The following is a 230,686-nucleotide window of genomic DNA, read 5'->3' as shown; positions in this document are numbered from 1 at the left end:
ATATCCTGCGTGCGATAGCCCCTATTCTGAACGATTTCCCTAATAAGCTGAGTATCTCAGGCCATACCGACGATGTTCAGTATACGACAGGGGAACGTGGCTATAGTAACTGGGAGCTGTCCGCAGATCGTGCCAATGCATCACGTCGAGAGCTTATTTTTGGGGGCTTGTCTGATGGAAAAGTTTTGCGCGTTGTGGGTATGGCTGCGACAATGAGCCTCAAACAGGCGACAGGTGGAAATGATGCGATTAACAGACGCATCAGTTTGCTGGTACTGAGCAGACAGGCTCAAAAGGATATTGAAGAAGAAAATGCAGAAAGCTCTGCTGTAAATATAGACAAGGTGGAAAATTTACAAAATATGGAGTTGGATAAGCCTAAACCTACCACTCCGGCTGCCGAAAATAGTGATAACAACAATACGAGTGGAAGTGGTGGGGCATCGCCACAACCAACTAATGGAGTTCCTGCTCCAGAGCGTCAGCAGCCAACCACAGCGTTGCCTGCTGCGCCCGATAGCCAGGCGACGCCTTCTCAATAAGCCGCGATTCACAGCAGAGGTGACCACGTGAGCATGGACATGAGTGCTTTCTATCAAACGTTCTTTGATGAAGCAGATGAATTACTGGCCGATATGGAACAACACTTATTGTTGTTAGATCCGTCAGAACCCGACACCGAGCAATTGAATGCGATTTTCCGTGCAGCCCACTCCATAAAAGGAGGCGCTGGCACATTTGGTTTTAAAGTTTTGCAGGAAACTACGCACCTGTTAGAAAACCTACTCGATGGGGCAAGACGTGGAGAAATGCGTCTTAGCACTGATATCATCAACCTGTTTCTGGAAACAAAAGACATTATGCAGGATCAGTTGGACGCTTATAAAACCGCACAGGAACCCAATGCTGAAAGCTTTGAGTATATCTGTCAGGCCTTGCGCCAGCTTGCTCTGGAGTCTAAAGCCGATGGTGATGCAGCACAGCCTGATGTGTCGGTTGCAACACCGCACTCTGCTAGCCCTGCATCTAACGGTGTAGGTAAAGGTGAAATGCGTATCGCATTAACTGGCCTGAAGTCTCAGGAAATACCTCAGATGCTGGAAGAGCTTGGCAATCTGGGGACGGTTAAAGACCCTCACCAGACTGACACTAGCGTAGAAGTGACATTGGTCACGTCTGAGAGCGAAGACGATATCAGCGCGGTACTGTGTTTTGTACTTGAACCGGAGCAAATCAGCTTCAAATCTGCTGTGGCCAGCCAACCTGTCGTCGCTGAAGTCGTAGAAACATTGGCTGTCGTTGAAGCACCCGTCGTCGCCGCTCCAGTGGAGCCGTCTGCGCCAGTTGCTGCAAAACCGCAAGCTGTACCGGAAAATGGAAAAAATAAAGCAAAAACCGGTGATACCAGTATTCGTGTGGCAGTTGAGAAGGTTGACCAGCTTATCAACCTCGTTGGTGAGTTAGTGATTACGCAGTCCATGCTGGCACAGCGCTCAAGTGAACTTGACCCTGTGGCACACGGCGATCTGCTCAACAGTATGGGGCAGTTGGAACGTAACGCCCGCGATCTGCAAGAATCGGTTATGTCCATCCGTATGATGCCGATGGAATATGTATTTAGCCGTTTCCCTCGATTGGTTCGTGACCTGGCTGCGAAATTGGATAAGCAGGTTGAACTAACGCTGATGGGGAGTTCGACTGAACTGGATAAGAGTTTGATTGAACGTATTATCGATCCTCTGACGCACCTGGTGCGTAACAGCCTCGATCACGGTATCGAATCTCCAGATAAACGCGTAGCTGCAGGTAAGTCTGCAGTGGGTAACCTGACGCTTTCTGCGGAACATCAGGGCGGTAACATCTGTATTGAGGTTATCGACGATGGGGCAGGGCTAAACCGCGAGAGAATTCTGGCTAAAGCCTTGTCTCAAGGTTTGGCTGTGAATGACTCGATGTCTGATGAAGAAGTGGGCATGCTGATCTTTGCTCCAGGCTTTTCAACCGCGGAGAAAGTCACAGACGTTTCTGGCCGTGGTGTCGGCATGGATGTGGTGAAGCGAAATATTCAGGAAATGGGTGGTCATGTCGAAATCCACTTCCAGGCAGGAAAAGGCACGACGATCAGAATCCTGTTGCCGTTAACGCTCGCGATCCTTGATGGCATGTCCGTTAAAGTTAACAACGAAGTCTTTATTCTACCGCTTAACGCCGTGATGGAATCCTTGCAGCCGCAGTCGGAAGACCTGTATCCGCTAGCTGGCGGAGAAAGGGTATTGCAGGTTCGTGGTGAATATTTACCTCTCGTTGAACTGTTCCATATCTTTGATGTGGATGGCGCTAAGACGGATGCTACTCAGGGTATTGTCGTTATTCTGCAAAGTGCGGGTCGACGTTATGCCTTGCTGGTCGATCAGCTGATTGGGCAGCATCAGGTCGTCGTTAAAAACCTGGAAAGTAATTATCGCAAGGTGCCAGGCGTTTCAGCCGCTACTATCCTTGGTGATGGCAGCGTTGCGCTGATTGTGGATGTTTCAGCGTTACAAGCGCTTAATCGTGAAAAGCGTGCGGTTGAAACTGCTGCTTAATAAAACAGATCGTTAATAAAGGGTGGAAAACATGACTGGACTTGCAAGCGTCACGAAATTAACTGGCGAAACAGTAGGACAGGAATTCCTGATTTTTACGCTGGGTGACGAAGAGTACGGCGTTGATATTTTAAAAGTACAAGAAATTCGCGGTTATGACCAGGTAACGCGTATTGCCAACACGCCTTCCTTCATTAAAGGTGTCACCAACCTACGCGGTGTCATTGTACCGATCGTTGACTTGCGCATTAAATTCGCTAAGCAGGACGTTGAATACGATGACAACACGGTTGTTATTGTTCTCAACCTTGGTCAGCGTGTTGTCGGGATTGTTGTCGATGGCGTGTCTGACGTGTTGTCATTGACCACTGACCAAATTCGTCCCGCTCCGGAGTTTGCAGTAACGCTGTCAACAGAGTACCTGACTGGTTTAGGTTCTCTGGGCGAGAGAATGTTGATTCTGGTTGATATCGAGAAGCTGTTGAGTAGCGAAGAAATGGCGCTGGTTGATAGCGTATTGAAAGTCTAATCTATCGGCCTTCAGGGGCTACGACAGTGGCCCCGAAAACCTTCCTTAGTCATATCCTTGTCAGTTCAGAAATTCGTAAAGATATCCAGAATAATGCCGATATCATCGGTGGTTGGTCTACTCAAAAGGCGTTATATGTTTAACCGTATAAAAGTTGTTACAGGTCTGATGCTTGTACTAGTGTTGTTTGGGGCACTTCAGCTTATTTCTGGTGGTTTATTCTTTAGTGCATTAAAAAATGATAAGGATATCTTCAGTTCAACGCAGGTTATTAACCAAAAGCGTTCCGAGCTGGATTCAGCATGGTCATATTTATTACAGACTCGTAATACGCTTAACCGCGCGGGGACGCGTTTTGCACTCGATGCAAGCGGCACGGGGGCGGGTGCTGGCGGTAAAGAGCTTCTGGTCTCTGCTCAAAGACAACTGTCTGTCGCAAACGATTTTTTCTCCCGCTATGAAAAAGTACCGCAGGATCCGCGTCAGGATGAAAGTGTTACTCGAGGCGTAAAAGAGAATTACGTGGCTCTGAATGGCGCATTAACTGAATTAATTCAGTTTTTGAATGCAGGGGAATTTAAGAAGTTCGTTGAGCAACCAACGCAGAGTTTTCAAGATAACTTTGAAAAAGCGTATTACGCCTATAAAGCTGAAAGCGATAAACTTTATCAGGCTGGGATAGCTAAAAATGATGCAGCTTATGACTCGGCGCTCTGGATCCTTGGCTTCATTATCGTGTTGGTTTTTGCGTTAGCGCTGATTTCGTGGGTTGGTATTCAACAGCTATTAATAAGGCCGCTAAATAATATTGTTGAACATATTCGTCATATTGCGAAAGGCGATCTGACAAAAACGACTAATTTTCACAGCAGCAATGAAATGGGCATTCTGGCTGACAGTATTCGCCATATGCAAAGTGAGTTTGTTTCAACGGTTAGTGCTGTTCGACAAGGTGCTGATGCCATTTACACCGGTGCTACAGAAATTAGCGCGGGTAATAACGATCTCTCGTCGCGCACCGAACAACAGGCCGCTTCATTAGAAGAAACGGCAGCAAGCATGGAACAGTTGACCGCAACAGTTAAACAGAATGCGGAAAATGCTCGCCAGGCCAGCCAGTTGGCGCTGAGCGCCTCAGAGACGGCACAGAAAGGTGGCAAGGTCGTCGATAATGTCGTCAAAACCATGCACAATATTGCTGGAAGTTCGCAAAAAATTGCCGATATTACTAGTGTGATTGATGGTATTGCGTTCCAGACCAATATTCTTGCGCTGAATGCTGCGGTTGAAGCAGCCAGAGCTGGGGAACAAGGTCGTGGGTTTGCGGTTGTGGCAGGTGAAGTTCGTAATTTGGCACAGCGTAGTGCTCAGGCTGCGAAAGAAATTAAAAGTTTGATTGAAGATTCTGTCAGCCGAGTCGATGAAGGTTCTGTACTGGTTGAAAGTGCGGGCGAGACGATGGGAGAAATCGTCAGTGCTGTCACTCGTGTCACGGATATTATGGGTGAAATCGCCTCGGCTTCTGATGAGCAAAGCAAAGGTATTGATCAGGTCGGCCAAGCTGTAACTGAGATGGATCGGGTTACGCAGCAAAACGCCTCCCTGGTTGAAGAGTCTGCCGCTGCGGCTGTTGCATTGGAAGAACAAGTGAAAGTGCTGAATGAAGCTGTTGCTGTATTCCGCCTCTCTGAAGATGCTGGCTCGTTTAGAAGGACGACACCAGCGACAGCAGGCCAAAAACCTGCATTGTTAGCTTCATCAGCGAATGGCGGTAAGAAAGCGAAAGAAGGTTCATCCAATGATAATTGGGAAACGTTCTGATCAGAATCGTCATATAGGCTATAAGTGACCCAAACTGTAGGGACACTGAACTAATCCCCAGCCGCTTACATGTAGGTGGCTGGGTGATTGTTGACTCGCCATAATTTAGAAAAATGAACATGCGAGTCATTAATCAGTGCACACTTGAGGTTGGTGAGTAATACAGCACTTGGCGCTTTGAAGCTGGGTAATTCATGATATTGTTCAATCTGTAACTTATGTTACGGATATGATGGGGTGAGGCTGGTTTTGGCATTAAAGCCAAAGAATAAAGCAGGTAGCACAGCTGTGATGAGAGGGACAACGCCACCCGACAGCATGTGGCTTTGGTAGAACGAACACGCTGACCTGTTCAGTTTGCAGAACTTGCGGGGTGTATTACCAATACAGTGTCAGTTTTAATCGTAATGCGATGACTAATTGACGAATGACAATAAAAACCTGCGTTAGCTGTAAAGGAAAGTTCAGATTGAAAAAAACCATAGCAAAAAACACTATTCGAGCGGTTTGATATGAAAAGTACACCGTCACAAAATCGCCCTGAATCTGCCTCTATTCTGACGCAGATGGTTGACAGATTGCCGTTGTCGGACACCCATTTCCGGCGAATCAGTCAGCTAATATATCAGCGTGCCGGCATTGTTCTGGCCGATCACAAACGTGAAATGGTTTATAACCGTTTGGTTAGACGTCTCCGTTTACTTGGAATCAATGATTTCGGTCAGTACTTAGCATTATTAGAGTCAGATCCTAACAGTGCAGAATGGCAAGCCTTTGTTAATGCGTTAACCACTAACCTAACTGCGTTTTTCCGTGAAGCTCACCACTTTCCCATATTGGCTGAGCATGCCAGGAAACGTCCAAATGGCTACACCATCTGGAGCACGGCTGCCTCTACGGGGGAAGAACCTTATTCACTGGCGATGACACTTGCAGAGGTCTTAGGTAATAAAGCGAGCGGATGTCAGGTATGGGCCAGCGATATTGATACTCAGGTATTAGAAAAGGCAACTGCTGGCATCTATCGTCAGGAAGAGTTGCGCTCTCTTTCTCCACAGCAACTACAGCGGTTTTTTTTACGCGGTACTGGGCCACATAGTGGTTTGGTTCGTGTTCGCCCTGAGCTTGCGTCAATGGTGCATTTCCAACAACTAAATCTGCTCGCACCTGATTGGTCCGTTCCCGCGCCATTTGATGCTATTTTTTGTCGTAATGTAATGATTTATTTCGATAAAGAAACTCAAGAGCGTATTCTCCGTCGATTCGTCCCGATGCTTAAACCGGGAGGATTGTTATTTGCCGGGCATTCAGAGAATTTCAGCCAGATCAGTCGCGAGTTCTATTTGCGTGGGCAAACTGTATATGGGCTGGCTAAGGAAAGATAATGAGCAAGATAAGAGTATTATGCGTTGATGATTCTGCCCTAATGCGTCAGATCATGACTGAAATAATTAATAGCCATTCTGATATGGAAGTTGTCGCGACCGCGCCAGATCCATTAGTTGCTCGTGATTTGATTAAAAAATTCAATCCCCAGGTATTAACACTGGATGTTGAAATGCCGCGTATGGATGGGTTGGATTTTCTTGAGAAGCTTATGCGTTTGCGCCCGATGCCTGTTGTCATGGTGTCGTCCCTGACGGGGAAAGGCTCAGAAATTACGCTGCGCGCGCTGGAGCTTGGTGCGATTGATTTTGTCACCAAGCCTCAGTTAGGTATCCGTGAAGGGATGCTGGCATACAGCGAGCTGATTGCGGAAAAAATTCGTATGGCCGCGAAGGCGCGCCTGCCGCAGCGTAGCACTGGGGCAGAGCCGACAAAAATTATTCAGCATACGCCATTGCTAAGTAGTGAGAAATTAATCGCGATTGGTGCGTCAACGGGGGGAACGGAAGCGATACGGCATGTATTACAGCCCCTGCCGCCGACAAGCCCTGCATTACTGATCACACAGCACATGCCACCTGGCTTTACGAAGTCTTTCGCCGAGCGTTTGAACAAGCTATGTCAGATTACGGTGAAAGAAGCAGAAGATGGGGAACGTGTTCTTCCTGGTCATGCATACATTGCACCAGGCGCCCGCCATCTTGAACTGGCTCGTAGTGGGGCAAACTATCAAGTACGTTTAAATGATGGACCTCCCGTCAATCGGCATCGTCCATCAGTCGATGTGTTATTCCGTTCGGTTGCGCAATACGCCGGGCGAAATGCCGTAGGGGTAATCCTTACTGGGATGGGGAATGATGGGGCTGCTGGCATGTTGGAACTCCATCAGGCTGGTGCTTATACTCTGGCCCAAAATGAAGCAAGTTGTGTGGTTTTCGGGATGCCGCGTGAAGCGATTGCGATGGGTGGCGTCGATGAAGTGGTGGATTTGCACCAGGTGAGCCAGCGTATGTTGGCACAAATCTCTGCCGGACAGGCATTACGTATATAAGCAGCTCTCGGTGAGCAATAAATATTTTAGGAGTAGGTATGGCCGATAAAGAACTCAGATTTCTGGTAGTGGATGATTTTTCGACGATGCGCCGAATTGTCCGTAACCTGCTGAAGGAACTGGGCTTTAATAACGTAGAAGAGGCAGAAGACGGCGCAGATGCACTGAACAAGCTTCGTGCCGGTGCTTTTGATTTCGTCATTTCTGACTGGAATATGCCCAACATGGATGGACTGGAGCTATTACAGACTATTCGTGCTGATGGCGCGCTTTCCAGCCTTCCCGTGCTGATGGTAACGGCAGAAGCGAAGAAAGAGAACATTATCGCTGCAGCACAAGCAGGTGCTAGCGGCTATGTAGTTAAACCATTTACTGCAGCTACCCTTGAAGAAAAACTGAGTAAGATTTTCGAAAAACTGGGTATGTAAGGGGATCTTATGACGCCACATATGCCGTCCGTGAACGACACAGCTTCAGCAACCGAGATCATTTCGCGTATCGGCCAATTGACTCGTATGCTGCGCGACAGTTTGAAAGAGCTGGGTCTGGATAATGCGATAGCAGAAGCAGCAGAGGCTATTCCTGATGCCCGCGATCGTCTTGACTATGTTGTCCAGATGACTGCGCAAGCGGCAGAGCGTGCTCTGAACTGCGTAGAGGCTGCACAACCACGTCAAAACCAACTAGAAGCGGATGCCAAATCCCTGAAAACCCGTTGGGATGAATGGTTTGAAAATCCAATTGAACTGGCAGATGCGCGTGAATTAGTGACGGATACGCGTAGCTATCTTGAGGATGTCCCACAGCATACCTCGTTTACCAATGCTCAGCTGTTGGAAATTATGATGGCGCAGGATTTCCAGGACCTTACTGGTCAGGTAATCAAGCGTATGATGGATGTTGTCCAGGAGATTGAAAAACAACTGCTGATGGTGTTGCTGGAAAATATTCCAGAAAAACCAGATGCACCTAAGCGTGCAAATGATGGTCTGCTTAATGGACCTCAGTTGGATAAAGGTGCCGCAGGTATTGTTGCCAATCAGGATCAGGTTGATGACCTTCTGGATAGTCTTGGGTTCTAATGAATCTTTCTTCAAGAAAGGAAGTCACTCCCTTTCTTGAAAAGATGACGAACACCATCACTCGGTTATTTATGGCCAGTGTTTATGGCCATAAATAGCTAAATTCGCTTTTCCCTTCCCCTTAATTCTTACTATGCGTTAAAGAAGCGTTGGTTTTTCTCGTTGTTCCAGCCATAAAACTTTCTCGTATTTGTCATGCTAGGCAGCAAATTCCTATCCCGAAAGTCGTAACAGGAACGCCATAGTGGCTGAAGATAGCGATCTAGAAAAAACAGAAGCCCCCACTCCCCAAAAAGAGGAGAAGGCGCGTGAAGAAGGGCAGATCCCGCGATCGCGAGAGCTGACTTCTGTTCTGATGATGGTCGCAGGTCTGGCTATTTTGTGGATGGGAGGCGAAGCCATGGCTGGCCGATTGGCCAGAATTGTCTCACAGTCGTTAAATTTTGATTACGCAACGATTGGTGATGACACTCAAATGCTACGGCATGTTGGCTCATTACTGCGTCAGGCAGTATCGGCGTTGATACCCATTATGTTAGGGGCTGTGTTGGTTGCGCTGTCTGCGCCTTTGCTGCTTGGTGGGATATTATTTAGTACCAAATCATTAAAGGTTGATTTCAAAAAATTAGATCCTATTTCTGGGCTGAAGCGGTTGTTTTCCGCCCAATCACTGGCTGAGCTCTTCAAGGCAATATTGAAATCAGTCATGGTCGGGATCATTAGTACCTTCTTCTTGATTCATAACTGGCCGAAGATATTGCATCTGGTATCCGAAGCGCCGATTTCGGCGATGGGGGATGCGCTGGAACTGGCCGTGATGTGTGGTTTCCTTATCATCATGGGGCTCATTCCCATGGTCGCCTTTGATGTGTTTTGGCAAGTTTGGAGCCACATCAAAAAGTTACGAATGAGCAAGCAGGAAATTCGTGATGAGCATAAACAGAACGAAGGCGATCCTCATGTTAAAGGCCGTATTCGTCAGCAGCAGAGAGCAATTGCTCAGCGTAGAATGATGGCTGATGTGCCTAAGGCTGATGTGATAGTCACTAACCCGACGCATTATGCGGTAGCATTACGTTATGATGATAAAAAAATGAATGCACCGAGAGTGCTGGCTAAAGGGGCTGGTGAGATCGCGTTGCGTATTCGTGAGTTAGGGGCCGAACATCGCGTTCCTATTTTAGAAGCTCCTCCGTTGGCGCGAGCGCTATTTCGCCATTCAGAGGTCGGGCAGCATATTCCGGCTGCGCTGTATGCCGCCGTTGCAGAAGTCTTAGCCTGGGTTTATCAACTGAAACGCTGGAAGCGGGAAGGTGGATTAATTCCTAGAAAACCGAAACATCTACCAGTGCCGGATGCACTGGATTTTGCTAAAGAGAATACTACTGATGGCTAATTTGGCCTCTTTGCTTCGTTTACCGAGTAATATGAAAGGTACCCAATGGCAAATATTAGCCGGACCAATACTGATCCTGCTGATACTTTCCATGATGGTATTGCCGCTGCCGCCATTCATTCTGGATCTGTTATTTACCTTTAACATTGCACTGTCCATCATGGTATTGCTGGTTGCGATGTTTACGCAGCGGACACTGGAGTTTGCTGCGTTTCCTACGATTCTGCTGTTTTCTACTTTATTGCGTCTTTCGCTCAACGTCGCTTCTACCCGTATCATTTTGCTGGAAGGTCATACAGGGACGGCAGCCGCAGGTAAAGTTGTTGAAGCATTTGGTCACTTTCTGGTAGGCGGAAATTTTGCCATTGGTATCGTGGTCTTTATCATTCTTGTCTTAATCAACTTCATGGTTATCACCAAAGGTGCCGGACGTATCGCTGAAGTCGGTGCCCGCTTTGTGTTGGATGGTATGCCAGGCAAACAGATGGCGATCGATGCCGATCTTAATGCTGGGATCATTGGTGAAGAAGAAGCGAAAAAGCGCCGTGCTGAAGTCACTCAGGAGTCAGACTTCTACGGCTCAATGGACGGTGCCAGTAAATTCGTGCGCGGTGACGCCGTCGCCGGGCTGATTATCATGGTCATCAACATTGTTGGTGGATTAATCGTCGGTGTAGTTCAGCACAACATGCCAGTAGGGCAGGCCGCAGAAAGCTATACGCTGCTTACCATCGGTGATGGTTTGGTTGCCCAGATTCCTGCTCTGATTATTTCTACCGCCGCGGGTGTCATTGTTACTCGCGTGAGTACCGATCAGGACGTTGGCCAGCAGATGGTCACCCAGCTATTCAATAACCCACGAGTGATGGTGCTGAGTGCAGCGGTTATTGGACTTATTGGTCTGGTTCCTGGAATGCCCAACTTTGTCTTTCTGTTATTTACAGCATCGTTGTTAGGGCTTGCCTGGTGGATGCGTGGAGAACAGCAAAAAGAACCTGTGATGCAACCTATACCAGCATCAATGGAGAAGCATCAGGTTGTTGAAGCCAGCTGGTCTGACGTACAGCTTGAAGATCCGCTGGGTATGGAAGTTGGCTATCGATTAATCCCAATGGTTGACGCGCAGCAAGATGGCGAGCTGCTGGGCCGGATTCGTAGTATCAGGAAGAAGTTTGCCCAGGAAATGGGATACTTACCGCCAGTGGTTCATATCCGGGATAATTTAGAACTTCAGCCTGCCAGCTATCGCATATTGATGAAAGGTGTTGAGGTGGGTAGCGGTGAGGCTCATCCAGGTCGTTGGATGGCGATCAACCCGGGCAATGCGGTTGGCTCTTTGTCTGGTGATATCACGCAGGATCCGGCGTTTGGGCTCCCGGCGGTCTGGATTGATAATGCCCTCAAAGATCAAGCTCAAGCTCAAGGGTTCACGGTCGTAGAGGCCAGTACCGTAGTAGCAACGCACCTGAACCACTTAATTGCATTGCATGCCAGTGAACTGTTTGGGCGGCAGGAAGCTCAGCAGCTGATGGATCGCGTTGCGCAGGAAATGCCAAAACTGACAGAAGATTTCATTCCGGGCGTAGTGACGTTAACGACCTTGCATAAGGTCTTGCAGAATTTGCTTAGCGAGAGGGTGTCGATTAGGGATATGCGTACCATCATGGAGACATTGGCTGAACATGCGCCGGTGCAGCCAGATCCTTATGAACTTACTACGGTGGTTAGGGTTGCTTTGGGACGTGCGATTACTCAGCAGTGGTTCCCAGGAGACAGTGAACTTCAGGTTATCGGTTTGGAAGGCTCGTTGGAACGTCTCCTGTTACAGGCGCTTCAAGGAGGCGGTGGCCTCGAACCGGGGCTTGCAGATCGCTTGCTTGAACAGGCGAAACAAGCGCTACAGCGGCAGGAAATGTTGGGTGCTCCGCCGGTTCTGCTTGTGAACCATGCTTTACGCGCTTTGCTTGCCCGATTCCTGCATCGTAGTCTGCCAAACATGGCCGTACTGTCTAATCTAGAGATCAGCGATCATCGCCAGATTCGCATGACATCAGTGATAGGGGAAGCTCAGAAGTGAGGAAGATGACTCATTCTCTGGCTGCAGGCGTGCTGGCATTCCCGCTCTGCGCCATCGCGACGCCAGGTAGTTGGAACGGAAGCATGCCGGGAATAAAACTTGATCATCGTGGTGAAATGGTTACGACGTCAGCTTTTGCTCCTAATATAGCCGTTAATCCAGATGAAACGATTACGACAATATATTGGCGGCACGTGATTGATTCAGCGATACCAGTAGGGCTTGTTGTGAAATTGTGTTCACAATCGCCGCAGCGCTGTGTTGACTTAGACGGAAGTGGTGATGGGAAAACCCAGGCATTTGACGGGTTAGCTGCTAATAATGAGTTTCGTTTTGTCTACTACATTGAAGGAAATGGTCGTATTAATCACACCTTCAGCGTGCGTACGATCGATATTGCAGTAAACTATAAGTAGTTTTCTAAATGGTTGTTTAGATAGTCAAAAGTCTCTGCCCAAAGCGCAGAGACTTTTAGAATGCAATTTTCCTACCGCCAACTGTTACGCCTTTCGACTGACCATCTGGACCATACAGTCCTTGCCCATGGCGGGGCTTCAATATATTGATGGCTTCATTCGTATAGGCAATATGCTGGCTAAGCAGAAGGCCATTGTGCTGATTCTGATTATTCAAACGTCTGGTTAACTCTTGTACTTGCTGCCAGTAAGCCGACAGCTTTTCAATACCGTCGTAAGGTGCTTGCAACTTAAGAGTCGACTCAGTTTTATGGCGCTGCGTTTCCAAATGCTGCATTGTCGCCAGCAAAGACGTTTTATTCTCTGTTACCTGTTGTAGTGCGATGCTATTAATATGGCCAGCGCAAAGCAGCGTTTGCTCTTCGGACATAACAACATCGAGTTCACGTAGGTTGCTCAGCAGTTGATCCAAAATCGATTGCAGATTTTCCATAAATATTAATTACCTGCTAAAAAATCCTGAGTCTCTTTAAGCAACGCATCCGCGATTTTTCCGGCATCAATTTTAAGTGAGCCATCACGAATTGCCTGCTTTAAGGTTTCAACGCGGTTCATGTCGATGTCCTGCGTACCCGGTTGCATCAATTTTGCCTGCGCGTCGCTCAGTTTTACCTGAGTTGCGCTAACTTCAGACTGCGCTTCAGCTTGTTTACGTTTAGCTTTAGCGACATCGCCAGATTCACGTTGCTGAACTTGACTGACCGGCTTCAGTGACTGGGTGCGATCAATACTCATAATACATCCCTCTGATTTGAGGATAAATGGGTAATCATCAATGTGTTACAGAATTCTCATCACATTGGTGTTCAATTTTAAAACGTCATCAGTAATGACTCTGTAACTATCATCGGCAAACATGAGCAAATCTTTAATTAATTACTGTGAGATCAGAATAATCCCATCTTCGTTTGTGATTCCGCTGACTATTTGTCCATTTGCCGTTCTGACTCTAACCGCTTGCCCGGCTGCCGCGTTGTTCATGGCTTTTCCTTCGCCATTAATTGTGAAGCCTTCCCCTTGGGCGATAATCTGCACTGATTGACCGGCCTTTACGACCCAGGCGCGCCTGATCATAGACGCGGTAATAACCTGGCCAGGAGTGAGATCGCGCAAAAGTACTGCGCCCTGCGCACCTGGTAACGTCAGTATAGGGCGCAACGGTAATAAATCGAGCCTGCCTTTTGTCAAACGAATGTCTTTTTCCGTCAGCGTGGTTCCCCGATTTATCAGCCGTGCACTGGTGACATAATTCCCCGTTACCTGAACTTCGGTTTGAATGAAGCGACGCTGTTGCCCGCAACGTACGGACAGGCTCACATTACCCCACATTTTCGTATTTCCAGGCAGCGTGATTTGAGGCGCTTCGCACTGTGGCCATTGCGACTCTGGCGATTTTACCACAACGTTTACGGTATTCGTGCTTCCCTGAAAGCGTGAGGCAAAAAATTGATTGATCTGTGCAGGAAGGTCGTTCGCATTGACAGGGGCACAAAGGGTGAAAAAACAGGACGCCGCCAGATAGAGGTAATAATGTATTGTTTTCATTCCTGTTCGGCTCTCCTGATCCTGATTATATCGGGCATTAAGTGTAACGATGTCAGCGTGAGGTTAAGGCAATAAATAGCGCTGCATTTGGTGTCTATTCGTTCGATGGCATAGCCATCATGAGAATTATCCTACTCACTCCAAATTCTAACTTGCGGAGGGAGCATGCTTGATAAATTAGACGCCTCGTTGCGGTTTCAGCAGGAAGCGTTGAACTTGCGTGCCCAGCGGCAGGAAATTCTGGCCGCGAATATTGCCAATGCGGATACACCGGGCTATCAGGCCAGGGATATCGATTTTGCCAGCCAGCTCAGTAAAACGATGGAGCAAGGGCGGGTGAACGGTACGGGTATCGCGCTGAAAACCACATCTGTACGGCATATACCGGCACAGAACTTTCAGCCGCCGGAACTTGATTTGCTCTATCGCGTACCCGATCAGCCTGCGTTGGATGGCAATACGGTCGATATGGACCGAGAACGCACTAATTTTGCCGATAATAGCCTGAAATATCAATCCAGCCTGACCGTTCTGGGCGGACAGATTAAAGGCATGATGTCAGTCCTGCAGTCAGGTTCGTGACCGTAGCGCGATAGGAAGGTAAAGATTTATGTCGTTATTAAATATATTCGAAATTTCAGGCTCAGCGCTTTCTGCGCAATCTCAGCGTCTGAATGTGAGCGCCAGTAACCTGGCTAACGCAGACAGCGTGACGGGCCCTGATGGCGAGCCTTATCGCGCCAAGCAGGTAGTATTCGAAGTGAATGCCGCTCCGGGGCAGTCTACGGGTGGCGTACGCGTTTCCAATGTTATTGAAGATCCATCACCTGCTCGTCTGGTTTACGAACCGGGCAATCCGCTAGCTGATGGGCAGGGATACGTTCGCATGCCGAATGTTGACCCAGTGGCTGAGATGGTAAACACCATTTCTGCATCGCGCAGTTATCAGGCAAACGTCGAAGTGTTGAATACAACAAAATCGATGATGCTGAAGACGTTAACGATCGGGCAATAATCGGGAGACGAAATAGTGTCTGTAACAATTAATGATACGTCCTCGGCAACGAGAACACAGAGCACGTCGAGTACTTCGTCGACAACGGCGGTAGAGAAGAACAGCAGTGCTGACCTACAAAATCAGTTTCTGACCCTTCTGGTTGCGCAGTTGAAGAATCAGGATCCGACGAACCCGATGAGCAACGATCAGTTGGTCAGCCAACTTGCTCAGCTTAATACGGTCAGCGGTATTGAAAAGTTGAATACCACACTGGGTTCCATCTCTGGTCAGATCAATAACAACCAATCCATGCAAGCCACAACGCTGATTGGTCACAGTGTCATGATCCCTGGAAAGGACATTCTTGTTGGTAAAGAAACCAGTACCCCCTTTGGCGTGGAACTGGAAAAAGCAGCAGAGGTTGTTACCGTCACCGTTAATGATGCGACAGGTAAAGCTGTTCGTACGATCGAACTGGGCACGCTTTCTGCCGGCGTTCACTCATTCAACTGGGATAGTAAACTTTCTGATGGCACGGTTGCGCCTGATGGGGCTTATACCTTCACTGTTGCTGCCAGTACTGGCGGCGCACAGCAAGTTGTTCAGCCATTGAGCTATGCGGTTGTCAATAGTGTCGTTCGCGGCGATAACGGTGCATTACTGGATTTAGGACTACGCGGCAGAGCCACCATGGACGATGTCCGGCAGATTCTGTAACAGTGTAAATTTCATGTTATTCCAGTGAAATTCACTATCTGGAATATGACTTAATAAATTCTCTGGAGAGCGACATGGGTTTTTCTCAGGCGGTCAGTGGTTTAAACGCGGCATCTAATAACCTGGATGTTATCGGTAATAATATCGCTAACTCAGCGACAGTGGGTTTTAAATCCGGGACCGTCACATTTGCGGATATGTTTGCGGGTTCTAAAGTGGGTATGGGTGTGAAGGTTGCATCGGTATTGCAGGATTTTGGTAACGGTACGGTAACTTCATCCTCACGAGACCTGGATGTTGCGATTAGCGGCGGTGGTTTTTACCGTCTGCAAGACACCAATGGCTCGACTTATTACAGCCGTAATGGTCAGTTCATGTTGAATGGTCGTAATATCGTCAACGCACAGGGTATGCAACTGACGGGGTACCCGGTCGCAGGTACACCGCCAACGGTTCAAACGGGTGCTGATCCAGTACCGTTGACGGTTCCTGATGGCGATATGTTGGCAAGCCAAACTACGATTGCCTCAATTCAGGCTAACCTGAAATCCTCAGATGCCGTTCCAACGAGCGCCTGGGCCACAACGCCTGGTGCTGAAGGCACCTATAACAGTAAGACTGCACTAACAACCTATGACAGTCAGGGGAACGTGCATAACTTCACGCTGTATTTTGTTAAAACCGCGAATAATACGTGGCAAACTTATGCCAAAGATGACTCCGTTAGCCCTGCTGTTTATCAAAATGCAGGAACATTGAACTTTGCTTCCAATGGTGCATTAACGGGGCATACGCCTTTCAACATCAACCTCACTGGGACCAATGGTGCGGCGAATGGGGCGTTTACGCTTAATTTGACTGGCAGCGTGCAGCAAAATACCGAATATAGCTATAAGAGCCCAACTCAGAACGGTTTTGCTCCAGGATCGCTGACTGGTTTTGCTATCAATGACGACGGCACGATCGAAGGTAGCTACAGCAACGGTCAGAAACAGCCGCTGGGTCAGATCCTTCTGGCTAGCTTTGCCAACCCAGAAGGTTTGTCCCCTGAAGGAGATAACGCCTGGTCTGAAACTGCGAGCTCTGGTCAGGCTGTCGTTGGTCTGGCAGGTACCGGAAGTCTGGGTAAGCTGATCGGCAAATCTACCGAAAGTTCAAACGTTGACCTGAGTAAAGAGCTGGTCAACATGATTGTTGCGCAGCGTAACTACCAGTCGAATGCGCAAACCATCAAAACGCAGGATTCCATTCTGCAAACGCTGGTTAGCCTGCGTTAATTATCCTAACGGGGACATTGCATGGATCACGCGATTTATACGGCAATGGGTGGCGCGAGTCAGTCATTGGAAAAGCAGGCGATTACTGCGAACAACTTGGCGAACGCCTCAACGCCGGGTTTCCGGGCACAGCTTTCCGCACTGCGTGCTGTACCGGTAAATGGGTTGACACTGCCCACCCGAACGTTGGTTGTCGCTTCAACGCCTGGCGCTGATATGACTGAAGGCGTGATGAATTATACTGGCCGTGCAATGGATGTCGCTTTACCGAAAGAGAGTTGGCTGGCAGTGCAAACGGCTGATGGCGGTGAAGCGTACACCCGTAATGGTAATATGGAGATCAACGCTGATGGGCAGTTGACTATCCAGGGGCGTGTTGTTATGGGGGACGGCGGGCCGATTGATGTGCCGCCGCAGGCCCAGATCAGCATTTCTCCTGATGGTACGATTTCTGCGCTTAATGCTGGGGATCCACCGAATACGATTGCCCAATTGGGGCGTTTGAAGCTTGTTAAGGCTACCGGACAAGAAGTTGAACGGTCCGATGACGGATTATTCCGCTTGACGCAACAAGCCCAGCAACAACGTGGTAATGTTCTGCAAAACGATCCTACCGTGCGTATTATGCCGGGTGTAATCGAAGGCAGTAATGTGAACACGGTCGATACTATGGTCGATATGATTGCCAATGCTCGTCGTTTTGAAATGCAGATGAAAATCATTAGTAGCGTCGACGATAATGCACAACGCGCTAATCAGATATTAGCAATGGGTTAAGCGCCGAGTGCGCACAGGAGTGAATAAATGATCCGTTCTTTGTGGATTGCAAAAACCGGCTTGAATGCTCAGCAAACCAATATGGACGTTATTTCCAATAACTTGGCAAACGTCAGCACCAATGGTTTCAAGCGTCAGCGTGCGGTATTTGAAGACTTGATGTATCAAACAGTTCGTCAGCCTGGTGCTCAATCTTCAGAGCAAACCATGCTGCCGTCCGGTTTGCAGCTAGGTACGGGTGTTCGTCCGGTATCAACAGAACGTATTCATACCCAAGGGACCTTTTCCGAAACGGGCAACTCTAAAGACGTTGCGATTAAAGGTCAGGGATTCTTTCAGGTCCAGTTGCCTGATGGGACAACGGCTTACACGCGTGACGGTGCCTTCCAGCTTGATGGTAACGGCCAGTTAGTAACGTCTAGCGGTTATCAGGTTCAGCCTGCTATTACTGTTCCGGCGAATGCGACAGAACTGAATATTGGTCGTGACGGTATTGTCAGCGTTAAAGTGCAGGGACAGGCGGCAACAAACCAGATTGGCCAGTTGACGCTGACAACCTTTATTAACGATAGCGGCCTTGAAAGCATTGGTGAGAACCTGTACCTGGAAACGGCGAGTTCAGGTGCGCCAAATGAAACGAACCCAGGTTTGAATGGCGCAGGTCTGCTGTATCAGAAATATGTCGAAACCTCCAACGTGAATGTGGCAGAGGAATTGGTATCGATGATTCAGACTCAGCGTGCTTACGAAATCAACAGTAAAGCAATTTCTTCTTCTGACCAGATGCTGCAGAAATTGACCCAACTGTAATGGGTAACCCGCTAATTTCAGGAGCGAGAGCGAGTGCTCTGGCCTGATAGTAGCAATGTAGACAGTGTTTAACGGGGTAATGATAACCATAGGTACCCGATGAGTGGGCCTGTATGGTTTTGATTTACCCCGTAAATATGTGAAATAGATTAATTTAAGGCGATATCCGCAGTGATAATGAATGCAAAGTCGGTTATCAAACCACTCCGCCGACACCGTCTGTTGGCATTGATCGCGATGTTAGCACTTAACGGTTGCGCCTATATTCCGCATGATAAAGTTGTCACTGGGCCTACGACTGCTCAGCCTGGATCGCCCGTATTAGCGGGTCCTAATGGCTCTATTTTCCAAACTGTACAGCCGATGAATTATGGCTACCAGCCGATGTTTGAGGATCGTCGCCCACGTAATATTGGCGACACATTGACGATCGTGTTGCAGGAAAATGTGAGCGCCAGTAAAAGCTCGTCAGCCAATGCTGCTCGTAATGGTTCTTCAACGTTCGGTGCAACGGTGGTACCGCGTTATCTTGACGGGCCGTTGGGTAATAATCGTGCGTCGCTGAATGCGACAGGAACGAATGACTTCACTGGGCAAGGTGGTGCGAATGCGAACAACACCTTCAGTGGTACGATTACCGTTACGGTTGGCCAAGTATTAGCTAATGGCAATCTACAGGTCGTTGGCGAAAAACAAATTGCAATTAATCAGGGAACAGAGTTTATCCGTTTCTCTGGGGTAGTTAATCCGAGAACTATTAGCGGTAACAACTCGGTACCATCAACCCAGGTTGCGGATGCGCGCATTGAATATGTCGGTAATGGCTATATTAACGAAGCGCAAAACATGGGCTGGTTACAGCGGTTCTTCCTCAATGTTTCTCCGTTCTAAGCTTAAGAGGCCTGCCATGCGGATTGCATCATTTTTCACTGTACTGCTGACGTTACTGACGCTGAATATTGCCCCTGCGTCGGCAGAGAGAATTCGCGATCTGGTGAATATCCAGGGCGTACGCGGTAATGCGTTAATTGGTTATGGGTTAGTGGTTGGTCTCGATGGTTCTGGTGACCAAACCATGCAGACGCCGTTTACGACGCAAAGCTTAACTAACATGCTTTCCCAGTTGGGGATTACCGTTCCTGCCGGAACCAACATGCAGTTGAAGAATGTGGCGGCGGTGATGGTAACGGCGGAACTTCCGCCTTTTGGCAGAACAGGCCAAAATATTGATGTCGTTGTGTCATCACTTGGTAATGCGAAGAGTTTGCGCGGCGGGACGCTGTTAATGACCCCATTAAAAGGGGTGGACAATCAGGTCTACGCTTTGGCGCAGGGGAACGTTTTGGTTGGTGGTGCCGGTGCTTCCGCTGGCGGAAGTAGTGTTCAGGTTAACCAACTTGCCGGCGGACGAATCAGTAACGGTGCAATTATTGAGCGAGAGTTACCGAGTACGTTTGGCTCGTCAAATACGATAATGCTGCAACTGAAGAACGATGATTTCTCGATGGCGCAGAAAGTCAGCGATGCAATCAATCGCTCTGGATACGGTGGTACAGCGACTCCGCTGGATTCTCGTACCATTCAGGTACTTGCTCCGCATGGCAACAGCTCTCAAGTTCGTTTTTTGGCTGATGTCCAGAATATTGAAGTCAACGTCGGTATTCAGGATGCCAAGGTAATTATTAATTCTCGTACCGGATCTGTCGTGATGAACCGTGATGTTACGCTGGATAGCTGTGCTATCGCCCAGGGTAACCTCTCTGTGACGATCAATCAGCAGGCCAATGTCAGCCAACCTAATACCCCATTTGGCGGTGGTCAGACAGTGGTAACGCCGCAAACAGAGATTTCGGTTCAGCAAGCGGGTGGTGCTTTACAGCGTGTCAATTCCAGCGCCAACCTCAACAACGTCGTACGTGCACTGAATTCTTTGGGCGCGACGCCGATGGAGCTGATGTCTATTCTGCAGGCGATGCAAAGCGCTGGCTGCTTGCGTGCCAAACTGGAAATTATCTGATGAGTGATATGCAGACGCTGAATAATGCGGCCTATGATGCGCAATCCCTGAATACGTTGAAGCGTGAAGTTTCAGGTAATCCTCAAAGCAAAGAGGGCATTAGGGCGGTTGCGCAACAAATGGAAGGCGTGTTTGTACAATTGATGATGAAAAGTATGCGTTCAGCAATTCCGCAGGACGGTCTTTTCAACAGCGATCAGACGCGTCTGTATACCTCAATGTATGACCAGCAAATTGCTCAAGAGATCTCAACTAAGGGCAAGGGGCTTGGGCTCGCGGATGTTATGGTTGAGCAATTGACCCGACAATCCCCAGAGGCTACCGCGGCTAAAGCCGCTGTTCCGTCTGTTCCATTAACATTTGATGGTGATGTACTCAAAAGCATGCCAACTGCGGCCGTGGAGCAGATGGTACGTAAATCGCTGCCCAAATTGCCTACTACGGGTTCAGTGTTGCCGCTATCCAATAGTAATTTTGTGTCTCAGATTTCCTTACCTGCTCAGATTGCCAGCCAGCATAGTGGCATACCTCATCACCTTATCATCGCTCAGGCTGCGCTTGAATCTGGTTGGGGGCAACGCGAAATCCCTACCGAGGACGGGCGTCCAAGTCATAATCTGTTCGGTATCAAAGCTGGCAGCAGCTGGAATGGGCCGACAACAGAGATAACGACGACAGAGTATGAGCAAGGTGTGGCCAAAAAAGTAAAAGCCAGCTTCAGGGTGTACGATTCCTATATTGAAGCTATTGGTGACTATGTGAAATTGTTGACCAATAACCCACGCTATTCTGCAGTGATGAGCGCCGGAACGGCTGAGCAAGCTGCTCATGCGTTACAAAAGGCGGGTTATGCAACGGACCCACAATATGCCCAAAAACTGGTTAGCATGATCCAGCAAATGAAGAATTCGGGTGAGAAAGTAGCGAAAGCCTACACTCACGATTTGAGTCGGCTATTTTGATTTTTTTATTCAAGATTTGCGCTTCCTGACCGATATAGTAATTAACTTATGTAGCGTATTTGCTGCTTTCAGCATTTGGTTAATCGCGCAGGGCGAAAAAAGCCTGTGTAAAAGGAACAACACCTTATGTCCAATTTAATTAACACCGCGATGAGTGGCTTAAAAGGTGCACAGATTGCGCTGAGTACCGTGAGTAACAACATTAGTAATCAGGCTGTTACTGGGTATAGCCGCCAAAATGCGATACTCGAGCAGGCTATTAGCAGCAGCACATCCGCTGGGTATATTGGTAACGGTGTTAATGTTGTTAGCGTCAATCGCCAATACAACGAATTTATCACCAATCAATTACGTGCTGCGCAAACAACAAGCAGCTCGGTTTCTGCTTACTACGAGCAAATTTCCAAGATCGATAATCTGTTGGCTAGCAGCACAACGAGCCTGTCATCAACGATTCAGGGGTTCTTTTCTAACCTGCAAAACCTCACCAGTAACGCGGGCGACTCGTCGACTCGTCAAACTGTACTGGGCAAAGCTGAAGGGCTGGTAAACCAATTCAAGGTCACGGATAAATACCTGCGTGACATGGACAGCGGGCTGAATACACAGATTCAAAGTACTGTTGGCCAAATTAATACGTATACCGACCAGATCGCATCGTTAAACAACGAAATCACGAAACTAATGGGCGCAAATAGTGGCACGATGCCTAACGATTTGCTCGATCAACGAGATCTTCTTGTCGATCAGCTCAATAAATTAGTGGGTGTTGATGTTACCGTTCAGGATGGGACGGTTTATAACGTTGCATTAAAGAACGGTACTAATCTGGTTCAGGCTGGAACAAGCAATGAGCTGGTAGCCATCGGTTCAAGCAATGATCCAACGCGTCTGACTATTGGATATAAAGACCAGACAAACGATGTTGTCTCATTAAATGAGAGTACGTTAACTGGCGGTTCATTAGGTGGCTTGCTTTCTTTCCGCACTGAAACGCTAGATGAAGCACGTGGCCAGTTAGGGCAGTTAGCGCTGGCATTTGCCGATGCGTTCAATACCCAACATCAGCAAGGTTACGATCGCAATGGTGTTAAAGGCGGCGATTTCTTCTCTTTTGGTAAGGCTGTCGTTCAAAACGACAGTAAGAACGGGGGGAACGCGACGTTAACTCCGTCTTACACCGATACCAAAGATGTTCAGGCAACTAATTATGCAATTAAATACGATGGCGTTAATTGGCAAGTAACCCGTTTATCTGATAATTCAAAATTCACTGCGGCGGTGGATACCTCTGATAACAGCCTGAGCTTTGATGGCGTCAAAATGGCTATCACAGGGACGCCTGCAACGAATGACAGCTTCCTGCTTAAGCCGGTTAATGACGTCATTATCGATATGGCAGTAGCTGTTTCAGATCCTAATAAAATTGCGGCGGCATCCGTTAAGCTTGACGAAAATGGTGCCCCGGTTTTGGACGCAAGCGGTAATCCTGTCTTTGGCGGTGTGAGTGATAACACGAATGCTAAGGCACTGCTTGCTCTGCAAAATGAGAAAATTGTAGGCGGGAAAGCGAGCGTTTCCGGAGCCTATGCTAGTCTGGTCGGTACAATTGGTAACCAAACTAGCACGTTGAAGATAAATAATACATCGCAGCAAAACGTTGTTAAGCAGCTGACGGCAGAACAGCAGTCAGTATCCGGTGTAAACCTGGATGAAGAGTACGGCGATCTGATGCGTTATCAGCAATATTATATGGCAAATGCTCAAGTCATCAAAACAGCACAATCTATATTCGATGCGCTTTTAGCTGCTCGTAACTAGTTTGACCATTTGATTGAGAGGAATTAATACCATGCGTTTAAGTACCAGCATGATATATCAGCAAAATATGCAAGGCATTATTAATGGTCAGGCAACGTGGCAAAAAACAGGTGAGCAGTTAGCAACGGGAAAACGTGTCGTAAACCCATCAGATGATCCGATTGCAGCAGCGAATGTTATCATGCTTGGCCAGGCTCAGTCGGAGAACAGCCAATATACGCTAGCGCGTACGTTTGCTAAGCAAAGTATGTCTCTGGAAGAGTCTATTTTAAGCAAAAGTACTACTACGATCACTAGTGCATTAAGTGAAGTAATCAAGGCGGGCGGTACTAATAATGATGATAACCGCAGCTCAATCGCAGCATCGTTACGTGGTATGAAAGCTGAATTGCTTAATATGGCTAATAGTACTGATGGTAATGGTAATTATATTTTTTCCGGTTATGAAACTGATAAAACACCCTTTGTCGAAGGTGCATCTGGTATCGAATATCAAGGTGGATATCAGGCTATTTCACAACAAGTGGACTCTTCTCGTTCTATGACGGTGAGCCATATTGGTTCTGACGTATTTATGCGCGCAACTGGTGGTGCAAAAACTGAACCTGATGGTAGCGTACAGGCTGATTTGTTTGAAAGCCTCGATATTGCTATCAAAGCGCTAGAAACTCCGCTCGATGGTGCAGATGATGCAACAAAGGAAAGTGTTGCTGCTGCAATGAATACGGCAAATCGCGGCTTAAATAATTCATTGAGTAATATTTCGTCTGCCCGTGCTGAGCTGGGCATTCAGCTCAATGAAATTGATAATCTTGATGCTATTGGTAAAGATCGCGATGTAGCAAACAAAACGACATTGTCGCAATTACAGGATACTGACTGGGTTGAGGCGATTTCTTCTTACATGATGCAGATGTCTTCTTTGCAAGCTTCTTACACAACGTTTCAGAACATGCAGGGAATGTCGTTGTTCCAGATGAAATAGTAGTAATAGAGGATATTCATCTATTCTACTTTACGATTTGAATACGCTTAAACCGGGCGTATTTTTTAGGCGTGTCACTCCCTTCATTATATTGAATGGATGACATGCCATTTTTTATTCCTCCTATCATCCCCCACTTCTCTCTGGCATCTCGTTTATATAACACCTGTTTCTTTAGCGGATAGATTATTTTAGTGCATCGATTTCTGGCGCAACTTCCTACACGTGATTTGGCAAAGTCACAGCTTTGCATAGCCATATGACAAGTCGCGATAGGATGTTGAAGCGAGGAATAAATATACGCGCACGATATGAGTATTGGCCTAATATCGACCACTACGGATTTCTTAATTTTATTATTGGGAGCTAGGGCTTGATAGCTGAGTGAGAATATCAGCGAGTAAGTCGAATACTTCGCTGAATAAATGCTCTGCAAAGGGGGGAACTAGTGGGAGTAATAAACCCAGCGTCATAATTCCCACTGTGAGTGTAATCGGGAAACCAACGACAAATATCGAGAGTTGAGGTGCCATGCGGTTAAGCATACCTAATGCCAGGTTAATGGTCAGCAATAAGGTTATGAGTGGCAATGCCAACATCAATCCATTAATAAAGATTAACCCGCCGGCGCGCGCAAGAGCGAGGAAGGCATGGCTGTTAACAGGGTTGGAGCTGATTGGCAGAGTATAGAAACTATCTGCTAATAGCGAAATCATCCAGAGGTGCCCATCAAAGGTTAAGAATAATAAGATCGCAAGAATATTCAGGAAACGGGCGACTACCTGCATATTCGGGCCGCCAGTGGGATCAAAGAAGGTTGCAAAAGCGAGCCCCATCTGCAAGCCAATGAGTTCGCCAGCATGGCGAATAGCGGCAAATGCTAATTGCATTGATAGGCCGAGCGTAACGCCGATGAGAATTTGCTGTATTAACAGCCATACACCTGCGACGGAAAAAATAGGCGTAGTGTTTAACGGCAAATAGGGCGCAACGAGTAGGGTAATCAGTACGCCCAGACCGATCTTTACCCGATTGCCAATCGCTCTTTCGTTAAAAACAGGTGCGGTACTGATCAGTGCGAGAATTCTGACAAAAGGCCAGAAAAACTGGCTAACCCAATTCACCATGTCCCAACTGTTAAACGTCAGCATGATTACCCAATAATATTAGGTAATTGGCCGAATAGTGTTCGCATATAGTCCAGCATGAGGTTTAACATCCAGGGACCCGCGATCACTAAGGTGAAGAAGACCGTTAGGATTTTAGGGATAAATGACAGCGTCATTTCGTTTATCTGGGTGGCAGCCTGCAAGAGACTAATCGTCAACCCGCTGAGCAGTGCCGCCATCAGGGGGGGGGCTGCCAACGCCAATGCTACCTTCATTGCTTCATAGCCAAGCGCCATCACCGATTCTGGTGTCATAGTCGCATTCCTCTATCCGTTTAACTATAAAAACTTTGGGCTAATGAACCGAGTAGCAGCTGCCAGCCATCGACTAATACGAAAAGCATGAGTTTAAAAGGCAATGAAATGGTTGCCGGAGGAACCATCATCATCCCTAGCGCCATCAATACGCTGGCAACAACGAGGTCAATGATGAGGAAAGGGATAAATACGGTGAAACCAATTTGGAAAGCAGTTTTTAGCTCACTTGTTACAAATGCGGGGAGCAGTACACGCATAGGCACCGCTTCAGGTCCTTGGATTTCTGGAATCTCTGCCAGCCGGGTAAATAACGCCAGATCGGTTTCCCGGGTCTGCCGCAGCATGAACTCGCGCACGGGTTCCGCGCCACGTTCTATGGCGACTTCCATGCTGATTTGATCCTGACTGAAGGGAAGATAAGCTTCGTCATAAACGCGGTTTAATACCGGCGACATGACAAAGAATGTCAGGAAAAGCGTCAAGCCGAGCAATACCTGGTTCGGTGGTGCGGTTGGCGTACCCAGCGCGTTACGTAACAAGCTTAGTACAATGATGATTCGGGTGAAGCTGGTCATCATTAACAATGCAGCAGGAATAAACGTTAATGACGTGAGTAAAACCAGCGTCTGTACGGATAGCGTCCAGCTTTGTCCACCGTTAGGTAGAGGTTGCGTCACAATACCGGGAAGCTGTGCCCACACCGATGGTGCCATGAACAATAAACCGATGGCTAAACCGTAGCGCAGTGTGCGGAGCAGGGCGGTGATACAAGAATAATTAGGCAAGGCACTCATTCCGATTTTTCCGGACGCTTTAAAACTTTCTTTAACAGTTGATTGAAATCTACCGGTTTGGTGTCACCAGTTGGGGAACTGTCGTTGGTTGGTTGTGCTGGAAGTGTATGCAGCGGCGTGATTTGCTGAGCCGTAACACCTAACACCAGCCAGGTATTATCAACTTCTACAATAACGACACGTTCACGCTGCCCGACAGGGCAACTGGATACGACTTTTAGCAACTTGTTTTGCTTGGCTTGGGGAGCAAAACCGAGTTTGCGAGCTAGCCAGGCAATCAGCAGAATAAATAATAAAATACCAGCTAGCACGCTACCAACCTGTGTCAGTAACATGCTGCCGGTAAGGGGAGGCTCAGTAACAAGTGTTGACTGCTGACTTGCTACTGGAGCCGGAGATGATATCGAGGCTATTGCCATTAACGACTCAGGCGGCGCATACGTTCGGATGGTGTGATGATATCTGTAATACGAACACCGTACTTGTCAGATACAACAACAACTTCTCCCTGGGCAATCAGATAGCCATTGATCAGGATATCCAACGGTTCACCTGCTAAGCCATCAAGTGCAACAACGGAGCCCTGAGTCAGGCGCAGTAACTCTTTTATCGTCATTTTAGTCCGGCCAAGCTCAACGGTGAGTTTGACAGGAATATCCAATATCAGGTCGATATCCTGCAGAGCACCCAGCGGATCATGACCGTCTAGCGACTTAAAAATGCCTTCCGTTGTCGCGGCCGGTTTTTCTGCAGCCTGCTGCTCGTTAAATGCATCAGCCCACAGATCGTCCACTGATTCCTTGTCGTCGGACGGTTTCTTGGTGTCACTCATGGGGCTGTTCCTCGTTATCCAGAGAATTCAATATAGGGTTAATCAAATGTTCAACACGTAGGGCATATTGCCCGTTTAATGTGCCATATTGGCTGGTCAGCACGGGCACACCGTCAACATGAGCAACGATTTTGTCAGGTTTGTCGATCGGTAAGACATCACCGGGCTGTAGCTTCAGAATCTTGGAAAGTCGCAGCGGAATATCAACAAAGCTTGCAACCAATTCCAATTCGGAATGCTGTACCTGCTTGGCTAAGGTGTCCCGCCAGCTCTGATCTTCCTGACGTGAGTTTTCCAATGGCGGATTCGCGAGCAGTTCACGCAGCGGCTCGATCATTGAAAAAGGAATACAGATGTTAAATTCACCGGTCAGCGAACCGATCTCAACATGAAACGGTGTCGTCACGACGATATCATTAGGTGACGTCGTGATGTTGGTAAACTTGACCTGCATTTCTGAACGTACATATTCGATGTCAAGTTTGTAAATCGCATTCCAGGCTTCACCATAAGCCTCCAGAGCAAGGCGCAACATACGCTTAACGACACGCTGCTCTGTATGAGTAAATTCACGCCCTTCAACTTTTGTCGGGAAGCGCCCGTCACCACCGAATAGGTTATCTACGGCGATAAATACCAGGCTTGGTGAAAATACAAATAATGCGGTACCACGTAGTGGTTTTAAGTGAATCAGATTCAGGTTTGTCGGTACGGGAAGGTTCCTGGCAAACTCATGATAAGGCTGGATCTTGATCGCACCTACAGTGATATCAGGACTACGACGTAACAGGTTAAACAATCCCATTCGGAATTGACGCGCAAAGCGCTCATTAATGATTTCTAATGCCTGTAAACGCTCGCGGATAACACGTCGTTGAGTATTCGGATCATAGGGCTTGACGCCCCCATCCACTTTTGACGACGCATTCGCATCAGCGTCGCTATCGCCGCTGTCGCCATTTAATAATGCATCAATTTCTGCTTGTGAAAGAATGCTATCGCCCATAATGGTTACCGCAGTATAAAGGCCGTGAACAGAACATCAGTAACGACCTGGTTAGGTTGACCAGGAACTAATGGCGGGCTTAGCACTTGCTTAATTTGCTCTATCAGCTTCTGTTTACCTTGCTCATTGGCAAGCGCAATCGCGTCCTGACGAGAAAGCAGTAATAACAGTCGGCTGCGAACTTCTGGCAGATAATTAGTAAACCGTGTACGCGTAGCTTCATCTGGTAAACGCAGCGTGAATCCAACATACAACACGCGGTCAGGGTCATTATCTGCATTGACGAGATTAACGGTAAAAGTATCCAGTGGCATGAAAACAGGCTCTGGCGGTGGCGGTGCTTCCTGCTCAGCCGTTGCTGCGTTTTTCTGATTTAATAGCCACCAGGCGGCGCCCGCAGCACCAGTTGCAGCGAGAGCAACGATAATCAGTAGTATTAGCCAAATAGACCGTTTACGTCCTGGTCGAACTTGCATATCAGACATAGCCAAAGATAGTTCCCGTTACTTATCGATATTTACTGCCGGATGGAACCAGCAATAAATAAATGCGTAATGTCGATGATTATCCTGCCTATTGCAATGTTCAATACAGAGAATAGGCAGGGAAAATCGTGCTAACTTATTCGTTTACTTCACTTTCAGGCAAAGATATCAACGCCGTTGACGGATGATGCCATTGATCTTAACTGTTCTGGTACGTCTAATAATTCACTTGTGCTTTCTGATGAATGGCCAAATTGTTGTTGGTAAGATGGGCCACGGTTATTGCCATCATTGTTATTACCCGCCATTTGCTGCTGCCAGGCAGAGGAATCACTGCCTACGCTGCTCTGACCAAGGTTAATTCCGCTCTCTGCCATCGCATTACGCAGGTGAGGCAGCGCAGCTTCCAGCGCTGAGCGAACCTGGCTGTTTGCTGAAGCCAGATGAATTTGAGCCTGATTATCATCGATTTTTAGACTGATGTGCAGGGCGCCCAATTCCTGTGGGTTCAAACGTAACTCTGCGGTCTGCTGACCATTACGGCTGAACATAATGATTTGCTGGCCCAATGCGTCTTGCCATTGTGGTGAACCAAATGGTGCGTTCAGTTGAGCACTCGCTGCCTGAGGGGCTGGCGTGGTCGTTCCCACCGAGGCTGGCTGAATATGCATAGCCTGTGCGACAGGTGGCGTTGTTTGAGACGCGCCGTTGCCTAATGCAGAGACTGATTCAGACACATTGCGATCGCCCGCAAGGGAATTTGGCGTCGTTAGCGCAAACTTTGCAGCCTCATCAGCAGACTCGGTTGTTGTTGATACGGTTTGCTTGGCTGCATGATGCAGATCGCGTGATATGCCTGCATCTTTATCTGAGGTCACTGAAGCGTCGAGCAATTTTGCCAGTGTGCCTTTAGCACTTTCACCCGTAGTGTTTAGTACTGATGCGGATGCTTCATTCTGGCGTTTAGCGTCAATGAGTCCCGGAATCGTTAAACCTGCATTTACGGCATTCGCTGCAATATTATCAGCGGCAGGTTGTGTAGGAAGCGGCGTTGTCTGCAACATGGCAAGCAGCGCCTGCATGGCGATAGTGTCATCTGTCGTGCTGCCACTCTCTTTTTTATCCAGACTCTTACACTTCGCCAGTCCTACAATTTCTGGATTTTGCTTACCCGCTGTAATCGTTGCTCCCGTGAGAGAACTGAAAGAAGAAAGCAGGGCATTTAAATCGTCACGGCTAAGCGAAGCATTATCTTTCCCTAATGCGCTTAACAGGGCTTCTTCGTCTACTTTATCGAGCGTTTTTTTACCCGACGTATCGGCTACTTGTGATATGCGTTTGCTCAACAGATCAACAAAATCTTTTGGCAGCTCACCCTGTGTCAGTAATGAAGCAGAAGAACTGCTTGTATCACTGGCAGTGGTAGCTATAGGTAACGCGGACAGATTCATGATTCTGCTTTCCTCTGTGAGGCCCGTTGGGCAAATTCATCCATTTGTTTTTGTTCTATTTTATTCTCTTTGGCAAGCTGTCTTGTCAGTTCGCGATCCTGCAATTTTTCAAATGCGTTCAAGCGCTGCTGTTTTTCTTGCCAGGTCTTCATTGCTAAATCTAAACGCGATGTCCACTGCGAGAGCTGTTGTCTGTGTTGCTCAATTGCACTGTCCAACGTTCGGATGAATTGCTGATAATTCTGCCAACTATTATTCGCCATACCAGAGGACATCGTCGAGTTCAATTTTTGACGATAGTCATCCTGATAGTTTAACAGCATATTGAGCTGCTGCTCGGCCTGTTGATGTGCCTGACGCACTTGCCCCAACTGGCCTGCTGCTTTCTCAACGTCCTTCTGCGCCAGTTCGCGTAGTGTAACCAGCGGTGACTGGGTTTTCATCTGCTCTCCTACTCGTTACGAGGGAAAATAGTGTGCAACGCCTGGCAGGACTCTTCATAGTTACTTTGTTCAAACATACCCTGCTGCAAAAAGGCTTCCAGATGCGGGTAAAGCCGAATTGCTCTGTCAAGCATAGGGTCGCTGCCTGCGGCGTAGGCACCAACACTGACTAAATCACGGTTACGTTGGTAGCTGGATAGTAACTGTTTAAACTGCCTTACAGAAGCATAATGCCCTTCATCGATCAGCGCTGTCATCGCACGACTAATTGATGCTTCAATATCAATTGCCGGATAATGACCAGACTCAGCTAATTGACGTGACAACACGATATGTCCGTCAAGGATGGCACGAGCGGAGTCAGCAATAGGATCCTGCTGATCGTCACCTTCTGTTAGAACAGTATAGAAGGCGGTGACTGAACCACCTCCATGAATACCATTACCTGCGCGCTCTACTAGCGCGGGTAATTTAGCGAAGACAGAAGGGGGATAACCCTTAGTCGCCGGCGGTTCGCCAATGGCTAACGCAATTTCACGCTGTGCCATGGCATAGCGCGTGAGCGAATCCATGATGAGTAGAACGTGATGGCCGCGATCGCGAAAATCTTCAGCAATACGCGTGGCATACGCTGCACCCTGCATCCTTAATAGTGGAGAAACATCGGCTGGTGCAGCAATAACGACGGAACGCGCTCGCCCTTCGGTACCCAGGATATTCTCGATAAAATCTTTTACTTCTCGGCCACGTTCACCGATAAGGCCGACAACGATGACGTCAGCCTGAGTATAGCGTGCCATCATTCCCAATAGCACACTTTTACCCACCCCTGAACCAGCAAACAGCCCCATTCGCTGCCCGCGACCTACGGTAAGTAAGGCGTTGATAGCTCGAACCCCCACGTCCAGAACACTTTCGATTGGCGTTCTCTGTAATGGGTTGAACGGCGGCGTAATCAGTGGTGCACGATAGCCTGTATCCGGCGCGGGTAAACCATCCAGCGGTTTTGCGCTACCATCCAGTACACGACCCAGCAATTCAGGGCCTAAGGGCAATTGTTTTCCTTGACTGCTGCTGCCTTGGCCGACGCGAGCGTAGACACGCGCTCCAGGGGTAATACCTTCAACTTCTTCCAGTGGCATAAGAAAGAGTTTTTGCCCGTTGAAACCAACAACTTCGCTTTCGATTTCTTCAACCTGTGAGCCATTCTGTCGTTCAATGAGACAGGTAGCGCCCAGTGGCATATGTAACCCTGTTGCTTCCAATACCAAACCTGTCGCCCGGGTTAAGCGGCCGTAACGACGCACCGAGGGCGTGTCATCAATGCGCTTCTCAAATGAATCGAGAGAAGAAAGCCAGCGTCCGAGGCGTGAAGTCATTATAGCTCTCCCGGTGCGGCTAAACGGCAAAGCTCATGCCAGCGTGTCGCCAGACTGGCATCTAGATCGCCTTCTTCTGCGCTGACTTTACAACCACCAGGGTGAAGTTGACTATCGGCAAGCAATCTCCAACCATGCAAGCTGAGTGTCGGACCCAAATATTGTTCAACACGTTCCAGGTCTGAAGGGTGAACACGCAGCTGCGTTTTCCCTGAGAACATCGGCTCTTGCTGAATCAATTGCTGTATTTGACCAAGCAGCGCATTACCATCGCATACCGGAGGTTGCCCCAGAATCTGCTTGGCTGCGGTCAACGCTAACTGCATCAGGCGAGCCGGGATCACACTGTCGAGTGTATCCAGCGTCTGTTGGAATTCGGTGACCATTTGCTGCATCTGTTCAATAATCGGTTGCTGCTGCTGTAAGGCGTTCTGCAACCCCTGCTGTTGCCCCTTGGCTAAACCTTCCTGATAACCGGCGTCATAACCTTGTTGATGACCTTGCGCAAAACCCGTTTCTCGCGCCTGTTGCATTGTGCTTTCACGCAGAGATGCGAGTTCGTCCTCTGCAGCAGAAAGGGCGTTTTCTTCAGAGAAACGCTCCATGTCCGGCAATTCAGGATCATCATTGACCTGATAGGCTGGAACGGGTTTTGAAACGGTTTCAGCCAAATCGTTAGGCTTCCAGGGCTGCCAGGCCAGGTTTTTGGGGGCGTTAGACATAAGCATCCTCGCCGCCACCGATAATCATCTCGCCGCTGTCTGCCAGTCGACGGACGATAAGCAGAATGGCTTTCTGTTCGTTTTCGACCTGCGACATACGTACTGGACCGCGGGTCGAGAGATCGTCTCGAAGAATTTCCGCAGCACGCTGAGACATATTGCGCAGGAATTTCTCGCGTAAAGGCTCTTCGGCACCTTTCAATGCCAACAGCAGAGACTCGGACTCGACTTCTTGCAGAAGGCGCTGGATGCTGCGGTCGTCCACGTCCACCAGGTTTTCGAACAAGAACATTTCGTCGATGATTTTCTGTGCCAGTTCGCCATCGAATTCGCGTACTGCATCGATAACCGCTTCTTCCTGCTGGGTTTTCATCAGGTTGATAATCTCAGCTGCAGTACGAACACCACCCATTTTGCTGCGTTTGAGATTCTGGCCATCCAGCAAGCCATTCAGAACGTCTGTCAATTCTGCCAGTGCTGAAGGCTGAACGCCGCCGAAGGTCGCGATACGTAGCATAACGTCATGACGAAGACGTTCGTCAAACAGGGCTAAGATATCGGCAGCCTGAGCACGCTTCAGGTGCACCAGGATTGTTGCGATAATCTGCGGATGTTCGTCGCGAATAAGGTCTGCGGCAATCTGCGGCTCCATGAAGTTGAGTGTTTCCATTCCACTCGTAGAGTCGCGGCTTTCCAGAATATCTTCCAACAGGCTAGACGCTCGCTCTTCACCAAGGGCTTTAACAAGCACTGAGCGAAGGTAGTCACCCGCATTCACACTGAGCGCGGCATATTGCTCTGAATCAGCCTCAAATTCTCTCAGGATTTCGAGCAACTGCTGTTGTGAGACCTGTCGCATATTCGCCATTGCAGAACTAAGGTGCTGGACTTCTTTAGTCGAAAGATGAGTAAAGACTTCTGCGGCGCGGTCTTCACCAATGGTCATCAATAAGATGGCGCTTTTTTCTGTTCCTGTCAGGTTCATAGTTCAGTACTCATCCATTGACGAATTACCAGAGCGACAACGCGTGGATCGTTCTCTGCCATTTCACGTATGCGGTTACTTTGCATTTCTGCATTGACGCGTTGCTGCGATTTCCGTTGCTGTTCAACTTCCGAGCTACTCAGGTTGACCATAACATCTTTGTCTGCGCCTTGAGACAGGGTAGCTGCTGCCAGTGCCGCTTCTTGTTGCTGTGCTTTTCTCTGCAACTGCGGACGAACCAGTTTACGCCACAGAATCCAGGCAACGATCAGGACCAGCAGCCAACGGCCTGCTTCCATCAGGAGATCGAAGAATGCCTGTTTTTGCCAGAACGGGAGTTCGCCAGAACCGTCGGTGCTGTCCATAAATGGCGTATTAACGACATTTAATGTATCGCCACGTTCAGTGGAGAAGCCCATTGCTTCGCGTGCTACTGTTTCAATCTGTTTGATCTGTTCTTCCGTCAGTGCAACCGGTTTGCCGTCCTCACCAGGAGGCTGGTAGTTAACAATAACGGCCGCAGACAAGCGCTTCACACCACCTGAGCTGTGTTTGGTATGTAAAATCGTCTTGTCGACTTCATAGTTGGTTGTTGCATCATTGCGAACATTGGATGTTTGAATAACGGTATTCGCATTTGCCGCATTAGCTTGCGCACCTGCCGCATTGTTTTGGTTCTGCTGGCCAGCCTGATTGTTTGCATTGGCATTATTTGGTGGTGTCGCGATAGGGGCTGTCGGCGCCGGTGCGGGCTGATTGGTTAATGCACCAGGAACGCCACCGACATTCGGGCCTCCTCTTTGCTCACTCTGGCTGGTTTGCTGAGAGCGAACTGCCGCTTTATCTGGCGGTTGGTTGGGTTGATACTGTTCGTCAGTTTGTTCACGAGCAGAGAAATCGATTTGCGCGGTGACCTGAGCATGTACGTTACCCATGCCAACCATCGGGGCGATAATAGACTCGATGCGGCGTTGGTACATCGCCTCGACTTCGTTGCTGTACTTCAGTTGTGCAGCATTCAGATCGCGGCCGCTGCCGCCAGCCTGCGTTAACAGGCGTCCGGTCTGATCGACGACCGTGACATTATCTGGTGGCAGGCCAGCAACACTGCTTGAAACCATATAAACGATGGAATTGATTTGCCCTTCATCTAATGCACGACCCGGCTGTAATGTCAGGGTGACGGACGAAGAGGGGGCTTTTTGCTCACGAACGAACAGTGAAGGCTTCGGTATAGCAAGGTGAACTCGCGCATTCTGAACGGGGCCGAGCGTTTCTATCGTTCTGGACAGCTCACCTTCCAGCGCACGCTGGTAATTAATCTGCTCACTGAATTGGCTGATGCCAAACTTTTCCTGATCGAGCAATTCAAAGCCAACTGCGCCGCCTTTTGGCAGCCCCAATTGAGCCAGTCGGAGTCGGGTCTCATAGACATTTGCGGCGGGAATCATGATCGCCCCGCCATTTTCCGCAAAGCGATAAGGGATATTCAGCTTCGTTAATTCGCTGACAATAGCACCACCGTCACGGTCATTTATATTGCTATAAAGCACACGATAGTCTGGACCTTTGGCCCATAGCGTCAACGCAACGACGATTGCAATGGTCGCAGCAGCTGCGATCAATAACGGAATTTTCGGATTGGCGCGTAACCGGTTGAGTATCTCGCCAAAGCTATTTTTACCGGTAGCGGTTCCGGTGAATGAGGCGTTCATACTCTATCTCTGCTTGGTTGTTGAACGATATACTTAACGTTGTGACGTGACAAAACAGAACTCCCTGATTGCGCAATCAATAAAACATTTCGCCTACATTTGTGGGCATGTCATTATTTTCCGTAAAAGAAAAATCGATGGGTCGATAAGGTGGCATTTTTCGCGCTAATTGTGCGATTTATCTGAAAAGCTGTGTGATAGGGTAATGCTGTCATAGAAAATGCATAAGCAGTCATACTCTGTATGATGTAGTGAGGTGTTATGTCAGTTCAAGGTATTGATGGCGTTTTACAGCAAATGCAGGTCAAAGCTCTGCAGGCTGCTGACACGCCAATAGCCAGACCATCGGTAGAACCTGGTTTTGCCAGTGAGCTGAAGGCCGCGATCGATAAGATCAGCGACACGCAGCAGACGGCTCGTACGCAGGCTGAAAAATTTACCCTGGGTGTGCCAGGCGTGGCATTGAATGATGTGATGGTGGATTTGCAGAAATCATCCATTTCAATGCAGATGGGCATTCAGGTGCGTAATAAACTGGTATCTGCGTATCAGGAAGTGATGAATATGTCTGTTTGATGTCGTCTAATGACATCAACCTGCAACTAGCAAAGTCATTGTGCGTAATCTCACTGTTAATGCAATGAAATTACGCACAATCTTTATTTGTGCTGGCCTCCTGCCCGTGTCTATTCCCTGTCTTCACGTCCTCTAATCTCTAAATTCTTAACGCGTACTGATTTCGCTATGCTGATAGTCTGAGCATACAGAGTAAAAGCACCATTTATGGGTAAAAAACGCGCCGTATCAGGCGGAGATAGGGGCGCGTGTCTTATATAACGGGTACAAAATTATGAACTTGGATCACCGGGAGCGGGTTCACCTGGCAGTAGTCGCTGCCCTGAAAATTCGTTATACGTTGTATTAATTGACTTTTGCTTCAGTGACTGCCCCATTAACGAACTTAACTCGTCCATCCGCTTCTGCAGAAGTTGCTTTACTTTCGCTTCATTATCCATCACTTCCTGCAAAACCTGTCGCAGATGCAAACGCATCACGCTGTCAATTTCGTCAGGAATTGGGGTATTAACTAAGCCTTCAACGGACTGAACATAAACAATCTCTTGCTCAACCAACGCATCCCACTGGCCGCTGACGGCCAAATGAAGAATTTTTTGACTCAGAGACAAAAGCTGTTGGTAATCTTTTAGAAGCCGATGGGGGGAGGCCATTAACGTACTTCCTGCTCTGGTTTGTAATTAGGGCCGATTTGCCGCCAGGCATCGGCGATATTTTCCAGTAACACTTCGACTTCTTCTATTGCTTTGGGATCGTTATGTAGATTGGCAATCAACAAACGTTGAGACATGTAGTCATAAAGAGCAGACAGGTTTTCAACGAGTTCTCCCCCTCTTTCCATGTCCAGCCCGGCTTTTAGTCCGTTATTAATAATGTTGATTGCTTTAGATAACGCCATGCCTTTACCTGGAATATCACCTTGCTCCATGAGGATGCGTGCGCGCACCATTGCACTGCGCGCACCATCAAACAGCATGACGATAAGCTGGTGTGGGCTTGCGCTCATCACACTGCTTTCAAGGCCTACCTGAGCGTAGGCCTGGCTGCCTTTCGTGTTGTACATCGGATTACCTATCTTTCTTTCATCGAAAATTTAGAGTTTAGAGAACATGCTGGTCAGCTGGTTAACGGTACTGCTCATATTAGACATGGCTTTATCCAAGTCAGTAAACTGCTTCTGGTAGCGAGCAATCGTCTGTTCGATACTGTCACTGACGCGTTTGTTTTGAGTATCTAACGCTTTCAATGTGTTATTTATGCTATCTTCTTTCGTCTTAATCGTTCCCTCTCTTGTATCGAGAACTTCTTTTAAATAGCTGCGAGTCTGTGTTGCAAAACCGGTTTTATCATTGTTTCCTACGAAAAATTCTTGCACTTTTCCTGGTTCTTCTTTCAGTGCTTTGTCGAGAACCGTATTGTTTATTTCAAGTTTGCCGGTCTTAAAGTTTTGCGTAATACCTAAATCAGCAAGAATGCGAAATTCGCCGCTTGAACTCTGAACGGTCGTCAGTTGGGCTTTGAGTTTATCCTGAATACTACGGACGGTTGAGTCGCCTATCAGGGCGCCATTGCTAGTGGACTGCGCTTCCCCTGCGTCAACCGCAGTGTATTTGGTTTGTGAAATAATGGTGTCTTGTAGAGCATTATAGGCATCAACCCATGCCTTAACCGCGTCTTTCATCCCAGTAATATCTTGATCGATGGTCAAGGTTTCAGGTTTGTCTGTTTCTGTTTTTGCTTGTAACGTTAGTGTGACACCTTCGAATGCATCATCGATCGTATTACTTTGGCGTTCAATTTCGATACTGTTTGCAATGATGACTGAGTTTTGTGCCGCGACTTTCTCAGTCGTTGAACCCAAAACATTGTTGCTATCAGTTAATGTAATCTCGCCTTTTTCACCGCTATTTTTAGCGGTTAACATTAAATAATACTCGTTGTCTTTCGCCTTCACGACGCTGGCGTTTACGCCACCATTCGCTTTGTTAATCGCATCGCGGACATCATTAAGTGAGGTCTGCCCCCCTTTAACGTCGATGGTCAGTGATTTTCCATCAGCTTGAGCAATTTTGAGCGTAGTATCCGTTGAGCTTAATGCAGCTGTTGCACTGGTTTGAATCGAGGATGTAATCGAATGTGCTTGCGCTAATTGTTTTACTTCTACGCTGTAACTGCTTGCAACTGACTTGCTGGTTGTTGTAGCAGTGAAAGCCTTATTGGTGCTGGAGACCTTGGTATTAGTAATGCCGTCAATAGAACCGGTAACGATACCAAAAGATTCAGACTTGGCTAAGGCATTGTTAGCGGTATTAAGTTTGTCTAATGCACTTTTAAGCGCGCTAACACCCGTAAGCTGAGCTTTGTAACTACTCTGTTGACTGGTAATTGGTGTTAGGCGCTGGTTTTCAGCGGTTCTTAGGTTGTTTAACAGAGTGTTTAATTCCAGACCTGAGCCTACACCTAACGAAGAAATGCTTGCCATGAGCGAGTCCTTTTATTCCGAGTTTAGCTATCTATGTAAGAGTTATCGGCAGTATCAGTAATAAGTTTAGCAGGTAAGCTAACGTAGCTTTTACTGTGCCATACCTTCCTTTGATGAGGCATCCTCATCATGCCGTAATTCCCATGGAGGATGAAGCAAAATTGCAAGATGGTTTGGGCACTTATTTAAACGGTGGGAACCTGTTTAAAAATTTTTGGCAAAAAAATTAAAGCTTCTGAAAAGCGTTCCGATAAATGTTAGCGACGGGGATGAACCCGTGGGTCTAACCCGAAACTTACATCTCATCGATTAAGGAAATCTATTATGGCCGGTATTAACACTAACGTAATGTCTCTGATTACTCAGAACAACCTGAACAAATCTCAGTCTTCTCTGGGTACCGCTATCGAGCGTCTGTCTTCTGGTCTGCGTATCAATAGCGCTAAAGACGATGCTGCTGGTCAGGCGATTGCAAACGGTATGACTGCACAGATCAAAGGTCTGACTCAGGCTTCTCGTAACGCCAACGACGGTATTTCTCTGGTTCAGACTGCTGAAACTAACCTGAACGAAATCAACAACAACCTGCAGCGTATTCGTGAGCTGTCAGTTCAGGCTGCAAGTGACACCAACACCACTGAAAACCGTGCATCAATCGCACTTGAAATCTCTCAACGTGTTTCTGAAATCGACCGTATCACCAATACCGCTAAATTCAACGGCATCGATCTGCTGAAAGGCGGTAGCATCACTATTCAAGTTGGTGCGAACACCAGTAGCGATGATGCCATCACCATCGGTTCCAGTGCGTTGATTAGCTCTTCTGCTTCAGACTTGGGGGTTACTGGTTTGCAGGTTTCAACTGCAGCTCTCGCAACAGCATCAATCAGTGCAATTGATGCTGCTCTGAAACAGGTCGATACTGCTCGTAGTAACCTGGGTGCGATTCAAAACCGTTTCGAGTCTACTATCACTAACTTGAATAGTACGGTTAACAACCTGTCTGCTGCTCGTGGCCGTATTGAAGATGCTGACTATGCGACTGAAGTGTCCAATATGAGCAAGGCCAACATCCTGCAACAGGCTGGTACCTCTGTATTGTCCCAGGCTAACCAGGTTCCACAAAACGTATTGTCTCTGCTGCGTTAATTTTCCGACGCACATCTTTATCACTATGATGATAATGCTCAACCAGCCCTCGGGCTGGTTTTTTTATACGTATCGTAGTGATGCTGATAATTGCCCGGCTAAGGCTGCGCTGTTCTTTCGATTGTCATTCCTGATTTTTGTTAGGTTAGTAAGCTATTATTAATAAATATAGGCCTGTTCCCTAATGGTTCTTAATCCATCCTCGTCTGCCGGTACCTCTTCATCTGCTAATAGCACCAATGTCTCTAAGATCCTTTCCTATACATCACCGGTGCATTTACAAGCTGTTGCTTGGTTACATGGCGTAAAATGTGCTGCGCCTGAAAAAGCGAGAGTCTTAGAGCTAGGGAGTATGGCGGGGGAGAATCTTCTCCCTTTTGCGCTGGCCTATCCACAGAGTTCATCTGTTGGTATCGATCTGGACGTGGAAAAGATTGAAGAAGGGCAACAACTGCTGCTTGAACTCGGCGTTGAAAATCTTCAACTTGCAGCTATGGATTTAAACACCTTACTGGAAAGCCAGTTAGGGCAGTTCGATTATATCATTGTGCATGGCGTTTTTGGCTTGGTTAGCGGTGAAGCTCGAACTGCATTACTGCAATTTTGCCAGCAACATCTTTCTCCCGTCGGCACGGTAAGCTTCAAATACGCGACATATCCTGGGGGGAAAATGGCTGAGGTATTGAAGGATGCCTTAAGCCTTCATACAAGTTTAGCTGAAACGGTGGAACAGCAGCAAGAAAGCGCTAGGGCTATGCTGACGTATTTATCTTTGGGGATGTCTCCCCACAACGATCAGGAAACGTCCCTACGTAAATGGGTTGCAAAAGCTGAACTACAGGGAGATGTTGAGTTAGCTCTAAATTATCTACAGGGCCTGAATGAGCCATGCTATCTGTTAGATTTTAACACGTTAGCCACTGGGGCAGGCCTGACTTATGTCGGTGATATTCAGCCACATACAGAATTAGCTGAACATTATGGTGAAAATGTTTCTAGCATGCATCAAGTCATTTGTTCGTCGATGCACAAAGTGTTGAAGCAACAATATCTTGATTTCGCTGTTGGAAGAGAAAGTAGATTTACTCTACTTGTGGCACAAGAACGTTCAGAAGAAGTCTTACCTGAGCCGGACTGGTCGCGGTTAGCTGATTTTCACTGGGCTGGTAGCTTCCTTCCCTTTTATACAGAACAGGGAAAATATACCAATGGATGGAAGTCTGCCTCAGGTGTCATGGTTACAACAAATCATTCACTGACGCAGCGTGTGTTAACTACGCTAGGTGAATCCTGGCCTTTAGCCCAGTCTTTTGAGCAGCTTTTATTTAATACCCGCCTGCCGGAAGAGCCTAACGTAGATGAGCGTGCTCGTTTGCAGGAAGCATTGAAGGCCCTGTTTGCTAAAGGGTTAGGTTGTTTGCACTTTCGCCTGGGTGAGAGCGTTTATCTGAACAGTTCATCGACAGAGCTTTGCCTATTACCTGGTTTCTTAAAGATACAAAATAGTTTTAACTTCTGGCACGAGCCTGTTTCGATCGAGTTATCGGACTCTGAGAAAGTATCTCTCGCTTCCTGGGATTCATGGGCTATCCAACAAGATAACAGGTTCTTCCCTACCATGTGGCGTTTACAGAGACATGGTGTTTTGCTCGGTAAATTGCGGGCATGGCAACGTTACTTTCAGAGTGCCTTGCTGGCAGCGTCTGGAATAAAAGAGATCATGTCGTATACTGGTGCACTAGTGTTTTATGTAAGCGATCCTAAAACAGGTGGTGTCTACAAGGCACCGTTACTTTCTAGTGGGTATTCAGTAAAAGCGATCAGTATTCCTGAAAAAACGGTGCGTGAGGTAGCTCTTCTGATTGCGGATGGCAAGTTTACTCAGGCAAGACGTATCGCAGAAGTATTGACACAAAAAGATCCTGAGAATATTGAAAACTGGAATTTACTCGCAGATACATTAAGAAAGACGGGCGATCCAGAAGGCGCTTCTCTTGCGCTGATACAGATTCTCTCCCGACATTTATTTAGCTGGAGTGTGTATTATGACTTGGCTACTCAAAGTTGGGAAGCAGGGCTAAAACGAGAAACATTGAATCTGGCACGTAAAATAGTGCGATGTGATCCAGCAAATGCGCGGGTGTGGAACCTTTTATCTGTAATCCATTTAAGCCTCTATAACATAGAGCAGGCGGAATTTTGTTGTAAAAAAGCTATTGAACTGAGTGAAAATGATACTGCCATATTGAACAGCATGGCTGCTATCTATGAATCGCGCTCTCAACAGGATGAAGCGAATGAATACTTTCGGCGAATAATTGAGCTTTCTCCAGATGCTTCACATTTGCATAGCAATCTTCTTTTTGGTCTAACACACAGTAGTACTATTTCACCAGAAAGCCTTTTTCTTGAACACCGTGAGTTTGGTCTGCGCACTGAAACGAGAATGACTAAATTGAAGCCACAACTTCCAGTGCGGAAAATTGATAAAGACCCGGAGCGGGTTTTACGTATTGGTTTTGTTTCTGGTGATTTAGGGCTCCATCCTGTGACTAATTTTCTTGAACCAGTATGGAATTCTATCAATCTAGAACATTTTTCTTTGTATGCTTATGCGACATCGATGTTAAATGACGAGGCCACTAATCGTTTAAAAGAAAGAGCAACTGGCTGGCACAATGTAAAGGATAAAAGTGATGTAGAACTAGCAAGACTGATCTGTGAAGATCAGATAGATATCTTGTTCGATCTTTCGGGTCATACTGCGTATAACCGTTTACCTATGTTTGCACTGAAGCCAGCACCGATACAGATTAGCTGGATCGGTTATCCTGGGACAACGGGTTTAGATAGCATGGACTATCGTATTATCAATAAAAATTACGCAGCCCCTGGGTTTTTAGATAAGCAGTTTACAGAAAAATTGATATATTTACCGTTCCCCAAAATTTTTGAAAATGTAGAAAATTGTCCTGACGTTAATATTTCTCCGGCAATGAAAAATAATTTCTTTACATTTGGGAGTTTTAATCGAGTCAAAAAAATAAATGATGAAACATTATCTATTTGGGCTTCTGTTTTACACAGAATACCAACAGCTCGGTTGATCTTGGGAGCGGTGTCTGGTAGCGGTGTTAGAGATTTATTATGTTCGAAATTTAAATCATTAGGTATTGAGGAAGATCGTTTTGAATTTCACGATAGATTGGCAATAAACAAATATCTTAAAATGCACCACAACATTGATATGCTACTTGATACATTTCCATACGGTGGGGGAACGACGACTAACTACGCTCTTTGGATGGGAGTGCCTACACTAACGCTAAATGGTGATAAGTTGGCGTCAGTTGCTAGTTCTGGATTTATGAAAACATTTAAATTAGATTCATTTGTTGCTTATGATAAAGATGAATATATAGAGAGAGCTGTCTACTGGGCTAATAACGTAAGTGAATTAAATAATATAAGATTAACTATGAGAGAACGTATTCTTGCATTAGGTCAGGGAAAAGCTAATCCTGCAGAGTACCTTGAGAAGGCGTTAAAGAAGACATGGTCACTGTATTGCTCTGGTTATGATGCAATCAGTTTTTCTATTGAAGAGTGATGGGCTGTATTTCGTAATACGGTATAGGTGAATATAATGAAAGCGAAAAATCATAATGATATTTATGTCACTAGCCCACTGCTACCACCATTGGAGGAGTTTATTCCTTTTCTCGAAGAAATCTGGAGTAGCAAAAAATTAACAAATGGAGGTAATTTTCATAATCAGTTAGAGGATGAATTGGCGAATTATTTAGGTGTAAAACATCTATGTCTTTTTTCCAATGGTACATTGGCTCTCCTTGTTGCTTTACAAGCATTACGTGTTACTGGAGAAGTTATTACTACCCCATATTCATTTGTTGCAACGTCACATTCTTTGTTATGGAATAGGTTACAACCTGTGTTTGTGGATATTGATCCTGTAACATGCAACCTTTCTCCTGATAAAATAGAGCAAGCAATTACGCCTGCGACATCGGCGATTCTTCCAGTACATTGCTATGGTATACCTGCTGATGTTGATGAAATCCAAAAAATTGCTGATATTTATGGATTGAAAGTCATTTATGACGCAGCACATGCATTTGGTGTTAAAAAAGATGGTATGAGTATCTTAAACCATGGGGATCTCTCTATTCTCAGTTTCCATGCAACCAAAGTTTTTAATACGATAGAGGGCGGGGCAATCATTTGTCCTGATGCAAAAACCAAGAAAAGAATTGATTACCTTAAGAATTTTGGTTTTGCAGATGAAGTGACAGTTGTTGCACCTGGAATTAATGGGAAAATGAATGAAGTGCAGGCTGCATTTGGCTTGCTTCAGCTTAAACATATAGATCACGCGTTGCAGAAAAGAAGGGCTATTTATGATAGATATTGTGATCTATTAAAAGGAATAGCAGGCGTTCGGGTTATTAATATACCTAGTCAAGTTGAATGGAACTATTCATATTTTCCTGTTTTTTTCTCCAAGCCGTTTCACAGAAGCCGTGATGAAGTTTATCTTATATTAAAAGAGAATAACTTTTATTCTAGACGTTATTTCTATCCATTAATAAGTTCATTTTCAATGTATAGAGGTCTTGATAGCGCTAAGCCTAATCTGCTTGATCATGCCCATGCGGTCTCGGAGAGTGTGCTTTGTTTGCCTATCTATCCAGATTTATCATATGATGATGTGTTAAGCATCGTTAAAATTATAGTAGGTTGACAATGGAAATTGACTCGTCAGATGTTAACATTAGGTTTGTCATTTTTTCCGGCGCAAATGAGCGAGCTATTATTGCCTGTTGCAGGCATTTCATAAAAAATGATATTAGTTTTTCCATCATTTCCCGACCATTGAATGACATTATTTTTTTATCGAAATATAGAAAAAATGTCGACTCGTCAAGAAAGTCTGATGTACTTTTAATTGATGACATGGTTTGTTGCATTACTGAACTAAGAGTAAAGTATCCAAATGACAACCTTGTTTTTTTACCAACAGCTGAGTCAATTATTCGGATTGTTTTAGAAAACAAAGCACTGTTTATATCTAAAGGTTTGGATATCAGGTTAGTAAGTTTAGATGTGTATTTAAATATATCCGATAAATGTCGATTCCTAAATATTGGTAAAGAGTTCAATATTGATATTCCTGGTGAAATAGTTTCCCCTGATATCATTGATATTCCTTTAGTTGCTAAACCAAAAGCAGAGTTTTCTTCTAAAGATCAAGTAAAGATCTATCCAAAGCTTATTTTTAATGAAAATGAACTTCAGGAAATATTAGATTCAAAATATAATGATGAGTATTTTTTTCAGACATATATCGATGGAGATAGTTACTATTATTTGGCTTTCATTTTCCCTGATGGAAAATATGATATTGCTTATCAAAAAAATATATTACAGCAAGGAAATGGAAAGTCTATTATAGCTGCAGAGCTATGTGAATGTCCGGATAAAGTATTTGAAGATAAAATAATAAATCTTCTTAATTCAATAGGTTTTTTTGGATTTATAATGATCGAAGTGATGCAATACAAAGGGATAACATATTTAATTGAAGCAAACCCAAGATTGTGGGGGCCATTTGACCTTGCATTGAAAGCTGGTTTCTTACCTGAGAATGTATTCTTCCAAAGAAAAATCGCTATGAAATATAAAAATGCTAAGTACATATGGCTAACCGGCCTTATCGACTCATTATCTAAGAATGATGATGTTCGTAATTATGTAAATCATAAAAATAAATTTTTCCTTTTTTTGTCTTTTATTTTTTCGGATTTTTATTTAAAATTCGATACTATTGGTATTTTCTTTTATGAATTTAAGAAGAGCATACGTAATTTTTTAAGGTGAAATATGAAAGATGTAAAAAGTAATTTAATCTCGCTTATTGAAAAAAATGGTAAGCACACCGCTTACCAATCATTACCTAGAATGGTTAAAGATATTATCGGTGATAATGTTTATCATGTAGGTTCAAAAGCAGATGAGTGTCGATTTGATTACATTAAATCAAAAATAAATTTTCATGACAAAAAAATTCTTGATATCGGATGTAATCTAGGTTATTTCACATTTAGTGCGATAGACTGTGGTGCTCGCCATGTTGTTGCCTATGAGGGATTTACTTCCCATGCTGATTTTGTGAGTGCTGTTTCATCAATGTTAGAACTGGAAGAACGGATATCTGTTCACAGTAAATATTATTCATTTAGTGGTGATGAAAATACATATGATGTCATTTTTTTGTTAAACGTTTTGCACCATGTTGGAGATGATTATGGAGATAAAACGCTACTCATAGAAAATGTAAAAGAGAATATTGTAAAACAGTTAAATAGTATGTCTGCCAATACAAATACTCTTGTGTTTCAGTTGGGGTTTAATTGGAAAGGAAATTCAAACTATGGTTTATTCGCTAATGGTACTAAACAGGAGATGATTGACTATATTAAAGTCGCAACTGATGGTATATGGAACCTTCGTGCTGTTGGTATCGCAGAAAAAACAATAAATGAGAACATCATTTACAAAGAATTAAATAATGATAATGTTAAGAGGCAGGATGAATTGGGAGAGTTTTTTAACCGGCCAATATTTATTTTGGAAAAGCATGTTTAATAAAAATTCTATATATATTTAGTTGGTTGATGAAAGGCTATTGTAATTTTCTCTGTGTAAAATAAAGACAATAATAAAATGGATTGTTTTTTAACTCGGTTATGATTTGATAATCTACATGTCGGGTTGGTTGAATTTTTAGCAATTATAGTTATCTGATAAATAGAGTTTTATAATGTCGCCTCTAAATGGGGGAGCTTAGATGACTTTCTACCCTATAAAATTTTTAACAAGAGATTATAGTAGGGGAGGCTCCATAGAGATAATAATTTTTTTTAAAAGGGCAAGTTATGTCTGAATATAAGAATTCAAAATTAATGCATCAATTTTATCGAGATGTGTTTTCTCGTGAAATTGACCTCGGTGATATCGGCGAATTTCCACACCACTTTGTTACAGCTATCATTCGTGGGAATACTAATATTTTATTTATCAATAAAGAAATTTATGGCTATGATAGTGGCTTAGAGAAAAACCATGATGCTGCCTTAAAACAGTTGTTGCTTACTATATCACTAGCTAATATAGCATTCGATGAGAAATTTAAAGGGAAAAGAGTAAGGTTGCCCGATGATTATATTGCGAATATACGAAATTCATTAATGGAGGTTATAAATCTTAAACCTTGCGTAGAATATCTTGTTATCGCTATTCAATTATTATTTAGAATTGGTGATATAGAAAAAGTTGTTGAGTTGATTAATAATAATTTCTCCATATTAAGTGATTCTCCACCAGTATTTAGAATATTACTAATGATTTGCATGATCGAGGAGGATTATGAGCCAGCTCTTCCTCTGGTTAAGGAAATGACCATTAACCAAAAACTTATCGGCGAACACTGGTTTGCATTATTAATAGTTACTTGTGCCATTTATAAACTAGGAGGGTATCCTGATTCTTATATAGATTTCCGTCCACTTTTAAAAGGCAATGAATTTCCTTCTGATGATGACTATAAATGGTTGATTAAGCAGGAGGAAAAAAATGGAAAAGTAACGGTAATTATCTCGTGTGACATAAAATATTATTATGAGCATGCGATATCAGCCTTGTACTCGATATATGAAACTAATAAAGATAATTTCAATGTGCATTTTCATGTTTATAATATAGATGATGAAACTTACAGTGATGTATTAAAGAAAAAAGCATCTTTCCCTGAGTTAAATATATCATGTACTACTGAGTATTTCTCTGGAATGAAGGGCATGCATGTTCACTACGCGTCAAGGCGTTTCACTTTTGCTCGCTATGCGTTGTCAATATTAAAATCTCCCGTTCTAGTTCTGGATGCTGACTGTTTATTTAGAAAGAATTTTTCAGACACACTTAAACAATGGCATTCATCAGATCTTGTCCTAACAGAAAATGAAAGTACACCATTCTGGGAAAAAGCCTTGGGAGGATTCGTTTATCTGGGAGGGGGGCTAACCTCACAAGTATTTATCGATAAGGTAGCATCTTTTATTCATTGCAATCTGCTAAGTGATAATAGTGTCTGGTTTTTAGATCAGATTGCGCTTTCTGCTGCTATCGATACTGTGGGTATGCCTGGTGATATTTCGCGAATAGATTCTGCTATTGTTTGTGATGCAAATCATGTAGGATATTCATTATTATGGGTAGTGACGACAGTCAAAAATGCAAATGGGAAATATTCCGATTATAAAAAACAGTTGATTGAAAAATACCATAGCATTTAGTCTTTTATTCATGAATAAGCAAGGCCGATGTGCCTTGCTTATTCTTATTTTAATATTCGAGAGATCCCAGCTTGCGCTGGCGCATAATTCCCACATTTTTTATAAAATGTAACCGCTTCATTTAGCATGTTATGGCATTCTAGAATTACTGCAATATTGTGATTAGCTTTGTAAGAGTTGACACCGCTTTTTCTTCCTGAAGGCATGTTAATGCATTTCTGGAAGTGGTCCAATGCCCCCTGAAAGTCGGAGTTATTCATAAGTACTAAAGCTTTTAAAAAAACAAAGTCAGTAGATGAACAGTATTTTTCATATTTTAATATATCTAATGACTTTACATATTCACCAATGTTTATAAGGCTATATCCATAACATTCAATTAAATTTTCATTATAGGTAGGGAAGGCGTTTTCTTGGAGTTCTAGTGCGATGGAGAAGCTTTTTATAGCAGCTAAATAATCTTTATTCAGGTAATGGCTTTTCCCTAACTGATAATGAAGGTATGGTTCTTTTGGCGTGTCGCTAATAGCTTTTTCTAACATGCTAATATTTCTTGCTATTTTATTTGTTTGGCGAAGAGTCTCTTGTTGATAACCAATGTGATTTAATACTATAGGGGCCATAAACCACTTTACTGCATGCGAATTAATTTTCTTGGGGATAATTTGCTCGTGAATAATCCCTTCATAGTGATAGATTTCTTTTCTAAAAAGCCGATTAAAGCACTCTTTAACAACACTCTCCTCACCATCTTCGTCTAAATAATCCAATCTTTCTATGTTACCGATATGGTTTGTATGTTGGTGTATGAGCTTAGATAACATTGCTATATCAACTGATTGAATTTCTTCATCAGCATCGACAACTAAAATCCAATCATATTTGGCAAATTGTAGTGAGTAATTTCTCGCAGCGGAGAAATCTGATATCCATTCAAAGTCATAAACTTTGTCAGTAAAAATTCTGGCGATATTTTTTGAGTCATCGGTCGAGCCAGTATCAACGACAACAATGTCGTCAAAATATTTTGCTATTGCTTTCAGTGCGTTGCCTAAGTGCAAAGCTTCATTTTTCACGATCATGCAGACTGATATCATTTATGCACCGCATTTTTAAAGGCTTGATATTACTCAATACTATATTAATTTATCAGTGATAACAATTTGATACTTGTTCTCGATTGACAGAAACAAAAGGGTGAATGAGTGGCCGTAGGCTTTTATATTATTGATTGTAATACTTTTGATATGCATTAGTATTTACATCTACTAATACTACGTGTTTCACATTACTGTTGATCCTATGAGGAGAAAATTCGGGTTTATCTGTTCGAGATCTGCGCTAGAATCTTCTCCTTTCAGAAGAGATGTGAGTCACAAATTTGCTGTCGCATTGCACCATCTGTACGTGCCAGTTGTGTTTCTCTCCGCAGACTCCTTACTCAATCCTGTCATACATAGCATGAATAACCCTCCTTTTTTGACGCTATTCAGGCGATTGGCTACCCTACCTAAAAGCATAATAGTGTCGATAACATTATCATCGTAGGTATTTGTCACTGTGAGCGATTTGTATACCGCCGAAGGCACAATGGATAAAAATTCCCTTTGGAAGCGCTATGTTCCACTAGTGCGCCATGAAGCCTTGCGTTTACAGGTTCGTCTCCCCGCGAGTGTTGAACTTGACGATCTGCTACAGGCTGGCGGTATCGGCTTGTTAAGCGCAGTTGAACGTTATGATTCGTTACAAGGTACGGCGTTTACCACCTATGCTGTCCAACGAATCCGCGGTTCGATGCTGGATGAATTACGCAGTCGTGACTGGGCTCCACGCAGTGTACGGCGTAATGCGCGGGAAGTGGCACAAGCAATGCAACAGGCTGAACAGCAGCTCGGTCGTACTCCAACGGAGCAGGAAGTTGCGCAGACCTTGAATATCACGCTTGAGGATTATCGTCAGATATTGCTGGATACGAATAACAGCCAGCTTTTTTCTTACGATGAATGGCGTGAAGAACATGGCGACAGCGCAGAGGCGTTACTGGAAGGCAATGAAGATGCGAATCCATTGCATCAACTGATGGAAGGCAATTTGCGCCATCGTGTAATGGATGCGATTGAAAGCCTGCCAGAGCGCGAGAAGTTGGTATTGACGCTTTACTATCAGGAAGAGTTGAACCTGAAAGAGATCGGTGCCGTTCTTGAAGTCGGAGAGTCGAGAGTCAGTCAGTTGCATAGCCAGGCGATAAAGCGCCTGCGCGTGAAATTAATGAACGATGTTTAATTGCGCTGCGTAGGAATACTGTTATCAAAGTATATCTTCAGTCACTGAAGTAGCAGGACGATGACCATGTTTGAATAGTGATGCGTGTCTTGCATCAATATTTACATGATTCATGCCACCTGTTTTTAGCATACCAGGCTCTCTGGCGTAATGAACGATGCTATCGCTTCACATTGAAGTTATATATTGTCATGGAATGGATTCATGCACCCATCAATTCGGAAGAAACAGCTCCTAAGCCGTTATCTGAAAGACTTCAAACACAGACAAACTAACTGTTCCCAGTGTGATAAAGAACTCGACCGCGTTTCACTGGTATTTCGCAATCAGCTCATCAATAAAAAATCGATCGGCAGCATTGACCGGCTTATCGACGACGACATATGGTCGGGTCTGCAACAGGAATTAATCCCACTTTGCCGCTTTTGTAGCGAAATATTATGCAATACCACTGCTAGCTATTTCGATATTAAAGCTTTCACACAGTATCTGATTGAGCAGACTGAAGTCCGCCATAGCACAATGCGCGAGTATGTCATTCGCTTGCGGCGCCTGGATGAGCTGCTTGCCGCTAATAATTATCCCGCAGAAACTTTCTCCCGGCACCGCGATGGGGTACAGCAGCGCGTATGCGATTATCTTCCCGGTATTGAGCAAAATATTTACCGCAGCGCCTTACGAAAATACGATCAATATCTGGACTGGCAGCGGCATTTCTGACGCACATCATGCGTCTTTCTCAGGCTGACATTGCCAAACCATGGGATACTGACTATACGTAAATGTTATGACAGTGTAAAAAATGCTTGCATTGCAGAGGCATATTATTGCACTGTCATACTACTGAAATCATTCGGCACTAATTTTTAGGCAATGGTTAGCAGTAGTTCTACGATGCGATCAATCATTATTCAGTGGAATAGTCGTTGTCACAGTGAGGAACGCGAATGGTAATGTCCTTTTCTGGACTTTGTAGTCGATGCCAAGATTCTACGCCGCTGACTCGCCGATGCGAGGGATGTTCCTCCCACTTATTTTCAACACTGTGCCATTCTCTTGTTACCCAAACTCTCCGTATATTTTCTTTTTCTATCCATGAGCACTTGGCCCGTTTTTCACGCGGTTCGTGGATGAATCATGCGTATTCTCTGTCTGCTATTGGCTTAATAAGGAAGCCTAACCTCGTTAGTGAGTTAAACGTCACGCGCTGTAGAGCAGTGCGGTAAGTGAAACAAACTGTAAGGTGCCACTATGGGAAGACAAAAAGCAGTGATCAAAGCTCGTCGTGAAGCCAAACGCGTTATTCGTCGTGAGTCGCGTAGCCATCGTCAGCGTGAGGAAGAATCGGTCACTTCTCTGGTACAGATGGGGGGGATTGAAGCAATTGGAATGGCACGTGAGAATCGTGATAATTCCGTTATTCAAGCTCGCACTGTTGCCCAGGAACATTACTTGTCTGCGATAGAAAATAAACAGTTGATTTTTGCCACAGGCGAAGCTGGCTGCGGTAAAACGTATCTGAGCGCTGCGAAAGCGGCGGAGGCACTAATCCATAAAGAGGTTGAGCGTATTATTGTTACGCGGCCAGTATTACAGGCCGACGAGGATCTTGGCTTTTTACCTGGAGATATTGCGGAGAAGTTTGCGCCTTATTTCCGCCCGGTTTACGACATTCTTTTGCGTCGTCTGGGGGCTTCTTTCATGCAGTATTGTTTGCGGCCGGAAATCGCCAAAGTTGAAATCGCGCCTTTTGCGTATATGCGCGGGCGGACGTTTGAAAATGCGGTTGTGATTCTGGATGAGGCGCAAAACGTGACAGTGAACCAAATGAAAATGTTCCTGACGCGTTTAGGTGAGAATGTCACGGTTATCGTCAATGGCGATGTGACGCAGTGCGATTTGCCATCCGGGGTTAAATCCGGCCTGCGCGACGCACTGGAGCGTTTTGTTGAGGATGACATGATTGGCGTAGTCTCTTTCGGTAAAGAGGACTGCGTGCGTTCGGCACTGTGTCAGCGTACGCTCCATGCCTATGGCTGATGCTGGTGTGGCATGGGAATGAACATTCCTGTGCTGTTACCATAAAAAAAACGCCCTGATTTGCATCAGGGCGTTTTAATATCAGGCATGTACATGTTCGATGGATTGACTCGCGGCGTCCTGCCGCTCGCCCTGCGGGCCGCCGTTGGCGTCCAAAACGCCAGTCCTGTCGTTTTGTCGAACCAGTCAAGGCTTCTCATCCGTTCCAACTGTATAAAGAAAACGCCCTTAACTTGCGTTAAGGGCGTTTTCTTTTATATGGCGGTGAGGAAGGGATTCGAACCCTTGATACGTTTTCACGTATACACACTTTCCAGGCGTGCTCCTTCAGCCTCTCGGACACCTCACCGGGGGTCGCCTACAAGGGGCAACGGGGCGCTACTATAGGGAGTCACTTAGCTTCGGTCAAGCAGTATTTAGCGCGAACGGTGCGTATGGCTAAGCATTGAACGGTAACGGATAGTCCGCGTAACCGTGTCGTTAAAATGTAGGCAAAGTGAATGGATAATGGGCATAAAAAAACCACAGACCGCGATGGCCTGTGGTTTGTTTGTCAGCGAGTGGACGATTACGCCAGCAGCGTTTTGATGTAGCTGGTCAGTGCTTCGTCTTTGCTGTTAGCAAAGAAGTATTCCTGGAATTTAGGACCAGCAATTGCGCCTTTAACCAGATCCTGATCGAGACCTTTCAGGATGGTGATCAGATCGTTGTAGGTCACTGCTTTTACGGCATCCAGGATTTTCTTGTTACGTTGTTGAGGAGCAACGCGATCGCTCGGATAACCACGGCCGCCTTCTTCTTTGAACAGCTGGGTAAACAGGTTTTCCAGGTTCAGTTCAGCGCCCCAGCCAAAGCCTTTAGCGTAAGGAACGGATACAGCGTTACCGTTGTTGATCTGAGAGAACAGGTAAGCATCAGATGGGTCAACAACCAGACCGCAGATTACGCCTGGGAAAGAGTTACAAGCCAGCATTGCGCCCTGGCCAGTACCACAACCGGTCACAACGAAATCAGCCGCGCCAGAGTTCAGCAGGATAGCTGCCAGAATACCGTTCTGGATGTAGGTCAGCTGCGCTGCATCTTCAACGGCGTATTGGCCGTAGTTGTGTACAGTGTGGCCCAACGGTGCAACCGCTTTGGTCAGAGACTCGGCGATGATGGCGTTTTTGGCAGCTTGGCTGTTCTCGTTAATCAATGCAATTTTCATGTTCGTTCCTTTTCTGTGACGGACAAATACATTTTTTAAAACTGTATTTCAATTTGATGTGTGCAGTATACCGTTTCAAAAATAAAGCGCAAATCGTGGAAGCAAAGAATGCGGCACAGCCCATAGATTCAGGAAAAAGATGATGCAAGAAAAAGGGAGAGTAAAAGCCTAACATATTGAAAATGGCGCTGTATTTCAGCGCCATAGGGGAGGGTGTTATGCGTCAGGGAAGGTCAGCGTATTGCCCGGTGCTTCTCGATTAAGATGAAGAAAATTCAGATGTCGTTCGTACTGATCCAAAATGTCGTTAATCACCTGTTCTTTGCTGTAATCCATCAGGTCATTCCCTTGGCTCCCTTCCAACAGGAAAGTTTCAAGTCGGTAATAATCTGATTTACCCGAGCGGGCTCGGTAGGTAAACGCCGGAACGCTGTAGCGCTGAGGCCAAATTTGGTAAAGAAAGTTCTGTTCATCACCCAAATCCACCAACAGTTCGAGATGGTTCAGACGTTCATCTTCGACAGGTGGCAGCTCATTGACTTCAACGTTGGCACCGCGCAGGCGCAGCTCGCGTGCAACATCATCCATGGCGGCTTTACAGACGTTATCCAGCATTTTTTGCGTATGTGTTGTGCCGGGGAAATTCATGACGCGTGAGATGCGTTGCTTCCAGTTCAGACGGTCGTCGCCGGAGATTGGCATCGGTGCCGAGGTTTGTAAGGAGCTGGCTTTACGGTAATCCTCAACCCGCAGTGATTTGTACAATCCCGCCATAATAAAGAACATCACGAAGCTAAACGGTAATCCCATAATGACGGTGGTGTTCTGTAAGGCTGACACACCGTTTAGTCATCAGCATGCCCAACGTCAGCAGGCCAATAGCGACTGACCAGAAAATTCGCAGCCAGTTTGGCGCATCATTGTTGATGTCGCCAAGGCGAGAGGTGAAGTTGCCCAGCACCAGCGAGCCGGAATCGGCAGAGGTGACATAAAACAGCAAGCCGGTAATGGTCGCGACAGAGGCGCTCAGGCTGAAGCCAGGGTACTGCGCTAGCAGGCTGTAGAATCCGCGCTCAGGGTGCTGCATGACTTCATTGGCAAAATCCAGATTACCGTGGAGCACCTGATACAGTGCGCTGTTGCCAAAAATGGAGAGCCACAGCAGCGTAAAGACAAATGGAATGATCAGCGTGCCGACAACGAATTGTCGAATGGTTCTGCCGCGTGAGATACGTGCCAGAAACAGTCCAACAAACGGTGCCCATGCGACCCACCATGCCCAGAAGAACAGCGTCCAGCTATTCATCCACTCGGTTGGGCGATCGAACGCAAAGCTGTTAAGCGTCATGCCTGTAAAGCGATTAATGTAATCGCCAACGTTCAGCACCAGTGCGTTGAGCAGAAACTCGGTATCCCCCCAGAAAAGCAGGAAAAGAATCAAGCCCAGTGCGAGCAGGACGTTAAGCTCGGAGAGGAAACGAATACCGCGGTTGACCCCGGACGTCACGGAAACGGTCGCCATGATTACGGAAAGCAGGATGAGCGAGGCCTGAACGGTGAGATTTTCTGGGATCTGGAACAGGACTTTCAGCCCATAGTTAAGCTGAACGACGCCGATGCCCAGCGTGGTCGCGATACCGAAGATGGTTCCGAGTACGGCTGCGATATCAACGCTGTGGCCAATCGGGCCATTAATACGTTTACCAAAGATAGGGTACAGGGCAGAGCGAATCGTCAGCGGCAGATTATACCGGTAGCTGAAATAGCCCAGAGCAATGCCCATCAGCGCGTACATTGACCAACCAGTTAACCCGTAGTGAAACAGCGTCCAGACCATGGCCTGCCGTGCTGCCTCTATCGTCTGGCCTTGTCCTTCTGGTGGCATCATATATTGCGTGATCGGTTCCGCAACGGAAAAGAACATTAAATCGATGCCAATCCCCGCCGCAAACAGCATCGCAGCCCAGCTCATCAGGCTAAATTCAGGTTTCGACTGTTCTGGCCCGAGCTTGATCGATCCAAATCGAGATGACGCAATGAAGATGACGAAAACGATGTAGAGCGTGGCGGCTAGCAGGTAGTACCAACCAAATGTGGCAGAAACCCAGTTAAGCGCGTGGGTAATCCAGGCATTCGCTTCTTGGTTAAACAACATGGTCATCAGCGAGAAGGTCAGGATTAATCCCGCGGATGTGTAGAACACGACAGGATTCAGGCGATCCTGTTGGGGGGTTGTTTCTGATGCTGGCATGGTTATCCCTTGCGTGACGTGAACAGATACTCTGATTCCTCTCTCCACGAAGCGCGCTTAGCGCATATAAAGAATACGGCGCAGGACATCCGCTGAGTACGCTTTTCGTTGAAGAAGGTCGTCAGAACAAAAAAGAAATTATTCTTTTTAAGGTGGAGTTATCGTCTGAACTCACACCATTTTTCATGATAATTGATACAGATTTTTAACCTTTCAGCAATAAAAGATATTCATTTTTTATTGAACGTTCAATCAAAAAAAAGTTTAATGGGACAAATCGGATCATGAATCACCGTCGTTTACCGTGATTCATCACGCAAAAATGAAGGGAAGAACATGAAGAGGAAGTGCGGTGCCTAAAGTCGGAATGCAGACTATCAGACGGCAGCAACTCATCGACGCGACGCTGGCCGCGATTAACGATGTAGGGATGCATGATGCCTCAATCGTACAGATTGCCCGACGTGCGGGAGTGTCGAATGGAATCATCAGTCATTACTTCCGCGATAAAAATGGCTTACTGGAAGCGACGATGCGCTATCTGATTAGTCATCTGGGGTTGGCGGTGAAATCAAGATTGCTGAGCCTGACGGAAAACACGCCTCGCGCACGCTTGCGGGCGATTGTTCAGGGGAATTTTGATGATAGCCAGACGAATAGCGCGGCGATGAAAACCTGGCTGGCGTTCTGGGCCAGTAGCCTGCATTCCCCCATGCTCCATCGGCTACAGCAGGTTAACGATCGGCGGCTTTACTCCAATCTGTGTGTCGAATTCAGCCGCTGTTTGCCGAAGGACAGCGCGCGCGTTGCAGCAAAAGGGTTGGCAGGGCTGATCGATGGGCTGTGGCTACGTGGTGCGCTAAGCCATGAGGCCTTCAACCGCGAAGAAGCGCTGAGCATTACCTACGACTATATCGAACAGCAGCTCGTCCGCGCGTAATCCTTCCTTATCATTTTTGCCTTTTCTGCCCGGAACGTTTGTTCGGGCAGCCATCAGACAGGAGAATTTATGTCTCACTACGGTTTACAACAGCTTTATATCAACGGCACTTATGTCGATAGCACGGGTGACGAGACGTTTGAGGCGATTAACCCCGCGAATGGCGACATCATTGCCCAGATTCAGTCGGCCACTGCTGCTGACGTTGACCGTGCGGTCAGTGCAGCAACCGCAGGGCAGAAAGTATGGGCAGCGATGACGGCGATGGAACGCTCGCGCATTTTACGTCGCGCCGTGGATATCCTGCGTGAGCGCAATGATGAACTCGCCTTGCTTGAAACGCATGACACCGGCAAACCGCTCTCGGAAACCCGAACGGTTGATATCGTGACCGGTGCGGATGTTCTGGAGTACTACGCAGGGCTGATTCCTATGCTGGAAGGTCAGCAGATCCCGCTGCGTGATACCTCATTCGCCTACACCCGTCGTGAACCGCTTGGCGTGGTCGCGGGTATCGGTGCCTGGAACTACCCCATTCAGATCGCATTGTGGAAATCCGCCCCTGCGCTGGCAGCAGGCAATGCGATGATCTTCAAACCCAGTGAAGTCACGTCGCTCACTGCGCTAAAACTGGCGGAAATCTATACCGAGGCAGGGTTACCGGCTGGCGTATTCAACGTGCTGACGGGAACGGGACAATCCGTTGGTCAGGCACTGACCACGCATCCGGGTATTGCCAAAGTCTCTTTCACCGGTGGGATCGCCAGCGGGAAAAAGGTAATGGCCAATGCCGCAGGGTCGACCTTGAAAGACGTCACGATGGAGCTGGGTGGAAAATCTCCGCTGATCATTTTTGATGATGCCGATCTGGATAAGGCCGCGGATATTGCAATGATGGCGAATTTCTTCAGCTCAGGTCAGGTGTGTACTAACGGTACACGCGTCTTTATTCCGCAGGCATTGCAGGCGCAGTTTGAGGAAAAAATTCTGGCGCGTGTTCAGCGTATTCATATTGGCGACCCGACTGACGAGCAGGTGAATTTTGGTCCGCTGGTCAGCTTTCCGCACAGAGAATCCGTACTGCGCTACATCGAAAGCGGAAAACGTGAAGGTGCTCGCGTGTTGGTGGGCGGCGAACTGATGGCTGACGAGAAGTATGCGCAAGGTGCGTATGTTGCCCCGACGGTGTTCACGGACTGCCGAGACGATATGAAGATTGTGCGAGAGGAAATCTTTGGTCCGGTCATGAGTATTCTGGCGTATCAGGACGAAGATGAGGTTATCCGCCGCGCTAATGATAGCGAGTATGGGCTGGCGGCTGGTATCGTGACCAGCGATCTGAATCGGGCACATCGAGTGATTCATCAACTTGAGGCCGGGATTTGCTGGATCAACACCTGGGGTGAGTCTCCGGCTGAAATGCCTGTGGGCGGCTACAAACATTCGGGTGTCGGACGTGAAAACGGCATAACAACATTGGAACACTATACGCAAATTAAATCGGTACAGGTTGAACTGGGTGAATTCCGCTCGGTATTTTAAACGAAGGGGAGAAAGCCTAATGGAATATGATTACATCATTATCGGAGCCGGTTCGGCAGGCAACGTGCTGGCAACGCGTCTAACAGAAGAAAGCGACGTAAGCGTGCTGCTGCTCGAAGCGGGTGGCCCGGACTATCGTTTGGATTTTCGCACGCAAATGCCCGCCGCATTGGCTTTCCCATTGCAGGGGAAGCGCTATAACTGGGCTTATGAAACCGACCCAGAACCTCACATGAATAATCGCCGTATGGAATGTGGCCGCGGCAAAGGGCTGGGTGGTTCCTCGCTGATTAACGGTATGTGCTACATCCGTGGTAATGCGATGGATTTTGATAACTGGGCGACCATGCCGGGTCTGGAAGACTGGAGTTACCTTGACTGCCTGCCGTATTTCCGTAAAGCGGAAACGCGGGATGTGGGATCGAATGATTATCATGGCGCGAGCGGCCCTGTTTCAGTGACAACGCCGAAGATGGGAAACAACGAACTGTTTCACGCGATGGTTGAAGCGGGCGTACAGGCAGGTTATCCGCGTACGGACGATCTTAACGGCTATCAGCAGGAAGGCTTTGGCCCGATGGACAGAACCGTCACGCCGAAGGGGCGTCGAGCCAGTACTGCGAGAGGCTATCTGGATCAGGCGAAAGGCCGTAAAAATCTGACCATCGTGACGCATGCCTTAACCGACAAGATTCTCTTTGATGGGAAACGTGCTGTTGGCGTGGCTTACTTTAAAGGGGAAAGCGCGCAGACGGCGAAGGCACGCCGCGAAGTGCTGCTCTGCGCAGGCGCCATTGCCTCGCCACAAATCCTGCAACGTTCTGGCGTGGGGCCGAAAGATCTGCTTCAGCGTCTCGATATTCCCGTGGTGCACGATTTGCCCGGCGTCGGCGAGAACTTGCAGGACCATCTGGAAATGTATTTGCAATACGCCTGCAAAGAACCGGTATCGCTGTATCCGGCGTTACAGTGGTTTAACCAGCCAAAAATCGGCGCGGAATGGTTGTTCAATGGCACTGGTGTTGGGGCTAGCAACCAGTTCGAAGCAGGCGGCTTTATTCGCAGTCGGGATGAGTTCGCCTGGCCGAATATTCAGTACCACTTCTTGCCCGTCGCAATTAATTACAACGGCAGTAATGCGGTGAAAGAGCACGGATTTCAGGCGCACGTCGGCTCCATGCGTTCACTCAGCCGAGGACGCGTACAGGTACGATCCAAAGACGCCCGTGAGCACCCCAGTATCTTGTTCAACTATATGTCGACGGAGCAGGACTGGCAGGAATTTCGCGATGCGATTCGTATTACGCGTGAAATCATGGCGCAGCCCGCACTGGATAAATACCGTGGGCGAGAAATCAGTCCTGGGCTAGAGGTTCAGACCGATGAGGAACTGGACGAATTTATCCGCAACCACGCCGAGACGGCATTCCATCCTTCCTGTTCTTGTAAGATGGGAGAGGATGAGATGGCGGTCGTTGATGGACAAGGCCGGGTTCACGGTATGGAAGGGCTACGCGTGGTGGATGCCTCCATTATGCCGCAGATTATTACCGGTAACCTGAATGCGACAACCATCATGATTGCCGAGAAAATTGCCGACCGAATCCGCCGGCGTCAGCCGCTGCCGCGCAGCAAAGCGCGCTACTATGTTTCCGGAAATACCCCAGTGAGAAAAGCGCCACTGAAGTCGGCTTCGTGACGTTTCCTGCATAGCCAGATGGACCGTAGAGAAAGCGCGGTCCATACTTTTCATTGCTATACACAATCTGACAAACAAACGCCTTCCGCACCATTACTATGAGTGACAACACCATCAGTGATGTCACTTTTCCTTGAGGAATGAAAATGAATAATTGGCTGCAACAGATTCAGGGCTTATTGGGCTCCGGTAGCAAGCAGGGGAATCAGCATCAAGGGGGTAAAAACGGCAATTTAGGCGATATGCTGAAGCCTGCTGCGCTGGGCGGTTTGGCGGGCGTATTGTTATCTAATAAGTCCACGCGGAAAATCATGGGGTCGTTGGGTAAAAATGCGTTGATTATTGGCGGTAGTGCTGCGGCGGGCGTGGTGTTGTGGAACCAGTACAAAAAACGCGTTCGCGATACGCATCAGGACGATCCGCAGTTTGGCACCCAGTCCTCGGCTGACAATATTCGTGCCCGCCGTCTGATTCAGGCTCTGGTTTTTGCTGCTAAAAGTGACGGCCATATTGATGCGACTGAGAGACAGCGTATTGATGAAAATATTCAGCAACTGCAACTGGGCAGTGAAGCGCACCGCTGGGTGCAGGAAGCCATAGAACAACCGCTTGATCCAATTTTGCTGGCAAAAGATGTGAAAAATGAGGAAGAGGCGCTTGAGGTCTACTTCTTGAGCTGCGCGGTCATCGATGTCGATCACTTCATGGAGAAAAGCTATCTGGATGCGTTAGCGACCGAATTGAAGATACCGCAAGATGTACGGCAGTCGATCACTAATGAGCTAAAAAGCCCATCATGATAGGACGAGTAGTTTACGCTGTAGTGAGATAACGTCAGAGAAATAAACGAATAACGCGGGCGAAAGGTTTTCGCCCGCAGTGCTATCTGATGCTTAGAAAGCGCTGGTGTCTTTAAACAGACCGACTTTCAGTTCGTCAGCGGTATAGATCTGCTGACCGTCAACCAGCACTTCGCCATCAGCAATACCCATCACCAAACGGCGATTGATCACGCGTTTGAAGTGAATGCGATACGTCACTTTCTTCGCTGTTGGCAGCACTTGTCCGGTGAATTTGACTTCACCTACGCCGAGCGCGCGGCCTTTGCCTTCGCCACCCAGCCAGCCCAGATAGAAACCGACCAACTGCCACATGGCATCCAGACCGAGGCAACCTGGCATCACCGGATCGCCGATGAAATGGCAACCGAAGAACCACAGGTCAGGCGTGATATCCAATTCGGCTTCCACATAGCCTTTGCCATACTTACCGCCGTCTTCCGTCATTTTAACGACGCGGTCCATCATGAGCATGTTAGGGGCAGGCAACTGAGGGCCGTTCGGGCCGAACAGTTCGCCACGACTGGAGGCAAGGAGGTCTTCTTTTGTATAGGATTCGCGTTTATCTACCATGGTCTCTGTAAGCCTTGTTTTAATGAAGCACGCAGGTTAGCGTACACCTGTACGCTGGGCAAGTCTGTTGCGTCTGGTTGAACCAGTTGGTTTAACGGAAAAACCAAGGGAAACGTCTACGTTCTTGCGGTGTAAGTTGCCCAATTCGCTCACGAATGGCGGACAGCAGGTTTGGCTGCTGTTCATCGTAATAAGCGAAATTGGTCAATAATGACAACGCTTCCGGCGCAGTTTCTACCGGGAAAAGATGGAATTTCCCTTCGCGTACCGCTTCAACGACATCTTCCTGTAAACAGAGATGGCGTAAATTAGCCGCAGGTAAAATCACGCCCTGTGTTCCCGTCAATCCACGACGCTGGCAGACCTCAAAGAAACCTTCAATTTTCTCATTCACGCCGCCAATCGGTTGCACGTGACCAAATTGATCGACGGATCCGGTCACAGCGAACTGCTGATTGATTGGCCGCAAGGAGAGTGCGCTAACCAGCGCGCACAGCTCTGCCAGTGAGGCGCTGTCGCCATCAACTTCGCTGTACGACTGCTCGAAGACTATGGAAGCCGAGAAAGGCAGTTGCTGATCAAGCTCCAGTTCCGTAATCAGGAACGCCTGCATGATCATCATACCCTTGGCGTGTAAATTGCCAGCCAGTTCGGCTTTGCGTTCAACGTCGGTGAATTCACCGTCGCCAGCGTGAACCACGCAGCTGATACGTGTCGGCTCGCCAAAGGCAACGGGATAGCCTGGAAATTCCAATACGGAAAGCCCGTTAATCTGGCCGACGACTTCGCCTTCCGTTTCGATCAGGATCTGGCCTAATTCTATTTCATCCTGCATACGTTCACGAAGGTAGCCTTCACGCCATTGGCGAGCGGCAACGGCGTCAACCAGCGCCTGCTCCGTGATTTGACCATCTCTGGCGTATAGAGATGCATATTTTAACTGACCGGTTAGCCAGCGTGGGCATAATGGCAAATTACCCTGATCGCCGCTGTAGCGTATTGCAACGTTCACTAATGCCGGCCAGGCATCGGCATCCAGCAGCGGTAGTTGATTTTCGCTGCATAGTGCATTGATGTAGGAGCACCAGCGCGCCATGTCATCCGTTTCAATCAACTGCAATTGTGCTTCGAACTCGCCATAAATAGCGTGTTCGCCTAATTCCGGCTCCATATCATGAATATCTGCCAGACTTTCACGGTCACCGAGAATGATCAGGCGAATATCAAGCGGCATCGGTGGCACATCAACAGGAAGTGGCCTGCGCTCGTCTGGTGACTGCCAACGATAAATGCCTTCAGCCATAATCTGCTTCAGGCGCAGCCACATCAACGGCTGAGCCAGCAGCGCTCTGGCTGATAGGATCAACGTGCCGCCGTTAAGCTGATGAATTAATCCTGGATGCAGCGTGATTTCATCGTGAAAACTGCGTACGCAGCCGAAGAGCTGTTCAGGTTCAATCCATTCCTGATAACCACAGAGCTGCTGTGCGGCAAAATTATCCGCATGCTGTGTAGCGGGTTCGACCCGGATATGACGACCCTCAATGATATATTTACTGCCATGTATCGCCCCGGAGTCTGGCCTTATGGCGCTCAGCGCACGGGCGATCAATGCCATATATTCATCGTTCTCTTGCGCTTTCAACAGCATAAAGCGGGAAGGGGAACGAGGGTGGCAAAAGAGCGTCAGGCTGTCTGCCAGACGCGACTGAATAGCGGAGAATTCAGCAGGAGCAAGTTGAGCTGCCTGAGTGAATAGCGTTTGATAAGGCGTATTATTGGGCAGTAAATGCTGCCATGAGAGTCGGTTACTGGTCAAAGTATCAATGTAATCGTCTGAAGGAAAAGCGTGATTATACAAGAATAATCTAGACTTCGCATAAGGAGAGTCATCTCTCCGTCATCTTTCATACGTTGAGGCTCAGACCGCGTTTGGCTAATCATCTTAAAAGCTGTCAGAAAGCCGCTAGAAAGCGGTCAAAATCAGGGAAAACTGTTATGCTGAAAGTCACGTTACGCGGTCACTGAAGAATTTAATATGAAATATCAACAACTAGAAAATCTTGAGTGCGGGTGGAAATGGAAATACCTGGTGAAGAAGCATCGCGAGGGAGAAGAGATTACGCGTTTTCTCGAGCAAAGCGCTGCGGATGACGCCGTACAGGCATTGCTTAAAATGGAAAATCAGCCGGTGAAAGTGCTGGAGTGGATTGCACAATGTATGAATCCCTCCTTAGAAAACCGGATGAAGCAAACGATTCGTGCACGGCGTAAACGTCATTTCAACGCAGAGCATCAGCATACACGCAAGAAATCGATCGATCTGGAATATCTGGTCTGGCAGCGCCTTGCGGCTCTTGCTCAGAGACGTGGGGTGACCTTATCAGAAACGATTGTGCAGTTAATCGAAGACGCTGAGCACAAGGAAAAATATGCCAGCCAGATGTCGCTGCTTAAGCAGGATCTTAAAGCCATTCTGAATAAAGACGAGACGTGATTGGTATTTTTGTCATTGATCGCGCTGACAAACATGCATAAAAAAACGCAGGGAGCGTTTTTCAACGTTGCAAAGCAACGGCCTACAGGGTGACGGACAAGGATGTCCGCCATAAAAAAAACCTCGCCGGAGCGAGGTTTTTTTTCGTTAATAACTTAAGCCTGAGGCTGAGTTACAACGTCTTTGATGCCTTTAACTTCGATCTCTACGCGACGATCCGGTGCCAGGCAGTCGATCAGCGCAGCACGAGGTTTCACGTTGTCACAGGTAGAACCGGTAACTGGTTGAGATTTACCTAAGCCACGAGCAGAGACTTTGTTCGCAGGGATACCTTTAGAAACCAGGTAATCAACGACGCTCTGTGCGCGTTTTTCAGACAGGCCTTGGTTGTACTGCTCTGAACCTAAACGGTCAGTGAAGCCCAGAACAACAACGGAACCGTCTTTCGGATCCAGAGAGCTCAGCTGGGTGTACAGTTGATCCAGTGATTGCTGGCCTTCTGCTTTCAGCGTTGCTTTGTTGAAGTTGAACAGGACGTCAGATTTCAGCGTGAAACGCTTGGTTTCAACAACTGGAGCCGGAGCTGGAGTTGGAGCCGGAGCAACAACTGGTGCTACACGGTCATCCTGGCCGAAACGGTAAGACAGGCCAACGCTCATCAGCAGGTTGTCTGGACGGGCACCAACGGTACCAGCATCACCAATGTTGCTTACCCATTGGTAGTCAACACGTGCAGCCCAGTTTTTGTCGATAGCGTATTCAACACCAACTGCAGCCAGCGGAGAAACGCCAGTGTCGTCGTTGTTGATGTCGCCGCCGCCGATAGCCGCGTGGCTGTCTGCGCGCCATACCATGCCGCCCAGACGGCTATAAACGTCCAGATCAGGCAGAACTGGGTAGCTCAGTTTAGCAGCCAGTTGGATGCCCTGTGCTTTGAAGCTTGCGCTGTCTGCTCCGTTAGCAGCAGAACCTGCATACTTCATGCGGCCCAGCCAATCGTAGCCCATTTCAAAGCCCAGGTACGGGTTGGCTTGATAACCAACAAATGCACCAGCGCCTAACTTGCTTTTGATCGGGTTGTTATTGATACCGGTGTAACCATTGCCGTAGAAACCAGTATCGTGGAATTGAGACACACCCAGTTTACCACCGGTGTACCAGGTATTGTCTTTAGGAGCTGCTTGCGCGACGGTCGCGAAGCCAGCCAGTGCCACTGCAACTGCGATAGCTGTTTTTTTCATTTTACGCCTCATTATCATCCAAATCGGCAATTAACCCGGAGGGCTAATAAACCTTTGGTTAAAATCCTTTGGTCGGAGACTTTGCCCTTATTTATGACTCGCTGTCAGTCAACTGACGTTATAAAAGAGCAACTCCAGCGAGTTAAAGTCTACAACGTGATGAGAAAGTTACAAGTATGATGTGATTTACGTCATAAGAAAATCGCACGATTCATACATACTTGCTAACAAATAGTAGATGCTTTTGACAGATCTTACGCCTTTTAGCTGTATCAAATATATTCAAAAAGCCCGCAGAATACCGCTCTGCGGCGATCGACAAGACATATAACCTGGATAAGCTGAGAAAATTCTTAATTTACTTAATGATACAATGTCGAATGAATTTTAAGGCTAGGAAACAGTCTATAGGCGTCACCGCCAGCACTTTCTGGCCGCATAATAAAGCCATACGTATTTCCTGCCTGTGCGGCGTGTCGTAACCGAACCTTCTCTTCTTCCGTCAATTCGTGCGGTAACCAGCATAAAACAGCGCTGTAATTCCCTGTCAGCAAGGCTCTTTCCATGGCATCAACTGTAAACAGCGGATTGATGTGGTGGAGTTGCACCATTTTATCCAGCGGCAGCCCAGATTGCTGGACCCAGGGGCGGCTCAATTTTTGCTGCGGCGAAAGCCATAACAGCCAACGAGACTGCGTGCCTAGCTGCTGTAAAAGCGGTAATAACAGGTGTGTGACTATGGGCTGATCGGCGTTGTACACGATTTCGCTGATAATTCCACCTGTGGCAACCGAGGGCTCCGCAGCGTGTTGATTTGCAGAAAATGATGACGGCTCGATGTTGTGAGAGCGGATTGATTGCGTACGCATAATGAGTTCTACCCATAGTATTGCTGTATGAACATACAGTATCTGCTGTATGCGTGAAAATCAACCTGATTTTTTGAAAGCGCTTCGCATATTCCTTATGTAAGGGACAGTAAACACATTTACTGTTTGAAGCCGCATCGGGGCTGTGGTTAATTATTTGTTCCTGCTACAAATATTTTTAATTGTTCAGGACGAGATCATTTCAATACTAAGGATTATGGCAATGAAGCAATTATGCAAAAAAAGGATTTTGCAATCTCAGCAGTCTTTTTCATCTTTGGGGGACATCACTTCGCGTTCCCAATTTGGTGGCTACAGCATCGCAGCAAATAAAACGATTTTTGGACTGGTGTCGGAAGGGGAGCTTTATCTTCGCGCCAGTAAGAAGGATGAAAAATATTTTCAGCAGCGTGATATGCCTAATCTGATTTATACCAAGCGCGGTATGCCCGTTCCGTTGAATTACTTTCTTGTCGATGACGCATTATGGCAAGAATCTGAGCAGCTATTGTATTTCGCCCATCTGGCGTTGGGAGGCGCGCAGTATGATAAAGCAGTCAGAAGTACCAACGGGCGGTTAAAGGATCTTCCGAATCTTAACCACGATATCGAGCGGTTGCTGTGGAAAGCGGGGATCAAGAATGTCGATGAACTACAGCATTATGGTGCGAAAAACAGCTATCTTGAGTTGCGGAAGGTTCGCGCTAATCTGAGTGTTAACGTACTACTGGCGCTGGCTGGCGCCATTTGCGGCACACATCAGGCGGCACTCCCTCGCGGTATCCGCAATGAACTGTTGGAATGGTATAAAAACAATGCGGTCTCCAAAGGGCCAAAGCACTAAGGGATGCGTCTATTTCACTGTGTCATCATGTCATTTTTTAGCTGTACGAGTTCAGGTAAGAGACCGATCAGCAGGCCGATTTGCTGAATAATTAATGATTCTTTACTGTCTGACTCGGGTGAAAGGGATTGAAGGCTGGCGGTAATGGTTTTCAATCCCTGATTGATACGCAAACTTTCCTCTTCGCTACAGTGTAGCGCATCATCAACATGACAAACGGCATCATCCAGCAACTGCAGCGTTTCCGTTGAGGTAATTTTCCCGCGGTGTGCGCCAAGCGTCGAAATATAGCTTAGCAACGTATGATTCAGGCACATAAAGCGGAAGGCGCTGTCCAGCTTGCTTCTGGTAGCATGAGGTTCAGAAGACATATTCGACACAACGGATGCCAGTTCGGCATCGCAGTTATGCGCATCGCGGCGGGCAATACGATAAGGCAGGCTATTATCTTTCCCCTGATAATATTGGACCATGATCGCATCAAGATAACGGCAGTTGGCGTCCAATGTCTTATTGATGACGGTTGGCAGACCGCGGAAGCGCCAGTCCGGCCAAATAAAACTCACCGCCGCCCATGCGATGGCACACCCGAGTAGCGTATCAATGATGCGTGGCACCGCAACCTCAAAGCCTTCACCCAACAGGTTGAAACAGAGCAGGACAAGCAGCGTAATAAACATGGTCGCGTGGGCGTACTGCACGTTGCGAAAGGCGAAAAATAGTACGCCGCTAATAACGATCAACGTTAGCTGTCCTTCCAGCGAAGGAACGAAGTACAGGATGGGTAAGCCGAGCAAAATACCTGTCAATGTCCCGATGATTCTCAACGTCAGCCGCCGCCGAGTGGCGTTATAGTTGGGCTGACAAACAAACAGGCTGGTGAGCAGAATCCAGTAACCGTGTTGCAGGCCCGTTATCTGAATCAACGCGTAGCCGCTACAGAGCAGCACGGACATACGGATGGCATGACGAAACAGTGCTGACTGTGGCGTCAGATGGCGGCTAATGCGCAAGCGGATGTCGCTCCAGCCCGTGATTTTGTCGTCTGCCAGCGTGTTTTCCGGGTTGTTCTCTTGCTCAATGGCCTGTTCGGATTCGATAGTCGCGAGTTGGGCATCAATGGCGCGTAAATTATTTAAGAGATAAGTGAGCGCCTTAATTTGCGAGGCGTCCGCCATGTTGTTGGCAGCGATACGCGCAATAGCAGATTCGAGATGCACGAAAGCCCGCTCAATGCGGCCGTCATGCTGATATTTTTGATGCAGCAGAATGGATTGCGACAGTTGCTGACAGGCTTTGGCCTGCATACTCAATAGGCGCTGAAAGCGAAAGAGGACGTCGCTATAACGCAATTTCTCACGCAATTGTGGATAGTAAACATGCGACGAACTGGCCCGTTCGTGAATATCCTGCGCGACGAAATAGTAGTGCAGCGTTTGACGCGTTCCACGCTGGCCGCGATCGCCACGCAGGCGCGTTAACAGCGATGACTTGGTCTGATTGAGCGTCACAACCAGTTGGCTGTTTGCCATCGCGACGTCAATGAGGGGCTTGTCAGTTTCTTCTTCAATATCGGGATCGAAGAGGTTGGCTTTGGCATCCAGATAGCGGGCCAACTGTTGATAACACTGCGCGAGGTTATCCTGCAACGGGCGGATGGGGAAGATCAGATGGCCGAATAGCGTCAGCAGATTGTACCAGGAGGCCCCGATCAGCAGCATGATGGGCTGCTGATACCAGTTGTCGTAAAGGGATATGCCCAGCATGGTGTAAATCGCGATCAGCAGTGCGCCGAATGCGATGGTGGCATAGCGTTGCCCTAATGCGCCGAGCAGAATAAAGCCGCAGGTCGATACCGCCAGACCGAGGCCAAATAGCCAAGGGTGGGGGAAAAGCAGTTCGATCGAGACGGAAGCGACAAAAAAACAGACCAGCGTAATGAACAAATTACGCAGGCGTCCGGTGAGGCGATCGTCAAGGTCGGTGAGGGCGGCCGCGACGACGCCAAGCGTGACGGGGATTGTCGATGTTGGCTGACCCAGCCACCAGGGAACTGCCGCCGCACCACTCAGTGCAATAAGGATGCGAATGGTATACAGCCAACTGCTGTTATATACATAGCGGCGAATTCCCGGGGCGAAGGTGAGCAACGTAATATCCTTAGATGCCGTTAGCGAAAATGGCGGCGGGCATTGTTTTCCCTCGCTGCCTGCGCCAGTTCGACGGAAACCACGCGACGCCCTACTGGCCACAGCGCGATGGCGGCAATTTTAAAATTGGCAATCCCAACAGGAATGCCAATGATCGTAATGCACTGTGCGATGCCTGTAATAATGTGCGACAGGCAAAGCCACCAGCCAAAGAAAATGAACCAGAAGATGTTCAGCAGCGATCCGCCCGCACTGAGAATGGCGCTCTTTTCATCTGGGCGTAGCTCATCAACGTGGATCGCTTCATTACCATAAGGTAAAAGCGACAGCTTGGTGATTTCCCAGCATGAGCGCGTTAGCGGTAAGGTAAAAATCAGCAACACGCTGACGACTGTTGCCAGAAGCCAGGCTAACGTGGTGAAAAAACCACCTAATACGAAATTAAGGATATTCAACACAGTACGCATAGTCTCTCCTGTACTTGTAAGGTAACCAGATAACGTCCCAAACTCGCTGATGGTAAAAGAATTATCACATTAAGCAGTAGGATATCCTAACCTGTTTTTAAGGCTAGAGCGTGAAGTCCGATAACGGGTAAACTAGGGAACAGATAAACGACAAAAAATGGACAAATAACCTCTCACATAGTCATGGCGCGAACATCATGGAACTGAAATCTACCTCGTTAGGTAAACATCTGGCCCAGCATCCCTACAATCGTGTGCGGTTATTGAATGCCGGTGTCGAAGTGAGTGGCGATAAACATCAATACCTGATCCCTTTTAATCAGTTGCTGAGTATTCATTGTAAAAGAGGATTGGTGTGGGGAGAGCTGGAATTTGAATTGCCAGCCGGAAAAGTGGTGCGCCTGCACGGAACAGAGTGGCAGGAAACGCAGGCTTTTTACCGCCATCTTCTTAAATCCTGGCTCGACTGGAGCGAGGAGATGAGTCTGATCAGCGCTGAAGTTTTGCAGCGCCAAACGGACAATATTCAAACGCTGACGCAGCAGGACAAATGGTTTAGCCGTCAGGCCCTGACTACGTTGCAGAATGCCATTCGCGATTCGCTGGGGGCTTTGCCTCTGCCTGTTTCTCGTCTTGAAACTTTTGATAACTGCCGTGATAACTACTGGCACTGCTTACGCTGGCTTGAGCAGGGTGATGAGATGCGCACGGCGGTGAATCAGGCATGGATGGATCGCACACTGGCGGCAGAACAGGCTTTCTTTGAAACGGTGGAGAGTTCGCCATTAAATGTGTCGCAGAGTAAAGCGGTGATCAATGGCGAAGAGGGCGTGTTGGTATTGGCTGGGGCGGGCAGCGGAAAAACCTCCGTGCTGGTGGCCCGAGCCGCGTGGTTAATGCACCGACAAGAGGCCACGCCCGATCAAATTTTGCTGCTGGCATTTGGCCGTAAAGCGGCAGAAGAGATGAACGATCGCATTCGGGAGCGGCTTCATACGGATGAGATTCAGGCTAAGACGTTCCATGCGCTGGCATTGCACATCATTCAGCAGGCTAGCCGCAAGGCCCCGATGATAAGCCAGTTAGAAAGTGATGCGAAACAGCGTCGCGAACTGCTGATTTCTCACTGGCAGCAGCAGTGTGCAGAGAAAAAAACGCAGGCTAACGGTTGGCGACGCTGGTTAACGGAAGAGCTGGAGTGGGATGTGCCAGAAGGCGATTTCTGGAACGATCCGAAGCTGGCGGGGCGGTTGGCCGGGCGACTTGAGCGCTGGTTAGGATTGATGCGTATGCACGGCGGCAGCCAGAGTGAAATGGTTGAGCAGGCACCAGAATCCATTCGGACAGAGTTTCAGCAGCGCATTCGCTTGATGGCACCGTTGTTGAAAGCCTGGAAAAAAGCGCTTAAGGACGAGAACGCGGTCGATTTTTCTGGCCTCATCCATCAGGCTGTGAACCTGCTGGACAAAGGACGTTTTGTAAGCCCCTGGAAGCACATTCTGGTGGACGAATTTCAGGATATTTCGCCACAGCGTGCGAGCTTACTTGCAGCACTGCGTCGACAAAATAGCCGCACCTGTCTTTTTGCCGTCGGGGATGACTGGCAGGCCATTTACCGTTTTAGCGGCTCTGAGCTGGCGTTGACGACGGCATTTGAACAGCATTTCGGCGTAGGCGAGCAATGCGCGCTGGATACCACCTATCGCTTTAATGAACGCATTGGTGAAATTGCGAATACGTTCATACAGCAAAACCCGTATCAGTTGAAGAAACCGCTTAATAGCCTGAGCAAGGGGGATAAAAAAGCGGTGACTATTCTGCCTCAGGAGCAGCTTGAGCCACTTCTGGATAAACTGAGCGGTTTTGTGAAAGCGGATGAACGCATTCTCGTGCTTGCACGTTATCACCATTTACGCCCGGCGATTTTAGAGAAGGCAGCAACCAAATGGCCGAATTTGCACATTGATTTCATGACGGTGCATGCCAGCAAAGGGCAGCAGGCGGAATATGTCATTATCGTGGGCATGCATGAAGGGAAAGACGGCTTCCCAGCACCGGCAAGAGAGTCCGTGATTGAAGCGGTGCTGTTACCTGAACCGGAGGACTTCCCCGATGCGGAAGAGCGGCGTTTACTGTATGTGGCGTTGACGAGGGCGAAACATCGCGTGTGGTTGCTACAGGATGTGGCGAATCCATCGGTGTTTATTGAACATCTTCATCGCTTAGGTGTACCGACGCAGCGTAAGCCGGGATAACGAAAAGAGAGAAGTAGAACAGAAGAGACCAGCGTCGACAGCGTAGTACGCCGCTGGTCCATTATGATGTATTGATATTATTTCAGACGGTCTTGCAAGTAGCGCTGGTAATCGGGAATGGCGATTTGAACAGATTCTTTAAATAGCGCTGAGTTAATCAGGAAATCTGCCGTTGCCCGGTTGGTGGCGACAGGAATGTTCCACACTGTAGCCAGTCTCAGCAGCGCCTTCACATCGGGATCGTGTGGTACGGCGTTGAGTGGATCCCAAAAGAAGATCATTAAATCGATTTTCCCTTCGGAAATGAGTGCGCCAACCTGCTGGTCACCCCCCATCGGTCCACTTAGCATGCTTTTTACGGGCAGCCCCGTGTTCAATTGAATCAGGTTACCGGTGGTTCCGGTAGCGTAAAGCGTGTGCTCTGTGAGCTGTTGTTTATTCGTACCAACCCAATCCAGCAAAGATTGCTTACAGTGGTCGTGTGCGACCAGCGCGATATGTTTTTGTGCGGGGATGGTACGGGTGGTGAACTCCATGGTTACGTCCTTCAATCTGGTGTAGTAAAGCTGACGCTAGGGTACAGACAGATTACGGAAACGTAGTTTCAGTGCAAAGCGATAAAAGCAGGAAAAGGCGAACGGGTATCAAAAATCAGATGTGACTGCGCGTAAAATCACCAGCTTACGGATTCATTCAGTGCGGTAGCAAAGCCCGCAACTGAAGCCCCGTTCGCCGCTGCGTTGTATTCTGACATTTTTCGCTCTATATCGAGCAGCTCATTGTCTGCGATCGCAATTGCATCGGTACGCAGGGGGATAGCCTGATTTTTTTCATCAAGCAATTGATATTGAGGCTGGGCGGTAAAGTTTTTGCGATCCTGAAGGGTTTGCAGCGGCGGTAGCTTAAATGACACCGATGCCACTTTTTCCGTGTTAAAGGTCGCAATAAAGGTTGAAGGGAAATAGGTCACTGGCGCACCGGTCTGGGCATCGACAGTATCGACGACTTTGAACAGAATCTGGTGTTGCCCACTGCCAAGTTCGAGGCTATCGGCACCTTTCAGCAACGAGCCTGACATCTTTTGCCCGTCAACCATAAGGAGATCGATTTTCTGATCTAATTTCAACGTTGTTGCCGCCATTGCAGAGGTATTTAAACCTGCAATAACCAGGCAGACAGTGATGAAGCCGAATTTCATAATTTTCCCAGATGGAACATAATCCGAGTATTGTTGAGGAATTGTCTGAATGTGTCAAAGGTTTCAATTTGAAACAGGCTGTTATGGCATTTTTCGCGCTATAGGGCGCGGATGGAGGTAGTCTTAAGCCATTTCATGCTATTCGTCGAATGTGCGATACACTGTAATCAATCACGCAAGAGAGGTTGAATAGCATGAATGACAGAGAGATTGAGTCTGTACTGAAAACGGTAAAAACCATTGCGTTAGTGGGTGCCAGCGATAATCCATCCCGTCCGAGTTATGGTGTGATGGCGTATTTGCTTAAGCAGGGCTACGACGTTATCCCTGTTAGCCCCAAACTGGCCGGTCAGACGCTGTTAGGTCAAAAAGCGTATGCCAGCTTAGAGGATATTCCTAAACCAGTTGATATGGTCGATGTTTTTCGCCAGCCGGAAGCGGCCTATGAGATTGCCAAAGAGGCCATCGCCATCGGCGCTACCGTTCTGTGGCTACAGATTGGCGTCATTAATGAGCAAGCCGCCATTTTGGCTCACGATGCCGGGCTGAAAGTCGTCATGGATCGCTGTCCGAAAATTGAAATCCCGCGGCTGGGGTTGGAGAAATAAGTTACAGAATTAGGCGATGCTGAATATCACAACATCGCCAATGCCTGCCTCTGATCATCAGTATCTGCTTTTAGTGAAAAATTAATGGCGCAGCTGTGGCGCGCGGCGCTGAATGACCTCGGCTAATTCGTTTAGCGAAGGGTGCTCATGCTCAGAAAGCTCTTCCTTCATCAGCTGTGCTTCTGCCAGATAAGTATGAATCGGTTGGCCTTCGTCATCTTCCATCACAACGTGGTACCACGGTTCGGAGCGCGGCGTGTCATTGCCGCTAATTTCTTCCCAGGTGGGCGTGTCTAATGAGTATTCGGGATCGATATCGATAACAACCCCTGGAAATCCCAGTTGTCTATGACGAATCTGTTGTCCGATACCAAATTTACAGATGATCATATAAGCCCCCTGGAAATAGATTACACTTTCTACTCGTTGCAGATGGCGTGAAGGAAAAGTCACCGCATCCGATAACGCCTTTTAGCGTACAGCGTTTTTTCAAGTCATGTGCTCGTTAATGAATCGCTGGTTGAACACATTATTAACAGTATGGTGTAAATTTTTAGAAGATACAGGTCTGCTAATGAAATGTTGTGTGGTCGCAGGGCTGGAAAGGGGGGAAGAAGATGGCAAAGATAGCGACGGTCGCCTATGTCTATGGTGTGGTTCAGGGCGTGGGATTTCGTTACAGCACGCAGCATAAGGCTATGCAGCTTGGGCTCAACGGCTATGCACGCAATTGTGATGATGGCAGCGTAGAGGTCGTAGCAAGCGGTGAACCTCATGCGGTAGATGCGTTGATTGAATGGCTGAAGCAAGGAGGCCCACGAAGCGCCAGAGTGGATAAGGTGCTTATTGAGCCACATGGTAAGACGGACTATGAAGGTTTTACGATCCGCTATTGAACCTGAGTGACGCTAGATGCATTTCACTGGTTTGGGTAAGCCGGCGATTTTAGTTGCCTGCTTGGCTGGCCCTTTCGGGAACAGTTTGTACAGGTAGCGGCTATTTCCTTTCTCCTCACCATACTTTTGCGCCATCGCCTTAACCAACATCATCAATACACCATGATGATGTTTCGATAGGCTCTCGCCATATCGTCGTATACCCTGTCGGGGTTCATCCCCGACAGGATCCTCGGTGATTGACGGATGACATTTTCACTCAATGTCAGATACGACAACACCCTCCGAGATTTCTCACTGTTCGCCTGAAACCATCTATTTATTCCTTTGCTTTCAAGATAATAACCCGTCAGCCACATGATGATGCTGTAGAGTGTCGCTATCAGGCAAAGCACTGATATTCGCTTTTCGCCCCGACTTTTACTTGCCCTAAGCCCCAATCCATAGCGCTCACTTTTCTCATCCCTGAAATTCTGCTCTATCTGCATACGGCGACTGTAAATTTTAACTATCTCACGTGGTTTATATCCCATCAGGCTGGTAAAAAGCAGCCACGGTTCACGCGCGCTTTTACGATACATCTTGTCCGTTTTAGGGAAGCACTGGTTGCCTTTCCTGCCCGTTGCCCGCTTATGCACGGTATAGAAATGTCCGAGGCAGTCACGGCTGGCGTTGCGTGCCAGTCGCCCAAATCCCAGATAGCATGACTTCGCTCTTGACGTAATATTCCGCGCCATTTTCCATTCCTCATCCCCGATTATCTGAAAGTAAAGGCGACCTCTGACACGTCCGACAAAATGCCAGCCCAGAGAGCGAATGTGGTGAAACCAACTGCTGCGAAAGCCTGCATCAGTCACAACAATGACCTGCTTATCTTTGCCGATGGCGGCAGCCATCTGATCGAGAAAGTCGTTCTGAACGGTAGCGTTGTTCTGGTATTGAGAGGAAATGACTTTACTCATCAGCGGGATAGCTCTTCCATCGCACAGTAGACTTGCCCGCAAAACGCTGAGCTCCGATGACGGATAGCCGCTCCAGTCCACAGCAATAACGCATAATGAAAGGCTGCTGGTGAGGCGGGATACAAGCTTCTGATAAACAGCGGGGACATCGCTAAACATCAGGTCACTGTTGAGATGCCGGTCAACACGCTTAATCTTGTGCTTAACCCGTGCCGGTCCAGGCAGATACCTGCCGATGCTGGTAAGAGAGAGCGATGCGCCACGCGTCAGTGCGACGGTCATATCGAGCAGAGCATTTTTACGGTACTGATGAAGTGAGTTCAGGGACTGGCTAAAAAATTTATGGCAAACTTGTGAAGCAGGCATAGAGGCGTGACCTTACTTTTTGGTGGAACACTAAGTAGATCACAACCTTCTATGCCTGTCTTTATTTATGGGGAACCGTCAGCCCCGTGTCGTTAAGACATAAGCTGAACAGCAGAAGAACACCACCGCCGTGCCGCCGAGGGCTAGCATGACAATGTCGCCTGCGCCGGAAGAAATCAGCGAGCTTAAAATTGGGCCCAGCGTATAACCCATGAATCCGGTCAGTGCGAACGCCGCCAGAATACCTGCAGGGCTGTTGGCCAGTTTGTGCGTCAGGAACATCAGACCATAAAACCCAACCAGCATCAGAATTAAGCCAGGGGCAGGTAGGTTAAGTACGGTACTTGCCGTTGCGGTAACGGCTGAAAAACCCAGTGTCAGCGACAGCAGGAAATAGGTGTTGCGCAGCACTTTGTGCGTGCTGAGTAGCGAGCTTTCACGGGTAGAAGAAACAACAATACGATCCATATCAGCGACTCTCTCTTCAGGGTGCTATTATCCAATGTCAAAGAGTAAATAGTTTCATGACGTTATTAAAGGTGGTTTACCCATCTTTACGCTGAAATTTTTCATTTTTCTGTCCAGCACGTGTGTTTTGTTCAGCAAGTGGTGTGATACCGGAGGTAAATTGCACGATTTTATCTGTTGCGTGGTGGTTTTGCGTCCAATTACTCTGCGTTAGACTATTTTTCAGGCAATTGAGCGCTGTGATGCTTTACAAGATCTCACACACTGTTTATAGTTCGCGTCATTGCGGAGGAGTGGCCGAGTGGTTGAAGGCACCGGTCTTGAAAACCGGCGACGCGAAAGTGTTCTAGAGTTCGAATCTCTACTCCTCCGCCACAAAATTCAACGGGTTAGCTTAGGCTAGCCCGTTTTCCTTTCTGCTATCAAATCCCAGAATCGTTTTTTACCTTGCGCCGCTGATGTGGTTGTTGTCCGTAACAATCTTCGCGCTGAACATGTTCCCCGCGCCGAGCATATTGAAACGTGTAGCGAAAACGACACGAATTTTTCCCCTCACCTATTCATTCAGAAATGAATACTAACGATTGGTAAAAAATAAATAAGCATCGCGTTATTCATCAGTAATAAATCGATAGTTATTGCTCAATAATAACAATATAAATACCGGTGTTATTTATTGCTTACATATTTCTGTTCGGTCTTGTGTACATTAAATAAAATGCTGAACTGGAAAATATGCATGTTACTGCAAGCGATAGGTTGATGTATTGACTACAAATTAAATCAGGAAATCATCCTGGGTTTTATAAACAACCAGATCCAGCAATGTGCGATATTTTTCCTGAAAAGCGGCATTGGCCTCGGTTTCAATCTTGTGGACTAATTTAGCGATGATGGCCTTGTTACTGACGGAATGGCCAGATTGAATGATCTCTTCCACAATGTTGCCAAGCATTTCCATATCGCTGATCTGAGAGTCAAGACTGAGGACATCAGATGTCGGGAGCTCGTTTTGGGGCACCTCTGAATGCATTGCTTTTCCTCCCTTTAGCGCTTTCTGACAGGGTGAATGCACGCCTTGCCAGACAGCACGAACGCGCTATCCGCCAGACATGAAGAAATGGTTACTTAACTTTAGTCGATCATACGCATAAAACCAGTCGATAAGATAAATAAACACCGCGTTGCTCGGCAATACTTCCAAACGTGAAAGGATGACGGCGATCAATGGTCAGGCGGATAAATATGAATTATTCGTTTCCCACCAATATTATGTCTGAAATAATTATGCGAGATACATAACTTCAATAAGTTAAACATAACGAGAGGGAAGGAGGCAGGGAAAAACATTCACTGAACATAAAGACTATTAATGCATTTTGATGACTATCCATAAGATTTTGATCTGTACAAGTAGACGACATTTTTCTGTGATACCTGCTGTTTATCAATAAATGTCTTTTTGTCAAAAATTGTCCGTTTACCCAAAAGTGTCTCTTTATCAAAAATGTCTTTTTATCAAAAGAGTGCTGTAGTTTACCTGGAGCGTTGGCATGCAAAAGATCAGAGCAAAAGCAGTTTGTCTTTTCCGTAATAATGGCAAAATTCTGTTAGCCGAAGGGCATGACCCGATAAAAAATGAGCACTATGTGTTGCCGCTCGGTGGTGGCATCGACTTTGGTGAACTGTCGCAGGCTGCGGCGGAGAGGGAGGTTCAGGAGGAAATCAGTGCCGCGACCAAGGACTTTTCGCTGTTGGGCGTTTCAGAGAATATTTTCTCCTACAATGGCAAGCCGGGTCATGAGATTGTCTTTGTTTATGAGGCCCGCTTTCAGGATGAGTCCCTTTATCAACACGATATCATTCATGGTATCGAGACAAACGGTGTTCCGATCGTGACCCGCTGGTTTGATATTGATTTGCTGCGCTCAGGGGAAATCAAGTTTTATCCTCATGGTATAGTGGACATGATCTAGTCGGAACCGACTGGTTGGGATGATGGTATGCCGTTGCCTCCGTGATGATAATCCGTGCCGATGTTAAGCGTCGAAATAAGGAAAAAAGATGCAGGTTTTGATAGTGATTGATATGCAAAATGCGGTGTTTTCAACGCCAAGAGCGCGACAAGCGCAGACGGTCGCATTGATAAACCAGCTTTCAGAGGCAGCGGATCGGACGATTTTTATTCAGCATGAAGAAGACGGCATGCTGTCTGGCAGCGATGGGTGGCAGCTATTACCTGAATTGCATCAGCCAGAGGGGAGTCTGTTTATCACCAAAACGGCGTGCGATGCATTTTACCGCACGCCGTTAGCCGATGTGCTGACTGAGTTGGGTGTTAACCATCTTACGATTTGCGGATGTGCGACAGATTATTGCGTTGATGCAACCATTAAAAATGCAGCCAGCCGAGGCTATGCGCTGACGATTGCCGCCGATGCGCACACGACGGCGAATCGCGGCGAACTGAAAGCCGAACAGCTAGTCACGCATTACAACGACGTGTGGCGGAATTTTATTATTCCAGGCAACACGATTGCGGTAGAAACCACGGAGCACATCGTTGCTTCATGGAAGATGAGTCGTTAGTTCCATGCTGAATATTATTTCTGTCAGAAATCGCCCCGAATACAAAGAGCAGGCGATCCAGTACTTCCAACACCACTGGGCATCAGATGAGACGCTGATGCTTTACGAAGACTGTATCAGCCACTGCATTGATGCGGAAAACCCATTGCCAGATTGGTATCTGCTGGAAAAAGATGGGCAAATTATTGGCGGTGCAGGGTTAATTACCAATGATTTCATCAGCCGCATGGATCTTTATCCCTGGCTGTGTGCGCTTTACATTGAAGAGAACCATCGTGGCAAAGGTTATGCGGGGCAGTTGATTGAGCATCTTGCTCAGGAAACTCGCCGTGCTGGCTTTTCTGCATTGCATTTATGCACCGAGTTACTCGGTTTTTATGAACGGTATGGATTTCACTTTGCCGGAATGGGCTATCACCCCTGGGGGGAATCGTCACGTATCTATTCACGATCGCTTTAAAGGAAAACCACATGTGAGCTAACGGCTTACTTTGTGCGCCGATTGGGCTAAAAGTTGCAGGCAACATGCGTAAAAGTGAACGGGATCATATTTTGCTGACGAGGGGCAGACTACGCTTCTTACAGACTGACAGGTAATCAGTTATCCACGTAGGGGAGAGGTGATTATGTACACGAGCATTCTGGTGCCAGTAGATATAGAAGAAGATGAACTCACCAAACACGCGCTTATGCATGCAGTCAGGTTGGCCAAAATGTCGGGTGCCGCAATCCACCTCTTTCATTCCCTCCCGGATGCGTCGGCGTTTTTGTCTGCTTATTCTTTTGGCATAAAAGAGTTGGAGAATGAGGCGGTGGTGAAAGCGAATGACAAGCTGAAATCACTGATGAAAACGATCGACCTTCCTGCCTCGCGTTTGTCATGCAGCGTTAGTTTTGGCTCGGCCAGAGATGAAGTGTTAGCGCTGGCGGAGGAGATTAATGCAGATTTAATCGTCATCGGTTCGCGGCGACCGAATGTGAAAACCTATCTACTGGGTTCAAATGCCGCAGCAATCGTTCGTCATGCGAAAATGTCAGTCTTAGTTGTCCGCTAGTTGTTGCATAACGCTGCTGCCGCGTCTGAGGTTGGGGACGGGGCAGCAATCCGACGGTGAGGCCGCTTTAGAAAATGGAGAACAGCAGGACAACGGGAAAGCTCAATGGCCAGGTTAGCCCCACTATCAATGAGGCAAAGAATCGGATGAGCAGGGATTTGTCTTTACTTAACAAGAACGTCACGATCAGGGAAACGACAAAGCCGATCATGTAGGTAAGTTTAATGAGTTCCCATGGGGAATGATGTGGCACGTTTGTTTCCTTTTATCCTCGCAGCACCTGCATTTTATGTTGTTAATATTTTACGATCAATTTTTTAACCCTTAATAGGTAGTGGGTGACATTGTTCTGCGGTACGTATCTTGTACTGCAGTTATTATCCTCTGGTTAAAATGAGACCCTTGGTATGAAAACAACGCTGGCTGTTGCGATGGTATGTGCTGTGGCACTGCTTTCTATTTCTACGCCTAGTATGGCGAAAAATGTCCGAATTTCTGATGAGCAGATCAAAGAACGGATCATTCAGGAATCGATTTCGTCTTATTCTGGTAATTGTCCTTGCCCTTATAATTCAGCACGTAATGGCAGCAAGTGCGGTAAACGTAGCGCATGGAGCCGGGCAGGAGGATATTCGCCAATCTGTTACAAAGACGAAGTGACTCGGAAAATGATTGACGATTGGAGAATGAAAAACGGAAATGGATAGTATTCAGCAGGGAAATAAAAATAGCGCAATAATAATCTCTTTGCTAAGAATCTAATTACGCTTTTTATGTGACAGAAATATTAAATTTTTATTTCAGTATGGACATTACCTGCTGGCTGTCATAGCTTACTATTTTACCCCATGAGAAAGGTAATAAAATGAGTGAGATATCTAGTCTGTCCCTGAAGATTTCCTCAGAGCTGAAAGAAAAAATCAAAGCGGCTGCACTGGAAAACGAAGTATCTATCAGTGCAGAAGTCAGCGCCCGATTACTGAGAAGCTTTGATGAAAGCCACCATGCCTCTGAGTTGTCTCCTGAGCTAGTGGACAGTCAGGGTACAGAAGAAGTCGGAGCAGAAGCGCCGTTGACGCAGAAAGAGCTAAAGAAAGTTCGTGATTTGCTGAAAGGTAAATCCAAAGCGGCTTCCAAGAAAAAGTAATACTGATATGTGACGTTGAATCGCTGATTGATTCAAAACGTAAATAATAAAATTAAATCACCCAGAGGTCTTGATAAAAAGACCTCTGGGTGTGTTTATTTGTTCAACGCATCCTGCTTGTAATACTGCTAGTACAGAAAGTGAAAATCACTTGAAAGTATACTATTTCACCTGATTCGGCTAATCCCATATATACCCTCTCTCCCTACGCGGCATAATATAAATTCAGACTGCGTTTATTTAATTTTATAATGAATTGTTACCTTTTATTTTTGAGTTTATTGTTACATCCTAAATGCAATATTTATCCTCCTTGAAAAAATACATATCTTATAAATAGATAGATTATAAAAAAATGATCGATTTAATAGATATTAAATCTATAAGTTAGAAAATATAAAGATTATCTACAAAAGGCCGATACCCCCTTCGGCGTAAGGAAGACGTGTTCTGGTTTTTATTCACCCTTGTCGCTGCTATTTAACCCTAATTTTAGTAGCGGTAATGCACCAGGATTTTATGGTGCATGTGGGAATGCAAGAAACCAATCATGGACGAGAACGTGCGGTGAAAGATGAGGTGCAAAGGATGACGTTTTTTTCACTGCCAGTATGCGCAGATGTCTTGTACCGAGCGCCGTATCTGGCTAGCCCCATTCGATCGCGCTGTGATGGATGTGGGTTGATGAGCATGTCTATCTACACATTGTTTATGTTTCTCACCAGGGCATATAAATAATCTGTCCAGAGATGTGTATTTTTTGTTATGAAAAAGAGCATTGGAGCTATCTGTATTTATTAAATAAATATTAATTTTTTAATTATATATTTTTATACAGATAGAGAAAATTAATTAAGGAGATGTTAATGAGTTTGTCCAACTGGCGTATAGGATATCGATTAGGGGCGGGATTTTCTTTTCTGGTCTTAATGCTTTTGATAATTGGCAGCGTTGCAATTTCAAAGCTAAGTGATTTTCACGAAAAAATGGATGAGATTGTTTCGCAAAATTACCCACTCACCGTCAAAAGTAACAAGCTCATTGATGAGCTGAATAATTACCTCAATAATCAGCAACTGCTGCTACTACTGAAATCAGAAAGTGAAATTAACAAACAGTTGGCGCTGAACAAAGAGCGTTCAGGAACGATATCTGAACTCATGGAATACTTGAACCAATCGGTAAGCGACGATAAATCCGTTGCGATACTGCGTGATATTGGCGACATTCGCCGCGAGTTCCTTGGTTCAGCGAACAAACTCTCTGCACTGGTCTCTGCGGGTAACACTGACGCGGCGGCAGAAGAATATTTCAACGTAACGCGTGTTAGTCAGGCGAAATACACCAGTAAAGTTAACGAATTCATCGATATACAGGATGATAAAATGTCATCCTCAGCGCAAGAAGTGGGTGAAAGCTATAAAAATGCGCTGATGGTCCTCGCCACGATCATTATCATTAGTGCGCTGGCTGGATTGATTATTGCCTCACTGATTACCCGCAGCGTAACTCAGCCGATACAGGAAGCGCTGGGTGTAGCCGAAAATGTCGCAAAAGGCGATCTGACCTCTGAAATCTATACCGATCGTAAAGATGAAACCGGTCAGCTGTTATCCGCCTTGAATAATATGAACAGCAGCTTAAGGCAGATTGTCAGCCAGGTGCGTGACGGGGCAGAAACGATCTCCAGCGCCGCATCGCAAATTGCTGCGGGGAACCAGGATTTATCTGCTCGCACGGAAGAGCAGGCCAGTTCGCTGGAAGAGACTGCGTCATCGATGGAACAATTGACGTCGACGATAAGAAATACCGCCGATAATACGACGCAGGCGACAGATCTTGCGGCTAGCGCGTCTGAAACCGTGAAAAAAAGCGGTACCATGATGGAAACGGTCACGCAGGAAATGCGCGGTATCCGTGATTCGTCACAGCGTATGGCGGAAATTATCGGCGTGATTGATGGCATTGCATTCCAAACTAACATTCTGGCGCTGAATGCGGCCGTTGAAGCGGCACGTGCTGGTGAGCAGGGCAGAGGGTTTGCCGTTGTCGCCAGTGAGGTACGCGCGCTGGCGCAGCGAAGCGCTACGGCGGCAAAAGAAATCAAAGAACTTATCGATGACTCGTTCAAGAAAGTGCAGGACGGCATGGGGCTGGTAGAAAAAACCGGCGTCACGATGAACTCACTGGTGACGAATGTGCAGGGCGTAACGGGAATCATCAGCGAAATTGCGCAGGCCAGCCGTGAGCAAAGCGATGGAATCAACCAGATCAACCTGGCCGTTGGGCAGATTGATACGACAACCCAACAAAACGCCGCGCTGGTTGAAGAATCTGCCGCCGCTGCGCTCTCTTTGCAGGATCAAGCCAATAGCCTCGCGCGCACGGTTAGCGTATTCAATCTGGGTGCATCGTACAAAAGTGCGGCGTTAAATAGAAAAGCAGAAACGCCCGCGCTGGCTGCCCCTAAGAATGGCCGTACAGAAAAAACAGCAGCCAAAGGTGAGTTAGCGGACTGGACCACGTTCTAACGTTTTGTCGTTAAGCGGTATTGTTGATTGACCGCCATTGTGTGCACAAATTGTGTAGCACAATGGCGGTTTTTTATTGGCGTGTCGGGCAATGATGACAGTACTGAAATCAGCTTTTAGCGATAGTTTGCTTAGGATGATTCATATACCACCGAACAACGTCAATGAGCAGGAAGATGAGCAGGCTGATCCCCATGACGGGCAAGCTTACCGCCAGCAGCAGCGTAATAAGCGCAATCAGCAGACGCTGAAAGACAGAAACCCTTAATAATGCCGCCGTCAGCGTGTTGACCGGATTAGCGTCATGGCGAGATTTTGGACGACGTATCCACCACATCCGATAGCCCCATACAATCATCGTACAGAGCCCAAGACCAAATGCCGCGAGGAGGAGTTGGTTTGGTAAACCGAATAACACACCCATATGTGCATCCACACCCCAACGCGTGAGTTTGGCGGCAAGCGGGAAGGTATTGAAATCGGTTTTGTCTACGATCTCTAGCGTATCTGGGTTAACCGACACGGCGTCAACCTGCGTTGGCCAGGCACGATCGATCTCACTGACGGTCCAGGCACGGTGAGGCTTGGTGGCAGGGCGGATTTCGATTTTATTGGCGTCAATCCCAGCATCGCGTGCGGCAGCTAACACCTCATCAAATAACGCGGGTGAAGCGGCTTCGACATCCTCCATTGGCATCGATGCATGGTGTTCAGCATGTTCATCCGCAGTCATCGCCATATCGTGACCGTGCATCATGTCGTGATGAGACATCGGCGTGGGCAACTGTGTGTTCACCGATGGGGTCTGCCAGCCTAGTGCGGTACGCGCGACAGAAATATTGCTTCCCGCCCATTGCGACCAGGTTAACCCTGTTACGGAGAAAAAGAGCAAACCCAGAACAAGGATTAGCCCCATCGTGGCGTGCCAGTGGCGCAGACGCTGCGTCTTGGCTGTTGTCGTCCGGCTATTCTTCAATTTCCGTCGTTTGGTCGCTGACGACAGATGTCGAGTTGACCACCAGATAACAATGCCGCCTAGTGCCGCGACCCACAGCCAGGACGCTGCCAGCTCGCTGTAATTACGCCCGACATCGCCTAACAGCAGCCCGCGGTGCAGGTAATCAAGCCAGGTACGGAATGGCAGGATGCCGCTGGTGCCGTAAACAATCTCACTGCCACGATTTTCCAGCGAAACCGGATCGATGAAAACGGCGCGGCTTTCCGATGGCCCCAATTCCGGCAAGGCAAACATGACGCGGGTGGTTTCTCCGGCTACCGGTGCAGGGCGTATTGCAAGCAGTTTTGCATCCTGACGGTGAGCGAGCCCCGCTTGTGCAGCATGGATTTGCTCAGACAGAGGATGTGGCGTGCCCTGACTCTCGGTGAAAAGCTGGTGTGAATACAGCCGGTTTTCAATCTGCGGTGTCAAGACATACAGCGTCCCTGTCAGAGCGGCGACAAAAATAAAAGGACCGACAAAAATACCGATATAGAAATGAAGCCGGATGAACAGGGCAACGATCGCAGCACGTGGCGAGATGTTATCCATCGCGTGTTTATCCGACGCCGTTTCTCCGGCTGGGCGTGAGCCGGAGGCGGCAGCAGTGGCTGATGCCTGATTAGGGTGTGGCATAGACCCCTCTGAAATCACTTAGCAAAAAAATGTTCAAACGCCACACCTGAAAGGGTATAGCGCGATGCGTTATAAATGCACATGAGCATGATGATGCGTGATTCAGAAAGGCGGGGCGCGGACTACAGGAGAAGCATAACGTTCAGGAAGGACAATGCGGGAAATAAAATGAACAACCAGTGCTTCTGATAAAGATGCTGTCAGTATGGGATTGGGCGAGCCTGTTGCGAACAGCGCCGGCGTATACGAAAAGAGTACGCAGTAACCGCAAGCAGCATGGTCCATCATCATGGATGGCGATGAGGGAGAATGGTGTGATTGCGTCGCGTGATGCCCGGACATCTGATGTCCGGTATGATTATGATGCGGTTCGGCTATACTGCCGCTGTGGCTGGCGGACGCTGTTGGATCATGTGCGTCGGCCGTATGTGCAGTCGAGCTATGCGTGTTTGTACCATTTTCATGAGCATGGGCTCTATGAAGCACCAGTGTTTGTGAAATCACTGGGGCAATGAAAATGGTCAAAATAGCGAAGATGCCGACCCAGGCTGGGAAACTTCGCCGTCGTAGTGCGGACAAAAGCATAGCAGTCTTAATTCAACAATACCGGGTTCAGCCAAGGAGTGTACTTTACTTGTCCCTGCATTGTTACACAAATGTTTATACCCGGCATACTGCAAGTGACAGGTGAAGTGCTGTCGCCATCCGTTCTGATTTCTATCAATGCCACGTCAGGAAATTGTAAGGGCGTAAACGGAATAATCCTACGCACGCGCAAGGCGATATTCGCTATAGTCCGTGGCTGTTTTCCATTTTGACAACCCGGTTTATCATGCTTTAGCGTTCTCGTTGTTTAAACGCTGACCTATTATGATGAACAATATCTTTATCAAGTTGTCGGAAAGCTAACTTATCCATTAATATGGATTTTAGTTGATTGAAGCACACGAACAGGGGGAGCTGTGCTGGATAATAAATTTGGGTTTAAACAGCGGGTTGCTAGCCTTCGCTGGCTGTCCGCCGCCGTTATGTTGTCAGTAAGCGCAGCGCCAGCTTGGGCATTCTCTATTGATGATGTGGCACAGCAGGCCGAAAAGCTGGCTGAAAAGGGTTTTGAAGCGCCGAAAAGTAATCTTCCTGCGCAATTCCGTGATATGAAATTTGCGGACTACCAGCAAATTCGTTTCAATAACGACAAATCATACTGGAATAATGTACAGACGCCTTTCAAACTCCAGTTTTACCATCAGGGCATGTATTTCGATACCCCGGTGAAAATTAATGAAGTGACGGCGACAACGGTTGATGAGATTAAATACTCTCCTGAGTATTTTGATTTTGGTTCCGTCAATCACGATCCTGAAACGGTTAAAAATCTCGGCTTTGCCGGTTTTAAAGTTCTCTATCCGATCAATAAAGCAGATAAGAACGATGAAATTGTCAGCATGCTGGGTGCCAGCTATTTCCGTGTGGTAGGTAAGGGCCAAATTTATGGCTTATCTGCGCGTGGTTTGGCGATCGATACAGCGTTGCCTTCTGGTGAAGAATTCCCGCGTTTCCGTGAGTTCTGGATTGAACGTCCAAAACCAAATGATAAACACCTGGTGATTTATGCGCTGTTGGATTCGCCACGTGCTGCAGGGGCTTACCGTTTTACCGTTTATCCGGGGCGTGACAGCGTCGTAGACGTTCAGGCTAAAGTCTTCCTGCGTGATAAAGTGGGCAAGCTGGGTATCGCTCCGCTGACCAGTATGTATCTGTTTGGGCCGAACCAGCCGTCGCCAACGCTGAACTACCGTCCAGCGCTGAACGACTCTAACGGTCTGTCAATTCATGCCGGTAATGGCGAATGGATTTGGCGTCCGCTGAATAATCCTAAGCACCTGTCCGTGAGCACTTATGCGGTAGAAAATCCGAAAGGGTTTGGTCTGCTGCAGCGTGGCCGTGATTTCGCCGCCTACGAAGATCTTGATGACCGTTACGATCTGCGTCCAAGTGGCTGGGTTGAGCCAAAAGGCGAATGGGGCAAAGGAAAAGTTGAGCTGGTTGAAATCCCTACCGCGGATGAAACCAACGACAATATCGTTGCCTTCTGGACACCTGATGTGTTGCCAGAAACGGGCAAACCGCTGGATATTAAATATCGTCTGCACTTTACGCGCGACGAAGATCAACTGCATTCCCCGAACATTGCCTATGTTCAACAGACCCGCCGTTCTGCCGGTGATGTTAAACAATCTAACCTGATCCGCCAGCCTGACGGCACGATCGCTTACATTGTGGATTTTGTTGGACCGAATTTAAAAGAGTTGGATGAGAGCACTCCGGTCGCTTCTCAGGTCAGCATTGGCGACAACGGCGAGATTGTAGAAAATAATGTTCGCTATAACCCGGTAACTCATGGCTGGCGTCTGACGCTGCGTTTGCGTGTGAAGGATGCGAAACAGCCGACTGAAATGAGAGCTGCGTTGGTTAATGGCGAGACGACATTGACTGAAACCTGGAGCAATCAGCTGCCTGCTAATGAATAAGTCAACTTCTTCTCTCGATTATATTGAGAAGCTTCCTCTGCCTGCTCCGCAGGCAGAGGTTCTTCGCGAAAAATTACCGCAAGCGGCCTGGAACGATCAGGCCGTTTTGCATCAGGCTTTGTCTGAAGGCAGCCAGTCTGAAGGTCGTCAGGTCAATGTTCAGGCAGAAGACGATGTTGCGCTGCATTCTGTGCAGGCTCGTCTTGAAATGGCCTGGGCTGATGGTCTGGACAACGGCAAGCAGCTCGGCACAGACAGGGAAGGGCGGACGGCATTAAAAGCGATGCCTGTCATCACCCGCGCCTCTATGTTCCCTGATGTTTGGCGGACGAACCCATTGATTCGCTGGTGGGAAAGTCTGCTGGGCCGTACCGTGCCGCCTCGTCCTCATTACAGCCCGGAAGAGAAAATTTCCGAAAACCGCTGGCGTCTGGTGGGGACAATTCGCCGCTATATTCTGCTGGCGTTGACGCTGTTCCAGACGGCGATCGCCACCTGGTACATGAAAACCATCCTGCCTTATCAGGGATGGGCGCTGATCGATCCGTTTGAAATGGCGGGTCAGCCTTGGACGCGCTCGGTGATGCAGTTGCTGCCTTATGTGCTACAAAGCGGCATACTCGTTCTGTTCGCGGTGCTGTTCTGTTGGGTGTCGGCCGGGTTCTGGACCGCGCTGATGGGGTTCCTGCAACTGCTGATTGGTCGAGATAAATACAGTATCTCTTCCACGACAGTGGGTAACGAGGCGCTGAATCCCGAGCATCGCACGGCGTTAATCATGCCGATTTGTAACGAAGACGTAGAACGCGTGTTTGCGGGATTACGTGCGACGTATGAGTCAGTTGAAGCGACGGGTAACCTTGAGCATTTTGATATTTACGTCCTGAGCGACAGTAACGATCCCGATATCTGCGTAGCAGAGCAAAAAGCCTGGATGGAGCTGTGTCGTGATGTTGGCGGAGCAGGGCGCATTTTCTATCGTCGCCGTCGCCGGCGCGTCAAACGTAAGAGCGGCAATATCGATGACTTCTGTCGCCGCTGGGGTAACCAGTACAGCTACATGGTGATTCTGGATGCCGATAGCGTAATGAGCGGCGAATGTCTGACGTCTCTGGTCAGGCTGATGGAAGCCAATCCGAACGCCGGCATCATCCAATCCTCGCCGAAAGCATCGGGCATGGATACGCTATATGCACGCTGCCAGCAGTTTGCAACGCGTGTCTATGGGCCGCTGTTCACCGCGGGTCTGCATTTTTGGCAGTTGGGTGAGTCGCACTACTGGGGACATAACGCGATTATCCGCGTTAAACCGTTCATCGAGCATTGTGCTCTGGCGCCATTGCCGGGTGAAGGTTCGTTCGCGGGGGCGATTCTGTCTCACGACTTCGTTGAAGCTGCGCTCATGCGCCGTGCTGGATGGGGCGTATGGATTGCATACGACCTGCCGGGAAGCTATGAAGAGCTGCCGCCTAACTTGTTGGATGAACTGAAACGTGACCGCCGTTGGTGCCATGGCAACCTGATGAATTTCCGGTTGTTCCTGGTTAAAGGTATGCATCCGGTTCACCGTGCCGTTTTCCTTACCGGTGTGATGTCTTACCTGTCTGCACCGCTGTGGTTTATGTTCCTGGTGCTCTCTACAGCCTTACAGGTTGTGCATACGCTGATGGAACCACAGTACTTCTTGCAGCCTCGGCAGCTGTTCCCCGTCTGGCCACAGTGGCGGCCGGAACTGGCTATCGCGCTCTTCTCGACGACATTGGTCTTGTTGTTCTTGCCAAAACTGTTGAGCGTGATTCTGGTGTGGGCGAAAGGGGCAAAAGAGTACGGTGGCGCTATCCGGGTATTTCTTTCCCTGCTGCTGGAAATGCTGTTCTCGGTCCTGCTGGCACCGGTTCGTATGCTGTTCCACACGGTGTTTGTTGTCAGTGCGTTTCTCGGCTGGTCGGTGCAGTGGAATTCTCCACAGCGTGATGACGATGCGACCCCGTGGAGTGAGGCGTTTGTGCGCCACGGTTCTCAGCTGATTCTGGGGCTGGTCTGGGCGATTGGCATGGCATGGCTGGATCTACGCTTCCTGTGGTGGCTGGCTCCGATTGTCTTCTCGCTGATTTTGTCGCCGTTCGTTTCGGTTTATTCGAGCCGTGCGTCATTGGGGCTGGGCTGTAAGCGTGCCAAGCTGTTGATGATACCGGAAGAGTTTAATCCGCCGCGCGAACTGGTCGCTACGGATGAATATTGCCGGTTGAACCACCAGCGTAGACTCGATAACGGGTTTATGCAGGCTGTCTTTGATCCGTCAGTTAACGCCCTTGCCAGTGCAATGGCAACGGCGCGCCATAGCTTCAGCCGCGCAATTGAAGATGTTCGTGAGCAGAATGTGCGTGATGCGTTGAATCGCAAGCCGGAAGAGGTGAGCAATAATCAGCGTCTGGCATTGCTTAGCGATCCCGTTACGATCTCGCGCCTGCACTACCATGTGTGGCAAAAGCCGGAAACGTATGCTGCGTGGGTTGAGTCTTATCAGAAACTGCCCGCACCTCATATCAAAAGCTAACTGCTCGTAGTGTAGAAAATTAGTGGTGTGAAAGATAAAGCAACGGCAATCAATGCCGTTGCTTTTTTTTCGACTGTCATAAGATGTCGCAGCTCCTGAAGCTACAGGAGTGCATTCGTTAATAAAGGGATGGTTCGCCTTCCGGACGCGTTTTAAAACGGCGATGCAGCCACATGTATTGATCCAGTGCGAGCAGAATGTTCCGTTCAACCACGTTGTTCATCCAAGCGGCAGTCACAGTTTCATTATCTACAGGTGCATCCTGTTCCGCAGGCTGGATCAGAAGCTCATAGCCTTTGCCATCAGGCAGTCGGCGAGGTACAAAAGGGATGACTGCCGGGCGTGCCGTTTTTATCAACATGTAGCTACCGCGGGTTGTCGCAGCTTTCTCTACGGCAAACAGAGGAGCGAATACGCTACTGCGTGGGCCATAATCATGATCTGGGGCATACCAGATAATGTCGCCCTGTTTGAGCGCGCGAATCATGCCTTTCAGATCTTTGCGGTCCAGCATGGATTTATTGGACCGCATTCTTCCCCACGTCTGTAACCAGTCAATCAGCTTGTTATCATTCGGACGATAGACGCCGATCCCCGGGTTGTACATGCCAAAAACGCGCGCACCGAGTTCCAATGTTAAAAAATGCAGCCCGATGAGCAGTACTCCTTGCTCCCGCTCGTTCTCAGGAAGGATGTGTTCAACGCCTGTCACTGTAAACCAGCGCTCGATACGCCAATTCGGCCAAAACCAGGCCATACCTGTTTCAACTACGCCCATACCGACAGATTCGAAATTCTTCCTGATTAATACATCACGCTCAGCCTGTGGCATGTCAGGGAAACACAGTTCAAGGTTGCGGGCAGCGATCTTGACGCGCTTTGGCAGCAGACGCATAGCCAGATAGCCAAGCGCGGTACCGATACGATAAATAACGGGGTAGGGAAGCAAAACGATAAGGTACAGGATGCCGATGCCCAACCAAGTGAGCCAGTAGCGCGGATGTAGTAATGAACGATTAAAAGAAGGGATCTGTGTCATGGCCTCAGTATCAATATTTTGGTGCTGGTCAGCACGCGAACCGTTAAAAAAAACGAGTTAATGGTCAACTACAAGATAGATTATTGCGGTGCTTTGCCAATAAAACAAATTACCGTCGTGTTATTGACTGATTTTTATGCAAAAAGCGGACTTGATCGTACCATCTTCAGGGAATGAGTTTTAACCTTTGTTGGCATACCGCGTGGTGAGAAGGGGAAGCGGCGACCCAGATAGGATCGCCTGACACATCGTATTCACCGTTACTGTTTGAAAATACCTCTGGCGTAGCGTGGTTCACTACGCCAGTACTGTGCTGGGGCGGAGACCTGTGCGCCTAGTCTGGCCGCCGCATGCCACGGCCAGCGAGGATCGAAGAGTATCGCGCGAGCCAGCCCGATAGCGTCTGCCTCACCGGTTGCAACGATCGCTTCAGCCTGTTCTGGTTCCGTTATCAATCCAACGGCGATGGTCGTAATACCCACCTCTTGCTTGATCCGCTGCGCATAAGGCACCTGATAATTAGGCGCAGGATGAATCTGTTGTAACGGCGATAGCCCGCCGCTGGATACATGAATGAAATCACAGCCCAATTCGTGCAGCGCTTTGCTGAGCTGTACGGACTGTTCCAGATCCCAACCGCCTTCCACACCATCTGTTGCAGAAATTCGTACGCCGACGGCTTTATGTTCAGGGAAAACGTCGCGCATCGCACGGTAAATTTCAATGACCAGACGCATCCGATTTTGAAGCGAGCCGCCGTAGCCGTCCGTGCGCTGGTTTGTCAGCGGTGAGAGGAACTGGTGCAGTAAATAGCCGTGGGCAGCGTGAATCTCTATCAGATCAAAGCCCAGACGATCCGCACGTTTAGCAGAGTCAACGAACGAGTCAATTAGCGCACGGATTTGCGATTCTGACATGGCCTGTGGTGTCGCATCACTGGCATTATAAGGAATAGCTGATGGTGCAATAGTCTGCCAACCGCCCTGGTCTGGGTGCAGAAATGCTCGTCCGCTCCACGGAACGCCTGTTGATGCTTTGCGACCCGCGTGCCCCAGCTGTATGCCGAGAGGCATGGCAGAATAGGTTTTGACTGCGTGAATCGCACCAGCAAGAGCCTGCTCCGTCGCGTCATCCCACAAACCAAGGTCGTGCGGTGAAATTCGCCCTTCTGGTGAGACTGCGGTTGCCTCAATAATCAGTAACCCAGCGCCAGAATGTGACAGGTTACCTAAATGCATGGTATGCCAGGCTGTCGCCTTGCCGTCCTCCGCTGAATACTGACACATGGGGGCAATGATGATTCGGTTGGGCAGTTCGAGTTTACCCAGCGAGACCGGGGAGAAAAGCTGGCTCATAATGACAGATCCTTCGATGATGATACTTCATGAAAGCGAAAATGAATCCCAGAGGTTATTGGTTTACGGTAAGGTCATGGGTTTACGGTAGATCACTCTTTCTCGTTGCGCTATTCATTTCATGCCCTGACAGCCTCTGCGCTATCAGGTATGATGCCGGGCGATTCAGTATGTCGAGCCATAGCTCGATGATGAACGCCACACGCTAACCTCAATGAAGACAGGAACGTACACCATGCCAGTGTTACATAACCGAATTTCTAATGAGGAACTGAAGGCGCGTATGCTTGCGGAAACCGAGCCGCGTACCACAGTTTCCTTCTATAAATATTTTACGATTGACGATCCAAAAGCCTTTCGCGATCGTTTGTATATTCAGCTTGAGCAATATAAGGTCTTCGGACGCATCTATATTGCTACTGAAGGGATTAACGCCCAAATCAGCGTACCTAATAATCAGTTCGATGCCTTTAAAGCCGCATTGTTCAGTGCACATACGGCACTCGATCAGATTCGCTTAAATATCGCTCTGGAAGATGACGGGAAATCGTTCTGGGTATTGCGTATGAAAGTACGCGAACGGATTGTCGCCGATGGCATTGACGACCCTACCTTTAACCCGGCGAATGTCGGGCAATATCTGAAAGCCGATCAGGTTAATGCGATGGCTGACGATCCTGATACCGTATTTGTCGATATGCGTAATCATTACGAATACGAAGTCGGGCATTTCGAGAATGCGCTGGAAGTGCCGTCGGATACGTTTCGTGAGCAGCTACCGATGGCGGTTGAAATGCTGGACGAGGCGCGTGATAAAAATATTGTCATGTACTGCACGGGCGGTATTCGCTGCGAAAAGGCCAGTGCCTACATGCTGCATCACGGCTTTAAGAACGTGTATCACGTCGAAGGTGGCATTATTGAGTATGCGCGTCAGGCTAAAGCCCAAGGCTTGCCGCTGAAGTTTATCGGTAAGAATTTCGTGTTTGATGAACGGATGGGAGAGCGTATCTCTGATGACGTCATCGCGCATTGCCATCAGTGCGGAGCGTCGTGTGATAGCCACACTAACTGCCGTAATGAAGGGTGCCATCTTCTGTTTATCCAATGTCCGAGCTGCGCCGCAAAATACGAAGGCTGTTGCAGTACGCAGTGCCAGGATGAGATGAAGCTGCCGCTGGAAGAACAAAGGGCGATACGCAGCGGGCGTGAGAATGGAATGAAGATTTTCAATAAATCCAAAGGATTATTGCAGTCAACGTTGCACATTCCTGCCCCAGCAGCGAAAGATAAGGCTGAATAGCGAACGGCTCATCATGCAATAAAAAGCCCTTTCCAATGGAAAGGGCTGTGTCGTGTTGATGCGTGGTGCTGCCTTATTTCTGGCGAACGCCTTCAACGGCAATAATCAGTTCTACATCCTGTGAAGCTGGACCCAAATCGGTCGTAATGCCGAAATCTTTCAGCTTGATAGTGCCTTCGGCTTGGAATCCTGCACGATAGTTACCCCACGGATCATCACCCTGACCGATGAGTTTGGCATCCAGCTTAACGGGCTTGGTGACGCCATTTAAGGTCAGGTTGCCGGTAATATCGTACTCTTCACCGTCTTTCTTCACTTCAGTGGACGTAAACGTTGCCTGCGGATGCTTGGTAACGTTTAAAAATTCTGCACTGCGAAGGTGCTTGTCACGTTCAGCGTGGTTAGTGTCAACGCTGTTGGTGTTGATAGTGACATTCACTTTATCCGCTGATGGGTTTTTCTCATCAAAGGTAAAGGCGCCATCGAAGTCGTTAAAGCTGCCGTAAAGCCAGCTGTAGCCGAGGTGTTTAATGCGGAATTCGATAAACGCGTGCTGGCCTTCTTTATCGAACTTGTATTCTGCCGCCAGTGCAGAACCGGCAGAGGCAAGCATGGATACTGCGGTCAGGCTCAGTAGTGTTTTCTTCAGCATTGGTATTTCTCCATAAATCCAGAAAGTTAAGGAACGTTGCGACCCAACATCCGTTTCAACGTGTTATCACCATCGATAAAGTGGTGTTTTAATGCGGCTAAACCGTGCAGCGCTGATAAGGCAACCACCGCCCATGCAAGATAAAGATGCACGTCGCCTGCTATATCGGCCTGATCCGTCAAGCCGCTGACAATGGCCGGAACAGAAAACCAGCCAAAAACTGAAATAGAATGCCCTTCGGCAGTGGAAATGAGATATCCACTAATGAGAATGGCGAAAAGAATGACATAAAGCGCAATATGAGCCAGCGTCGCGCTGACGCGGGTTAATGTGGAGTAGCTTTTCAACGGCGGAGGCGGTGGGGAGATAAAACGCCACACCACGCGAAAGATTAAGATGGCAAAGAACAGCACGCCAATGGCTTTGTGAATCTCTGGGGCACGGTGATACCAAATATTGTAGTACCCTAATGTGACCATCCACAGCCCTAAAGCGAACATGCCATAAACGGTTAACGCTGCAATCCAGTGCAAAAGAATGCTGATATGGCCATAACGAGAAGAGGTATTACGCCAAAGCATGGTGATAACTCCTTATCAGATCGGTAACGCAGTCAATTCGGCGAAATTTAACAGGAAGAAACATAAAATCAATATAAACTTTCAAATTGTAACATTATCATAAACATGAACAATTTTTTTGAATTTAAATTCATAATTTATTCAGTTTGGTTATGGAAGTTCTTTGCTGGAAATAGATATTTCTAATGCCTGTTTTCAGGCGAAAGATGAATAAAGACGGCAGTGAGATAAATTAATTGCACTGGAAAGCGGCTCTATTCGTTGAATAATGATGTAGCGGGTGATTATTAGTATCAGGGCGGTGATAGTATAAAAAGATAGGCGCGACTTAATTTATTGGCGGATATAAAAAGAAATGAGAATAGCCCTAAAATAACAACACCGCTCTATTGGCGGTGTTGTTATTTTTTAAGAAACTTAATGGGTATTGAATATAAAATTAATAACGTTATCAATTACTAATGTTTTCGATAATCACTGGCGTCACAGTCTGTTGATTCGATTTTTGCAATACCGGCTTCGAGTATATGTATCAGTTGCCTTGCAACATCGGTTGTTAGCCAAAGCGTCCGGTCGACATGTGCTTCATCTGGTGCTTGGTCCGAGGTGGATAAATAGTGCAAACGGATCATCATGGCGTCATAACTGTCAACGGTGCTGATGTCCCAACCTACAAGAGGATGTGTCTGAATAACTTCATTTTTTCTATCCATAAATACCCCTTATTGACTAGTTACTAACATGAGTGACTAATGAGGCTTCAGGTGGTTCATTTTTTTTAAATGAACATTATCAGTATACTGCTGCTTATTTAATTTATGGGAAATATTTTCGATTTTTCGTAAAAAATATTACACAGGCAGGTATGGCTAAGGGTTGTGTCAGATGAAATATCGGGACGAATAGATTTTCATCCCGAAGGTGTTGTTAACTGGGACGGCAGAGCATTATTCTACGCCAAATCCTGCATTTTTCTCCAATGCGGCAGCAAGTCGGGCAAGGTATTTCTTCATCGCTGGATCCCGATTCTCATTTTGAGATTCGAGTGCCAGATTGTGAATCATCAGCTTGTTTGCTTTCTCATCAAGGCAGAATGCCAGGGACGAAAAGGCAAGTTCCAGAGCGTCGATCTTGCGTTGTTGCTCGCCAATCAGCTCCAGCAGTTCCCCAAATGTCATTGCCTCTTCTGGTTTTTCTACCGTCATAACAGATACCCTCGGTCATAGCACATGGCGAAATGCCGCTTTAAGCTGCCATTACAGCCTATATCTTCGTTATTTTTCAAGCTTTAGATTACTCTGCAGTAAACCAGTCGTCGGCGCTTTCCCACGTTTCCTGCAAGATTTCAGAGATACGATCTTTGTCCTCTTTGCCACCCCCCATGACTGTCAGGTTATTTGCGGACGCATAACGAACCTGAATGGGCGTGTCGGGATAAATTTTGTGAATACGCTTTTCTAGCTCATGCCTGAGTGCTTCGACTGCACCGGCGGGTAAAGGCGTTGTCTTTGCAACAGTGATTTCTACGCGCATGCTGACCTCCAAATTTTAAACTGTTTATTTATACAGTTATTGCAAGTGGAGAACAAGACACGCAATAAAATTTAGCCCATCGGCACAATGCGGATGGGCTTGTCGATTAACGGACTGACCAGTTGAGGCTTTGTCCGGCCAGGAAGGGGATTAGCGACTCGTCGCCGAGCGCGATTTCTTCAGGGAACGTGACTGTTTCACGATGCAGCTCAATCCAGCTGTCGTTCACCGGCAGGCCATAAAAACGTGGGCCATTCAGGGAGCAGAATGCTTCGAGTTTATCCAGCGCGTTCATTTCTTCAAAAACGGTGGCGTATGTACTTAATGCCGCCTGAGCATTGAATACACCGGCACAGCCGCAGCTGGACTCTTTTCTGTGTTTTGCATGCGGCGCGGAGTCAGTGCCGAGGAAAAGCCGGTCACAGCCGCTAGCGACGGCTTCACGTAGCGCCTGCTGATGCGTATTGCGTTTTAAGATAGGCAGGCAATACAGGTGAGGGCGAACGCCACCAACCAGCATATGATTACGGTTAAACATCAGATGCTGCGGTGTAATGGTTGCGCCGAGATAATCATTACCTTCGACAACATACTGCGCGGCTTCTTTCGTCGTAATGTGCTCGAGGACGACTTTCAGCTCAGGGAACTGCTGGCGTAATGGTTCCAGCACCGTTTCGATGAAGCGTGCTTCCCGATCGAAAATATCTACGGCAGAGTCAGTTACTTCGCCGTGGATGAGTAACGGCATGCCAATTTTCTGCATTTGTTCCAGAATGCCGGAGATATTGGCGATGCTGGTGACCCCATGGCTGGAGTTTGTTGTGGCATTGGCCGGATAGAGTTTGGCGGCGGTAAAGACGCCTTGCTCAAAACCACTCACGACTTCGTTGGCATCAAGCGCATCGGTCAGGTAGCACGTCATCAGCGGATGAAAATCATCACCCTGCGGGATCGCGGCTAAAATACGCTGACGATACGCTATCGCGCTGGCTACGCTGGTAATCGGCGGTGTCAGGTTAGGCATAACAATCGCACGGCCAAAGAAACGACTGGTATAGGGGAGAACGGTTTCCAGCATCCGATCGTCACGCAGGTGAATGTGCCAATCGTCAGGGCGACGGATTTTAAGAATAGTGGGCTGTGCGGTCATGGAATTGCGCTCCGGCGGTCAGTAGAAAAACAGCATCTTTCGGTTGGTTTTGGGACTGATACGGCGGGGGATAAGGATAAGCGCAAAGCCATTTGAATGCATCCGTTTGTTGATGAATGCTTGAAATTAACCGTGGATTGGCATTTGATAGCATTATCTTTTCATTGATAAATAAGGGATGTATATGGAAATTCGTATTGTCGCTACCATTCAGGCAAAAGCTGAGTTCATTGCAGACGTTACCGCAACGCTGAAACGCGTGGTGGCACCTAGCCGACAGGAAGCGGGTAATGTGCAGTATGATCTGCATGAGGTTGTGGATAAATCCGGCTCGTTTGTGTTTTTCGAACGCTGGAAAGATCGCGATGCGTTGGCATCACATGAGCAGAGCGATCACTTCAAAAATCTGCTGGCAGAGCTGGATGGCAAAACAGATAGTGTAGATATCAAGCTATTGAATTTTCTAGGCTAACAAAACGTTATGCATAAAAAAACCCGCCAATTGGCGGGTTTTTGTCTATAGAAACCAGAATTACTCGCTGACCGGTGTAGGCTTGGTTGCTGGCGCAGTTGACTGGTTAACTGCGGCATGACCACCTGCCGAACCTTTTCCGGAGAACGGATAGGCAGGACGAACCCAATCACTGTGTCGAGCAGGCTCCGCATGATATGCCGGCGCTGGCGCTTTAGTCATTGGCGCTGTCGCATGGAGCTTATAACGCGGTTGCTCAGCAACGCTTGCTGCTTTTGCTACGCTCGATACAGGCGCTTCCACAATCGGTTGTGCGCTGATAGCAGATACCGGCTCATCCTGACGTTGTGGCGGGCTGACTTCCTGTACTGCGGAAACCGCAGGGGTAGAAACTGGTTCTGCCAGATCTGCTTTCTCAGTTGAATCAGCGATGCTATCTGCCTGCTGCTCTTCTGCGACCGCTTCGGTAGCTACGTTTTCAGCCACGGTATTTTCAGAAGCAACAGCGTCAACGGTTTCTTCAGTGACCTGAGTTGCCACAGTATCAGCAACTGGTGCTTCCTCAACGGCATTCACGGCAACTGCAGCGATAGCATCATCGATAGCGGTGTTCTCGGTAACTGGCTCGACGACGGTTTCTTCGCCTGCGGTACTCACCTCGACATCCACTACATTGCTATCCTGGATAACGTCGGCAGATTGTGCTGTAGCGGTTACAGCGGCTTCTTCCTGAACCACGGCTTCAGTAATCGCAACGTTTTCAACCGTGTTGGATTCCACTGTGTCAGCTTGTGCAGTCACTGCGGCTTCGACAACGGCAGGTAACAGCGGTGTTTCAATGGCTGCAACGTTCTCGTCCTGCTGTTGGCTTTCAGGCTGCTGTGGCTGTGCAAGCGGATAGCTAACCCACACTTTTCCTGATGCCATTTCCGGTGATGCGGCAGCAAACTCCAACTGCATTGGCGACTGAGACGGGTAACGCTCGTCACGATAACGGCGACGGCGCTGGCCGCTAACACGCAGGTGACGCGGAGAACGACGTGAACGACGCGGCATACCGCCATTCTCGCCATTGGCACGATTTGCATCGTTCTGCTCGTTATCGACCTCGTTATTGTCTACCGCAGCATCGCTTGGCTTGACGTAAGCTTGAACCTGCTCAGATGGTGCCGCGACGGGTGCGGTGCTATCTGAGAGGGTATCTTGCTGAGCATCGGACTGAACGCGTACTTTCTGCGTCAACTGACGGCGTTGGCGACGCGGCATAACCTGAGTCGGTTTATCCTGCTCGGCGGCATTGTCATCAGAATCATCAATAACTGGCTGTGCTTTTGCCTCAGCCGGAGCTTGACGGCGATCGTCTTGACGACGACGCTGACGTTCAGCACGTGGTTCACGACGCGGTTGCTCTTCCGAGCTGGACTTCTCCGCATTTTCCGCAGCGCGGGTGTCAGTAACCGCGTCCTCGTTTTGTCGCTTATTACGGCGCTGCTCATCACGCTGTTCACGATTGTCACGATTGTCACGATTGTCACGATTGTCACGAGAGCCACGATCGCGGCGATTATTACCCTGACGGCGTGAGTTCCGGCGTTCAGGGCGCTGACCTTCAGTGGATTTCTCTTCTTCGGCCTTCTTATCGTCAACGTTATCCGCTGCTTTTACCGCAGGCTCGGAAGCAAAGACGCTTTTTAAGGCGCTGAACAAGCGGCTAACGAGGCCCGGCTGAGCGACTTCCGCAGGTTTCGCTGCAGCAGGTGCCGCTTTAGCAATCGCTGGTGCGGTTTCCTCTGGCATTTCAGCCATGCTAAACGTCGCTAACGCGGGTTGTTCAGGCTGTTTACGCTCGATAGTCTGTTCGTCTTGCAACTGCTGCGTTTCCGTTTCCAAACGCTGAGGCAGCAAGTAGCTGAGCGTCGGTTTTTCTTCGCCTTTACGGACGCGAACAACGGAGTAGTGCGGTGTCTGCATACCGTCGTGTGGCACGATGATCGCGCGCACGCCGCCTTGACGTTTCTCAATGGCGTTAACGGCATCACGCTTCTCGTTCAGCAGATAAGACGCAATCTGGACTGGAACAATCGCGTGGACTTCTTTGGTGTTTTCTTTCAGCGCTTCTTCTTCGATCAGACGAAGAATAGACAGTGAAAGTGATTCATTGTCACGAATCGTACCGGTACCGCTACAGCGAGGGCAGACGTGGTGACTGGATTCACCCAGTGAAGGGCTCAGACGCTGACGCGACATTTCCAGCAGGCCAAAGCGGGAAATCCGACCGATCTGAATACGTGCACGATCCTGACGCACAGAGTCACGCAGGCGGTTTTCAACTTCACGCTGGTGACGAACCGGGGTCATATCGATGAAGTCGATAACGATCAGGCCACCGAGGTCACGCAGGCGCAACTGGCGAGCAATTTCGTCTGCGGCTTCAAGGTTGGTATTGAACGCTGTTTCTTCAATATCACCGCCGCGCGTCGCACGGGCGGAGTTGATATCGATTGCTGTCAGCGCTTCAGTCGTATCGATAACGATAGAGCCGCCGGACGGCAGGCGAACTTCACGCTGGAAAGCCGATTCGATTTGCGATTCGATCTGATAGTGGCTGAAAAGTGGAATTTCACCACTGTACAATTTGATTTTGCTGCTGAAATCAGGGCGACCCAGCGCAGAAATATGTTCTTTCGCCAGATCGAGAATTTTTGGGTTGTCGATCAGGATTTCGCCAATGTCCGGACGCAGATAGTCGCGGAAGGCGCGGACGATCACGTTACTTTCCTGATGGATCAGGAACGGTGCAGGGCGACCTTCGGCGGCTTTTTTGATCGCGTCCCAGTGTTTCAGACGGAACGCCAAATCCCATTGCAGCGCTTCAGCGGATTTGCCCACGCCAGCGGTACGAACAATGAGCCCCATGCCATCGGGCAGTTGCAACGATCCCAACGCTTCTTTGAGCTCGGTACGATCGTCACCTTCGATACGGCGTGAAATACCGCCCGCACGAGGGTTATTTGGCATTAAGACCAGATAGCTGCCTGCCAGACTGATAAAGGTGGTCAGTGCAGCGCCTTTATTGCCACGCTCTTCTTTGTCTACCTGAACAATGACTTCCTGACCTTCACGTAACACGTCTTTGATGTTAGGACGACCGTGAGAAGAATAGTTGCTAGGGAAGTATTCGCGGGCGATTTCTTTAAGAGGGAGGAAACCGTGTCTTTCAGCGCCGTAATCAACAAAAGCCGCTTCAAGACTAGGTTCGATACGAGTGATTTTACCTTTGTAGATATTTGCTTTCTTCTGCTCATGACCCGGACTTTCGATATCCAAGTCATACAGCCGTTGACCATCAACCAAGGCAACACGCAACTCTTCCTGCTGAGTTGCGTTAATTAACATTCTTTTCATCTTCAACTTACTCGTTATTTTTACTTGCATTATTGATAGAGCTGCGGACAAAAGAACCGCATGACCGGAGTGAACCGATGGTCTCGTGGCTTATCGCAGGGACGTCAACCTCCCGGTTGTCGCCTGCATAGAGACGCATGTTTCGGTAGCCTGTGTTTCCTGATGGAAAACAGCGCATTTACTGAGGGAACAGCTTCTGAATTATGTCGCCAGATCTGATTCCATTTGCCGGCCAAGCTGCAATCCGCAGCCCGCTAACTGCTTGATTTCACATTACGTCTTACGCCATTGCTGCGTGTGTGTCATCAGGCAAATTTAATAATTTCGCAATTTCCCCTTGTTTTATCGGAAATCCGCGTGGGAAACGCAAAAGCATTATTCCACTGCTGATACCGTTATAGCAAGGTGACTTTGCCTGTCTGTATAAAGATAGTTCTGTTGTTATCACCAAAACGGACAGGGTTTGATGCTACAGCCCAACTCACCCGTCCACTTACTCGACAATGCAACAATATCTTCATAAGTCAGACACACAGTTAAGCACAGAAAAAGAAGTGGCGCTATCGGGTTGCTCTATTTAGAATCGCGCATCATGAAAACAGATAATCCTTCAGTACAATTTGTGACGATCTCCGCAGATGAAGCGGGGCAGCGCATCGATAATTTTTTGCATACCCACTTAAAGGGTGTGCCTAAAAGCATGGTTTACCGTATCTTGCGAAAAGGTGAGGTAAGGATAAATAAGAAGCGGGTCAAACCTGAGTATAAATTGCTCGATGGTGATGTCATCCGTATTCCGCCTGTTCGACAGGCAGAACGCGATGAAACCCCTGTTTCTGCCAGTCTTGGTAAAGTGGCAGCGTTGGCCGAGTGCATTATTTATGAAGATGACTACCTGTTGGTGCTAAATAAGCCCTCGGGTACGGCTGTGCATGGCGGTAGTGGCCTAAGTTTCGGCGTGATTGAAGGGCTGCGAGCTTTACGCCCAGAAGCGCGTTTTCTGGAGTTAGTACACCGCCTCGATCGCGATACCTCGGGCGTTTTGCTGGTCGCCAAAAAACGCTCGGCCTTACGTTCTCTGCATGAACAGTTGCGGCTGAAAGGCATGCAAAAAGACTATCTGGCGCTGGTTCGCGGTCAGTGGCAGTCTCACTGCAAGGTTGTTCAGGCACCGCTGTTGAAAAATATCCTGCAAAGCGGTGAGCGCATCGTACGGGTAAACAGCGACGGTAAACCGTCAGAAACGCGTTTTAAAATAGAAGAGCGTTTTGAACACGCGACGCTGGTGCGGGCGAGCCCTGTTACCGGGCGTACGCATCAAATTCGTGTGCACGCCCAACATGCTGGGCATCCGATAGCGTTCGATGACCGTTACGGCGATCGTGAATTCGATCAGCAACTCGCGGACACGGGCTTAAAACGACTCTTCCTGCATGCGCAGGCGCTACGTTTTGAACATCCGAACACGGGTGAGACACTGAGAGTCGAGGCACCATTGGATAGCGGACTCCGTCGCTGTCTGCAGGTGCTGCGCAAGACAAAAGCATAACCACATAGACCTACATGCTTTTATCTGTCGGGATAGCCGCTTCATCGGGCTATCCCGATTTACTTTATATCGTCAATTTACATTGTCAGCGGATTCACGCCTTCCTTTTGTAGCATCTGCGTTAGCGCGATTAATGGCAATCCAATGAGCGTATTCGGATCGCGCCCGGATAGTCGTTCAAAGAGGGTAATGCCCAATCCTTCGCTTTTAAAGCTGCCCGCGCAGTTCCACGGCTGCTCTTTCTCCAGATAACCGTCAATTTCCGCTTCCGTTAGCGTACGGAAATGCACGTCAAATGGCTCTGCGAGGCTCTGCATTTCCTGAGTGGCACTATTGAAGAGCGCCAAACCCGTAAAGAAGGAAACGCACTTTCCGCTGGCCTGCTGTAACTGGCGTGTTGCGTTAACCTTATTATGTGGTTTTCCTGTTATGACGTTCTCCAGAACACAAACCTGATCGGAACCGATAATCAGGTGATTGGGGTAGTGCGCGGCCAGCGCTCGCGCTTTGCTTTCAGCAAGACGGATCACAAGATCGACAGCGCTTTCGCCGGGGCGAGGCGTTTCATCGATGTCTGGCGATGCGCAAACAAAGGGGATCGCCAGCTTTTCCAACAAGGCCCGGCGATAAGGTGAGGTTGAGGCGAGAATGATCTGCTGCATAATTTTTTGATAAACCGTAGCGTAATGATGAAAGGCATTTTAAACTGTGCGCCGCTCTGGAAGCGAATATTGGTGAAAGGTGGTGCATCACTGCCTTTTTCTTTGACTCTATGTCGTTACGACGTTAATATGCGCGCCCTATGCAAAAGGTAAAATTACCCTTAACCCTTGATGCGGTCCGCACTGCTCAGAAGCGTTTAGATTACGTTGGTGTCTATTCAGCTGAACAAGTAGCGCGTGTCGCCGAATCAGTGGTGAGTGTGGATAGTGATGTTCAGGCCTCTTTATCTTTCAATATTGATAATCAGCGTCTGGCAGTGATTGACGGTAACGCTGACGTTGCGGTCACACTGATGTGTCAACGTTGCGGAAAGCCGTTTGAACATCAAGTCCATGCGACATTCTGTTTTAGCCCGGTCGTCAATGATGAGCAGGCCGAAGCGTTACCGGAAGCGTATGAGCCGATCGGCGTTGATGAGTTTGGCGAAGTCGATCTGCTGGCAATGATTGAAGATGAAATTATTCTGATGTTGCCTATCGCCCCGGTGCATGATTCTGAACACTGTGAAGTGTCCGAAGCGGACATGGTGTTTGGTCAACTGCCTGCAGAGGCGGAAAAACCAAATCCGTTTGCCGTATTAGCCAGTTTAAAGCGTAAGTAATTAAGGAGTAAGGTCCATGGCCGTACAACAAAACAAACCTAGCCGTTCCAAACGTGGTATGCGTCGTTCACATGATGCGCTGACTACCGCTTCTGTATCCGTAGATAAAGTTTCTGGCGAAACTCACCTGCGTCACCACATCACTGCGGATGGTTACTACCGCGGTCGCAAGGTCATTGCTAAGTAATTCTTGCGAATTATTTGCAAGGCAATACCTTGACACGCCTAACTCTGGCGTTAGATGCGATGGGCGGGGATTTTGGTCCCTGCGTAACAGTGCCTGCTGCATTGCAGGCACTGGCTTCTAATCCAGCTCTCAATTTGTTATTAGTCGGCGATCCTGCTGCAATAACGCCATTACTTGCCAAAGTCGATTCTGATTTACTTTCCCGCTTAGAGATTGTTCCGGCGGAGTCGGTTATTGCTAGTGATGCGAGGCCATCGCAGGCTATTCGTGCGAGCCGTGGTACCTCAATGCGCATAGCGCTTGAGTTGATTAAAGACGGTAGGGCACAGGCCTGTGTGAGCGCTGGCAACACGGGGGCGCTGATGGGGCTAGCCAAGCTCCTGATTAAGCCACTGGAAGGCATTGAGCGACCTGCGTTGGTATCAGTATTACCTCACCAGCAACACGGAAAAACAGTTGTGTTGGATCTGGGGGCGAATGTTGACTGTGACAGCACGATGCTGGTTCAGTTTGCCGTGATGGGCTCAGTGATGGCAGAAGAAGTGCTGGAACTGACAAATCCTCGGGTCGCGTTGTTGAATATCGGTGAAGAAGAAAGCAAAGGGCTGAGCACTATCCGTGAAGCAGCGGCACAGCTAAAAGAAGCACCATCAATAAATTACATCGGTTATCTGGAAGGCAACGATTTGCTGACTGGGAAAACGGATGTGATGGTCTGTGACGGCTTTGTGGGGAATGTCACACTGAAAACGGTGGAAGGCGTGGTAAGGATGTTCCTGTCACTGCTGAAATCTCCAGCTTCAGGCCCTGGGCAAAAACAAAAGCGATCCTGGTGGTTGAAATGGCTAGGGCGTTTGTTACAAAAACGCTTATCAAAGCGTTTCGGTCATTTGAATCCCGATCAATATAATGGCGCATGCCTGCTAGGATTACGGGGAACTGTAATCAAAAGCCATGGTGCAGCAAACCAGAGAGCGTTTGCTGTTGCTATTGAACAGGCAATGCAGACGGTACGGCGGCAGCTTCCCGAACGGATTGCCGCTCGTCTAGAAGCGGTATTACCCAAGAGTGACTAAGCGTACATGTATACAAAAATAATCGGAACGGGCAGCTACCTGCCTGAAGAAATCAGGACGAACGCTGATTTAGAAAAGATGGTGGAAACGACGGACGAATGGATCGTCACACGTACTGGAATCCGTGAGCGCCGTATTGCCGCGCCGGATGAAAACGTGGCGACCATGGGATACCGTGCCGCGCAGAAAGCGCTGGAAATGGCGAATGTCGATCCTTCTGAAGTCGGTCTTCTGATTGTTGCTACAACATCATCAAGCCATGCTTTCCCTAGCTCTGCCTGTCAGGTTCAGCAACTGCTAGGGATCAAAGATACGATTGCCTTCGATCTGGCCGCTGCGTGTGCAGGTTTTACCTATGCGCTGAGCGTTGCCGATCAATATGTTAAAAGTGGTGCGGTGAAATATGCACTGGTGATCGGTTCTGATACGTTGTCTCGCACATTGGATCCTGAAGATCGCGGCACGCTGATTCTGTTCGGTGATGGTGCGGGCGCTGTACTGTTAACGCCGTCAGAGCAACCGGGTATTCTTTCTACCCATCTGCATGCCGATGGCCGCTATGGCGAGCTGCTGACGTTGCCGCATCAAGATCGTAACCACGCGGATACGCCGGCTTACCTGACGATGGCGGGTAATGAAGTCTTTAAAGTGGCAGTGACTGAACTGGCACATATCGTTGAAGAAACGCTGCAAGCGGCTCAACTGGATAAAAGTGAATTAGACTGGCTGGTGCCTCATCAGGCTAACCTGCGCATCATCAGCGCCACGGCGAAAAAGCTGGGTATGGGGATGGATAAGGTGGTTGTGACGCTGGATCGTCATGGTAATACCTCCGCAGCCTCTGTGCCTTCAGCGCTGGATGAAGCGGTACGCGATGGGCGTATTAAAGCAGGGCAACTGGTGCTGCTTGAAGCTTTCGGTGGCGGTTTTACCTGGGGTTCCGCGCTGGTTCGTTTTTAATTAAACAGGATTGTGATATGACGCAATTTGCAATGGTGTTTCCCGGTCAGGGATCGCAGACGGTAGGGATGTTAGCTGAACTTGCAGCAGAATACCCGATCGTCACCGAAACGTTTGCTCAGGCTTCTGAAGCGTTAGGTTATGACTTGTGGCAGCTTACCCAACAAGGGCCGGCTGAAGAGTTGAATAAAACCTGGCAGACGCAGCCTGCATTACTGACCGCTTCTGTTGCTATCTGGCGTGTCTGGCAGCAGCAGGAGGGAAAAACGCCTGCTCTGATGTCTGGTCATAGCCTCGGTGAATATTCCGCACTGGTTTGCGCGGGTGTGCTGGATTTCCAACAGGCTGTCCGTCTGGTCGAACTGCGTGGCAAACTAATGCAGGAAGCCGTGCCAGAAGGTACGGGGGCGATGTATGCCATTATCGGGCTTGATAACGAGGCTATTGCCAAGGCGTGTGAAGAATCCGCGCAGGGGCAAGTGGTGTCTCCGGTAAACTTCAATTCACCGGGTCAGGTGGTGATTGCGGGCAATAAAGACGCCGTTGAACGTGCTGGTGCTGCGTGTAAAGCGGCGGGTGCGAAACGTGCGCTGCCGCTGCCTGTCAGCGTGCCATCACACTGTGCGCTGATGGAGCCAGCAGCGAAGAAACTCGCTGTTGCGCTGGAATCCGTGACGTTTAATTCTCCGGTCATCCCCGTTGTCAATAATGTTGATGCACGCATCGAAACCACGCCGGAAGCCATCCGCGATGCGCTGGTGCGCCAGCTTCATTGCCCGGTACGCTGGACTGACTGTGTTGAATTTATGGCTTCTCAGGGCATTGAGTCGCTGTTAGAAGTCGGGCCGGGTAAAGTATTGACTGGCTTAACCAAACGAATCGTCGATACCCTGACAGCAGCTGCGGTGAACGATCCTGCTTCTCTATCAGCGGCGATTGAGAAATAAGAACGGAGAAAACAATGAGTTTTGAGGGGAAAATTGCACTGGTTACCGGTGCAAGCCGTGGTATTGGGCGTGCCATCGCCGAGACGTTGGTTGCCCGCGGGGCAAAAGTCATTGGTACCGCAACCAGCGAAAAAGGTGCTGAAGCTATTAGCGGCTGGCTGGGTGAGAACGGTAAAGGTTATATGCTGAACGTTGCCGATGCAGCATCAGTAGAAAGCGTATTAGCAGAAATTCGCGCAGAATTCGGGGAAATTGATATTCTTATCAATAACGCGGGTATCACCCGTGATAACCTGCTGATGCGTATGAAAGATGATGAGTGGCACGATATTCTGGATACCAATTTAACGTCGGTATTCCGCATGTCTAAAGCAGTGATGCGTGCCATGATGAAGAAACGTTTTGGCCGGATCATTACCATCGGTTCCGTTGTGGGAACGATGGGCAATGCAGGACAAGCTAACTACGCGGCAGCGAAGGCGGGACTGATTGGTTTCAGTAAATCCCTCGCGCGTGAAGTGGCTTCTCGTGGTATTACGGTCAACGTTGTCGCGCCTGGTTTTATCGAAACAGATATGACTCAGGCATTGACAGAAGAACAGCGAGCAGGCATTTTGACGTCGGTTCCAGCTAACCGACTCGGTGATGCTAAAGAAATCGCCAGTGCTGTTGTATTTTTAGCCTCTGATGAAGCTGCTTACATTACTGGCGAAACATTGCATGTCAATGGCGGCATGTATATGATCTAAAAAGCTCGAAAACTATTTGCATTATTTGCGGTGATAACCGCAAAATAGCACAAAATCGTGGTTCGACCAGCCGAGATTTTGTTGCATCTTTTCAAACATTTTATACACTACGAAAACCATCGCGAAAGCGAGTTTTGATAGGAAATTTAAGAGTATGAGCACTATCGAAGAACGCGTTAAGAAAATCATCGTTGAACAGCTTGGTGTTAAGCAGGAAGAAGTCGTAAACAATGCTTCTTTCGTTGACGACCTCGGCGCTGATTCTCTTGACACTGTTGAGCTGGTAATGGCTCTGGAAGAAGAATTTGATACTGAGATTCCAGACGAAGAAGCTGAAAAAATCACGACTGTTCAAGCAGCCATTGATTTCATTCAGGCTAACCAGCAGTAAGCGAACATATCTAGGCGGTCATTCGACCGCCTAAGTTTTTTTGTCCCGCAGTGTCTTTTTTCCCTCCCTGGAGGATAAGCGTGTCTAAGCGTCGAGTAGTTGTGACCGGACTGGGCATGTTATCTCCTGTCGGCAATACAGTTGAGTCTACCTGGAGTGCTCTTCTTGCCGGTCAGAGTGGTATCAGCCTGATCGACCATTTCGATACTAGTGCCTACGCAACGCGTTTTGCTGGCTTAGTAAAGGATTTTAATTCTGAGGAATTCATTTCGCGTAAAGAAGCTCGCAAAATGGATGCCTTTATTCAATACGGTGTTGCTGCTGGCGTTCAGGCCATGCAGGATTCCGGTTTGGAAGTAACGGAAGAGAACGCCCCGCGTATCGGTGCGGCGATTGGTTCCGGCATCGGCGGTCTGGGTCTTATTGAAGAGAACCATACTGCGCTGGTGAACGGTGGCCCGCGTAAAATCAGTCCGTTCTTCGTGCCGTCAACCATCGTCAATATGGTGGCTGGGCATTTGACTATTATGTACGGACTGCGTGGCCCAAGCATCTCTATCGCTACGGCCTGTACGTCTGGCGTGCACAATATTGGTCAGGCCGCTCGCATTATTGCTTACAACGATGCGGATGTGATGTTGGCCGGTGGTGCAGAAAAAGCCAGTACGCCATTGGGCGTCGGTGGATTCGGTGCCGCCCGTGCGTTGTCTACGCGCAATGACGATCCTCAGGCGGCAAGCCGTCCGTGGGATAAAGATCGTGATGGTTTTGTACTGGGTGACGGTGCTGGCCTCATGGTGCTGGAAGAGTATGAACACGCGAAAAAGCGCGGTGCGAAAATCTATGCAGAAATTGTTGGATTTGGCATGAGCAGCGACGCGTATCATATGACGTCTCCGCCGGAGAACGGTTCTGGTGCTGCGCTGGCGATGGAAAATGCGCTGCGTGACGCGGGCGTGTCAACGAGCCAGATCGGTTATATCAACGCGCATGGCACCTCTACGCCTGCGGGTGATAAAGCTGAAACACAGGCAGTGAAATCCGTATTTGGTGCAGACGCCAGCAATGTGCTGGTGAGCTCGACCAAATCCATGACGGGTCACTTGCTCGGTGCGGCAGGCGCGGTAGAGTCTATTTTCAGTATTCTTGCTCTGCGCGATCAGGCTGTTCCGCCAACGCTTAATCTGGACAATCCAGATGAAGGCTGCGATCTGGATTTCGTGCCGCATGAGGCGCGTCAGGTCAGCAACCTAGAATACGTACTCTGCAACTCTTTCGGCTTCGGTGGAACCAACGGTTCTCTGATCTTCCGTAAAGTTTGATTGCGATAGCGTTTTAAAAAAACCCGGTTTCCGGGTTTTTTTTTGCCTGCGTAAAATCAGACATGCCTGCTTGTCTGCAACGCCGCTTTGCTGGCAAGCTGACGACGATGAATGATGCGGAGCTTATATGCTGTGGATTAATGGTCAGTTACAGGAACAGCTTTCGGTACTCGATCGGGGTACACAGTATGGTGACGGCTGTTTTACGACAGCCAGAGTATGCGAGGGCGAGATTGTCTGGCTTGATCGACACGTCGCGCGTCTGCAACAGGCTGCTACGCGCTTATTATTTCCGACGCTTGATTGGGAAGGCCTGATCGCTGAAATGAAACAGGCAGCGCTGGGGCGAGCGGACGGCGTAGTGAAAGTGATGCTAACGCGGGGTGTCGGTGGGCGTGGCTATAGTGCCCAAGGCTGCGCGCAGCCAACCCGAGTCGTCATGCGGGTAAGCTATCCTGCGCACTACGCCGGCTGGCGTGAGCAGGGTATTAGCCTGAATCTCAGTCCGGTGGCGCTCGCTAAAAATCCGCTGCTGGCGGGAATAAAGCATCTGAATCGGCTCGAACAAGTGCTGATTCGCGCGCATCTTGACCAGACCTCAGCCGATGAGACCCTCGTGCTTGACACCTCTGGTGCGCTAGTGGAATGCTGTGCCGCGAATTTATTCTGGCGTAAAGGGCATCGGGTCTATACGCCGGATTTATCCGAGTCAGGCGTGGATGGCGTTGCTCGACAGCATATTATTGCCTTGCTGGCAGATTCTGATTTCGAGCTACAGATCGTCAGTGAACCCTTGACCGCACTGTCTGATACGGACGAAGTGCTGGTTTGTAATGCATTAATGCCGATCGTCCCTGTGAACCAGGCACACATTTGGCGTTATCACTCCCGAGAGCTTTATCAATTCCTAAGTCCTGACTGCTAGTAGATGGTTGATTTATGAAGAAAAAGAAAATTGGTTTGCTGATTATCACTGCCGCTGTCCTGATATTACTGGTCGCGTGGCAGAAAATGCAGCGTTTTGCTGATTCTCCATTGGCTATCGAAAAGGAAACTATCTTTACGCTTCCGGCTGGTACGGGAAGAGAAGGGCTGGAAACGCTGCTTCTCGATCAGAAAATTATCACTGATGACACATTTTTTCCGTGGCTGCTGCGCTTTGAACCTGAATTGGCAAAATTCAAAGCGGGTACGTATCGCTTTACTTCGGGCATGAGCGTGCGCGAGATGCTGGCGCTGCTGTCCAGCGGAAAAGAAGCGCAATTTTCCATCCGCTTTGTCGAAGGTTCACGTTTGAAAGAGTGGCTGGTCACGCTGCAACAAGCACCTTATATCAAGCATTCACTGGCCGATAAAACCGAACAGGACGTTGCCACTCAGTTGGAAATCAAAGATAAGACGAACCCGGAAGGCTGGTTTTATCCTGATACGTATTCATATACGGCAGGTACGAGTGATGTCGCCCTGTTGCAGCGTGCGCATCAGCGCATGAAAAAAACGGTGGATGAGGTCTGGAAAGGGCGCGAAGAAGGATTACCGTATAAAACACCGGACGAGTTGCTGACGATGGCGTCAATCATTGAAAAAGAAACGGCGATCAATGAAGAACGTACTCAGGTCGCCTCCGTTTTTGTCAATCGCTTACGGCTTGGTATGCGCTTGCAGACTGACCCTACCGTGATTTATGGCATGGGTGATGACTATAAAGGCGTGATAACCCGTAAAGCATTAGACACGCCGACGCCTTACAATACGTATGTCATCTCCGGCTTGCCGCCGACGCCAATCGCGATGCCGGGGAAAGCTTCATTGGATGCGGCTGCGCACCCAGCCAAAACGTCATACCTGTATTTTGTGGCGGATGGAAAAGGCGGACACAGTTTTACCACTAACCTTGCAGACCATAATCGTGCTGTAAGGGTATACCGCTCAGCGTTAAAGGAACGGGATGAACAGTAAATTTATCGTCATTGAAGGATTGGAAGGCGCGGGGAAGACCACCGCACGCAATATCGTCGTGGAAACGCTGCGGTCACATGGTGTGAAAGACGTGGTGTTCACGCGAGAGCCGGGTGGTACGCCGCTGGCGGAGAAGCTGCGTGAGCTTATCAAGCAAGGCATAGCCGATGAGAAGGTCACCGACAAAGCAGAAGTCCTGATGTTATACGCGGCCAGAGTTCAGTTGGTGGATAACGTAATCAAACCGGCGCTGGCGAATGGAAGCTGGGTCATCGGCGATCGTCACGATCTCTCTTCACAGGCTTATCAGGGCGGTGGACGCGGAATCGATCAGCAACTGCTGCGCTCACTGCGCGATACCGTATTGGGCGATTTTCGGCCTGACCTGACGCTCTATCTTGATTTGCCGCCAGCCATTGGCTTACAACGCGCGCGCCAGCGCGGCGAGCTGGATCGGATTGAGCAGGAGTCGCTGGCTTTCTTTGATCGCACCCGTTCCCGCTATCAGGAACTGGCGGCTGAGGATGACAGCATCCTGACGATCGATGCCTCACAGTCTATTGATGCCGTGAGTGCGGATATCCAGGCGACGTTACAGCAATGGTTGCAGCAACAAGGGTTGCAGCCTGTTGCACAGGGGCAGAGCTGATGGATTGGTATCCGTGGCTGAATGCATCCTATCGACAGCTTATCGGCCAATATCAGGCGGGCAGGGGGCATCATGCGGTGTTGTTGCATGCGCTGCCGGGCATGGGCGATGAGTCGCTGATTTATGCGCTGAGCCGTTGGCTGATCTGCCAGCGGCCTGATGGGATGAAAAGCTGCGGCCAGTGTCACTCTTGTAACCTGATGACCGCAGGAACGCATCCAGACTGGCATGTGCTGAGCCCAGAGAAAGGCAAGCAAAGCCTGGGCGTCGACCCAGTGCGTGACGTCGTGGAAAAAGTGTATCAACACTCCCGACAAGGCGGAGCAAAAGTGATCTGGCTGGCTGCCGCTGAGCAACTGACAGAGGCTGCCGCCAATGCACTGCTGAAAACGCTGGAAGAACCGCCGCAGAATACCTTCTTTTTATTTGGCTGCCGTGAACCAGCCCGACTGTTGGCTACGTTACGCAGCCGCTGTTTGTATCACTATCTGGATGTCCCAAATGAGACGCAGAGCGTGCTGTGGCTGAATGCTCGCCATCGCCATGACAGCAAGGCATTGCGCACGGCATTGAGATTGCAATCGGGCGCGCCGTTAGCTGCCGAGGCGTTATTGCAGCCAGAGCGTTGGAAACAGCGTAGCGCGTTATGTCAGGCGTTTTCTGCCGCGCTGACTTCGCGAGATCAACTTTCATTGATATCACAGCTGAATCATGACGATGCTGATGTTCGTATTCACTGGTTGGCTGCGCTACTGCTGGATGCCATGAAATGGCAGCAGGGGGCGAGTGAGCATTGGGTGAATCAGGATCAGATCGAACTGGTTGAGCGTCTGGCGCGCGAACCTTCCGCACATTTGCAGTATGAGCTGCAACAGTGGCTGGCCTGCCGGCAAAAATTGCTGACCGTCACGGGTGTGAACCGTGAACTGCTGCTGACGGAACGCCTGCTTGATGGAGAGCGCACGCTTGCTTCATCGGTTAAGCGCGACAGCCATCCTTTTTCTGTTTAATTACTATCGAGTAAATATCATGTATGTTAGTGGATTCCCACTGTCATCTTGACGGTTTGGATTATGAGTCATTGCATAAAGATGTCTCCGATGTGCTGGATAAAGCGAAAAGCCGCGATGTTGGTTTCCTCCTGGCGGTGGCAACAACGCTGCCCGGCTATCGTGCGATGGTGGAGTTAATCGGCGAGCGCGATAACGTGGCCTTTTCCTGCGGCGTTCATCCGCTCAATCAGGAAGCCCCTTATGATTATGCCGAGCTGCGTGAGTTAGCCAGCGCCAGCCGTGTGGTGGCGATGGGGGAAACGGGCCTGGACTATTTCTATCAGCAAGAGACGAAAGCCCAGCAGCAAGAATCGTTTCGTGAACATATTCGTATTGGCAATGACCTGAACAAGCCGGTCATCGTGCATACACGTGCTGCCCGTGAAGATACGCTGGCCATTCTACGTGACGAGCAGGCGGAGAAATGCAGCGGTGTGCTGCACTGCTTTACGGAAGATTTGATCACGGCAAAAGCGCTGCTGGACATGGGGTTCTATATCTCGTTTTCTGGGATCGTCACGTTCCGCAATGCAGAGGAACTGCGTGACGTCGCGCGTTACGTGCCGCTGGATCGGATGCTGATTGAGACGGATTCCCCTTGGCTCGCGCCGGTTCCGTTCCGGGGTCAGGAAAACCAGCCCGCGTATGTACGCGATGTCGCAGAATATCTCGCTGTACTGAAAGGCACATCGTTGGAAACCCTCGCTGCCGCCACGACAGAAAACTTCTCCCGCCTGTTTCACGTCGACCCGGCTCGGTTGACCGCTGCGCAATAGTGGCTGAGAATAGCCGAGTTTTTTTTATCCGTGTAATTAATAGCGCTTCATAATCCCCTTGATTAGGTTTTTCCTCTTCAGGGGGACGTGTTTTTTAGCGATATATCACAGAAAAGCGCAATATCTGTTCGAACTCAGCCTGTTGCCTTGTGGAAACGTGATAGCAATCAAACATTGTGAACGCTATTTATTTTACTCTGCGTAAAAATTAAAGGGGGCTAAGACACCCCAACTCGCAAAGGCCATCCTCCCCGTCTTTGCTTATATGAAGTATCAGAAGTAAAAGCACTATTACTCAGGAGCACACTCAATTATGTTCAAGAATGCATTCGCAAACCTGCAAAAAGTAGGTAAGTCGCTAATGCTGCCCGTATCCGTACTCCCTATCGCAGGTATCCTGCTGGGTGTCGGTTCGGCCAATTTTAGCTGGTTGCCTGAAATTGTCTCCAGCGTCATGGCACAGGCCGGTGACTCGGTGTTTGCCAACATGCCGTTGATTTTTGCTATTGGTGTTGCCCTGGGCTTCACTAATAACGACGGTGTTTCCGCACTGGCGGCGGTGGTGGCTTATGGCATCATGGTCAAAACCATGGCTGCGATTGCGCCGCTGGTTCTTAATCTACCGGCTGCCGAGATTACTGCGAAGCATCTGGCGGATACCGGTGTTCTGGGCGGGATCATTGCCGGTGCGATTGCCGCGTATATGTTTAACCGTTTCTACCGCATTCAGCTGCCTGAGTATCTGGGCTTCTTTGCCGGTAAACGTTTTGTACCGATTATTTCCGGCCTGACGGCGATCGTTACCGGTGCGGTGCTGTCTTTCATCTGGCCACCGGTCGGTAGCGCTATCCAAACGTTTTCACATTGGGCAGCAAATGAGAACCCGATGCTGGCATTCGGTATCTATGGGGTCGTCGAACGTTCTCTGGTACCGTTTGGTCTGCACCATATCTGGAACGTACCTTTCCAAATGCAGGTTGGTGAGTTCACCAATGCGGCGGGTCAGGTTTTCCACGGCGACATCCCGCGTTACATTGCAGGTGACCCGACTGCGGGTAAACTGTCCGGCGGTTTCCTGTTTAAAATGTACGGCTTGCCAGCTGCGGCTATTGCTATCTGGCATTCAGCGAAGCCAGAGAACCGCGCGAAAGTGGGCGGCATCATGATCTCTGCGGCGCTGACCTCGTTCCTGACGGGCATCACTGAGCCAATTGAGTTCTCCTTCATGTTTGTTGCGCCGATCCTGTATGTGATCCATGCGATTCTGGCAGGTCTGGCGTTCCCAATCTGTATCCTGTTGGGCATGCGTGATGGCACAAGCTTCTCTCACGGTCTGATCGACTTCGTGGTACTGAGCGGCAACGGTAGCAACCTGTGGCTGTTCCCGATTGTGGGTCTGTGCTATGCGCTGATTTACTACACCATCTTCCGCGTTCTGATTGCCAAACTGAATCTGAAAACGCCGGGCCGTGAAGATAGTGCATCTGAGCAAAGCTCACAGGACAGCACTGAAATGGCTGCCGCACTGGTTAGCGCGTTTGGTGGTAAAGAAAACATCACTAACCTGGATGCGTGCATCACCCGTCTGCGTGTTAGCGTAGGCGATGTGGCTAAAGTTGATCAGGCTGGCCTGAAAAAACTGGGCGCAGCTGGTGTGGTTGTGGCAGGTTCCGGTGTTCAGGCGATTTTCGGTACAAAATCCGATAACCTGAAAACCGATATGGACGACTACATCCGTAACCACTGATGTGTTGTTGGGGAGTGGTAAAAAGGGGCGAAAGCCCCTTTTTTTATGGTCAGCACTGTTTTATTCCTCTTCCTGAGACTGCCGAGCGTAAACCACCAGACGCAGATGGCGATCTTCATCGATGGTTAGCGAGGTATGGTCGAAAGCTTCAGCCTTGCCGTCGATCATCAGTTGCCGCACGCCGCTGCATGGGGCGTGTACCTCATGCTGCCGCCACCACGTTTTAAAATCCGGCGATACCTGCTCCAGCTCGTCCACCAGTTCATGAATGTCTGCTTCCTGCGTCGCACGTGCGAAATCGCGGCGAAAACTCGACAGCATCTGTGGAGCCTGTTGCTCCCAGTCGATGAATCGCTCATGCAGTAACGGGTCGGTGAACAAGAGCCAGAGCAGATTACGTCTTTCGGAAGAATGGGCGTCGAAGTTGAAAAGCTGATTCGCCGGTTCATTGAAGGTCAGCACGTCCCAACGCAGGTTGAGGATATAGGCCGGATGCGGAGCCAGATCGTGCATCAGACGCCGTACCAGCGGCGGCACCACACACCACGTCTTACCCGGTTCGGCAGGCGGTCGCTCATGCGCCAGTAGGAACAGATGGCGACGTTCGGCGGCATCGAGTTTTAGCACCCGCGCCAGACTGTCCAGAAATGCTGCCGACACACCGATATCACGTCCCTGTTCGAGCCAGGTGTACCACGTCAGGCCAACGCCAGCCAATGCCGCCACTTCTTCGCGTCTCAACCCCGGCGTGCGCCGTCTTCCTCCGCTAGGCAAGCCCACGTCGGCGGGTGACACCCGTTCACGGCGCGCGCGTAAAAACGCAGCCAGATCATGGCGAGTTCTTTCCAATGTTCGCATCGTTTACCGCATTGCTTTTAGTAATAGCATAAGTGGTTAAATTGTAATTGTTTAAAAAGGATTTGAGAATGGCGGCGTCATCATTTTCGATACGCAACTTCTCGATAGGCAAGGATATACAGATGAACTCAAATTATCGCGCGTCGGCATTGCCTACGCCAGCCGTCAACAGTCCGCCGTGGCTTGGCCTCTCTGTGCTGCTGATGGCCGGTTTTGTCACGATCTTCGACCTGTTCGTGGTCAATGTCGCGATTCCCAGCATGCAGGCGGATCTGGGTGCCAGCTTCGCACAGATCGGTTTTATCGTGGCGGGTTATGAACTGGCTTTTGGTGTGCTGTTGATTACGGGTGGGCGGCTGGGGGATGTATTTGGTCGACGCCGCCTGTTTGTAGTGGGAATGGCCGGATTTACGCTCGCCTCTGCGCTGTGTGGTTTAGCACCCAGTGCGGGGTTCCTGATCGGTGCTCGCATCTTGCAGGGACTTGCGGCTGCTTTACTGTTTCCACAGGTTTATGCCTCTATCCGCGTCAATTTCGACGGTGACGATAGCCGCCGTGCCTTCGGTCTGTTGGGTATGACGCTAGGGCTCGCCGCTATCGCGGGTCAGATACTAGGGGGATGGCTGGTGCATGCCAATCTGTTCGGGCTGGGCTGGCGCAGTATCTTTCTTATCAATGTACCCATTGGCCTGCTGGCTATCGCTGCTGCACGATTTATTCCTGAGTCCCGGACGCCGCAGCGCCCTTCGCTGGACTGGACGGGCGTGGCGTTGGTCAGTGTTGGGCTGACGCTGCTGTTGGTGCCGCTGATTGAAGGGCCGGGGCAAGGTTGGCCTGCATGGAGTCTGTGGATGTTGGCCACAGCAATGCTCTTGTTAGCGATTTTTTACCGCCAGCAGGAACGTCGACAGCGAGCGGGGCATCTTCCGCTGGTGGATATGCGTCTGCTCGCACAGCGCCGCTTCCTGCTGGGCGTGTTGCTGGTGCTGCTGGTGTATTCCACATCCAGCTCATTTTTCCTGTGTTTTGCTTTGCTGGTACAAACAGGACTGGGGCTTGATCCTTTCCTTGCTGGAAGTATTTTCGCGCCGTGCAGCGTGGGGTTCGTTCTGGCATCGCTGGCGGCTCCGCGTTTGGTTGCTCGCTGGGGCACGGCTGCTATCGTCGCGGGGGCGCTGGTTTATGCTATCTCGATCGGCCTGTTGATTATGCAGGTACAGATAGCGGGTGCGGATCTGGTGGCCGTTCGGCTGATCCCTGTGCTGGTGGTCGTCGGTGCGGGTCAAGGCTTCATCATGACGCCACTGTTGAATCTGGTACTGGGCTTTGTCGATGAGGTTCAGGCGGGTATGGCATCGGGCGTGATCTCGACGGTTCAGCAGGTTGGGGCGGCGCTGGGTGTAGCCGTGGTGGGCATCCTGTTTGGTACTGCACTGGCGACAGGTGATGACGCGGTCGCACAAGCCGATCAATACGTTTCGGCCTTTGTGGCGGGAATGCTCTACAACCTGGTCGCGGCGCTGTTGGTCTGCATCCTGTTGCTGATGTTAGTAAGAACGCAGCGGTCATTCGGTTGATGGGAAGGCGCACACACGAATTTTCGAGGGACGGTGCGAAACCCTTACTGTAGGGGCGATAGCGTCGCTGTTCTCAGGCGAAAGCTGGCGTATTTCTGGTTTTTACCGGGAGTCGTATTTTGACCACCCGCACCAGAAATAGACGAAGAAGGTTGAAAGAAATGGAATATGTCACTCATACTGCCTACATAACGTCGTTCAACGCCAGCTTTAACAAGGAAATCAATCATGGCTGAAGAAACCATTCTTTAGTAAAATTATCCGCCGGGAAATTCCTGCTGATATCGTGTATCAGGATGAACTGGTCACCGCTTTCCGTGACATCGCGCCTCGCACGCCAACCCATATTCTGATCATCCCGAACGTCTTGATCCCTACCGTTAACGACACTGCCCCCGAGCATGAAGCGGCGCTGGGACGTATGGTGACGGTCGCGGGTAAAATTGCGCAGCAGGAAGGGATTGCAGAAGACGGCTATCGCCTGATCATTAACTGCAACCGACACGGCGGGCAGGAGGTTTATCATATCCACATGCATCTGCTGGGTGGTCGCGTATTAGGGCCTTTGCTGGCGAACTAGATCTTATAGAACCAGGTTCGACAGTCATGGGTAGACTGTCGTGCGAGAAAACCATCATGCGAGAACATCATGCGTAACCCGATGCTTTTTCTGTCCGCGTGTTTGATGGCTGGGCTGCTGGCGGGCTGTAGCGCGCCAAAGGTGCTGACCATCAATGAACGGCAAACGCTGGTACTAGATGCACCAGTGCTATCGGCCGGTATTACCGCGGGGAACCCGTCGCTGGATTCAGAAAATGGCCGGCTGCGCGCGTCTTCCGCCGTCAGCAACGACGCTTCACACGCGGTGACCGTGCATTACCGTTTCTATTGGTATGACGAAAACGGGCTGGATGTGCTGCCTTTTGAAGAGGTGCAGTCCATTGAAATCCCGCCACAGACGGAAATGACGGTTTTTTCCATGCGCAGCAGTCCCAATGCGCGTCAGGTTCGTCTTCATCTGTTTTTGTAATGGTGTGCAGAGAGAGAAAATATGAAAAAGTATCTAGGGGTGATGCTGGCGGCATTGGTACTGACAGGGTGCCCCAGCCGTCCGCCGGAACCGACCGAACCGCCTGCAACGATTGAACCCGTTGAGCCGCAAGTGCCGACTACGCCAACGCCGCCGCCGGGTGAGTCTGTACCGCAACCGCCAAAAATCCAGACGTTGAACTGGGAAGCCAGCATTAATCCGCTGGTGGCGCAGATGCTGAAAGCCGATGGCGTCACGCCGGGCAGCATCCTGCTGGTGGATAGCGTGAAAAATAACACCAACGGCTCACTGCCGATCGCGAAAGCGACAGGGGCGTTGTACAGCGCGCTATCTTCCGGTAAAGCGTTTACGCTGGTGCCGCGTGAGCAGTTGGCCGCCGCGAAACAAACGCTGGGTCTGTCGGTTGATGACAGCTTAGGATCGCGTAGCAAGACGATTGGTCTGGCACGTTATGTCAGCGCGCAGTATGTGCTGTACAGCGACGTCAGTGGTGATGTGAAATCGCCGCAGCTCGACATGCAACTGATGCTGGTGCAGACCGGTGAAATTGTGTGGTCAGGCAATGGCGCCGTTCAGCATTAAGCAGGCAGGTATCCAGCAGCAGCTGACTGCGACGATCCAGAAACATTTCCCGGCTGTGGAGATGGCGGATATTCGCTTTGAGCTGGTTGGTGGGCTGAGTAGTAAAAGCTGGCGTATCCGTGGGCCTGACATCGAATGGCTTGCGCGTCGGCAGTCGCCAACCGAGCGGAAAATGGGCGTCGATCGCCAGCGCGAATTCGCCTTGCTGCGGCAGATGTCGGCGATAGGTCTCGCGCCACGGCCGCTGCTATGGCGTGACGACTGGCTGATTGTCGAGTGGGTACCGGGGCGCATTGCCACATCTGATGAGTTCCTGATGATGTTGGCTAATGGCGAAGTGGCACGAATACTGTCTCAGCTTCATCGCCAGCCGCGTAGCGGTCATCCTCTCGATCTCAAAGTGCTCTTCGCGCAGCACTGGCAGTTGATGGATCCGCGCCGCCGTTCGCCCGCGTTATTGCGTGCACACCATTATTTTCAGCGTGCAGCGCTACCCACGCCTTTGGCGCTAGCGCCTCTCCACCTTGATGTGCATGCTGAAAACCTGCTGATTACTCCACAAGAAACGATGCTGATTGATTGGGAATATGCCTCTGATGGTGATATTGCCTTTGAACTGGCGTTCATTGTGCGAGCCAGCCAGATGGAAAACCTGGCGCAAACGCATTTTCTACAGAGCTACCAGCGACATCGGCGAGGGTTTTCCGTGAGCCGCCTCCAGCAACAGATGATGCAGTGGTTCCCCTGGGTCGATTATCTGGTATTGATGTGGTTTGAAGTTCGCTGGCAGCAAACGAAGAACCCCGAATTTTTAGCGGAAATTCCCGCGCTATATCATCGGTTACAGTTGGGCCATCGGCTATAGCCAGGCTGACGATGTGGCGTTTGTAGTAAAGATCATTTCATTAAGCAGTACACTCTAAAGAATGAGGTTTTTGTGGGTCCGGTAATGTTAGACGTTGCCAGCTATGAGCTGGATGCAGAAGATCGTGAAGTGCTGGAACATCCGCTGGTTGGCGGCGTGATTCTGTTTACCCGTAATTTTCATGATGCGGCGCAGCTACGGGAATTAGTGCGTCAAATCCGCGCGGCGTCACGTGAGCGCCTTGTGGTGTCTGTGGATCAGGAAGGCGGACGGGTTCAGCGTTTTCGTGATGGGTTTACTCGTCTGCCTGCTGCGCAGGCCTTCGCGGCATTAAACAGCGAGTCAGAAGCCTTGCGTTTGGCGGAAGAGGGCGGCTGGCTGATGGCGGCAGAAATGATCGCGATGGATATCGATATTAGCTTTGCACCGGTGCTGGATATTGGCCACCAGAGCACGGCGATTGGTGAGCGTTCATTCCATGCCAATCCAGAGACGGCGCTGGCCGTCGCGCAGAGTTTTATTCGCGGCATGCATAGCGCGGGTATGAAGGTCACGGGTAAGCACTTCCCCGGCCACGGTGCGGTCAGTGCCGATTCACATAAAGAAACGCCGCGCGATCCGCGTCCGCTCGCGGAGATTCGTGCCCACGACATGCTAATTTTTAAAGAACTGATCCAGCGCCAGCAGTTGGATGCGATCATGCCAGCCCACGTGATTTATACGGAGGCCGATCCGCACCCCGCCAGTGGTTCGCCCTATTGGCTCAAAACGGTGCTGCGTGAAGAGCTGGGCTTTGACGGCATCATTTTCTCCGACGATCTTTCGATGGAAGGTGCCGCTGTGATGGGCAGTTATCCCGAGCGGGCACAGGCGGCGTTGCAGGCGGGATGTGACATGATTCTGGTCTGCAATCATCGGGAAGGGGCGGTCAGCGTGCTGGATAACCTGTCCCCGGTCAAAGCGGATCAACTGACGCGCTTATATCATCAGGGTTCGCTTTCTCGTCGGGAACTGCTGGATTCGCCACGCTGGAAGCAGGCGAATCAGGCGCTCACATTGCTCAGCGAGCGCTGGCAGGCGCATAAAAATGGCGAGAAATAGGCAACTTAGTCTGCGGTGAGGATGAAAGATGATTATCTATTTACACGGTTTTGACTCGACCAGCCCCGGCAACCATGAAAAGGTCTTGCAGCTTCAGTTTATTGATGAAGATGTACGATTGATTAGCTACAGCACACTGCATCCGCGTCATGATATGCAACACCTGCTAAAGCAGGTGGATAAGACGATTCAGCAGTCTGATGACGATCGTCCGCTGATCTGTGGCGTGGGGCTAGGGGGCTTCTGGGCCGAACGCGTCGGTTTCCTGTGTGATATACGACAAGTCATCGTTAATCCTAACCTTTTCCCTCAGGAAAACATGAGCGGGAAAATCGATCGCCCAGAAGAGTATCTGGATATCGCCACGAAGTGCGTGGCGAACTTTCGTGAAAAGAACCGCGATCGCTGCATGGTGATGCTTTCCCGTCAGGATGAAATGCTCGACAGCCAGCGTAGCGCGCAGACCTTGGGAACGTATTACGAGATCGTCTGGGATGATATTCAGACGCATAAATTCAAAAGCATCTCCCCTCATTTACAGCGAATAAAAGCCTTCAAAACGCTCGGTTGACCCTGCGTTAGCGATGACCTGTTCATTGCGGCTGTCGTTCCTTCTGATACCCTTGTTTGAGGGGGAACAGAAGGAATGACGCAATTTATTTACTTTCCTTAGTTCATCCTGTGGTGCAGACGCGCACGATTCAGCATTTTCTCTTCGCGCAGATTTCTGCTAATTCACTGAAATAAAGATGGAATTTTCTCGCTAAAAACCTGCCTGACAAAATAAATTGATATATATCAATTTTGGTATGACCAAATAACCTAGCGTGCTATTCTTGCAGCAGATATCAGGCTTAACTTACGCGAACCCTATGTTATATAAGGATATTATTTTTTACTCTTTATTAACGATTGGTTCACATTTTAGGGGGTCATTTTGACATCACCAACCAAAAAAATTGTCATTGTCGGCGGGGGAGCTGGCGGACTTGAACTCGCAACGAGTTTGGGCCACAAGTTAGGACGCAAGAAAAAAGCGGAGATTACACTGGTGGATCGTAACCATAGCCACCTGTGGAAACCGCTGCTGCATGAAGTCGCGACAGGCTCGCTGGACGACGATATGGATGCGCTGAGCTATCTGGCACACGCCCGCAATCACTATTTCCAGTTCCAACTGGGCATGCTGACGGATATCGATCGTGAATCGCAGCATATTCAACTGGCTGAAGTGTGTGACGAGCAAGGCGATGTGCTGGTTGCAGCGCGTCGTATTCCGTATGACATTTTGGTGGTGGCATTAGGCAGTACCTCAAATGACTTCGGTACGCCGGGCGTGAAAGATCACTGTATTTTCCTGGATAACCCGAAACAAGCCCGCCGTTTCCATAATGAAATGCTGAATTTATTCCTGAAATTCACAGCAAATCAGGAAGAAAAAGAGCGCGTGAATATCGCGATTGTGGGCGGCGGTGCGACAGGGGTCGAACTTTCTGCGGAATTGCATAACGCGGTGAAACAGCTGCACAGCTACGGCTTTGACGGGCTGGATAACCAAACGCTGAATGTGACACTGGTGGAAGCGGGCGAGCGTATTCTGCCTGCGCTGCCGCCGCGCATTTCATCGGCTGCGCATCAGGAATTGAACAATATTGGCGTTCGCGTGCTGACGAAAACCATGGTGACCAGCGCCGAAAGTGGCGGTCTGAATACCAAGGACGGTGAATTTATTGAAGCCGATCTGATGGTTTGGGCGGCGGGCATCAAGGCGCCGGATGCGATGAAAGAGATTGCGGGTCTGGAAACGAACCGGATTAACCAGTTGGTGGTTGAACCGACGTTGCAGACGACGCGCGATCCCAACATTTTTGCCATTGGTGACTGTGCCTCCTGCCCGCAGGAAGGCGGTGGGTTTGTACCACCGCGCGCGCAGGCCGCTCACCAGATGGCATCACGCTGCCACAGCAATATCATCGCCTTGCTGAACGGGCAAACGCTGAAGCCTTACGTCTATAAAGATCATGGTTCACTGGTTTCGCTGTCTAAATTCAGTACGGTTGGTAGCCTGATGGGGAACCTGATGCGGGGCTCCGTAATGGTAGAAGGACGAATTGCACGTTTCGTGTATATCTCCCTGTACCGCATGCACCAGGTTGCTCTGCATGGCTATGTTAAAACAGGCCTGATGATGTTGGTCGGTGGGATCAACCGGGTGATTCGCCCGCGTCTGAAGCTGCATTAATCGATCTTTGCTGACTTCTTCTGATACGGGCATGAACGCAATTTCATGCCCGTATTCTTTTCTGCCAGTGGCCATCTTATTCTTACTCAGAGCCCTCTCTTTCCGTCAATCTGCTCACCATTTCCTGTTTCTGGAGCCGTAGCGCAATTGGCTACTTCGCTGATAAGGCAGTATAAAATAGCGTCCTATTACCAATTTCAGTTAAGATAATTCCCAAATGACGCTTTTATGTTACGAATCTGACAGTTTTGGTTAATTAGTCTTATTGCGAGAGTTTAAAACATTGTGCAGACTTTCCACTGTTTACAGATGGCGTAGCACGCACGCCGAAAATTCTGAATGCTGATATTCAGAAGGAACCACCGGATTCATCGCGTTAAACGCGAGCTGACGTAAAACAAGGTATTACGGCAGGGTTGCAGGTGGGGAATGCGTGAGAATAGATTCGGGAGGTATCCTGTGAACAAATCAATGTTAGCGGGTGTAGGTATTGGTGTGGCTGCTGCATTGGGTGTGGCGGCGGTGGCGAGTATGGATGTATTTTCCTCTAAACCTCAGTTTGCACAGGTGCTAACAGCAACACCAATTAAAGAAACGGTCAAAACGCCTCGTCAGGAGTGCCGTAACGTGAGCGTGACGCATCGTCGTCCGGTACAGGATGAAAACCAGATTGCTGGCTCGGTACTGGGTGCCGTAGCGGGTGGGGTTCTGGGGCACCAGTTCGGTGGCGGACGCGGGAAGGATGTCGCAACGGTAGCGGGTGCACTGGCTGGCGGCTATGCGGGCAACCGTGTACAAAGCGGCATGCAGGAAAATGATACGTACACGACGCAGCAACAGCGCTGTCAGACGGTCTACGATAAATCACAAAAAGTTCTGGGTTATGATGTCACCTATAAAATCGACGGCCAGCAGGGTAAAATCCGCATGGATCGCGATCCTGGTACACAAATTCCAGTAGACCGAAACGGGCAATTAATCCTGAATCAACAGGGCTAACTGACTCCAACTTCTACGGTTTTGCGCTGACACCATCTCTAAAAACCACGAGACACCTGAAGAAGGTGCTCGCGGTTTTTTCATTCTATGTTCTTTCTATGTTCTTTCTGCTTATAGGCTTTTTCTGCTCTCGGTTAGCTTCATGCTAAGGGATAGCAGCAAGGCGGCCGCGGCGAATCCACCTGCCAGCCAAAGTGTCGCGATCGGGCCTGAGCGATCCACGGCTTGACCACCGACCCACGATCCGAGCGCGATGCCAACATTGAAAATGCCAACATACAGCGCGGAGGCGATCTCCACGGCGCGCGGTGCGGCCTTCATCATCCATGTCATCAACCCGACGGACACGCCGCCGTAGGCCAATCCCCAGACGAGCAGTGTTACACCACCGCCAAAATGCGAGCCACCGATGGTCAGGAAGAGTATCGGAGTCAACAATAGTCCCAGCGCGATGACTATCAAGGTTAACGCCGTGCGCCGTGCTGCGATGATGCCCGCCAGAAAATTGCCGACGATGCCTGCCATGCCATAGGCGAACAGCAGTGCGCCGATCCATCGCGCATCGAATCCCGATACCGATAGCAGCAACGGCCGCACGAAGGTAAAGGCCATGAAGTGCCCGGCCACCAGCAACAGCGTCAGGAGTAGCCCGATTTGCAGCTTATGGTTGATCAACTGCTCACCGAACTGGCGTAGGGTGACGGAATGGGCAACGGGTAGGGCAGGAATAACCGCGAGGTGAAGCATTAGCACTAGCCCGCTAAACACGGCCATACAGCCAAAGGCCCAGCGCCACCCGGCGAGATCGCCGATCAGTGCGCCGAACGGCACACCCAGCACGGATGCCGCAGCGACACCGCCAAAGATGATGGATGTTGCCAGACCGATGGCATGCTCGGGAACGAGCCGGGCCGCCAGACCACCGGCAATCGCCCAGATACCGCCCATGCAGAAACCGACCAGTACACGCGCAGCCAGCATCCAGCCTATGTCCGGTGCCAGTGCAGAGGCAATGTTGGCGATAACCAGCAGCGTCAGCAGTCCACATAGGATCCTGCGTCTATCCATGCCGCCGGATGCGATCACCACCAGCGGGGCGAATAGCGCAGCCAGCAACGCGGGGAGTGAAATCATCAGACCAGCGGTTCCGGTAGAAGTATCTAGCGTGTCGGCAATCGGCGTTAGCAAGCCGACTGGAAGCATTTCCGTCGTGACGACAGAGAACGTCGCAAGGCCGACGGCGACAACGGCCAGCCAGGAATGCGGTGCAGCAGCACCTATAGGGATAGAGGAAGACGTGTTCATGGTTCAGTCCTTAACAGGGGGTAAGCAGGCGATGTGTAACCGTCAAACGGCATCGGGAAGAGGAGAAGGCGTTGTCCGTAGGCGTTGGTGTCCCCACAGCGCAACCAGCAGTACCAACACGCCAGCACATAGTGCAACGGCGAATCCGGCTCGGGCACCGCTGTCGTCTACAACGTAGCCTGATACCGCTGCGCCCAGCGCCACGCCGACATTCAGCCCCGCCAGCAGCCAGGTCATGCCCTCGGTCAGACGATGCTCGGGAACCAGACGCTCGACCAGCGACATCGCCACGATCATGGTGGGGGCGAAGAACAGTCCGGCGATCAGCACGGCCGCAGCCAGCGCGGGAATACTGCCAACCAGCAGCAGGGGCAACGTGGTTGCTGCTGTTGCTAAGCCACCCAGCAATAACAACTGGTGCAATGCGGTTCGCAGCTTGAGAGCGCCGAACACCAACCCGGCCAAGCATGAACCGACCGCATAAGCCGACAACACCAGACTGGCCGCCGCCGGCTGCCCATACTGCTCGGCGAAGGCGACGCTGACGATATCCACGGTGCCGACGATGATGCCCATCGCGACCATCAACAGCGCGAGCAAACGCACGTTCGTCTGTTTGATTACCGACCCCGAACGATCCGTGCTGACATCCTGCGCTTCTACTGGCGGTTCGGTACCGCGCTGTGTCACCAGAGCAAACGCGCCGATAATCAGCAAGAACGCCGCAGCTAGTGGGCCAGCCTGAGGAAATACCGCAACGGACAGCCCGACAGCCAGCGGTGGCCCGGCGATAAAAGTAACTTCATCAAGCACCGTCTCCAGCGAGTAAGCGGTCTGCAAGCGAGGCTGACCGCGATAGATTGCTGTCCAGCGAGCTCTAACCATCGCTGACATGCTGGGCATAAAACCGGCCAGCAAGGCACCGATGAATAAGCTCCAGTCCGGCGCTTGCCACCAGGTGCTGGCGAGCAGAAGCAGCATGCCGATCGCGCTGATGGTGGTTGCAATCGGCAACACGCGGCCTTGTCCGTGGCGATCGACCAGACGGGAGATCTGCGGTGACAGCAGCGCGTAGGTCAACACAAAAGTGGCGGAGACGGCACCTGCCAGCGCATAGCTGCCGCGCAACTGTGACAACATCGTGATAATGCCAATGCCCGTCATGGGCAGTGGAATCCGCGCCAACAGGCCAGCCAGCGCAAAACCTCTGGTGCCGGGCGCGGCGAAAAGTTCTCGATAAGGATTGATCATCTCATTCTCCAAAGTGAATCCACTTGCCACCAGGTGGCGGCACAGCGACAATACATACAGAGCGTATGAATAAAAGCATATATTCATACGGAGTGAATGTAAATAATCATACGATGTGTATGTAAGGATGTGTCGATGGTTCGTCGTACCCGTGCTGAAATGGAAGAAACCCGTGCTACGCTGCTGGCGACCGCCCGCAAGGTCTTTAGCGAACGCGGCTATGCTGACACCTCAATGGACGATCTCACCGCGCAGGCGAGCCTGACCCGTGGGGCGCTTTATCACCACTTCGGGGACAAGAAGGGATTGTTGGCGGCAGTGGTGGAACAGATCGATGCCGAGATGGATGAACGACTGCAAGTCATCTCCGACACCGCAGAGGATGCCTGGGACGGTTTTCGCCGCCGCTGCCGCGCCTATCTGGAAATGGCGCTGGAACCGGAGATTCAGCGCATCGTGCTGCGTGATGCGCGGGCGGTTTTGGGGGGCGCATCGCCAGATTCACAGCGGCATTGTGTCGAGTCGATGCAGCGGCTGATTGATAACCTTATCCGACAGGGCGTGGTAGCTGACGCCGATCCACAGGCACTGGCATCGTTAATCTACGGCAGTTTGGCCGAAGCGGCGTTCTGGATTGCGGACGGAGAGGATGGAAATGCGCGGCTGGCACAAGGCGTTGCCGCGCTGGAGTTGCTGCTACGTGGGCTATTAGTCAAGCCACGGTAGCGATCAAAAGAATAGCCTGACGAGACGCGTGGTTGGCGTCCCATCTTTGGCTTAACGGCGGAAAATAATCTCTGCCCAGCGCGCCAGTCCGGCGGTAACGGAACCAAAATCGTTGCCGCTGGCGATAGGAATATCAGGAAGCAACTGCTGAATAGCCTGACGCAGCAGCGGAGAACGGGCGCTACCGCCGGTCAGGTAGATCACTTCCGGTCGGGTTTGGCTGGTTTCTAGCGCCAGCGTCACCTGTTGCAGAATACGCATGAGCGGGTTCTCGATGGCGGCATTGAGTTCATCCGCATGAATGCGCGTTGCCAGACCCGATTCGATAAAGTGCAAATCGGCTGCCGTTTCCGACTGATTGGACAGCGCAATTTTGCTCTCTTCCGCCAGTTGAATAAGACGGTAGCTCAGGCGCTGTTGCCAGACGGTCAGCAGTCTTTTTACCAACTCGGGCTGACGGGCATCGCGGATCATTTCGTTGATTAACGCGCGGCTGGCGGTGCTATGAAACTCTTTTTGCGCTGGAATATCGTTAATCGCGACCGCATTCCACCAGGTCATGATCGGCAGAGCGATGCCTTTTTCTGTCTCGCTATTCATACCAAGTAGCGGCATCAGCTGTTTGAACGCGAGCATGATGTCCAGATCGTTACCGCCAACGCGGCAGCCGCTGTGCCCTAACAGGCTTTGCGAACGTTCTTGCTGCTTATGCCACTCTCGGCCCATCAGCAGCATGGAGCAGTCGGTGGTTCCGCCGCCGATATCCACGACCAGTACGCGCGTTTCTTTCGTCAGCGTGGATTCGAAATCCAGCCCGGCGGCGACGGGTTCAAACTGGAAGACAACGTCTTCAAATCCGGCGCGGTGTGCCGCACGATCTAAAATGCCTTGCGCCTGCTGGTTGGCTTCTTCGCCGCCGATGCTTTGAAAGTTAATCGGGCGACCGATGACGGCCTGACGAATCGGCTGATCAAGCTGGCTTTCTGCCTGCGTGCGGATGTGCAGCATCATGGAGCAGACCAGATCCTCAAACAGCGCAATCTGCTGGGCTTTCAGCCCGACGGCGCCGAGGAAGGACTTCGGTGATTTAACGAACCACGTCTCTTCCGGGTCATCCATATAGTGGCGTAACGCATCACGTCCGAATTTCACGCTATCAGGCTGCACGCGAATATCTTCTTCGCGGTTGTAGCTAATGGCACGCTTCAGCAGCAGTGCATTCTCACCCTCAGCATTGACCTGATGGTGTCGCCATAACCACTCGCTAACCGCTTCGCGCACGGGCGCGCACAGCAGGGAAGAAAGATAAGGCGAGCCATTTTCCAGCGACAGGAGCCGTGGTGTACCTGAATCCATCACTGCCACGGAACAGTTCGCCGTGCCGTAGTCAAAACCGATAAACATCGTCGTGCCCCATGCCATGAAAATTTCCGGGAAAAACGTTTAACGTCGCACCCGCGACGGCCCGGAAAGGAGGCCGCCAAGGATGGCGGACCATAAAAAGGGTGGCGACTTTACTGCGTTACGACGGTGCTTGTAAAGGGAGAGGCGATGCGTGAGTAAAATTGGGCAGTTAGCTGCCCGGTTGTCTTCCACAGAGGCGCGTCATGTGGGATTACGCTTCCGTCGTAAAGTGATCTTACTAGCGATCGACAATGAGAATATCAGGAATAGGTGGCAAGCCCGGCAGCGTGAGAGTGACATGCTTCACCGTCGCTGGGGGAGCCACGAAGAGTCCTTGCCAACTGCCGACGCGGGGATTTTTCTTGCGGTCGTAACTGAAATTGAGACGTAGTGTTTTAGGAGCGGCTGCTTTCCCTGTAGGGCTAAGCGCCCAGCGTTGCCCCTCGGCTTCGAGATAAAATGCGTTATCTATGGTGTCTGGCGGTAGATTGTCATAGATAATTTCGCCGCCGAACGTATCCGCTATCGTTTCAAAGCGTAAATCGACTTTCAATTGGCCTTCTTGGCGAACAGCGCGAATCACCTGCGCTTCAGCCTGATTGCTGGCTGTTATCACGGTTGGTTTTTCGGCAGCCTGAACCGTAAGTGTAGGGAACAGCAGCGCTGAGCACAACAGGAGGAAGAACCTCCATCTCTGCCGGGATAGTGTGAGGCATTGGGTTGGCATAAATAAAATTGGCATGAATAAATACGGTCTCTTCTCTGGGGTTAACATCGGCTGCGCAGGAGGATGATTCCCGCACAGCGTAATGCGATGGGCTACTGGGCCTGTGGCGTGGTAATACCGAATGCGCTCGCAACTGTGCGGAAGATATCGGTGTTATCGACGAATTGTTGGCTCTCTTCGGGCACATGGTAAGTGGCCAGACCCGGATTAGGCTTGGCAACCGTTGTCAGGAAGTCTGCACCAGCGCCTTTGGCGTACACCGGCACTAGCTCGCGGGTGTGGGTGTCGGTGTGCCAGTGCACCAGCGGAAGAGCACCCGCCCCTTGGTTCACGATGTCAGAGAACGCCTCTTTTTTTGAGTCTGGCCCTTGTAGCAGCCCATTACCGTGATCGGTGGTGACAATCACCAGCGTTTCATCCCATGAACTGTGTTCGTCGACCCAGGCAGTAACGGCTTCCACTGCCTGGTTAAAGTCGATTTGTTCTTCAACCAGACGAGGCAGGTTATTGGCATGGGCGGCCCAGTCAACTGCACCACCTTCGACCATTAACATGAAGCCATTAGGATTTTTCGCTACCAGATTCAGCGCACCTTTGGTCATGGTGGCGAGATCGGGCTGGTTGGTCAGTAAATTGCCTGCTGCGACGCCATCACGGTTGAATTGCAGCGTCGCGTGGTTTTGTACGGTGCCCAACAGCTTGGTCTTTTTACCCATATCCAGCTTGTTGTTGGCTAATGCGACGAAATCAGCTTTGGTTTCAATATGCTTGTAAGCTGTTTTGCCTGAAACCAGACGATCCCATTCGTCTTTACCGCCAACATAGCTATAGGCCTTGTCAGTTTTGGGCGTCGTTGGTTTGCCGTTGGCATCATAGAGCGGATGTCCTGACCCCATTACCACCGTTGCGAGACCGGACTCGACGATCTCTTTACCAATCGCCGCATAGTCGTTGCGGCTGGCGTTATGAGCGAGAAAACCGGCTGGCGTGGCATGGCTCCACTGTACTGACGTGATTACGCCCAGCGCTTTGCCATTTTCCACGACGTATTCGCCGATGTGTTTCAGTTTTTGATTGTCATTAGACCAGTTAATCGCGTTGTTATAGGTTTTATGGCCTGATGCCAGTGCGGTCGCTGCGGCAGCGCTATCGGTGTAATCGGCGCGCATATAATCATAGCCAGAAAAATAGCCGGGGTAGCTTCCCAGACTACCTTTGAAAACGCTGTCCGTTTTATCTTTACCCCAGCTCTTATCCGCGTCGAAAGTGACCGCACCGTCTTGCGAGTGGGTCGGCACATTCGACGTGTTGAGAGGGTGAGTGGAAGCAAACAGCTTAATGTCAAAGTCATCGTAGACTTCATGGCCCAGAGCGCCGTGACGATAATAGCTGGCTGCATGCCAGGTGTTTATGCCAGCACCGTCAGAGATCAGTAAGATGACGTTTTTTGCCTTATTCGGGGCGACATTTTGCGCTACAGCCTGAGTCACCAGTGGAATACTGAGTGAAAAAACCAGCAGGGCAGAGGGAGACATACGCATGGGGATAATCCTTTGTAGTGAAATATTACAATCAGAAAGATCCCCGACACATTACGTTGTGCACATGGCGGTTTTGCTACAGTAATAAAAAAGTTATGTTATATCATAACAAAATCATCCGTTACTCCATTCTCAGGCCGCCAGCGTATGCTGCGCCATGTTCCCCAGCAGTGCACCGATAAATTCGATGCGCTGCGGACGGTCACTCAAATCCTTCATGAATTTCAGGCGAGTTGGGCCATCAAGACGGTAGGTGCCCGGATCGCGCTGTAACAGACCGATAAGATGGGACGGATCGACGCGATTTTGCTCGCTGAATTCGATAAATCCACCTTTCTCATTGCCTTCAATGCGGCGAATACCCAACGCCTGCGCCTGTTGACGCAGGGCGGCAATCTGCAACAGATAGCGGCTTGCATCAGGAAGGAGACCGAAACGATCGATCAGTTCGACCTTCAGCTCATCCAGCTCGGCGGTGGTTTTTGCGCTGGCGATACGTTTGTATAGCGACAAGCGCGTATTGACGTCGGGGATGAAATCATCTGGCAGCAGGGCAGGCAAACGCAGTTCGACGTCAGTCTGGCTGTTGATCAGATCTTCGAGTGACGGCTCCCGGCCCGCTTTCAAGGCATCGACGGCGCTTTCCAGCAGTTCCATATACAGCGAGAAACCGACGCTGGTCATCTGTCCGCTCTGATCGTCCCCGAGCAGTTCGCCTGCGCCACGGATTTCCAGATCGTGCGTTGCCAGCGCAAAACCGGCACCGAGGTCTTCCAATGAGGCGATCGCTTCCAGACGCTTCTGCGCATCGGTGCTCATCGCTTTAGGATTCGGCGTCAGCAGGTAGGCGTAAGCCTGATGGTGGGAACGCCCCACGCGACCACGCAACTGGTGCAACTGTGCCAGACCGAAGTGATCGGCACGCTCAATGATAATGGTGTTAGCGCTTGGAATATCGATCCCGGTTTCGATGATGGTTGTACACACCAGCACGTTAAAACGCTGGTGGTGGAAGTCGTTCATGACCCGCTCCAGCTCGCGTTCACGCATCTGACCGTGGCCGATCGCGATGCGTGCTTCCGGCACCAGTTCTGCCAGCCGCTGGGTAGCTTTCTCGATATTTTCAACGTCGTTATAGAGGTAATACACCTGTCCGCCGCGCAGAATTTCACGCAGAATCGCTTCACGCACCACCAGATTGTCATATTCGCGGACGAACGTTTTCACCGCCAAACGACGGGCTGGCGGCGTAGCAATGATCGACAGATCGCGCATCCCGCTCATGGCCATGTTGAGCGTACGCGGAATCGGCGTAGCGGTCAGCGTCAGGATATCGACATCCGCACGCATCGCTTTGATGCGCTCTTTATGGCGCACGCCGAAGCGGTGTTCTTCGTCCACAATCAGCAGCCCTAAATCGCGCCAGCGTACGTCGCTCTGCAACAGCTTATGGGTGCCAATCAGAATATCGACTTTGCCTTCCTGCGTTTCCTCCAGCACCTGAGTTTGCTCACGCGCGCTGCGGAAACGAGAGATCATTTCAATCTTCACCGGCCAGTTGGCAAAGCGATCGCGGAAGTTGTCAAAATGCTGCTGGGCCAACAGCGTTGTTGGCACCAGAACGGCAACCTGTTTATGGTTTTCAACCGCCAGAAACGCGGCGCGCATCGCCACTTCGGTTTTCCCAAAGCCAACATCGCCGCACACCAGACGATCCATCGCCAGCGGCTGGCACATGTCGCTCAGCACGGCGTTGATGGCCTGTGCCTGATCGGGCGTGGTCTCGAAGGGGAAACTTTCGCAGAAAAGCTGGTACTGCGTTTTGTCATGCTTAAACGCAAAGCCGCTTTTCGCCGCGCGCTGGGCATAAATATCCAGTAGTTCGGCAGCGACATCACGCACCCTTTCTGCCGCTTTTTGCCGCGCGCGCGACCAGGCATCGCCACCCAGTTTATGCAGCGGCGCATTCTCATCAGCACCGCCCGCATAGCGGCTGATCAAATGCAGCGAGGAAACGGGAACGTACAGCTTGTCTTCACCCGCATAGGTCAAAATCAGGTATTCGGCCTTGATGCCGCCCGCTTCTAGGGTAGTCAGCCCAGCATAGCGGCCAACGCCGTGTTCGAGGTGGACGACGGGCTGTCCCGGCCGCAGTTCCGCTAGGTTGCGGATCAGCGTATCGGTATTGATCGTGCGGCGGCTATCCTGACGGCGGCGGCTGACGCGCTCACCCAGCAGATCGCTTTCGCAGATCAACGCGCGCTGACGCAGCGTGTCGATAAAACCGTGTTCGCTGGCACCGATGATCAGGTAAGTGCCACGATCCTGAGCCTGCTCCAGCGTGCTGATGAGCGTCGGGTTCAGTTTGATACGTGCCAGCAGCTCTTGCAGCGTTTCGCGTCGGCCTTCGCTCTCGACGGAGAAAATAATCTGGCCTTCGAACTGTTCGATAAAACGGCGCAGCGCATCCAGCGGGGATTTCTGCTGATGTTGAATCGCCAGCTCCGGCAGCGGCAGATAGGCCAGATTTACGTTGGCGGCTTTTTCCGGCAGCGTATCGGTTCTCAGCTGCACGCGCGGCCACGCTTTCAGCTCCGTGAACAGACCGTCTACGCGCAGCCAGAGTGAATCCGACGGCAACAGCGGGCGCATAGGATCGATACGGCGGCTTTCAAAACGCTGCTGAATATCCTGCCAGAAACGCTCGGCGCTCTGTTCGATATTGCCCGTGTTGACGATCAGCGTGTTGTTCGGGAAATAGCTGAACAGCGACGGCAGTGGTTCACTGAAGAATAACGGCTGCCAGTATTCGATCCCGGCGGGCCAGACGCCTTTGCTGACCTGCTGATAAATGTGCTCGGCATCGCGTCGCACCTCAAACTGTTCGCGCCACTGGCTGCGGAAAAGTTCGATGGCGGCTTTATCGGTCGGGAATTCGTGGGCGGGCAGCAGATTAATGTGCGGCACTTCATTCAGCGTGCGCTGCGTATCCACATCAAACAGACGCAGGCTGTCGATCTCGTCATCAAAGAAATCAATACGGTAGGGCTCTTCACTCCCCATCGGGAACAGATCCAGCAGCGCGCCGCGCGTGGCATATTCACCGTGTTCCATAACCTGATCGACGCTGCGGTAGCCCGCCTGCTCCAACTGCGAACGCAGCTTATCACGCGAGAGGAGTTGGCCTTTTTTCAACACCAGCGCATGGCCGTGCAGGAAACTGTGTGGACAAACGCGCTGCATCAGCGTGTTGACCGGCAGAATCAGGACGCCGCGTGTCATGTTGGGCAATTGATAGAGCGTGGAGAGGCGGGTCGAAATAATTTCCTGATGCGGAGAAAAACTATCGTAGGGCAGCGTTTCCCAGTCAGGCAGGGTGGTGACGTGCTGGTCGGTAAATTGCTGAATTTCATCACGCAATCGCAGAGCGTTTTGCATATCCGGCGCGATAAGCACCACCAGCCCGGCGTGGCGTTCAATGATTTCTGCACATTCAACGGCGCAGGCAGCGCCGGTTAACTGGCCCAGCAGGCGCTGCTCACCCGCTTTAGGCGGCAGCGAATAACGGTAATTTTCAGGCATCATCTGATTATCGGGTCTCGCCTCCCTGCATCCGGCCAGGAATAAGAAAAAGCCGTAGAGTGAGGGTGTTAGGGTTCCATAAAGCAGTACTACCCTTTATTATCCTTGATCACTTTGCTTTGGCAACCTTATCCAGACGGATTTCATGTATCAACCTGTCGCTTTATTTATTGGCCTGCGTTATATGCGTGGGCGTGCATCAGACCGCTTCGGCCGGTTTGTCTCCTGGTTATCCGCCATTGGCATCACGCTGGGCGTGATGGCGCTGGTCACGGTGCTTTCCGTGATGAATGGCTTCGAGCGCGAACTGGAAGGCAATATTCTGGGCGTGATGCCTCAGGCGGTTATCTCTACGCCGCAAGGTTCGCTGAACCCGGCGTTGATTCCCGCTTCCTCCTTAGACTCGCTGGAAGGCGTGACGCGCGTTGCGCCGCTAACGACGGGCGATGTGGTGCTGCAAAGCGCCCGCAGCGTCGCCGTGGGCGTAATGTTAGGCATTGATCCTGACGAACAGGAACCGCTATCGCGCTATCTGGTCAACGTCAAACAGCAGCAGCTGCAATCCGGTCAATATCAGGCCATTTTGGGCGAGAAACTGGCCGCACAGCTGGGCGTTAAAGCTGGCGATCAAATTCGCATGATGGTCACGAGCGCCAGCCAACTGACGCCGATGGGGCGTATCCCCAGCCAGCGTATCTTTACCGTTGCTGGCGCCTTTGCTGCGAACAGCGAGGTCGATAGCTACCAACTGTTGGTGAACCAGCAGGATGCCTCTCGCTTGATGCGCTACCCGGCGAACCAGATTACCGGCTGGCGTTTGTGGCTGGAAAAGCCGCTGTCGGTCGATACGCTGAGTACGCAAAAACTGCCGGAAGGCACGGTCTGGAAAGACTGGCGCGAGCGTAAAGGCGAGCTGTTTCAGGCCGTACGCATGGAAAAAAACATGATGGGGCTGCTGCTCAGCCTGATCGTCGCGGTGGCCGCGTTCAATATAATTACCTCGCTGGGTTTACTGGTGATGGAAAAACAGGGAGAAGTCGCCATTCTGCAAACGCAGGGGCTGACTCAACGTCAGATTATGGCGGTGTTTATGGTGCAAGGGGGAAGCGCTGGCGTGATTGGCGCGTTGTTAGGGGCATTGCTAGGGGCGCTATTGGCCAGCCAACTGAATACGCTGATGCCAATATTGGGCGTATTGCTGGATGGTGCTGCGTTGCCTGTAGATATTGATCCCATGCAGGTCGTGACGATCGCCATTTCTGCAATGGTCATTGCCCTCTTATCAACACTTTACCCGTCATGGCGCGCTGCCGCCGTTCAACCCGCTGAGGCTTTACGTTATGAGTGATTTACCGTTATTGCAGTGTACTAACCTGTCGAAGCGCTATCAGGACGGCAAGCTGTCTACCGACGTGTTACGCGATGTTTCATTTGAAATGAACAGCGGTGAGATGATGGCCATCGTCGGGAGTTCTGGCTCGGGCAAAAGTACGTTGCTGCATGTGCTGGGCGGGTTGGATACGCCGACGTCAGGTGAAGTTATCTTTAAAGGCCAGCCGCTGAATACGCTCTCAGCGGCGGCAAAATCGGATTTACGTAATCGCGAACTGGGCTTTATTTATCAATTCCATCATCTGCTGCCGGATTTTACCGCGTTGGAAAACGTAGCAATGCCGTTGCTGATTGGCAAAGTACCAACGTCACAGGCGCAGGATAAAGCCCGCGAAATGCTGGCGGCTGTGGGGCTGGAAGCACGCAGTCACCACCGTTCATCGGAGCTGTCCGGCGGTGAACGGCAGCGTGTCGCCATTGCCAGAGCGCTGGTGAACAGCCCGTCGCTGGTGCTGGCGGATGAGCCAACCGGCAACCTCGATCAGCGTACGACCGACACCATTTTTGAACTGCTGGGAGAGCTGAACGTTCGTCAGGGCACCGCCTTTCTGGTGGTGACGCATGACCTGCAACTGGCTAGCCGACTGAACCGCCAACTGGAAATGCGTGACGGTCAGTTGCAGAAGGAACTGACCCTGATGGGAGCGCGGCAATGAGATTTCCTCCGCTCTCGTTGCTGATTGGCCTGCGCTTTAGCCGCGGCCGTCGGCGTGGCGGCATGGTTTCGCTGATTTCGGTCATTTCGACGCTCGGGATTGCCCTCGGTGTAGCGGTGTTGATTCTCGGCCTGAGCGCGATGAATGGCTTTGAGCGTGAGCTGAACAACCGCATTTTGGCCGTGGTTCCGCACGGCGAAATCGCACCGGTCAATCAGCCTTTCGACGGCTGGCAGGACATTCTTCCGAAAATAGAACAGGTGCCTGGCGTTGCTGCCGCGGCGCCTTATATCAATTTCACCGGGCTGCTGGAGAACGGTGCCAAACTTCAGGCGGTTCAGGTAAAAGGCGTTGATCCGCAGCAGGAGAAACGTCTTAGCGCGCTGCCCAACTATGTGCTGAATGACGCCTGGCAGCGGTTCCGCGCGGGTGAACAGCAGGTCATTATTGGTCAGGGCGTGGCAAAGGCGCTAAATGTGACGGAAGGCGACTGGGTCACGGTGATGATCCCGAACAGCGACCCAGAAATGAAGCTGATGCAGCCGAAACGCATCCGGCTGCACGTCAGCGGTATTTTACAACTGAGCGGCCAGCTCGATCACGGCTTAGCGCTGATTCCGTTGGCGGATGCCCAGCAATATCTGGACATGGGGCAGAGCGTAACAGGTATCGCCATCAAGGCTAACGACGTGTTCTCCGCCAATAAACTGGTGCGCGATGCGGGTATGGCCACAAAGGCTTATGTCTCTATTCGCAGTTGGATTGGCACCTATGGTTATATGTATCGGGACATTCAGATGGTGAGAACCATCATGTATCTGGCGATGATCCTGGTGATTGGCGTGGCCTGTTTTAATATTGTTTCAACGCTGGTGATGGCGGTGAAAGACAAAAGTAGCGACATCGCGGTCTTGCGTACGCTGGGCGCTCCAGACGGACTGATTCGGGCTATCTTTATTTGGTACGGGCTATTGGCTGGGCTGCTGGGTAGCGTGATAGGCGCTGTCATTGGCGTGATCGCGACCTTGCAATTGACGCCGATTATTCACGGCATTGAATCCATCATTGGTCATAAACTGCTGTCCGGCGACATCTATTTTATCGATTTCCTGCCATCTGAACTGCATGTAACGGATGTCTTGATCGTATTAGGCACGTCGCTGGTGCTGAGTTTGATTGCCAGCTGGTATCCGGCACGGCGTGCCAGCCGGATTGATCCTGCCCGCGTGTTGAGCGGACAGTAAACCAAGCCAACGCACATGCGGCTTGAGATATGACGGGGATAGTCCCTATCGTGTGGGAAAGCGAACACACCCTAAGGAGCAGTCATGTACTACGGTTTTGACATGGGCGGCACGAAAATTGAGCTGGGCGTGTTTGACGCAGAGTTGAACAAGGTGTGGCAAAAGCGGGTGCCAACGCCGCGCAGTAATTATGATGACCTGCTCACGACGCTGGTCAATCTGGTGCATGAAGCTGACGCCCAGGTCGGCATGCAGGGGAAAGTTGGTCTCGGCGTACCGGGCATGGAGACAGGTAACGACGGTGCACTATTCACCGCTAACCTGCCCGCGACGATGGGAAAGCCGCTGCGTACGGATTTGTCGCAGCGTTTGCAGCGAGATATTCGCATCAGTAACGACGCTAACTGCTTTGTGCTGTCGGAAGCCTGGGACGCGGAGTTTCGTTCCTATCCTGTCGTGCTGGGTATGATTTTAGGCACGGGGCTGGGTGGTGGTCTGGTGATTAATGGGCGTCCGGTCGACGGGCGCAACGGCATCGCGGGTGAGTTCGGCCATCTTCGCCTGCCATCCGACGCACTGGATATCATCGGCGTGGATATTCCCCGCGTGAAGTGCGGCTGCGGCCAATCAGGCTGTATTGAGAATTATATTTCCGGTCGCGGTTTTGAATGGCTGTACGAGCATCTGTATGGTGAAGCGCTGCCTGCTGTGACCATTATTCGGCACTATCGTGGTGGAGAAGAAAAAGCGCAGGCGTTTGTCGATCGCTTTATGGATTTGTTAGCAGCCTGTTTGGGCAATCTGCTGACCCTGTTCGATCCACACCTGCTGGTGTTGGGCGGCGGCCTGTCGAATTTTGATGAAATCTATCAAATTCTGCCGACGCGCCTTCCTCCAAGACTTTTACCGATTGCGAAACTGCCACGTATAGAGAAAGCGCGTCATGGCGATGCGGGCGGCGTACGTGGTGCGGCGTTGCTACACTTAATGGATAACTAGCTGGAGAAGGTATGTATACGCGTCAACGATTAGGGCGGTTTCATAAGGGAAAGCGACTGCGGCAACAGCGTCTTCGTGCGCGTATTTTCCATCGTGATTATCTGGCAGCAAGCGAAGTGAAAAAACCGCGCGTGGTAGTATTAACGGGCGCAGGTATTTCAGCGGAATCGGGCATCCGTACTTTTCGTGCAGCCGATGGCCTGTGGGAAGAGCACCGCGTCGAGGATGTCGCGACGCCCGAAGGCTTTCAGCGTAATCCAGAGCTAGTGCAGGAATTTTATAACGCCCGTCGTCGTCAGCTACAGCAGCCGGAAATTGTACCCAATGCTGCGCATCTGGCATTAGCGAATCTTGAAGCGATGCTGGAAGATAACTTCATGCTGATTACGCAAAACATCGATAACCTGCATGAACGTGCTGGCAGCAAGCGCATCATTCATATGCACGGTGAGCTACTGAAAGTACGCTGTAGCCAAAGTGGACAGATCTTTGAATGGACAGACGATCTCGCCGCTGGCGAACGTTGCCACTGCTGTCAATTTCCCGCGCCGTTACGCCCGCATGTGGTGTGGTTTGGTGAAATGCCGCTGCACATGGACAAGATTTACCATGCACTGTCGCAGGCTGATTACTTTATTGCGATTGGCACGTCGGGGCATGTCTATCCCGCTGCCGGTTTTGTTCATGAGGCCCATTCGCACGGTGCCTACACGCTGGAGCTGAATCTGGAACCCAGCCAGGTAGAAAGCCAGTTTGATGAAAAAATTTACGGCCCCGCCAGCACCGTGGTGCCCGAGTTTGTCGCTGCCTGGCTGACGCGCGGTCAAAGCATTAAATTTTAAGCGTTCACAAAAAGCTTTAAGCGCCCGCAAAAAGAGAAAACGTCATGAATCGTATGAGGATGGCGTTTTCTCTTGCCGATCGTTGCCGAAGCAACATTCGTCAAGCTGATCGAACGGCAACATCGCGGCGTGGTTAAAGAAACAATATTCACTCTCGCTACAGCGAGCATGCGCAGCGGTTTCTGTCGGCGAGTCCGCCTGCGGATGTGGCGGCTGTTGGCTGTCATGGCGTGACGATGTTCCATGAAGAGATAAGGTTCGTCGGAAAAAGCCCAGCATAGCGTTACCCTCACAGTATCTCATCACGGGATGAATGAGATAGTTATGTTAATGAGAGCTATTCTCATCAATGTAAGCTAAGCCTAGTTGATAATGTGATGATGTGGGAATGACAATTGTCAAAAAGTATATCCAAAATGGTTCTATCCACCCGTCATGCTTGAATCGACAAAGGCTTAGAACGATCAAAATGTCCGTCTGGCTTCGGCCGCCAGTGCTTTCAGATAATTCAGATCGCACAATTCCACCTGATGACCCCGATAGGTAATGTGTCCTTGCCGCTTCCAGTCGGACATCAATCGACTCAATGTTTCACTGCGCATCCCTAATGACGTCGCGAGCTGGCCCCGACTCACCGGTAATGTCAGTTGCTGAGTTTGCTGAATGTGGTGCTGCCGCAGCAGGTAATCTGCCAAACGCTGTGGTGCGGAGCTGGACGTTAGCCAGTCGATTTGGTTGATCGTCGAGTAGAGCTTCTTGCCCAGATAATTCAGCAAACGCAGCGCCAGTTCCGGGCGTTGCAAACAAAACTGATGAATATCCTGTCGTGGAATCATCAGCGTGTGACCCTCGCTCAGCGCACGGATATTCATCGGGAAGCGGCCGTGATCCATAAACACCGCGGCGATGGCGACAAATTCTCCGCGCTCAAACTGCCCGAAAATCTTCTCATCGCCGCCATAGGTATGGCGAAAAGCCTGCAATTTTCCTGCTTCAACCAGCAAACAGTGCTGCATTTTGTCGCCTTCGCGAAACAGAACGTCATCCTGCCGGAAAAACAGACGCTCGCTTTTTGCCAATAGCTCACACACCACATTGTTGGGTTCATCACGCATCCAGTCATGCTGAAACAGCACGTCACCGTATTCATCGGGCGATAGCGCTTTTTTGACAAATGTCATTTGCCCTCCCAGAGGCTGGTATTACCATTAAGCTAGTAAATGAAAATAATAATCACTTGCATGAATTCAGCAAGCAAAATCACGGCGCGCTGAATCGAGAATAGCGGAGAGTTTCCATGAAAGAAAATACCCTTCCGGCGGCACAGGCGCTGGTTCTCCATGAATTGATTACCCCAACCGAACACGGTATCGCCAGTCGCGTGTTGGCCCGTACCGACGGCGGCAATGTCACGCTGTTTGCCTTCGATCAGGGGCAGGGGCTGAGCGAACACAGTGCTCCTTATGATGCACTGGTTATGGTACTTGAAGGTGAATTATTGCTGACGATCGGTGGCGAACCCGTTGTCGCGCAGCCCGGCACGCTAGTGCGTATGCCAGCCAATGTTCCGCATGCTGTTGATGCGCAGCAGTCGTCACGTATGTTGCTGACGATGTTGAAGACGCTGAAAACCAACTAAGCGCCACCACAGTAGACGCTAAACGGCTACCGCGATAACACCGAATTAAGGAGTGACAGTATGAGCGATCATGAAGCAGGACATAAATTTTTAGCCCGATTGGGGAAAAAACGTCTGCGCCCCGGCGGCAGAAAGGCAACTGAATGGCTGCTCAGTCAGGCTGGGTTCCAGCAGGACAGCGTCGTGCTGGAAGTCGCCTGCAATATGGGCACCACGGCGATAGAGATTGCGCGTCGTTTTGGCTGTCAGGTCATCGGCGCGGATATGGATAAAGTGGCGCTACAGAAGGCGCAGGAGAATGTTGCAGCGAACGGCTTGGCATCGCAGGTCACGATTATGCAGGCAAATGCGCTGGAGCTGCCGTTTCCCGATAATCACTTCGACGTGGTGATTAATGAAGCCATGCTGACGATGTATGCCGACAAGGCCAAGAGCCGCATTATTGCCGAATATTATCGCGTGCTGAAACCGGGTGGTCGCTTGATTACCCATGACATCATGCTGCTTTCCGAGAAGGATACCGGGGCCTTGCAGGCGGTGGAACAGATGCATAAAGCGATCAACGTGCATGCTCAACCGATGCTGCGTGAGCGCTGGGTGACGCTGTTTCAGGAATGCGGTTTTAGCAAGGTTAGCTACGATAACGGCGCCATGACGCTGCTGACGCCACAAGGGCTGATTTATGATGAAGGGCTTGCCGGCGCGGCGCGCATCGTAAAAAATGCGCTGAAGAAAGAGAACCGCGACATGTTCTTCAACATGTTTCATACCTTCCGCCGCAATCGAAACCAGCTTAACTATATTGCGGTATGCAGTACCAAGTAGTGGCCGCATTCATTTTGATTGCGTCGCGGTAACAAGGAAAAAGCGTGTAAGGCAGGCGAAATCGTTTAACATACGTGACAATACGTTATCTTAACTGCGCTTTTTTATTGCGCTGGATTCCTTGTTACGGTGAACAATGCAGCCATTATCGCCGGGTGATATCCCGCTAAAGCACGCGACGCAGTTACCGCATTACAGCCAGCTAAAACAACAGCAGTGCAGACGTGATCGTCGGAGTCTGGCACTGCTGTTGGCGTTTCTCGCACTCACGCTGGTCGTCAGCCTGTGCGCGGGGGAACGCTGGATTTGGCCGACGGCCTGGCTGGATGACGCTCAGCAGCTCTTTGTTTGGCAATTACGTTTGCCCAGAACGCTGGCCGTGATGCTGGTGGGGGCGAGTCTGGCGATGTCTGGCACCGTGATGCAGGCCGTTTTTGATAATCCGCTGGCGGAACCGGGGCTGCTGGGCGTCGCCAACGGCGCAGGCGTGGCCTTAGTGCTGACGGTACTGCTGGGGCAGGGATTGCTGCCTGTCTGGATGTTAAGCTTGAGCGCCATTGCTGGCGCGCTGCTGATTACCTTTCTGTTACTCCATTTTGCCCGTCGTCATATTTCCAATACCCGTTTATTACTCATCGGCATTGCGCTCGGGATTATCTGTAGCGCGGTGATGACTTGGGCCGTCTATTTCAGTACCAGCCTCGATTTACGCCAACTGATGTACTGGATGATGGGCGGTTTCAGCGGCATTGACTGGCGACACGGCTGGCTGATGTTGACGCTTTTGCCGCTGTTGCTGTGGCTGAGTCGTCAGGGCGCGGTACTGAACGGGTTGACGCTCGGTGAGATTCAGGCGCGTCAATTAGGCATTCCGGTCTATCGCTGGCGCACGATTCTCGTGCTGGTTATGGGCGTACAGGTTGGGCTGAGCGTGGCGCTGGCCGGCATCATCGCGTTTATTGGCTTGGTGATCCCACACATGTTGCGGCTGTGCGGACTGACCGATCAACGCTATTTACTGACTGGATGTGCGCTGGCCGGCGGCGGCGTTCTGCTGCTGGCGGATACGGTCGCGCGCGTTGCGCTGAGTTCAGCCGAGTTGCCGATAGGCGTGGTTACCGCTACGCTGGGATCGCCATGGTTTATCTGGCTGTTATTACGTAATCGACTGTAGCGATATGTCTTGTTCTATCCACTTTTGTTTATCAACTCTGTTTTATCACTGGGAGCAAAACGATGAGCACTGAAATCCATGCTATTCCGCTGACCACTATCGACGGGAAAGCGACAACGTTTGAAGCGTTTAAAGGGCAGGTGGCGTTAGTCGTCAACGTCGCCTCTCAATGCGGCCTGACTAAACAATACGACGCGTTGGAAAAGCTCTACGAGACCTATCGCGACAAAGGTCTGGTCGTGCTGGGATTCCCTTCCAATGAATTTGCAGGACAGGAACCGGGCTCGGAAGAAGAGATTCAGGAATTCTGCCGTGGGACGTTTGGCGTTCAGTTCCCGATGTTCAGCAAAATTGAAGTCAATGGCGAGAACCGTCACCCGCTGTACCAAGTGTTGATTCGCGAGCAGCCGGAAGCTAACGGGACCTGGAAAAGTGACTTTTTTGCCCGTTTGGTCAACAAAGGCCGTAAGCCTAAGAACCCGGAAGACATTCTGTGGAATTTCGAAAAATTCCTGGTGGATCGCGAAGGACGCGTGATTGATCGTTTTGCGCCGGATATGGCACCTGACCATGACACCATCGTGAAAGCGATCGAAGACGCGCTGGCAAAATAAGTGACGCAGCAGACTTCCCCGGTATTAGAGTTGCGGCAGGCTGGTGCCTCGCCGCGTTTGTCGCCGACGAATGCGGAGTGTCGTCGCGGTGAGCTGCTGCACATCATCGGCCCGAACGGGGCTGGAAAGAGCACGTTGCTGGCAAGAGCCGCGGGTTTGCTGGCGGGAGAAGGTGAGGTCTATCTGGCCGGCACGCCGCTGTCGCAGTATACGGCAGCGGATTTAGCCGTGCGGCGCGCCTATCTGGCACAGCAACAACCGCCGCTAGCGCTGATGCCGGTATTTCAGTATTGGCAACGGCATCAACCGCCGCCGGCTCAGGAAGATGCGGTTGAAAAGGTGGTGCATTTTCTGGCGGAACGTCTGATGTTAACCGATAAGCTGGCGCGCCCGCTCACGCAGCTGTCGGGAGGCGAGTGGCAGCGCGTTCGGCTGGTGGCGGCGCTATTGCAGATGTGGCCGACCCTCAATCCGCACGCGCGTCTGTTGCTGCTGGATGAACCGACCAATAGCCTCGATGTGGCTCAGCAGGTGGCACTAGATGCGTTACTGAGTGAGCTCTGTGGTTTGGGCATCGCGGTCGTGGTTTGTGCACACGATCTGAATCACAGCGCCCATCATGCGGATCGCGTGTGGCTGCTGTCGGCAGGGTCGTTGGTGGCGCAGGGCGAAACGGCGGAGGTCATGCTGCCGGAGGTGCTGTCTCCTGTGTTCGGTGTCGCGTTTCAGCGGCACGTGGTTGATGGCAGAAACTGGATCATCACGCGCAGCGCCTAGCGCTGCCAGGAAATGGCGTCGTCAGAAAATAGGAAAAATCGCCTTTACTTGCCAGTTACCCCGATTAAACGCTAAATTAATCCAATTCCTAGCATTTTCAAACGCTAGAGGTCTATGGCCTCGGCGGTTTTATGGTAATCGCGATGATACGTTTACGACATGCTTTGATTCTCGCCAGCCTGATTTTAGTCGGCTGTAGCAGTAGTCGGCATAATAATCCGCCGCCGAATGCGCGTCTGAGCGATTCGATTATGGTGATGGTGCAGCTAAACGATCAACTGGGGCAATGGTATAGAACGCCTTATCGCTATGGCGGGCTGGATCGTAACGGCGTTGATTGTTCCGGCTTTGTCTACCTGACATTTCGCGATAGGTTTGGCATGCAGCTGCCGCGTACCACGGAAGCACAAACTGAGCTGGGCGAGCGCGTGGACCGCGATAATCTCTTACCGGGCGATTTGGTCTTTTTCAAAACGGGCAGCGGCAGCAGTGGGCTGCACGTCGGCATTTATGACAAAGACGACCAGTTTATCCATGCCTCCACTAGTCAGGGCGTAATCCGCTCGTCGCTGGATAACGTGTACTGGAAACGGGCGTACTGGCAGGCCCGCCGCATCTAATTCCCCCCCCCCTTTTATTATGCTTACAGCACGGAGCTGCTCATGTCCTCTCTGCGTTTATTGATCTCTGACTCTTACGATCCCTGGTTTAATCTGGCCGTTGAGGAGTGCATCTTTCGCCAGATGCCCACTACGCAGCGGGTGCTATTTTTGTGGCGCAATGCTGAAACCGTAGTCATTGGCCGTGCCCAGAACCCGTGGAAAGAGTGCAATACGCGGCGGATGGAAGAGGATGGCATCAAGCTGGCACGGCGCAGCAGCGGCGGTGGGGCGGTCTTCCACGATCTCGGCAATACCTGCTTTACCTTCATGGCAGGTAAGCCGGAATACGATAAAAGCGTCTCAACACAGATTGTTCTGGATGCGCTTAGCTCGCTTGGGTTAAAGGCTAGCGCCTCGGGGCGTAACGATCTGGTGGTGGAAACCACGGACGGCGTGCGCAAGGTGTCCGGTTCTGCCTACCGTGAAACCAAAGATCGTGGTTTTCATCACGGCACGCTGCTGCTGAACGCCGATCTCAGCCGCTTAGCCGATTATTTAAACCCGGATGTTAAGAAGCTACAGGCAAAAGGCATTACGTCCGTACGTTCCCGCGTCGCCAATCTAGTGGAATTGCTGCCCTCTGTCGATCACCAGGCCATTAGTCAGGCGGTGACGCAGGCCTTCTTTGACTATTTCGGCGAACAGTGCGAACCAGAAATCATCTCGACTTCCGCCTACCCGGACCTACCGGGATTCAGCGAACAGTTTGCGCGTCAAAGTAGCTGGGAATGGAATTTCGGTCAGGCACCGGATTTCTCGCATTTACTCGATAATCGCTTTACCTGGGGCGGCGTTGAATTACATTTCGATGTGGAACGCGGCGTGATCGTCCGCGCGCAGATTTATACCGATAGCCTGAACCCCGCGCCGTTAGAAGCACTCGCCTCCGCATTACAGGGAACGGCATACCGCCCAGAAGCCTTGGTGGCCGCGTGTCAGGTACTGATTACCGCCTTCCCCGAACAGCAAAACGAGTTGCAGGAACTGGCCGATTGGCTGGAGCAAAGCCTGCGCTAGACGTCCTGTTTTTCTCAACGCACCGATGACAAGGAAACGTAAGGGAAATAATACCCCTGCGTTTCCTCCGTGTTAATTCGATTGCCATCCCTCTACACTTTCTGTTTACCCATCAGTCGTTGTGTGATGAGCGCGTGGCTCTCTTCACTTGAACAGAGTGGTATTAGGGAGACAGGATGCAGCAAACACCGTTATTCAATAATCACTATTTTCACCAGTTGCCGGGGTTCTACACCGCGCTACAGCCTACGCCGCTGCATGGCGCTCGCCTGCTTTATCACAGCGAGGGATTGGCCGCGGAGCTTGGGTTGTCTTCCGACTGGTTTACGCCAGAACAGGATGCCGTCTGGAGCGGTGAGCGTTTACTGCCGGGAATGGAACCGCTGGCGCAGGTTTATAGTGGCCATCAGTTTGGCATGTGGGCTGGTCAACTGGGTGACGGACGCGGAATCCTGCTGGGAGAACAACAGCTGGCGGATGGCCGCAGCATGGATTGGCATCTCAAAGGTGCGGGGCTGACGCCGTATTCGCGCATGGGAGACGGTCGCGCCGTGCTGCGCTCGGCGATACGCGAATTTCTGGCCTCGGAAGCGATGCACCATCTGGGAATTCCTACCACGCGGGCGCTGACGATTGTCACCAGCACACACCCGGTGCAGCGTGAGCAGGAGGAAAAGGGCGCGATGTTGCTGCGCGTGGCGGAAAGCCATGTGCGTTTCGGCCATTTTGAGCATTTCTACTATCGCCGTGAGCCGGAAAAAGTACGTCAACTGGCGGAGTATGTGATTGCCCGTCACTGGCCACAGTGGGAAAACGACGAGCGTCGCTATGAACTGTGGTTCGGCGATGTGGTAGAACGCACCGCTCGGCTGATTACGCATTGGCAGGCCGTCGGGTTTGCGCACGGCGTAATGAATACGGATAACATGTCGATTCTGGGACTGACCATCGACTACGGCCCTTATGGCTTTTTAGATGCCTATCAGCCCGATTTCATTTGCAATCACTCCGACCATCGCGGGCGCTACGCGTTTGACAATCAGCCTGCCGTAGGGCTGTGGAATCTGCATCGTCTGGCGCAGGCGCTGTCGGGGCTGATGGACACGGAAACGCTGGAGCGCGCGCTTGCCCGCTATGAACCGGCGCTGATGCAGCACTATGGCACGCTGATGCGCGCTAAGCTGGGCCTCTTTACCGCGGGCTCCGAGGATAATGACGTGCTGGTTGGGTTGTTGCGCCTGATGCAGCAGGAAGGCAGCGATTATACCCGCACGTTCCGCCTACTGGCAGACAGCGAGAAACAGGCATCGCACTCGCCGCTCCGTGATGAATTCATCGACAGAGCCGCGTTCGATAGCTGGTTTGCGACCTACCGCCAGAGGCTGATGCAGGAAGACCAGAGCGATGAAGAACGTCGTCGACTGATGAATGCGACGAACCCCAAATATATTCTGCGTAATTATCTGGCGCAAATGGCGATTGAACGGGCGGAAAACGACGATATTAGCGTGCTGGCGCGTCTGCATTCAGGTGCTGTGCCAACCGTTTGATGAACAGCCAGAGAAGAACGATTTGGCTGCGTTACCGCCAGAGTGGGGTAAGCATCTGGAGATTTCCTGCTCCAGTTGAGCTGGAGCAGGGGGACTTGGCTATTGCCGCAGATAAACCTGCGGAATGGTGTAGTCAGGGTGTGAACCGACGCTAAGATCGGCGCGATACCAGTGGGTCAACGTGTCTGCCTGTAATACCTGCGCGGGCGTGCCTTGTGCGACCAGCTTTCCTTCGTGCAACAGCAGAATGCGGTCGGCATACAGCGCCGCCAGATTCAGGTCGTGCAGGACGCAGCATACGGATAACGGCTGTTCACGCGTAAGCTGCTTGAGCAGCCGTAAGAGGTGCTGCTGATGATACAGATCCAGCGCCGACGTGGGTTCATCAAGGAACAACCAACCCGGCGTCGGTTCTGGATGCCACAACTGCGCCAGCACGCGAGCGAGCTGTACACGCTGCTGCTCCCCGCCTGAAAGCTGGCGATAGTCGCGCGTAGCCAGTTCCAGACAGCCCGTTTGCGCCATGACCTGCTGAATCACATCATCATTTCTCGGGTAGCGACCATGAGGGGAACGCCCCATTGCAACGACATCCCGCACGCTAAACGCAAACGCCATGCCGCTATGCTGGCGCATCACCGCTCGCGTTTTTGCCAGCGCGCCGGGCTGCCAGTGTGAGAAAGGCTGTCCGGCTAACAGGCACTCGCCTTCATCTGGCGTTAAATAACCGGTCAGTAAACGGAGCAGGGTCGATTTCCCCGCGCCGTTAGGACCGATAATCGCGACGATTTCCCCGCTGTGCAATTCCAGAGAAACGTCATCCGTCAGATAACGACCGTTGGTCTGAAAGCGCAAATGGCGTGCGACTAACGTCCGATCGAGCGCTGAATCAGTCATTGCCCCGTCCTTTATGCTGAACGATCAGCCATAAGAAATACGGCCCGCCAATCAGGCTGCTTAACAGCCCAACGGGCATTTCTGCCGGAGCAAGCAGCGTGCGTGCCAGCGTATCGGCAAACAGCAGCAGACAGGCACCGCCGAGGATAGAACCAGGAATGAGCCAGCGATGATCGGCACCCAGATGCAAACGTATCAGATGCGGGATAATAAGTCCGACAAACCCGATCACACCGCTCACCGCCACCGCGACACCCACCAGCAGCGAACTGAGCAACAACAGAATGTGCTTGGTGCGCTTCACGTTGACGCCAAGGTAATGCGCTTCCTCATCCCCTAACTGCAACAGGTTCAGACGACGTGCATAGTACAGCGTCGCGATCATCGCAGGGATGGTCAGCGTGCTGGCAACCAGCAGCATCGGCCACTGTGCCTGCCCGAGACTGCCCATGCCCCAGAGCGAAAACTGGCGCAGCTGTTGGTCGGTGCTGATGTAGGTCAAAACGCCGATCAGCGCGATACACAGCGCATTGAGCGCGATGCCTGCCAACAGCAGCCGGGTTAACCCACCTTGTTCGGAGCGGCTGAGGATAAAAATGATCGCGGTAATCGCCAGACTGCCCGCGAAAGCGGCGAACATCGGACCATAAAGCGCTAGCAGAGGGGGAAGGCCGAGCGGCAGCACGATAGTTATCGCCACGCAGAGTGCGGCACCGCTGCTGATCCCAAGCAGGCCGGGATCGGCGAGCGGATTGCGAAATAACCCCTGCATAATCGCGCCGGAACAGGCCAGCGCGCCGCCGACGAGGATCGCCAGCAGCACACGGGGAACGCGGATATTCAACCAGATATGCCAGATCGGATCGTCAAGCGGCGTTTGCCATAACATCTTGAGCGATAGGGTCAGTGCGCCCATGTTGGCGGCACCCACCATCAGTGCCACCATCAATAACAACAGCGTGATCAACCACGTGCGCGGATGAAACCGTGACGTCATTTTATCGCTTCAGCTGTCTGACGCAGCGCCGCCATGAGCGTTGGGGTATCGAGCGTAAAGCCCAGCATCGCCATATCATCGACCACTAACAGACGCTTGTTTTTACCCGCAGGCGTCAGCTCCAGACCGGGTAATTTCCAGACTTGCGCTTCACCGCCCAGCGTTTTCAGCCCCTGACTGGAAATCAGGATCAGATCCGGTGCGCTGGCAATCACGCCTTCCTGCGACAACGGCTGGTAGCGTTCAACGTTCTGCATGGCATTCTTCAACCCGGCGTGGCGGATAATGGTGTCCGCCGGGGTGTTTTTGCCTGCCGCCATCGCGGTCATGCCGCCGTGGCTGAGAACGAACAGCACGTTAACCGGCAGCGGGGACGTTTTGACTGCCGCCAGTTGCTGCTGATAGGTTTCTGTCAGCTTCTTACCTTCAGTGTCTTTACCCAACGCCTGTGCGATGACGCCGATTTTCTGCGGCACCACATCCAGCGAAGGCTGAGCAGGAACGTGAATTACTTTGGTTCCGCTGTCCGCCACCTGCTGCAAGATGAGCGAAGGCTGGGACAGGTCGCTGGCGACCACCAGAGACGGTTTCATCGCCAGAATACCTTCGGTGTTGAGCTGGCGCATGTAGCCCACGTCAGGCAGTTTCTTCACGGCTTCTGGGTGCAAGCTGGTGCTATCACGCGCAACCAGATCTTTCTCTGCGCCCAGCGCATAGATGATTTCCGTGACGTCGCCGCCGATAGAAACGATACGTTCGGCAGCAGACACCCCCAACGGGAGTGTCAATAGCAGGGGGAATAGCCAGTTTTTCATGCGGCGAGCTCCTTGTACGGTTTCAGGGCATCGATCTGGTCGCGCCACTGCTGTTGTTCCGGCGTGCCTTCGGTACGTTGCCCAAAGAGTTGTGCAATTTGAGAGCCGTCTGCGGCATAGAGCTCGAGGCTGGTCACAATGCCGTCGGCCGTCGGTTTACGCGTGATCCAGCTTTCAGCGATTGCGCCTTCGATCAGGTGCAGGGTGAAATCTTTATTAAAGATGTTAATCCACTCTGCATGTTGCTCCATACGCTCTACACGCTCAAAGCGTACCGGTGAAGATTTGCACACAGCCACGGTTACCGACAAATACCATGATCTCGTTTTGATCTTCGCGCGCGGCAAACAGAATCTGCGACAGCGCGTCGTTGTCTACACGGTAAGCCAAATCGTCAGCGACCGAGTTAAACGCCTGCTGGCGCGTCAGGTTATGGCGCTTGAGCAGAATGAAGAAATCATGCACGTCCGTCATCGCACGCCATTCCGCTTCAAGCTGAGGATTATGGGCAACAACCTGCTCCACTGCCGCGCTGTTCGCTGGACGAAGTGCGAGGGCTGGATTTTCGCTGCTGGTAAATTTCTCAACGAATAGCTGCCAGGCGGCCATGTCAGTGGTGTCTGTCGTGTAGACCTTCAGAATGGCATCACCCTGATGATCGAAAAATTGAATGCTTTGACGCTCACCGCGTGCGGTATTTTCACGCAGCGCAAAGGCGGAAGCCCACTGAGAAAGGAACAAACGCAGATCCAGCCCGCGCGGGTTGAGGATAAGACCGGCATGCCCATCAAGCGTCTGGTTCTGATAGTAACCAGTATGCTCATGCACGGCGTATTCGTTACGTGTGATCGACTTGGTATTACCAACCTGCTCCAGTGCGCTTAACCAAACTTTGGCGTCACCCTGGAGGCGCAGCGCATCGTGTCCGACACGGGCGTGGGTCAGTTCCGCTTCGCTGATGCCGAGTTGCGCAGCCAAATCGCGGGCGTATTTACGCGGATGTTCAACTTTCGCCTGAAGGTATTGTTGGTAAATGGACGTCTGCATCTCGTTCGTTCCCTTAATCGTTGTCGTATTAATTATAGCAATGAATGAGAATCATTTTCATGTAACAAAAAAGCAACCTCAAGTGAAGTTTTCTTAATAAGTGGAATAAGAGGAATAGTAAAAGGTATTTACGTGCTGCGTTAATACGATGAGATGACGAAATAAGCGGCGGGAAAGCAGGAAAACGGCTGGCACCCTATCGAGAAGGTGAGTGTGCCAGCGTATATCGGATTAAAAACGACTGTCAACGGCGTCCGCCAGACGCGCCAGCAGCGTTTCGGTGTCCTGCCAGCTCAGACAAGGATCGGTAATGGATTGCCCATACGTCAATGCCAGAGGATTGATTGCTGGCTGGCTGCCTTCGATTAAGAAACTTTCCGCCATGATGCCCGCGATGGCACGTGAACCGGCACGAATTTGCTGGCAGATATCATCGGCTACGTCGAGCTGACGGCGATGCTGTTTCTGACAGTTGGCATGACTGAAATCGATCACCAGATGTTCGGGCAACGAGAATTCACGCAGGTGAGCGCAGGCCGCGGCGATATCTTCCGCGTGGTAGTTCGGTTTTTTCCCGCCACGCATAATAATGTGGCCGAACGGGTTGCCCTGCGTTTTGTAGACCGACATGAATCCCTGTTTATCCGGCGAGAGAAACATATGCTGGGCGCGAGCGGCACGAATGGCATCGACGGCGATACGCGTGTTGCCGTCCGTGCCGTTCTTGAAGCCGACAGGGCAGGACAGCGCAGAAGCCATTTCGCGGTGGATCTGGCTTTCGGTGGTCCTTGCACCAATCGCACCCCAGCTAATCAAGTCGGAAATATACTGGCCGGTGACCATATCGAGGAATTCTGTCGCGGTCGGCAATCCAAGTTGATTGACGTCCAGCAGCAGGCGGCGCGCAATTTCCAGCCCTTCATTCACCTGAAACGTTCCATTGAGCGCGGGATCGGAAATGAGTCCCTTCCAGCCCACCACCGTGCGCGGTTTTTCAAAATAGGTGCGCATGACGATTTCCAGTCGATCCTGATACTGCGTGCGTAGCGCGGCCAGACGGCGTGCATAATCTAAGGCGCTGTCGGTGTCATGGATCGAACAGGGGCCAATTACGACGAGCAGGCGGGGATCTTGACCAGTTAGAATGGCTTCAATTTTCTGGCGTGACGAGGTGACATTTTCGGCAACGGCAGGGGTAATGGGGAGTCTGGCGAGTAACGTTTGAGGCGTAATCAGACTCTCGATGCGCGCGCTCCGCAGTTCATCTGTTTGCAGCATGTTTTATCTCTGAATGCGGTCAAGCCGAAAACCTGCCAGCACCGAAATGTATGGACATGACGGTGTTTTCAGACAGCGTTTTCAGGCTATGTTTCCGACTAAAAGGTTGCTTCGCAGCGGCGAAATGCCGGGAAGTGATGGAGCACACAATAAACGAACTGGCGCACATTACAACCGCATCAGGATAAAAAATCCCTCATGTACTAGTACATTCTTCGGCTCATGCCGAGAATGTCGATGATTTTGGCGGAAATTTCCTCAACGGAATAATTGGTGGTATTGAGATATTTAATCTGGTGTTTGCGAAATAGCGCCTCAACCTCACTGAGTTCCATGCGGCACTGGCGCAGCGACGCATAGCGACTGTTGCCCCGGCGCTCTTCGCGAATGGCCGCCAGTCGTTCGGCATCAATGGTGAGCCCGAATAGCTTGTGATGGAAAGGTTTCAACGCATCGGGAAGGCGCAGGTTATCCATATCATCGGCAATAAAAGGATAGTTGGCGGCACGAATGCCGAATTGCATCGCCAGATACAGGCTGGTCGGCGTTTTGCCGCAGCGCGACACGCCCAGCAAAATAACCTGTGCCTGATCGAGATTGCGCAGCGAGATGCCGTCATCGTGCGCCAGTGTATAGTCGATCGCGGCGATACGGGCGTCGTATTTGCTCAAGTTATTGGCCGTCAAACCGTGAGTGCGGTTGGCAATTGGTGTCGGCGGCGTGTTCAATTCTTCCTGCAAGGGAGCAACCAGCGCCTGTACGATGTCCTGGCAAAATCCTTCGCTGCTGGTAATAATGTTACGCACGGTCGGCGTGACGATGGAATAAAACACCAGCGGACGCACACCGGTTTGCTGATACAGCGTATTGATTTGCTCGCACACGGCTTTGGCGCGCGCTTCACTTTCCACGAAAGGTAAGGTATAGCTAACCGTGTTCACAGGGAACTGGGACAGCACCGCATGGCCCAGTACTTCTGCCGTAATGGCCGTACCGTCCGAGACATAAAATACGCTTCTTTCCACATAACCCCCTGTTGATATTTCCGACAACTCGAACACGTTAACCTCGTCAAAAATTGCGTTTCAAGAATACTTTTATTAAAACGCCATTTCATTATCTTCATGATAAAGAATACTAATCTTCTACGATATTGGATTTTTACCGCGTTAAGCAATCATTCGCCGTGAAATCAGTTTTTTTTCATAGGTTGATCGATTCACCTGTCCATGTTCATCAAAACGCTATGCTAACCTGATTGCGTTGAGGCGATTCTCAACCGAACTCTTTCATACCCTAATTGTATGCAGAAAGGATTATTTTCGATGTCCAATAACGGCCCTGATTTGCGTAATGTCCTTTGGTATAACCAGCTCGGTATGCACGACGTTGAAAGGGTGGGGGGCAAGAATGCCTCTCTGGGTGAAATGATCACCAACCTTTCAGAATTGGGCGTAGCCGTTCCCAACGGCTTTGCGACAACGGCGCAGGCGTTTAATGATTTTCTTAATCAAAGCGGGATTAACCAGCGCATTTATGAGCTGCTCGATCGCACCGACATTGACGATCTGAGTCAACTGGCGAGCGCCGGTACGCAGATCCGCCAGTGGATTATTGATACGCCATTCCAGCCGGAACTGGAGAAGGCAATCAGTGACGCCTACCAGCAACTGGCCGACGGAGAGAAAGACGCCTCGTTTGCCGTGCGTTCTTCCGCTACGGCAGAAGATATGCCGGATGCGTCCTTTGCCGGTCAGCAGGAAACCTTCCTGAACGTGCAGGGCATTGATGCGGTGATGGTGGCCGTGAAGCACGTATTTGCATCGCTGTTTAACGATCGTGCGATCTCCTATCGTGTACATCAGGGGTATGACCACCGTGGCGTGGCGCTGTCGGCAGGCGTGCAGCGCATGGTGCGGTCCGATCTGGCCTCTGCGGGCGTGATGTTTACCATTGATACCGAATCCGGTTTTGATCAGGTAGTGTTCATTACGTCGGCTTACGGCTTGGGTGAAATGGTGGTGCAGGGGGCGGTGAACCCGGATGAGTTCTATGTTCACAAGCCAACGTTGCAGAACAACAAACCTGCGATTGTGCGCCGTAATATGGGATCGAAAAAAATCCGTATGGTATATGCCGCGAGCCAGGAACATGGCAAGCAGGTGCGGATTGAAGATGTGCCGACAGAACAAACGACGCGTTTCAGCCTGACGGATGATGAAGTGCAGGCGCTGGCGCGTCAGGCACTGCTGATTGAAAAACACTACGGTCGTCCGATGGACATCGAATGGGCGAAAGATGGTCATACCGGCAAGCTCTATATTGTGCAGGCGCGCCCGGAAACGGTTCGTTCCAACGGTCAGGTGATGGAGCGCTACCACCTGCCAGCCAGCGGTACGGTACTGGTGGAAGGCCGTGCGATCGGGCACCGCATCGGTGCGGGTGAAGTGAAAGTGATTCAGGACATCAGCGAGATGCACCTGATCAACGCAGGCGATGTGCTGGTGACCGACATGACCGACCCAGACTGGGAACCGATCATGAAGAAAGCGGCGGCGATTGTCACCAATCGCGGTGGACGTACCTGTCACGCGGCGATTATCGCGCGCGAGCTGGGCATTCCGGCCGTCGTGGGCTGCGGCGATGCAACCGAGCGTTTGCGCAAAGGGCAGAAAGTGACCGTTTCCTGTGCGGAAGGCGACACGGGCTATGTGTATCAGGATCTGCTGGACTTCTCCGTGAAGAGTTCACAGATTGATGAAATGCCAGCACTGCCGCTGAAAATCATGATGAACGTGGGTAACCCTGACCGCGCATTTGATTTTGCCTGCTTGCCAAACGATGGCGTCGGTCTGGCGCGTCTGGAATTCATCATCAACCGCATGATTGGCGTGCACCCGCGTGCGTTGCTGGAATTCGACCAGCAAGCCCCTGAGGTGCAACGTGAGATCAAGACACTGATGCAGGGCTTCGACGACCCGGTGGAGTTCTACGTCGGTCGCCTGACGGAAGGAATCGCGACGCTGGCAGCCGCATTCTCGCCGAAGCGCGTCATCGTCCGCCTGTCCGATTTCAAATCGAACGAATACGCCAATCTGGTCGGCGGTGAGCGCTATGAGCCGGAAGAAGAAAACCCGATGTTGGGCTTCCGCGGTGCGGGTCGCTACGTGTCGCCGGACTTCAAAGCCTGTTTTGCGCTGGAATGTGAAGCCGTCAAACGCGTGCGTAACGTGATGGGCTTGAAGAACGTCGAGATCATGATCCCGTTCGTGCGGACTGTGGCACAAGCGGAAGCGGTGGTGGCTGAACTGGCGAATCAAGGTCTGCGCCGTGGCGAAGACGGTCTGAAAATCATCATGATGTGCGAAATTCCGTCCAATGCGCTGTTGGCCGATGAATTCCTGCAACACTTTGATGGCTTCTCTATCGGTTCAAACGACATGACGCAGCTGGCGCTGGGTCTGGATCGTGATTCCGGCGTGGTATCGTCGCTGTTTGATGAACGTAACGATGCGGTGAAGGCGCTGCTGTCGATGGCGATCAAGGCTGCCAAGAAACAGGGCAAATACGTCGGTATTTGCGGTCAGGGCCCGTCAGATCACGAAGATTTCGCGCTCTGGCTGATGGAACAGGGCATCGATAGCCTGTCACTCAACCCGGACACTGTGGTGCAAACCTGGCTGAATCTGGCTGAGCATAAGTAATCAGTACGGTGAATGCTATGACGCTCGGTGACTGCCGGGCGTCATAGCAACCGACGATGTCAGATTTTAGGGGAAACACGGAGATGAGGTTCCCGCAGGGATGCCTCACTTCGTGGTCGCCCCGTGTATCTTGATCTCATCGCGATGGGGCTGCTGTTGGCCTTTTCGTTTCTTACGGTGCTGCAATCAGGAAGGATTTAAACTGTGGCGTCATTACCGCGCTAAAGCCCTTATCCGTTTTGGTAATCAGATAAACCGCTAGCCCCTGCTGTTCTGCCAGCTTCAACGCCTTCTCTGTTCCCAACACCATCAAACCGGTATCCCAGCCATCCGCTTCCAGCGCGGTTGGTGCAATCACGGTCGCAGAAACCAGCTGATGGGTAATCGGTCTGCCCGTCTCGGGATCGATAACGTGAGAATAGCGCTTGCTGTCCTCTTCAAAATAATTCCGATAACTGCCGGAGGTGCTGATCGCATACCCCTGCAAATTCACCGCCGCCTGTGCTGCATTTTCCTGATCGGTGGGTTTCTGAATCGCCACGCGCCACGGCGTACCCTCGGCGTTCACCCCACGGCTGGAAACCGCGCCACCGACGGAAACCAGATAATTGGTGATCCCTTTACGCGTCATTAGCTGCGCGAGAACGTCGGCGCCGTACCCTTCGCCCAGCGTGGAGAGATCGACATACAAATCCGGGAGATCTTTCTGAATCCATTCCCCTTTTTCGTCACCGATCAGTTTCAGGTGACGCAACCCGACATTTTGCCGCGCTACATCGATCTGCTGCTGGCTGGGGATCCGCGTAGGCTGCTTCTGCGGGCCGAATCCCCAGAGATTAACCAACGGGCCGACGGTGATATCCATCGCGCCGTGCGTGGCTTTACCGATACGCAGCGCGGCCAGAATGATATCCGCCATGCCATTGCTGATGGGCTGGGGTTCCGTTCCTCGGTACTGATTAAAACGCGACAGAACTGAATCGTCACGGTAGGTGGAAATATCGTTATTGGCCTGCTCCAGCAGAACATCGATTTCCCGTTGTAGCTGCGTTTTGTCTTCGGTGATGTCGCCGCTAATTTTTACGCTGTAAAACGTCCCCATGGTTTTGCCTTCAATGGTCAGCAAAGGGCGCTGTGTCGTCGGCGTTGGATTATCGCAGGCTGTCAGAAGGCTGAATAAGCCACAGAGTAGCAATCTCTTCGCGGCAAGAGGCATCATGAAAAACTCCTGAAAAACTGAACTGAGGGTAGGCAGACAGGAGAGTAACAAAAAAGGGATGAAGCGTAATTGAATGGAAGACAAATGAAAGGAAAAAAAATGCCCATCTCAGGGGATGGGCAAAGACTACACACAGCAATTCGTTACTAACTCTGACGAGGAGGAAACCTCATTGACAAACAGTAGGTTAATACTAGCTCCGGTATTTATCCTATGGATTATGCCTTATTCAGTCATTAAGAATCATCCTAATAGTTAATTATTTTTTAAGGATTAGCCTTTCAGAGTTTTTTTATTGTCAATAAAATTGATGAATTAGAGAAATGATATCAAAATTTTTAGGACTAATCCCCAAGAATAGAGGGTTAATCATTAGCTATTTTTACCTATTGAAAAAGTAAGGGAATGATAGCGCCGAAAAATAGTGTCAAAGTCATGCACGAAAAAGTGCCGAAGGCTCGATGCTGAGAGAGGGAATGTGTGGGCGGCGTACCGCCCACGGGAAGAGAAAACGGTGACTGTCGGTCTTACTCTTTATCTGGCGTGTTAGACGTATTAACGGAAAGGATGTTTTGCGGCTCGGGTATTTCACGCATCCAGGCAAACAGCAGACGATAGGAAACGGCGAGGACGACCGGGCCAATAAATATCCCTATCATGCCAAATGCCAGCAATCCGCCAATCACGCCGGAAAGAATCAGCAACATAGGAAGATCGGCACCCATTTTGATTAAGACCGGGCGGATAACGTTATCGATGGTGCCAACGACGCAGCTCCAGACCAGCAAAATGGTGCCCCAGGTGTTATCGCCCGTCCAATACAGCCAAATAATGGCAGGAATCAATACAGGAAGCGGCCCTAGCTGTGCCAGACAACACAGAAACATCAGCACGGTTAATAGCGTGGTGTAAGGAATCCCAGACAGCCCCAGACCAATTCCGCCTAATACCGATTGCACGATGGCCGTTACCACCACGCCCAGTGCGACGGCGCGAATTGACTGCGCTGCCAGAATCACCGCGGCATCGCCGCGCTCCTGTCCCAGCCGGATAGCGAAATGTCGCACGGCCTTCGCAACGGCTTCACCCTTGTAATAGAGCAGGGCGCTGAAAATAAGCATCAGGGAACAGTGCATCAGAAAACGCCCAACATGTGCTGCCTGTGCAACCAGCCAGGTTGCGGTTTTACCAAAATAGGGTTGCACCTTGGCGAACAAACCGCTGCCGCCGCTTTGCAACAGCGCCTGCCAGCTGTTGAACAATTTCTCACCGACTAAAGGAATGGACGTCAGCCACTCCAGCGTTGGCGGTGAAAAGTTTTCCTGTCTGCCCCCCCAACTCATTAGCGCCGAACTGTTCTCCACCACGCTACTGACAAGAACGGCAATCGGGACAATAAATAGCAGGATGAGCAGCAGCGTCATAACGAGCACGGCCAGAGAACGTCTCCCCCATAATAGCGCCTGAAATTTAATCAGCATCGGCCAGGTGGCAATGACCACCATACATGCCCAGGCGAATCCCAGAATAAAAGGCTGTACCACCCAAAAACAGGCAATAATCATGATGGTAATAAACACCAGACTGAACAGGATTCTGGCCAGATCAAATCGTGGTGGCTGGGAATATTTGCTCAATGAATCATTCCTCAATAGCAAAAGAAAGGGCTTAGACGAGGTCGCTTGGGTGAAACCATATAGTCATCCGTCATCATGAGATATTTCCGAGGGTTTTGACAGTGTGTTGAACATTTTGTTGGTGAAACAGCCATTAGCCAACACGCTGTATATTTTTGCCGATCCGGGAGCGCACACGATTGCGAAATGTGATAAAACGTGATGTCCCCGATGACAGAGCGGCTATATCCGGCTCTTCACAGGCATATCACGACATATTGGCAAACACATCATGTACGGACAGGGTCAAAAAATAATGATCCCACAGATCACGCAATCTCCCGGGCTGGTTCAGCCGGTGCTTAATTTTCTGGAAGCATTGAAGAAAAATGGATTCACGGGCGATACGGCGACGAATTACGCCGATCGTCTGACGATGGCAACGGATAACAGCATCTATCAACTTTTGCCTGATGCGGTGGTTTTCCCCCGTTCAACCGCCGATGTCGCGATCCTCTCGCGGCTGGCGGGCGAGACACGTTTTTCAGGGCTGACCTTTACGCCACGCGGTGGCGGGACAGGAACGAACGGGCAGGCGCTGAATCGCGGCATCGTGGTCGATATGTCGCGTTATATGAACCGCATTCTGGAGATCAACCCTGAGCAAGGCTGGGTGCGTGTCGAAGCTGGCGTCATTAAAGATCAGCTTAACCAATACCTGAAGCCTTATGGCTATTTCTTTGCCCCCGAGCTCTCGACCAGTAACCGGGCGACGCTGGGCGGCATGATCAATACCGATGCATCAGGGCAGGGTTCGCTGGTGTACGGGAAAACCTCAGACCATGTGCTGGGGCTACGTGCGGTCCTGCTGGGCGGCGAAATGCTGGATACGCAGGCTATGCCGGTAGAGCTGGCAGAGAAACTGGCGTTAGAAGATTCCGCCATCGGACGTATTTACCATACGGTGCTGCACCGCTGTCGCGAACAGCGTGCGTTGATTATCGACAAATTCCCTAAGCTGAATCGTTTTCTGACGGGTTATGACCTGCGTCATGTGTTCAGCGACGATCTCCAGACCTTTGACCTGACGCGTATTCTGACCGGCGCTGAAGGCACGCTGGCGTTTATCACTGAAGCGAAGCTCGATATCACGCCGCTGCCGAAGAGCCGCCGTCTGGTCAATATCAAATACGACTCCTTCAATTCCGCGTTGCGCAATGCGCCGTTCATGGTGGAAGCGAAGGCGTTGTCCGTTGAAACCGTGGATTCCAAAGTCTTAAACCTTGCCCGCGAAGATATCGTCTGGCATTCCGTTAGCGAACTGATTACTGATGTGCCTAATCAGGAGATGCTCGGCCTGAATATCGTTGAGTTTGCGGGTGATGATGAAGCACTGATTAACGGGCAGGTCGACGCGCTCTGTCAGCGGCTGGATACGCTGCTGGCAAACGGAGAAGGTGGGGTGATTGGTTACCAAACCTGTAACGACCTGGCCGGCATCGAGCGTATTTATGCCATGCGGAAAAAAGCCGTCGGGCTGCTGGGCAACAGCAAAGGGCAAGCGAAGCCGATTCCGTTCGCGGAAGATACCTGCGTGCCGCCACAGCATCTGGCCGATTACATCGAAGAATTCCGTGCGCTGTTAGACAGCCATAATCTGACGTACGGCATGTTCGGCCACGTCGATGCCGGAGTGCTACACGTTCGTCCGGCGCTGGATATGTGCGACCCGCAACAGGAAATGCTGATGAAACAGCTTTCCGACCAGATTGTTGCGCTGACGGCCAAATATGGCGGTCTGCTGTGGGGAGAGCACGGTAAAGGCTTCCGCGCCGAATACAGCCCTGAATTCTTTGGACCGGAGCTGTATGCCGAGCTGCGCCGTATCAAGACCGCGTTCGATCCTGATAACCGACTTAATCCCGGTAAGATTTGTGCGCCGCTGGACGTGGATGCGCCGATGATGAAAGTCGATGCGGTCAAGCGCGGCACGTTCGACCGCACGATCCCGCTGACGGTGCGCACGGCGTTTCGTGGCGCGATGGAATGTAACGGCAATGGGCTGTGCTTTAACTTTGATGCCCGTAGCCCAATGTGCCCGTCGATGAAAATCAGCGGCAACCGGATTCATTCACCGAAAGGCCGTGCGACGCTGGTGCGTGAATGGCTACGCCTGCTGGCAGAGCAGGGCGTCGATCCCGTAGCGCTGGAAAAAGCGTTGCCGCAGCAGAAACTGAGCCTGCGCGCCTTTATCCAGAAGACCCGCAATACCTGGCAGGCGAAGCAAGGGGATTACGATTTCTCGCACGAAGTCAAAGATGCGATGTCGGGCTGTCTGGCGTGTAAAGCCTGCTCAACGCAGTGCCCTATCAAGATTGACGTGCCCGGTTTCCGCTCTCGCTTCCTGCAGCTTTATCACACGCGCTATCTGCGTCCGGTGCGTGACTATCTGGTCGCCGGTGTCGAAAGCTATGCCCCGCTGATGGCGCGCAGCCCGAAGACGTTTAACTTCTTCCTGAAAATGCCGCTGCTGAATAACCTGAGCCGCAGCCAGATCGGCATGGTCGATTTGCCTCTGCTGTCATCGCCGTCGCTGCGCCAGCAGTTTGCCGGACACAGTGGCGTTAACACCACGCTTGAACAGCTGGAACAGTTGCCGGAAGCGGCGCGCCAGCAGTATGTGTTAATCGTGCAGGATCCGTTTACCAGCTATTACGATGCGCAGGTGGTGGCCGATTTCGTCCATCTGATCGAAAAACTGAAGCTGAAACCAGTGCTGTTGCCGTTCTCGCCGAACGGGAAGGCGCAACACATTAAAGGCTTCCTGCAACGCTTTGCCAAAACGGCCTCGAAGACGGCAGATTTCCTGAACCGCGTCTCTAAATTAGGGATGCCGATGGTGGGCGTCGATCCGGCGCTGGTGTTGTGTTATCGCGATGAATACCGTGAGATTCTGGGCGATAAGCGTGGCGATTTTCAGGTGCAGCTGGTGCATGAATGGCTAGTGACGGCATTGGCAGACAGCACGCCGCAGCCTGCCACTGGCGAATCCTGGTATCTGTTGGGGCACTGTACGGAAACCACTGCGCTGCCGATCAGCACCAAACAGTGGTCCGACATTTTCTCGCGCTTTGGTGCCAAACTGGAGAATGTCAGCGTCGGATGTTGCGGCATGGCGGGAACCTACGGGCATGAAACCAAGAACCTTGCCAACTCGCAGGGAATCTATGCGCTGTCCTGGCAGCAGGTGTTGCAGAAGTTACCGCAGAAACGCTGCCTGACTACTGGCTATTCGTGTCGCAGTCAGGTGAAACGCATGGAAGGCAGCGCATTGCGCCATCCGCTACAGGCCTTGCTGGAGATTATCTGATGCTATGGAAACGACAGGTTACGCTTGAGCAGCTTAATGAACCGAACCAAACGTGTATGGTGGGTCATGTCGGTATCCGCTATACCCATATCGCGGAGGATTATCTGGAAGCGGTGATGCCGGTAGATTCTCGCACGCGCCAGCCATTTGGCTTATTGCACGGCGGGGCGTCTGTTGTGCTGGCGGAATCGCTGGGTTCCGTCGCGGGTTATCTGTGTTCTGAAGGCGATCAGCAGGTGGTGGGGCTTGAAATTAATGCCAACCATCTGCGAGCCGTGCGTGAAGGGGAAGTGCGTGGCGTGTGTCGTGCGCTTCACGTTGGCCGCCGTAGTCAGGTGTGGCAGATTGAGATTTTTGATGACCAAAATCGCCTGTGCTGCATTTCACGTCTGACGACGTCGGTCATTACGCCGTAAATATGAAGCACGAAACCAGATTGCTGGCCGGTCTGGTTTCGTTGCTCCTCAGGGGAGAAACGGCACACGCTTAACGAAGTCGGTCTGAAACGCGGTGGCTTTATCCCATGAGCCCTGCATGCTTAACTGATGGCAAATCGACTTCAGCGTGTTACGGGCAAAGTAGTAGCTTTGCACGCGAAACAGGTGGCAACGCCCTTCATTATTAATCTCTTTAATCAACCGATTGTGCAGCTTGACCAGCGCATGCAGATAGCTGTCGTCATCGCCATTTCTCAGACAGAGTTCAACCATGTCCATGCAGGCGTTATGATAGCGACGTAAATGGTCAATATTGCTTCCCGGACGGTTCAGGCGAGCTTCCGCCATATAGAAATCAACGGTGGCATCGCGAATCTGAAATTTATATTCGTCAATTTGGTGGTGCAGCCAGGCATTCACGGAAAGCATGGTTATCGATCCTGAATATGAAATGATAATCATTATCATATTGTTAAAAAAGGACATGATCAATGGGTAAAATGTGCTTTAACGTCAAAAGTCCGATCGGAAATCACATAAATCTTCATATACCTTCCCTGTTTTACAAATAGGTATCGCCGATAAATGTTATAATAATGATAACGAGATGATAAATTTCACCTCCCCGAAAGGGACAGGGATGATATTATTAATTCATTTATTATCAAGTGGTTAGTTGATTTATTGCCGCATTGTTTGGCGCGTCAGAGACGTGTAAAATAGCGCTATTGGCTCGCTAAAAACCGAAATGTTACGAATAGCCCTGCGAAACAAGAGGTTGAAGCTAGTTTCATTATCACTAACATTAGGGGAAACCAGCCTAAAACTGGTACCACACGCAATGAGGTATTCCATATGCAAGCGGAAAATGTAGGGACGTTTTCACTGGATGAAAATGTCTGGCAAGGATTGACGCTGACCGACAGCGCCGTGAAGCAGATTAAGAATCTGATGAAGCAGGATGAAGCCGTGCAGGGACTGCGGCTCGGCGTTAAACAATCAGGCTGTGCGGGATTTGGCTATGTGCTGGATCTGGTACAGGAGTTCGAGACCGACGATCTGGTATTCGAACGTGATGGTGCAAAACTGTATGTCCCACTGAAAGCGATGCCTTTCATTGACGGCACAGAACTTGATTTCGTCCGTGAAGGGCTGAATCAGATATTCAAGTTTAATAATCCCAGAGCGCAGCATGCTTGTGGATGTGGCGAAAGCTTTGGCATTTAAGTGATGAAAAATTATGGCACGTAGCACGGTAGATGTACCTGATGATGTCCAGATCTGGATGGGTGATGGACGCTATAAAGAAGGTTTCTTCACGCAGTTGGAAACCGATGAGCTGGCGCACGGCATCAACGAAGATGTCGTACGGGCGATTTCGGCGAAGCGTAACGAACCTGAGTGGATGCTGGAATTCCGTCTCAACGCCTACAAAGCGTGGCTGGAGATGGAAGAACCGCATTGGCTGAAAGCCCATTACGAGAAACTGGACTATCAGGACTATAGCTATTATTCCGCGCCTTCCTGCGGTAACTGCGATGACAGCTGCGGCTCTGAGCCCGGTGCCAAGCAGCAATCCGGGATTACGGACGTGAATAATTACCTGACCAGCGAAGTAGAGAATGCGTTTAATCAGCTGGGTGTTCCTGTCCGTGAAGGCAAGAAAGTGGCGGTCGATGCGATTTTCGACTCCGTTTCTGTTGCGACCACGTATCGGCATGAGCTGGCTGAAAAAGGCATTATCTTCTGCTCATTCAGCGAGGCGATTCAGGAGCATCCCGATCTGGTGCGTCAGTATCTCGGTACGGTCGTCCCAGCGAACGACAACTTCTTTGCGGCGCTGAACTCGGCGGTTGCCTCCGACGGCACGTTTGTGTACATCCCGAAAGGCGTGCGCTGCCCGATGGAACTGTCGACGTATTTCCGCATCAACGCGGCGAAAACCGGTCAGTTCGAGCGTACGATCCTGATCGCCGATGATGACAGCTACGTTAGCTACATCGAAGGCTGCTCCGCGCCGGTGCGTGACACCTACCAGCTGCACGCTGCCGTGGTGGAAGTCATCATCAACAAGAATGCCGAAGTGAAATACTCCACGGTGCAGAACTGGTTCTCCGGTAAAGATGACGCCGAAGGCGGTATTCTGAACTTCGTGACCAAGCGCGCGCTGTGTGCAGGCGAGCATTCAAAAATGTCATGGACGCAGTCAGAAACTGGCTCCGCGATCACCTGGAAATACCCGAGCGTTATTCTGCGCGGTGACTACTCCGTCGGCGAGTTCTTCTCTGTTGCGTTGACCAACGGTCGCCAGCAGGCCGATACCGGCACCAAGATGATCCACATCGGTAAAAACACCCGTTCGACCATCATCTCTAAAGGGATTTCCGCCGGACGCAGTGAGAACACCTACCGTGGTCTGGTGAAGATCATGCCGAGCGCAACCAACGCCCGTAACTTCACCCAGTGTGACTCTATGCTGATCGGCAGCGAGTGCGGCGCACACACCTTCCCATACGTGGAAGTGCGCAACAATACCGCGCAGCTGGAGCACGAAGCGACGACCTCGAAGATCGGTGAAGATCAGCTGTTCTACTGTCATGCAACGCGGTATCAGCGAAGATGACGCCATCTCGATGATCGTGAACGGATTCTGTAAGGACGTCTTCTCTGAATTGCCGTTGGAATTTGCGGTAGAAGCACAAAAGTTACTGGCGATTAGCCTGGAACACAGCGTGGGTTAATTCGGCGGTTACCGGGATTTTCACAGAGAATAATGAGAATCATCGGTCCCGGAATTCATTAAGCGCTCGCCACATTGGGCGTTGGAAGGAATAAGCATGTTAAGCATCGAAAATTTAAAAGTCAGCGTAGAAGGCAAAGAGATCATCAAAGGGCTTAATCTCACCATTAAGCCGGGTGAAGTTCACGCGATTATGGGCCCGAATGGCTCAGGAAAAAGTACGCTCTCCGCGACGCTGGCTGGACGCGAAGAATATGAAGTGACCGACGGTTCGGTGAACTTCAAAGGGAAAGATCTGCTGGAATTGTCTCCAGAAGATCGTGCGGGCGAAGGCGTCTTTATGGCGTTCCAGTACCCTGTCGAGATCCCCGGCGTTAGCAACCAATTCTTCCTGCAAACCTCCGTTAACGCGGTGCGCAAATACCGCGAGCAGGAAGCGCTGGATCGCTTTGACTTCGCCGACTTTATCGAAGAAAAGATCGCGCTGTTGAATATGCCAGAAGATTTGCTGACCCGTTCGGTCAACGTAGGCTTCTCCGGCGGCGAGAAGAAGCGTAACGACATTCTGCAGATGGCAGCACTGGAGCCAGATCTGTGCATTCTGGATGAAACCGACTCCGGTCTGGACATCGATGCACTGAAAATCGTCTCTAACGGCGTCAACTCCCTGCGCGACGGCAAACGTTCGTTCATCATCGTCACGCACTACCAGCGTATTCTTGATTACATCAAACCGGATCACGTCCACGTTCTGTATCAGGGTCGTATTGTGAAATCCGGTGATTTCTCGCTGGTGAAACAGTTGGAGGAGCAAGGCTATGGCTGGCTTACCGACGAGCAATAAGACGAGCGATAACGCGACGGGTAAAACCAGCATCGCACAGAAACAAGAACAGGCGCTGCAGCAATGGCATGGTCTGTTTGAACGCGATGCGTCGCGCCGTTCTGAAGGGGCGAACCAGCACTGGCAGGACGTGGTGCGCCTTGGCTTACCGCACCGTAAGCATGAGCACTGGAAGTACACGCCGCTGGATGGCTTGCTGAGCAACGAATTTGTCGCACCACAGGCACCGTCTCTCGATCGTGCAGCGGTAGACGCCTTGGCCTTAGCTGTAGATAGCTGGCGTCTGGTGTTTGTCGATGGCGTATTCAACGCCGAACTCAGCGACAGCGCCTGGGGCCCTTATCAGGTTGACGTACAGGCGTCGCGTGCGCATGGCGTGCTGCCTGCGGCCATCCAGTCCGAAGTGTTCCTGCACCTGACCGAAAGTCTGGCTAGCACCAGTACGCTGATTCGTCTGGCTGCCGGACAGCAGGCGGAAAAACCGCTTTACCTGTTGCACATTAGCAGCAGTCAGGAAGCCGCGTTGAATACGGTTCACCATCGTCATCACCTGAACGTTGAACGTGGCGCGAGTGCGGAAATTATCGAGCACTACGTCAGTCTGGATGAGCATGCGCACTTTACTGGCGCACGCCTGACGGTGAATGCGGCAGAAAATAGCCAGGTTAGTCACTATAAGCTGGCGTTTGAAGCGGCAGCAGGCTACCACTTCGCGCACAACGATCTGGTGCTGGCGCGTGATGCTCGGGTTCGTAGCCACAGCTTCTTGCTGGGTGCGGGTCTGACGCGTCATAACACCAGCGCGCAGTTGAACGGCGAAGGCACTAATCTGTCCATGAACAGCCTGATCCTGCCGGTTGGTAGCGAAGTGTGCGATACGCGCACGTATCTGGAACACAATCAGGGCTATGGCGAAAGTCGCCAGTTGCATAAAGTCATCGTCAACGATCGCGCCAGAGCGGTGTTTAACGGCATGATCAAAGTTGCGCCGCATGCGCTGAAAACTGACGGACAGATGACTAACAACAACCTGCTGCTGGGTCGACTGGCTGAGGTTGATACCAAGCCGCAGTTGGAAATCTACGCAGACGACGTGAAATGCAGTCACGGTGCCACTATTGGCCGTATGGACGAAGAGCAGCTGTTCTATCTGCGTTCTCGTGGTATTACGCAGCAGGATGCGCAACAGATGATCATCTTCGCCTTTGCGGCGGAAGTCACAGAAGCGATTGAAAACGAGTCTCTGCGAGATGTGGTTCTGGAACGTATCGCGCAGCGTTTGCCAAACGCGCTGGCGAATGCCGGCAAGGCGGTATGATGAGTTATCCTATTGAACGGGTTCGTGCCGATTTCCCGTTGCTGGCAAGCGAGGTTAACGGCCAGCCGTTAGCCTATCTTGATAGCGCCGCGAGTGCGCAAAAACCGCACGCAGTTATCGATCGCGAAGCCGAATTCTATCGCCATGAATATGCCGCAGTGCATCGCGGTATTCATACACTGAGCGCGCAGGCGACCAGCGCGATGGAAGCCGTGCGCGAGAAGGTCGCCTCCTTTATCAATGCGGCCTCAGTGGAAGAGATTGTTTTTGTCCGCGGGACGACGGAGGCCATCAATCTGGTGGCTAACAGCTATGGTCGCACCTTTATCCAGCCGGGCGACAACCTGATCATCACCGAGATGGAACACCATGCGAATATCGTTCCCTGGCAGATGCTGGCGGAAGCGCGTGGCGTTGAGGTTCGCGTATTGCCGCTGTCCGAAGATGGCTCGCTGGATGTCGCAAAGCTTCCCGGCTTGTTGGACGAGCGTACTCGCCTGCTGGCGGTGACGCAGATCTCTAACGTACTCGGTGCCCTAAACCCAGTTAAGGCCATGATCGCACAGGCAAAAGCGGCTGGCGCGGTTACGTTGGTCGATGGTGCGCAGTCGATTATGCATCAGACGGTCGATGTGCAGGATCTGGACTGTGATTTCTTTGTCTTTTCAGGACATAAAATCTACGGCCCTTCGGGTATTGGCGTGCTGTATGGCAAACGTGACCTGCTTCAGGCCATGCCGCCATGGGAAGGCGGCGGGGCGATGATTCGTCAGGTTAGCCTGCGTACGGGCACCACCTATGCTGACTCGCCGTGGCGCTTTGAAGCCGGTTCGCCGAATACGGGCGGCATCATGGGCTTAGGCGCCGCACTGGACTATGTGACGTCGCTGGGGCGTGAAGAGATTCAGCGTTATGAATCCTCTCTGATGCAGTATGCGCTCGAAGCGCTCACGCAGGTGTCCGATTTGACGCTATACGGGCCTGCTGAACGCCACGGTGTGATTGCGTTTAATCTTGGGCAGCACCACGCCTATGACGTTGGAAGTTTCCTCGATCGGTACGGTATTGCGATTCGCACCGGCCACCATTGCGCGATGCCGCTGATGGAATACTACGGTGTTCCGAGTATGTGCCGCGCTTCGCTGGCCGTTTATACTACACGCGAAGAAATTGACCGGCTGGTTGCCGGATTGCAAACGTATCCATCGATTGCTGGGCAGTTAAGCGCCGCGCGCGGATCTGTTCGGGGAGGAAAACATGGCGAGTCTGCCAGAACCGCAGAAACTGGCGCGCAACTTTGCGCGCTGTAATGATTGGGAAGAAAAATATCTTTATGTCATCGAGTTAGGGGAGCGTCTTGACCCTCTGCCCGACGAGTGGCGTAATCCAGATAACCTGATTTCGGGGTGCCAAAGCCAGGTTTGGATTGTGACCCAGCCCGATGAACAGGGCATTATCACCCTACACGGCGACAGCGATGCCGCTATCGTGAAAGGGCTGATTGCGGTGGTTTTCAGCCTGTATCAGGGGCTGACAGCGCAGGAGATTGTTGAGCTAGATGTGCGGCCATTCTTCGAATCGCTGGCGTTGAATCAACACCTGACGCCATCCCGCTCTCAGGGGCTTGAGGCGATGCTGCGCGCGATTCGTGCGCACGCCGCCGCACTGCTTTAATTTTCTTCCCTGTTTTCTGCTTTCCTGAAGTATAAAAAAGCGCTGTGACGGAAAAAACGTCCAGCGCTTTTTTGTTTTTTCATTTACTGATTTTTACCAACGGCACGTTATTGTTTTTTGGCAGATTTATTAACTCGCTGATATTTCAGAATTCGTCCCGTATATTTATTTCCCATTAAATTTTATGCTGGCTCTGCTTTGTAAAGAATTGAATATCAATGCTTTGATTTTTAAATAAAATATTCTTTTGTTACAACAATGCTAATATATACCCACGCTCGGTGGAAAGGGGCAACAATAGCCGCATTGACACCAGATATCCCTGAACCATTCAGGTTGCAGAAACGCGAATGCACAGGCAGCTTGAGGTATGACGGGGTAAACGGGTATAGCCAGCCGGATACTGCATTCTGGGTACAGAACCGGATGTTGTTGATAAATTACTTATGTTAGTTGTGATGTAGGGAACCTAATATGAAACGCGCGTTAACTTTACTTGGTATGGCCTTCGCGGCATACCTGGCCAGCACCGCCGCCAAAGCGACGGAATACCCGCTACCGCCACCCAATAGCCGACTTATTGGCGAAAATATCGCTTATACGGTCCCCAATGATGGTCGTCCGCTGGAAGCTATCGCTTCGGATTTCAAGATTGGTCTGTTGGGCATGATGGAAGCGAATCCCGGCGTGGATCCTTACCTGCCGACAGCGGGTTCCACCCTCACGATCCCAACGCAAATGCTGCTGCCGGATACCCCGCGTGAAGGCATTGTGGTCAATCTGGCGGAGCTGCGCCTCTACTACTACCCGAAAGGGAAAAATACCGTCATCGTTTACCCGATCGGTATTGGTCAACTGGGGCGTAATACGCCACTGATGACGACCAGCGTAAGCGAGAAGCGTGAAAATCCGACCTGGACGCCAACGGCGAACATCCGTAAGCATTATCTCGAAGAGCAGGGCATTAAACTGCCTGCCGTCGTTCCGGCTGGCCCGGATAACCCAATGGGGTTACACGCGTTACGTCTGTCCGCACACGGCGGTGTTTATCTGCTGCACGGTACAAATGCGGACTTCGGTATCGGCATGCGCGTAAGTTCCGGCTGTATCCGTCTGCGCCCGGATGACATTAAGGCGTTGTTCGACAACGTGCCAGTCGGTACGCGAGTGCAGATTGTTAACGATGCGATTAAAACGTCCGTTGAACCAGACGGCAAACGCTACGTTGAAGTGCATCAGCCTCTGTCGAAAACCGATAAGGACGATCCACAAACCATGCCGATTGCGCTGACAGCGAAGACGCAGAAGTTTGTTAAGGATGCGGAGACGGACAGCAAAGCCGTTGCTGATGCCATTGTGCGTCGTTCAGGCATGCCAATCGTGGTTAGCGTAGGGCAAGACATCAATACCTACCAACCGCCTGTAGAATCGGCTCCAGAAGCGCCTGAAACGCATCAGGTTGCGCCGATCACGGCGATCAGCACCACTGCTCGGTAATACGGAAATAAATCGGCCAGATGCGTTTAGGCGCATCTGTGCTGGCCCCAGGGATAGGGCAGAAGGATGAAGATACCTGACAAAGCGAAAAAGGGATTGGAAGAGCACGCTGAAAAGGTAAAACGCAGGCAAAAAAAATGGCGCACAGTGTGCGCCATTTTCACTACTTAACCAGTTCGATTACTTTTTGTAAGTACGAACTTGGTTGTCCAGACGCTGGTTAGCACGAGCTGCGTCATCTTTAGCAGCTTGTACGTCAGAGCGGATTGCGTTCACGTCGTTGCTCAGTTGGTCAACTTTAGCGTTCAGAGTCTGAACGTCAGAAGACAGCTGATCAATTTTAGCGTTGCTTGAACAACCAGCAAGCAGAGTAGAACCCAGGATTACCGCGCCCAGTACCAGTTTAGTACGATTCATTATTAATACCCTCTAGATTGAGTTAATCTCCATGTAGCGTTACAAGTATTACACAAACTTTTTTCTAATGAGAATAAATTTTTGATGAGAACATGCTTAATTTTGATCGTTCGCTCAAAGAAACAGCGAGTTTTACATATTCATTAAAAAAGTAAGGAAAACAGTGCTATTTTTATCGGATAACTCTGAGGCTTTAGGCTATTAAATGACGTGTTACATAGACGCATTAATTAGGTTATCGCACTGTAGAAAGTCGTTTCAGAATATAAAAAAAGCGCCATTAAGGCGCTTTTTACCGATCTGATCGTTGTGATTAGAGACGGTGTACGGAAGCGGTATTGGTTGTGCCGCTGGAAACCAGTGCACCAGACACCATAACCACAACATCGCCAGCTTGCGCGTGGCCGCTGTTCAGCGCGGCTTCTTTACCGATACGGTAGAAATCATCAGTAGAAGCGATTTCCTTCACCAGCAGCGTATCAATGCCTTTGCTCAGCAGCAGCTGACGCGCAGTAACGTCGTTAGTCGTCAGCGCCAGAATGCGAGCGTTCGGGAAGTATTTACGGATAGATTTGGCAGATTTACCGCCGCTGGTCGCAACCACAATCAGTGGCGCATCCAGTTTCTCTGCAGTTTCTACTGCACCACGGCAGACAGCCTCGGTGATACGCAGAACCGGGGGAGTCTTAATTGTATCCAGACGGCTTTTCATCACGGAATCGGTACGCTGACAGATCGTCGCCATGATGGTAACGGATTCCAGCGGGTATTTACCTTTCGCACTTTCACCAGACAGCATCACGGCATCGGTACCATCGATGATGGCGTTCGCCACGTCGCCAGCTTCAGCACGGGTAGGGCGTGGGTTTTTGATCATGGAATCCAGCATTTGCGTCGCGGTGATCACCACTTTGCGTGCCAGGTTACATTTCTCAATCATCATTTTCTGCGCGAAGATCACTTCTTCAACCGGGATTTCAACACCCAGGTCACCACGAGCAACCATGATGCCGTCGGATGCTTCCAGGATTTCGTCGAAGTTGTTCAGACCTTCCTGGTTTTCGATCTTGGAGATGATCTGGATGTGCTCGCCGCCGTGTGCTTTCAGGTGAGCACGGATCTCTTCAACGTCAGAACGTTTACGGATAAAAGATGCTGCAACGAAATCGACGCCTTGCTCGCAACCGAAAATCAGATCGCGTTTGTCTTTTTCGGCCAGAGCAGGCAGTTGGATGGAAACGCCAGGCAGGTTGACACCTTTATTCTCGCCCAGATCGCCATTGTTCAGCACTTTACAAACAACGTCGTTACCGTTGATTGCCGTCACTTGCATACCGATCAAGCCGTCATCAACCAGAACGGTGTTACCAACGCTGAGGTCTTCGGTAAATCCAGCGTAGGTTACTGCGACGCGATCTTTGTTGCCCACGATGCTCTGATCGGTGGTGAACGTGAACGTTTGACCTGCGGTCAGCGTGACGTCCGCGCCGTTTTCCAGCTTCATGGTACGAATTTCAGGGCCTTTGGTGTCAAGCAGGATAGCGGCTTTCTTGCCGGTTTTTTCCATTACGGCACGCAGGTTCTTGATGCGTTGACCGTGTTCTGCGTAATCCCCGTGAGAGAAATTCAGGCGCATAACATTCATGCCAGCAGACAGCAGGTTGCCAAGCATTTCTTCTGACTCTGTTTTCGGCCCGATGGTACAAACAATTTTTGTCTTTTTCATAAGATAGTTTCTGCAAGTTGTGATGGATAAAAAAACGAGTGAACCAGTGGCGATGCGAGATAAGCCGCTGGAAAGAATGTGTGAGGGAACAGTATAGGAGGTAAGTATAGATGGTCGTCGTGAATGGGTGATGAAATGCACAGCCGCTCGTCGCATGAGATTAGCGGGATTCGCGTTGGCGATGCCGTTGATAATGATGTTATTGATAGTGGCACGTTGTTTAGCTGAAACCATTCAATTGAAACGACGTTCCGTATTATAGTTATTAAGCGACGAGAAACAAGGTGGTAAAAGGGATGAAATTGAATATTTTGTCGTGTTTACGCAAAAAACTGATCGATTTGGTGTTTTTACCTAACTTTGTTGCGCAACTGCCTAACAAATCCGCTGTAAGAATACGGAATGACGGCGAACGAGAGCAAGTGGTTGATTCTTGTAACCGCGGGCAATAAATAAAGAAAACACGTGTAAGCGCCGTGTTTTTCTGTCGATCCGTATCACGTTTTTGTGTCATGCTTCTTGAGAAGATAAATGCAGGTGGTAGTTTACCTGCCATTGCGGATTGTTACTGCGTTAGCAGGCAAAACCAGATGCTCGTTCTTGCTACGGGTGTCTGGTTTTTTTGTTTCCAGGGTTTGAAAAATGAAGATTGCCAAAATACTCAACAATAATGTCGTTACCGTAATCGACGAAAACAATAATGAGTCGGTTGTAATGGGACGCGGGCTGGGCTTCAAAAAGCACTCTGGCGATCTGCTGGATGAAACGCTGATTGAACGTGTGTTTGTGATGAAATCCGGCGAGTTGACATCGCGCTTGCAGGAGTTGCTGTCAGAGATCCCGATGGATGTCATCACGACGGCAGACAAGATTATTCTGCTGGTAAAAGAGCGTTTGCCCGGGAAACTGCAAAACAGCGTCTACATCTCCTTAATAGATCACTGTCACTTTGCGATAGAGCGCCACAAGCAAGGGGTGGATATCCGTAATGTGCTGCTATGGGAAATAAAGCGCCTGTATCCAAAGGAATTCGCCGTTGGTCTGGAAGCGCTGGATATTATTGAGCAGCGTCTTGCCGTGCGGTTACCGGAAGATGAAGCGGGATTTATTGCGCTGCATTTGGTGAACGCGCAGCTTGACAGCGAAATGCCTGAAGTCTTGCAAATTACCAAAATCATGCAGGAAATACTGAACATTGTAAAATATCAGCTGAGTTTGGATTATAACGAGCAGGCGTTAAGTTATCATCGTTTTGTGACGCATTTGAAGTTTTTTGCGCAGCGGCTAATAGGAAAAAGCGCGGTATTTAGTGATGATGAATCATTACATGATGTCGTAAAAGAACGATATCAATTGTCTTATCGCTGTGCGGAAAAAATACAGGTTCATATTATTCAAAAGTATCAGTATACGTTAACGAAAGAAGAGTTGATGTTCTTAACGATTCATATTGAACGCGTACGGACAGAAGGTCAGGATAAAATAAAACCCGGTGATGGATAATAATTTCTGCTAATTTGCTTTTCGTCACAAAATAACAGTATGACAAGATAAATGTCCTTGCATACGGTGAAAGCGAAAGCATAGAGTATGTGGAAAGCAAATTATCAGATGAAGTTGGTTTTATTGTCGGCGCAGTAATCACGCTGACAAACAAGCAGGATTGTTACTGTCAGGCTAGTCTAGGCGGGCAGGCAAAACCTAAATCGTTTTCTCAATGCTTATTGGGAAAAGCGATTTAGGTTTTTTTTTGTCTCAAACAGAGCTGGCAATCTTAAATTATTGATATTTAAGTCTGTTTAGTATTAAGGATAGACGATGGAATACAAAGCATTAGCAACAGAGATACTCGATGGTGTCGGCGGACGTGGCAACATCATTAGCGTGATGCACTGCGCAACCCGATTACGCTTTAAACTAAAAGACAACAAAAAAGCGGATGCCGCTGCGCTGAAAAGTAATTCAGGCGTGATCATGGTGGTTGAAAGTGGCGGACAATTTCAGGTCGTCGTCGGCAATCATGTCAGTGACGTCTATCGCAGTTTACAGAATGTTTCTGGATTGACGGATCAGGCTGACTCTTCAGGTAATGAAGACGGCGATGAGAAGAAAGGTAATATCCTTTCCCGCTTTATCGATATTATATCTGGCATATTTACGCCATTAATTGGCGTCATGGTTGCTTCCGGTATTTTAAAGGGATTCTTAGCGCTGAGTTTAGTGTGCGGCTGGATGGTTGAAACCAGCGGAACCTATAAAGTTCTGTTTGCAGCAAGCGATGCATTATTCTTTTTCTTCCCCGTGGTGTTAGGTTATACCGCAGGGAAGAAATTTGGTGGAAATCCATTCGTTACCATGGTGATTGGTGCCACGCTGGTGCATCCTTCCATGATTGCTGAATTTGGCGCTATGCAGAATGCGAATTATCAGCAACTTTATTTCCTTGGCATTCCGATCACATTTATTAATTATGCCTCTTCCGTTATTCCCATTATTTTCTCAGCCTGGCTCTCCTCACGTCTGGAAAAGCCACTGAATGCGATATTGCACATCAACATCCGCAATTTCTTCACGCCGTTACTGTGCCTCTGTATTACGGTCCCCGTTACGTTCCTGCTGATTGGGCCGGCGGCAACCTGGCTTGGGCATATGCTGGCCGGCGGCTACCAACTGATCTACGGGCTGAACTCCACGATTGCGGGCGCACTGATGGGCGCGCTGTGGCAGGTGTTCGTGATTTTTGGTCTGCACTGGGGTTTAACGCCGCTGATGATCAACAACCTTAGCGTGTTGGGACACGACACACTGCTGCCGCTGCTGACGCCTGCGGTATTAGGGCAGGCAGGCGCGGTGCTCGGCGTGTTGCTGCGTACGCGTGATATGAAGCTGAAAGGGATTTCTGGTTCGGCGTTCTCGGCAGCAATCTTTGGTATTACCGAACCTGCGGTGTATGGCGTTACGCTGCCGCTGAAGCGTCCTTTCATCTTTGGCTGTTTAGGCGGTGCTATCGGCGCGGGTGTTCTGGGATATTTCAACACCACGATTTACTCCTTCGGCTTCCCGAGCATCTTCACCTTTACTCAGGTTATCCCGCCGACCGGTGTAGATAACACGGTCTGGGCTGCGATCATTGGTACTGCCATTGCCTTTACCTTCGCGGCTGTGACGACCTGGGCGTTTGGGATTCCAGCGCAAGAAAAAACGACAGAAGTAAATGCGCCTGCGACAGCACCACAAACCACGCAGCGTCAGAGTGATGCAACGCGCAAGCAAGAGATAAACAGCCCGATCGAAGGTACGGTTCTGCCACTTGAACAAGTCGGCGATGAAACGTTTGCCAGTGGATTAATGGGAAAAGGGATTGCGATTAAACCGCTGGCCGGGCGCGTGGTTTCACCGGTGAACGGCACGGTTGCCTCGCTGTTCAAGACCAACCATGCGATTGGACTCGAATCGGAAGAGGGGGCCGAGGTGCTCATTCACATCGGTATCGATACGGTGAAATTGGATGGTCAGTATTTCACTGCATACATTAAGACTGGCGATGTCGTGAAGCAGGGCGATCTTCTGGTGGAGTTTGATTATCAGGCGATTGAGAAAGCCGGCTATGACACGACAACGCCCGTCATTATCACCAATAGCGAAGATTACGTTGATGTTCTGCCTACCGCCGGAAACGCCGTGCAGGAACAGGGCGCTTTGCTGACGTTAATCCGCTGACATTGACATTTACGACCCAATTGGGAGGAGAAAAGATGAGCCATCAGTTTCCGAAAGAATTCTTGTGGGGCGGCGCGATCGCAGCCAATCAGGTTGAAGGCGCGTACTTAACGGACGGCAAAGGATTATCAACGTCCGACTTACAGCCACAGGGTATTTTTGGCGAGATCGTCACGCGTACGCCGGGCGACAGCGGAATCAAAGACATTGCGATCGATTTTTATCACCGCTATCCCGAAGATATCGCGCTCTTTGCTGAAATGGGCTTCAAATGCCTGAGAATCTCCATTGCCTGGACGCGCATTTTCCCGCAGGGCGATGAAACCCAGCCGAATGAGGCAGGGCTGGCATTTTACGATCGTCTGTTGGATGAGATGGCAAAGTATGGCATTCAACCGCTGGTGACGCTGTCTCACTATGAAATGCCGTACGGTCTGGTGAAAAATTACGGTGGCTGGGGAAGCCGTGAAACGATTACGTTCTTCGAGCGTTACGCCCGCACGGTATTCCAGCGCTACAAAGACAAAGTTAAATATTGGCTGACGTTCAACGAAATTAACTGTGCGCTACACGCACCATTTACAGGCATTGGTTTACCTACCGAGAGTAGTAAGCAGGATATTTATCAGGCGATTCATCACCAGCTCGTGGCAAGTGCTAAAGCGGTGAAGGCGTGTCATGACATCATCCCTGATGCCAAAATCGGCAATATGATGTTGGGTTCCATGTTCTATCCATTAACCTGCAAGCCTGCGGATGTCATGGAAACGATGCAGCAGAACCGCGATTGGCTGTTCTTCGGTGATGTCCAAGCCCGAGGATACTACCCGGCGTACATGAAGCGTTTCTTTGCACAGCACGGTATTACGCTGACGGTAACGGAAGACGATCGCCAGTCGCTGAAAGAAACCATCGATTTCATTTCTTTCAGCTATTACATGACGGGCTGTGTGACCACGGATGAAGAAGCGAACCTGAAAGCCCGCGGCAATATTTTGAATATGGTGCCGAATCCGCATTTGGAAAGCTCCGAGTGGGGCTGGCAGATCGACCCGGAAGGGCTGCGCTACTTGCTGAACTATCTGTATGACCGTTACCAGAAACCGCTGTTCATTGTGGAAAACGGTTTAGGTGCCAAAGATAAACTTGAAAGCGATGGCAGCATTAACGATGACTATCGCATCCAATACCTGAACGATCACCTGTATCAAGTAGGTGAAGCGTTGGAAGATGGCGTTGAAGTTATGGGTTATACCTGCTGGGGGCCTATCGATCTGGTGAGTGCGTCAAAAGCCGAAATGTCGAAACGCTACGGCTTCATTTATGTCGATCGTGATGACGAAGGGAACGGCACGTTAGAACGTCGACGTAAGAAAAGTTTCTACTGGTATAAAGAGGTTATTTCCTCTAATGGTGAAACGTTGAAATAAACCATCGCATCGATGAGTCATTTACGCATTCATTCTCAGAGAAATAAGATCTGGAATGAATGCGAACTCTATTTTTTTACTATCCATGGGAAAGATGGCAGGGGAATAAGATGAAACGGGAGGGAATGGACTAGCCATTAAATCATATAAACGGTCATGTGGGTTTTACAAAAAATTTTATAAATAGGCGGACTTGCGGCTAGCGTCGCGAGGGGGTTGTCTCAACTTAAAACCGCTGTTTCCAATGTTAAAATGTACCCTACTCGGATAATAATCATGCGTAAAAAATTCCCTGTAAAGATGATGGTATTACTGATGTCTTCAGTGTTTTTGTCTAATGGTGCTATGGCCGCAAAATTGACCGTAGAAGAAAGACTGGAACTCTTGGAGAAAGAACTGGCGGCAAATAAAGCCGAATTGCAGTCAACGAAAAAAGAGTTTCGTGAATATAAGACGAACGCAGAAAATAAAGCACGTCTTGCAGCAAACTCTGCGGCAAAAGATAAACCGCTGGTTGTTGCTTCTTCTGGCACGTCATCGGTTAATCAGGTGGTTCTTTCGCCTGTTGTCCAACCCGCTACAAATACGACTGATGCCGCGACAAGTGCACAACAGAAGCCATTAACGTTAGCTGAAGTGAGTAAGTTCGTTAAGGATGATATTGGCTTTAGCTATACGGGGTATTTCCGTTCGGGATGGGCAACGGCCGATCATGGCGCACCAAAATCGTATGCGATTGGTTCATTAGGGCGTTTTGGTAATGAGCACAGTGGTTGGTTCGATCTCATACTGAGCCAAAAAGTTTATGCAGAAGGGAATAAACGTGTCGACGCCGTCATCCAATTGGATGGTAACGTGGGTATGCAGTACAACAGCGCCTGGTTTGGCGAAGACGCCGATAATGAAAATAAACTGCAATTCTCCCAGATGTACGTCAATACAAAAGGGTTCTTACCATTCGCCCCAGAGGCTGATTTTTGGGTAGGTAAAAATACCCTGCCAGTCTATGAGATTCAGATGCTGGACTGGAAAAGCCACCGTTCAGAAGCGGCGGGCGGTGTAGGTATTGAGAACTGGCAGTTGGGCGTGGGTAAACTTGATGTCTCTTTAAACCGTGAAGACGTTAACGCGCGGCGATTCGTATATAATGACCCGAAAAAAGATAAAAATCAGGTCAATACCAATGCGGTTGATGTACGCTATAAAGGTATTCCGCTGTGGGATGATGCAACATTGTCTTTGATTGGTAAATATGCGAAAGCCAATAAGAGCAATGTGCAGAATAATAATGAAATCGATGGTTTATCGTATAAAATGAAAGATGCCTGGACTGCTGGTGTCATTTTACGCCAAGGATTATATAACGGTGGATTTAATGAATTCACCGTTCAAGGCGCGAGTAATTCTATTGCCAGTGGTTTTGCTAATATATCTGATGCTAACCCGACGTATAGCCGTAATGGTGACTACTATGGCAATCATTCAGGTAATGCCTTCCGCGCGATCTCGCAAGGAGAAATGTACCTGCGTGATGATGTCATTATGGCGAATGCGCTGGTTTATTCACAAGGTAATGACATATACAGCTATGACACGGGAGCGAATACCGATTTCAACAGCATCCGTGCGGTATTACGTCCTGCTTATATTTGGGATAAATTTAACCAGACTGGGGTCGAATTGGCGTATTTTAACCAAACCAATAAGGCCAATGGTGTGAATTATCACGAGTCAGGTTATAAAACCACGCTGTACCATGCGCTTAAAGTTGATACGAGTATCTTGAATTCCCGTCCAGAGATTCGGTTCTATGGTTCTTACCTGAAAATTGAAGATAACGATATCAGCAAGGCCACCTTTAACGACAGTAAGAGCGATCAATTCTCCGTGGGTGTTCAAGCGGAAGTTTGGTGGTAATCGCTGTCACCACATCGGCATCGCTTCGGCGGTGCCGCTACATTTAGCAAAAACAGACTCGATTACGTGATATTCGGGATGGAATTATGCAAATGAACATGAAGAAAATATCTTTATCATTATTGGCTCTGGGTGTATTGGCGGGTGTTTCTGTCAATGCGTCTGCATTACCTGCCGATTTCCCGGTTATGCCCGCGGCAACCGTCCCTGTGAGCCAATACGTCACAGCGGTGAATGCCGATAGCAGCATTACTTTCCGCCTATTTGCGCCAACAGCGAAGCAGGTCAGTGTTTTTACCGGTTCGACGCCTGATAAAATCGTGTCCCATGCGATGACGAAAGATGACTCTGGCGTATGGTCTTTCAAAACGCCCGCGCTGGCACCGAACCTGTATGAATATTTCTTCAGCGTGGATGGTTTTCGCACCATCGATACCGGCACGGCGTTTACCAAGCCACAGCGTCAGGTGAATACCAGCCTGATTCTGGTGCCGGGGAGCATTCTGGACGTGCGTCAGGTGCCACACGGTGAGCTGAGAACGCTGACCTATCATTCGAAAGCCTTGAAATCAGAGCGTCAGGTATATGTCTGGACGCCGCCGGGCTATAGCGAATCGTCAAAACTGCTGCCGGTGCTGTACTTCTATCATGGCTTTGGCGACACGGGCGCATCGGCTGTGGTGCAGGGGCGGATACCGCAGATGATGGATAACCTGCTGGCAGAGAAAAAGATTGAGCCAATGCTGGTCGTTATTCCTGATACGGAAACGGACGTTCCCGGCATTATCCCGGAAGAATATCCACCTCAGGAGCGCCGTAAAGTGTTCTATCCGCGCAATGCGTTAGCGGCGGACAGGGAACTCATTCATGACATCATCCCCGAGATCGGCAAACGCTTTAACGTCCGTCAGGATGCAAACGGCAGGGCGCTGGCCGGGCTGTCGCAGGGCGGCTATCAGGCATTGGTATCCGGCATGAGCCACTTGGATCATTTCGGCTGGCTGGCAACGTTTAGCGGCGTGACCACAGAAACGGTGCCGAACACGGCCGTTGCGGCACAGCTTGAACGACCGGAGCAGATTAACCAGCAACTGAAGAACTTTACTGTAGTGATTGGCGAGACCGACAACATTACGGGTAAGGATATTGCGGGCCTGAAAACCATCCTGGAACAGAAGAATATCCGGTTTGATTACCGCCATTATCCCGACCTTGGTCATGAAATGGATGTCTGGCGACCAGCCTACAGCGAGTTTGTTCAGAAGCTTTTTAAATAGCGTCTTCATGCTGCGGGCTGCGTCGTTGCATGCCCGCTTCTCTGATGGCTGCCTGAATCGCCGGGCTGCCATCTTAACGACGGCCAAGCACCGTTAGCGTTAAGGATAATCATGTCTATTCGCAGATACTTTTCCCGTTTTGCCATGTTGATCGTGGTATTGCCTTTCCTCAGTGCGTTCAGCGTGCAGGCTCAACATTCCCCTTTTGACGTGGCCGACCATAAGCAGATTCGCGTCATTATCAGCGCCGATGCGAAAAACGAGGCTGACGATGACTTTGCCGTTGCCCATGCGGTTCTGACGCCGACGATGCAGGTGAAAGGGTTGATTGCTGCCCATTACTCTCGTACCGCGCCATTGATGAAGCGTGATGGTGAAAACAGCATGATGGAAAGCTACCACGAGCTCCAGCGCCTGATGAACGTGATGGGAAAAACGGATATTCCCATCTATCGCGGTGCGACGCACGCGCTGAAAGCCGACGGTGGCGCACCTGCGTTGAGTGAAGGGGCGCAAATGCTGATCAAGGAAGCGTTAAAAGAGGACTCGCATCCGCTGTTTGTGTTAGTCATGGGGCCGATTACGGATATCGCTGCCGCATTGCAGGCTGAACCAAAGATCGCCAGCAAAATGACGGTAGTGTGGATTGGCGGCATGCCTTATCCTAAAGGGGGCTGGGAATACAATATGTTCAACGATCCGGTCGCGGCGAACAGCGTATTCAAGTCTCAGGTGCCTTTGTGGCAGGTGCCGCATAATGTCTATATGTCCGTACGCGTCTCGCTGTCTGAGCTTGCCGTGCGTGTGAAGCCGCAGGGGAAAGTCGGGGAGTACCTGTGGCAACAGCTGATCGAGTTTAATCGTGCGATTTCCGAAACCATCAAGGATGTTCCGTGGCCGAAAAGTGAAGTCTGGGTCTTGGGTGATAACCCTGCGGTTTCGCTGCTGTTGGATGACCACGAATATCACTACACGTTGGTTAATGCACCGCAGTTAAATGACGATCTGACCTATGCGCCTCAGAAAAATTTGCGCCAGATTCGAGTGTATAACGCCGTTGATGCCCGCTTCACGCTGGAAGATTTCTACGCCAAACTGGCGTTGGCCTATGGTCAAGGGAAATAAACATCCCGGAAGGGCAGACTCTGGGGCAACATTTTTTACTTAAGCCCCACTTATTGAGCTTCTGAACTTTTTCTATCAGGCAAAACGCCGCGCTTTATCAGCAAATACTCTGGGATGAACGGCCGACACGGACACCTCATCCCAGAGTTCAAGCCACCTACCTTGATACGTAAGTACCCAGTTTTTAAGTGCTTAATTTAAAATCATCAACGTTTAAGTCCCTCGTCTCATCTGGTGATGTCCACTCTCCATGACTGAGATACGCTTCATATAACTTTCGATACGATTCATTACTTTTCTTTACCTTTGATCGAAAACAATATTTTGAATGCATCTTTTTGCTATTCATAGGGCGAGTAATGTCACGACAGTTGTTGTGGTTTCTGTCAAATGGATAACTAAAATGACCGCCGGTAGGCGGCTTAAATTGGACACAAACGCATGGTCAGGATAAGCACGTCAATCTCCTATCTGTGGGGCATGGTAGCCAGCCTTTTTCTCATGATGCCAGCCTATTCCGCTGATGCTCCGGCGTCACCACCACCCGCCCCAATAGAAGCAAGAAACTCCGTCTTCATTAATCAACACCCCGATCAGTTCAACTCGTGGAAAGCGACCACTGAACAGTCTGAACGTCATGATGCGCTGGCAGAAGACCCCATGATGGTGATCCTTTGGGCGGGTTACCCTTTTTCCAGAGACTACAACAAACCGCGCGGTCACGCGTATGCGTTAACGGACGTGCGTGAGACGCTGCGTACCGGCGCACCGAAGACGGCGGAAGACGGCCCTCTGCCGATGGCGTGCTGGAGTTGTAAAAGCCCGGATGTCGCACGCTTGATTCAACAGGAAGGCGAAGACGGCTACTTCAAAGGCAAATGGGCACGAGGCGGGCCGGAGATTGCTAACGATCTCGGCTGTGCGGACTGCCATGATACTGCGTCTCCAGATTTCGCTCAGGGCAAACCGGCGCTGACGCTATCCCGTCCTTACGCCGAGCGCGCAATGGAATCAATTGGCAAACCGTTTGATCAAACCAGTCGTTTCGGTCAGCAGTCTATGGTCTGTGGACAATGCCACGTTGAGTACTATTTCTCTGGTAAAGACAAAGCGGTGAAATTTCCATGGGATAACGGCACGAAAGTCGAAGACATGGAAAAATACTATGACGCCATTTCCTTCTCCGACTGGACCAACTCCCTTTCTCGCGCACCGATGCTGAAAGCCCAACATCCAGAATATGAAACCTGGAGCATTGGTATTCACGGTAAAAACAACGTGACCTGTATCGACTGCCATATGCCGAAAGTGAAAAATGCGGACGGCAAATTGTATACCGATCACAAGATTGGTAACCCTTTCGACAATTACGGCGAAACCTGTACCAATTGCCACACGCAGGATAAAGCGGCGATGCAGGCGGTTGTTGCGGAGCGCAAAACGGCCATTCAGGACTTAAAACTGAAAGCGGAAGAGCAGCTGGTTCACGCGCACTTTGAGGCGAAAGCGGCCTGGGATGCCGGTGCAACCGAAGCAGAAATGCAGCCGATTCTGATGGATATCCGCCATGCGCAATGGCGCTGGGATCTGGCGGTTGCCTCTCACGGTATTCACATGCATGCGCCGGATGAAGGCTTACGGATGCTCGGCACCTCTCTGAGTAAATCCGCCGAAGCGAGAACCAAACTGGTGCGTCTGTTGGCCCAAAAAGGGGTGACAGGGGAAATCAAGCTGCCGGATATCTCGACGAAAGAGAAAGCGCAGCAGGCGATTGGGCTCAACATGCAGCAAATCAAAGCCGAAAAACAGGATTTCCTGAATACGGTAGTGCCGCAGTGGGATGAGCAAGCGCGTAAAGCGGGACGACTGAACTAATAACCCCTCATCGCCCGTGGACGCGGGCGATCATAAAGTGGAGTGGATATGAGCGTATTACGTTCGTTATTGACTGCCGGGGTGCTGGTATCAGGCCTGCTTTGGGCATTGCCAGGGCTGACGCAGCCCGCACCTCAGGCGGAAAAAGGAGATCGCTGGGAGGTCATGCCGCAGCGCAATCCCGATGAGGCTTGTCTACAGTGCCATAAACCGGAAGAGGATGGCATGAATGGCAAGCATGCCTCCGCCGTCAACCCGCATAATCAGCAGCAGCTGACCTGCACAAACTGTCACGGCAAGCCGTCGCCGATGCACCGCGAAGGCGTTAGAGATGTCATGCGCTTTAACTTCCCGATGTATAAGGTGGAAGAGCAAAACAGCGTCTGTATGTCATGCCATACGCCGGAACAGTTGCAGAAATCGTTTTGGCCACACGATGTACACGTCGCGAAAGTAGCCTGTGCCAGTTGTCACCAACTGCACCCTACGCAGGATAGTATGCAGACGCTGAACGACAAGAGTCGTATCAAACTGTGTGTAAGGATTGCCATAGCGATCAGCGTAATAACCCCGATTTCAACCCAGCCTCAGTTCATCTGGGTAATAAGAGGCAGCCATGAGTTGCTCTCGTCGTCAATTTCTTGCCCGTATGGGCGGGCTGATTGCCATCACCAGTACGGCGGGGCAGGTCGTCGCACAGACGCTGAATATCAACGGCGTCCGCTACGGCATGATCCACGATGAATCGCTCTGTATCGGCTGTACGGCGTGTATGGATGCCTGTCGGGAAGTCAATCAGGTGCCGGAAGGTGTGTCGCGTCTGACGATCATTCGCAGCGAACCGATTGGGACTTTCCCAGACGTGAAATACCGTTTTTTCCGTCACTCCTGCCAGCACTGCGATCATGCACCTTGTGTTGACGTGTGCCCTACCGGGGCGTCGTATCGCGATGCGGCAAGCGGCATTGTGGATGTGAACCCCGATCTGTGCGTAGGGTGCCAATATTGTCTTGCTGCCTGTCCTTATCAGGTGCGCTTTATTCATCCGGAGACGAAAACGGCGGATAAGTGCGATTTTTGCCGCAAGACCAACCTGAAAGCCGGAAAACTGCCCGCCTGTGTGCTGTCTTGTCCGACTAACGCGCTGACGTTCGGCAACCTTGACGATCCTGACAGCGAGATTTCCCGCCTGCTTCGTCAACAGCCGACGTATCGCTACAAAATCGCGCTCGGCACTCGTCCTAAGGTCTATCGCGTACCGTTTAAATACGGGGAGGTTCATCAATGACGCCCGTGTCTTCAAGCGCATTCCATTTTGCTTCATTAGTCTGGGACTGGCCGATTGCGATTTACCTGTTTTTGGTGGGCATTTCTGCGGGGCTGGTGACGCTGTCAGCCTTACTGCGGCGCTACCACCCCGAGCAGGCAACCGCAGACAGTACGCTAATGCGCACCACGCTGATTCTTGCGCCGTGCACCATCATTTTGGGATTGCTGATTCTGATCTTCCACCTGACGCGCCCCTGGACGTTTTGGAAGCTCATGTTCCATTACAGCTTTACCTCGGTGATGTCGGTTGGGGTCATGCTGTTTCAGGTCTATATGGCGGCGCTGGCGGTCTGGTTGGTCAACATTTTCAGCGAGCAGGTTATCGTGCTGCAACAGCGCTGGTTGCCGAAGCTGGTCATACTTCCCAAGGTGCTCGGCTGGCTGGCACCGATGCAGAAATCACTGGATATCGTGATGTTGCTGCTGGCGGTGATGTTAGGGGCTTACACCGGATTTTTACTCTCCGCGTTGAAGACCTATCCGCTGCTGAATAACCCGATCTTACCGGCTTTATTCCTGTTTTCGGGGGTGTCCTCCGGCGCGGCGGTGGCGCTGATCGCCATGGCCTGCCGCTATCGTCGCAATCCGCATAGCGAAGAAGCGCACTTTGTACACCGTGTCGAAACGCCCGTCGTGTGGTTAGAGATCTTCTTACTGTTTGCGTTCTTTATCGGCCTTGCTTTAGGGGACGATGGGAAGCAGCGGGCGCTGGTGGCCGCCGTGGGCGGGGGATTCTGGGCCGTGTGGTTCTGGCTGGGTGTGGTAGGGATTGGATTGGTTATTCCCTTGCTGCTCAAGTCATGGGCTAGCCGACAGCATTCACCTTATGGCGTGCTGGCGGTGTGCGGTCTGAGTCTGGTGGGCGTCTTGTTACTGCGCTTCTTTATTCTCTATGCGGGGCAGTTAACCGTTGTCTAATTCCCAGCAAAAGGCCTGTTGATGTTGTTATTGCCAGAATTTGGGTATGTCGCACTGTCGCTGGCGGTTTGCGTCGGTGTGGCAACGGCGTTGCTGACATTTTCAGGCTACTCCCTGCGCTGGTCGGGCACTTACCGGCTGGCGCGGTGCTGGACGTTGGTACTGTTTGGCCTGGTGCTGTTTGCGTTTATCGCGCTGACGCTGAGCGTGGTACAGGATGATTTCTCTGTTAACTATGTCGCCCAGCATAGCCATCGTGATTTACCGCTGGGGCTGAAAATTGCGGCAGTCTGGGGCGGGCATGAAGGATCGCTGCTGCTGTGGTTGTTATGTTTAACCGGCTGGAGCGCTGCGTTTGCCTGCCGCTATCGCAAGGCGACGAGCGATCTGTTTCCTCTGACGCTGGCGATGCTGGCCGCGATCGCGACCGCGATGCTGGTGTTCATTGTATTTTTCTCCGATCCCTTTGTGCGTCTCTTCCCGCCCGCGGTGGCGGGGAGGGATCTTAACCCCATGCTGCAACACATTGGCCTCATCCTCCATCCACCGTTGCTCTATCTGGGCTATGGCGGATTAACCGTGAGTGCGGCGCTGGCGTTAGCCGCCCTGATTCACGGTGAGTTTACTGCGCCAACTGCCTGGATCTGCTGGCGCTGGACGCTGCCCGCCTGGAGCCTGCTAACGCTGGGGATCATCCTCGGATCGTGGTGGGCCTATAACGAGCTGGGCTGGGGAGGATGGTGGTTCTGGGATCCGGTAGAGAACGCCTCGCTGCTCCCGTGGTTAACGGCCAGCGCGTTACTGCACAGTCTGTCTGTCACCCGCATGCGCGGCATCTTCCGTCATTGGTCGTTGATATTGGCGCTGCTGACGTTCATTTTATGTCTGCTGGGCACACTGATTGTGCGCTCCGGGATACTGGTTTCCGTCCATGCCTTCGCGCTCGAACACGACCGCGCGGTGCCTCTATTTATCCTGTTTGCCTGCTTGAGTATGGCGGCGCTGGCGGTTTATGGCTGGCGTGCTCAGCTTGTTCGCTCTGCTGCTCGCTTCTCCGGCTGGTCGCGGGAAATAGCGATACTGCTGGTGCTGCTACTATTCAGCGCCGTCGCACTGGTGGTACTGCTCGGCACGCTTTACCCAATGATTTATGGGCTGGCGGGCTGGGGGAAAATCTCTGTCGGCGCACCCTATTTTAACCGCGTGCTCTTGCCCTTCGGTGGCCTGATGCTGCTGCTCATCGGGGTCGCCGCGGGAGGCTACTGGAAACGTAGCACGCGATGGCCTGTCCGGCGTGTAGGCATGACGCTGGCCGTCGGCATTATTACCGCTCTGGTCTTATGGCCGTATGGGTACGCTGTCGCACTGGCTGCGGGGTTGATCGGCTGGGCTATGGCTGCGCAGTGGTTACAGCCGCTGTCGGCGATACGCCATCAACTTCCTGCACTGCTGGCGCATACGGGCGTGGCGCTATTTGCCTTGGGGATTGTGTTCTCTGCGGGCAGCAAACAGGAAATCAGCGCCAATGTGGGGCGGGGAGAACAGGTCACGCTGGGCGACTACCATTTTCGATTTTTACAGCTGGAGTTAGTGGCGGCACAGAACTACACCGCGGAGCAGGCCGTGATTGCGATTTATCGTGGCGACTCACCGATCGCTCAGGTCATGCCGGAACGCCGTTACTACAACGCACGCAAACAACAGATGGTTGAGCCGGGCATTGCCTGGGGGCCGATCAGAGAATGGTATGCCGTGATGGGAGAGAAAACCGGCGAAAACCGCTATGCGATGCGTTTCTATGTGCAAACCGGCGTCCGCTGGGTGTGGGGCGGCGGCCTGCTGATGGTCGCGGGCGCACTGCTGGGGTGGTTCAGAGGGAGAAGGGCCTATGACTAAATACATTGCGCTCCTTTTCATGCTGCTGGCTTTTTCTGTTCAGGCTCAGGTGGTCGATACCTGGGCGTTTTCCAGTCAGGCACAGCGTCAGGTCGCGATGGCGATTGCTGGCGAACTGCGCTGCCCGCAATGTCAGAACCAAAGCCTGCTGGAATCGAATTCGCCTGTGGCGGTCAGCATGCGCCATGAGGTCTTTTCCATGGTGAAACAGGGCAAGGACAAGTCAGAAATTATGGCGTTTATGAACCAGCGCTATGGTGATTTTGTTCAGTACAACCCGCCGATGAAAATGCAAACCGGCATCCTTTGGCTCACGCCGCTGTTTCTACTGTTAGCGATTGCGGTTATCGCGTGGCGAGTGATGCGGCGACAGAACCGAGGGGGGCGCCCATGAGCCTGTTAAGCGTGAACCTATTGGAGCTGAATTTATTAAGCATGGTGTTTGTCGCCATCGCGGTTGTCGTTCTGGCTGCCGGACTGTTATGGCCGCTATTGCCCCTGCGCAAGCCGGAGGGGGATGACAATCTGCCGCGTTTGGCGGAACGCATCTGGCATTTTCAGTGTGAACAGGCAGGGAAGCATCTGTCCGAGCATGAGGCAAAGATGCTGGGTCGAGAACTGTCCCACGATCTGCCGTTAGCCTCATCCCCTTCTTCCGCGCAGCACCCGCTGCCTGCCATCGCGGTTGTGGTCCCGCTCATCGCTATCCTGTTGAGCAGTGCGACGTTCTACATGCTAAGTCCGCGTGCTGCGCTGGTTCAGGCGGAACGCCAGCGGCTTGCCGATCCGCTACACGATTTTAGCGATGCGCAACAGCAGGAAAAACAGCTTGCTGCCTTGCAGGACAACATTCGTAAAACGCCGGGCAACAGCGTCCTCTGGGCTGAGCTGGGTGAATATTATCTTTACCGTAACGCCTACGACAACGCGCTGCGCGCTTACCGGCAGGCGATTGCGCTGAAGGGCGACAGCGCGGAACTGTATTCGGCACTGGCAACGGTGCTGTATTACCAGGCAGGTCAGGCCGTCACGCCCCCGATGCAAGAGATGGTCGATAAAGCGTTGGCGCTGGATGCCAATGAAGTGACGGCGCTGATGCTGCTGGCGTCTGACGCGTTCCTGAAAGCGGACTATGCACGCGCGATTACGATTTGGCAGCGCTTGCTGGATACGTACAGCCCGCGGGTTAATCGCGTCCAGTTGATCGAAGCGATCAACACGGCAACGCTGCTGAAGAATAGTCAGAAGTAATGCGTGATACCCCTTGAGTCAGAGGGCAAGCACGACTTTTGACACCGTCATAATGACGAGAATAACTAGAATCGCCGAGTTTATTGATCTCAATAAAAAAGATTAACTCTTTATGGTTAGGGTCCCCAAGAGGGGGAGTACGGGCACCATGTTATTCTATAGCCACTAAGAAAGTAGGAGTACACCCCGATGTTAGAAGCGCGCGATGTGGTTTGCATACGCGATGAGCATGTGCTGTTCAGCGCGTTGTCGTTTACGGCTAGCGCGGGAGAAATGGTGCAGATTGCGGGTGCCAACGGGGTGGGCAAAACGTCGCTGTTGCGCATTTTAAGCGGTCTGGCGACGCCTGAATCGGGGGAAATCTGCTGGCAAGGGCAACGCATCAACCGTATGCGCGAGCAGTTTAATAAGCAGCTTCTGTGGCTAGGCCATCAGCCGGGCATCAAGAGTGTCCTGACCGGTGAAGAGAACCTGCGCTTTTTCTATCCGCAACAGCAGCAGGATGCACTCTGGCAGGCGCTGGCCGCCGTCGGGCTGGCAGGGTATGAAGACGTGCCTGTGGCGCGTCTTTCGGCGGGACAACAGCGTCGCGTCGCGCTGGCGCGTTTGTGGCTCACCGATGTTCCGCTGTGGATTCTGGATGAACCGCTGACCGCGCTTGACGTGGCGGGCGTCGAAATGCTGACGCAGCGTATGGAACACCATATTGCGCGCGGCGGCATCATCATTTTAACCACCCATCAGCCGCTGCGTCCGTTCGCTCAGGGCATTCGCTGTATCCAACTGACACCGAGTGAGGGAACCCCATCATGCGGCGTCTGATTGCCCGAGAACTGCGCGTCGCGTTGCGCAATAACGCGGAAATTCTCAATCCCCTGTGGTTCTTCCTGATCGTCATCATTTTGTTCCCGCTGGCTATTGGACCAGAGCCGCAGCTATTGATGCGCGTGGCACCGGGCGTGGTGTGGGTGGCGGCGTTGCTCGCTTCGCTGCTGGGGATGGATCGTCTTTTCCGTGATGACTATCAGGACGGTTCACTGGAACAGTTGACGCTGCTGCCGTTGCCGCTGCCGTTAGTGGTGTTGGCGAAAGTGGTGGTGCATTGGATGGTCAGTGGGCTGCCGCTGTTACTGCTTTCTCCGCTGGCGGCGCTTCTGTTTGGGCTGGACAGCCACGGCTGGCGGGTGATGGCGCTAACGCTGTTGCTCTGTACGCCCACGCTCAGTTTTCTGGGAGCCATTGGGGCGGGATTAACGGTCGGGCTGCGCCGCAGCGGCGTGCTGTTAAGCCTGCTGGTCTTGCCGCTAACCATACCGCTGTTGATTTTTGCGACGGCGGCGGTCGAGGCCGCCATGATGCAACTGCCGGTGGGCGGGTATCTGGCGATCCTCGGTGCCTTTCTGGCGGGCAGCGCCACCCTGAGCCCGTTTGCCACGGCGGCGGCGTTGCGGGTGAGCATACAGTAATTTTCCGATCTCAGGATCGCCTTCATCGTCCCGTTGGGATGAGTTTTACGCAGAGTGAGCACACGTTATGTTGAAAAAGAACTATCAGCTTACGCAGCCGGATCGCCTTTATGGCCTTTGCGGCAGGCTTATCCCCTGGTTTGCCCTGCTTAGCGCGGCGCTGTTGATCGGCGGTTGCCTGCTGGGGTTTGGCTTTGCGCCCGCTGATTATCAGCAGGGGCAGGGGTATCGCATCATGTACGTGCACGTGCCGGCGGCTGTTTGGTCGATGGGCGTCTATGCCGTGATGGCGATATGTGCGCTTGTCGGGATAATTCGGCAGTCAAAAACGGCGGAGCTTGCCGTGGCGGCGATGGCACCGGTCGGCGCGGTGTTTACCTTTATTGCGTTAACGACGGGCGCCACCTGGGGGAAACCGATGTGGGGAACCTGGTGGGTCTGGGATGCGCGTCTAACGTCGGAACTCGTTCTGCTGTTTCTATATGTGGGCATCATCGCGCTCTACAACGCGTTTGACGATCGTCGTCTTGCCGGTCGTGCGGCGGCCATTCTGGTGTTGGTGGGCGTGGTGAATTTACCCATCATCCATTTCTCGGTCGAGTGGTGGAATACCCTGCATCAGGGATCGACAAAAATGCAGAAAACGATCGATCCCGCCATGCGTCTCCCGCTGCGAATCATGATGTTAGGATTTATGAGCTTGTTCGTGACGTTGTCACTGATGCGATTGCGTAACTTGATACTGGTACAGCAGCGCCGCGCACCTTGGGTGGCTGCACTGCTTAATAAAGGAGGAATAGCCCGATGAACATCGCTTTCACAAGCTGGCAGGATTTCTTTGCGATGGGCGGCTATGCCTTTTACGTCTGGCTGGCCGTGGTGCTCACGCTGTTACCGCTGAGCGCGTTGGTCGGTCATACCCTCTTGAATCGTCGCGCATTGCTGAATGATATCCGCCGCCAACAGGCGCGCGAGCAGCGCAAGAATACGGCTCGCCAGTCGGAAACGATGGAGGTGGCGCAATGAGTGCCCCGCGTAAAACTCGCCTCTATGCCATTCTGGCCGTCATTTGCGGCGCGGTGTTGACGATCGCGCTGACGCTCTATGCGTTGAGCTCAAATATCGATCTCTTTTATACGCCCAGCGAAATTCTTTACGGCAAAAACGAAACGCAGGAAAAACCGGCGATCGGGCAGCGTCTGCGCGTCGGCGGCATGGTAATGCCGGGCAGCGTACGCCGCGACAGCCAAAGTCTGGAAGTCCGCTTCACCGTTTATGATGCGCAGGGTTCCGTGGATGTGACCTATAACGGGATGCTGCCGGATCTGTTCCGCGAGGGGCAAGGGGTGGTGGCGCAGGGCATTCTGGATACCGACGACCATATTATGGCGAAAGAAGTGCTTGCCCGACATGATGAAAACTACACGCCACCGGAAATCAAAGCGGCGATGGAAGGACAAAACGGTCATGCATCGGCAGTGGCCACAGAGGGTAAACGGTTATGATGCCTGAAGTGGGCAATTATTTGCTCTGTTTGGCGCTGGGCGTCGCGCTGTTGCTCAGCGTGTATCCGCTGTGGGGCGCGTCGCGTCAGGATACTCGTCTGATGGCGCTGGCGCGTCCGCTTGCCTGGGCGCTGTTTGCATGCATTTTGGCGTCTTTCCTCGTGTTGGTGCATGCGCTGGTGATCAATGATTTCACCGTTCTCTATGTAGCCAACAACTCGAACCGCGCGTTACCGGTATGGTATCGGGTGGCGGCGGCGTGGGGCGCACATGAAGGATCGCTGCTGCTCTGGGTGCTGTTGATGAGCGGCTGGACCTTCGCGGTGGCAGTATTCAGCCGCGGGATGTCGCTGGATGCGGTCGCCCGCGTGCTGGCCGTCATGGGGATGATTAATGTCGGCTTCTTGCTGTTCATCATCCTGACGTCGAATCCCTTTACGCGTACGCTGCCGGACTACCCGATTGACGGGCGCGATCTCAATCCGCTGTTGCAGGATGTCGGGTTAATCTTCCACCCGCCATTGCTATACATGGGCTATGTCGGGTTCTCCGTAGCGTTTGCGTTTGCGGTCGCCTCGCTGCTGGCAGAACGACTGGACAGCGCATGGGCTCGCTGGTCCCGACCGTGGACACAGGCGGCGTGGTCATTTCTGACGTTGGGTATCGTGCTCGGTTCGGGCTGGGCGTATTACGAGCTTGGCTGGGGCGGCTGGTGGTTCTGGGATCCGGTAGAGAATGCGTCATTGATGCCGTGGCTGGTGGGCACGGCGCTGCTGCACTCGCTGTCGGTCACCGAAAAGCGGGGCAGCTTCAAGGCCTGGACGGTGTTGCTGGCCATCGGCGCGTTCTCGCTCTGTCTGCTGGGAACGTTTTTGGTACGTTCCGGTGTACTGGTATCGGTGCACGCGTTTGCTTCCGATCCGGCGCGCGGCATGTTCATTCTCGCGTTTCTGGTCATTGTCATCGGCGGTTCTTTGCTGCTGTTTGCCATCAAAGGCAACCGGGTACGGGCGCGGGTCACGAACTCACTCTGGTCGCGTGAGACTTTCCTGCTCGGCAATAACCTGATCCTGATGGCGGCCACACTCGTGGTGCTGCTGGGAACGCTGCTGCCGCTGGTGCATAAACAGCTGGGCTTGGGCAGTATCTCGATTGGCGCACCGTTCTTCAACACCATGTTCACCCTGTTAATGGCACCGTTTGCCTTACTGCTGGGCGTGGGGCCGCTGGTTCGCTGGCGGCGTGACGAGCCGCAAAAGCTACGTAAGCTGCTGCTGATTGCGCTGGCCGTGACCGCCGCGTTGTCACTGCTGTTGCCGTGGCTGTTCCAGGATTCCATTGTTGCCATGACGGTGGTTGGCCTGTCGATGGCGCTGTGGGTGTTCTTCTTAACGGTGTACGAGCTGCATACCAGTTCCACCCGTCGTCATGGTCTGCTGCGTGGTTTGACCACACTCTCACTGAGCCAGTGGGGCATGGTGTGCGGCCATATTGGTCTGGCGGTGACGGTGGTCGGGATCGCCTTCAGCCAGAATTATAGCGTTGAGCGGGATGTACGGATGCGGGCCGGCGACAGCATCGCGATCCACGATTACCGTTTTACGTTTCAAGGCGTGCGTGATGTCGTGGGGCCGAACTGGCAAAGCGCGAAAGGGACGATTGAAGTGACGCACAACGGCAAACCAGAAGCGACGTTGAAAGCGGAAAAACGCTTCTACAACACCAGCGGCGCGATCATGACGGAAGCCGCCATTGATGCGGGGGTGACGCGCGATCTTTACGCAGCTTTGGGGGAAAAGCTGGATGACGGTAGCTGGGCGGTGCGGCTGTATTACAAACCCTTTGTCCGCTGGATTTGGTATGGCGGGGGACTGATGGCGTTAGGCGGCATCCTGTGCATGTTTGACCCGCGCTATCGCCTGCGTCGCGCTGTTCGGGAGACAGCATCATGAGCCGCAAGATCTTGTTAATCCCGCTCGCGCTGTTTTTACTGCTGGCCGTTGCCTTGTTGTGGCAGTTGGTGCGCAACAGCGACGGCGACGATCCGATGCGGCTGGAGTCGGCCCTGATTGGTAAACCGATTCCCGAATTTCGTCTTGAATCACTGGATCAGCCGGGAAAGGTTTATAACCAATCTGAACTGAGCGATGGCAAGCCGCTGCTGCTGAACGTCTGGGCGACCTGGTGCCCGACGTGCCGCGCCGAGCACCAGTTTCTCAACACGCTGGCGGCGCAGGGGATCCGCGTCGTGGGCATGAATTATAAAGATGAACGCCCCAAAGCGGTTGAGTGGTTGAAGACGCTGGGCAACCCCTATGCGATGAGCTTATTTGATGGCGACGGCATGCTGGGGCTGGATTTGGGCGTGTATGGCGCGCCGGAAACGTTCCTGATCGACGGGAAAGGCATCATTCGCTATCGCCATGCGGGCGATCTCAATATGCAGGTGTGGCAAGAAACGCTGCAACCGCTGTGGGAGAAATACAGCAAGGAGGGCGGCGCATGAGAGTGCTGAGTTTCCTTGGCGCATTGCTGCTGTCGTTCAGCGTGCTGGCGTCCTCCGAGGTCTTGCGTTTTGACAACGACACGCAGGAGCAGCAGTTCCGTGAGTTAACGATGCAGTTGCGCTGCCCGAAATGCCAGAACAACAGCATTGCCGATTCCAACTCGATGATTGCTTCGGATATGCGGCAGAAAGTGTACGAACTGATGCAGCAGGGGCAAACGAAAGAGCAGGTTGTCGATTATATGGTGGATCGTTACGGCTACTTTGTGACGTATGAACCGCCGATCACGCCGTTTACCCTCCTGCTATGGCTGCTGCCTGCGCTGTTTCTGGCCGCGGGCGCGTGGATGATTATTCAGCGCGCACGCCGTATCAGAAACGCCAAAGAACCGATGAGCGAACAGGATAAAAAGCGTTTGCAGACGCTGTTGGGACGTGAGGAGAAATCGGAATGATGCTACTGACCGCAACCATTGTGCTATCGCTGATGGCGCTTTCAGCGCTGCTGCTTGCGCCGTGGTCGTCACGGGGCGAATACGATCGTGATGCGATCAATCAGGCGCTGTATCGCGACCGTCTGCGTGAGCTTACTACGGATGTTGCCAATGAGCAGGAACGAGCTCAACTGGTTGAGGAACTCCAGCATACGCTATTGCAGGATATTCCCGGCGGCGCGAAGGCACAACAGCGCCCGCTAAACCGCTGGGTTTTACTGCCGGGCGTACTGCTGCTGATCATCGTCAGCCTCGGCGTGTTTTGGAAAACCTCGGCGGTTAATCGCGTGCAGGAATTGCAGCAGGTTGTGGCGTTAACGCCGGACCTGATGAAGCGAGCGTTGGATCCTGATGCCGAACCGCTGACCATTGAAGAGGTCGCACGTCTCGGTTTGGGATTGCGTAGCCAATTGGAAGCCCAGCCGGACAATCCACAAGACTGGTGGATGCTGGGGCGCATTGCGGGCTTACTGAATAACTACGACATGTCCGTACAGGCGTTTGCCAAGGCGTTCCAGCTCGATCCGAAAAATACGGATTTGGCGCTGGATTATGCCGATCTGCTGTCCCGATCCACCGACCCGCGTGATAGCCAGCGTGGTGGTGACATGCTACGTGAGCTGATGAATTCCGGCTCGACCAATGTGCGCGTGCTGAGCCTGCTGGCTTTCAACGCTTATGAAGCCCAGCGCTATCAGGATGCGATTGATGCCTGGCAAATGATGCTGAAACTGCTACCGCAAAACGACACGCGCCGAGCGGTCATCGAGCGCAGCGTGGCACAGGCCAAAGCGTCACTGTCGGTTCAGGCTGTCACGGGGAAGTAGGTCTTTTTTCTTCATCATCAATAGTGGAAGGGCGATATATCGCCCTTTGTTGTTTCTGTTGTTACGGTGCTTGCTGTTTCTATTGTTACGACGAAGGTTTCGTGCGCATTACCCACGGTTTTTTTCTGCAACTCGCGTCGCACGCGCCCGACGCGGGGCGGCTCAGTTGCCGTCGCCCCGCGACCCCTGGCTTTTTGCGGTAAATTGCGCCGCTTCGCGGTGCCGTCGGTGTTCATGCCCGCTGTTCGGACCGCCTGCGACGCAGATACTCGTCCCATAAACGGGACTCGCCCTACGGGCCAGCACAAGTGCTGTTCAAAAACGTCGTTGACGTTTTTGTCCGACGCGGCGCAGACTTTCGCGGCGTCCATGCCGCTCATCCGGCGGTCATGTACACCTCTGCGCGATTTTTTTACGCGAGGCAACCCCATAAAATCAAAAGGCTGAACGTAGCACATCTTTATTTGTGAATGGATTCCTCCGCCTGCACGGAGGATTGCTGTGGACGGCCTTCATGCTGAAGGGGATGCCGTCCTTATACCGTTGACAAGCCTATTTTCCGAATGAAAACGGTAGTAACGGAATAGAAGAGTAAAGCGTTTGCGCCAGGGATGGCGCAAGCCGAGCGTACATGGATGTATTTACAGCGTCTTTACGATCTATCCGTTACTACCGCTCGACGGACTTTGTCAGCAACGATAGGACGGCAGACGCCGTCCCGTTACTTCGAGGCGCGGGTTATAGCCCGCTTTTGACGCCGTGCATGTCCGGCAGTTTGTGGGCGATGCCTTTGTGGCAATCGATACAGGTTTGACCGAGTTTTATCGCTTCGCTGTGTTTCTCCGCCGCGACGGTTTTTTGCCCTGAGAAGTCCATATAGTCAAAGTTGTGACAGTTGCGGCATTCCTGAGAATTGTTATTTTTCATGCGCCGCCATTCGCTCTGCGCCATCGTCAGCCGGTGGGCTTCAAATTTTTGTGGCGTATCAATCGTGCCCATTATCTTGCCGTACAGCTCTTTGCTGGCCTGAATCTTACGCACCATTTTCGGCACAAATTCATGCGGCACGTGGCAATCCGGGCAGGTGGCGCGCACGCCGCTGCGGTTGCTGTAGTGCGCGGTTTCCATATATTCCTGATAAACGGTATTGCGCATTTCATGACAGCTGATGCAGAACGCCTCGCTGTTGCTCATCTCCATGCCTTTCTGGGATGTTGCCAGAAAGAAAATACCGCCCGCGAAGCCGATAAGGAGCAACGTTCCCAGCGCCAACCGACTCGGGCGGCGCCACCATTGCCACAGCTGGCGCAACAACCGTCCCACTTTTCCTGGTTGTTTCATAGCAAACCTCACTGACCAAAGCCTTTAGAAGGGGTGAACGTATTACCGGTAATCGGCGAACTGTCCGCTTGCGGTACGTGGCATTGCAGACAGAAATGGCGCGCAGGGGCGACATTGCTCAGCACTTTGCCGTCTCTGTCGACAAAATGGGTCGGGCTGACGCGGGGGGCGCTGGTGGAACGATAGCTCTCTACGCCGTGACACTGTAGGCAACGGTTAAAGGTCGGGGTGACCTGATAGCCATCCACGCTATGCGGGATCATCGGTGGCTGGTTGACATAGTTGAGCGCCATACGCTCCTGCTGCTTCGGCATCCGGCTATTTCCCGGCTGTGTCGCGGCGACTTCTGGCGATTGGCTTAAATCGACCTGTGCAGTAGCGATTGCACTGCCTATTATTGTACTGCCCATTATTGTCAGGGCGGTGATCCAGCGAAACCATCCCATTCTCAGGCTTTTCATGACTTTGCTCCCGATTTCCATCTAAGGGTTATTTTAAAAACGTCTTCAGCGCAGACATCAATACAACGTCCGCATGTTATGCAGTCTCGGTCAGTGACCTGTGCCGGACTGTGTTTATCGAGCAAGGGGGCGCGCAGCACCTGTGGTTCCGGACAGACATGAAAGCAGTCCATACAGCGCGTACAGCGTTCACGCTCAGTGGCATCCACAACCAGGGCGCCTTTACCGCCAAGCGCACCATACAGCGCGCCGGTTGGACAAAGGTGTCCGCACCAGCCGTGTTCCACGACCCACAAATCAAACAGAAATAGCGCCAGCAGCAGCCAGATACCTGCACCAAACCCGAAAATCAGCCCGCGACCCATCAGTGAAACCGGGTTGACCCATTCCCACAGCAGCCCGCCCGTCAGCGCACTCCCTGCCAGAATGAGGATCAGCAGCAGATAGCGTAGATTGCGGGGGATCGTCGCCGAGGCAGTAATGCCGAAACGACGACGCAGCCAGGCGGCTAAATCGGTGAGCGGATTAACCGGGCAGACCCAGCTACAGAACAGGCGCTTGCCTGCCAGCGCATAGCTCAGCGCAATAATCAGCGCACCGATCAGCGCGAGCGTGGCGGGCAGATGGCCGCTAGCCAGACTTTGCAGTACCATCAGCGGATCGCTGAGCGGCACGGTGTCGAGCAAGCGGCTGGCGCTGTAGTTACCGTGCAGGATCCAAAATCCGAAGAGCGGACCGCTGAGGAACATGAGCAGCACTAGTGACTGGGTTAGACGGCGTAAGACCAGCCAGCGGTGACTGCGCCACCAGCCTTTTTTCGCCCGGGCTTCTCGCCCGGCGTCTTGTTTACGATTTGCCATCGCGTGCCTCCAGCCAACTGAAACGGTAGTGATGTCCGAGTTCGCCTTTTGCCAGCGCGCGCGGCAAAACCTTGATCGCGGGCTGTTCCAGCACGCAGGCTTTTTCACATTTGCCGCAGCCGGTACAGACATCGCTATGCACCGTAGGCAAAAAACGGGCATGTTTTCCGGTGCGGGTATTGCGCTCTGGCTCCAATGTGATGGCGCTATCGATGAGGGGACAGACGCGATAGCACACATCGCAGCGTAACCCCTGATAATTCAGGCAGTTCTCCTGATCGAGCAGCACCGCTAATCCCATGCGGGCGTCATCGATAGCGTCCAGCGGCTGTAACGCCCCGTTGGGGCAGGCGACCACGCAGGGTATGTCCTCACACATCTCGCACGGGATATCGCGCGCGACAAAGTAAGGGCTACCGGCTGCGGAACCGGAGACCAGCGTTGCCAGCTTCAGCGTGTCGTACGGGCAGGCCTGAACACATTGGCCACAGCGTATGCAGGCACCGGAAAATGCCGCTTCAGACAGCGCACCCGGCGGCCGCAGCCGGAGTACGTCGGCCTGGGCGCGCCGTTGCTGAATGCCGAGAACCGTCACCGCGGCGGATAAACCCGCAACGGCGCGGACGGCGTCACGCAGAAAGCGACGGCGAGCGGGTGATGAATTCTCCGGGCGTGCCATGTGCGCTATACCTTAGCCAGCTTGACGGCGCATTTCTTAAAGTCCGTTTCTTTCGACAGCGGATCGGTGGCATCCAGCGTCAGGACGTTGGTCATCTGCGCGGCGTCGAAGAACGGCATATACACCAGTCCACGCGGCGGCTTATTGCGGCCACGTGTCTCAACAATCGATACGACTTCACCACGGCGCGAGATAATGCGGACTTTCTCACCGCGCCGCAGATCGCGCGCTTTGGCATCCTGCGGGTGCATAAACAGCACGGCTTCGGGGAAGGCGCGGTGCAGCTCTGGTACGCGGCGCGTCATGCTGCCGGTGTGCCAATGTTCCAGCACGCGACCGGTGGAGAGCCAGAGATCGTACTCGTCGTCCGGCACTTCGGCGGCAGGCTCGTACGGCAGCGCGAAAATCACCGCCTTGCCATCCGGTTTGCCATAGAAACGGTAGGCTTCTCCTGCTTTGACGTAAGGATCGTTCCCTTCGCTGTAGCGCCACTGAGTTTCCTTGCCGTTAACGACCGGCCAACGTAGCCCGCGCACTTTGTGGTAGTCATCGAACGGTGCTAAATCGTGACCGTGTCCACGGCCAAACGCGGCGTATTCTTCAAACAGGCCTTTTTGCAGGTAAAAACCGAAGTCACGGGATTCATCGTTCAGCTGGTTTTCCGCTAATTCACTGAGCGGGAAGCGCGTGGTGACATCGTTCGCAAACAGCACGTCGTAGAGCGTTTTGCCACGGTAAGCTGGTTTCTGTGCCAGAAGTTCTTCCGGCCACACTTCCTCGATGGCGAAGCGTTTGGCAAAGCTTACGACCTGCCACAGATCCGATTTTGATTCGCCCGGCGCTTTAACCTGCTGACGCCAGAACTGCGTCCGACGCTCGGCGTTGCCGTAGGCTCCTTCTTTTTCTACCCACATTGCGGTCGGTAAAATCAGATCGGCAGCCAGCGCGCTGACGGTCGGGTAGGGGTCGGAAACGACGATGAAGTTACGCGGATCGCGCCAGCCCGGCATACGTTCCTGATTGATGTTCGGGCCGGCCTGCATGTTGTTGTTACACATCACCCAGTAGGCATTCAGCGTGCCGTCTTTCAGCGCCCGATCTTGTGCAACGGCGTGCAGGCCGATCTTTTCAGGAATGGTACCTGTCGGTAGCTGCCACAGTTTTTCTGCAATCGCGCGGTGTTTCTCGTTGGTCACCACCATGTCCGCAGGCAGGCGGTGGGCGAAGGTGCCGACTTCACGCGCAGTGCCGCAGGCAGACGGTTGACCGGTTAACGAGAACGGCCCGCAGCCCGGCTGAGAGATCTTGCCCGTCAGCAGGTGGATGTTATAAACCAGATTGTTCGCCCAAACGCCGCGCGTGTGCTGGTTAAAGCCCATCGTCCAGTAGGAGATCACTTTCTTCTTCGGATCGGCGTAGAGTTTTGCCAGCGCTTCTAACTGGTCGGCGGGAACGCCGCTGATCGCGACCGCTTTTTCCAGCGTATAGTCAGCGACAAAGGCTTTGTATTCTTCAAAACTCATAGGCTCAGACGCATCGGAACCTGGGTTTTTCGCTGCTTTCTCCAGCGGATGAGTCGGACGCAGCCCGTAGCCGATATCGGTCACACCTCGACGCAGGTTCACGTGGCGGGTAAAGAAAGCCTCGTTCACCGCATTGTTTTGGATAATGTAGTTGGCGATGTAGTTGAGAATGGCCAGATCGGTTTGCGGCGTAAACACCATACCGTTATCCGCCAGCTCAAAACTGCGGTGCTGATAGGTGGACAGCACGGCGACCGTAACATTGCTGTTCGACAGGCGGCGATCGGTGATGCGCGACCAGAGAATCGGGTGCATCTCCGCCATGTTGGAGCCCCACAGCACAAAGGCATCGGTCTGCTCGATATCGTCGTAGCAGCCCATCGGTTCATCCATACCGAAGGTGCGCATAAAACCGACGACCGCGGATGCCATACAGTGGCGCGCGTTGGGGTCAATGTTGTTGGAGCGAAAACCGGCTTTGAACAGCTTGGCGGCTGCATAGCCTTCCCAAATCGTTGATTGCCCAGAGCCAAACATCCCTATCGCGTTCGGACCTTTCTCCTTCAGGGCGGTTTTGAATTTCTCCGCCATGATGTCAAACGCCTGATCCCAGGAGATCGGAGTAAATTCGCCTTCTTTATCGAATTTTCCGTCGCGCATACGCAGCAAAGGCTGGGTAACGCGATCCTGCCCGTACATGATTTTTGGCAGGAAATAGCCCTTGATGCAGTTTAATCCGCGGTTAACCGGCGCTTCGGGATCGCCCTGACTGGCGACGATACGGCCGTTTTGCGTCCCGACCAGTACACCGCAGCCTACGCCACAGAAGCGGCAGGGGGCTTTATCCCAATGGATAGCCTCTGACTGTTCGGTCACGGCGCGCACCGCAGTAGGTATGGTGATGCCTGCGACCGCGGCTGCCGCTGCGACCGCGTTCGCCTTCATAAAGTGTCGTCGACTGAGTTTCATGGTATTTCCTCACCCTGAGCTTGTTGATCAAGAGGTTGTTCATCGAAAGCAAAAGATTGTTCATCGAAAGACGGTTCATCAAGCTGGTGATAAACCAGCGAAACCGCCAGTACGCCTGTAAGTTCGCGTATTGACGCTATTTGTTTTAACAGCGTGTCTTCTGAATCTGACTCCAGCACCACGACCATTTTTCCGGTATCGCTATCGCTGGCACCCACCTCGACATTGGGCTGCGTCGCTAGCGCCTCGGCAACGGCCGCCAACTGTGCCGTGTTGACGTGAACCACTACACTGCAAACATGCCAGACTGTGCTCATCGGTTTTCCTGTTGCGTCGGAAGACGCGCTGGCGCGGTGTGATATCCCGCGGTGATTTTTTTCATCGACATGGCACCGACAGGGCACCCGGAAATGCATGCGCCACAGGTGGTACAGGCGTCGTTGTCGATTGACGGTGCGGCAACGCGCCCGAGGGTGGGACGAAACCCTATCGCCCCGGTTTCACACGCATCCTGACAGCTGCGGCATTCCACCTGATGCAGCGACAAACAGGCATCTTGGATCGTCAGGTGGTATTCCCACGGTGGGGTGTGACTCTCCGCGAACAGTGCTTGTGGACACGCACGCGCGCAGTCGTAGCAGAACGTGCATTCGCCGCGCTGAAAGTCGATGGTGGGGAAACCGCCCGAACCGCGCTGGATAATTCCCGAACCGCAGGCATCAACGCAGACGTTGCAGCGCGTGCACTGGCTCAGGAACTGGCTTTCCGCACAGATCCACGGCGGACGCAATGCGTTGTCTGCCCGCTGTAGGCCACCAGTCAGTAGGGAACGCCGGGAGAGGTTAGTCATGGCTGTTTGTCGCTCTGGTGCTCAATGAAATATCCAATAAAAACACGCTGTTTTTGTAGGGGTTACACTATTCCTCTTGGGGTGTATGCGATAATCACCCTTTAGAGGTAAATGGTGGTGCCGGATCAAGCTTATGTGGGATTCGCGTCTCATTGGCTTGCGGGAGCGTGTGGGGATCGTGATAGTACGCTGAAATGCTGATCTACTTATTTAGAGTAGGTGTGATGCCAAAGAGGATTATTCGCTGTGATGGTCAAACGTCCTGTTTCTACCAGCCTGGCGCGCGCGTTTTTCTATATCGCGCTGCTTTCATTCCTGACGACGGGCATTGCGCTGCTGACGTTAGCCAGCGGTTTACGCGATGCGGAAGCGATCAACGTGGCCGGTTCCATGCGTATGCAAAGCTACCGTATGGGATATGACCTACAGGGAGATCGTGCAGCGTTAGAACCGCATCGCCGCCTCTATGCGCAAACGCTGGATTCGCCAGTTTTTCACTTACTAGATCGCTGGTATGTGCCGCGCGATGTGCGCGATCGTTATGCCGCGCTGTTGCAGAGCTGGAAAACGATGGATGAGCGCCTGAGCGCGGGGGATCGGGGGTGGTATCAGGACAATATTGTCGGCTATGTTACGCAGATCGATCTCTTTGTGCTGGCGTTGCAGCACTATTCCGAACGCAAGATGATGATAGTCGTTGTGACATCAATAATTGGCTCGATCACTATCTATATACTGATCTTCTTTACGCTGCGTCGCATCCGTCGTCAGGTGGTCGTGCCGTTGAATAAGCTGATGGCGGCCTGTGCATCCATCGAGAAGGGGCGTTTTACCCATTCGCGGCTGGACGTTAATCTGCCTAACGAACTGGGTTTACTGGCGCAAACCTTCAGTAGTATGACTGACGAGCTGCAAAAACTTTATCGCTCTCTGGAAGATAAGGTACGGCAGAAAACGCTGCGCTTGCAGGAAGTGAATCGCATGCTGAAGGTGCTGTACAACTGCTCTCAGGCGATGAACGTCAGCACGATAGACCGGCATTGCTTTCAGCAGATACTGCAAATTGTTCGCCGCTATGAAACGGTCGGCTGTCTGGAAATGCGGGTCGGGGAAAACTGGCGGTTATGTGAAGGCCAGCCGGACGAGCAGGCTGCATGGCAGACCTTGCCCATTCGCTTGCAAGAGGTCGAGTTTGGACAGCTACGCTGGCAGGCATCAACGCAACAGCCGTCGGCGCAGCTGATGGAAAGCGTCGCTACTATGCTGGGTCGCGGGCTCTATTTTAATCAGGCGCAGAAGCACTATCAGCAGCTGTTACTGATGGAAGAGCGTGCCACTATCGCGCGTGAACTGCATGACTCACTGGCTCAGGTGCTTTCTTATCTGAATATCCAGATGGCGTTATTAAAGCGTTCGGTAGCGGAAGAAAATGCGCAGGCCCGGCAGATCATCACCGATTTCGAGCAGGCGCTCAGCGATGCGTATCGCCAACTGCGTGAACTGCTGGGCACGTTCCGGCTGACGCTACAGCAGGCCGATTTGCCAGCGGCGATGCAGGAAATGATTGAGCCACTGCGTGCGCAGACCCCGGCGACCATCGCGATTGATTGCCGGATCCCTACGCAGGCGCTTGATGCCTCACAGCAGGTTCACTTGCTGCAAATCATCCGTGAAGCGGTGCTGAACGCCATTAAACACGCGCAGGCGACGATGATTACTGTCAACTGCCGTACGCAGCCTGATGGTCGTCACTGTGTTGATATTCGTGATGACGGCTGCGGTATTATCAGTCAGGAGGAGCCTGCGGGACATTACGGCTTAAATATTATGCAGGAGCGCGCCGAACGGTTAGGAGGAAAGCTCTCTATTGGCCTCCACCCTGAAGGGGGAACGCAGGTTAGCGTCTGTTTCTCGACGCCAACGACTGCGCGTGAACGCGACAACGCGAACAATCTCTATCCGGAATAAGTCGAGTGGGAAACAGGCCGCTTGAAGTATGACGGCGATAAATCATAGACCATAATCATAAATAAAATAATAAGATCCATATTACATTGGGGCTGGGCATGTCAGAAAAACCATCTTATCGTGTTTTGATCGTCGACGATCATCCGCTTATGCGCCGGGGAATCCGTCAGCTACTGGCAACCGATGCCATTTTTGATGTGATCGGGGAAGCTAGCAACGGCATGGAGGCGCTGAGTCTCGCGAATCGGGATTCTCCCGATATTATCTTGCTCGATCTCAACATGAAAGGATTGAGCGGGTTGGATACGCTCCACGCGCTGCGGCGCGATGGGATCTGCGCCCGTGTGATTGTGCTGACGGTCTCCGATGCGCCCAGCGATATCTATGCGCTGATGGATGCGGGTGCCGATGGCTATCTGCTTAAAGACAGCGCTCCAGAACACTTGTTGGAGGCCATTCGTAACGGTGATGCCTTCAGTGAGCAGGTGCGGGACGTGCTGCGTCACCGTATCGCCATACAGGACACGCCGTCGCCCTTTACCGTATTGACGGAGCGCGAACTGGATGTGCTACAGGAAGTGGCCTCTGGGCTATCCAACAAGCAAATTGCGAGTGTACTGTACATCTCAGAAGAGACGGTAAAAGTGCATATCCGCAACATGCTGCGCAAACTCAACGTACGCTCCCGCGTCGCCGCCACGGTGCTGTATCTGGAAACGCGCGGCCAGTAGGGCCGTTGAAACAGACAGTGTGAATAGGGCTTCCGAATCATTGCCAGAAGCCCAGACGGTTATTCACGGAGGCGGAAAAAGGCTCAATACTGCGGGAATCGTGACGAGTGCGAGCAGTAGCGAGACGATAATCGATAACGCGATCACATCCTGCTGATAGTGATACTTCTTAGCAAAGACATACACACCAGCGCCAATTGGCTGCGCGGCCATGACCACGGCAGTTGCCAGCCAGATCCCTTGAGAGTGACCCATCCCGAATACATAGACGGCTATCGCGAACGTGATGGCAGGCTGTATCACGAGTTTTAGCACAACCATCGGTAGTACCGTTTTGCTAACCGTGACGTTCAGGTGCTCTTTTACCTTTAGTCTGGCAAGGCCCAGCCCGAGAGCAAATAGCGCGGTGGGGCCCGCAGCATTGCCCAGAAAGTGCGCAAAGGATTCGATGACGACGGGGATCTGAATGTCGAGCAGGACGAAAGCCAGACCGGCAAGCACCGAGATCGTTAATGGATTCTTCACGGTCGTCAGCGCCGAGTTTCCCACACTGTGAATCAGTCGCGTATTTGCGTCTGCCGCTCGTGTAGAAAACACATCCCAACTGACGATCACGGCCATGATGGCGGGGATATTGTGCAGAATGGTTGCCATCGCTGCGGGGAGTGCCGCCTGTTCGCCATAGACTGAAATCAACATCGGCACGCCCATGTATCCCGTGGTGCCATAACACGCGCCCATGCTAAGAAGGGAGGAGTGGGGCAATCCGATCCTCATGCGCTTCGCCAGCAATGTGGCAAGCATGTAGGACGTTACGATTCCGATCAGCGTTGACAGCATAAAGCCCCACTGTTTCAGATCGCTGGTGTCGGCACGCGCCACGGCAATGAACAATAAGGCTGGCAGCACGATATACAGGACGTAGTCGTTGATTAACTTATCTGCTTGGCCGCTGTCGGGTTTTGATCTTCCATAAACGTAGCCAACGAGAATCACCAGAAATAAGGGGACGACAATCAAGAACATAGATGGGCCTCTTTTTTATATTTTTGAAGATATCGACCCGTGGATTTTGCGGGGTGTTTCATAAATCGCTAAATGAATTATGATGTCTTCATAATTGATTTAATCAATAACGATAATCTCAAGAGGTCAGGATAACGGTGCGAGCACAGGTCGAGCGGATAGAAGGGCGTGGTATCACGCTGGAGCAGCTGCGTATCTTTGTCTCCATCGCGGAGTGCGGCGGCTTCGGACGCGCGGGTGAAGAGCTGGGACGGACGCAATCAACGCTGAGTGCTGGCCTGAAGCGCTTAGAAGAGGATGTCGGTTGTCGCCTCATCGAACGGCGTCAGGGACACATTCTCGGGTTGACCGAAGAAGGGCGACAGTTGCTGCCTGCCGCGCGTGACATTCTGCTACGTACGCATCGGGCCATCGGCGCATTGCAGAAATCCCCGATGACAGGCCGCGTAGCGCTCGGCGTCCCAGATGATTTCGAGGTTAAGAATCTGCACGAAATCATTTCGCTATGTCTTGAGGGGAATCCTGGCCTAAAGGTGGAAATCACGGCGGCGTCATCGAGCGTGCTGTCTTCGATGGTTGCCCAGCAACGCCTGGATGTCGTGATCCTCAAAGGGCTGGCGGGACAGCCGCTGATTTCTGAAACAGAAAGAATTTTGCGGGTTGAATCTCTTCACTGGGTCAGTTCCGGTGCGGTGAATTTCAGTGAGATGGATGAAGTCCCTCTCGTCACGTTCCCTGATGGCTGTGTGATTCGGAAGTGCGCGGTTTCTGCGCTGGAGCATGTCGGACGCCCATACTACTTTTCTTATGTGAGCGGGTCTTTCGATAATATCCGCAGCGCGGCGGCAAAGGGGCTGGGGATTGGTTTACTGCCGAAGAGCGCGCTGTTCGACGCGCTGTATGTTCTGGGGCCGGAAGATGGCGCTCCCAGCGTTCCTGCGATTCAGCTCGTGCTCAGCGTGACGCGACCCGGTAAACTCTACCAACAGTTTACCCGCTATATCGATCGGGCATTGGCACAATAGGCTGAGGCTGGGTTTAGTTCGCGGCGGTATTGCTGTATTTAATATGATGATATTTTAATTAATAGATGCGTTAGCGGTTGGCTGTATTGTCTTATTAAGTTGTTTTGCTCGTTTCTTATCTCTGACCCATAATACAGAACCATTTGTCTTTTTCATTTCAAACAAATCTATTGCCATGAATATATCACTTAGTTTTTTGAATCCGTAATTTCTCTGATCAAAAGACGCATGATTAGAAATATGAGTACCAATAGGTCCAAGCATCGCCCAACCGTCTTCATCTTCCACAGCTTCGATAGCCTGTCGTAGCAAATTAATGAGCTTGGTGTCGCTTTTAATATTCCGGCTTTGTTTTTGAATTGGTTGTTCAATCCCAATTTCATCATCTAAATATAAAAAACGAGAGCAACTATTAACAAAAGCGACTGGGGCTTTACGTTCACCAAAACCAATAACGAATTTACCGTCTGCTAGAGCTCTCGTCACCAACGGTGTAAAATCACAATCAGATGAAACAAGACAAATGACATCAACATTTTTTGTATATAAAACATCCATAACATCAATGACTAATGCCATATCAGTGGCATTTTTCCCTTTTGTTAGATCAAATTGCTGAATTGGTTGAATAGCAAACTCATGCAGCACATCTTCCCATGCTTTAAGGTTTTGATTTTTCCAATTCCCATAAGCTTTTCTGATATTGACCACGCCATAGCGAGCAAGCTCAGAGAGAACTTTATCAATCTTTTTTGCTGGAGCATTATCAGCATCAATAAATACTGCAATTTTTTCTTTATCTTTCACTCGTTCCTCCTTGTAACTTAGTGTGTGTTCAAGGGCAATTTGTCTGCTGTGGTTTTGTGGGGGGCTTGTGTGCAACAGAACCATAAAACTGTGACTTACAAACGACCCAACGCACAAAAAGCGTGAGTGGTAGTAATTTGTTATAACCAGATAGGTATGCCATTTAATCCATTAACTTTATATGGAAGACAGCTGAATGAGCATTAAAACGGACTAGATTTAATTTAACTTAATTTAGACGAAACTAACAAGATACGAGTAGGGAGAATTTCAACTCACATTCATTAACCTACGGGCGTAGGGTAATATTTACAGAACATGAATTGGTACGACCGAGTGGACTAACATCCAGTATCTGACTCTTTGATTTAACAAAATTTATTTTATCACTAGTATAACTAGTGGACTTCATTATGGACTTATTTTAAAGCCATAGCAAGGTTGCAGTAAGCGCTTCTATCAGAACGGTTCCGGTCAGATAGCATGTTCATATTCATAGCTTTCCGCTAATACAGAAGGCCGTGATTGCTGAAGCGAAAGGGAATCACTCAGTTAGTTGAGAATATGTACATCAGGAAGTTGATGGTAGAGCAACTCAGAGGTTGCTCTATGCAGAACGATGTTCTCAAGTATCATAGTAGTAGAAACAATTGTTTTGGCTGGGGCTATGATATAGGGCCAGATACTTCCAGTGCATATTACTTGATGGTGTGCAGATTTATGCTTTTTATCCGCTTCCCTAGCGAAGCGGATAATTTTTGGTTCGTCAGCAAATTTTTATCAATAGCATCATGAATTAACGATTTCTGGTTTTTCTTTCCAGTTTATTGCCATCGTCATCGAAATACCGGCTGGGCCAGATCTCAGCAGGTTCCACACCGAGTGCATTTGCTATCAGTTGTTCACCTTTTGGCCAGGATCGCGTTAGTGCGTTAGCGAGGGTAGAAGAACTGAGTCCTGCTTGTCGGGATAGAGCAGCCAGTGTGGTGTGTTTTTTACGAAGGCCTGCAATGATATCGGCGTTGTGCCAGTCCTGCTTATTCATCGTCATAGAATTAACCCTGAGTCTTACTGCTGGTGGCGATTCAGACAGGGTTTGCAGTACCGGCCATGTTTCCAAGTTCCGGCGAGGACGAATCCTCCCCTGCCTGAACCGCCATAACAGACGTACTCAAGCACACCAGCGCGTGAACGCTGATGGGAAACATGGTTTGGGGCTGCAAATCCCCGCCAATGGATTTTGCCAAAGGCATAACTAAGATAAGTGAAATTTGCAGCATTCTCAAACTTTCAGCATAACTGCGCATTCTGCGCAACTTCTTGCTCACTTTCTGGCATAAATCACTTTTTGCGCAATGGATGCCGTTTTTTCGCGAAGTCTGCGCAATTTCTTGCTCAAATTTTGCTTAGGGAAAATTTGAGTTAAGCAAATTAACAGTAAAAACAATCAGATAAAAGTTGGCATACGGATTGCTATACGGGGCGTGAAGTTACTCATCACGTTCAACAACAAGGAGCAAGACTATGCCAACTCCATGCTATATCAGCATCGAAGGAAAAACGCAGGGCAACATCACCGCAGGTGCCTTCACCTCTGATTCTGTCGGCAACATCTATGTGGAAGGCCACGAAGACGAAATGCTGGTACAGGAATTCAAGCACGTGGTCACCGTGCCGACCGACCCACAGTCTGGTCAGCCGTCTGGTCAGCGTGTCCACAAACCGTTCAAGTTCACTGTGGCGCTGAACAAAGCCGTCCCGTTGATGTACAACGCTCTGGCTTCCGGCGAAATGCTGCCGACCGTCACGCTGAAGTGGTACCGCACGTCGGTTGAAGGTAAGCAAGAGCACTTCTTCTCTACCGTACTGACCGATGCCACCATCGTTGACGTTAACTGCCAGATGCCACACTGCCAGGATCCAGCGAAGCTGGACTACACCCAGCTGATCGAAGTGTCGCTGGCCTACCGCAAAATCGATTGGGAACACACCGTTGCAGGAACTTCTGGTTCCGATGACTGGCGTGCGCCGGTCGAAGCGTAATTCCTCTTTAACCCGGGCTTGCCCGGGTTTTCTGCATTTGTCTCAACGTGATGCCAACATGAACTGTGGCGTGAGCCACGCCATGCCTGAGTGTGGATGACAGCATCAGGAGGACGGATGGCAAACAGTACAGGATTACAGTTCACGGTAAAGGTCGGTGCATTGCCCGCCTCAACCTTTGCCGTGGTGGATTTTCAGCTCAGCGAGGCACTTAACCAGCCGTTTGCCCTGTCGCTGAATCTGGCGAGTGCCTTGCCGGATGTCGATTTTGGTACGGTACTCGACCAGCCCTGTGAGCTGCTGGTGTGGTATGAAGGCGAACTCCAGAGGCGCGTGAGCGGCATTATCAGTGCCTTCGCGCAGGGTGACACTGGCTTTCGCCGAACCCGCTATCAGGCAGAGGTTCGCCCGGCACTGTGGCGATTGGGGCTGCGTACCAATGCCCGCCTCTTTCAGGCACAAAAGCCGGAAGTCATTATCGGTACGTTGCTGGAAGAGTCTGGCATTACCGATTATGCCTTTGCACTGCGTCACGACCACGCCCCGCGCGAATACTGCGTGCAGTATCGGGAAAGCGATTTAGCCTTTATTACCCGACTGGCCGCAGAGGAAGGGCTGTACTTCTTCCATGAGTTTGAGGAAGGCAAACATCGCGTCGTCTTTGCCGATGATGCCGGAGCGCTCAGCAAAGGCCCGGAGCTGTTCTTCAACCTCGCCACGCAGGGGCTGAGCGAAGGCGAATATGTCCGCCGTTTCCGCTACGCCGAAGCGGTCAGCACCGCCGAAGTCGCCCTCAAGGATTACAGCTTCAAAACCCCCGCCTACGGCCTGCTGCACAGCAAGATGAGCGGCGAGCTGGCGCACCAGCGCGAAAGCTATCAGCACTATGACTACCCCGGGCGTTTTAAACAAGACCCGAGCGGCAAGGCCTTTACCGGCTACCGGCTGGATGCGTTACGCGCGAATGCCATGACCGGCTCCGGTGAATCCAATGCCGCGATGTTGATGCCTGGCAGCAGCTTTACCTTAACCGAACACCCCAATCTGGCACTCAACATCGGCTGGCAGTTGGTTGCCATCACCCACAGCGGGCAGCAGCCGCAGGCGCTGGAAGAAGAAAGCGGCGGCGAACCGACCACCTACAGCAACAGCTTCGAGGTCGTAAAAGCCAGCACCACCTGGCGCGCCGACCTGCCGTACAAGCCGATGGTAGACGGCCCGCAGATCGCGACCGTTGTCGGCCCGGCGGGTGAAGAGATTTATTGCGACCAGTACGGCCGGGTGAAACTGCAATTCCCGTGGGACAGATACGGCTCCTGCGATGACCAGAGCTCCTGCTGGGTACGGGTCAGCCAGGGCTGGGCCGGTGGCCAGTACGGCCTGATAGCCATCCCGCGTATCGGCCATGAGGTGATTGTCAGCTTCCTCGAAGGCGACCCGGACCAGCCTATCGTGACGGGCAGAACCTTTCATGCCACCAATCCCTCACCGTATCCACTGCCGGCCAACAAGACACGCACCTCACTACGCACGTCAACGCACAAGGGCGAGGGCTTTAACGAACTGCGCTTTGAAGACCAGGCCGGTCAGGAAGAAGTGTTTATCCATGCCCAGAAAGACATGAACACCGTGGTGTTGAATAACCGCAGTACCTCGGTGAATGCCAACCATAGCGAGAACGTGGGCAGACCCACGGAGCAAAACCAGGGGTGATCAGATTACTGAAATTCAGGGGAGCAAACGGTATCAGGGTGACGAACGATATCTTTATCCACGCCGAAGATGGCAGCATTCAGATTGGTACGGGTGCGGGCTATATCTCAATCAAACACAGCGGTGATATTGAGATCGTCGGGAATAACCTGACGCTGAACGGCACCCGTATCGATTTGAATTAAGGACACGTGAACATGTATCAGATGAACGAAGGCACGCTCGCCATTCCTGCGCAGTGGCGCGATGAATCCCTGCACGTTTTTGTCTTGCCGGATGAAACCACTAACCTGGTGGTTAACCGCACCCCGACCGAACCCGGTCAGACGCCGGACGGGGTGTATCAGAAAACGCTGGAGCAGTTTTCTACCCATCTCAATGGTTATAAAGAAGTGCAAGCCTGGGAGCTGACACTGTCGGGTGCGCCAGCCCCGGCGCTGGAATACACCTGGCAGTCACCTGAAGGCCAGATGCATCAGGTGGTGGTGATGCAGGTGCGTGGTAACCTGCTGCTGACGTTCACCATTACCGCCGCTGACGTGCTGAGTGATGATCGTAAAAAAGCATTATTGGCGGTGATCGAAACATTCAACGCTGCTGCACCTGCCACATCGGAGGGGATGGAGAGCGGCGATGCGTGATGAAATCCTGGCCCGTATTGCGCGTGTCGGCGCTATGCACGCGGGCAATCGGCCCACACTGCCACCCGACTTACCGACACCCGGTAGCGGCTCGCCGCCGACCTCGCCGGGCAAGCCTATCAAACACAGTAGCTTTCTGGGAGCACTGCTCGGTGCCGTGGCTGGGGCGTTGGTAGCAGCAGCGGTCGCGGCAGTGGCCGTTGCCCTGGTAGGCGTTACCGGTGGGCTGGCGATTGCCGTGGTCGGTGGGCTGGCGGTGCTGGGGGCGGGAAGCCTGATATCGGCGGTCAGTGGTCGGGTATCCGCCATGGTGGACAGTGCCTCACCGCCTGCGGGGAAAGTGGACAGTGGTTCACCGAATGTGTCGGTGGAAGGGAGTCCGGTTTCCCGTGCTGAAGTCGATGTCGTGGCATGCACCAAACACAACGGTCCGCAACTGATTGCGCAAGGCAGTGAAACTGTCTTCGTGAACGGTCATCCGGCTGCACGGATTGGTGATAAAACCGTGTGTGGTGCCACCATCAAGGACGGGGCATCGACGGTGTTCTTTGGCTCCGGCCAGGCTACCGTACTGGAGATACAGGACGAATTCAGTGGCTGGCAAAAAGCGCTGCTGATTGCGGTAGAATTTCTGGTACCGCCGACCCGTGGCCTGTTTCGCGGGTTGGGGAAGTTATTCTTTCGCGGCCCCAAAGCGGTGATGAAAGGACTGGGCGCTGGTGCACTTTGGGCAGGTAAGCGTCTCAGGCAAAAGACACGCTGTGCCACTCGTGCATTTAAGGCGAACAAGGGCCGGGCGCGGGTGACACAAGCGGCTAAAGCTTTCAAGAAAGACCCGGTGTATATCGCCAGCGGTGAAGTGATTGAAAATCGTATCGACCTGGCGTTGGGACAGACCATCCCGCTGGTGTTTGAACGCACTTACCGTACCGCCTCTTCACATGCCGGATTAGTAGGCCGTGGCTGGCAGGATAGCTGGAGCGAGGTCGCTACCGTCAGTCAGGATGAGGGTGACACTCATGTCACTATTACGCTGGCACAGGGCTATGACATTGATTTCACCTTCGGGCTGGGTGCCACCGTGGTGTACTGCGCCGAATACCCCGAATTCAAACTGCTGCGGCGGCATAACGGCTTTCACCTGTGGCACCGCGACAGCCAGACCTGGCGGGCCTTTACCGTCAAACAGGGTGACCAGTTGCTGTTGTCGGCTATTACCGACAACCACCATAACCGAATCGACTTTCTCCGCGACCCCAAAGGCTATCTGCGCAAGATACGGCACAGCGACGGCATCGAGCTGCTGCTGGTGTGGCAGGGGGAATTTCTGCGCCAGGTGCAGCGCATTGACGGTGGCCAGAAAACCGTGCTGGCCGAATACCGGCAGGATGAACAAGGCCGACTGGTCGAGGCCGATGCCGCCCATGCCTATCATCTGTTTTACGACTACGACAAAGAAAACCGACTGACGCGCTGGCACGACAACGACAAAACCTGGGCGCGTTATGAGTATGACCATCAGGGCAGATGCGTCTACACCACCTGTGCCGACGGCTACCTGACGGCGAAGTTTGAGTACCTGGCCGACCGTGTGGTGATGACTGACGGATTAGGCCAACGTAGTGAATATGGCTTCAATGACCTGTACCTGATGGCGTGGGAAAAATCCCCGCTCGGCCATCTTACCCGCTATGAGTATGACAATGTGGGCAATCTGCTGCGGGAAATCTCCCCGGCGGGCCGGGTGGTGGAATTTGCCTATCTGGATGATACCGGACTGGTCAGCACCTTCACCGACGGCAGCGGCCACCAATGGCAGTACGCCTACGACGACGCACAGCGGTTATGCGGTATTACTGACCCGCTCGGACGCAACTGGGCATGGGCGTTCGATGAGGCAGGCAACCCGAAGAGCCTGACCGGGCCGGAAAACAGCGAAGTACGCTTTGCCTGGAACCGCTACGGTCTGCTGACTGAGGTCAGCGACCAGAACGGTCAGGTACAGGCCAGCCTGTTTTACGACCACCGTCAGCGCCTGCTGAGCGCCACGGATGCGGAGTCCCGTACCCAGCAACTACGTTATGACCAGCAGGACAGACTGACCACCTGGCAGCGGCCGGATGGCGCAACCTATCGGCTGGGTTATCGTCGTGCGAGCTGGAAACTGCCGGAGCAGTTGATACGCCCCGACGAGAAAGAAGAAAAACGCCAGTACGACAAGCATAACAACCTGCTGAGCTATGTGGACGGCAACGGCGCGGTATGGCGCCAGAGCTACGGTCCCTTTGACCTACTCACCTCGCGAACGGATGCACAAGATCGCACCTGGCGTTACGAGTACGACAAAGAGAGCCAGCAGTTGGTCGCCGTTGTCGCCCCGGACGGCAACCGCTGGCAATGGTGGCTGGATGCCGATGCGCGGGTCATCCGCGAACGGGATATGGCGGGCACCGACACCCACTACACCTATGACGAAGACGGCAACTGCATCGCCATCCATAATGGAGAAGGCGAAACCCGCCACTTCCTGTATGACGGACGCGGGTTGCTCATCAAAGAAACCGCGCCGGACGATACTCTACATTACCGCTATGACGCCGCAGGCAGGCTGACCGAGGTCATCTCCGCTACCAGTCATGTCCAACTGGAGTATGACCTCCGTGACCGGGTGGTGCAGGAATGGTTGAACGGCACCCTGCTCACCCGACAGTTTGACGATACCGCACGCACCGTGACACGAACCCTGGCCGGGGAAGATGAGCGCGATGGCGCACTGACCAGCACGTTCCGCTATAGTGCGGCAGGTGAACTGCAACAGGTGCAGCTACCGGACGGCGCAGAGCTCACCCTTGTCCATGATGCCGCTGGGCGAGAATCCTCCCGTTCAGGCGGGGCGTTCGTCCAGCACCGTGAATATGACGTGATGGGCTGGCTAACGCGCGAGATGAGCGGTCAGCAGCAGGATGGTCGTCTGCATGCTTCGCAGACAAGGGAGTATCTGTACGACGGCGCAGGCAACCTGGCTGGCGTTCGCCATAACCGTGAAACCCGGGGCTATCGTCTGGACGCCACCGGACGCGTGCTGTCCGTCCTGAGCGGTGGCTCAGGGCGTGCGGTCGAAACCGACGAAGCCTACCGCTATACCCGCAACGGCCTGCCGCAGGATACCGCACGACTCACCGAATGGCAGGCGGGCAGGCTGACTCAGCAGGACAACACTCACTACCAGTACGACAAGGCCGGAAGGCTGATACGCAAACAGGTGGTACAGCCGGGTTATCGGCCGCAGGTATGGCACTACCGCTGGGACAGCCGTAATCAGTTACGGGGAGTCGATACACCGAACGGCGAACGCTGGCTCTACAACTACGACGCGTTCGGGCGGCGTATTGGCAAACGCTGTGACCAGAAAGCTGAAGGTATTCACTACCTGTGGGACGGCGACCAGATTGCCGAAGTACGGCACTATCGCGACAACCAGCTTATCAGCCGCCGTCACTGGGTGCATAACGGCTGGGAGTTGTTGGTGCAGCAGCGCCAAACTGTGGAGGGGAACTGGGAAACGGATTTTGTCACCAGCGGCCATAATGGTGAACCGCAGGCTGGCAGACTCCGTACACCAACTTATGGGGCCAGCGTTATACAGATAATACTGAAAGTCTTGATCCGGGACTGGCCTTTGCGGGGCAGTACCGTGACGCTGAAAGTAGCTTATGCTATAACAGGTTCCGCTATTATGATCCAAGTGGTGGTGGTTATATCTCGCCAGACCCGATAGGGATAGCGGGGGGAGAGAATAACTACGGTTACGTCCAGAATCCGACCTGTTGGGTTGATCCGTTTGGGTTGGCATCTTGCCGTCTTACTTATATGGGAAGAACTCCAGGTAAAAAGACTAAAACAGGGCGAGCTGTTATTGAGCGAATGCGTGGAGAAGGTCGCATTCGTGGTTCTGGTGATAGGATGCAATTTAAAAGTTCAACTGATAGTAAGTGGTATCGTATTCAGGATGCTGATATGGCTCATTTAACTGATGCTGTTAAATATTGGAATCAAAAGGGTGGGTACTATGGGGCGAAGTCTAAAGAAGTCAGAGCCTTTATGCGGGACCCCAAAAACTATGAGTTAGAGTATTTTGGACATAACCGTTCTCAGGGTGCAAGCCTGCCTGATAGATATAGAAATCCAAGTGATTTTATTGGGCCTGCGGAAATCTCGCAATACTTTCTATGATTAAATAGGTGCGTAATGAAGATTCTTTCTGATGTAAGTCAAGAGCTAGAGGAATTAATAGTATCTGTAGTCGAAAAGGGTAATCACCTTCATGATAAAAAATCTTATGGGCAGGCATTAGAAGAATATAATGAAGCTTGGCGATTACTCCCTGAACCAAAGCTAGATTGGGAAATTGCCAGTTGGATTTCTGCGTGTATATATAGTGCATATTTCGACATGGAGGATTTTCATGAGGCTAAAAAATGGGCAGGAATTGCATTGCAAACCAGAGGGTCAGATATAGATACGGCTCCGTTAATTGATCTTGGGATGGTTTGCTATGAGTTAGAAGAATATGATATGGCTTATAAACATTTTCATGATGCGTATAGCTACGGAAAGAAAAGAGCTTTTCAGGAACGACCTAAAAAATACCTTGATTTTTACTTGAATAAAATGTCGAAGAATTGAGTTTTCTGTAAAATTCAAATGGCATAGAATTTATTATTTCGTAAATATCGTGATTATTAAATGAAAAATGGCAGATTTTTTGAATAGTCAAAATTATTTAATAAATCTGTCTTTTTAATACGTAACCAGCTTAGGGGGTAGACATACCGATTGAGCGACTATGATTTGTTAGGGTGGATCATCGCTAAACGCTGTGGCCAGGACCTATGGGGAATACCTGTTGGACGGCGGCCATATAGCTGGGGTATGGCACCACCGCGACGTTGACTGGGGGAACATAAGGGCTGGGAGCAACTGGATCTATAGTGTTAGCATATTAAGTGCATTCTAAATTACGCCGAATACCGTCTAGTTCACCACTACTGAAACTCCGTTAATATGGTGGAAAAAGATGGCAAAGGTTGTCATCATGTGCACTAAATTGTAGGTCGTGAACGCTCTTGTGGCCTGTCGGTATCATCAGGACTGGTAACTTTCTTTTTTCAGCTACATCTTTCGGTAGAGCAGGTGGTTGGTGCTGTTGCATAGCACATAAGCTGTTTTCTTTATCGACAAGAAGAATAGTTTTTCCCTGCAGGTAGTAAACGGTGCCAATACACCCGATAACGCACCAAACCATAAGCGAGAGTGGTAGCTTGTCGCGGAAAAATCTAAACTTCAGCTGTTCATCCATCCAACTGATCTGATGCTGCCAGAAGAATTTATAATGCGCGTACCAGTCACTGAACAGGATCTGCTTGCTCAAGCAGTGCTGATAGTATTCGTTACGAAGATCATCTAGTCGTTTTAGTTGAGCAGTGGTCGGTGGGCTATTAGAGCTCTGTACCTCTCTATACAAGTCACGCAGTTTTTCGAGAGTTTTTGTTAAATACTGGGCAGCCTTTTCATAATCAGGTTTCTTATGGTCATAGTAAGATATATAGATCGCACAGATACCGAATATCAGCATTATGGCAGACGGAATTTTTGCACTCAGCTCGTCAATAACTAATGCAAATATACCAACAGCCATTGAAATGAATCCGATAAAGCCCGGAACTTTATCTACGATATCCAGAGTGGCCCAGTGCTTTTTACAACCGATACCAACGTTGTAGCCGATTTCAGCAGTAGATTTCAGAAATGCTTCTCTATTCATACAGCCCTACTCAATTGGAACGTGAATGCGGTCTTTGGCCACAACGACCCCATTTTGGACGACGTAACATTCCACGATATGGTCGCCAGCAAAATTAGTGTGCTCCGATATTGTAGAGTGGCCGCTATCCTTTACGATTTGGCCGCGCAAACAGTCCCGGCGCTCGGCTTCCTCGCCACGATTTAGAACTTTCCAGTACATCTGGCTGTTACCCGGCACTGTGTTATCGATTGCTTCAAATTTTAGGGACTTTTTAGGACTCAGTTTGAAGTTTCTCCGCAGCATAGAGCGCAACTTGCCCGGCTGAAATCCTGCTTGAGTGACTTCACAATCGATTTTAAGCTTATAGCGAATATCGACCGGGAAGCGATCTTCCACAAACTCTTCAGTCTCGCGGAAGGAACGTGCCGATGCTTTAGCAATCTGTTTCTCTGATGCTGGGAATCGGTTGCCATAGACTTTCTGCCATTTTGCGTTTTCGCCGTCGGTTCCCGAGGCATCAATAGCCTCGAGGCAAAGTTGGTGAGCCTTGCTGGCAGCGGTCTGGAAAGATTCCTTAACCTTGACATGCTGCCCGCTACCTAAGGCTGCATAACGTTCTTTTTTTGGTTCATCTGCCAAGTATTTGAAGAAGTCTCGGCTCAGCCAATCGTAATAAAAATAACTTCTGGAATCGTATTCGGTAGTGGAATTCAAAAAGTTGTGTGCCAGGGTGTCGATCAGCAGACCACCCATCGCCACGCCGTGTTTATTTTTCCAGGCTCTTGCCATTTTGCATAATCTACGCAGATTCCTGTTCTTTTCGGCATTCGCGTCCGCCATGGCCTTAATTTCGGCTCGAGGCTTGGTTATCTTCCAAGTTCCACCTTTACGCGTATCAGGAAATTTGAAGCTTCCATCCTCTTGTTCAAATGCAGGTTGTACCTCTACATGGAAGTTGGTATACAGCACCCTTACCACAGGGCTATCCACATAGATATCTGTTCTGGGATACCTAGCCTTCAAGGTGTCTTTGACAGCGGTGAGCAGCTTTGATTGACCACCGTCTATGTTGTAATCATCCCATTTGCTTGCAGGCATGATATAGATCATGTCCAAGTCTGAAATACCGCGTATGGCTGACCAACGGCCATAGGATCCTACCTGCAGATTATTGGCAATGGAGGAATCTGTGTTCCTGAATCGTTTATTTAGGCAAGACGTAATGTCACCGTATTTTCCGCTTATCTGTTCGCCGTTATCAATTTTTATATTTTCCAGAAACGTCTGGAATTTTTCAGCGATGCTCAATTTTCAAATCCTTATGTATTATGGGTGTTAGCAGATCGGCATGCCCACAACCCAAGTTCTGCATCCATAATAAGGTGGCGGTATATAGGCACCAAAATATAAAAAATCGAGCACTTTACTTGTAAGAGCATGCTGTTTGACTGTTAAGTGTAAACAGCTCATCTCCGCTATTCAAGCGATGAAATTTCAACCTGCGCTGGAAATCACGGAAGGAGTCGGCTCAACAACGCTTTGTTTGGCTACGACAAAGTAGTGTGGGGACTCTGGATAGGACAGCGGCAAGCCAACGGAGATTAGATATGAACTTTAAGAAACGACAAGCAGTTGAGATATTTCGAGATCAGTTATCTGGATCGCGCTATCTGATCTGTCTCGACGTTGAGGCAACTTGTGACGACTACCCAAAAAGCATGAGTGTTGCTGATAGAGCAGGCCATTCATTACTGGTCACTCCCGAGGAAATGGAAATTATTGAGATTGGGATTGTTGCACTGGACTTACGACAGCATTACCAGGTAGTGACCAATTTCTCTCAGTTTGTCCAGCCAATTATTCACCCTGATTTGACACCGTTTTGTAAGGCACTCACTGGGATCAAACAGAATGATGTAGATAGTGCCCAACCATTTTCGAAGGTTAGCCAGATAGTGGATACTTTGCTGCAGCCGTTTTTAATAGAGGGTGTGGTTTGGTGCTCTTGGGGCACTTACGATGCTGACCAAATTAAACGTGACTGCGTAAGGCTCGGTGTTAAATCATCTCTCAATGACCTCAAGCATCTGCCTGTTGATTTGTTCTACAGTAATGTTTTCGATACACCGGCGCCGGATTTGAAGAAAGCCGTGGAGTCATTAGAAATCACTTGGGAAGGTCAGTACCACAGAGCGTTGGATGATTCCCGTCATGTAGCACTGTTGGTGACCAAGCTGCTTGAAACGCTATAGCAGTTAGGCTCAACACCAGTTGATGTAGAATAGATTCCTGCAAGGTTCGAAGCCTAGGCAGAACGCGACTGTCTATGAATGGCAGCAGCAGACATGATGCTATCCCCGAAATTTGATCAAGAGTGAATTGTTTGGCTACCTGAAAGGCACATTTTCTGGTGTGTTAATGCATAAGATGTATTTTATTAATAGAAATTGTATGAATAAGTAGTGATACTATCATAAGAAATATCACTACTAAATCAATACCTCTTTATATAACATATTTTTTCTGAAGAATATGTCATATAAGTATAAATATACATTCGGTTTTTATAAGGATACTATCATTAATAGTCTATGCTCCAATATCATTCAACCATTTTTCAACAGTTCGAATTGGTAAGCCTAGTCGTTCCTGTGAACTTGTTTTTTGATCAATTGCAGCATTTTTTGTTTTAGCTTTTGCCTCATAAGCAGCGGCGACTTCAGCAGCAGCTGCTTCTCCAAATAATACTGATAGCTTTTTACCGAATTCTTCCGGTGTCTGGCTTTCATATTTAACTTCATAACCATAGTGATTGGAAAAAGCCAAAGCTAATTCTGTGCCAGTGACGGCTGGCAATATACCTACACTAATAACACCTGTTAATGAAAAATTAGTCAGCAAGGCTGCTGCAACATCTGCTATATCCAGATGGGAACACCATGAAACAGGAAAGTCATCCCTGAGTGGATAAGGTAGTTTATGTTCCTGTTTTACTGCTTCAGTGACAATCGGCAGCAATAAGTTTTCAAGGTATTGAACGGGGGCAACGATAGCTAAAGAAATGCCAGTATTTTCAATCCCACTTACCAATGCAGGCAAAGCCCTATTATCGCTGCTGCTTTCCAGCTTCCAGCCACTTGTGGAAATAACCACTCGTTTTGGTCGCGCCTTACCAACAGCTTCGGCGATAGTGTGTGCATAATGAAGACGCTGGTCTTCTGACCCTAATGGTAAATGAACGAACACACCATCAGCACCTGTGTACGCCTTAACAAGAGAATCTACGGATGACATATCTACTGCTACAGCTTGCCCGTTTGCGATATCTGCAGGGTTACGTACAGCAGCAACCGCATTTTTCCCTTCTGCAATCAACATATTATATAACGGAGCACCTTGAGCACCTGTTGCGCCATGAATGATAAATTTCATAAATCATACCTTATCAGTAGTGTTTGGAATTTATGATAGTGCTATGATTGCATCAGTTACGTCAAATGCACTAATGGAGATTTTTAAGTGGGAAATCAAAAAAAACCATGCTGTGGTGTTGCTCGTTTTTTAGAATTGCTGGATGGCCCTTGGGCAACACTCATCGTTCGTGAACTCCTTACTGGGCCCAAGAGGTTTACCCAGCTACGTGACGCACTTCCCGGTATCAGTGCCCATACACTAACCAATCGCTTAAAAAAATTTGAAAAGCATTGCCTAGTTACGCGCACTGCTTTTGCTGAAACACCACCAAGAGTAATATACGAGCTTACTGACATGGGAAAAAAATTGAACACTGTTCTGGAAGCCATGAAAGAGTGGGGAGACTCGGTTCCTGATGAAAACTTATCGCAATTTCCCGATATCTCTGGCTCTATAGCGGAGAAAAAATTGACAGACGTATGCCCATTTAAAAAGCAGAAAGTTCTTGATTAGATGATTTAATCACACCATTTACATTTTAAAATTATGCGAAATTTATATTTTCCCGTATAAAATAAATGTATTTGGTTTTTTGAGCTGACAAGTAACATCATTGTTAGGGGGCTATGGACTTGTCTATTCTGGCGAACCTTAGCGATTTATTTCCTGATGTGCTCTAACGCCCATAATCACCTTCGCTTTTCATTCTGGGTCAGCTTTTTTCTCATTGATTTAGTTCGCCTGTGAGCGTTATGTATAAGCATGCCTAGGATGACGTTGGTCTATGTATTATCAATACCATTCATCTTATGTCTACCATAATCATGATAATGGTTTTTCTTTGCTATTTGGCTTCATCTTCGCGATTAATCGAATTTAACTGTGACTTCAGATTACTACTTAGTTAATAGCAATGCCTAGTGTTGATAGTTATTAATTCAATAATGATTATTACAGTCAGCTCCGTCCCCACCAGGATAATGTCAGACTGACGCCGAATGAATCAGAACAATTGTTCTGGAAGAACGCTAAAACCATGGCCAGTTTTATTGACCACTACATTTTCTACCTGGATGTATGCGTTCTGGATGATATTTTAAGAATGCTTGTAGGGAGAGATGTAGGAATGTAAAATTTATCATACTTATAGATATTGAGGTTTTGAAATGTCCCTGTTGACTCGTGACAGGCTTCTGAACGAGGCCAACCTGCTGATGCGTATGCGTGGCTATTCGGCTTTTAGTTACGCCGACTTGTCCAAAAAAATCGGTATTACCAAAGCTAGTATCCATCATCATTTCGCGACCAAGGATATCCTTGGTGAAGCTGTGGTAGCTAGGGCTATTGAAGAAAGTAGCGTGGTGTTTTCGAGTATTGAGAGCAAGTCCGCGTCGGTTCGTGATCGTCTGACAGACTATGTGGAAATTTTTGCTGAAGGCTATCGCACGCACCTGTTACCACTGTGCTGTGCACTCTCGGCCGATCTGGCTAATCTGCCTGACAATATCAAGTTACAGGCGACTTCCTACTTCGATTTCCAGATTAACTGGCTGACTCGGATTATTTCTGTGGGGATCGCCTCCGGTGAAGTATCACAATCACTTGATCCCGATAGAACGGCACTCATCATACTGAATATCTGTGAAGGGGCCAGTGTCGTGGCTCGGGCTACGCACAAAGCGAATATTTTCGAGGACAGCCTAGAGCAAATCCTTTTTATATTAACAGCTAATGGGGCCTATACTGCTTGACCGGAATGAGTATCGTAGTGACCTGTTCAAACGCATTACGGTAGTCTGAAAAACCTGTCACAGCATTAATTTGTTTAAGTACGTTCCCGTCAGGATGCATGATGCGGGTTGGCAGACCCCGGTTTCATAACGAATTGAAAGCTCTGGTGATATATACCAGTACTGATGTATTTGGTGCTAAGAGTCTCATCCAGACCGGCCTAAACTCCTTAAATATGCACGCGCTGGCGCGAGTGGTGCGTATTTAGGGCATGAACACGAGCGACGTCTACGCTTTCTTTCCACTTTCCAGTCAACCTAACGGAAATTATCTTCGTTGTAGTTTTTCTATTCGACTTCAATCACATTCTTACTGAATCATAAAAGGTGGGGCTATCGATTTTCGTTGTTGTATTGATAGGCTACCATCTAGTAGGTATATTTAGTTTGTGTTTCAATGTGGAGTTAGCTCAATGCTCAGTCGTTCGATGGTTTTTCAGGTGATAATTGTCATGACGGCGTTTGCTGCCAACTCAGTATTATGTCGTCTTGCCCTGAAAGGAGGCCATATTGATCCTGTCAGCTTCAGTAATCTTCGTCTCATTAGCGGCGCTCTTGTGCTGCTTCCTTTCTTGCGGCGCAAGGTAGGTCATGTTCATTCTCGTTTGAATGTGATTAACAGTTTTCTGTTGATGATATATGCCGTCTTTTTTTCCGTTGCTTATATTCAGTTGGATACAGGAACCGGTGCTCTCCTGCTTTTTGGGGTGGTGCAGTTAACCATGGTGATTTACGGTCTCCTGCGGGGAGAGAAATTCACTATTGCGAGGGCTGCAGGATTGACACTGGCGCTTGTCGGTATGGCTCTGCTTTTACTCCCTGGAGCAAGCAGCACTCCGCCACTTGGCAGCGCCGTTTTAATGGGTGTATCGGGCCTTGCCTGGGCAGCCTATTCAATCAGGGGCCGTTCAACAGTTTCCCCGGCACAGGCCACTGCCAAAAACTTCATGCTTGCAGTGCCGTTTTCTCTTCTTATTGCCTATTTTTTTGGCGTTTCTATCCGTGCTGACTTTACTGGTGCTGGTCTGGCTATTTTGTCTGGAGCTGCCGCATCTGCCGGGGCCTATGTCCTCTGGTACGCACTGTTGCCACGAATAGAGTCAGTTACTGCCAGTGCAGTTCAACTGAGTGTGCCTTGTATCGCCATGCTCGGAGGTGTTCTATTTCTGGGAGAGGCACTTACTTGGAGAATGAGCATAGCCATGATCGCTGTACTTTCTGGAATAGGGCTGGTCATACGGCCTGCATGTGCAGATAACAAATAATACTGGCTGTTGGTTATTCCATTAGCTGGTTTGTGATCTCTAAAACTTTCTATTCCTGTTAATACAGAGGAAATTTTCAGTCAGTGTACTACTAATTAATCAGAGGTATTTATGAAAGAGCTGCACCCTACTATTGAAATTGATGTCTGGTCCGATCTTGTCTGTCCATGGTGCTGGATCGCTAAAAAACGTTTTGAAAAGGGACTGGCAGCATTTGAGCACAAGGACAAGATTATTGTCCGGCATCACAGTTTTCGGATTGCAAACAACAAGGTACCTCTATCTTATAAAGAAGCACTAAAGCATAAGTTGGGTGGTCTGCAGCAGGCGGAAATTATGATGTCTCAGGTTGCGGCAGCGGGTAAATTGGAAGGCTTGAACTATCTTTTTGACTCTATGCTTTTTGGTGATACAGAAGATGCACTGACGCTAGTTGCCGCCGCACGCCGTGACGGTCTGGGAGATGAAATGATCGAACGATTTTTTCAGGCAAGTGTTGAAGAAGGCCGATCTATTTTTGACCATAAAACGCTTATTGAGCTCGCGACTGAAGTTGGCATGTCTGCAGAGATGGCTAGTGCAGCACTGAGCGATATTACTCTGCGAGCGAGCATTGCTACTGATGAGAAAGCTGCAAATGCCATGGGGGCAAACGGCGTACCATTGTATGTTTTCAACAATAAATACGTTATCAGCGGCGCACAACCAACTGAGCACTTCTTGAGGGCACTACAACAGGTGTGGGAGGAAAATATGGTCGAACTGGATGAAAGTTCATCATGCAGTATGGGTAGCTGTAAAATCTGATAGTAAGTGAACGAAACGGCGAATCTCCGCCGTTTTTCATATTTTACTCTGCCGAGACATGCTTTTATCATCGTGGACAGCCAACACGGAGAGTAAAGGAATCTGAATGAACTGGTATTATGATCATGTTGAGATTGGCTACGACGGAATAGCTTCCATCAATCATGCGGTTATATTTGTAGCAGCAAGCAAATTATTGCCTGAGTATGACAAATAAACTCACTTTTCCCATATAGACTCAGGGGTTGAAGATCCATACCACGACTGAATGGCATCACTGTCCAGGAAGAAGACGATAGAAACTCTACTGATAAGGGGTATGTTATTGGTTGTCCACTAGGTGATTTTTAATTTTTTAGCCTGTATCGGCATAATGATGCGTGATCCGAACCTATAATTCAGCAGAATTTCTATTTTTTAACAAAGCAGTTTGCAATTTAATTTTTATTAAAATGAATAAATTTATATAATTTATCATGTTAAAAGTAATATCTTTTTTCTAAATTTCAGGGGGGTAATTCCTTTACGATAATTAAAATTTACCATTGGCCTGATATTATCGGAGTTTGTCATTCATGTTACTTTCAGCTCTCTGGGAGATTGTTATGATGGATTTTCTACATAACAGGAACAATACATCTGAGAATCTCATCTATGAAAATAACAACCTTGACTAGTGGAATAGCCTTTGCTCTGAGTATCATTGTATCTGGAGCTAACGCTGAATCGGACAAAAACCTGTCAACAAAAAAATCAATGAAACAGTTACAGATGCAAGAGATTCGTAATGCAACCGTTAAATTCACCTATGCAAATATTACGTTCCTTGTTGATCCCATGTTCGCAAAAAAAGGAGCGTATCCTGGGTTCGAAAATACATACCGTAGCCATTTGCGAAACCCACTGGTAGAGTTACCATTGCCTGTGCAGAATGTGATGAAAGGGGTTGATGCAGTAATAGTAACGCATACTCATCTTGACCACTGGGATCCTGCTGCTCAGGAATTATTACCAAAGGATATACCCCTGTTTGTACAAAATAAAACCGATCAAAAAACAATCCGTTCACAGGGGTTTACTGATGTTCGTGTGCTTGATGGGCAAGCTATATTCGGTGATGTAAAACTCAGCAAAACAGGTGGGCAGCATGGCACCGATAAAATGTTTTCTTCACCGTCCCTTGCTGAGTTCCTTGGAGAAGCTATGGGAATTGTTCTCGAGGCTCCGGGATATAAAACCGTCTATCTTGTCGGTGATACTATCTGGCAACCTGAAGTTGATAATGCCATTAAAGAATTTTCGCCTGATATTATTGTCCTGAATGCCGGTTATGCACGCGTAAATGACTATGATGGAGCGATCATCATGGGTAAGGATGATGTTCTTCGGGCAGTGAATGTTGCTCCAAAAGCCAAAATCGTTGCAGTACATATGGATGCGATTAATCATATGGGACAGAACAGAAAAGAACTCAGGGAATTTATAAAGGAAAAGGGCATTGAGTCTCATGTTAGCGTTCCTGAGGATGGTACTGTACTGGCGTTCTAGCAGAGTATATGTGAAGGCTAATGAAATTCATCTGCGAAACTATGTCCTATGAGTAGTTGATATAAAGATGTGGATATTCTGCGGCTGTTGAGCATACTCGTTTGTTCAATAGGCATTTTCAGAGATGGAAATGCCTATTTTTCGTTTAAAGAATATGGAGGCTCATTCCAGACTGATTTGAAATCAAACCAACCCAAGGAGTTCATGTTGTAAGCATCCAGCTTAAACGGACCAGTTAATTTTTTAGAACTTCAGATATGCTGATTATGTATCCCTTGGAGATAGCGTAACATTAATTTTTTCGGGTAAGTATCTTGCGTCTAATAAAACAGACACTCAGAAGAAAGGCAGTAATGAACAGCAGTGTTATGATTTAAAATAAACATGATTTTCACTCACTCTGTTAAAAGAAAAATTACTTCGTGGCGGCTTTAATGATTTTTCTTTACAGGTGGCGAATAACTCCATAGCCAATAATTTTTCTAACTACTCATATGTAACAGCATCTTATGGTTATGGGGGCTATTACGGTGGTTATACA

Annotated in this window: 211 protein-coding genes, 2 tRNA genes, 1 other RNA gene and 10 pseudogenes (2 of these 224 only partly in view); 139 read left to right on the top strand and 85 right to left on the bottom strand. The window is 50.5% G+C overall.

What is annotated here, in order from left to right; all coding sequences use genetic code 11:
- From motB to HP572_RS11800, 11 genes are all read left to right on the top strand, one after another.
- Positions 1-542, top strand: partial view of a flagellar motor protein MotB gene (gene motB / locus HP572_RS11850; RefSeq protein WP_010279505.1) — the 3' portion only. 514 nt of this gene lie to the left of the window's left edge; 542 of the gene's 1,056 nt are visible here — the last part of the coding sequence; its start codon lies beyond the left edge, outside the window; the stop codon is at positions 540-542.
- 39 nt (positions 543-581) lie between these two features.
- Entirely contained in the window at positions 582-2,585 is a 2,004-nt protein-coding gene (cheA, locus tag HP572_RS11845) for a chemotaxis protein CheA (protein ID WP_240583280.1), read from the top strand.
- Positions 2,586-2,616: 31 nt separating this feature from the next.
- On the top strand, positions 2,617-3,114 hold the full coding sequence (gene cheW, locus HP572_RS11840) for a chemotaxis protein CheW (RefSeq protein ID WP_014915920.1): 498 nt from the start codon (positions 2,617-2,619) through the stop codon (positions 3,112-3,114).
- 135 nt (positions 3,115-3,249) lie between these two features.
- Positions 3,250-4,935, top strand: coding sequence for a methyl-accepting chemotaxis protein (locus tag HP572_RS11835; RefSeq protein ID WP_240583279.1), 1,686 nt, complete (start codon positions 3,250-3,252; stop codon positions 4,933-4,935).
- 512 nt (positions 4,936-5,447) lie between these two features.
- Positions 5,448-6,320 (top strand): protein-glutamate O-methyltransferase CheR, encoded by an 873-nt coding sequence (gene cheR / locus HP572_RS11830; protein ID WP_014915918.1) that lies wholly within the window; start codon positions 5,448-5,450, stop codon positions 6,318-6,320.
- Positions 6,320-7,372, top strand: coding sequence for a chemotaxis response regulator protein-glutamate methylesterase (locus HP572_RS11825; protein WP_010279517.1), 1,053 nt, complete (start codon positions 6,320-6,322; stop codon positions 7,370-7,372). The genes cheR and HP572_RS11825 overlap by 1 nt, the downstream gene beginning before the upstream one ends.
- A 38-nt stretch (positions 7,373-7,410) precedes the next feature.
- The gene (gene cheY, locus HP572_RS11820; protein WP_010279519.1) at positions 7,411-7,800 is read left to right on the top strand and encodes a chemotaxis response regulator CheY; all 390 of its coding nucleotides are present in this window, start codon (positions 7,411-7,413) and stop codon (positions 7,798-7,800) included.
- Between the two features lie 9 nt (positions 7,801-7,809).
- Positions 7,810-8,454: a protein phosphatase CheZ gene (gene cheZ / locus HP572_RS11815; RefSeq protein WP_010279523.1), complete on the top strand. Its 645-nt coding sequence runs from the start codon at positions 7,810-7,812 to the stop codon at positions 8,452-8,454.
- Between the two features lie 244 nt (positions 8,455-8,698).
- Positions 8,699-9,850, top strand: a complete 1,152-nt coding sequence (flhB, locus tag HP572_RS11810) for a flagellar biosynthesis protein FlhB (RefSeq protein WP_205554924.1) — start codon at positions 8,699-8,701, stop codon at positions 9,848-9,850.
- Complete coding sequence (flhA, locus tag HP572_RS11805) at positions 9,843-11,927, top strand: flagellar biosynthesis protein FlhA (RefSeq protein WP_039285772.1); 2,085 nt, start codon at positions 9,843-9,845, stop codon at positions 11,925-11,927. Before flhB ends, flhA begins: the two co-directional genes overlap by 8 nt.
- A gap of 5 nt (positions 11,928-11,932) precedes the next feature.
- Positions 11,933-12,343, top strand: a complete 411-nt coding sequence (locus HP572_RS11800) for a flagellar protein FlhE (RefSeq protein ID WP_371745262.1) — start codon at positions 11,933-11,935, stop codon at positions 12,341-12,343.
- Positions 12,344-12,398: 55 nt separating this feature from the next.
- On the opposite strand, the gene HP572_RS11795 is transcribed toward HP572_RS11800, so the two are convergent.
- From HP572_RS11795 to flgA, 3 genes are all read right to left on the bottom strand, one after another.
- Positions 12,399-12,836, bottom strand: a complete 438-nt coding sequence (locus tag HP572_RS11795) for a flagella synthesis protein FlgN (RefSeq protein ID WP_240583277.1) — start codon at positions 12,834-12,836, stop codon at positions 12,399-12,401.
- A 5-nt stretch (positions 12,837-12,841) separates the two neighbouring features.
- Positions 12,842-13,138, bottom strand: a complete 297-nt coding sequence (gene flgM, locus HP572_RS11790) for a flagellar biosynthesis anti-sigma factor FlgM (protein ID WP_010279542.1) — start codon at positions 13,136-13,138, stop codon at positions 12,842-12,844.
- Positions 13,139-13,279: 141 nt separating this feature from the next.
- Positions 13,280-13,948, bottom strand: coding sequence for a flagellar basal body P-ring formation chaperone FlgA (flgA, locus tag HP572_RS11785; RefSeq protein ID WP_039498630.1), 669 nt, complete (start codon positions 13,946-13,948; stop codon positions 13,280-13,282).
- A 165-nt stretch (positions 13,949-14,113) separates the two neighbouring features.
- Here flgA and flgB point away from each other — a divergent pair, with 165 nt between their 5' ends.
- From flgB to flgL, 11 genes are all read left to right on the top strand, one after another.
- On the top strand, positions 14,114-14,530 hold the full coding sequence (flgB, locus tag HP572_RS11780) for a flagellar basal body rod protein FlgB (RefSeq protein WP_010279550.1): 417 nt from the start codon (positions 14,114-14,116) through the stop codon (positions 14,528-14,530).
- Positions 14,531-14,558: 28 nt separating this feature from the next.
- Positions 14,559-14,963, top strand: coding sequence for a flagellar basal body rod protein FlgC (gene flgC, locus HP572_RS11775; protein WP_010279553.1), 405 nt, complete (start codon positions 14,559-14,561; stop codon positions 14,961-14,963).
- A 15-nt stretch (positions 14,964-14,978) separates the two neighbouring features.
- Positions 14,979-15,662 carry a flagellar hook assembly protein FlgD gene (flgD, locus tag HP572_RS11770; protein ID WP_205554927.1) on the top strand — a complete coding sequence of 228 codons (684 nt, stop codon included), beginning with the start codon at positions 14,979-14,981 and terminating at the stop codon, positions 15,660-15,662.
- A gap of 74 nt (positions 15,663-15,736) precedes the next feature.
- On the top strand, positions 15,737-16,939 hold the full coding sequence (gene flgE, locus HP572_RS11765; RefSeq protein ID WP_205554928.1) for a flagellar hook protein FlgE: 1,203 nt from the start codon (positions 15,737-15,739) through the stop codon (positions 16,937-16,939).
- A 21-nt stretch (positions 16,940-16,960) separates the two neighbouring features.
- Positions 16,961-17,716 carry a flagellar basal body rod protein FlgF gene (locus tag HP572_RS11760; protein ID WP_014915906.1) on the top strand — a complete coding sequence of 252 codons (756 nt, stop codon included), beginning with the start codon at positions 16,961-16,963 and terminating at the stop codon, positions 17,714-17,716.
- 27 nt (positions 17,717-17,743) lie between these two features.
- Positions 17,744-18,526 carry a flagellar basal-body rod protein FlgG gene (gene flgG / locus HP572_RS11755; protein ID WP_010279572.1) on the top strand — a complete coding sequence of 261 codons (783 nt, stop codon included), beginning with the start codon at positions 17,744-17,746 and terminating at the stop codon, positions 18,524-18,526.
- 177 nt (positions 18,527-18,703) lie between these two features.
- Complete coding sequence (flgH, locus tag HP572_RS11750; RefSeq protein ID WP_014915904.1) at positions 18,704-19,417, top strand: flagellar basal body L-ring protein FlgH; 714 nt, start codon at positions 18,704-18,706, stop codon at positions 19,415-19,417.
- A gap of 16 nt (positions 19,418-19,433) precedes the next feature.
- Positions 19,434-20,543: a flagellar basal body P-ring protein FlgI gene (locus HP572_RS11745; RefSeq protein ID WP_205554929.1), complete on the top strand. Its 1,110-nt coding sequence runs from the start codon at positions 19,434-19,436 to the stop codon at positions 20,541-20,543.
- Positions 20,543-21,505: a flagellar assembly peptidoglycan hydrolase FlgJ gene (flgJ, locus tag HP572_RS11740; RefSeq protein WP_240583276.1), complete on the top strand. Its 963-nt coding sequence runs from the start codon at positions 20,543-20,545 to the stop codon at positions 21,503-21,505. Before HP572_RS11745 ends, flgJ begins: the two co-directional genes overlap by 1 nt.
- A gap of 126 nt (positions 21,506-21,631) precedes the next feature.
- Positions 21,632-23,326 carry a flagellar hook-associated protein FlgK gene (gene flgK, locus HP572_RS11735; RefSeq protein WP_205554931.1) on the top strand — a complete coding sequence of 565 codons (1,695 nt, stop codon included), beginning with the start codon at positions 21,632-21,634 and terminating at the stop codon, positions 23,324-23,326.
- Positions 23,327-23,357: 31 nt separating this feature from the next.
- A complete protein-coding gene (flgL, locus tag HP572_RS11730; protein ID WP_205554932.1) occupies positions 23,358-24,311 on the top strand; it encodes a flagellar hook-associated protein FlgL in 954 nt (317 codons plus the stop codon).
- 356 nt (positions 24,312-24,667) lie between these two features.
- Here the strand turns inward: flgL and fliR are convergent, their stop codons facing one another.
- From fliR to fliF, 13 genes are all read right to left on the bottom strand, one after another.
- A complete protein-coding gene (gene fliR, locus HP572_RS11725) occupies positions 24,668-25,462 on the bottom strand; it encodes a flagellar biosynthetic protein FliR (protein WP_240583275.1) in 795 nt (264 codons plus the stop codon).
- A gap of 2 nt (positions 25,463-25,464) precedes the next feature.
- Positions 25,465-25,734: a flagellar biosynthesis protein FliQ gene (gene fliQ / locus HP572_RS11720; protein ID WP_039273449.1), complete on the bottom strand. Its 270-nt coding sequence runs from the start codon at positions 25,732-25,734 to the stop codon at positions 25,465-25,467.
- Between the two features lie 20 nt (positions 25,735-25,754).
- Entirely contained in the window at positions 25,755-26,450 is a 696-nt protein-coding gene (gene fliP, locus HP572_RS11715) for a flagellar type III secretion system pore protein FliP (RefSeq protein ID WP_172645005.1), read from the bottom strand.
- 77 nt (positions 26,451-26,527) lie between these two features.
- A complete protein-coding gene (gene fliO, locus HP572_RS11710) occupies positions 26,528-26,950 on the bottom strand; it encodes a flagellar biosynthetic protein FliO (RefSeq protein ID WP_240583274.1) in 423 nt (140 codons plus the stop codon).
- Positions 26,950-27,363 carry a flagellar motor switch protein FliN gene (gene fliN, locus HP572_RS11705; protein ID WP_010279616.1) on the bottom strand — a complete coding sequence of 138 codons (414 nt, stop codon included), beginning with the start codon at positions 27,361-27,363 and terminating at the stop codon, positions 26,950-26,952. The genes fliO and fliN overlap by 1 nt, the downstream gene beginning before the upstream one ends.
- Entirely contained in the window at positions 27,356-28,369 is a 1,014-nt protein-coding gene (fliM, locus tag HP572_RS11700; RefSeq protein WP_014915899.1) for a flagellar motor switch protein FliM, read from the bottom strand. Before fliM ends, fliN begins: the two co-directional genes overlap by 8 nt.
- A gap of 5 nt (positions 28,370-28,374) precedes the next feature.
- Positions 28,375-28,854: a flagellar basal body-associated protein FliL gene (gene fliL, locus HP572_RS11695; protein WP_010279620.1), complete on the bottom strand. Its 480-nt coding sequence runs from the start codon at positions 28,852-28,854 to the stop codon at positions 28,375-28,377.
- A gap of 155 nt (positions 28,855-29,009) precedes the next feature.
- Positions 29,010-30,305, bottom strand: a complete 1,296-nt coding sequence (locus tag HP572_RS11690) for a flagellar hook-length control protein FliK (RefSeq protein ID WP_240583273.1) — start codon at positions 30,303-30,305, stop codon at positions 29,010-29,012.
- Positions 30,302-30,748 carry a flagellar export protein FliJ gene (fliJ, locus tag HP572_RS11685; protein ID WP_010279625.1) on the bottom strand — a complete coding sequence of 149 codons (447 nt, stop codon included), beginning with the start codon at positions 30,746-30,748 and terminating at the stop codon, positions 30,302-30,304. Before fliJ ends, HP572_RS11690 begins: the two co-directional genes overlap by 4 nt.
- An 8-nt stretch (positions 30,749-30,756) precedes the next feature.
- Positions 30,757-32,127, bottom strand: a complete 1,371-nt coding sequence (gene fliI / locus HP572_RS11680; RefSeq protein WP_240583272.1) for a flagellar protein export ATPase FliI — start codon at positions 32,125-32,127, stop codon at positions 30,757-30,759.
- Positions 32,127-32,849, bottom strand: a complete 723-nt coding sequence (fliH, locus tag HP572_RS11675) for a flagellar assembly protein FliH (RefSeq protein WP_240583271.1) — start codon at positions 32,847-32,849, stop codon at positions 32,127-32,129. Before fliH ends, fliI begins: the two co-directional genes overlap by 1 nt.
- Positions 32,842-33,834: a flagellar motor switch protein FliG gene (gene fliG / locus HP572_RS11670; RefSeq protein ID WP_103860356.1), complete on the bottom strand. Its 993-nt coding sequence runs from the start codon at positions 33,832-33,834 to the stop codon at positions 32,842-32,844. The genes fliH and fliG overlap by 8 nt, the downstream gene beginning before the upstream one ends.
- Positions 33,831-35,549: a flagellar basal-body MS-ring/collar protein FliF gene (fliF, locus tag HP572_RS11665; protein WP_240583270.1), complete on the bottom strand. Its 1,719-nt coding sequence runs from the start codon at positions 35,547-35,549 to the stop codon at positions 33,831-33,833. Before fliF ends, fliG begins: the two co-directional genes overlap by 4 nt.
- Positions 35,550-35,810: 261 nt before the next feature.
- On the opposite strand from fliF, the gene fliE reads away from it, so the two are divergent.
- Entirely contained in the window at positions 35,811-36,125 is a 315-nt protein-coding gene (gene fliE, locus HP572_RS11660) for a flagellar hook-basal body complex protein FliE (RefSeq protein WP_010279635.1), read from the top strand.
- Positions 36,126-36,397: 272 nt separating this feature from the next.
- On the opposite strand, the gene fliT is transcribed toward fliE, so the two are convergent.
- From fliT to fliD, 3 genes are read right to left on the bottom strand one after another with little or no spacing between them, the layout of a single operon-like run.
- Entirely contained in the window at positions 36,398-36,778 is a 381-nt protein-coding gene (gene fliT, locus HP572_RS11655) for a flagella biosynthesis regulatory protein FliT (protein ID WP_240583269.1), read from the bottom strand.
- Complete coding sequence (fliS, locus tag HP572_RS11650) at positions 36,778-37,188, bottom strand: flagellar export chaperone FliS (protein WP_180788283.1); 411 nt, start codon at positions 37,186-37,188, stop codon at positions 36,778-36,780. The genes fliT and fliS overlap by 1 nt, the downstream gene beginning before the upstream one ends.
- Positions 37,189-37,218: 30 nt before the next feature.
- On the bottom strand, positions 37,219-38,607 hold the full coding sequence (gene fliD / locus HP572_RS11645) for a flagellar filament capping protein FliD (protein WP_240583268.1): 1,389 nt from the start codon (positions 38,605-38,607) through the stop codon (positions 37,219-37,221).
- Positions 38,608-38,931: 324 nt separating this feature from the next.
- Between fliD and HP572_RS11640 the strand changes: the two genes are divergently transcribed.
- The 6 genes from HP572_RS11640 to HP572_RS11615 all read left to right on the top strand — a co-directional run bounded on the left by HP572_RS11640 (position 38,932) and on the right by HP572_RS11615 (position 48,128).
- Positions 38,932-39,756 carry a flagellin gene (locus HP572_RS11640; RefSeq protein WP_305852589.1) on the top strand — a complete coding sequence of 275 codons (825 nt, stop codon included), beginning with the start codon at positions 38,932-38,934 and terminating at the stop codon, positions 39,754-39,756.
- Between the two features lie 184 nt (positions 39,757-39,940).
- On the top strand, positions 39,941-43,366 hold the full coding sequence (locus HP572_RS11635) for a methyltransferase regulatory domain-containing protein (RefSeq protein WP_240583267.1): 3,426 nt from the start codon (positions 39,941-39,943) through the stop codon (positions 43,364-43,366).
- A 36-nt stretch (positions 43,367-43,402) separates the two neighbouring features.
- Complete coding sequence (locus HP572_RS11630; RefSeq protein ID WP_240583266.1) at positions 43,403-44,518, top strand: DegT/DnrJ/EryC1/StrS aminotransferase family protein; 1,116 nt, start codon at positions 43,403-43,405, stop codon at positions 44,516-44,518.
- Between the two features lie 2 nt (positions 44,519-44,520).
- Positions 44,521-45,654 (top strand): hypothetical protein, encoded by a 1,134-nt coding sequence (locus HP572_RS11625; RefSeq protein ID WP_240583265.1) that lies wholly within the window; start codon positions 44,521-44,523, stop codon positions 45,652-45,654.
- A gap of 3 nt (positions 45,655-45,657) precedes the next feature.
- Positions 45,658-46,422 (top strand): bifunctional 2-polyprenyl-6-hydroxyphenol methylase/3-demethylubiquinol 3-O-methyltransferase UbiG, encoded by a 765-nt coding sequence (locus tag HP572_RS11620; protein WP_240583264.1) that lies wholly within the window; start codon positions 45,658-45,660, stop codon positions 46,420-46,422.
- A gap of 290 nt (positions 46,423-46,712) precedes the next feature.
- Positions 46,713-48,128 carry a hypothetical protein gene (locus HP572_RS11615; protein WP_240583263.1) on the top strand — a complete coding sequence of 472 codons (1,416 nt, stop codon included), beginning with the start codon at positions 46,713-46,715 and terminating at the stop codon, positions 48,126-48,128.
- Between the two features lie 44 nt (positions 48,129-48,172).
- On the opposite strand, the gene HP572_RS11610 is transcribed toward HP572_RS11615, so the two are convergent.
- Complete coding sequence (locus tag HP572_RS11610) at positions 48,173-49,225, bottom strand: glycosyltransferase (protein WP_240583262.1); 1,053 nt, start codon at positions 49,223-49,225, stop codon at positions 48,173-48,175.
- Positions 49,226-49,688: 463 nt separating this feature from the next.
- Here HP572_RS11610 and HP572_RS11605 point away from each other — a divergent pair, with 463 nt between their 5' ends.
- From HP572_RS11605 to phoH, 3 genes are all read left to right on the top strand, one after another.
- The gene (locus HP572_RS11605; protein WP_014915881.1) at positions 49,689-50,411 is read left to right on the top strand and encodes an RNA polymerase sigma factor FliA; all 723 of its coding nucleotides are present in this window, start codon (positions 49,689-49,691) and stop codon (positions 50,409-50,411) included.
- 204 nt (positions 50,412-50,615) lie between these two features.
- Positions 50,616-51,131, top strand: coding sequence for a flagella biosynthesis regulatory protein FliZ (gene fliZ / locus HP572_RS11600; protein WP_010306119.1), 516 nt, complete (start codon positions 50,616-50,618; stop codon positions 51,129-51,131).
- A gap of 531 nt (positions 51,132-51,662) precedes the next feature.
- On the top strand, positions 51,663-52,451 hold the full coding sequence (gene phoH / locus HP572_RS11595) for a phosphate starvation-inducible protein PhoH (protein WP_010279663.1): 789 nt from the start codon (positions 51,663-51,665) through the stop codon (positions 52,449-52,451).
- 259 nt (positions 52,452-52,710) lie between these two features.
- Here phoH and HP572_RS11590 read toward each other — a convergent pair.
- From HP572_RS11590 to HP572_RS11580, 3 genes and pseudogenes are all read right to left on the bottom strand, one after another.
- Positions 52,711-52,800: transfer RNA gene (locus HP572_RS11590), tRNA-Ser, on the bottom strand.
- 219 nt (positions 52,801-53,019) lie between these two features.
- Positions 53,020-53,658: an RpiB/LacA/LacB family sugar-phosphate isomerase gene (locus HP572_RS11585; RefSeq protein ID WP_010287191.1), complete on the bottom strand. Its 639-nt coding sequence runs from the start codon at positions 53,656-53,658 to the stop codon at positions 53,020-53,022.
- 216 nt (positions 53,659-53,874) lie between these two features.
- Positions 53,875-55,909 (bottom strand): annotated as a pseudogene (locus HP572_RS11580) (choline transporter).
- Positions 55,910-56,261: 352 nt separating this feature from the next.
- Here HP572_RS11580 and betI point away from each other — a divergent pair.
- The 4 genes from betI (at position 56,262) to HP572_RS11560 (ending at position 60,890) form a co-directional block, all read left to right on the top strand.
- Positions 56,262-56,849, top strand: a complete 588-nt coding sequence (gene betI / locus HP572_RS11575) for a transcriptional regulator BetI (protein ID WP_205554667.1) — start codon at positions 56,262-56,264, stop codon at positions 56,847-56,849.
- Positions 56,850-56,918: 69 nt separating this feature from the next.
- Complete coding sequence (gene betB / locus HP572_RS11570) at positions 56,919-58,391, top strand: betaine-aldehyde dehydrogenase (RefSeq protein WP_240583261.1); 1,473 nt, start codon at positions 56,919-56,921, stop codon at positions 58,389-58,391.
- 19 nt (positions 58,392-58,410) lie between these two features.
- A complete protein-coding gene (gene betA / locus HP572_RS11565; protein ID WP_240583260.1) occupies positions 58,411-60,090 on the top strand; it encodes a choline dehydrogenase in 1,680 nt (559 codons plus the stop codon).
- 146 nt (positions 60,091-60,236) lie between these two features.
- The gene (locus HP572_RS11560) at positions 60,237-60,890 is read left to right on the top strand and encodes a tellurite resistance TerB family protein (protein ID WP_240583259.1); all 654 of its coding nucleotides are present in this window, start codon (positions 60,237-60,239) and stop codon (positions 60,888-60,890) included.
- A gap of 93 nt (positions 60,891-60,983) precedes the next feature.
- Here HP572_RS11560 and fabA read toward each other — a convergent pair whose 3' ends face one another.
- Positions 60,984-61,502, bottom strand: a complete 519-nt coding sequence (fabA, locus tag HP572_RS11555) for a bifunctional 3-hydroxydecanoyl-ACP dehydratase/trans-2-decenoyl-ACP isomerase (RefSeq protein WP_014915875.1) — start codon at positions 61,500-61,502, stop codon at positions 60,984-60,986.
- Between the two features lie 91 nt (positions 61,503-61,593).
- A complete protein-coding gene (locus HP572_RS11550; protein ID WP_240583258.1) occupies positions 61,594-63,363 on the bottom strand; it encodes a Lon protease family protein in 1,770 nt (589 codons plus the stop codon).
- A 177-nt stretch (positions 63,364-63,540) separates the two neighbouring features.
- On the opposite strand from HP572_RS11550, the gene matP reads away from it, so the two are divergent.
- On the top strand, positions 63,541-63,999 hold the full coding sequence (gene matP, locus HP572_RS11545) for a macrodomain Ter protein MatP (RefSeq protein WP_014915873.1): 459 nt from the start codon (positions 63,541-63,543) through the stop codon (positions 63,997-63,999).
- Positions 64,000-64,154: 155 nt separating this feature from the next.
- On the opposite strand, the gene ompA is transcribed toward matP, so the two are convergent.
- Both ompA and sulA read right to left on the bottom strand, forming a co-directional pair.
- Positions 64,155-65,240 carry a porin OmpA gene (gene ompA / locus HP572_RS11540; protein WP_240583257.1) on the bottom strand — a complete coding sequence of 362 codons (1,086 nt, stop codon included), beginning with the start codon at positions 65,238-65,240 and terminating at the stop codon, positions 64,155-64,157.
- Positions 65,241-65,602: 362 nt separating this feature from the next.
- Positions 65,603-66,109: an SOS-induced cell division inhibitor SulA gene (gene sulA, locus HP572_RS11535; RefSeq protein ID WP_095699904.1), complete on the bottom strand. Its 507-nt coding sequence runs from the start codon at positions 66,107-66,109 to the stop codon at positions 65,603-65,605.
- A 223-nt stretch (positions 66,110-66,332) separates the two neighbouring features.
- Between sulA and HP572_RS11530 the strand changes: the two genes are divergently transcribed.
- Entirely contained in the window at positions 66,333-66,953 is a 621-nt protein-coding gene (locus tag HP572_RS11530) for a TfoX/Sxy family DNA transformation protein (RefSeq protein WP_205554675.1), read from the top strand.
- Between the two features lie 14 nt (positions 66,954-66,967).
- On the opposite strand, the gene yccS is transcribed toward HP572_RS11530, so the two are convergent.
- Positions 66,968-69,103, bottom strand: a complete 2,136-nt coding sequence (gene yccS, locus HP572_RS11525) for a YccS family putative transporter (protein WP_240583256.1) — start codon at positions 69,101-69,103, stop codon at positions 66,968-66,970.
- 20 nt (positions 69,104-69,123) lie between these two features.
- Positions 69,124-69,570: a YccF domain-containing protein gene (locus tag HP572_RS11520; RefSeq protein ID WP_010276031.1), complete on the bottom strand. Its 447-nt coding sequence runs from the start codon at positions 69,568-69,570 to the stop codon at positions 69,124-69,126.
- A gap of 197 nt (positions 69,571-69,767) precedes the next feature.
- On the opposite strand from HP572_RS11520, the gene helD reads away from it, so the two are divergent.
- Positions 69,768-71,825, top strand: coding sequence for a DNA helicase IV (gene helD, locus HP572_RS11515; protein WP_240583255.1), 2,058 nt, complete (start codon positions 69,768-69,770; stop codon positions 71,823-71,825).
- A 77-nt stretch (positions 71,826-71,902) separates the two neighbouring features.
- On the opposite strand, the gene HP572_RS11510 is transcribed toward helD, so the two are convergent.
- Both HP572_RS11510 and HP572_RS11505 read right to left on the bottom strand, forming a co-directional pair.
- Positions 71,903-72,361: a methylglyoxal synthase gene (locus HP572_RS11510; RefSeq protein ID WP_014915868.1), complete on the bottom strand. Its 459-nt coding sequence runs from the start codon at positions 72,359-72,361 to the stop codon at positions 71,903-71,905.
- A gap of 137 nt (positions 72,362-72,498) precedes the next feature.
- On the bottom strand, positions 72,499-73,023 hold the full coding sequence (locus HP572_RS11505; RefSeq protein ID WP_240583254.1) for a DUF2057 family protein: 525 nt from the start codon (positions 73,021-73,023) through the stop codon (positions 72,499-72,501).
- A gap of 194 nt (positions 73,024-73,217) precedes the next feature.
- Here HP572_RS11505 and HP572_RS11500 point away from each other — a divergent pair, with 194 nt between their 5' ends.
- Positions 73,218-73,631, top strand: a complete 414-nt coding sequence (locus tag HP572_RS11500; protein WP_240583253.1) for a CoA-binding protein — start codon at positions 73,218-73,220, stop codon at positions 73,629-73,631.
- 81 nt (positions 73,632-73,712) lie between these two features.
- Here the strand turns inward: HP572_RS11500 and hspQ are convergent, their stop codons facing one another.
- Entirely contained in the window at positions 73,713-74,021 is a 309-nt protein-coding gene (gene hspQ / locus HP572_RS11495) for a heat shock protein HspQ (RefSeq protein WP_010276051.1), read from the bottom strand.
- Positions 74,022-74,248: 227 nt separating this feature from the next.
- On the opposite strand from hspQ, the gene yccX reads away from it, so the two are divergent.
- The gene (gene yccX / locus HP572_RS11490; protein WP_240583252.1) at positions 74,249-74,527 is read left to right on the top strand and encodes an acylphosphatase; all 279 of its coding nucleotides are present in this window, start codon (positions 74,249-74,251) and stop codon (positions 74,525-74,527) included.
- A gap of 12 nt (positions 74,528-74,539) precedes the next feature.
- On the opposite strand, the pseudogene HP572_RS11485 reads toward yccX, so the two are convergent.
- The 3 genes and pseudogenes from HP572_RS11485 to HP572_RS11475 form a co-directional block, all read right to left on the bottom strand.
- Positions 74,540-74,683, bottom strand: a pseudogene (locus tag HP572_RS11485) (TusE/DsrC/DsvC family sulfur relay protein); the annotation flags it as partial.
- Positions 74,680-75,855 (bottom strand): IS4 family transposase, encoded by a 1,176-nt coding sequence (locus HP572_RS11480; protein WP_240583251.1) that lies wholly within the window; start codon positions 75,853-75,855, stop codon positions 74,680-74,682. The gene HP572_RS11480 and the pseudogene HP572_RS11485, both read right to left, overlap by 4 nt.
- Positions 75,856-75,939: 84 nt before the next feature.
- A pseudogene (locus tag HP572_RS11475) lies at positions 75,940-76,323 on the bottom strand (Bax inhibitor-1 family protein); the annotation flags it as partial.
- 287 nt (positions 76,324-76,610) lie between these two features.
- Here HP572_RS11475 and HP572_RS11470 point away from each other — a divergent pair.
- Positions 76,611-76,698, top strand: a tRNA-Ser gene (locus tag HP572_RS11470).
- Between the two features lie 403 nt (positions 76,699-77,101).
- Here the strand turns inward: HP572_RS11470 and HP572_RS11465 are convergent.
- Entirely contained in the window at positions 77,102-77,356 is a 255-nt protein-coding gene (locus HP572_RS11465; protein WP_240583250.1) for a biofilm/acid-resistance regulator YmgB/AriR, read from the bottom strand.
- A gap of 520 nt (positions 77,357-77,876) precedes the next feature.
- Between HP572_RS11465 and HP572_RS11460 the strand changes: the two genes are divergently transcribed.
- From HP572_RS11460 to HP572_RS11445, 4 genes are all read left to right on the top strand, one after another.
- Positions 77,877-78,299 (top strand): NUDIX hydrolase, encoded by a 423-nt coding sequence (locus tag HP572_RS11460; RefSeq protein WP_240583249.1) that lies wholly within the window; start codon positions 77,877-77,879, stop codon positions 78,297-78,299.
- An 88-nt stretch (positions 78,300-78,387) separates the two neighbouring features.
- On the top strand, positions 78,388-78,912 hold the full coding sequence (locus HP572_RS11455; protein WP_240583248.1) for an isochorismatase family protein: 525 nt from the start codon (positions 78,388-78,390) through the stop codon (positions 78,910-78,912).
- Between the two features lie 4 nt (positions 78,913-78,916).
- Positions 78,917-79,372: a GNAT family N-acetyltransferase gene (locus tag HP572_RS11450; RefSeq protein ID WP_240583247.1), complete on the top strand. Its 456-nt coding sequence runs from the start codon at positions 78,917-78,919 to the stop codon at positions 79,370-79,372.
- 166 nt (positions 79,373-79,538) lie between these two features.
- Positions 79,539-79,967 (top strand): universal stress protein, encoded by a 429-nt coding sequence (locus HP572_RS11445; protein WP_240583246.1) that lies wholly within the window; start codon positions 79,539-79,541, stop codon positions 79,965-79,967.
- Positions 79,968-80,034: 67 nt separating this feature from the next.
- Here HP572_RS11445 and HP572_RS11440 read toward each other — a convergent pair whose 3' ends face one another.
- The gene (locus HP572_RS11440) at positions 80,035-80,220 is read right to left on the bottom strand and encodes a GhoT/OrtT family toxin (protein WP_039275654.1); all 186 of its coding nucleotides are present in this window, start codon (positions 80,218-80,220) and stop codon (positions 80,035-80,037) included.
- 154 nt (positions 80,221-80,374) lie between these two features.
- Here HP572_RS11440 and HP572_RS11435 point away from each other — a divergent pair, with 154 nt between their 5' ends.
- The 3 genes from HP572_RS11435 to HP572_RS11425 all read left to right on the top strand — a co-directional run bounded on the left by HP572_RS11435 (position 80,375) and on the right by HP572_RS11425 (position 83,645).
- The gene (locus tag HP572_RS11435) at positions 80,375-80,674 is read left to right on the top strand and encodes a hypothetical protein (RefSeq protein ID WP_240583245.1); all 300 of its coding nucleotides are present in this window, start codon (positions 80,375-80,377) and stop codon (positions 80,672-80,674) included.
- A gap of 158 nt (positions 80,675-80,832) precedes the next feature.
- On the top strand, positions 80,833-81,114 hold the full coding sequence (locus HP572_RS11430; RefSeq protein ID WP_240583244.1) for a hypothetical protein: 282 nt from the start codon (positions 80,833-80,835) through the stop codon (positions 81,112-81,114).
- Positions 81,115-81,980: 866 nt separating this feature from the next.
- Positions 81,981-83,645, top strand: a complete 1,665-nt coding sequence (locus HP572_RS11425) for a methyl-accepting chemotaxis protein (RefSeq protein ID WP_240583243.1) — start codon at positions 81,981-81,983, stop codon at positions 83,643-83,645.
- 109 nt (positions 83,646-83,754) lie between these two features.
- Here the strand turns inward: HP572_RS11425 and HP572_RS11420 are convergent, their stop codons facing one another.
- A complete protein-coding gene (locus HP572_RS11420) occupies positions 83,755-85,278 on the bottom strand; it encodes a PepSY domain-containing protein (RefSeq protein ID WP_240583242.1) in 1,524 nt (507 codons plus the stop codon).
- Between the two features lie 102 nt (positions 85,279-85,380).
- Positions 85,381-85,863 carry a DUF2946 domain-containing protein gene (locus tag HP572_RS11415; protein ID WP_240583241.1) on the bottom strand — a complete coding sequence of 161 codons (483 nt, stop codon included), beginning with the start codon at positions 85,861-85,863 and terminating at the stop codon, positions 85,381-85,383.
- A gap of 443 nt (positions 85,864-86,306) precedes the next feature.
- Here HP572_RS11415 and HP572_RS11410 point away from each other — a divergent pair, with 443 nt between their 5' ends.
- The gene (locus tag HP572_RS11410) at positions 86,307-87,809 is read left to right on the top strand and encodes a glucan biosynthesis protein G (protein ID WP_240346588.1); all 1,503 of its coding nucleotides are present in this window, start codon (positions 86,307-86,309) and stop codon (positions 87,807-87,809) included.
- Positions 87,802-90,366, top strand: coding sequence for a glucans biosynthesis glucosyltransferase MdoH (gene mdoH, locus HP572_RS11405; RefSeq protein WP_240583240.1), 2,565 nt, complete (start codon positions 87,802-87,804; stop codon positions 90,364-90,366). The genes HP572_RS11410 and mdoH overlap by 8 nt, the downstream gene beginning before the upstream one ends.
- A gap of 118 nt (positions 90,367-90,484) precedes the next feature.
- Here mdoH and HP572_RS11400 read toward each other — a convergent pair whose 3' ends face one another.
- Positions 90,485-91,405: a Kdo(2)-lipid IV(A) acyltransferase gene (locus tag HP572_RS11400; protein WP_240583239.1), complete on the bottom strand. Its 921-nt coding sequence runs from the start codon at positions 91,403-91,405 to the stop codon at positions 90,485-90,487.
- A 260-nt stretch (positions 91,406-91,665) separates the two neighbouring features.
- A complete protein-coding gene (locus HP572_RS11395) occupies positions 91,666-92,760 on the bottom strand; it encodes an NADH:flavin oxidoreductase/NADH oxidase (RefSeq protein WP_240583238.1) in 1,095 nt (364 codons plus the stop codon).
- A 235-nt stretch (positions 92,761-92,995) separates the two neighbouring features.
- On the opposite strand from HP572_RS11395, the gene HP572_RS11390 reads away from it, so the two are divergent.
- Complete coding sequence (locus HP572_RS11390; RefSeq protein ID WP_240583237.1) at positions 92,996-94,063, top strand: rhodanese-related sulfurtransferase; 1,068 nt, start codon at positions 92,996-92,998, stop codon at positions 94,061-94,063.
- A 73-nt stretch (positions 94,064-94,136) separates the two neighbouring features.
- On the opposite strand, the gene HP572_RS11385 is transcribed toward HP572_RS11390, so the two are convergent.
- The 6 genes from HP572_RS11385 to pyrC form a co-directional block, all read right to left on the bottom strand.
- Positions 94,137-94,712: a YceI family protein gene (locus HP572_RS11385; protein WP_205554674.1), complete on the bottom strand. Its 576-nt coding sequence runs from the start codon at positions 94,710-94,712 to the stop codon at positions 94,137-94,139.
- 29 nt (positions 94,713-94,741) lie between these two features.
- A complete protein-coding gene (locus HP572_RS11380; RefSeq protein WP_010276123.1) occupies positions 94,742-95,296 on the bottom strand; it encodes a cytochrome b in 555 nt (184 codons plus the stop codon).
- Between the two features lie 458 nt (positions 95,297-95,754).
- Entirely contained in the window at positions 95,755-96,009 is a 255-nt protein-coding gene (gene bssS, locus HP572_RS11375; RefSeq protein WP_010276127.1) for a biofilm formation regulator BssS, read from the bottom strand.
- 234 nt (positions 96,010-96,243) lie between these two features.
- On the bottom strand, positions 96,244-96,501 hold the full coding sequence (locus HP572_RS11370) for a hypothetical protein (protein WP_010297192.1): 258 nt from the start codon (positions 96,499-96,501) through the stop codon (positions 96,244-96,246).
- A gap of 88 nt (positions 96,502-96,589) precedes the next feature.
- Entirely contained in the window at positions 96,590-96,829 is a 240-nt protein-coding gene (gene dinI, locus HP572_RS11365; RefSeq protein ID WP_205554597.1) for a DNA damage-inducible protein I, read from the bottom strand.
- Positions 96,830-96,935: 106 nt separating this feature from the next.
- Positions 96,936-97,979 (bottom strand): dihydroorotase, encoded by a 1,044-nt coding sequence (pyrC, locus tag HP572_RS11360; protein ID WP_205554596.1) that lies wholly within the window; start codon positions 97,977-97,979, stop codon positions 96,936-96,938.
- A 184-nt stretch (positions 97,980-98,163) separates the two neighbouring features.
- On the opposite strand from pyrC, the gene HP572_RS11355 reads away from it, so the two are divergent.
- Positions 98,164-98,451: a putative quinol monooxygenase gene (locus HP572_RS11355; protein WP_119888691.1), complete on the top strand. Its 288-nt coding sequence runs from the start codon at positions 98,164-98,166 to the stop codon at positions 98,449-98,451.
- Positions 98,452-98,511: 60 nt separating this feature from the next.
- Here HP572_RS11355 and rne read toward each other — a convergent pair whose 3' ends face one another.
- Positions 98,512-101,856, bottom strand: a complete 3,345-nt coding sequence (gene rne / locus HP572_RS11350; protein ID WP_240583236.1) for a ribonuclease E — start codon at positions 101,854-101,856, stop codon at positions 98,512-98,514.
- Between the two features lie 592 nt (positions 101,857-102,448).
- On the opposite strand from rne, the gene rluC reads away from it, so the two are divergent.
- A complete protein-coding gene (gene rluC / locus HP572_RS11345) occupies positions 102,449-103,405 on the top strand; it encodes a 23S rRNA pseudouridine(955/2504/2580) synthase RluC (RefSeq protein WP_010276147.1) in 957 nt (318 codons plus the stop codon).
- A gap of 77 nt (positions 103,406-103,482) precedes the next feature.
- Here the strand turns inward: rluC and HP572_RS11340 are convergent, their stop codons facing one another.
- Positions 103,483-104,067, bottom strand: coding sequence for a nucleoside triphosphate pyrophosphatase (locus HP572_RS11340; protein WP_240583235.1), 585 nt, complete (start codon positions 104,065-104,067; stop codon positions 103,483-103,485).
- Between the two features lie 140 nt (positions 104,068-104,207).
- Here HP572_RS11340 and yceD point away from each other — a divergent pair, with 140 nt between their 5' ends.
- The 14 genes from yceD (at position 104,208) to ptsG (ending at position 116,544) form a co-directional block, all read left to right on the top strand.
- Positions 104,208-104,729 carry a 23S rRNA accumulation protein YceD gene (gene yceD / locus HP572_RS11335; protein ID WP_205554592.1) on the top strand — a complete coding sequence of 174 codons (522 nt, stop codon included), beginning with the start codon at positions 104,208-104,210 and terminating at the stop codon, positions 104,727-104,729.
- Positions 104,730-104,745: 16 nt separating this feature from the next.
- On the top strand, positions 104,746-104,916 hold the full coding sequence (gene rpmF, locus HP572_RS11330) for a 50S ribosomal protein L32 (protein ID WP_005970518.1): 171 nt from the start codon (positions 104,746-104,748) through the stop codon (positions 104,914-104,916).
- Between the two features lie 29 nt (positions 104,917-104,945).
- On the top strand, positions 104,946-105,992 hold the full coding sequence (gene plsX, locus HP572_RS11325) for a phosphate acyltransferase PlsX (protein ID WP_039511822.1): 1,047 nt from the start codon (positions 104,946-104,948) through the stop codon (positions 105,990-105,992).
- A 6-nt stretch (positions 105,993-105,998) separates the two neighbouring features.
- On the top strand, positions 105,999-106,952 hold the full coding sequence (locus HP572_RS11320) for a beta-ketoacyl-ACP synthase III (RefSeq protein WP_240583234.1): 954 nt from the start codon (positions 105,999-106,001) through the stop codon (positions 106,950-106,952).
- Positions 106,953-106,969: 17 nt separating this feature from the next.
- On the top strand, positions 106,970-107,899 hold the full coding sequence (gene fabD / locus HP572_RS11315) for an ACP S-malonyltransferase (protein ID WP_240583233.1): 930 nt from the start codon (positions 106,970-106,972) through the stop codon (positions 107,897-107,899).
- A 14-nt stretch (positions 107,900-107,913) separates the two neighbouring features.
- Positions 107,914-108,648, top strand: coding sequence for a 3-oxoacyl-ACP reductase FabG (fabG, locus tag HP572_RS11310; RefSeq protein ID WP_010276180.1), 735 nt, complete (start codon positions 107,914-107,916; stop codon positions 108,646-108,648).
- Positions 108,649-108,802: 154 nt separating this feature from the next.
- The gene (gene acpP / locus HP572_RS11305) at positions 108,803-109,039 is read left to right on the top strand and encodes an acyl carrier protein (RefSeq protein ID WP_005970506.1); all 237 of its coding nucleotides are present in this window, start codon (positions 108,803-108,805) and stop codon (positions 109,037-109,039) included.
- 80 nt (positions 109,040-109,119) lie between these two features.
- Positions 109,120-110,361: a beta-ketoacyl-ACP synthase II gene (gene fabF, locus HP572_RS11300; RefSeq protein ID WP_205554590.1), complete on the top strand. Its 1,242-nt coding sequence runs from the start codon at positions 109,120-109,122 to the stop codon at positions 110,359-110,361.
- Positions 110,362-110,488: 127 nt separating this feature from the next.
- Entirely contained in the window at positions 110,489-111,286 is a 798-nt protein-coding gene (gene pabC / locus HP572_RS11295; RefSeq protein WP_240583232.1) for an aminodeoxychorismate lyase, read from the top strand.
- A 14-nt stretch (positions 111,287-111,300) separates the two neighbouring features.
- A complete protein-coding gene (mltG, locus tag HP572_RS11290; protein WP_240583231.1) occupies positions 111,301-112,320 on the top strand; it encodes an endolytic transglycosylase MltG in 1,020 nt (339 codons plus the stop codon).
- Positions 112,310-112,969 (top strand): dTMP kinase, encoded by a 660-nt coding sequence (gene tmk / locus HP572_RS11285; protein WP_240583230.1) that lies wholly within the window; start codon positions 112,310-112,312, stop codon positions 112,967-112,969. The genes mltG and tmk overlap by 11 nt, the downstream gene beginning before the upstream one ends.
- Entirely contained in the window at positions 112,969-113,979 is a 1,011-nt protein-coding gene (holB, locus tag HP572_RS11280; protein WP_240583229.1) for a DNA polymerase III subunit delta', read from the top strand. The genes tmk and holB overlap by 1 nt, the downstream gene beginning before the upstream one ends.
- 23 nt (positions 113,980-114,002) lie before the next feature.
- On the top strand, positions 114,003-114,797 hold the full coding sequence (locus HP572_RS11275; RefSeq protein WP_240583228.1) for a metal-dependent hydrolase: 795 nt from the start codon (positions 114,003-114,005) through the stop codon (positions 114,795-114,797).
- A 313-nt stretch (positions 114,798-115,110) separates the two neighbouring features.
- Entirely contained in the window at positions 115,111-116,544 is a 1,434-nt protein-coding gene (gene ptsG / locus HP572_RS11270) for a PTS glucose transporter subunit IIBC (protein WP_205554564.1), read from the top strand.
- Positions 116,545-116,604: 60 nt separating this feature from the next.
- Here the strand turns inward: ptsG and HP572_RS11265 are convergent, their stop codons facing one another.
- The gene (locus HP572_RS11265) at positions 116,605-117,402 is read right to left on the bottom strand and encodes a helix-turn-helix transcriptional regulator (protein ID WP_205554562.1); all 798 of its coding nucleotides are present in this window, start codon (positions 117,400-117,402) and stop codon (positions 116,605-116,607) included.
- 122 nt (positions 117,403-117,524) lie between these two features.
- Between HP572_RS11265 and HP572_RS11260 the strand changes: the two genes are divergently transcribed.
- The 9 genes and pseudogenes from HP572_RS11260 (at position 117,525) to HP572_RS11220 (ending at position 125,819) form a co-directional block, all read left to right on the top strand.
- Positions 117,525-118,979 carry an MFS transporter gene (locus HP572_RS11260; RefSeq protein ID WP_240585666.1) on the top strand — a complete coding sequence of 485 codons (1,455 nt, stop codon included), beginning with the start codon at positions 117,525-117,527 and terminating at the stop codon, positions 118,977-118,979.
- Between the two features lie 228 nt (positions 118,980-119,207).
- A pseudogene (gene hinT, locus HP572_RS11255) lies at positions 119,208-119,559 on the top strand (purine nucleoside phosphoramidase).
- A 69-nt stretch (positions 119,560-119,628) separates the two neighbouring features.
- Positions 119,629-120,009: a YcfL family protein gene (locus HP572_RS11250; RefSeq protein ID WP_010276229.1), complete on the top strand. Its 381-nt coding sequence runs from the start codon at positions 119,629-119,631 to the stop codon at positions 120,007-120,009.
- A 21-nt stretch (positions 120,010-120,030) separates the two neighbouring features.
- Positions 120,031-120,612 carry a penicillin-binding protein activator LpoB gene (lpoB, locus tag HP572_RS11245; protein ID WP_240585665.1) on the top strand — a complete coding sequence of 194 codons (582 nt, stop codon included), beginning with the start codon at positions 120,031-120,033 and terminating at the stop codon, positions 120,610-120,612.
- Positions 120,593-121,477 (top strand): thiamine kinase, encoded by an 885-nt coding sequence (gene thiK / locus HP572_RS11240; protein WP_240585664.1) that lies wholly within the window; start codon positions 120,593-120,595, stop codon positions 121,475-121,477. The genes lpoB and thiK overlap by 20 nt, the downstream gene beginning before the upstream one ends.
- 72 nt (positions 121,478-121,549) lie before the next feature.
- The gene (nagZ, locus tag HP572_RS11235; RefSeq protein ID WP_240585663.1) at positions 121,550-122,578 is read left to right on the top strand and encodes a beta-N-acetylhexosaminidase; all 1,029 of its coding nucleotides are present in this window, start codon (positions 121,550-121,552) and stop codon (positions 122,576-122,578) included.
- Positions 122,579-122,606: 28 nt separating this feature from the next.
- Positions 122,607-123,149 (top strand): alpha/beta hydrolase YcfP, encoded by a 543-nt coding sequence (ycfP, locus tag HP572_RS11230; protein ID WP_010297273.1) that lies wholly within the window; start codon positions 122,607-122,609, stop codon positions 123,147-123,149.
- Between the two features lie 366 nt (positions 123,150-123,515).
- Positions 123,516-124,820, top strand: coding sequence for an NAD(P)/FAD-dependent oxidoreductase (locus tag HP572_RS11225; RefSeq protein ID WP_240585662.1), 1,305 nt, complete (start codon positions 123,516-123,518; stop codon positions 124,818-124,820).
- A gap of 459 nt (positions 124,821-125,279) precedes the next feature.
- Positions 125,280-125,819: a glycine zipper 2TM domain-containing protein gene (locus HP572_RS11220; RefSeq protein WP_205554552.1), complete on the top strand. Its 540-nt coding sequence runs from the start codon at positions 125,280-125,282 to the stop codon at positions 125,817-125,819.
- 111 nt (positions 125,820-125,930) lie between these two features.
- Here the strand turns inward: HP572_RS11220 and HP572_RS11215 are convergent, their stop codons facing one another.
- Together HP572_RS11215 and HP572_RS11210 are read right to left on the bottom strand one after the other, a co-directional pair.
- Positions 125,931-127,124 (bottom strand): MFS transporter, encoded by a 1,194-nt coding sequence (locus HP572_RS11215; protein ID WP_240585661.1) that lies wholly within the window; start codon positions 127,122-127,124, stop codon positions 125,931-125,933.
- Between the two features lie 42 nt (positions 127,125-127,166).
- Positions 127,167-128,375, bottom strand: a complete 1,209-nt coding sequence (locus tag HP572_RS11210; RefSeq protein WP_240585660.1) for an MFS transporter — start codon at positions 128,373-128,375, stop codon at positions 127,167-127,169.
- A gap of 135 nt (positions 128,376-128,510) precedes the next feature.
- Between HP572_RS11210 and HP572_RS11205 the strand changes: the two genes are divergently transcribed.
- The gene (locus tag HP572_RS11205) at positions 128,511-129,101 is read left to right on the top strand and encodes a TetR/AcrR family transcriptional regulator (protein ID WP_039515913.1); all 591 of its coding nucleotides are present in this window, start codon (positions 128,511-128,513) and stop codon (positions 129,099-129,101) included.
- A 51-nt stretch (positions 129,102-129,152) separates the two neighbouring features.
- Here the strand turns inward: HP572_RS11205 and yegD are convergent, their stop codons facing one another.
- From yegD to mfd, 4 genes are all read right to left on the bottom strand, one after another.
- Positions 129,153-130,505, bottom strand: coding sequence for a molecular chaperone (gene yegD / locus HP572_RS11200; protein WP_240585745.1), 1,353 nt, complete (start codon positions 130,503-130,505; stop codon positions 129,153-129,155).
- Positions 130,506-130,743: 238 nt separating this feature from the next.
- Entirely contained in the window at positions 130,744-131,178 is a 435-nt protein-coding gene (locus HP572_RS11195) for a hypothetical protein (protein WP_240585659.1), read from the bottom strand.
- A gap of 146 nt (positions 131,179-131,324) precedes the next feature.
- A complete protein-coding gene (locus HP572_RS11190; RefSeq protein WP_240585658.1) occupies positions 131,325-132,773 on the bottom strand; it encodes an alkaline phosphatase in 1,449 nt (482 codons plus the stop codon).
- A gap of 132 nt (positions 132,774-132,905) precedes the next feature.
- Entirely contained in the window at positions 132,906-136,358 is a 3,453-nt protein-coding gene (mfd, locus tag HP572_RS11185) for a transcription-repair coupling factor (RefSeq protein ID WP_240585657.1), read from the bottom strand.
- A 142-nt stretch (positions 136,359-136,500) separates the two neighbouring features.
- Between mfd and lolC the strand changes: the two genes are divergently transcribed.
- The 5 genes from lolC to cobB all read left to right on the top strand — a co-directional run bounded on the left by lolC (position 136,501) and on the right by cobB (position 141,488).
- The gene (gene lolC, locus HP572_RS11180) at positions 136,501-137,703 is read left to right on the top strand and encodes a lipoprotein-releasing ABC transporter permease subunit LolC (RefSeq protein WP_240585656.1); all 1,203 of its coding nucleotides are present in this window, start codon (positions 136,501-136,503) and stop codon (positions 137,701-137,703) included.
- On the top strand, positions 137,696-138,403 hold the full coding sequence (gene lolD / locus HP572_RS11175; RefSeq protein ID WP_014915821.1) for a lipoprotein-releasing ABC transporter ATP-binding protein LolD: 708 nt from the start codon (positions 137,696-137,698) through the stop codon (positions 138,401-138,403). Before lolC ends, lolD begins: the two co-directional genes overlap by 8 nt.
- A complete protein-coding gene (gene lolE / locus HP572_RS11170) occupies positions 138,400-139,647 on the top strand; it encodes a lipoprotein-releasing ABC transporter permease subunit LolE (protein ID WP_240585655.1) in 1,248 nt (415 codons plus the stop codon). Before lolD ends, lolE begins: the two co-directional genes overlap by 4 nt.
- 84 nt (positions 139,648-139,731) lie before the next feature.
- Complete coding sequence (gene nagK, locus HP572_RS11165) at positions 139,732-140,646, top strand: N-acetylglucosamine kinase (RefSeq protein WP_240585654.1); 915 nt, start codon at positions 139,732-139,734, stop codon at positions 140,644-140,646.
- A gap of 11 nt (positions 140,647-140,657) precedes the next feature.
- The gene (gene cobB, locus HP572_RS11160) at positions 140,658-141,488 is read left to right on the top strand and encodes a Sir2 family NAD+-dependent deacetylase (RefSeq protein WP_240585653.1); all 831 of its coding nucleotides are present in this window, start codon (positions 140,658-140,660) and stop codon (positions 141,486-141,488) included.
- A 42-nt stretch (positions 141,489-141,530) separates the two neighbouring features.
- Here cobB and HP572_RS11155 read toward each other — a convergent pair whose 3' ends face one another.
- Both HP572_RS11155 and HP572_RS11150 read right to left on the bottom strand, forming a co-directional pair.
- Positions 141,531-141,767, bottom strand: coding sequence for a hypothetical protein (locus HP572_RS11155; RefSeq protein ID WP_240585652.1), 237 nt, complete (start codon positions 141,765-141,767; stop codon positions 141,531-141,533).
- 185 nt (positions 141,768-141,952) lie between these two features.
- Positions 141,953-142,669 carry a Crp/Fnr family transcriptional regulator gene (locus tag HP572_RS11150; protein WP_240585651.1) on the bottom strand — a complete coding sequence of 239 codons (717 nt, stop codon included), beginning with the start codon at positions 142,667-142,669 and terminating at the stop codon, positions 141,953-141,955.
- Between the two features lie 116 nt (positions 142,670-142,785).
- Between HP572_RS11150 and HP572_RS11145 the strand changes: the two genes are divergently transcribed.
- From HP572_RS11145 to HP572_RS11110, 8 genes and pseudogenes are all read left to right on the top strand, one after another.
- Positions 142,786-143,127 carry a cupin domain-containing protein gene (locus HP572_RS11145; protein ID WP_095699847.1) on the top strand — a complete coding sequence of 114 codons (342 nt, stop codon included), beginning with the start codon at positions 142,786-142,788 and terminating at the stop codon, positions 143,125-143,127.
- A 60-nt stretch (positions 143,128-143,187) separates the two neighbouring features.
- On the top strand, positions 143,188-143,952 hold the full coding sequence (locus HP572_RS11140; protein ID WP_240585650.1) for a class I SAM-dependent methyltransferase: 765 nt from the start codon (positions 143,188-143,190) through the stop codon (positions 143,950-143,952).
- A gap of 136 nt (positions 143,953-144,088) precedes the next feature.
- Positions 144,089-145,126, top strand: coding sequence for a vitamin B12 ABC transporter permease BtuC (gene btuC / locus HP572_RS11135; protein WP_127155878.1), 1,038 nt, complete (start codon positions 144,089-144,091; stop codon positions 145,124-145,126).
- A gap of 62 nt (positions 145,127-145,188) precedes the next feature.
- A complete protein-coding gene (locus HP572_RS11130) occupies positions 145,189-145,740 on the top strand; it encodes a glutathione peroxidase (RefSeq protein WP_095699844.1) in 552 nt (183 codons plus the stop codon).
- The gene (gene btuD, locus HP572_RS11125; protein ID WP_240585649.1) at positions 145,741-146,517 is read left to right on the top strand and encodes a vitamin B12 ABC transporter ATP-binding protein BtuD; all 777 of its coding nucleotides are present in this window, start codon (positions 145,741-145,743) and stop codon (positions 146,515-146,517) included.
- 143 nt (positions 146,518-146,660) lie between these two features.
- Complete coding sequence (locus HP572_RS11120; protein WP_207783042.1) at positions 146,661-147,137, top strand: C40 family peptidase; 477 nt, start codon at positions 146,661-146,663, stop codon at positions 147,135-147,137.
- Between the two features lie 42 nt (positions 147,138-147,179).
- On the top strand, positions 147,180-148,196 hold the full coding sequence (locus HP572_RS11115; protein ID WP_240585648.1) for a lipoate--protein ligase A: 1,017 nt from the start codon (positions 147,180-147,182) through the stop codon (positions 148,194-148,196).
- 176 nt (positions 148,197-148,372) lie between these two features.
- A pseudogene (locus HP572_RS11110) lies at positions 148,373-149,825 on the top strand (YdiU family protein).
- A gap of 20 nt (positions 149,826-149,845) precedes the next feature.
- On the opposite strand, the gene HP572_RS11105 reads toward HP572_RS11110, so the two are convergent.
- The 6 genes and pseudogenes from HP572_RS11105 to HP572_RS11080 form a co-directional block, all read right to left on the bottom strand.
- Positions 149,846-150,643 (bottom strand): heme ABC transporter ATP-binding protein, encoded by a 798-nt coding sequence (locus HP572_RS11105; protein ID WP_240585647.1) that lies wholly within the window; start codon positions 150,641-150,643, stop codon positions 149,846-149,848.
- A complete protein-coding gene (locus HP572_RS11100) occupies positions 150,636-151,640 on the bottom strand; it encodes an iron ABC transporter permease (protein WP_240585646.1) in 1,005 nt (334 codons plus the stop codon). The genes HP572_RS11105 and HP572_RS11100 overlap by 8 nt, the downstream gene beginning before the upstream one ends.
- Positions 151,637-152,455: a hemin ABC transporter substrate-binding protein gene (locus HP572_RS11095; protein WP_240585645.1), complete on the bottom strand. Its 819-nt coding sequence runs from the start codon at positions 152,453-152,455 to the stop codon at positions 151,637-151,639. The genes HP572_RS11100 and HP572_RS11095 overlap by 4 nt, the downstream gene beginning before the upstream one ends.
- Positions 152,452-153,502, bottom strand: a pseudogene (locus HP572_RS11090) (hemin-degrading factor). Before HP572_RS11090 ends, HP572_RS11095 begins: the two are co-directional and overlap by 4 nt.
- Before the next feature lie 231 nt (positions 153,503-153,733).
- Positions 153,734-154,780, bottom strand: a complete 1,047-nt coding sequence (locus HP572_RS11085) for a 3-deoxy-7-phosphoheptulonate synthase (RefSeq protein ID WP_240585644.1) — start codon at positions 154,778-154,780, stop codon at positions 153,734-153,736.
- 203 nt (positions 154,781-154,983) lie between these two features.
- A complete protein-coding gene (locus HP572_RS11080; RefSeq protein ID WP_205554484.1) occupies positions 154,984-155,805 on the bottom strand; it encodes a pyruvate, water dikinase regulatory protein in 822 nt (273 codons plus the stop codon).
- 300 nt (positions 155,806-156,105) lie between these two features.
- On the opposite strand from HP572_RS11080, the gene ppsA reads away from it, so the two are divergent.
- A complete protein-coding gene (gene ppsA, locus HP572_RS11075) occupies positions 156,106-158,484 on the top strand; it encodes a phosphoenolpyruvate synthase (RefSeq protein ID WP_205561235.1) in 2,379 nt (792 codons plus the stop codon).
- 172 nt (positions 158,485-158,656) lie between these two features.
- Here the strand turns inward: ppsA and apbE are convergent, their stop codons facing one another.
- The 3 genes from apbE to ydiK all read right to left on the bottom strand — a co-directional run bounded on the left by apbE (position 158,657) and on the right by ydiK (position 161,340).
- Positions 158,657-159,703, bottom strand: a complete 1,047-nt coding sequence (apbE, locus tag HP572_RS11070; protein WP_240585643.1) for an FAD:protein FMN transferase ApbE — start codon at positions 159,701-159,703, stop codon at positions 158,657-158,659.
- A gap of 91 nt (positions 159,704-159,794) precedes the next feature.
- An RNA gene (rprA, locus tag HP572_RS11065) (antisense sRNA RprA) lies at positions 159,795-159,906 on the bottom strand.
- Between the two features lie 324 nt (positions 159,907-160,230).
- The gene (gene ydiK / locus HP572_RS11060) at positions 160,231-161,340 is read right to left on the bottom strand and encodes an AI-2E family transporter YdiK (RefSeq protein ID WP_240585642.1); all 1,110 of its coding nucleotides are present in this window, start codon (positions 161,338-161,340) and stop codon (positions 160,231-160,233) included.
- Positions 161,341-161,635: 295 nt separating this feature from the next.
- Here ydiK and HP572_RS11055 point away from each other — a divergent pair, with 295 nt between their 5' ends.
- Together HP572_RS11055 and menI are read left to right on the top strand one after the other, a co-directional pair.
- Positions 161,636-164,689 (top strand): FAD-binding and (Fe-S)-binding domain-containing protein, encoded by a 3,054-nt coding sequence (locus HP572_RS11055; RefSeq protein ID WP_240585641.1) that lies wholly within the window; start codon positions 161,636-161,638, stop codon positions 164,687-164,689.
- Complete coding sequence (gene menI / locus HP572_RS11050; protein WP_240585640.1) at positions 164,689-165,105, top strand: 1,4-dihydroxy-2-naphthoyl-CoA hydrolase; 417 nt, start codon at positions 164,689-164,691, stop codon at positions 165,103-165,105. Before HP572_RS11055 ends, menI begins: the two co-directional genes overlap by 1 nt.
- Positions 165,106-165,153: 48 nt before the next feature.
- Here the strand turns inward: menI and HP572_RS11045 are convergent, their stop codons facing one another.
- Positions 165,154-165,555 (bottom strand): hypothetical protein, encoded by a 402-nt coding sequence (locus tag HP572_RS11045; RefSeq protein ID WP_015840662.1) that lies wholly within the window; start codon positions 165,553-165,555, stop codon positions 165,154-165,156.
- A gap of 426 nt (positions 165,556-165,981) precedes the next feature.
- Between HP572_RS11045 and sufA the strand changes: the two genes are divergently transcribed.
- The 7 genes and pseudogenes from sufA (at position 165,982) to HP572_RS11010 (ending at position 173,199) form a co-directional block, all read left to right on the top strand.
- Positions 165,982-166,353 carry a Fe-S cluster assembly scaffold SufA gene (gene sufA / locus HP572_RS11040; protein WP_005970398.1) on the top strand — a complete coding sequence of 124 codons (372 nt, stop codon included), beginning with the start codon at positions 165,982-165,984 and terminating at the stop codon, positions 166,351-166,353.
- 13 nt (positions 166,354-166,366) lie between these two features.
- Positions 166,367-167,867: pseudogene (sufB, locus tag HP572_RS11035) on the top strand (Fe-S cluster assembly protein SufB).
- Between the two features lie 96 nt (positions 167,868-167,963).
- Positions 167,964-168,710 (top strand): Fe-S cluster assembly ATPase SufC, encoded by a 747-nt coding sequence (sufC, locus tag HP572_RS11030; protein ID WP_240585639.1) that lies wholly within the window; start codon positions 167,964-167,966, stop codon positions 168,708-168,710.
- A complete protein-coding gene (gene sufD / locus HP572_RS11025) occupies positions 168,685-170,028 on the top strand; it encodes a Fe-S cluster assembly protein SufD (protein WP_240585638.1) in 1,344 nt (447 codons plus the stop codon). Before sufC ends, sufD begins: the two co-directional genes overlap by 26 nt.
- Positions 170,028-171,245 (top strand): annotated as a pseudogene (gene sufS, locus HP572_RS11020) (cysteine desulfurase SufS); the annotation flags it as partial. The gene sufD and the pseudogene sufS, both read left to right, overlap by 1 nt.
- A 40-nt stretch (positions 171,246-171,285) precedes the next feature.
- Positions 171,286-171,702 (top strand): cysteine desulfuration protein SufE, encoded by a 417-nt coding sequence (gene sufE, locus HP572_RS11015; protein WP_103860441.1) that lies wholly within the window; start codon positions 171,286-171,288, stop codon positions 171,700-171,702.
- A gap of 474 nt (positions 171,703-172,176) precedes the next feature.
- Positions 172,177-173,199, top strand: a complete 1,023-nt coding sequence (locus tag HP572_RS11010) for a L,D-transpeptidase family protein (protein WP_240585637.1) — start codon at positions 172,177-172,179, stop codon at positions 173,197-173,199.
- A gap of 180 nt (positions 173,200-173,379) precedes the next feature.
- Here the strand turns inward: HP572_RS11010 and HP572_RS11005 are convergent, their stop codons facing one another.
- Both HP572_RS11005 and pykF read right to left on the bottom strand, forming a co-directional pair.
- Positions 173,380-173,616, bottom strand: coding sequence for a major outer membrane lipoprotein (locus tag HP572_RS11005; RefSeq protein WP_005970385.1), 237 nt, complete (start codon positions 173,614-173,616; stop codon positions 173,380-173,382).
- A 313-nt stretch (positions 173,617-173,929) separates the two neighbouring features.
- On the bottom strand, positions 173,930-175,342 hold the full coding sequence (gene pykF / locus HP572_RS11000; protein WP_014915791.1) for a pyruvate kinase PykF: 1,413 nt from the start codon (positions 175,340-175,342) through the stop codon (positions 173,930-173,932).
- A 642-nt stretch (positions 175,343-175,984) separates the two neighbouring features.
- On the opposite strand from pykF, the gene licT reads away from it, so the two are divergent.
- The 22 genes and pseudogenes from licT to ccmI all read left to right on the top strand — a co-directional run bounded on the left by licT (position 175,985) and on the right by ccmI (position 198,878).
- A complete protein-coding gene (gene licT / locus HP572_RS10995; RefSeq protein ID WP_240585636.1) occupies positions 175,985-176,845 on the top strand; it encodes a BglG family transcription antiterminator LicT in 861 nt (286 codons plus the stop codon).
- Positions 176,846-177,160: 315 nt separating this feature from the next.
- Complete coding sequence (gene bglF / locus HP572_RS10990) at positions 177,161-179,062, top strand: PTS beta-glucoside transporter subunit IIABC (protein ID WP_240585635.1); 1,902 nt, start codon at positions 177,161-177,163, stop codon at positions 179,060-179,062.
- A gap of 35 nt (positions 179,063-179,097) precedes the next feature.
- Positions 179,098-180,492, top strand: coding sequence for a glycoside hydrolase family 1 protein (locus HP572_RS10985; RefSeq protein ID WP_240585634.1), 1,395 nt, complete (start codon positions 179,098-179,100; stop codon positions 180,490-180,492).
- A gap of 276 nt (positions 180,493-180,768) precedes the next feature.
- The gene (locus HP572_RS10980) at positions 180,769-182,409 is read left to right on the top strand and encodes a carbohydrate porin (RefSeq protein WP_240585633.1); all 1,641 of its coding nucleotides are present in this window, start codon (positions 180,769-180,771) and stop codon (positions 182,407-182,409) included.
- A gap of 92 nt (positions 182,410-182,501) precedes the next feature.
- Entirely contained in the window at positions 182,502-183,686 is a 1,185-nt protein-coding gene (locus HP572_RS10975) for an esterase family protein (protein WP_240585744.1), read from the top strand.
- Positions 183,687-183,797: 111 nt separating this feature from the next.
- Positions 183,798-184,811: a nucleoside hydrolase gene (locus HP572_RS10970; RefSeq protein WP_240585632.1), complete on the top strand. Its 1,014-nt coding sequence runs from the start codon at positions 183,798-183,800 to the stop codon at positions 184,809-184,811.
- A gap of 501 nt (positions 184,812-185,312) precedes the next feature.
- A complete protein-coding gene (gene nrfA / locus HP572_RS10965) occupies positions 185,313-186,686 on the top strand; it encodes an ammonia-forming nitrite reductase cytochrome c552 subunit (protein ID WP_240585743.1) in 1,374 nt (457 codons plus the stop codon).
- Positions 186,687-186,734: 48 nt separating this feature from the next.
- Positions 186,735-187,306, top strand: a pseudogene (gene nrfB / locus HP572_RS10960) (cytochrome c nitrite reductase pentaheme subunit).
- Positions 187,303-187,974 (top strand): cytochrome c nitrite reductase Fe-S protein, encoded by a 672-nt coding sequence (gene nrfC / locus HP572_RS10955; RefSeq protein ID WP_205554441.1) that lies wholly within the window; start codon positions 187,303-187,305, stop codon positions 187,972-187,974. Before nrfB ends, nrfC begins: the two are co-directional and overlap by 4 nt.
- The gene (gene nrfD, locus HP572_RS10950) at positions 187,971-188,933 is read left to right on the top strand and encodes a cytochrome c nitrite reductase subunit NrfD (protein ID WP_240585631.1); all 963 of its coding nucleotides are present in this window, start codon (positions 187,971-187,973) and stop codon (positions 188,931-188,933) included. Before nrfC ends, nrfD begins: the two co-directional genes overlap by 4 nt.
- Positions 188,934-188,954: 21 nt before the next feature.
- Complete coding sequence (locus HP572_RS10945; RefSeq protein WP_240585630.1) at positions 188,955-190,829, top strand: heme lyase CcmF/NrfE family subunit; 1,875 nt, start codon at positions 188,955-188,957, stop codon at positions 190,827-190,829.
- Positions 190,822-191,223, top strand: coding sequence for a heme lyase NrfEFG subunit NrfF (gene nrfF, locus HP572_RS10940; RefSeq protein ID WP_240585629.1), 402 nt, complete (start codon positions 190,822-190,824; stop codon positions 191,221-191,223). Before HP572_RS10945 ends, nrfF begins: the two co-directional genes overlap by 8 nt.
- A complete protein-coding gene (gene nrfG, locus HP572_RS10935; RefSeq protein ID WP_240585628.1) occupies positions 191,220-192,080 on the top strand; it encodes a heme lyase NrfEFG subunit NrfG in 861 nt (286 codons plus the stop codon). The genes nrfF and nrfG overlap by 4 nt, the downstream gene beginning before the upstream one ends.
- 189 nt (positions 192,081-192,269) lie before the next feature.
- Positions 192,270-192,902: a cytochrome c biogenesis heme-transporting ATPase CcmA gene (gene ccmA / locus HP572_RS10930; protein WP_240585627.1), complete on the top strand. Its 633-nt coding sequence runs from the start codon at positions 192,270-192,272 to the stop codon at positions 192,900-192,902.
- Positions 192,890-193,546, top strand: a complete 657-nt coding sequence (gene ccmB / locus HP572_RS10925) for a heme exporter protein CcmB (RefSeq protein WP_010276475.1) — start codon at positions 192,890-192,892, stop codon at positions 193,544-193,546. The genes ccmA and ccmB overlap by 13 nt, the downstream gene beginning before the upstream one ends.
- A gap of 67 nt (positions 193,547-193,613) precedes the next feature.
- Positions 193,614-194,354: a heme ABC transporter permease gene (locus HP572_RS10920; protein WP_095701931.1), complete on the top strand. Its 741-nt coding sequence runs from the start codon at positions 193,614-193,616 to the stop codon at positions 194,352-194,354.
- Positions 194,351-194,572, top strand: coding sequence for a heme exporter protein CcmD (gene ccmD, locus HP572_RS10915; protein WP_205554431.1), 222 nt, complete (start codon positions 194,351-194,353; stop codon positions 194,570-194,572). Before HP572_RS10920 ends, ccmD begins: the two co-directional genes overlap by 4 nt.
- A complete protein-coding gene (ccmE, locus tag HP572_RS10910) occupies positions 194,569-195,051 on the top strand; it encodes a cytochrome c maturation protein CcmE (RefSeq protein WP_240585626.1) in 483 nt (160 codons plus the stop codon). Before ccmD ends, ccmE begins: the two co-directional genes overlap by 4 nt.
- Positions 195,048-197,003, top strand: coding sequence for a heme lyase CcmF/NrfE family subunit (locus tag HP572_RS10905; protein ID WP_040032211.1), 1,956 nt, complete (start codon positions 195,048-195,050; stop codon positions 197,001-197,003). Before ccmE ends, HP572_RS10905 begins: the two co-directional genes overlap by 4 nt.
- Positions 197,000-197,557 (top strand): DsbE family thiol:disulfide interchange protein, encoded by a 558-nt coding sequence (locus HP572_RS10900; RefSeq protein ID WP_205554416.1) that lies wholly within the window; start codon positions 197,000-197,002, stop codon positions 197,555-197,557. The genes HP572_RS10905 and HP572_RS10900 overlap by 4 nt, the downstream gene beginning before the upstream one ends.
- Positions 197,554-198,012 carry a cytochrome c-type biogenesis protein gene (locus tag HP572_RS10895; RefSeq protein WP_205554414.1) on the top strand — a complete coding sequence of 153 codons (459 nt, stop codon included), beginning with the start codon at positions 197,554-197,556 and terminating at the stop codon, positions 198,010-198,012. The genes HP572_RS10900 and HP572_RS10895 overlap by 4 nt, the downstream gene beginning before the upstream one ends.
- On the top strand, positions 198,009-198,878 hold the full coding sequence (gene ccmI / locus HP572_RS10890; protein WP_240585625.1) for a c-type cytochrome biogenesis protein CcmI: 870 nt from the start codon (positions 198,009-198,011) through the stop codon (positions 198,876-198,878). The genes HP572_RS10895 and ccmI overlap by 4 nt, the downstream gene beginning before the upstream one ends.
- A 17-nt stretch (positions 198,879-198,895) precedes the next feature.
- Here the strand turns inward: ccmI and HP572_RS10885 are convergent, their stop codons facing one another.
- From HP572_RS10885 to napF, 8 genes are all read right to left on the bottom strand, one after another.
- On the bottom strand, positions 198,896-199,249 hold the full coding sequence (locus HP572_RS10885; protein WP_240585624.1) for a hypothetical protein: 354 nt from the start codon (positions 199,247-199,249) through the stop codon (positions 198,896-198,898).
- 367 nt (positions 199,250-199,616) lie between these two features.
- A complete protein-coding gene (gene napC, locus HP572_RS10880; protein ID WP_040032204.1) occupies positions 199,617-200,219 on the bottom strand; it encodes a cytochrome c-type protein NapC in 603 nt (200 codons plus the stop codon).
- Positions 200,220-200,227: 8 nt separating this feature from the next.
- On the bottom strand, positions 200,228-200,680 hold the full coding sequence (gene napB, locus HP572_RS10875) for a nitrate reductase cytochrome c-type subunit (protein WP_040032202.1): 453 nt from the start codon (positions 200,678-200,680) through the stop codon (positions 200,228-200,230).
- Positions 200,677-201,540 (bottom strand): quinol dehydrogenase ferredoxin subunit NapH, encoded by an 864-nt coding sequence (gene napH, locus HP572_RS10870; RefSeq protein WP_240585623.1) that lies wholly within the window; start codon positions 201,538-201,540, stop codon positions 200,677-200,679. Before napH ends, napB begins: the two co-directional genes overlap by 4 nt.
- Positions 201,527-202,219: a ferredoxin-type protein NapG gene (napG, locus tag HP572_RS10865; protein WP_371745316.1), complete on the bottom strand. Its 693-nt coding sequence runs from the start codon at positions 202,217-202,219 to the stop codon at positions 201,527-201,529. Before napG ends, napH begins: the two co-directional genes overlap by 14 nt.
- A 5-nt stretch (positions 202,220-202,224) precedes the next feature.
- Entirely contained in the window at positions 202,225-204,711 is a 2,487-nt protein-coding gene (gene napA / locus HP572_RS10860) for a nitrate reductase catalytic subunit NapA (RefSeq protein WP_240585622.1), read from the bottom strand.
- The gene (napD, locus tag HP572_RS10855) at positions 204,708-205,028 is read right to left on the bottom strand and encodes a chaperone NapD (protein ID WP_240585621.1); all 321 of its coding nucleotides are present in this window, start codon (positions 205,026-205,028) and stop codon (positions 204,708-204,710) included. The genes napA and napD overlap by 4 nt, the downstream gene beginning before the upstream one ends.
- Positions 205,025-205,561 (bottom strand): ferredoxin-type protein NapF, encoded by a 537-nt coding sequence (gene napF, locus HP572_RS10850; protein ID WP_240585620.1) that lies wholly within the window; start codon positions 205,559-205,561, stop codon positions 205,025-205,027. Before napF ends, napD begins: the two co-directional genes overlap by 4 nt.
- A 249-nt stretch (positions 205,562-205,810) precedes the next feature.
- Between napF and narQ the strand changes: the two genes are divergently transcribed.
- Positions 205,811-207,529, top strand: coding sequence for a nitrate/nitrite two-component system sensor histidine kinase NarQ (gene narQ, locus HP572_RS10845; protein WP_240585741.1), 1,719 nt, complete (start codon positions 205,811-205,813; stop codon positions 207,527-207,529).
- 98 nt (positions 207,530-207,627) lie between these two features.
- Positions 207,628-208,260 carry a nitrate/nitrite response regulator protein NarP gene (narP, locus tag HP572_RS10840; protein ID WP_039481103.1) on the top strand — a complete coding sequence of 211 codons (633 nt, stop codon included), beginning with the start codon at positions 207,628-207,630 and terminating at the stop codon, positions 208,258-208,260.
- Positions 208,261-208,323: 63 nt separating this feature from the next.
- On the opposite strand, the gene HP572_RS10835 is transcribed toward narP, so the two are convergent.
- The gene (locus HP572_RS10835) at positions 208,324-209,286 is read right to left on the bottom strand and encodes an AEC family transporter (protein ID WP_240585619.1); all 963 of its coding nucleotides are present in this window, start codon (positions 209,284-209,286) and stop codon (positions 208,324-208,326) included.
- Between the two features lie 137 nt (positions 209,287-209,423).
- Here HP572_RS10835 and HP572_RS10830 point away from each other — a divergent pair, with 137 nt between their 5' ends.
- Positions 209,424-210,311, top strand: a complete 888-nt coding sequence (locus HP572_RS10830) for a LysR family transcriptional regulator (RefSeq protein WP_240585618.1) — start codon at positions 209,424-209,426, stop codon at positions 210,309-210,311.
- A gap of 54 nt (positions 210,312-210,365) precedes the next feature.
- Here HP572_RS10830 and HP572_RS10825 read toward each other — a convergent pair whose 3' ends face one another.
- The 3 genes from HP572_RS10825 to HP572_RS10815 form a co-directional block, all read right to left on the bottom strand.
- Positions 210,366-211,118, bottom strand: coding sequence for an NYN domain-containing protein (locus HP572_RS10825; RefSeq protein ID WP_240585617.1), 753 nt, complete (start codon positions 211,116-211,118; stop codon positions 210,366-210,368).
- A gap of 796 nt (positions 211,119-211,914) precedes the next feature.
- Entirely contained in the window at positions 211,915-212,163 is a 249-nt protein-coding gene (locus HP572_RS10820; RefSeq protein ID WP_039478551.1) for a helix-turn-helix transcriptional regulator, read from the bottom strand.
- Positions 212,164-212,203: 40 nt separating this feature from the next.
- Entirely contained in the window at positions 212,204-212,425 is a 222-nt protein-coding gene (locus HP572_RS10815) for a hypothetical protein (RefSeq protein ID WP_240585616.1), read from the bottom strand.
- A 217-nt stretch (positions 212,426-212,642) separates the two neighbouring features.
- Between HP572_RS10815 and HP572_RS10810 the strand changes: the two genes are divergently transcribed.
- The 6 genes and pseudogenes from HP572_RS10810 to HP572_RS10785 all read left to right on the top strand — a co-directional run bounded on the left by HP572_RS10810 (position 212,643) and on the right by HP572_RS10785 (position 220,201).
- Complete coding sequence (locus tag HP572_RS10810; protein ID WP_014700322.1) at positions 212,643-213,161, top strand: Hcp family type VI secretion system effector; 519 nt, start codon at positions 212,643-212,645, stop codon at positions 213,159-213,161.
- A gap of 117 nt (positions 213,162-213,278) precedes the next feature.
- Positions 213,279-214,874, top strand: a complete 1,596-nt coding sequence (locus HP572_RS10805; RefSeq protein WP_305852627.1) for a type VI secretion system tip protein VgrG — start codon at positions 213,279-213,281, stop codon at positions 214,872-214,874.
- 38 nt (positions 214,875-214,912) lie between these two features.
- Positions 214,913-215,059 carry a hypothetical protein gene (locus HP572_RS10800; RefSeq protein ID WP_240585615.1) on the top strand — a complete coding sequence of 49 codons (147 nt, stop codon included), beginning with the start codon at positions 214,913-214,915 and terminating at the stop codon, positions 215,057-215,059.
- Between the two features lie 12 nt (positions 215,060-215,071).
- Positions 215,072-215,515, top strand: coding sequence for a DUF1795 domain-containing protein (locus HP572_RS10795; RefSeq protein WP_240585614.1), 444 nt, complete (start codon positions 215,072-215,074; stop codon positions 215,513-215,515).
- Positions 215,508-219,748 (top strand): annotated as a pseudogene (locus HP572_RS10790) (RHS repeat-associated core domain-containing protein). Before HP572_RS10795 ends, HP572_RS10790 begins: the two are co-directional and overlap by 8 nt.
- 15 nt (positions 219,749-219,763) lie before the next feature.
- A complete protein-coding gene (locus HP572_RS10785) occupies positions 219,764-220,201 on the top strand; it encodes a hypothetical protein (protein WP_005967067.1) in 438 nt (145 codons plus the stop codon).
- A gap of 373 nt (positions 220,202-220,574) precedes the next feature.
- On the opposite strand, the gene HP572_RS10780 is transcribed toward HP572_RS10785, so the two are convergent.
- Both HP572_RS10780 and HP572_RS10775 read right to left on the bottom strand, forming a co-directional pair.
- On the bottom strand, positions 220,575-221,339 hold the full coding sequence (locus tag HP572_RS10780; protein ID WP_005967065.1) for an SLATT domain-containing protein: 765 nt from the start codon (positions 221,337-221,339) through the stop codon (positions 220,575-220,577).
- Between the two features lie 6 nt (positions 221,340-221,345).
- Positions 221,346-222,629 carry a nucleotidyltransferase gene (locus tag HP572_RS10775; protein WP_005967064.1) on the bottom strand — a complete coding sequence of 428 codons (1,284 nt, stop codon included), beginning with the start codon at positions 222,627-222,629 and terminating at the stop codon, positions 221,346-221,348.
- 299 nt (positions 222,630-222,928) lie between these two features.
- Here HP572_RS10775 and HP572_RS10770 point away from each other — a divergent pair, with 299 nt between their 5' ends.
- Positions 222,929-223,573 (top strand): 3'-5' exonuclease, encoded by a 645-nt coding sequence (locus HP572_RS10770; RefSeq protein ID WP_005967063.1) that lies wholly within the window; start codon positions 222,929-222,931, stop codon positions 223,571-223,573.
- Positions 223,574-223,910: 337 nt separating this feature from the next.
- Here HP572_RS10770 and HP572_RS10765 read toward each other — a convergent pair whose 3' ends face one another.
- Positions 223,911-224,753, bottom strand: coding sequence for an SDR family oxidoreductase (locus HP572_RS10765; RefSeq protein ID WP_039503410.1), 843 nt, complete (start codon positions 224,751-224,753; stop codon positions 223,911-223,913).
- A gap of 87 nt (positions 224,754-224,840) precedes the next feature.
- On the opposite strand from HP572_RS10765, the gene HP572_RS10760 reads away from it, so the two are divergent.
- From HP572_RS10760 to HP572_RS10735, 6 genes are all read left to right on the top strand, one after another.
- Entirely contained in the window at positions 224,841-225,248 is a 408-nt protein-coding gene (locus HP572_RS10760) for a helix-turn-helix domain-containing protein (protein WP_039503408.1), read from the top strand.
- Positions 225,249-225,901: 653 nt separating this feature from the next.
- Complete coding sequence (locus HP572_RS10755; protein ID WP_039503406.1) at positions 225,902-226,486, top strand: TetR/AcrR family transcriptional regulator; 585 nt, start codon at positions 225,902-225,904, stop codon at positions 226,484-226,486.
- A gap of 452 nt (positions 226,487-226,938) precedes the next feature.
- Positions 226,939-227,790: a DMT family transporter gene (locus tag HP572_RS10750; RefSeq protein WP_240585613.1), complete on the top strand. Its 852-nt coding sequence runs from the start codon at positions 226,939-226,941 to the stop codon at positions 227,788-227,790.
- A 111-nt stretch (positions 227,791-227,901) separates the two neighbouring features.
- The gene (locus tag HP572_RS10745) at positions 227,902-228,597 is read left to right on the top strand and encodes a DsbA family oxidoreductase (protein ID WP_240585612.1); all 696 of its coding nucleotides are present in this window, start codon (positions 227,902-227,904) and stop codon (positions 228,595-228,597) included.
- Positions 228,598-229,251: 654 nt separating this feature from the next.
- Entirely contained in the window at positions 229,252-230,145 is an 894-nt protein-coding gene (locus HP572_RS10740) for an MBL fold metallo-hydrolase (RefSeq protein ID WP_240585611.1), read from the top strand.
- A gap of 451 nt (positions 230,146-230,596) precedes the next feature.
- Positions 230,597-230,686: the start of a carbohydrate porin gene (locus HP572_RS10735; RefSeq protein ID WP_240585610.1), read on the top strand. It continues 411 nt past the right edge of the window; only the first 90 of its 501 coding nucleotides appear in the window; it begins with the start codon at positions 230,597-230,599; its stop codon lies off the right edge, out of view.

This window comes from Pectobacterium sp. PL64 (assembly GCF_022477975.1).
GTDB classification, from domain to species: domain Bacteria; phylum Pseudomonadota; class Gammaproteobacteria; order Enterobacterales; family Enterobacteriaceae; genus Pectobacterium; species Pectobacterium jejuense.
This window is presented reverse-complemented; position numbering and strand designations above follow the sequence as displayed.

Bases quoted from the DNA above. Each gene is read 5' to 3' on its own strand.
- cheA (WP_240583280.1), top strand. From the start codon at position 582: ATGAGTGCTTTCTATCAAACGTTCTTTGATGAAGCAGATGAATTACTG.
- cheW (WP_014915920.1), top strand. From the start codon at position 2,617: ATGACTGGACTTGCAAGCGTCACGAAATTAACTGGCGAAACAGTAGGA.
- HP572_RS11835 (WP_240583279.1), top strand. From the start codon at position 3,250: ATGTTTAACCGTATAAAAGTTGTTACAGGTCTGATGCTTGTACTAGTG.
- cheR (WP_014915918.1), top strand. From the start codon at position 5,448: ATGAAAAGTACACCGTCACAAAATCGCCCTGAATCTGCCTCTATTCTG.
- HP572_RS11825 (WP_010279517.1), top strand. From the start codon at position 6,320: ATGAGCAAGATAAGAGTATTATGCGTTGATGATTCTGCCCTAATGCGT.
- cheY (WP_010279519.1), top strand. From the start codon at position 7,411: ATGGCCGATAAAGAACTCAGATTTCTGGTAGTGGATGATTTTTCGACG.
- cheZ (WP_010279523.1), top strand. From the start codon at position 7,810: ATGACGCCACATATGCCGTCCGTGAACGACACAGCTTCAGCAACCGAG.
- flhA (WP_039285772.1), top strand. From the start codon at position 9,843: ATGGCTAATTTGGCCTCTTTGCTTCGTTTACCGAGTAATATGAAAGGT.
- HP572_RS11800 (WP_371745262.1), top strand. From the start codon at position 11,933: ATGACTCATTCTCTGGCTGCAGGCGTGCTGGCATTCCCGCTCTGCGCC.
- HP572_RS11795 (WP_240583277.1), bottom strand. From the start codon at position 12,836: ATGGAAAATCTGCAATCGATTTTGGATCAACTGCTGAGCAACCTACGT.
- flgM (WP_010279542.1), bottom strand. From the start codon at position 13,138: ATGAGTATTGATCGCACCCAGTCACTGAAGCCGGTCAGTCAAGTTCAG.
- flgA (WP_039498630.1), bottom strand. From the start codon at position 13,948: ATGAAAACAATACATTATTACCTCTATCTGGCGGCGTCCTGTTTTTTC.
- flgB (WP_010279550.1), top strand. From the start codon at position 14,114: ATGCTTGATAAATTAGACGCCTCGTTGCGGTTTCAGCAGGAAGCGTTG.
- flgC (WP_010279553.1), top strand. From the start codon at position 14,559: ATGTCGTTATTAAATATATTCGAAATTTCAGGCTCAGCGCTTTCTGCG.
- flgE (WP_205554928.1), top strand. From the start codon at position 15,737: ATGGGTTTTTCTCAGGCGGTCAGTGGTTTAAACGCGGCATCTAATAAC.
- HP572_RS11760 (WP_014915906.1), top strand. From the start codon at position 16,961: ATGGATCACGCGATTTATACGGCAATGGGTGGCGCGAGTCAGTCATTG.
- flgG (WP_010279572.1), top strand. From the start codon at position 17,744: ATGATCCGTTCTTTGTGGATTGCAAAAACCGGCTTGAATGCTCAGCAA.
- flgH (WP_014915904.1), top strand. From the start codon at position 18,704: ATGAATGCAAAGTCGGTTATCAAACCACTCCGCCGACACCGTCTGTTG.
- HP572_RS11745 (WP_205554929.1), top strand. From the start codon at position 19,434: ATGCGGATTGCATCATTTTTCACTGTACTGCTGACGTTACTGACGCTG.
- flgJ (WP_240583276.1), top strand. From the start codon at position 20,543: ATGAGTGATATGCAGACGCTGAATAATGCGGCCTATGATGCGCAATCC.
- flgK (WP_205554931.1), top strand. From the start codon at position 21,632: ATGTCCAATTTAATTAACACCGCGATGAGTGGCTTAAAAGGTGCACAG.
- flgL (WP_205554932.1), top strand. From the start codon at position 23,358: ATGCGTTTAAGTACCAGCATGATATATCAGCAAAATATGCAAGGCATT.
- fliR (WP_240583275.1), bottom strand. From the start codon at position 25,462: ATGCTGACGTTTAACAGTTGGGACATGGTGAATTGGGTTAGCCAGTTT.
- fliQ (WP_039273449.1), bottom strand. From the start codon at position 25,734: ATGACACCAGAATCGGTGATGGCGCTTGGCTATGAAGCAATGAAGGTA.
- fliP (WP_172645005.1), bottom strand. From the start codon at position 26,450: ATGGCACCATCGGTGTGGGCACAGCTTCCCGGTATTGTGACGCAACCT.
- fliO (WP_240583274.1), bottom strand. From the start codon at position 26,950: ATGGCAATAGCCTCGATATCATCTCCGGCTCCAGTAGCAAGTCAGCAG.
- fliN (WP_010279616.1), bottom strand. From the start codon at position 27,363: ATGAGTGACACCAAGAAACCGTCCGACGACAAGGAATCAGTGGACGAT.
- fliM (WP_014915899.1), bottom strand. From the start codon at position 28,369: ATGGGCGATAGCATTCTTTCACAAGCAGAAATTGATGCATTATTAAAT.
- fliL (WP_010279620.1), bottom strand. From the start codon at position 28,854: ATGTCTGATATGCAAGTTCGACCAGGACGTAAACGGTCTATTTGGCTA.
- HP572_RS11690 (WP_240583273.1), bottom strand. From the start codon at position 30,305: ATGAATCTGTCCGCGTTACCTATAGCTACCACTGCCAGTGATACAAGC.
- fliJ (WP_010279625.1), bottom strand. From the start codon at position 30,748: ATGAAAACCCAGTCACCGCTGGTTACACTACGCGAACTGGCGCAGAAG.
- fliI (WP_240583272.1), bottom strand. From the start codon at position 32,127: ATGACTTCACGCCTCGGACGCTGGCTTTCTTCTCTCGATTCATTTGAG.
- fliH (WP_240583271.1), bottom strand. From the start codon at position 32,849: ATGTCTAACGCCCCCAAAAACCTGGCCTGGCAGCCCTGGAAGCCTAAC.
- fliG (WP_103860356.1), bottom strand. From the start codon at position 33,834: ATGAACCTGACAGGAACAGAAAAAAGCGCCATCTTATTGATGACCATT.
- fliF (WP_240583270.1), bottom strand. From the start codon at position 35,549: ATGAACGCCTCATTCACCGGAACCGCTACCGGTAAAAATAGCTTTGGC.
- fliE (WP_010279635.1), top strand. From the start codon at position 35,811: ATGTCAGTTCAAGGTATTGATGGCGTTTTACAGCAAATGCAGGTCAAA.
- fliT (WP_240583269.1), bottom strand. From the start codon at position 36,778: ATGGCCTCCCCCCATCGGCTTCTAAAAGATTACCAACAGCTTTTGTCT.
- fliS (WP_180788283.1), bottom strand. From the start codon at position 37,188: ATGTACAACACGAAAGGCAGCCAGGCCTACGCTCAGGTAGGCCTTGAA.
- fliD (WP_240583268.1), bottom strand. From the start codon at position 38,607: ATGGCAAGCATTTCTTCGTTAGGTGTAGGCTCAGGTCTGGAATTAAAC.
- HP572_RS11640 (WP_305852589.1), top strand. From the start codon at position 38,932: ATGGCCGGTATTAACACTAACGTAATGTCTCTGATTACTCAGAACAAC.
- HP572_RS11635 (WP_240583267.1), top strand. From the start codon at position 39,941: ATGGTTCTTAATCCATCCTCGTCTGCCGGTACCTCTTCATCTGCTAAT.
- HP572_RS11630 (WP_240583266.1), top strand. From the start codon at position 43,403: ATGAAAGCGAAAAATCATAATGATATTTATGTCACTAGCCCACTGCTA.
- HP572_RS11625 (WP_240583265.1), top strand. From the start codon at position 44,521: ATGGAAATTGACTCGTCAGATGTTAACATTAGGTTTGTCATTTTTTCC.
- HP572_RS11620 (WP_240583264.1), top strand. From the start codon at position 45,658: ATGAAAGATGTAAAAAGTAATTTAATCTCGCTTATTGAAAAAAATGGT.
- HP572_RS11615 (WP_240583263.1), top strand. From the start codon at position 46,713: ATGTCTGAATATAAGAATTCAAAATTAATGCATCAATTTTATCGAGAT.
- HP572_RS11610 (WP_240583262.1), bottom strand. From the start codon at position 49,225: ATGATATCAGTCTGCATGATCGTGAAAAATGAAGCTTTGCACTTAGGC.
- fliZ (WP_010306119.1), top strand. From the start codon at position 50,616: ATGCACCCATCAATTCGGAAGAAACAGCTCCTAAGCCGTTATCTGAAA.
- phoH (WP_010279663.1), top strand. From the start codon at position 51,663: ATGGGAAGACAAAAAGCAGTGATCAAAGCTCGTCGTGAAGCCAAACGC.
- HP572_RS11585 (WP_010287191.1), bottom strand. From the start codon at position 53,658: ATGAAAATTGCATTGATTAACGAGAACAGCCAAGCTGCCAAAAACGCC.
- betB (WP_240583261.1), top strand. From the start codon at position 56,919: ATGTCTCACTACGGTTTACAACAGCTTTATATCAACGGCACTTATGTC.
- betA (WP_240583260.1), top strand. From the start codon at position 58,411: ATGGAATATGATTACATCATTATCGGAGCCGGTTCGGCAGGCAACGTG.
- HP572_RS11560 (WP_240583259.1), top strand. From the start codon at position 60,237: ATGAATAATTGGCTGCAACAGATTCAGGGCTTATTGGGCTCCGGTAGC.
- fabA (WP_014915875.1), bottom strand. From the start codon at position 61,502: ATGGTAGATAAACGCGAATCCTATACAAAAGAAGACCTCCTTGCCTCC.
- matP (WP_014915873.1), top strand. From the start codon at position 63,541: ATGAAATATCAACAACTAGAAAATCTTGAGTGCGGGTGGAAATGGAAA.
- ompA (WP_240583257.1), bottom strand. From the start codon at position 65,240: ATGAAAAAAACAGCTATCGCAGTTGCAGTGGCACTGGCTGGCTTCGCG.
- sulA (WP_095699904.1), bottom strand. From the start codon at position 66,109: ATGCGTACGCAATCAATCCGCTCTCACAACATCGAGCCGTCATCATTT.
- HP572_RS11530 (WP_205554675.1), top strand. From the start codon at position 66,333: ATGAAGCAATTATGCAAAAAAAGGATTTTGCAATCTCAGCAGTCTTTT.
- HP572_RS11520 (WP_010276031.1), bottom strand. From the start codon at position 69,570: ATGCGTACTGTGTTGAATATCCTTAATTTCGTATTAGGTGGTTTTTTC.
- helD (WP_240583255.1), top strand. From the start codon at position 69,768: ATGGAACTGAAATCTACCTCGTTAGGTAAACATCTGGCCCAGCATCCC.
- HP572_RS11510 (WP_014915868.1), bottom strand. From the start codon at position 72,361: ATGGAGTTCACCACCCGTACCATCCCCGCACAAAAACATATCGCGCTG.
- HP572_RS11505 (WP_240583254.1), bottom strand. From the start codon at position 73,023: ATGAAATTCGGCTTCATCACTGTCTGCCTGGTTATTGCAGGTTTAAAT.
- HP572_RS11500 (WP_240583253.1), top strand. From the start codon at position 73,218: ATGAATGACAGAGAGATTGAGTCTGTACTGAAAACGGTAAAAACCATT.
- hspQ (WP_010276051.1), bottom strand. From the start codon at position 74,021: ATGATCATCTGTAAATTTGGTATCGGACAACAGATTCGTCATAGACAA.
- yccX (WP_240583252.1), top strand. From the start codon at position 74,249: ATGGCAAAGATAGCGACGGTCGCCTATGTCTATGGTGTGGTTCAGGGC.
- HP572_RS11480 (WP_240583251.1), bottom strand. From the start codon at position 75,855: ATGCCTGCTTCACAAGTTTGCCATAAATTTTTTAGCCAGTCCCTGAAC.
- HP572_RS11465 (WP_240583250.1), bottom strand. From the start codon at position 77,356: ATGCATTCAGAGGTGCCCCAAAACGAGCTCCCGACATCTGATGTCCTC.
- HP572_RS11460 (WP_240583249.1), top strand. From the start codon at position 77,877: ATGCAAAAGATCAGAGCAAAAGCAGTTTGTCTTTTCCGTAATAATGGC.
- HP572_RS11455 (WP_240583248.1), top strand. From the start codon at position 78,388: ATGCAGGTTTTGATAGTGATTGATATGCAAAATGCGGTGTTTTCAACG.
- HP572_RS11450 (WP_240583247.1), top strand. From the start codon at position 78,917: ATGCTGAATATTATTTCTGTCAGAAATCGCCCCGAATACAAAGAGCAG.
- HP572_RS11445 (WP_240583246.1), top strand. From the start codon at position 79,539: ATGTACACGAGCATTCTGGTGCCAGTAGATATAGAAGAAGATGAACTC.
- HP572_RS11435 (WP_240583245.1), top strand. From the start codon at position 80,375: ATGAAAACAACGCTGGCTGTTGCGATGGTATGTGCTGTGGCACTGCTT.
- HP572_RS11430 (WP_240583244.1), top strand. From the start codon at position 80,833: ATGAGTGAGATATCTAGTCTGTCCCTGAAGATTTCCTCAGAGCTGAAA.
- HP572_RS11425 (WP_240583243.1), top strand. From the start codon at position 81,981: ATGAGTTTGTCCAACTGGCGTATAGGATATCGATTAGGGGCGGGATTT.
- HP572_RS11420 (WP_240583242.1), bottom strand. From the start codon at position 85,278: ATGCCACACCCTAATCAGGCATCAGCCACTGCTGCCGCCTCCGGCTCA.
- HP572_RS11415 (WP_240583241.1), bottom strand. From the start codon at position 85,863: ATGCTTTTGTCCGCACTACGACGGCGAAGTTTCCCAGCCTGGGTCGGC.
- HP572_RS11410 (WP_240346588.1), top strand. From the start codon at position 86,307: ATGTTGTCAGTAAGCGCAGCGCCAGCTTGGGCATTCTCTATTGATGAT.
- mdoH (WP_240583240.1), top strand. From the start codon at position 87,802: ATGAATAAGTCAACTTCTTCTCTCGATTATATTGAGAAGCTTCCTCTG.
- HP572_RS11400 (WP_240583239.1), bottom strand. From the start codon at position 91,405: ATGACACAGATCCCTTCTTTTAATCGTTCATTACTACATCCGCGCTAC.
- HP572_RS11395 (WP_240583238.1), bottom strand. From the start codon at position 92,760: ATGAGCCAGCTTTTCTCCCCGGTCTCGCTGGGTAAACTCGAACTGCCC.
- HP572_RS11390 (WP_240583237.1), top strand. From the start codon at position 92,996: ATGCCAGTGTTACATAACCGAATTTCTAATGAGGAACTGAAGGCGCGT.
- HP572_RS11380 (WP_010276123.1), bottom strand. From the start codon at position 95,296: ATGCTTTGGCGTAATACCTCTTCTCGTTATGGCCATATCAGCATTCTT.
- bssS (WP_010276127.1), bottom strand. From the start codon at position 96,009: ATGGATAGAAAAAATGAAGTTATTCAGACACATCCTCTTGTAGGTTGG.
- HP572_RS11370 (WP_010297192.1), bottom strand. From the start codon at position 96,501: ATGACGGTAGAAAAACCAGAAGAGGCAATGACATTTGGGGAACTGCTG.
- dinI (WP_205554597.1), bottom strand. From the start codon at position 96,829: ATGCGCGTAGAAATCACTGTTGCAAAGACAACGCCTTTACCCGCCGGT.
- pyrC (WP_205554596.1), bottom strand. From the start codon at position 97,979: ATGACCGCACAGCCCACTATTCTTAAAATCCGTCGCCCTGACGATTGG.
- HP572_RS11355 (WP_119888691.1), top strand. From the start codon at position 98,164: ATGGAAATTCGTATTGTCGCTACCATTCAGGCAAAAGCTGAGTTCATT.
- rne (WP_240583236.1), bottom strand. From the start codon at position 101,856: ATGAAAAGAATGTTAATTAACGCAACTCAGCAGGAAGAGTTGCGTGTT.
- rluC (WP_010276147.1), top strand. From the start codon at position 102,449: ATGAAAACAGATAATCCTTCAGTACAATTTGTGACGATCTCCGCAGAT.
- HP572_RS11340 (WP_240583235.1), bottom strand. From the start codon at position 104,067: ATGCAGCAGATCATTCTCGCCTCAACCTCACCTTATCGCCGGGCCTTG.
- yceD (WP_205554592.1), top strand. From the start codon at position 104,208: ATGCAAAAGGTAAAATTACCCTTAACCCTTGATGCGGTCCGCACTGCT.
- rpmF (WP_005970518.1), top strand. From the start codon at position 104,746: ATGGCCGTACAACAAAACAAACCTAGCCGTTCCAAACGTGGTATGCGT.
- HP572_RS11320 (WP_240583234.1), top strand. From the start codon at position 105,999: ATGTATACAAAAATAATCGGAACGGGCAGCTACCTGCCTGAAGAAATC.
- fabD (WP_240583233.1), top strand. From the start codon at position 106,970: ATGACGCAATTTGCAATGGTGTTTCCCGGTCAGGGATCGCAGACGGTA.
- fabG (WP_010276180.1), top strand. From the start codon at position 107,914: ATGAGTTTTGAGGGGAAAATTGCACTGGTTACCGGTGCAAGCCGTGGT.
- acpP (WP_005970506.1), top strand. From the start codon at position 108,803: ATGAGCACTATCGAAGAACGCGTTAAGAAAATCATCGTTGAACAGCTT.
- pabC (WP_240583232.1), top strand. From the start codon at position 110,489: ATGCTGTGGATTAATGGTCAGTTACAGGAACAGCTTTCGGTACTCGAT.
- mltG (WP_240583231.1), top strand. From the start codon at position 111,301: ATGAAGAAAAAGAAAATTGGTTTGCTGATTATCACTGCCGCTGTCCTG.
- tmk (WP_240583230.1), top strand. From the start codon at position 112,310: ATGAACAGTAAATTTATCGTCATTGAAGGATTGGAAGGCGCGGGGAAG.
- holB (WP_240583229.1), top strand. From the start codon at position 112,969: ATGGATTGGTATCCGTGGCTGAATGCATCCTATCGACAGCTTATCGGC.
- HP572_RS11275 (WP_240583228.1), top strand. From the start codon at position 114,003: ATGTTAGTGGATTCCCACTGTCATCTTGACGGTTTGGATTATGAGTCA.
- ptsG (WP_205554564.1), top strand. From the start codon at position 115,111: ATGTTCAAGAATGCATTCGCAAACCTGCAAAAAGTAGGTAAGTCGCTA.
- HP572_RS11265 (WP_205554562.1), bottom strand. From the start codon at position 117,402: ATGCGAACATTGGAAAGAACTCGCCATGATCTGGCTGCGTTTTTACGC.
- HP572_RS11260 (WP_240585666.1), top strand. From the start codon at position 117,525: ATGAACTCAAATTATCGCGCGTCGGCATTGCCTACGCCAGCCGTCAAC.
- HP572_RS11250 (WP_010276229.1), top strand. From the start codon at position 119,629: ATGCGTAACCCGATGCTTTTTCTGTCCGCGTGTTTGATGGCTGGGCTG.
- lpoB (WP_240585665.1), top strand. From the start codon at position 120,031: ATGAAAAAGTATCTAGGGGTGATGCTGGCGGCATTGGTACTGACAGGG.
- thiK (WP_240585664.1), top strand. From the start codon at position 120,593: ATGGCGCCGTTCAGCATTAAGCAGGCAGGTATCCAGCAGCAGCTGACT.
- ycfP (WP_010297273.1), top strand. From the start codon at position 122,607: ATGATTATCTATTTACACGGTTTTGACTCGACCAGCCCCGGCAACCAT.
- HP572_RS11215 (WP_240585661.1), bottom strand. From the start codon at position 127,124: ATGAACACGTCTTCCTCTATCCCTATAGGTGCTGCTGCACCGCATTCC.
- HP572_RS11210 (WP_240585660.1), bottom strand. From the start codon at position 128,375: ATGATCAATCCTTATCGAGAACTTTTCGCCGCGCCCGGCACCAGAGGT.
- HP572_RS11205 (WP_039515913.1), top strand. From the start codon at position 128,511: ATGGTTCGTCGTACCCGTGCTGAAATGGAAGAAACCCGTGCTACGCTG.
- yegD (WP_240585745.1), bottom strand. From the start codon at position 130,505: ATGTTTATCGGTTTTGACTACGGCACGGCGAACTGTTCCGTGGCAGTG.
- HP572_RS11190 (WP_240585658.1), bottom strand. From the start codon at position 132,773: ATGCGTATGTCTCCCTCTGCCCTGCTGGTTTTTTCACTCAGTATTCCA.
- mfd (WP_240585657.1), bottom strand. From the start codon at position 136,358: ATGATGCCTGAAAATTACCGTTATTCGCTGCCGCCTAAAGCGGGTGAG.
- lolC (WP_240585656.1), top strand. From the start codon at position 136,501: ATGTATCAACCTGTCGCTTTATTTATTGGCCTGCGTTATATGCGTGGG.
- lolD (WP_014915821.1), top strand. From the start codon at position 137,696: ATGAGTGATTTACCGTTATTGCAGTGTACTAACCTGTCGAAGCGCTAT.
- lolE (WP_240585655.1), top strand. From the start codon at position 138,400: ATGAGATTTCCTCCGCTCTCGTTGCTGATTGGCCTGCGCTTTAGCCGC.
- nagK (WP_240585654.1), top strand. From the start codon at position 139,732: ATGTACTACGGTTTTGACATGGGCGGCACGAAAATTGAGCTGGGCGTG.
- cobB (WP_240585653.1), top strand. From the start codon at position 140,658: ATGTATACGCGTCAACGATTAGGGCGGTTTCATAAGGGAAAGCGACTG.
- HP572_RS11155 (WP_240585652.1), bottom strand. From the start codon at position 141,767: ATGCTGGGCTTTTTCCGACGAACCTTATCTCTTCATGGAACATCGTCA.
- HP572_RS11150 (WP_240585651.1), bottom strand. From the start codon at position 142,669: ATGACATTTGTCAAAAAAGCGCTATCGCCCGATGAATACGGTGACGTG.
- HP572_RS11145 (WP_095699847.1), top strand. From the start codon at position 142,786: ATGAAAGAAAATACCCTTCCGGCGGCACAGGCGCTGGTTCTCCATGAA.
- HP572_RS11140 (WP_240585650.1), top strand. From the start codon at position 143,188: ATGAGCGATCATGAAGCAGGACATAAATTTTTAGCCCGATTGGGGAAA.
- btuC (WP_127155878.1), top strand. From the start codon at position 144,089: ATGCAGCCATTATCGCCGGGTGATATCCCGCTAAAGCACGCGACGCAG.
- HP572_RS11130 (WP_095699844.1), top strand. From the start codon at position 145,189: ATGAGCACTGAAATCCATGCTATTCCGCTGACCACTATCGACGGGAAA.
- HP572_RS11120 (WP_207783042.1), top strand. From the start codon at position 146,661: ATGATACGTTTACGACATGCTTTGATTCTCGCCAGCCTGATTTTAGTC.
- HP572_RS11115 (WP_240585648.1), top strand. From the start codon at position 147,180: ATGTCCTCTCTGCGTTTATTGATCTCTGACTCTTACGATCCCTGGTTT.
- HP572_RS11105 (WP_240585647.1), bottom strand. From the start codon at position 150,643: ATGACTGATTCAGCGCTCGATCGGACGTTAGTCGCACGCCATTTGCGC.
- HP572_RS11100 (WP_240585646.1), bottom strand. From the start codon at position 151,640: ATGACGTCACGGTTTCATCCGCGCACGTGGTTGATCACGCTGTTGTTA.
- HP572_RS11095 (WP_240585645.1), bottom strand. From the start codon at position 152,455: ATGAAAAACTGGCTATTCCCCCTGCTATTGACACTCCCGTTGGGGGTG.
- HP572_RS11085 (WP_240585644.1), bottom strand. From the start codon at position 154,780: ATGCTGCAAACAGATGAACTGCGGAGCGCGCGCATCGAGAGTCTGATT.
- ppsA (WP_205561235.1), top strand. From the start codon at position 156,106: ATGTCCAATAACGGCCCTGATTTGCGTAATGTCCTTTGGTATAACCAG.
- apbE (WP_240585643.1), bottom strand. From the start codon at position 159,703: ATGATGCCTCTTGCCGCGAAGAGATTGCTACTCTGTGGCTTATTCAGC.
- HP572_RS11055 (WP_240585641.1), top strand. From the start codon at position 161,636: ATGATCCCACAGATCACGCAATCTCCCGGGCTGGTTCAGCCGGTGCTT.
- menI (WP_240585640.1), top strand. From the start codon at position 164,689: ATGCTATGGAAACGACAGGTTACGCTTGAGCAGCTTAATGAACCGAAC.
- HP572_RS11045 (WP_015840662.1), bottom strand. From the start codon at position 165,555: ATGCTTTCCGTGAATGCCTGGCTGCACCACCAAATTGACGAATATAAA.
- sufA (WP_005970398.1), top strand. From the start codon at position 165,982: ATGCAAGCGGAAAATGTAGGGACGTTTTCACTGGATGAAAATGTCTGG.
- sufC (WP_240585639.1), top strand. From the start codon at position 167,964: ATGTTAAGCATCGAAAATTTAAAAGTCAGCGTAGAAGGCAAAGAGATC.
- sufD (WP_240585638.1), top strand. From the start codon at position 168,685: ATGGCTGGCTTACCGACGAGCAATAAGACGAGCGATAACGCGACGGGT.
- sufE (WP_103860441.1), top strand. From the start codon at position 171,286: ATGGCGAGTCTGCCAGAACCGCAGAAACTGGCGCGCAACTTTGCGCGC.
- HP572_RS11010 (WP_240585637.1), top strand. From the start codon at position 172,177: ATGAAACGCGCGTTAACTTTACTTGGTATGGCCTTCGCGGCATACCTG.
- HP572_RS11005 (WP_005970385.1), bottom strand. From the start codon at position 173,616: ATGAATCGTACTAAACTGGTACTGGGCGCGGTAATCCTGGGTTCTACT.
- pykF (WP_014915791.1), bottom strand. From the start codon at position 175,342: ATGAAAAAGACAAAAATTGTTTGTACCATCGGGCCGAAAACAGAGTCA.
- licT (WP_240585636.1), top strand. From the start codon at position 175,985: ATGAAGATTGCCAAAATACTCAACAATAATGTCGTTACCGTAATCGAC.
- bglF (WP_240585635.1), top strand. From the start codon at position 177,161: ATGGAATACAAAGCATTAGCAACAGAGATACTCGATGGTGTCGGCGGA.
- HP572_RS10985 (WP_240585634.1), top strand. From the start codon at position 179,098: ATGAGCCATCAGTTTCCGAAAGAATTCTTGTGGGGCGGCGCGATCGCA.
- HP572_RS10980 (WP_240585633.1), top strand. From the start codon at position 180,769: ATGCGTAAAAAATTCCCTGTAAAGATGATGGTATTACTGATGTCTTCA.
- HP572_RS10975 (WP_240585744.1), top strand. From the start codon at position 182,502: ATGAACATGAAGAAAATATCTTTATCATTATTGGCTCTGGGTGTATTG.
- HP572_RS10970 (WP_240585632.1), top strand. From the start codon at position 183,798: ATGTCTATTCGCAGATACTTTTCCCGTTTTGCCATGTTGATCGTGGTA.
- nrfA (WP_240585743.1), top strand. From the start codon at position 185,313: ATGATGCCAGCCTATTCCGCTGATGCTCCGGCGTCACCACCACCCGCC.
- nrfC (WP_205554441.1), top strand. From the start codon at position 187,303: ATGAGTTGCTCTCGTCGTCAATTTCTTGCCCGTATGGGCGGGCTGATT.
- nrfD (WP_240585631.1), top strand. From the start codon at position 187,971: ATGACGCCCGTGTCTTCAAGCGCATTCCATTTTGCTTCATTAGTCTGG.
- HP572_RS10945 (WP_240585630.1), top strand. From the start codon at position 188,955: ATGTTGTTATTGCCAGAATTTGGGTATGTCGCACTGTCGCTGGCGGTT.
- nrfF (WP_240585629.1), top strand. From the start codon at position 190,822: ATGACTAAATACATTGCGCTCCTTTTCATGCTGCTGGCTTTTTCTGTT.
- nrfG (WP_240585628.1), top strand. From the start codon at position 191,220: ATGAGCCTGTTAAGCGTGAACCTATTGGAGCTGAATTTATTAAGCATG.
- ccmA (WP_240585627.1), top strand. From the start codon at position 192,270: ATGTTAGAAGCGCGCGATGTGGTTTGCATACGCGATGAGCATGTGCTG.
- ccmB (WP_010276475.1), top strand. From the start codon at position 192,890: ATGCGGCGTCTGATTGCCCGAGAACTGCGCGTCGCGTTGCGCAATAAC.
- HP572_RS10920 (WP_095701931.1), top strand. From the start codon at position 193,614: ATGTTGAAAAAGAACTATCAGCTTACGCAGCCGGATCGCCTTTATGGC.
- ccmD (WP_205554431.1), top strand. From the start codon at position 194,351: ATGAACATCGCTTTCACAAGCTGGCAGGATTTCTTTGCGATGGGCGGC.
- ccmE (WP_240585626.1), top strand. From the start codon at position 194,569: ATGAGTGCCCCGCGTAAAACTCGCCTCTATGCCATTCTGGCCGTCATT.
- HP572_RS10905 (WP_040032211.1), top strand. From the start codon at position 195,048: ATGATGCCTGAAGTGGGCAATTATTTGCTCTGTTTGGCGCTGGGCGTC.
- HP572_RS10900 (WP_205554416.1), top strand. From the start codon at position 197,000: ATGAGCCGCAAGATCTTGTTAATCCCGCTCGCGCTGTTTTTACTGCTG.
- HP572_RS10895 (WP_205554414.1), top strand. From the start codon at position 197,554: ATGAGAGTGCTGAGTTTCCTTGGCGCATTGCTGCTGTCGTTCAGCGTG.
- ccmI (WP_240585625.1), top strand. From the start codon at position 198,009: ATGATGCTACTGACCGCAACCATTGTGCTATCGCTGATGGCGCTTTCA.
- HP572_RS10885 (WP_240585624.1), bottom strand. From the start codon at position 199,249: ATGGACGCCGCGAAAGTCTGCGCCGCGTCGGACAAAAACGTCAACGAC.
- napC (WP_040032204.1), bottom strand. From the start codon at position 200,219: ATGAAACAACCAGGAAAAGTGGGACGGTTGTTGCGCCAGCTGTGGCAA.
- napB (WP_040032202.1), bottom strand. From the start codon at position 200,680: ATGAAAAGCCTGAGAATGGGATGGTTTCGCTGGATCACCGCCCTGACA.
- napH (WP_240585623.1), bottom strand. From the start codon at position 201,540: ATGGCAAATCGTAAACAAGACGCCGGGCGAGAAGCCCGGGCGAAAAAA.
- napG (WP_371745316.1), bottom strand. From the start codon at position 202,219: ATGGCACGCCCGGAGAATTCATCACCCGCTCGCCGTCGCTTTCTGCGT.
- napA (WP_240585622.1), bottom strand. From the start codon at position 204,711: ATGAAACTCAGTCGACGACACTTTATGAAGGCGAACGCGGTCGCAGCG.
- napD (WP_240585621.1), bottom strand. From the start codon at position 205,028: ATGAGCACAGTCTGGCATGTTTGCAGTGTAGTGGTTCACGTCAACACG.
- napF (WP_240585620.1), bottom strand. From the start codon at position 205,561: ATGACTAACCTCTCCCGGCGTTCCCTACTGACTGGTGGCCTACAGCGG.
- narQ (WP_240585741.1), top strand. From the start codon at position 205,811: ATGGTCAAACGTCCTGTTTCTACCAGCCTGGCGCGCGCGTTTTTCTAT.
- narP (WP_039481103.1), top strand. From the start codon at position 207,628: ATGTCAGAAAAACCATCTTATCGTGTTTTGATCGTCGACGATCATCCG.
- HP572_RS10835 (WP_240585619.1), bottom strand. From the start codon at position 209,286: ATGTTCTTGATTGTCGTCCCCTTATTTCTGGTGATTCTCGTTGGCTAC.
- HP572_RS10820 (WP_039478551.1), bottom strand. From the start codon at position 212,163: ATGAATAAGCAGGACTGGCACAACGCCGATATCATTGCAGGCCTTCGT.
- HP572_RS10815 (WP_240585616.1), bottom strand. From the start codon at position 212,425: ATGCGCAGTTATGCTGAAAGTTTGAGAATGCTGCAAATTTCACTTATC.
- HP572_RS10810 (WP_014700322.1), top strand. From the start codon at position 212,643: ATGCCAACTCCATGCTATATCAGCATCGAAGGAAAAACGCAGGGCAAC.
- HP572_RS10805 (WP_305852627.1), top strand. From the start codon at position 213,279: ATGGCAAACAGTACAGGATTACAGTTCACGGTAAAGGTCGGTGCATTG.
- HP572_RS10795 (WP_240585614.1), top strand. From the start codon at position 215,072: ATGTATCAGATGAACGAAGGCACGCTCGCCATTCCTGCGCAGTGGCGC.
- HP572_RS10785 (WP_005967067.1), top strand. From the start codon at position 219,764: ATGAAGATTCTTTCTGATGTAAGTCAAGAGCTAGAGGAATTAATAGTA.
- HP572_RS10780 (WP_005967065.1), bottom strand. From the start codon at position 221,339: ATGAATAGAGAAGCATTTCTGAAATCTACTGCTGAAATCGGCTACAAC.
- HP572_RS10770 (WP_005967063.1), top strand. From the start codon at position 222,929: ATGAACTTTAAGAAACGACAAGCAGTTGAGATATTTCGAGATCAGTTA.
- HP572_RS10765 (WP_039503410.1), bottom strand. From the start codon at position 224,753: ATGAAATTTATCATTCATGGCGCAACAGGTGCTCAAGGTGCTCCGTTA.
- HP572_RS10755 (WP_039503406.1), top strand. From the start codon at position 225,902: ATGTCCCTGTTGACTCGTGACAGGCTTCTGAACGAGGCCAACCTGCTG.
- HP572_RS10750 (WP_240585613.1), top strand. From the start codon at position 226,939: ATGCTCAGTCGTTCGATGGTTTTTCAGGTGATAATTGTCATGACGGCG.
- HP572_RS10745 (WP_240585612.1), top strand. From the start codon at position 227,902: ATGAAAGAGCTGCACCCTACTATTGAAATTGATGTCTGGTCCGATCTT.
- HP572_RS10740 (WP_240585611.1), top strand. From the start codon at position 229,252: ATGAAAATAACAACCTTGACTAGTGGAATAGCCTTTGCTCTGAGTATC.